At 65.9% G+C, this 226519-nt stretch carries 213 protein-coding genes, 1 tRNA gene, 1 pseudogene and 2 riboswitches (2 of these 217 only partly in view); of the genes and pseudogenes, 97 read left to right on the forward strand and 118 right to left on the reverse strand.

The genetic code is table 11. The features are described from left to right. Together J4O76_RS08165 and J4O76_RS08170 are read left to right on the forward strand one after the other, a co-directional pair. On the forward strand, positions 1-506 hold the 3' portion of the coding sequence (locus J4O76_RS08165; protein WP_056057730.1) for a DUF47 family protein. The gene continues 613 nt to the left of window position 1, outside the view; the window shows 506 of its 1119 coding nt (coding positions 614-1119); its start codon lies beyond the left edge, outside the window; its stop codon occupies positions 504-506. Between the two features lie 168 nt (positions 507-674). After that, positions 675-1673: an inorganic phosphate transporter gene (locus J4O76_RS08170; protein ID WP_056057726.1), complete on the forward strand. Its 999-nt coding sequence runs from the start codon at positions 675-677 to the stop codon at positions 1671-1673. A gap of 119 nt (positions 1674-1792) precedes the next feature. On the opposite strand, the gene J4O76_RS08175 is transcribed toward J4O76_RS08170, so the two are convergent. Continuing rightward, positions 1793-2239, reverse strand: coding sequence for a phasin family protein (locus J4O76_RS08175; RefSeq protein WP_426281255.1), 447 nt, complete (start codon positions 2237-2239; stop codon positions 1793-1795). A 131-nt stretch (positions 2240-2370) separates the two neighbouring features. Between J4O76_RS08175 and J4O76_RS08180 the strand changes: the two genes are divergently transcribed. The 7 genes from J4O76_RS08180 (at position 2371) to J4O76_RS08210 (ending at position 11456) form a co-directional block, all read left to right on the forward strand. Beyond that, the gene (locus J4O76_RS08180; RefSeq protein ID WP_426281256.1) at positions 2371-3672 is read left to right on the forward strand and encodes a UDP-glucose dehydrogenase family protein; all 1302 of its coding nucleotides are present in this window, start codon (positions 2371-2373) and stop codon (positions 3670-3672) included. Between the two features lie 64 nt (positions 3673-3736). Then, a complete protein-coding gene (locus tag J4O76_RS08185) occupies positions 3737-4351 on the forward strand; it encodes a TetR/AcrR family transcriptional regulator (protein ID WP_426281258.1) in 615 nt (204 codons plus the stop codon). A 315-nt stretch (positions 4352-4666) separates the two neighbouring features. Continuing rightward, positions 4667-5065 (forward strand): hypothetical protein, encoded by a 399-nt coding sequence (locus tag J4O76_RS08190; RefSeq protein WP_333929425.1) that lies wholly within the window; start codon positions 4667-4669, stop codon positions 5063-5065. Beyond that, positions 5062-6339, forward strand: coding sequence for an efflux RND transporter periplasmic adaptor subunit (locus tag J4O76_RS08195; protein ID WP_426281260.1), 1278 nt, complete (start codon positions 5062-5064; stop codon positions 6337-6339). The genes J4O76_RS08190 and J4O76_RS08195 overlap by 4 nt, the downstream gene beginning before the upstream one ends. A 147-nt stretch (positions 6340-6486) precedes the next feature. Continuing rightward, positions 6487-9666 carry an efflux RND transporter permease subunit gene (locus J4O76_RS08200; RefSeq protein ID WP_426281261.1) on the forward strand — a complete coding sequence of 1060 codons (3180 nt, stop codon included), beginning with the start codon at positions 6487-6489 and terminating at the stop codon, positions 9664-9666. 10 nt (positions 9667-9676) lie between these two features. Then, complete coding sequence (locus tag J4O76_RS08205) at positions 9677-11089, forward strand: efflux transporter outer membrane subunit (protein ID WP_107953855.1); 1413 nt, start codon at positions 9677-9679, stop codon at positions 11087-11089. Positions 11090-11180: 91 nt separating this feature from the next. Further along, on the forward strand, positions 11181-11456 hold the full coding sequence (locus J4O76_RS08210) for a hypothetical protein (RefSeq protein ID WP_253070794.1): 276 nt from the start codon (positions 11181-11183) through the stop codon (positions 11454-11456). A gap of 21 nt (positions 11457-11477) precedes the next feature. Here J4O76_RS08210 and J4O76_RS08215 read toward each other — a convergent pair whose 3' ends face one another. Further along, on the reverse strand, positions 11478-11735 hold the full coding sequence (locus tag J4O76_RS08215; protein ID WP_056489263.1) for a hypothetical protein: 258 nt from the start codon (positions 11733-11735) through the stop codon (positions 11478-11480). Between the two features lie 137 nt (positions 11736-11872). Between J4O76_RS08215 and J4O76_RS08220 the strand changes: the two genes are divergently transcribed. After that, on the forward strand, positions 11873-12025 hold the full coding sequence (locus J4O76_RS08220; RefSeq protein ID WP_156362382.1) for a hypothetical protein: 153 nt from the start codon (positions 11873-11875) through the stop codon (positions 12023-12025). Positions 12026-12073: 48 nt separating this feature from the next. Next, positions 12074-13120 (forward strand): lactonase family protein, encoded by a 1047-nt coding sequence (locus tag J4O76_RS08225; RefSeq protein ID WP_426281263.1) that lies wholly within the window; start codon positions 12074-12076, stop codon positions 13118-13120. Here the strand turns inward: J4O76_RS08225 and J4O76_RS08230 are convergent. The 7 genes from J4O76_RS08230 to J4O76_RS08260 all read right to left on the reverse strand — a co-directional run bounded on the left by J4O76_RS08230 (position 13117) and on the right by J4O76_RS08260 (position 22541). After that, positions 13117-13392, reverse strand: a complete 276-nt coding sequence (locus J4O76_RS08230) for a hypothetical protein (protein WP_426281265.1) — start codon at positions 13390-13392, stop codon at positions 13117-13119. The genes J4O76_RS08225 and J4O76_RS08230 overlap by 4 nt on opposite strands. Before the next feature lie 133 nt (positions 13393-13525). Next, positions 13526-15070 carry a DHA2 family efflux MFS transporter permease subunit gene (locus J4O76_RS08235; RefSeq protein WP_107953850.1) on the reverse strand — a complete coding sequence of 515 codons (1545 nt, stop codon included), beginning with the start codon at positions 15068-15070 and terminating at the stop codon, positions 13526-13528. A gap of 274 nt (positions 15071-15344) precedes the next feature. Continuing rightward, on the reverse strand, positions 15345-16508 hold the full coding sequence (locus tag J4O76_RS08240; protein ID WP_426281267.1) for an efflux RND transporter periplasmic adaptor subunit: 1164 nt from the start codon (positions 16506-16508) through the stop codon (positions 15345-15347). After that, positions 16505-17914 (reverse strand): efflux transporter outer membrane subunit, encoded by a 1410-nt coding sequence (locus J4O76_RS08245; protein ID WP_426281268.1) that lies wholly within the window; start codon positions 17912-17914, stop codon positions 16505-16507. The genes J4O76_RS08240 and J4O76_RS08245 overlap by 4 nt, the downstream gene beginning before the upstream one ends. Then, a complete protein-coding gene (locus J4O76_RS08250) occupies positions 17911-18381 on the reverse strand; it encodes a MarR family winged helix-turn-helix transcriptional regulator (protein WP_426281269.1) in 471 nt (156 codons plus the stop codon). Before J4O76_RS08250 ends, J4O76_RS08245 begins: the two co-directional genes overlap by 4 nt. 202 nt (positions 18382-18583) lie before the next feature. After that, positions 18584-22168 carry an autotransporter domain-containing protein gene (locus J4O76_RS08255; RefSeq protein ID WP_426281270.1) on the reverse strand — a complete coding sequence of 1195 codons (3585 nt, stop codon included), beginning with the start codon at positions 22166-22168 and terminating at the stop codon, positions 18584-18586. Positions 22169-22340: 172 nt separating this feature from the next. Continuing rightward, positions 22341-22541, reverse strand: a complete 201-nt coding sequence (locus J4O76_RS08260; RefSeq protein WP_426281271.1) for a hypothetical protein — start codon at positions 22539-22541, stop codon at positions 22341-22343. 131 nt (positions 22542-22672) lie between these two features. Between J4O76_RS08260 and J4O76_RS08265 the strand changes: the two genes are divergently transcribed. After that, on the forward strand, positions 22673-23023 hold the full coding sequence (locus tag J4O76_RS08265; protein ID WP_426281272.1) for a hypothetical protein: 351 nt from the start codon (positions 22673-22675) through the stop codon (positions 23021-23023). Positions 23024-23227: 204 nt separating this feature from the next. Then, positions 23228-25912 (forward strand): aconitate hydratase AcnA, encoded by a 2685-nt coding sequence (gene acnA, locus J4O76_RS08270; protein WP_060526615.1) that lies wholly within the window; start codon positions 23228-23230, stop codon positions 25910-25912. 576 nt (positions 25913-26488) lie between these two features. On the opposite strand, the gene mtnP is transcribed toward acnA, so the two are convergent. From mtnP to J4O76_RS08315, 9 genes are all read right to left on the reverse strand, one after another. After that, positions 26489-27358, reverse strand: coding sequence for an S-methyl-5'-thioadenosine phosphorylase (gene mtnP / locus J4O76_RS08275; RefSeq protein WP_426281273.1), 870 nt, complete (start codon positions 27356-27358; stop codon positions 26489-26491). Beyond that, a complete protein-coding gene (locus tag J4O76_RS08280; RefSeq protein WP_426281274.1) occupies positions 27355-28746 on the reverse strand; it encodes an amino acid permease in 1392 nt (463 codons plus the stop codon). Before J4O76_RS08280 ends, mtnP begins: the two co-directional genes overlap by 4 nt. 306 nt (positions 28747-29052) lie before the next feature. Continuing rightward, positions 29053-29406: a HesB/IscA family protein gene (locus tag J4O76_RS08285; protein ID WP_056057673.1), complete on the reverse strand. Its 354-nt coding sequence runs from the start codon at positions 29404-29406 to the stop codon at positions 29053-29055. Positions 29407-29517: 111 nt separating this feature from the next. Further along, entirely contained in the window at positions 29518-29979 is a 462-nt protein-coding gene (locus tag J4O76_RS08290) for an SUF system Fe-S cluster assembly protein (protein ID WP_056057670.1), read from the reverse strand. Beyond that, a complete protein-coding gene (locus J4O76_RS08295) occupies positions 29976-31190 on the reverse strand; it encodes a cysteine desulfurase (RefSeq protein ID WP_426281275.1) in 1215 nt (404 codons plus the stop codon). Before J4O76_RS08295 ends, J4O76_RS08290 begins: the two co-directional genes overlap by 4 nt. Next, the gene (locus tag J4O76_RS08300; protein ID WP_426281277.1) at positions 31187-32410 is read right to left on the reverse strand and encodes a SufB/SufD family protein; all 1224 of its coding nucleotides are present in this window, start codon (positions 32408-32410) and stop codon (positions 31187-31189) included. Before J4O76_RS08300 ends, J4O76_RS08295 begins: the two co-directional genes overlap by 4 nt. After that, the gene (gene sufC / locus J4O76_RS08305; protein WP_056489234.1) at positions 32407-33150 is read right to left on the reverse strand and encodes a Fe-S cluster assembly ATPase SufC; all 744 of its coding nucleotides are present in this window, start codon (positions 33148-33150) and stop codon (positions 32407-32409) included. Before sufC ends, J4O76_RS08300 begins: the two co-directional genes overlap by 4 nt. A 241-nt stretch (positions 33151-33391) precedes the next feature. Next, the gene (gene sufB / locus J4O76_RS08310; RefSeq protein WP_426281839.1) at positions 33392-34882 is read right to left on the reverse strand and encodes a Fe-S cluster assembly protein SufB; all 1491 of its coding nucleotides are present in this window, start codon (positions 34880-34882) and stop codon (positions 33392-33394) included. A gap of 130 nt (positions 34883-35012) precedes the next feature. Beyond that, positions 35013-35441: an SUF system Fe-S cluster assembly regulator gene (locus J4O76_RS08315; RefSeq protein ID WP_060523825.1), complete on the reverse strand. Its 429-nt coding sequence runs from the start codon at positions 35439-35441 to the stop codon at positions 35013-35015. 298 nt (positions 35442-35739) lie between these two features. Here J4O76_RS08315 and J4O76_RS08320 point away from each other — a divergent pair, with 298 nt between their 5' ends. The 3 genes from J4O76_RS08320 (at position 35740) to J4O76_RS08330 (ending at position 40708) form a co-directional block, all read left to right on the forward strand. Beyond that, a complete protein-coding gene (locus tag J4O76_RS08320) occupies positions 35740-36765 on the forward strand; it encodes a quinone-dependent dihydroorotate dehydrogenase (protein ID WP_426281278.1) in 1026 nt (341 codons plus the stop codon). 187 nt (positions 36766-36952) lie between these two features. Beyond that, on the forward strand, positions 36953-38689 hold the full coding sequence (ggt, locus tag J4O76_RS08325) for a gamma-glutamyltransferase (RefSeq protein WP_426281279.1): 1737 nt from the start codon (positions 36953-36955) through the stop codon (positions 38687-38689). Between the two features lie 231 nt (positions 38690-38920). Further along, entirely contained in the window at positions 38921-40708 is a 1788-nt protein-coding gene (locus J4O76_RS08330) for an AMP-dependent synthetase/ligase (RefSeq protein ID WP_426281280.1), read from the forward strand. Positions 40709-40872: 164 nt separating this feature from the next. On the opposite strand, the gene J4O76_RS08335 is transcribed toward J4O76_RS08330, so the two are convergent. Continuing rightward, positions 40873-43785, reverse strand: coding sequence for a M16 family metallopeptidase (locus J4O76_RS08335; protein ID WP_426281282.1), 2913 nt, complete (start codon positions 43783-43785; stop codon positions 40873-40875). A gap of 285 nt (positions 43786-44070) precedes the next feature. Here J4O76_RS08335 and J4O76_RS08340 point away from each other — a divergent pair, with 285 nt between their 5' ends. The 16 genes from J4O76_RS08340 (at position 44071) to J4O76_RS08415 (ending at position 56934) form a co-directional block, all read left to right on the forward strand. Beyond that, on the forward strand, positions 44071-44808 hold the full coding sequence (locus J4O76_RS08340; protein ID WP_426281840.1) for an aspartyl/asparaginyl beta-hydroxylase domain-containing protein: 738 nt from the start codon (positions 44071-44073) through the stop codon (positions 44806-44808). 122 nt (positions 44809-44930) lie between these two features. Continuing rightward, a complete protein-coding gene (locus J4O76_RS08345; protein WP_426281283.1) occupies positions 44931-45956 on the forward strand; it encodes a patatin-like phospholipase family protein in 1026 nt (341 codons plus the stop codon). A gap of 151 nt (positions 45957-46107) precedes the next feature. Continuing rightward, complete coding sequence (locus J4O76_RS08350; RefSeq protein ID WP_093398839.1) at positions 46108-46680, forward strand: NifU family protein; 573 nt, start codon at positions 46108-46110, stop codon at positions 46678-46680. Further along, complete coding sequence (locus J4O76_RS08355; RefSeq protein ID WP_426281284.1) at positions 46680-47273, forward strand: malonic semialdehyde reductase; 594 nt, start codon at positions 46680-46682, stop codon at positions 47271-47273. Before J4O76_RS08350 ends, J4O76_RS08355 begins: the two co-directional genes overlap by 1 nt. A gap of 121 nt (positions 47274-47394) precedes the next feature. Continuing rightward, a complete protein-coding gene (tsaB, locus tag J4O76_RS08360) occupies positions 47395-48012 on the forward strand; it encodes a tRNA (adenosine(37)-N6)-threonylcarbamoyltransferase complex dimerization subunit type 1 TsaB (RefSeq protein WP_426281285.1) in 618 nt (205 codons plus the stop codon). Then, the gene (locus J4O76_RS08365; protein WP_056489215.1) at positions 48012-48500 is read left to right on the forward strand and encodes a GNAT family N-acetyltransferase; all 489 of its coding nucleotides are present in this window, start codon (positions 48012-48014) and stop codon (positions 48498-48500) included. Before tsaB ends, J4O76_RS08365 begins: the two co-directional genes overlap by 1 nt. Before the next feature lie 74 nt (positions 48501-48574). Continuing rightward, positions 48575-48997, forward strand: a complete 423-nt coding sequence (locus J4O76_RS08370) for a Fur family transcriptional regulator (RefSeq protein WP_056047123.1) — start codon at positions 48575-48577, stop codon at positions 48995-48997. Positions 48998-49028: 31 nt separating this feature from the next. Then, entirely contained in the window at positions 49029-49715 is a 687-nt protein-coding gene (locus J4O76_RS08375; protein ID WP_426281286.1) for a lysophospholipid acyltransferase family protein, read from the forward strand. A 217-nt stretch (positions 49716-49932) separates the two neighbouring features. Further along, positions 49933-51249, forward strand: coding sequence for a tRNA (N6-isopentenyl adenosine(37)-C2)-methylthiotransferase MiaB (gene miaB / locus J4O76_RS08380; protein WP_426281287.1), 1317 nt, complete (start codon positions 49933-49935; stop codon positions 51247-51249). Positions 51250-51598: 349 nt separating this feature from the next. Further along, positions 51599-52603 (forward strand): PhoH family protein, encoded by a 1005-nt coding sequence (locus J4O76_RS08385; RefSeq protein ID WP_093398834.1) that lies wholly within the window; start codon positions 51599-51601, stop codon positions 52601-52603. A gap of 50 nt (positions 52604-52653) precedes the next feature. Beyond that, a complete protein-coding gene (locus tag J4O76_RS08390) occupies positions 52654-52908 on the forward strand; it encodes a type II toxin-antitoxin system VapB family antitoxin (protein ID WP_426281288.1) in 255 nt (84 codons plus the stop codon). Then, the gene (locus tag J4O76_RS08395; RefSeq protein ID WP_426281289.1) at positions 52905-53300 is read left to right on the forward strand and encodes a type II toxin-antitoxin system VapC family toxin; all 396 of its coding nucleotides are present in this window, start codon (positions 52905-52907) and stop codon (positions 53298-53300) included. The genes J4O76_RS08390 and J4O76_RS08395 overlap by 4 nt, the downstream gene beginning before the upstream one ends. A 9-nt stretch (positions 53301-53309) precedes the next feature. Then, positions 53310-53819 (forward strand): rRNA maturation RNase YbeY, encoded by a 510-nt coding sequence (gene ybeY, locus J4O76_RS08400; protein ID WP_426281291.1) that lies wholly within the window; start codon positions 53310-53312, stop codon positions 53817-53819. Positions 53820-53827: 8 nt separating this feature from the next. Further along, positions 53828-54724: a hemolysin family protein gene (locus J4O76_RS08405; RefSeq protein WP_107953806.1), complete on the forward strand. Its 897-nt coding sequence runs from the start codon at positions 53828-53830 to the stop codon at positions 54722-54724. Between the two features lie 73 nt (positions 54725-54797). Beyond that, positions 54798-55391, forward strand: coding sequence for an outer membrane protein (locus J4O76_RS08410; RefSeq protein WP_426281292.1), 594 nt, complete (start codon positions 54798-54800; stop codon positions 55389-55391). A 214-nt stretch (positions 55392-55605) separates the two neighbouring features. After that, entirely contained in the window at positions 55606-56934 is a 1329-nt protein-coding gene (locus tag J4O76_RS08415) for a PQQ-dependent sugar dehydrogenase (protein WP_426281293.1), read from the forward strand. A 206-nt stretch (positions 56935-57140) separates the two neighbouring features. Here the strand turns inward: J4O76_RS08415 and J4O76_RS08420 are convergent, their stop codons facing one another. Further along, on the reverse strand, positions 57141-57338 hold the full coding sequence (locus J4O76_RS08420) for a DUF2007 domain-containing protein (protein WP_056047072.1): 198 nt from the start codon (positions 57336-57338) through the stop codon (positions 57141-57143). Then, the gene (locus tag J4O76_RS08425) at positions 57335-57895 is read right to left on the reverse strand and encodes a pyridoxamine 5'-phosphate oxidase family protein (RefSeq protein WP_426281295.1); all 561 of its coding nucleotides are present in this window, start codon (positions 57893-57895) and stop codon (positions 57335-57337) included. The genes J4O76_RS08420 and J4O76_RS08425 overlap by 4 nt, the downstream gene beginning before the upstream one ends. Positions 57896-57944: 49 nt before the next feature. On the opposite strand from J4O76_RS08425, the gene J4O76_RS08430 reads away from it, so the two are divergent. After that, positions 57945-58190: a type II toxin-antitoxin system CcdA family antitoxin gene (locus J4O76_RS08430; protein WP_426281296.1), complete on the forward strand. Its 246-nt coding sequence runs from the start codon at positions 57945-57947 to the stop codon at positions 58188-58190. Then, a complete protein-coding gene (locus tag J4O76_RS08435; protein ID WP_426281297.1) occupies positions 58191-58481 on the forward strand; it encodes a CcdB family protein in 291 nt (96 codons plus the stop codon). Here the strand turns inward: J4O76_RS08435 and tldD are convergent. Both tldD and J4O76_RS08445 read right to left on the reverse strand, forming a co-directional pair. Beyond that, positions 58478-59905: a metalloprotease TldD gene (gene tldD, locus J4O76_RS08440; protein WP_426281298.1), complete on the reverse strand. Its 1428-nt coding sequence runs from the start codon at positions 59903-59905 to the stop codon at positions 58478-58480. The two genes, J4O76_RS08435 and tldD, sit on opposite strands and share 4 nt — an antisense overlap. An 18-nt stretch (positions 59906-59923) precedes the next feature. After that, complete coding sequence (locus tag J4O76_RS08445; protein WP_056047052.1) at positions 59924-60157, reverse strand: zinc-finger domain-containing protein; 234 nt, start codon at positions 60155-60157, stop codon at positions 59924-59926. A gap of 285 nt (positions 60158-60442) precedes the next feature. Here J4O76_RS08445 and J4O76_RS08450 point away from each other — a divergent pair, with 285 nt between their 5' ends. The 3 genes from J4O76_RS08450 (at position 60443) to J4O76_RS08460 (ending at position 64171) form a co-directional block, all read left to right on the forward strand. After that, positions 60443-61366, forward strand: coding sequence for an ABC transporter ATP-binding protein (locus J4O76_RS08450; protein ID WP_426281299.1), 924 nt, complete (start codon positions 60443-60445; stop codon positions 61364-61366). Then, a complete protein-coding gene (gene nadB / locus J4O76_RS08455; RefSeq protein ID WP_426281300.1) occupies positions 61363-62940 on the forward strand; it encodes an L-aspartate oxidase in 1578 nt (525 codons plus the stop codon). Before J4O76_RS08450 ends, nadB begins: the two co-directional genes overlap by 4 nt. A 118-nt stretch (positions 62941-63058) precedes the next feature. Further along, positions 63059-64171: a serine hydrolase gene (locus tag J4O76_RS08460; protein WP_426281301.1), complete on the forward strand. Its 1113-nt coding sequence runs from the start codon at positions 63059-63061 to the stop codon at positions 64169-64171. A gap of 181 nt (positions 64172-64352) precedes the next feature. Here J4O76_RS08460 and J4O76_RS08465 read toward each other — a convergent pair whose 3' ends face one another. The 5 genes from J4O76_RS08465 to hflK form a co-directional block, all read right to left on the reverse strand. After that, positions 64353-65582: a M20 metallopeptidase family protein gene (locus J4O76_RS08465; protein WP_426281302.1), complete on the reverse strand. Its 1230-nt coding sequence runs from the start codon at positions 65580-65582 to the stop codon at positions 64353-64355. Between the two features lie 81 nt (positions 65583-65663). Beyond that, complete coding sequence (locus J4O76_RS08470) at positions 65664-67307, reverse strand: helicase HerA-like domain-containing protein (RefSeq protein WP_426281303.1); 1644 nt, start codon at positions 67305-67307, stop codon at positions 65664-65666. A 111-nt stretch (positions 67308-67418) separates the two neighbouring features. Then, entirely contained in the window at positions 67419-68975 is a 1557-nt protein-coding gene (locus J4O76_RS08475) for a Do family serine endopeptidase (RefSeq protein WP_426281304.1), read from the reverse strand. 114 nt (positions 68976-69089) lie between these two features. Then, positions 69090-69956 (reverse strand): protease modulator HflC, encoded by an 867-nt coding sequence (gene hflC, locus J4O76_RS08480; RefSeq protein WP_235518904.1) that lies wholly within the window; start codon positions 69954-69956, stop codon positions 69090-69092. Then, positions 69953-71086 (reverse strand): protease modulator HflK, encoded by a 1134-nt coding sequence (gene hflK / locus J4O76_RS08485; RefSeq protein WP_056057565.1) that lies wholly within the window; start codon positions 71084-71086, stop codon positions 69953-69955. The genes hflC and hflK overlap by 4 nt, the downstream gene beginning before the upstream one ends. A gap of 70 nt (positions 71087-71156) precedes the next feature. On the opposite strand from hflK, the gene J4O76_RS08490 reads away from it, so the two are divergent. From J4O76_RS08490 to J4O76_RS08505, 4 genes are all read left to right on the forward strand, one after another. Then, positions 71157-72107, forward strand: a complete 951-nt coding sequence (locus tag J4O76_RS08490; RefSeq protein WP_426281305.1) for an Mrp/NBP35 family ATP-binding protein — start codon at positions 71157-71159, stop codon at positions 72105-72107. 99 nt (positions 72108-72206) lie between these two features. Further along, positions 72207-72638, forward strand: a complete 432-nt coding sequence (locus J4O76_RS08495) for a CoA-binding protein (protein WP_426281307.1) — start codon at positions 72207-72209, stop codon at positions 72636-72638. 55 nt (positions 72639-72693) lie between these two features. Further along, positions 72694-73029 carry a hypothetical protein gene (locus J4O76_RS08500; RefSeq protein ID WP_426281308.1) on the forward strand — a complete coding sequence of 112 codons (336 nt, stop codon included), beginning with the start codon at positions 72694-72696 and terminating at the stop codon, positions 73027-73029. 10 nt (positions 73030-73039) lie between these two features. Next, a complete protein-coding gene (locus J4O76_RS08505) occupies positions 73040-73468 on the forward strand; it encodes a hypothetical protein (protein WP_426281309.1) in 429 nt (142 codons plus the stop codon). 327 nt (positions 73469-73795) lie between these two features. Here the strand turns inward: J4O76_RS08505 and J4O76_RS08510 are convergent, their stop codons facing one another. Next, positions 73796-75085 (reverse strand): homoserine dehydrogenase, encoded by a 1290-nt coding sequence (locus J4O76_RS08510; RefSeq protein ID WP_426281310.1) that lies wholly within the window; start codon positions 75083-75085, stop codon positions 73796-73798. 91 nt (positions 75086-75176) lie between these two features. On the opposite strand from J4O76_RS08510, the gene J4O76_RS08515 reads away from it, so the two are divergent. Further along, positions 75177-77924: a [protein-PII] uridylyltransferase gene (locus J4O76_RS08515; RefSeq protein WP_426281312.1), complete on the forward strand. Its 2748-nt coding sequence runs from the start codon at positions 75177-75179 to the stop codon at positions 77922-77924. 164 nt (positions 77925-78088) lie between these two features. Here J4O76_RS08515 and J4O76_RS08520 read toward each other — a convergent pair whose 3' ends face one another. The 4 genes from J4O76_RS08520 to J4O76_RS08535 all read right to left on the reverse strand — a co-directional run bounded on the left by J4O76_RS08520 (position 78089) and on the right by J4O76_RS08535 (position 85068). Continuing rightward, a complete protein-coding gene (locus J4O76_RS08520; protein ID WP_426281314.1) occupies positions 78089-81001 on the reverse strand; it encodes a TonB-dependent receptor in 2913 nt (970 codons plus the stop codon). A gap of 553 nt (positions 81002-81554) precedes the next feature. Further along, positions 81555-82085, reverse strand: a complete 531-nt coding sequence (gene infC / locus J4O76_RS08525) for a translation initiation factor IF-3 (RefSeq protein WP_031396176.1) — start codon at positions 82083-82085, stop codon at positions 81555-81557. Between the two features lie 100 nt (positions 82086-82185). Then, positions 82186-84177, reverse strand: coding sequence for a threonine--tRNA ligase (gene thrS, locus J4O76_RS08530; protein ID WP_426281315.1), 1992 nt, complete (start codon positions 84175-84177; stop codon positions 82186-82188). Between the two features lie 75 nt (positions 84178-84252). Then, positions 84253-85068: an LD-carboxypeptidase gene (locus tag J4O76_RS08535; RefSeq protein ID WP_426281316.1), complete on the reverse strand. Its 816-nt coding sequence runs from the start codon at positions 85066-85068 to the stop codon at positions 84253-84255. A 52-nt stretch (positions 85069-85120) separates the two neighbouring features. Between J4O76_RS08535 and J4O76_RS08540 the strand changes: the two genes are divergently transcribed. The 7 genes from J4O76_RS08540 (at position 85121) to J4O76_RS08570 (ending at position 90077) form a co-directional block, all read left to right on the forward strand. Next, positions 85121-86515, forward strand: coding sequence for a UDP-N-acetylmuramate--L-alanine ligase (locus tag J4O76_RS08540; RefSeq protein ID WP_426281317.1), 1395 nt, complete (start codon positions 85121-85123; stop codon positions 86513-86515). A gap of 24 nt (positions 86516-86539) precedes the next feature. Further along, positions 86540-86794 (forward strand): DUF6356 family protein, encoded by a 255-nt coding sequence (locus J4O76_RS08545; protein WP_120299855.1) that lies wholly within the window; start codon positions 86540-86542, stop codon positions 86792-86794. A gap of 240 nt (positions 86795-87034) precedes the next feature. Then, on the forward strand, positions 87035-87403 hold the full coding sequence (locus tag J4O76_RS08550; RefSeq protein ID WP_426281319.1) for a hypothetical protein: 369 nt from the start codon (positions 87035-87037) through the stop codon (positions 87401-87403). Further along, complete coding sequence (locus J4O76_RS08555) at positions 87400-87603, forward strand: helix-turn-helix transcriptional regulator (protein ID WP_426281321.1); 204 nt, start codon at positions 87400-87402, stop codon at positions 87601-87603. Before J4O76_RS08550 ends, J4O76_RS08555 begins: the two co-directional genes overlap by 4 nt. A 1-nt stretch (position 87604) precedes the next feature. Next, entirely contained in the window at positions 87605-88534 is a 930-nt protein-coding gene (locus tag J4O76_RS08560) for an alpha/beta fold hydrolase (protein ID WP_426281323.1), read from the forward strand. A gap of 20 nt (positions 88535-88554) precedes the next feature. Further along, positions 88555-89322 carry an alpha/beta hydrolase family protein gene (locus tag J4O76_RS08565; protein WP_426281324.1) on the forward strand — a complete coding sequence of 256 codons (768 nt, stop codon included), beginning with the start codon at positions 88555-88557 and terminating at the stop codon, positions 89320-89322. Continuing rightward, the gene (locus J4O76_RS08570; protein ID WP_426281325.1) at positions 89319-90077 is read left to right on the forward strand and encodes a hypothetical protein; all 759 of its coding nucleotides are present in this window, start codon (positions 89319-89321) and stop codon (positions 90075-90077) included. The genes J4O76_RS08565 and J4O76_RS08570 overlap by 4 nt, the downstream gene beginning before the upstream one ends. Positions 90078-90122: 45 nt before the next feature. Here J4O76_RS08570 and J4O76_RS08575 read toward each other — a convergent pair whose 3' ends face one another. Further along, a complete protein-coding gene (locus J4O76_RS08575) occupies positions 90123-91232 on the reverse strand; it encodes a fatty acid desaturase family protein (RefSeq protein ID WP_426281841.1) in 1110 nt (369 codons plus the stop codon). A 177-nt stretch (positions 91233-91409) separates the two neighbouring features. Between J4O76_RS08575 and J4O76_RS08580 the strand changes: the two genes are divergently transcribed. Continuing rightward, positions 91410-92561, forward strand: a complete 1152-nt coding sequence (locus J4O76_RS08580; RefSeq protein WP_426281326.1) for an N-acetyltransferase — start codon at positions 91410-91412, stop codon at positions 92559-92561. Between the two features lie 123 nt (positions 92562-92684). On the opposite strand, the gene J4O76_RS08585 is transcribed toward J4O76_RS08580, so the two are convergent. From J4O76_RS08585 to J4O76_RS08615, 7 genes and pseudogenes are all read right to left on the reverse strand, one after another. Further along, complete coding sequence (locus J4O76_RS08585) at positions 92685-93011, reverse strand: hypothetical protein (protein WP_426281327.1); 327 nt, start codon at positions 93009-93011, stop codon at positions 92685-92687. Next, positions 93012-93800 (reverse strand): transporter, encoded by a 789-nt coding sequence (locus J4O76_RS08590; RefSeq protein ID WP_426281328.1) that lies wholly within the window; start codon positions 93798-93800, stop codon positions 93012-93014. Next, on the reverse strand, positions 93797-94567 hold the full coding sequence (xth, locus tag J4O76_RS08595) for an exodeoxyribonuclease III (RefSeq protein WP_056057510.1): 771 nt from the start codon (positions 94565-94567) through the stop codon (positions 93797-93799). Before xth ends, J4O76_RS08590 begins: the two co-directional genes overlap by 4 nt. 7 nt (positions 94568-94574) lie before the next feature. Then, positions 94575-94913 (reverse strand): iron-sulfur cluster insertion protein ErpA, encoded by a 339-nt coding sequence (gene erpA, locus J4O76_RS08600; RefSeq protein WP_056057508.1) that lies wholly within the window; start codon positions 94911-94913, stop codon positions 94575-94577. A 46-nt stretch (positions 94914-94959) separates the two neighbouring features. Then, positions 94960-95556: pseudogene (locus tag J4O76_RS08605) on the reverse strand (M23 family metallopeptidase); the annotation flags it as partial. 443 nt (positions 95557-95999) lie between these two features. Beyond that, positions 96000-96452, reverse strand: coding sequence for a peroxiredoxin (locus J4O76_RS08610; protein WP_426281329.1), 453 nt, complete (start codon positions 96450-96452; stop codon positions 96000-96002). After that, the gene (locus J4O76_RS08615) at positions 96445-99129 is read right to left on the reverse strand and encodes a bifunctional [glutamine synthetase] adenylyltransferase/[glutamine synthetase]-adenylyl-L-tyrosine phosphorylase (RefSeq protein WP_426281330.1); all 2685 of its coding nucleotides are present in this window, start codon (positions 99127-99129) and stop codon (positions 96445-96447) included. The genes J4O76_RS08610 and J4O76_RS08615 overlap by 8 nt, the downstream gene beginning before the upstream one ends. 76 nt (positions 99130-99205) lie before the next feature. On the opposite strand from J4O76_RS08615, the gene J4O76_RS08620 reads away from it, so the two are divergent. Then, positions 99206-99388 (forward strand): hypothetical protein, encoded by a 183-nt coding sequence (locus J4O76_RS08620; RefSeq protein WP_056057498.1) that lies wholly within the window; start codon positions 99206-99208, stop codon positions 99386-99388. Between the two features lie 25 nt (positions 99389-99413). Here J4O76_RS08620 and J4O76_RS08625 read toward each other — a convergent pair whose 3' ends face one another. The 3 genes from J4O76_RS08625 to J4O76_RS08635 all read right to left on the reverse strand — a co-directional run bounded on the left by J4O76_RS08625 (position 99414) and on the right by J4O76_RS08635 (position 101174). Beyond that, a complete protein-coding gene (locus J4O76_RS08625; RefSeq protein ID WP_056489136.1) occupies positions 99414-100061 on the reverse strand; it encodes a sigma-70 family RNA polymerase sigma factor in 648 nt (215 codons plus the stop codon). A 96-nt stretch (positions 100062-100157) separates the two neighbouring features. Beyond that, positions 100158-100295: a hypothetical protein gene (locus J4O76_RS08630; RefSeq protein WP_162236661.1), complete on the reverse strand. Its 138-nt coding sequence runs from the start codon at positions 100293-100295 to the stop codon at positions 100158-100160. Positions 100296-100370: 75 nt separating this feature from the next. Beyond that, positions 100371-101174, reverse strand: coding sequence for a response regulator (locus J4O76_RS08635; protein WP_353464037.1), 804 nt, complete (start codon positions 101172-101174; stop codon positions 100371-100373). 347 nt (positions 101175-101521) lie between these two features. On the opposite strand from J4O76_RS08635, the gene J4O76_RS08640 reads away from it, so the two are divergent. From J4O76_RS08640 to J4O76_RS08650, 3 genes are all read left to right on the forward strand, one after another. Then, positions 101522-101611, forward strand: coding sequence for a NepR family anti-sigma factor (locus J4O76_RS08640; protein WP_162236688.1), 90 nt, complete (start codon positions 101522-101524; stop codon positions 101609-101611). Between the two features lie 86 nt (positions 101612-101697). After that, entirely contained in the window at positions 101698-103239 is a 1542-nt protein-coding gene (locus J4O76_RS08645; protein WP_107953733.1) for a sensor histidine kinase, read from the forward strand. Between the two features lie 300 nt (positions 103240-103539). Continuing rightward, entirely contained in the window at positions 103540-103674 is a 135-nt protein-coding gene (locus J4O76_RS08650; protein WP_056055798.1) for an entericidin A/B family lipoprotein, read from the forward strand. 98 nt (positions 103675-103772) lie between these two features. On the opposite strand, the gene tatC is transcribed toward J4O76_RS08650, so the two are convergent. Genes tatC through J4O76_RS08675 form a run of 5 tightly spaced genes read right to left on the reverse strand, consistent with a single transcriptional unit; the run spans position 103773 to position 106764 of the window. Next, a complete protein-coding gene (gene tatC, locus J4O76_RS08655) occupies positions 103773-104555 on the reverse strand; it encodes a twin-arginine translocase subunit TatC (protein ID WP_107953731.1) in 783 nt (260 codons plus the stop codon). A 43-nt stretch (positions 104556-104598) separates the two neighbouring features. Then, on the reverse strand, positions 104599-105123 hold the full coding sequence (tatB, locus tag J4O76_RS08660) for a Sec-independent protein translocase protein TatB (protein WP_426281331.1): 525 nt from the start codon (positions 105121-105123) through the stop codon (positions 104599-104601). A 38-nt stretch (positions 105124-105161) separates the two neighbouring features. Next, positions 105162-105407 (reverse strand): Sec-independent protein translocase subunit TatA, encoded by a 246-nt coding sequence (locus tag J4O76_RS08665; protein ID WP_056055794.1) that lies wholly within the window; start codon positions 105405-105407, stop codon positions 105162-105164. A 35-nt stretch (positions 105408-105442) separates the two neighbouring features. Beyond that, entirely contained in the window at positions 105443-106045 is a 603-nt protein-coding gene (scpB, locus tag J4O76_RS08670; RefSeq protein WP_426281332.1) for an SMC-Scp complex subunit ScpB, read from the reverse strand. Further along, complete coding sequence (locus J4O76_RS08675; protein WP_426281333.1) at positions 106042-106764, reverse strand: segregation and condensation protein A; 723 nt, start codon at positions 106762-106764, stop codon at positions 106042-106044. Before J4O76_RS08675 ends, scpB begins: the two co-directional genes overlap by 4 nt. A 106-nt stretch (positions 106765-106870) precedes the next feature. Between J4O76_RS08675 and J4O76_RS08680 the strand changes: the two genes are divergently transcribed. Then, the gene (locus J4O76_RS08680; RefSeq protein ID WP_056055789.1) at positions 106871-107077 is read left to right on the forward strand and encodes a ParD-like family protein; all 207 of its coding nucleotides are present in this window, start codon (positions 106871-106873) and stop codon (positions 107075-107077) included. Between the two features lies 1 nt (position 107078). After that, positions 107079-107852, forward strand: coding sequence for a type I methionyl aminopeptidase (gene map, locus J4O76_RS08685; protein ID WP_426281334.1), 774 nt, complete (start codon positions 107079-107081; stop codon positions 107850-107852). A 313-nt stretch (positions 107853-108165) separates the two neighbouring features. Here the strand turns inward: map and J4O76_RS08690 are convergent, their stop codons facing one another. The 6 genes from J4O76_RS08690 to nadC form a co-directional block, all read right to left on the reverse strand. Beyond that, a complete protein-coding gene (locus tag J4O76_RS08690) occupies positions 108166-109167 on the reverse strand; it encodes a glycoside hydrolase family 3 N-terminal domain-containing protein (protein WP_426281335.1) in 1002 nt (333 codons plus the stop codon). A gap of 38 nt (positions 109168-109205) precedes the next feature. Beyond that, positions 109206-113357 carry a translocation/assembly module TamB domain-containing protein gene (locus J4O76_RS08695; protein ID WP_426281336.1) on the reverse strand — a complete coding sequence of 1384 codons (4152 nt, stop codon included), beginning with the start codon at positions 113355-113357 and terminating at the stop codon, positions 109206-109208. Further along, positions 113354-115348, reverse strand: a complete 1995-nt coding sequence (locus tag J4O76_RS08700; protein WP_426281337.1) for an autotransporter assembly complex protein TamA — start codon at positions 115346-115348, stop codon at positions 113354-113356. The genes J4O76_RS08695 and J4O76_RS08700 overlap by 4 nt, the downstream gene beginning before the upstream one ends. Positions 115349-115925: 577 nt before the next feature. Continuing rightward, on the reverse strand, positions 115926-116639 hold the full coding sequence (locus J4O76_RS08705) for a ribonuclease T2 family protein (RefSeq protein ID WP_426281338.1): 714 nt from the start codon (positions 116637-116639) through the stop codon (positions 115926-115928). Beyond that, positions 116636-117094 carry a hypothetical protein gene (locus J4O76_RS08710; protein ID WP_056057452.1) on the reverse strand — a complete coding sequence of 153 codons (459 nt, stop codon included), beginning with the start codon at positions 117092-117094 and terminating at the stop codon, positions 116636-116638. Before J4O76_RS08710 ends, J4O76_RS08705 begins: the two co-directional genes overlap by 4 nt. A 52-nt stretch (positions 117095-117146) precedes the next feature. Further along, the gene (nadC, locus tag J4O76_RS08715; protein WP_426281339.1) at positions 117147-117998 is read right to left on the reverse strand and encodes a carboxylating nicotinate-nucleotide diphosphorylase; all 852 of its coding nucleotides are present in this window, start codon (positions 117996-117998) and stop codon (positions 117147-117149) included. 166 nt (positions 117999-118164) lie between these two features. Between nadC and J4O76_RS08720 the strand changes: the two genes are divergently transcribed. Next, complete coding sequence (locus J4O76_RS08720; RefSeq protein ID WP_167397683.1) at positions 118165-118317, forward strand: hypothetical protein; 153 nt, start codon at positions 118165-118167, stop codon at positions 118315-118317. 85 nt (positions 118318-118402) lie between these two features. Here the strand turns inward: J4O76_RS08720 and nadA are convergent, their stop codons facing one another. The 6 genes from nadA to J4O76_RS08750 form a co-directional block, all read right to left on the reverse strand. After that, positions 118403-119386, reverse strand: a complete 984-nt coding sequence (nadA, locus tag J4O76_RS08725; protein ID WP_056057445.1) for a quinolinate synthase NadA — start codon at positions 119384-119386, stop codon at positions 118403-118405. A gap of 29 nt (positions 119387-119415) precedes the next feature. After that, positions 119416-120141: a DUF4230 domain-containing protein gene (locus J4O76_RS08730; RefSeq protein ID WP_253070842.1), complete on the reverse strand. Its 726-nt coding sequence runs from the start codon at positions 120139-120141 to the stop codon at positions 119416-119418. After that, positions 120123-120980 (reverse strand): MBL fold metallo-hydrolase, encoded by an 858-nt coding sequence (locus J4O76_RS08735; protein ID WP_426281341.1) that lies wholly within the window; start codon positions 120978-120980, stop codon positions 120123-120125. Before J4O76_RS08735 ends, J4O76_RS08730 begins: the two co-directional genes overlap by 19 nt. 249 nt (positions 120981-121229) lie before the next feature. Next, complete coding sequence (gene grxD / locus J4O76_RS08740) at positions 121230-121553, reverse strand: Grx4 family monothiol glutaredoxin (protein ID WP_056057434.1); 324 nt, start codon at positions 121551-121553, stop codon at positions 121230-121232. Between the two features lie 11 nt (positions 121554-121564). Further along, positions 121565-121795, reverse strand: coding sequence for a BolA/IbaG family iron-sulfur metabolism protein (locus J4O76_RS08745; protein ID WP_056489106.1), 231 nt, complete (start codon positions 121793-121795; stop codon positions 121565-121567). A 1-nt stretch (position 121796) separates the two neighbouring features. After that, positions 121797-122120: a DUF1476 domain-containing protein gene (locus tag J4O76_RS08750; RefSeq protein WP_056489104.1), complete on the reverse strand. Its 324-nt coding sequence runs from the start codon at positions 122118-122120 to the stop codon at positions 121797-121799. Between the two features lie 161 nt (positions 122121-122281). On the opposite strand from J4O76_RS08750, the gene J4O76_RS08755 reads away from it, so the two are divergent. Next, a complete protein-coding gene (locus tag J4O76_RS08755) occupies positions 122282-122425 on the forward strand; it encodes a hypothetical protein (protein WP_156362377.1) in 144 nt (47 codons plus the stop codon). A gap of 23 nt (positions 122426-122448) precedes the next feature. On the opposite strand, the gene J4O76_RS08760 is transcribed toward J4O76_RS08755, so the two are convergent. The 10 genes from J4O76_RS08760 to J4O76_RS08805 form a co-directional block, all read right to left on the reverse strand. Continuing rightward, complete coding sequence (locus tag J4O76_RS08760; RefSeq protein ID WP_426281343.1) at positions 122449-123447, reverse strand: NADPH:quinone oxidoreductase family protein; 999 nt, start codon at positions 123445-123447, stop codon at positions 122449-122451. After that, entirely contained in the window at positions 123410-124039 is a 630-nt protein-coding gene (gene leuD / locus J4O76_RS08765; protein ID WP_056489099.1) for a 3-isopropylmalate dehydratase small subunit, read from the reverse strand. Before leuD ends, J4O76_RS08760 begins: the two co-directional genes overlap by 38 nt. A 97-nt stretch (positions 124040-124136) precedes the next feature. After that, positions 124137-125573, reverse strand: coding sequence for a 3-isopropylmalate dehydratase large subunit (gene leuC / locus J4O76_RS08770; RefSeq protein ID WP_426281344.1), 1437 nt, complete (start codon positions 125571-125573; stop codon positions 124137-124139). Between the two features lie 153 nt (positions 125574-125726). Then, on the reverse strand, positions 125727-126641 hold the full coding sequence (locus J4O76_RS08775; RefSeq protein ID WP_426281345.1) for an alpha/beta hydrolase: 915 nt from the start codon (positions 126639-126641) through the stop codon (positions 125727-125729). Beyond that, positions 126608-127291, reverse strand: a complete 684-nt coding sequence (locus J4O76_RS08780) for a glutathione S-transferase family protein (RefSeq protein WP_426281346.1) — start codon at positions 127289-127291, stop codon at positions 126608-126610. The genes J4O76_RS08775 and J4O76_RS08780 overlap by 34 nt, the downstream gene beginning before the upstream one ends. Continuing rightward, positions 127291-127926: a 3-oxoacid CoA-transferase subunit B gene (locus tag J4O76_RS08785; RefSeq protein ID WP_426281347.1), complete on the reverse strand. Its 636-nt coding sequence runs from the start codon at positions 127924-127926 to the stop codon at positions 127291-127293. The genes J4O76_RS08780 and J4O76_RS08785 overlap by 1 nt, the downstream gene beginning before the upstream one ends. Continuing rightward, a complete protein-coding gene (locus J4O76_RS08790; RefSeq protein ID WP_056047204.1) occupies positions 127926-128234 on the reverse strand; it encodes a DUF5076 domain-containing protein in 309 nt (102 codons plus the stop codon). Before J4O76_RS08790 ends, J4O76_RS08785 begins: the two co-directional genes overlap by 1 nt. Further along, positions 128234-129112, reverse strand: coding sequence for a 5'-nucleotidase, lipoprotein e(P4) family (locus J4O76_RS08795; RefSeq protein WP_426281348.1), 879 nt, complete (start codon positions 129110-129112; stop codon positions 128234-128236). Before J4O76_RS08795 ends, J4O76_RS08790 begins: the two co-directional genes overlap by 1 nt. Positions 129113-129189: 77 nt before the next feature. Further along, on the reverse strand, positions 129190-129900 hold the full coding sequence (locus J4O76_RS08800) for a CoA transferase subunit A (protein WP_426281349.1): 711 nt from the start codon (positions 129898-129900) through the stop codon (positions 129190-129192). Between the two features lie 211 nt (positions 129901-130111). Continuing rightward, positions 130112-131011: an SMP-30/gluconolactonase/LRE family protein gene (locus J4O76_RS08805; RefSeq protein WP_426281350.1), complete on the reverse strand. Its 900-nt coding sequence runs from the start codon at positions 131009-131011 to the stop codon at positions 130112-130114. Between the two features lie 91 nt (positions 131012-131102). Between J4O76_RS08805 and J4O76_RS08810 the strand changes: the two genes are divergently transcribed. Continuing rightward, entirely contained in the window at positions 131103-132746 is a 1644-nt protein-coding gene (locus tag J4O76_RS08810) for a thiamine pyrophosphate-binding protein (protein WP_426281351.1), read from the forward strand. A gap of 293 nt (positions 132747-133039) precedes the next feature. Here J4O76_RS08810 and alaS read toward each other — a convergent pair whose 3' ends face one another. Both alaS and J4O76_RS08820 read right to left on the reverse strand, forming a co-directional pair. Next, a complete protein-coding gene (alaS, locus tag J4O76_RS08815) occupies positions 133040-135691 on the reverse strand; it encodes an alanine--tRNA ligase (protein WP_426281352.1) in 2652 nt (883 codons plus the stop codon). 316 nt (positions 135692-136007) lie between these two features. After that, on the reverse strand, positions 136008-137288 hold the full coding sequence (locus tag J4O76_RS08820) for a M24 family metallopeptidase (protein WP_426281354.1): 1281 nt from the start codon (positions 137286-137288) through the stop codon (positions 136008-136010). Positions 137289-137359: 71 nt separating this feature from the next. On the opposite strand from J4O76_RS08820, the gene J4O76_RS08825 reads away from it, so the two are divergent. Further along, complete coding sequence (locus J4O76_RS08825) at positions 137360-138697, forward strand: dicarboxylate/amino acid:cation symporter (protein ID WP_426281355.1); 1338 nt, start codon at positions 137360-137362, stop codon at positions 138695-138697. A 228-nt stretch (positions 138698-138925) separates the two neighbouring features. On the opposite strand, the gene J4O76_RS08830 is transcribed toward J4O76_RS08825, so the two are convergent. The 6 genes from J4O76_RS08830 to J4O76_RS08855 form a co-directional block, all read right to left on the reverse strand. Beyond that, complete coding sequence (locus J4O76_RS08830) at positions 138926-139549, reverse strand: glutathione S-transferase family protein (protein ID WP_426281356.1); 624 nt, start codon at positions 139547-139549, stop codon at positions 138926-138928. Between the two features lie 18 nt (positions 139550-139567). After that, positions 139568-140404 (reverse strand): class I SAM-dependent methyltransferase, encoded by an 837-nt coding sequence (locus J4O76_RS08835; protein ID WP_426281358.1) that lies wholly within the window; start codon positions 140402-140404, stop codon positions 139568-139570. 517 nt (positions 140405-140921) lie between these two features. Then, positions 140922-141995, reverse strand: coding sequence for a recombinase RecA (gene recA / locus J4O76_RS08840; RefSeq protein WP_056047175.1), 1074 nt, complete (start codon positions 141993-141995; stop codon positions 140922-140924). A gap of 599 nt (positions 141996-142594) precedes the next feature. Beyond that, positions 142595-143539: a 4-(cytidine 5'-diphospho)-2-C-methyl-D-erythritol kinase gene (locus J4O76_RS08845; protein WP_426281359.1), complete on the reverse strand. Its 945-nt coding sequence runs from the start codon at positions 143537-143539 to the stop codon at positions 142595-142597. Positions 143540-143866: 327 nt separating this feature from the next. Further along, positions 143867-145144, reverse strand: coding sequence for a tetratricopeptide repeat protein (locus J4O76_RS08850; protein ID WP_426281361.1), 1278 nt, complete (start codon positions 145142-145144; stop codon positions 143867-143869). 136 nt (positions 145145-145280) lie between these two features. Then, positions 145281-146942, reverse strand: a complete 1662-nt coding sequence (locus J4O76_RS08855) for an electron transfer flavoprotein-ubiquinone oxidoreductase (protein WP_426281842.1) — start codon at positions 146940-146942, stop codon at positions 145281-145283. 139 nt (positions 146943-147081) lie between these two features. Between J4O76_RS08855 and J4O76_RS08860 the strand changes: the two genes are divergently transcribed. The 4 genes from J4O76_RS08860 to J4O76_RS08875 all read left to right on the forward strand — a co-directional run bounded on the left by J4O76_RS08860 (position 147082) and on the right by J4O76_RS08875 (position 150822). Continuing rightward, on the forward strand, positions 147082-147864 hold the full coding sequence (locus J4O76_RS08860; RefSeq protein WP_426281363.1) for a uracil-DNA glycosylase: 783 nt from the start codon (positions 147082-147084) through the stop codon (positions 147862-147864). Then, entirely contained in the window at positions 147861-149732 is a 1872-nt protein-coding gene (locus J4O76_RS08865) for a lytic transglycosylase domain-containing protein (RefSeq protein WP_426281364.1), read from the forward strand. The genes J4O76_RS08860 and J4O76_RS08865 overlap by 4 nt, the downstream gene beginning before the upstream one ends. Positions 149733-149737: 5 nt before the next feature. Next, positions 149738-150265: a molybdenum cofactor biosynthesis protein B gene (gene moaB / locus J4O76_RS08870; protein WP_056057366.1), complete on the forward strand. Its 528-nt coding sequence runs from the start codon at positions 149738-149740 to the stop codon at positions 150263-150265. Between the two features lie 311 nt (positions 150266-150576). Next, on the forward strand, positions 150577-150822 hold the full coding sequence (locus J4O76_RS08875; RefSeq protein ID WP_426281366.1) for a hypothetical protein: 246 nt from the start codon (positions 150577-150579) through the stop codon (positions 150820-150822). Positions 150823-150882: 60 nt separating this feature from the next. Here the strand turns inward: J4O76_RS08875 and J4O76_RS08880 are convergent, their stop codons facing one another. Beyond that, positions 150883-151065, reverse strand: a complete 183-nt coding sequence (locus J4O76_RS08880) for a hypothetical protein (protein ID WP_056057360.1) — start codon at positions 151063-151065, stop codon at positions 150883-150885. Positions 151066-151234: 169 nt separating this feature from the next. On the opposite strand from J4O76_RS08880, the gene J4O76_RS08885 reads away from it, so the two are divergent. Both J4O76_RS08885 and J4O76_RS08890 read left to right on the forward strand, forming a co-directional pair. Beyond that, positions 151235-151927: an outer membrane protein gene (locus J4O76_RS08885; RefSeq protein WP_426281367.1), complete on the forward strand. Its 693-nt coding sequence runs from the start codon at positions 151235-151237 to the stop codon at positions 151925-151927. A 43-nt stretch (positions 151928-151970) separates the two neighbouring features. After that, positions 151971-153041 (forward strand): PA0069 family radical SAM protein, encoded by a 1071-nt coding sequence (locus J4O76_RS08890; RefSeq protein WP_426281368.1) that lies wholly within the window; start codon positions 151971-151973, stop codon positions 153039-153041. 275 nt (positions 153042-153316) lie between these two features. Here J4O76_RS08890 and J4O76_RS08895 read toward each other — a convergent pair whose 3' ends face one another. Beyond that, complete coding sequence (locus J4O76_RS08895) at positions 153317-153676, reverse strand: VOC family protein (protein ID WP_426281369.1); 360 nt, start codon at positions 153674-153676, stop codon at positions 153317-153319. 178 nt (positions 153677-153854) lie between these two features. Continuing rightward, entirely contained in the window at positions 153855-155390 is a 1536-nt protein-coding gene (locus tag J4O76_RS08900; protein WP_426281370.1) for an aminoacyl--tRNA ligase-related protein, read from the reverse strand. Between the two features lie 86 nt (positions 155391-155476). Between J4O76_RS08900 and J4O76_RS08905 the strand changes: the two genes are divergently transcribed. Continuing rightward, positions 155477-156370, forward strand: a complete 894-nt coding sequence (locus J4O76_RS08905) for a DMT family transporter (protein WP_426281371.1) — start codon at positions 155477-155479, stop codon at positions 156368-156370. 153 nt (positions 156371-156523) lie between these two features. Here J4O76_RS08905 and J4O76_RS08910 read toward each other — a convergent pair whose 3' ends face one another. From J4O76_RS08910 to glmU, 7 genes are all read right to left on the reverse strand, one after another. Beyond that, positions 156524-157048 (reverse strand): CcdC protein domain-containing protein, encoded by a 525-nt coding sequence (locus tag J4O76_RS08910; RefSeq protein WP_426281373.1) that lies wholly within the window; start codon positions 157046-157048, stop codon positions 156524-156526. A gap of 223 nt (positions 157049-157271) precedes the next feature. Then, positions 157272-158933, reverse strand: a complete 1662-nt coding sequence (gene gcvPB, locus J4O76_RS08915) for an aminomethyl-transferring glycine dehydrogenase subunit GcvPB (RefSeq protein WP_426281374.1) — start codon at positions 158931-158933, stop codon at positions 157272-157274. Beyond that, positions 158930-160288 carry an aminomethyl-transferring glycine dehydrogenase subunit GcvPA gene (gene gcvPA, locus J4O76_RS08920; RefSeq protein ID WP_426281375.1) on the reverse strand — a complete coding sequence of 453 codons (1359 nt, stop codon included), beginning with the start codon at positions 160286-160288 and terminating at the stop codon, positions 158930-158932. The genes gcvPB and gcvPA overlap by 4 nt, the downstream gene beginning before the upstream one ends. Positions 160289-160402: 114 nt before the next feature. Further along, positions 160403-160774: a glycine cleavage system protein GcvH gene (gene gcvH, locus J4O76_RS08925; protein WP_333928474.1), complete on the reverse strand. Its 372-nt coding sequence runs from the start codon at positions 160772-160774 to the stop codon at positions 160403-160405. 1 nt (position 160775) lies between these two features. Next, positions 160776-162008, reverse strand: coding sequence for a glycine cleavage system aminomethyltransferase GcvT (gene gcvT, locus J4O76_RS08930; RefSeq protein WP_426281376.1), 1233 nt, complete (start codon positions 162006-162008; stop codon positions 160776-160778). A 48-nt stretch (positions 162009-162056) separates the two neighbouring features. Further along, positions 162057-162164: riboswitch (glycine riboswitch) on the reverse strand. Position 162165: 1 nt separating this feature from the next. After that, positions 162166-162269: riboswitch (glycine riboswitch) on the reverse strand. A gap of 254 nt (positions 162270-162523) precedes the next feature. Continuing rightward, positions 162524-164347 (reverse strand): glutamine--fructose-6-phosphate transaminase (isomerizing), encoded by a 1824-nt coding sequence (glmS, locus tag J4O76_RS08935; RefSeq protein ID WP_426281377.1) that lies wholly within the window; start codon positions 164345-164347, stop codon positions 162524-162526. A 26-nt stretch (positions 164348-164373) separates the two neighbouring features. Next, positions 164374-165768 (reverse strand): bifunctional UDP-N-acetylglucosamine diphosphorylase/glucosamine-1-phosphate N-acetyltransferase GlmU, encoded by a 1395-nt coding sequence (glmU, locus tag J4O76_RS08940; RefSeq protein WP_426281378.1) that lies wholly within the window; start codon positions 165766-165768, stop codon positions 164374-164376. Positions 165769-165830: 62 nt separating this feature from the next. Between glmU and J4O76_RS08945 the strand changes: the two genes are divergently transcribed. After that, complete coding sequence (locus J4O76_RS08945; protein ID WP_426281380.1) at positions 165831-166514, forward strand: HAD-IA family hydrolase; 684 nt, start codon at positions 165831-165833, stop codon at positions 166512-166514. After that, positions 166511-166870, forward strand: a complete 360-nt coding sequence (locus tag J4O76_RS08950; RefSeq protein WP_426281382.1) for a hypothetical protein — start codon at positions 166511-166513, stop codon at positions 166868-166870. Before J4O76_RS08945 ends, J4O76_RS08950 begins: the two co-directional genes overlap by 4 nt. Here the strand turns inward: J4O76_RS08950 and J4O76_RS08955 are convergent. Genes J4O76_RS08955 through J4O76_RS08970 form a run of 4 tightly spaced genes read right to left on the reverse strand, consistent with a single transcriptional unit; the run spans position 166867 to position 169403 of the window. Further along, positions 166867-167856 carry a nucleotidyltransferase domain-containing protein gene (locus J4O76_RS08955; protein WP_426281383.1) on the reverse strand — a complete coding sequence of 330 codons (990 nt, stop codon included), beginning with the start codon at positions 167854-167856 and terminating at the stop codon, positions 166867-166869. The genes J4O76_RS08950 and J4O76_RS08955 overlap by 4 nt on opposite strands. Beyond that, a complete protein-coding gene (locus J4O76_RS08960) occupies positions 167841-168701 on the reverse strand; it encodes an HprK-related kinase A (RefSeq protein ID WP_426281385.1) in 861 nt (286 codons plus the stop codon). Before J4O76_RS08960 ends, J4O76_RS08955 begins: the two co-directional genes overlap by 16 nt. Then, on the reverse strand, positions 168698-168973 hold the full coding sequence (locus tag J4O76_RS08965; protein ID WP_426281387.1) for an HPr-rel-A system PqqD family peptide chaperone: 276 nt from the start codon (positions 168971-168973) through the stop codon (positions 168698-168700). Before J4O76_RS08965 ends, J4O76_RS08960 begins: the two co-directional genes overlap by 4 nt. Positions 168974-168977: 4 nt before the next feature. Beyond that, positions 168978-169403, reverse strand: a complete 426-nt coding sequence (locus tag J4O76_RS08970) for a hypothetical protein (protein WP_426281388.1) — start codon at positions 169401-169403, stop codon at positions 168978-168980. 213 nt (positions 169404-169616) lie between these two features. Between J4O76_RS08970 and J4O76_RS08975 the strand changes: the two genes are divergently transcribed. The 9 genes from J4O76_RS08975 to J4O76_RS09015 all read left to right on the forward strand — a co-directional run bounded on the left by J4O76_RS08975 (position 169617) and on the right by J4O76_RS09015 (position 178590). Beyond that, a complete protein-coding gene (locus tag J4O76_RS08975; RefSeq protein WP_426281389.1) occupies positions 169617-170843 on the forward strand; it encodes an ATP-binding protein in 1227 nt (408 codons plus the stop codon). Between the two features lie 46 nt (positions 170844-170889). After that, a complete protein-coding gene (locus J4O76_RS08980) occupies positions 170890-171948 on the forward strand; it encodes a substrate-binding domain-containing protein (RefSeq protein ID WP_426281391.1) in 1059 nt (352 codons plus the stop codon). Between the two features lie 307 nt (positions 171949-172255). Beyond that, on the forward strand, positions 172256-173632 hold the full coding sequence (gene pstC / locus J4O76_RS08985; RefSeq protein ID WP_426281393.1) for a phosphate ABC transporter permease subunit PstC: 1377 nt from the start codon (positions 172256-172258) through the stop codon (positions 173630-173632). Continuing rightward, positions 173625-174935, forward strand: a complete 1311-nt coding sequence (gene pstA / locus J4O76_RS08990) for a phosphate ABC transporter permease PstA (protein ID WP_426281394.1) — start codon at positions 173625-173627, stop codon at positions 174933-174935. Before pstC ends, pstA begins: the two co-directional genes overlap by 8 nt. Further along, positions 174935-175714 carry a phosphate ABC transporter ATP-binding protein PstB gene (gene pstB / locus J4O76_RS08995; protein WP_426281395.1) on the forward strand — a complete coding sequence of 260 codons (780 nt, stop codon included), beginning with the start codon at positions 174935-174937 and terminating at the stop codon, positions 175712-175714. Before pstA ends, pstB begins: the two co-directional genes overlap by 1 nt. 14 nt (positions 175715-175728) lie before the next feature. Beyond that, on the forward strand, positions 175729-176418 hold the full coding sequence (gene phoU, locus J4O76_RS09000) for a phosphate signaling complex protein PhoU (protein ID WP_056057297.1): 690 nt from the start codon (positions 175729-175731) through the stop codon (positions 176416-176418). Further along, positions 176418-177110, forward strand: coding sequence for a phosphate regulon transcriptional regulator PhoB (phoB, locus tag J4O76_RS09005; protein WP_055873047.1), 693 nt, complete (start codon positions 176418-176420; stop codon positions 177108-177110). The genes phoU and phoB overlap by 1 nt, the downstream gene beginning before the upstream one ends. 116 nt (positions 177111-177226) lie before the next feature. Further along, the gene (locus J4O76_RS09010; RefSeq protein WP_056489016.1) at positions 177227-177592 is read left to right on the forward strand and encodes a hypothetical protein; all 366 of its coding nucleotides are present in this window, start codon (positions 177227-177229) and stop codon (positions 177590-177592) included. A 98-nt stretch (positions 177593-177690) separates the two neighbouring features. Then, positions 177691-178590, forward strand: coding sequence for an SDR family NAD(P)-dependent oxidoreductase (locus J4O76_RS09015; protein ID WP_426281397.1), 900 nt, complete (start codon positions 177691-177693; stop codon positions 178588-178590). Positions 178591-178776: 186 nt separating this feature from the next. Here J4O76_RS09015 and J4O76_RS09020 read toward each other — a convergent pair whose 3' ends face one another. Beyond that, positions 178777-179409 (reverse strand): S24 family peptidase, encoded by a 633-nt coding sequence (locus J4O76_RS09020; RefSeq protein ID WP_426281398.1) that lies wholly within the window; start codon positions 179407-179409, stop codon positions 178777-178779. Between the two features lie 113 nt (positions 179410-179522). Between J4O76_RS09020 and J4O76_RS09025 the strand changes: the two genes are divergently transcribed. The 4 genes from J4O76_RS09025 to J4O76_RS09040 all read left to right on the forward strand — a co-directional run bounded on the left by J4O76_RS09025 (position 179523) and on the right by J4O76_RS09040 (position 182547). Next, complete coding sequence (locus J4O76_RS09025; protein WP_165895153.1) at positions 179523-179699, forward strand: hypothetical protein; 177 nt, start codon at positions 179523-179525, stop codon at positions 179697-179699. 2 nt (positions 179700-179701) lie between these two features. Then, positions 179702-180022: a hypothetical protein gene (locus tag J4O76_RS09030; RefSeq protein WP_426281399.1), complete on the forward strand. Its 321-nt coding sequence runs from the start codon at positions 179702-179704 to the stop codon at positions 180020-180022. Positions 180023-180089: 67 nt separating this feature from the next. After that, positions 180090-181274 (forward strand): acyl-CoA dehydrogenase, encoded by a 1185-nt coding sequence (locus tag J4O76_RS09035; protein ID WP_056055772.1) that lies wholly within the window; start codon positions 180090-180092, stop codon positions 181272-181274. 127 nt (positions 181275-181401) lie between these two features. Then, on the forward strand, positions 181402-182547 hold the full coding sequence (locus J4O76_RS09040; protein ID WP_426281400.1) for a CaiB/BaiF CoA transferase family protein: 1146 nt from the start codon (positions 181402-181404) through the stop codon (positions 182545-182547). A 32-nt stretch (positions 182548-182579) separates the two neighbouring features. On the opposite strand, the gene J4O76_RS09045 is transcribed toward J4O76_RS09040, so the two are convergent. Then, entirely contained in the window at positions 182580-183875 is a 1296-nt protein-coding gene (locus tag J4O76_RS09045; protein WP_426281401.1) for a sugar MFS transporter, read from the reverse strand. A gap of 105 nt (positions 183876-183980) precedes the next feature. Between J4O76_RS09045 and J4O76_RS09050 the strand changes: the two genes are divergently transcribed. From J4O76_RS09050 to J4O76_RS09070, 5 genes are all read left to right on the forward strand, one after another. Then, positions 183981-184526, forward strand: a complete 546-nt coding sequence (locus J4O76_RS09050) for a (2Fe-2S)-binding protein (protein ID WP_426281402.1) — start codon at positions 183981-183983, stop codon at positions 184524-184526. A 357-nt stretch (positions 184527-184883) separates the two neighbouring features. Further along, on the forward strand, positions 184884-185873 hold the full coding sequence (locus J4O76_RS09055) for an RcnB family protein (protein WP_426281404.1): 990 nt from the start codon (positions 184884-184886) through the stop codon (positions 185871-185873). 101 nt (positions 185874-185974) lie between these two features. Then, positions 185975-186658 (forward strand): prolyl hydroxylase family protein, encoded by a 684-nt coding sequence (locus J4O76_RS09060; RefSeq protein ID WP_426281405.1) that lies wholly within the window; start codon positions 185975-185977, stop codon positions 186656-186658. A 405-nt stretch (positions 186659-187063) separates the two neighbouring features. Further along, positions 187064-188827, forward strand: a complete 1764-nt coding sequence (gene recJ / locus J4O76_RS09065) for a single-stranded-DNA-specific exonuclease RecJ (protein ID WP_426281406.1) — start codon at positions 187064-187066, stop codon at positions 188825-188827. A gap of 61 nt (positions 188828-188888) precedes the next feature. After that, a tRNA-Glu gene (locus tag J4O76_RS09070) sits at positions 188889-188963 on the forward strand. Between the two features lie 543 nt (positions 188964-189506). Here the strand turns inward: J4O76_RS09070 and J4O76_RS09075 are convergent. Both J4O76_RS09075 and J4O76_RS09080 read right to left on the reverse strand, forming a co-directional pair. Next, on the reverse strand, positions 189507-189794 hold the full coding sequence (locus tag J4O76_RS09075) for a DUF2239 family protein (RefSeq protein WP_426281407.1): 288 nt from the start codon (positions 189792-189794) through the stop codon (positions 189507-189509). Then, a complete protein-coding gene (locus J4O76_RS09080) occupies positions 189791-190090 on the reverse strand; it encodes a DUF2239 family protein (protein WP_426281408.1) in 300 nt (99 codons plus the stop codon). Before J4O76_RS09080 ends, J4O76_RS09075 begins: the two co-directional genes overlap by 4 nt. A 282-nt stretch (positions 190091-190372) precedes the next feature. On the opposite strand from J4O76_RS09080, the gene asd reads away from it, so the two are divergent. Next, positions 190373-191224 carry an archaetidylserine decarboxylase gene (asd, locus tag J4O76_RS09085; protein WP_426281409.1) on the forward strand — a complete coding sequence of 284 codons (852 nt, stop codon included), beginning with the start codon at positions 190373-190375 and terminating at the stop codon, positions 191222-191224. A 187-nt stretch (positions 191225-191411) separates the two neighbouring features. Here asd and J4O76_RS09090 read toward each other — a convergent pair whose 3' ends face one another. Together J4O76_RS09090 and J4O76_RS09095 are read right to left on the reverse strand one after the other, a co-directional pair. After that, entirely contained in the window at positions 191412-191777 is a 366-nt protein-coding gene (locus J4O76_RS09090) for a cupin domain-containing protein (protein ID WP_426281410.1), read from the reverse strand. Between the two features lie 150 nt (positions 191778-191927). Continuing rightward, a complete protein-coding gene (locus tag J4O76_RS09095; protein WP_426281411.1) occupies positions 191928-192551 on the reverse strand; it encodes a TetR/AcrR family transcriptional regulator in 624 nt (207 codons plus the stop codon). Between the two features lie 114 nt (positions 192552-192665). On the opposite strand from J4O76_RS09095, the gene J4O76_RS09100 reads away from it, so the two are divergent. Further along, positions 192666-193628, forward strand: a complete 963-nt coding sequence (locus J4O76_RS09100; RefSeq protein WP_426281412.1) for an alpha/beta hydrolase family protein — start codon at positions 192666-192668, stop codon at positions 193626-193628. Between the two features lie 224 nt (positions 193629-193852). On the opposite strand, the gene J4O76_RS09105 is transcribed toward J4O76_RS09100, so the two are convergent. Together J4O76_RS09105 and J4O76_RS09110 are read right to left on the reverse strand one after the other, a co-directional pair. Continuing rightward, the gene (locus tag J4O76_RS09105; protein ID WP_426281413.1) at positions 193853-195211 is read right to left on the reverse strand and encodes a hypothetical protein; all 1359 of its coding nucleotides are present in this window, start codon (positions 195209-195211) and stop codon (positions 193853-193855) included. A gap of 92 nt (positions 195212-195303) precedes the next feature. Continuing rightward, positions 195304-195519 carry a hypothetical protein gene (locus J4O76_RS09110; protein WP_426281414.1) on the reverse strand — a complete coding sequence of 72 codons (216 nt, stop codon included), beginning with the start codon at positions 195517-195519 and terminating at the stop codon, positions 195304-195306. Between the two features lie 114 nt (positions 195520-195633). Between J4O76_RS09110 and J4O76_RS09115 the strand changes: the two genes are divergently transcribed. Further along, positions 195634-196122: a hypothetical protein gene (locus J4O76_RS09115; RefSeq protein ID WP_426281415.1), complete on the forward strand. Its 489-nt coding sequence runs from the start codon at positions 195634-195636 to the stop codon at positions 196120-196122. Position 196123: 1 nt separating this feature from the next. On the opposite strand, the gene J4O76_RS09120 is transcribed toward J4O76_RS09115, so the two are convergent. The 13 genes from J4O76_RS09120 to J4O76_RS09180 all read right to left on the reverse strand — a co-directional run bounded on the left by J4O76_RS09120 (position 196124) and on the right by J4O76_RS09180 (position 212814). Beyond that, entirely contained in the window at positions 196124-196963 is an 840-nt protein-coding gene (locus tag J4O76_RS09120; RefSeq protein ID WP_426281416.1) for a glucosaminidase domain-containing protein, read from the reverse strand. A 7-nt stretch (positions 196964-196970) separates the two neighbouring features. Continuing rightward, positions 196971-199001: a protein kinase domain-containing protein gene (locus J4O76_RS09125; RefSeq protein WP_426281418.1), complete on the reverse strand. Its 2031-nt coding sequence runs from the start codon at positions 198999-199001 to the stop codon at positions 196971-196973. Beyond that, positions 199002-201656 (reverse strand): type VI secretion system ATPase TssH, encoded by a 2655-nt coding sequence (gene tssH, locus J4O76_RS09130; protein ID WP_426281419.1) that lies wholly within the window; start codon positions 201654-201656, stop codon positions 199002-199004. It abuts the gene before it with no gap. Beyond that, positions 201653-202693: a type VI secretion system baseplate subunit TssG gene (gene tssG, locus J4O76_RS09135; protein WP_426281420.1), complete on the reverse strand. Its 1041-nt coding sequence runs from the start codon at positions 202691-202693 to the stop codon at positions 201653-201655. Before tssG ends, tssH begins: the two co-directional genes overlap by 4 nt. Then, positions 202657-204573 (reverse strand): type VI secretion system baseplate subunit TssF, encoded by a 1917-nt coding sequence (gene tssF / locus J4O76_RS09140; protein ID WP_426281421.1) that lies wholly within the window; start codon positions 204571-204573, stop codon positions 202657-202659. The genes tssG and tssF overlap by 37 nt, the downstream gene beginning before the upstream one ends. Then, positions 204573-205085, reverse strand: coding sequence for a type VI secretion system baseplate subunit TssE (locus tag J4O76_RS09145; protein WP_426281423.1), 513 nt, complete (start codon positions 205083-205085; stop codon positions 204573-204575). The genes tssF and J4O76_RS09145 overlap by 1 nt, the downstream gene beginning before the upstream one ends. After that, on the reverse strand, positions 205082-205789 hold the full coding sequence (locus J4O76_RS09150; protein ID WP_426281425.1) for a type VI secretion system accessory protein TagJ: 708 nt from the start codon (positions 205787-205789) through the stop codon (positions 205082-205084). Before J4O76_RS09150 ends, J4O76_RS09145 begins: the two co-directional genes overlap by 4 nt. A 22-nt stretch (positions 205790-205811) precedes the next feature. Beyond that, positions 205812-207254 carry a hypothetical protein gene (locus tag J4O76_RS09155; RefSeq protein WP_426281426.1) on the reverse strand — a complete coding sequence of 481 codons (1443 nt, stop codon included), beginning with the start codon at positions 207252-207254 and terminating at the stop codon, positions 205812-205814. A 77-nt stretch (positions 207255-207331) separates the two neighbouring features. After that, positions 207332-207817 (reverse strand): Hcp family type VI secretion system effector, encoded by a 486-nt coding sequence (locus tag J4O76_RS09160; protein ID WP_056488962.1) that lies wholly within the window; start codon positions 207815-207817, stop codon positions 207332-207334. A gap of 44 nt (positions 207818-207861) precedes the next feature. Then, a complete protein-coding gene (tssC, locus tag J4O76_RS09165; protein ID WP_056488959.1) occupies positions 207862-209352 on the reverse strand; it encodes a type VI secretion system contractile sheath large subunit in 1491 nt (496 codons plus the stop codon). A 28-nt stretch (positions 209353-209380) separates the two neighbouring features. After that, complete coding sequence (gene tssB, locus J4O76_RS09170) at positions 209381-209938, reverse strand: type VI secretion system contractile sheath small subunit (protein ID WP_200924187.1); 558 nt, start codon at positions 209936-209938, stop codon at positions 209381-209383. A gap of 94 nt (positions 209939-210032) precedes the next feature. After that, positions 210033-211814, reverse strand: coding sequence for an ATP-binding protein (locus tag J4O76_RS09175; protein WP_426281427.1), 1782 nt, complete (start codon positions 211812-211814; stop codon positions 210033-210035). Between the two features lie 136 nt (positions 211815-211950). After that, on the reverse strand, positions 211951-212814 hold the full coding sequence (locus tag J4O76_RS09180; protein WP_426281428.1) for a response regulator: 864 nt from the start codon (positions 212812-212814) through the stop codon (positions 211951-211953). Positions 212815-213013: 199 nt separating this feature from the next. On the opposite strand from J4O76_RS09180, the gene tssK reads away from it, so the two are divergent. Genes tssK through J4O76_RS09205 form a run of 5 tightly spaced genes read left to right on the forward strand, consistent with a single transcriptional unit; the run spans position 213014 to position 220384 of the window. Then, positions 213014-214360, forward strand: coding sequence for a type VI secretion system baseplate subunit TssK (tssK, locus tag J4O76_RS09185; RefSeq protein ID WP_426281429.1), 1347 nt, complete (start codon positions 213014-213016; stop codon positions 214358-214360). Beyond that, positions 214357-215742 (forward strand): type IVB secretion system protein IcmH/DotU, encoded by a 1386-nt coding sequence (gene icmH / locus J4O76_RS09190; protein WP_426281430.1) that lies wholly within the window; start codon positions 214357-214359, stop codon positions 215740-215742. The genes tssK and icmH overlap by 4 nt, the downstream gene beginning before the upstream one ends. 3 nt (positions 215743-215745) lie before the next feature. Then, the gene (gene tssM, locus J4O76_RS09195) at positions 215746-219141 is read left to right on the forward strand and encodes a type VI secretion system membrane subunit TssM (RefSeq protein WP_426281431.1); all 3396 of its coding nucleotides are present in this window, start codon (positions 215746-215748) and stop codon (positions 219139-219141) included. Continuing rightward, positions 219138-219620, forward strand: coding sequence for a type VI secretion system-associated protein TagF (tagF, locus tag J4O76_RS09200; protein WP_426281432.1), 483 nt, complete (start codon positions 219138-219140; stop codon positions 219618-219620). Before tssM ends, tagF begins: the two co-directional genes overlap by 4 nt. Then, positions 219617-220384 carry a PP2C family protein-serine/threonine phosphatase gene (locus J4O76_RS09205; protein WP_426281433.1) on the forward strand — a complete coding sequence of 256 codons (768 nt, stop codon included), beginning with the start codon at positions 219617-219619 and terminating at the stop codon, positions 220382-220384. The genes tagF and J4O76_RS09205 overlap by 4 nt, the downstream gene beginning before the upstream one ends. Before the next feature lie 67 nt (positions 220385-220451). Here J4O76_RS09205 and tagH read toward each other — a convergent pair whose 3' ends face one another. From tagH to J4O76_RS09220, 3 genes are read right to left on the reverse strand one after another with little or no spacing between them, the layout of a single operon-like run. Continuing rightward, positions 220452-221672, reverse strand: coding sequence for a type VI secretion system-associated FHA domain protein TagH (gene tagH, locus J4O76_RS09210; protein WP_426281434.1), 1221 nt, complete (start codon positions 221670-221672; stop codon positions 220452-220454). Then, the gene (locus J4O76_RS09215; protein ID WP_426281435.1) at positions 221669-222208 is read right to left on the reverse strand and encodes a DUF6931 family protein; all 540 of its coding nucleotides are present in this window, start codon (positions 222206-222208) and stop codon (positions 221669-221671) included. Before J4O76_RS09215 ends, tagH begins: the two co-directional genes overlap by 4 nt. Continuing rightward, positions 222205-224172, reverse strand: coding sequence for a type VI secretion system Vgr family protein (locus J4O76_RS09220; RefSeq protein ID WP_426281436.1), 1968 nt, complete (start codon positions 224170-224172; stop codon positions 222205-222207). Before J4O76_RS09220 ends, J4O76_RS09215 begins: the two co-directional genes overlap by 4 nt. A gap of 113 nt (positions 224173-224285) precedes the next feature. Here J4O76_RS09220 and J4O76_RS09225 point away from each other — a divergent pair, with 113 nt between their 5' ends. Together J4O76_RS09225 and J4O76_RS09230 are read left to right on the forward strand one after the other, a co-directional pair. After that, positions 224286-225275, forward strand: coding sequence for an ImpA family type VI secretion system protein (locus J4O76_RS09225; protein ID WP_426281437.1), 990 nt, complete (start codon positions 224286-224288; stop codon positions 225273-225275). 524 nt (positions 225276-225799) lie between these two features. Then, complete coding sequence (locus J4O76_RS09230) at positions 225800-225955, forward strand: hypothetical protein (protein WP_426281438.1); 156 nt, start codon at positions 225800-225802, stop codon at positions 225953-225955. A 401-nt stretch (positions 225956-226356) separates the two neighbouring features. On the opposite strand, the gene J4O76_RS09235 is transcribed toward J4O76_RS09230, so the two are convergent. Beyond that, positions 226357-226519: the 3' end of an SDR family oxidoreductase gene (locus J4O76_RS09235; protein WP_426281439.1), read on the reverse strand. The gene runs 704 nt beyond the window's last position; 163 of the gene's 867 nt are visible here — the last part of the coding sequence; its start codon lies beyond the right edge, outside the window; the stop codon is at positions 226357-226359.

Below are 226519 nucleotides of genomic sequence, written 5' to 3' on the forward strand. Positions count from 1 at the left end.
CCGAAATCGTCAAGCGCGAGCACGAGGCCGACGATATCACGCGGGAGGTGTTGCAGGACGTCCGCCGGGTGTTCGTGACACCGTTCGACCGCAGCGCGATCACGGATTTGATCGGCGTGATGGACGACGCGATCGACCAGATGAACGGTACCGCCAACGCGATCGCGCTCTACGAGGTGACCGAGTTCTCACCGCAGATGCGCGACATGGCCGGAATCATCGTCGAGGCCGCACGGATTACGGCAGAGGCGATTCCGCTGCTGCGGTCGCTCGGCACCAACGCAGGCCGGTTGCACGACCTGACCGCGCGACTGATCCAGATCGAGGGGCATGCCGACGACATCCACGATACGGGCCTCCGCGCGCTGTTCCAGGCCTCGAAGATCAGTGCGGACCCGATGACCTTCATTATCAACCGTGAGATCTACAGCAGCCTGGAAAAGATCGTCGACCGCTTCGAGGACGTCGCGAACGAGATCCAGGGGCTGGTCATCGACCATGCTTGATGTGTCGCTTGAGTCCGCGTCCTCTCGCACAGCCCCCCCCCGGCGAAGGCCGGGCCCCAATTGGGGGACGGCAATAACGAAGGGCGGCGTTCCGTTGCTGCAACCTTTCCAATTGGACCCCGGCCTTCGCCGGGGGGGTGAAGCGGTAGCGGATAGGGCGGCAACCGCATGATCCTCTCCCTCCCCCTCCTCATCGGCCTCATCGGCATCGCGCTGCTGTTCGACTTCCTGAACGGCCTCCACGACGCGGCGAACTCGATCGCCACCGTCGTCTCCACCCGCGTCCTGAAACCCCAATACGCCGTGCTCTGGGCAGCGTTCTTCAACTTCATCGCGTTCGCGGTGTTCGGCCTCCACGTCGCGCAGACCGTCGGCACCGGCATCGTCCAGGCGCACGTCATCGACGCGCAGGTGATCTTCGCCGCGCTGATGGGCGCGATCGCGTGGAACGTCATCACCTGGGTGCTCGGCATCCCGTCGAGCAGCAGCCATGCGCTGATCGGCGGGCTGCTGGGCGCCGGCATCGCCAAGATCGGCTTCGGCGCGATCGTCTGGAGCGGCGTGATCAAGACCGTCCTCGCGATCTTCGCCTCGCCCGCGATCGGCCTGATGCTCGCGCTCGTTCTCGTGCTGATCGTCGCCTGGACGAGCCTCAAGCTCACCCCGCTCGGCGTCGACAAACGCTTCCGCAAGCTCCAGCTGATCTCCGCCGCGCTCTATTCGCTCGGCCACGGCGGCAACGACGCGCAGAAGACCATGGGGATCATCGCAGTCCTGCTGTATTCGCAGGGCCTGCTCGGCGGCGAATTTCACGTCCCGCTCTGGGTCGTGCTGTCCTGCCAGGCGGCGATGGCGCTGGGTACGCTGTCGGGGGGATGGCGGATCGTCCACACGATGGGCTCGAAGATCACCCGCCTCACCCCCGCACAAGGGTTCTGCGCGGAGACCGGCGGCGCGATCACGCTGTTCGCGGCGACGTTCTGGGGCATCCCCGTATCGTCGACGCACACCATCACCGGCTCGATCGTCGGCGTCGGCGCCGCGCGGAGGTTATCCGCGGTCCGCTGGAACGTCGCCAGCAACATCGTCGTGGCCTGGACACTGACGCTGCCCGCCGCGGGGCTGATCGGTGCAGGCACGTACTGGCTCGTCGGACTGTTCGTATAAGCAGGAAATAGTTGAGGCTGGTCCGCCGCCGCTCCGTCATAGTGTCGGAGCGGCGGCGTTCTTGCTCGTCCGTACGCCGCTCCACCTCCGAGCGGAGAGCGACGTATCGGCCGGACGGCTTACTTGATCCCGCCGCCCTGCAACGGGGCAACCGCGTCCTTGCCGAACTTCATGATCAGCTCGCCGATCTCGCGTGCCTGGCTCATGCTGCGCTGGCTCTGCTCGCGTAGGTAATCGCCCTGGATCTTCATCACCTGGGTCAGGTCGCTGGCGCTCGCCGCCTCGCGCATCGCCGCGAAGGCCTCGCGTGCGTTCTGCTCGGCCTGGTCGATCATCGCCTTGCCGATCGTCGCGCCGCCCTCGGCGATCTTGCCGCCCGACTCCTTCATCGCCTCGCCAGCGCGCCGCGCCGGATCGACGACCTTCTCCGAGAACGCATCGCGCGCTTTCTCGGCATGGTCGCGCATCGTGTCCGTCACACCCTTCGCCGCATCCGCCGCGCGGTCGGTTGCCGCCTTGCTAGCGTTCGCACCGTCATCGACTGCCTGCTTGAAGTCGTCAGCCATCGTCTCTCTCCTGTGTTGCGCTGCCATTTGGTCGAAGTTTCAACCGGTATGCTCCGCTTTGGTTGCGCCCGCCAGCTTGCACCCGCGCGCATTAGTCTCGATAGGTCGCGCGGCTTTTACGGGGAACGTCCATGCGCATCACGATGATCGGTTCTGGCTATGTCGGCCTGGTGTCCGGCGCCTGCTTTTCGGATTTCGGCCATGACGTGATCTGCGTCGACAAGGACCAGTCGAAGATCAATGCGCTGCATGCCGGCCGCATGCCGATCTTCGAGCCCGGCCTCGATCAGCTCGTCGCGTCGAACGTCGCCGCGGGACGGCTGACCTTTACCACCGATCTCGCCAGCGCGGTCGCCGGCGCCGACGCGATCTTCATCGCGGTCGGCACGCCGTCGCGGCGCGGCGATGGCCATGCCGACCTTAGCTACGTGTTCGCCGCCACCGAAGAGATCGCCGCCGCGGTCACCGGCCCGACCGTGGTCGTGACCAAGTCGACCGTCCCCGTCGGCACCGGCGACCGAGTCGAGGCTATCCTGCGCGAGAAGCGTCCCGACATCGACGTCGCGGTCGTCTCCAACCCCGAGTTCCTCCGCGAGGGCGCTGCAATCGGCGACTTCAAGCGCCCCGACCGCATCGTCATCGGCACCGAGGACGAGCGCGCCAAACAGGTCATGCGCGACGTCTACCGCCCGCTCTATCTCAACGAATCGCCGATCCTGTTCGTCGGTCGCCGCACGTCCGAGCTGATCAAATACGCGGCGAACGCGTTCCTCGCGACCAAGATCACCTTCATCAACGAGATCGCGGACCTGTGCGAAGCGGTCGGTGCCGATGTGCAGGACGTGTCGCGCGGGATCGGGCTCGACAACCGGATCGGCAAGAAATTCCTCCACGCCGGGCCGGGATATGGCGGCTCGTGCTTCCCCAAGGACACGCTGGCGCTGCTCAAGACTGCCGAGGATTACGACACGCCGGTCCACATCGTCGAAGCCGTCGTGAAGGTGAACGACAGCCGCAAGCGCGCGATGGGGCGGAAAGTCCTGCACGCGCTGGGCGAAAATCCCCGCGGCAAGACGGTCGCGCTGCTCGGCCTGACGTTCAAGCCCAACACCGACGACATGCGCGACGCCCCAAGCCTCGCGATCGCGACCGCGCTAGCCGACGCCGGTGTGACGGTCCGCACGCACGATCCCGAAGGCATGACGCCGGCGAAGGCGATGATGCCCGACCTCGTCTACTGCGCGGACGCATACGACGCCGCCGAGGGTGCCGACGCGGTCGTGATCGTGACCGAATGGGATGCCTATCGCGCACTCGATCTCGCGCGGTTGAAGCGCGTGATGGCCGGGCCGGTGATGGTCGACCTGCGCAACGTCTATCAGCGCGCCGACGTCGAGCAGGCCGGGTTCGCCTACACCGCCGTCGGTCGGTGAACGTCCCCGGCAACATATTCCAGTCACTGGACCTTTTGCGCGCTCTCACTATATACCGAACGGTATGAATAGGCTTTGCACGCTCACCGCCCCCAAGGGCCGCCCCCGCGAGTTCAATCTCGACGAAGCGCTGGCGGGTGCGTTGCGCGTGTTCTGGCGCAACGGGTACGAGGGCGCATCGATGGCGGAACTGACCGCCGAGATGAAGATCACCAAGCCCAGCCTGTACGCCGCGTTCGGCAATAAGGAGGCGCTGTTCCACAAGGCGCTCGACCTCTACGAGCGTGAGAAGCTCGCCTATATGACGTCCGCGCTCGACGCGCCGACCGCGCGTGCCGTAGCGGAAAACCTTCTGCGCGGTGCGCTGCAGATGCAGATGAGCACCTGCGATCCCAAGGGGTGCCTGAGCGTCATCAGCAGTGTCGCCTGCAGCGCCGAAGCCGAGCCGATCAAGGCCGAGGTCGCCAAGCGCCGGGCCTCCTCCGAAGCCGCGCTGATGAAGCGTTTCGACGAAGCCAAGGCCGCGGGCGAGTTCCCCGAGGGCCTCGAGTCGCATGCGCTGATGCGTTACCTCTTCGCGATCATGCAGGGGCTGTCGATTCAGGCTGGTTCGGGCGCTAGCTGCAATGAGCTACAGCAGCTCGTCGAGACCAGCATGCTTATGTGGCCAACCAAATAGACACGGTTTCTGCCGCGCCGCGGGAAAAAATACCGGCCGGTACAAAAGTCTTGTTGACTAGATGAACGTCAGGTTTATATACCGACTGGTATCGAAGCTCCCTCCTACTTCGGATGGGGCAACCGGGGACACCAACCCATGACCACGGTTCAAACCTAAGACGGCTTCGGCCTGATTTTCGAACATTCCAAGCGGGCAAGCGCGGCACGGTGATGTGCCGGCAACGACCGCGCACGCCTCGCGACCAGCTGACGTCGGTGGACCGTCCACCGACGAAGGCGAGCGCTTGCCTAAGATCAAAAGGGGGACAATCCCATGGCTTATCTCGACCTCGACAACATGTTCGCTTCGCCCGTCACCAGCCGCACGCAGACGATCGCCGCCCCTGCCCCGACCGGCTTCTCCGCGCTGGAATGGAGCGTCATCGCGCTCGCCAAGCGCGACACGTTGCGCAGCCTGTCCGGCCCGAGCCGCATGTCGCGGGCAATGGGCAGCCTGTTCGGCCTGAGCACCGCGTCGCGGCTCGCCGACCCCCGGCTCGAAGCGTTGCGCCGAATGGCTGTGTACGCCTGGCGTCGCGGCTTCGCGTTGCCGATGGCCGAGATCCAGGGCTTCCTCGCCGCGGGTTTCGCCGAGGCACAGATCGAAACGCTCGTCGAGAGCGTGACCGGCATGCGCGTCGGCATCCAGCAGAAGCGGAGCATCGCAGCGTGAACCAACTTACCACGATCACGGCCGCGAACGACGCCGACGTCGTCGCGTCGCCGCCCGCGGACCGTCACCGACGGCCGGCCTGGCAGCGCGGCGCAATGGTGCTCGTGCCGATCGCACTGCTCGGCGCGGTCGGCGTGAAGCTGTTCGACCATCCCGACGCGGCGATGGCGGCACCCCCGCCCGCCTCCGTCACGGTCGCGTCGCCGCTCGTCCGGCAGGTCAGCGAGTGGGACGATTATGTCGGCCGCTTCGCACCGAGCCGCACCGTCGAGATCCGCCCACGCGTTGCCGGCGAAGTCACCGGCATCCATTTCCGCGACGGCGAGATCGTCAGCAAGGGCCAGTTACTCTTCACGATCGATTCCCGTCCGTTCGCCGCCGCTCTGGCCGAGGCACACGCCAACGTCGCGAGCGCACGCAGCGCCTTGTCGTTGGCCCGTACCGATCTGGGTCGCGCACAGCGGCTCGTCGCTGACGAAGCCGTCTCCGCAGGCGAAGTCGACGCACTCCGCGGTCGGCTCGAAGCAGCGCAGGCCGCACTCGCCGCGGCGCAGGCTCGCGAACGCGCCCGCGCGCTCGACGTAGGCTTCACGCAGGTTCGCGCACCGATCGGCGGTCGTATCTCCGATCGCCGCGTCGATGCGGGCAACCAGGTCGCGGGGGGCGAAGGCACCGGCGGCACGGTGCTGACGACGATCAACGCGCTGGACCCGATCTACTTCACGTTCGACGGCTCCGAGGCGCTGTATCTCAAGACGCAGCGCGCGCGTCAGCCCGGCGCGACGCCGGCCGCGGTCGAGATCCAGTTGCAGGACGAGACCGAGCATCGCTGGAAGGGCAAGCTCGACTTCACCGACAACGGGCTCGACCAGCGCTCGGGCACGATCCGCGGCCGTGCAGTCCTCGCCAACCCAGGCTATTTCCTGACGCCAGGGATGTTCGGCAACATGCGCCTCGCAAGTGCGGGAACGCGGCAGGCTCTGCTGGTACCCGACGAGGCGGTGCAGACCGATCAGGCGCGGAAGGTCCTGCTGACGATCGATGCGAAGAACGTCGTGAGCCAGAAGCCGGTCGAGCTCGGGCCGGTGGTCGATGGCCTGCGCATCGTGCGCTCGGGGATCGGGCCGAACGACCGGATCATCATCCAGGGGACTCAGATGGCGATGCCCGGCGCGACTGTCGCGCCGAAGGTCGGCCGGATCGTCGTGGCGTCGGGTACGACGGCGCCGGCGTCGGTCCAGCCGATCTCGGGTGAAGCCACGCTCGCCAAGTAACATCGTTACCCCGACCAAAATTCCGTCATCCTGACGAACGTCAGGACCCAGAGTTCGAGACGTCCCGCTGAGTAACCCTGGGTCCTGACTTTCGTCAGGATGACGGGGCGTGCGCGGACGGATCGCCCCTCTACCGAGGAAATTCCCATGCGCTTCTCGCGCTTCTTCATCACCCGGCCGATCTTCGCGGGCGTGATCGCGGTGATCATCACGATCGTCGGTGCGATCGCCTACATGACGCTGCCGGTGTCGCAATATCCCGACATCGTCCCCCCCACCGTCACCGTCAGCGCGACCTATCCCGGCGCCTCCGCCGAGACGGTCGCCGAAACCGTCGCCGCGCCGATCGAGCAGGAGATCAACGGCGTCGACAACATGCTGTACCAGTCGTCGCAATCGACCGGCGACGGCAAGGTCACGATCACCGTCACCTTCAAGATCGGCACCAACCTCGACGCCGCGCAGGTGCTCGTCCAGAACCGCGTCGCGGTCGCCGTCCCGCGCCTGCCCGAAGACGTCCAGCGTCTCGGCGTGGTGACGCGCAAGACGTCGCCCGACTTCCTGATGGTGGTGAACCTCGTCTCGCCCGACAACTCGCTCGATCGCGGCTATATCTCCAACTACGCGCTGACCCAGGTCCGCGATCGCCTCAGCCGCATCGACGGCGTCGGCGACGTGCAGCTGTTCGGCGCGCGCGATTATTCGATGCGCGTCTGGATCGATCCCGGCCGTGCCGCCGCGCTCGACCTCACCGCCGGCGAGATCGTCGCCGCGTTGCGCGCGCAGAACGTCCAGGTCGCCGCCGGTACGCTCGGCCAGCCGCCCTATGACAAGGGCAACAGCGCGTTCCAGCTCAACGTCGAGACTCAGGGGCGCCTCACCGATCCCAAGCAGTTCGCCGACGTCGTCATCCGCACCGACGCACAAGGCCGCCAGGTCCGCGTCTCGGACGTCGCGCGCGTCGAACTCGGCGCGCAGGATTACGGCGCGAATACCTATCTCAGCGGCAAGCCGACGGTCATCGCCGCGGTCTTTCAGCGTCCCGGCTCGAATGCACTCGGCGCGGCGCAGGCCGTCACCGCCGAGATGGAGTCGATGTCGAAGCGCTTCCCCAAGGGCCTCGAATACAAGGTCATCTACAACCCGACCGAGTTCATCGCGCAGTCGATCGACGCGGTGAAGCACACGCTCTTCGAGGCGATGGTCCTCGTCGTGCTCGTCATCCTCGTCTTCCTGCAGAAGTGGCGCGCGGCGATCATCCCGATCGTGGCGATCCCGGTCTCGCTGATCGGCACCTTCGCGGTGCTCGCCGCCGCCGGGTACAGCCTCAACAACCTCTCGCTGTTCGGCCTCGTCCTCGCGATCGGCATCGTCGTCGATGATGCGATCGTCGTGGTCGAGAATGTCGAGCGCAACCTCGAACACGGGCTCTCCCCGCTTGAGGCGGCGCGCACGTCGATGGACGAAGTCTCGGGCGCACTGGTCGCGATCGTGCTCGTGCTGTGCGCAGTGTTCATCCCGACCGTGTTCCTCACCGGGCTGTCCGGCGCGTTCTACCGTCAGTTCGCGGTGACGATCTCGACCGCCACGATCATCTCGCTGCTGATCTCGCTGACGCTGTCGCCGGCGCTCGCCGCGATGCTGCTCAAGCCGACTGCCCCCGCCGATTCAGGCAACCGCCTGACCCGTACGGTCCGTCGCGCTGGCGATGCCTTCAACCGCGGGTTCGAGCGGATGAGCGACAGCTATGCCCGCCTCACCGCGCGCCTGGTCACCGCGCCGCGCCGGATGATGATCGCCTATGCCGCGTTGATCGCGGTCACGGTCGGCGTGTTCACGATCACCCCGTCGGGCTTCGTCCCCGCACAGGACCAGGGCTACTTCCTGACCGTCATCCAGCTTCCGCCCGGCTCGTCGGTCGAGCGCACCGACGCGGTCATGCAGAAGGTCGCGAAACGCATCCTGCCGCTCGCCGGCGTCAAGGGCGCGGTCATGCTCGCGGGCTTCGACGGCCCGTCGCAGACGCTCGCCCCCAACTCGGCCGCCGCCTACATCCCGCTAAAAAGCTTCGAGGAACGCAAGAAGCTCGGCGTTACGCTCGCGAGCATCATGGCGGAATCGCAGAAGGCGACCGGCGACATCACCGAAGCACGCCTGCTGATCGTCCCGCCACCGCTGATCCAGGGCATCGGCTCGGCCGGCGGCTACCGCCTGATGGTACAGGACCAGGGCGGGCACGGTTACGCCGACCTCGGCAAGACGAGCTACGCGCTGATCGGCCAGGCGAACCAGACCAAGGGTCTCGCGCAGATCTACACCTTCTTCGACACGGCGACCCCGCGCATCTTCGCCGACGTCGACCGCGCCAAGGCCAACCTCTTGGGCGTTCCCCCCGAGCGCGTGTTCGAGGCGTTGCAGGTCTATCTCGGCTCGGCGTTCGTCAACGACTTCAACCTGCTGGGTCGCACCTACCGCGTCACCGCGCAGGCCGACGCACCGTTCCGCAACACCACCGCAGACATCGCCAACCTGAAGACGCGCTCCAACTCGGGCCAGATGGTCCCGGTCGGCTCGGTGTCGACCTTCAAGGACAAGACCGGCCCCTACCGCGTGGTCCGCTACAACCTCTTCCCCGCGGTCGAGGTCGATGGCGACACTGCCAAGGGCTATTCGTCCGGCCAGTCGCTGGTCGCGATGGAGAAGCTCGCCGATGCGTCGCTCCCGGCCGGCTACGCGCACGAATGGACCGGCATCGCCTACCAGCAAAAGGCCGCCGGCAGCACCGCCGCTCTCGTCTTCGGCATGGCTGTGGTATTCGTCTTCCTCGTGCTCGCCGCGCAATATGAGAGCCTGACGTTGCCGCTCGCGATCATCCTGATCGTGCCGATGTGTCTGCTCGCAGCGATGACCGGCGTGAACCTGCGGGGCATGGACAACAACGTCCTCACGCAGATCGGCCTGGTCGTGCTGATTGCGCTCGCCGCGAAGAACGCGATCCTGGTGGTCGAGTTCGCCAAGCAGGCCGAGGAACAGGATGGCCTCACCCCCGTCGAGGCCGCGGTCCGCGCGGCGAAGGACCGGTTGCGGCCGATCCTGATGACGAGCTTCGCCTTCATCCTCGGCGCGGTGCCGCTGGTGATCGCGACCGGTGCCGGCGCGGAACTCCGTCAGGCACTCGGGACCGCGGTGTTCTTCGGGATGATCGGCGTGACCGGGTTCGGCCTGCTCTTCACCCCCACCTTCTATGTCGTCGCACGGGCGCTGGCGCTGCGGTTCGAACGCCGCCGTCCCGCCGCACCCGCCGCGACCCTTCAGCCAGCCGAATAGGACCAGCATCATGAAGTCCGCCCTCCTAGCGAGCCTCTCGGCGCTGACGCTCGCCGCGTGCGCCGCCGGCCCCGACTATGTCGCACCCATCACCCCACCCAAGGCGGCGGCGTCGTTCGTCACCGCGAACGCGGCCACCGTCACGACGGCGCCCGACAACGACTGGTGGCGGATGTACCGCGACCCCGTCCTAGACGGCCTCGTCGCGGATGCATTGGCAGCGAATACCGACCTCCGCGTCGCCGTCGCGCGGCTCGACAGCGCCCGGGCGTCCCTGCGCGGCGCGAAGACCGACCGCGAGCCGCAGGTGAACGCGGGCGCGAGCGGTAATTACGCGCGCACCTCGCAGCTCCAGAACCTGCCCGGCCTCGACCGCGAGCGCGCCACCTACGACGTAGGTCTCGACGTCAGCTACGAAGTCGATCTCGCCGGCCGAGTCCGCCGCAACGTCGAAGCCGCGCGCGGTGACGTCGGCGCGGCGCAGGCGGATGCGGATGCCGTCCGCGTCTCGATCGTCGCCGCCACCACCCGCGCCTATGTCGACGCAGCCTCGTCCGCCGAACGTCTCGCGGTCGCGCGGCGGATCGTCGACCTGCTCGACAAGTCGAACACGCTGACCGGCAAGCGCGTCGACGCCGGTCGCGCAGCCCGCCTCGATCAGGTCCGGATCGCCGCCCTTCGTGATCAGCGCGCCGCCAACATCCCGCAGATCGAGGCCGAGCGCCAGGCCGCGCTTTTCCGCCTTGCCACGCTCACCGGCCGCACCCCGCAGGACCTGCCTGCAACCGCCGGCGCGCGCACCACCACGCCGCGCCTCGACCAGCCGATCCCGATCGGCGACGGCGCGACGTTGCTAGCCCGCCGCCCAGATGTTCACGCTGCCGAACGTCGGCTGGCGGCGGCGACGGCGCGGATCGGCGTCCAGACCTCGCAGCTCTATCCGCAAATCTCGCTCGGCGGGTCGATCGGCTCGACCGCACTTAGTGTCGGCGACATCTTCACCGGTGGCCCGATCCGCTGGCTGCTCGGCCCTCTGCTGAACTGGTCGCTAAACCAGTCCGCCGCCCGCGCGCGCATCGCGGGCGCCGAGGCGGACTCGCGCGGCGCACTTGCCAATTTCGATGGCAGCGTCCTCACCGCGTTGGAGGAAACCGAGACCGCGCTGTCGAACTACGCCCGCGAACTCGACCGCCGCACGCAGTTGCAGTCCGCACACGACAACGCCGCCACCGCCGCGCGCATCACCCGCGCCCGCCAGCGCGAAGGCCAGATCGACTTCCTCGACGTCCTCGATGCCGAGCGCACGCTTGCCGATACGGATACGGACCTCGCCGCCGCCGACTCGCGGATCGCAGGGGCGCAGGTCGATCTGTTCCGTGCGCTGGGTGGTGGCTGGCAGGCGCCGAGCCGCCCTGCCGCATGAGGTAGATCCATCGAGAACCGATGCGATAACCGACATAATACTGTAAGGAGCAACTAAAGTAGATCAAGTCTGACGACGAACGGACCGCAGTATGACCGACGACATCGCACAGACGGATACGAACGCCGCAGCGTGGCGTGATCGTGCCACGTATCATGAAGACCGGGCTGCGCAGGAACGGGTACTTGCCGTTTCCGCGCGCTCGGACGCGGCCTATACTGCGCATCGGGTCCTGAGCGAGCGACATCTTCAACTCGCGGCGACGGCCGAACTGGTCGCCGAAATGCCGGATGCCGAACCACCGCAAAGCTCGTCGCTGGAGCAGACCGGCGACCTGATCCGCCGGAGTTACGGTGATGCCGGATAGCAGCCCATCCGACTGGGAATGTCAGGCGATGTCGGCCTTGCCCAGGTTGATCTTGTCGTAGAGCGCGAGCAACGCGGTCACTTCCTCGACGACGGTCTCCTGCTCAGCCCGCCAACGCGCGGTGGCGTCGTGCGACGGGATGCCATCCTGCCCGTCATGCAGGGTAAACCCTTGGTCTATCAGCCAGATCGCGTCGCTCGCCCGCGAACGCTGTCGTCGCAGGTGATAGACCCATTGCTCGATTATCCCCGAAGGTACCAGTCTATCCAGATCGCCCATGACGCCGCGGTAGGGCAACGCCGACGCCAATACCAGCCTTCGGAAATTTTGCCGCAACACACTTCTTCCGGGGAGGATTTCGAGATTAACCGTGTTGCGAAATCCGGCCGCAATATCGTGCGGCCAAAAGCATGGTAATGGATTTTCTCCCACACCCTTCCGTGATCGAACGCCGGATGGACGACCAGTCCGTGCTCGCGATTCAGGCACCGAACGCGATCATCGCGCGGATGCACGAAGAACTGGCGTTGCTGTACCGCGAGCAATTGGTCGCGCTGATCGAGCGCTGATCTGAATTGGGATGCGATGCAGCACCGACCGCGGTTAGAAGCCGACGGATGACCCGTCCCGACCCCCACCCCGACACCGCAAAATTCCTCTGGATCGGCACCTATGCCGGCGGAGGCGGTATGGGCCTCTATCCGCTTGATCAAATTGGCACGCTTGCCGCGCCCTACGCGGACGCACGCAACGCATCGTTCGGCACCTATTCGTCGCGGTTCGATCTTCACTACCTGGTCGACGAGCAGGACGACGGCGCGCTTGGCGTACACCGTCGCACCGCCTCGGGCTGGGTCCGGCTAGCGCATGTCCCGGTCGGTGGCGCAGCATCGTGCCACGTCGCGCTGGATCGCACGCAATCGTGCGTCTCGGTCGCGAACTATGCGAGCGGGAGCGTCTCGCTGTTCCGGCTGGATCCACGGAGTGGTCTGCCGGTCGGCCAGCCAATTGTGCACGCCAATGACGGCAGCGGCCCCGATCCCGAACGCCAGCAATCGCCGCACGCGCACTGGGTCGGCTTCGGCCTCGACAACCGGTTCCTGTATGTCGCGGATCTCGGCACCGACGAAGTGCTCGCCTTCTCGTTCGACGCGGAACGGCAGACGCTCGGCACGCCGCACGTCGCGCTCAAGGCCGTGCCCGGATCAGGGCCCCGACACATGCTGTTCCATGAGCAGCACACGCAATCGGCGTATTTAGCCTGTGAACTCGATAGCACGCTCATCGCGCTGACCGTCGAGGGCCGCGATCTGAAGCCCCGCGCGTCACTATCCACCCTCCCCGCAGGCTGGCACGGCGCGAACATCGTCGCGCACATCGGTGCCAATGCCGCGGGCGACCGGCTGTACGTCTCCAACCGCGGCCATGACAGCATCGCGGTCTTCGCGCTGAACGAACGCGGCGATCCCACCCTCCTCCAGCATATCGCCAGCGGAGGCGCATCGCCGCGCGTCTTCATGGTGTTGGAAGAGGAAAACCGGATGCTCGTCGTCCACGAACGCGATCAGCGCGTGACGATGCTTGGTATCCTGCCGGACGGGACGCTCGCCCCGACCGACTTCGCGGTGCACGTCCCCGGCGCCGCGTTCGCCTTCGTCGCTTAGCTGACGCTGGCGATCAATAGCGTCAGTTCGGTACGGACCGGGTTTTCGTCGATACGGATCGGCTTCACCGCACGGCGCTTGACGGGATAGGACGCGCGCACCGCATCGCACAGATCCTTGACCGAGACGCGCACGCACGCCCCTTCGTCGCAGACCAGGCGCGGCGTGCTGATCGACTGGATGCAGGTCGTCGGCGTACCGGCCCAGACTGGCGCCGCGCTCGACAAAAGACATGCGGCTGCGATCCGCAAAACGGTGTTCTTGGTCATCATGGTAGCTGGCCCCCCACAGGCAGTTCGTATCTGGTAAAGCGACCGTTAGGGGCCAAGTGGTTGCGATAACGTTTCAATCGGCGGGCAATCGTACGACGGCCCGCCGGTGGTAAGAAAACAACAACCTGGGCGATCAATCCGCTGCGATCGGCCCTTGCGGAGGGCTAGCACGCCGCGTGAACCAGACGATGATGACCATCGCGAGGCACAGCCAGGCCGAGATACGGAACAGGTCGGTCGACGCGAGCAGATACGCCTGCGCCACCATCTGCCGCGTGATCGCGCCTGCCGCCTGCACGTCGGTCAGCCCCATCCGCGTCAGCGCACCCTGCGCCATCTGGTAGGGCGAACCGGTCCCGATCGCTTCCGACAACCGGCTCTGGTGGAGCGTCTCGCGGCGATCCCAGGCAGTCGTGATGATCGACGCGGCGAAGCTGCCCGAGGTGATGCGCGCGAAGTTCGAGATGCCCGTCGCCGACGGCAGCCGCTCCGCCGGGATACGGTCGAGCGAGATCGTCAGCATCGCAAGGAAGAACGTGCTCATCGCGATCCCCTGCACCATCAGCGGCAGCATCAGGTCGTAGAAGCTCGCGCCCGTCGTGTAACCCGAGCGCAGGTAATAGGAGTAGCCGAACGAGGCGAATGCCACCGTGGCGAGGATGCGCGCGTCGATCTTGCCGCTCAGCCGCGCGACGAACGGCGTTAGGATCACCGCCACCGCGCCCGATGGTGCGGCGACCAGCCCCGCCCAGGTCGCGGTATACCCAAGCTGCGTCTGCAACCAGAGCGGCAGCAGCAGCGTGTTGGCGAAGAACACCGCATAGCCGAGGCAGAACGCGATCGTCCCGATCGTGAAGTTGCGGCTCTTGAACAGCGACAGGTTCACCGCCGGGTTGGCGTCGGTCAGCTCCCAGATGATCCAGCCGACAAAGCCGATCGCGGCGACGACCGCGGCGATGACGATACGGTCGGCGGCGAACCAGTCGTCGTTCTTGCCGAGATCGAGCACGATCTGCAGCGCACCGACCCAGATCACCAGCAGGATCAGCCCGACCTGGTCGATCGGCAGCTTCCGCGTCGGCGTGTCGCGCTTGCCGAGCTTGTTCCAGCACACGAACGCGCAGAACATCCCGAACGGCACGTTGATCAGAAAAATCCAGCTCCAGTGATAATTGTCGGAGATGTAGCCGCCCAGGATCGGCCCCATGATCGGCGCGACCAAAGTCGTCATCGACCAGATGCCGAGCGCGGTAGAGCGCTTGTGGACGGGAAAAATCGCGATCAGCAGCGCCTGGCTGCCCGGAATCATCGGCCCGGACACCGCGCCCTGGAGGATGCGGAAGCCGATCAGCGACGGCAGGTCCCACGCGATCCCGCACAGGAACGACGCGATCGTGAACAGGAAGACGGAAACGCAGAACGTCCGCACCACGCCGAATCGGCCCATCAGCCACCCGGTCAGCGGCACCGCGACTCCGTTGGCGACGGCGAACGCGGTGACGATCCAGGTGGAGTTATCGCTCGAGACGCCGAGATTACCGGCGATGGTGGGGAGCGAGACGTTGGCGATCGTCGTGTCGAGCACCTGCATGAAGGTGCCAAGCGCGAGCGCGAATGCGGTGAGGGCGAGCGAACCGCCGACGAGAGGGGCGGGACCGGCGCCGGAGGGGGCTGCCATCAGAGAGCGTCCCGCTTAGAGCGAACTGCTACACCGCAACCACCCCGGCGAAGGCCGGGGTCCAGTTGGGAAACGAGGCTAACGGAAGGCAGCGCGCCGTTACGACCACCTCTCCAACTGGGCCCCGGCCTCCGCCGGGGTGGTGCAGTATGAAGCGCGGTGGGCAGCGACAAGCTTGTTTCCCCGCGAAGGCGGGGACCCACACTGGACTCCCGCCTTCGCGGGAGAACAAGGAGAGCAGGACCGCACCGGAGTAATGGCCACCGCAAAACCATCACCGGTTAGCCGCGATGATCTGGCGGATCTTCGCATCGACCGCGGCATCCCCCTGCCCGGTCGCCAGCCCCTTATACGCCGCCACCGCAGGCCGCCCGACCATCGTCCCCGACTTGTCCGCGGTATCGACGATCGCATTCACCGACAGCCCGACCCGCAGCGGATTGCGCCGCAGCTCACCCTTGTCGAGCGCGATCCGCACCGGCACGCGCTGGGTGATCTTGATCCAGTTCCCGCTCGCGTTCTGCGGCGGCAGCAGCGCGAACGCGTTGCCGCTACCCGCGCCCAACCCGACGACATGGCCATGATAGACCAGGTCATCGCCGTACATGTCGGCCGTCACCGTCGCCGCCTGCCCGATCCGCAGATCACGCAGCTGCGTCTCGCGGAAGTTCGCATCGACCCAGACCCGGTCGAGCGGCACCACCGCCATCAGCGGCATCCCCGCCGACACCTGTTGCCCGAGCTGCACCGTCCGCTGCGCGACAACGCCGTCGATCGGCGCGACGACGTGCATGTGACTCCGCGTGATCGCCGCGCGACGATAGGCCGCGATCGCCGCCAGCACCGCCGGGTTGTTCGATACCGTGGTGCCGACGACACCGTTCTTCGACTGCGCCTGCTGGCTGCGCGCGAGTTGCAGCGTCGCGCTCGCGACCTTCACCTGGTCCGCGGCATGGCTGAGTTCCTCGCCCGAGATCGCGCCTTCTGCGGCCGCACCACGACGACGCGCGAGATCGTTCCGCGCCCGCGCCAGTTCAGCCTCCGCCTGCACGACCGCAGCCCCGGTCTCGTTGACCTTCGAGAAGTCCGACCGCGTCGCGCGCACCGCCCGCGCAAGTTCCGCCTCCGCCGACGCCACACCGACATCCGCGGTCGCCGCGTCGAGGTCGATGAGCGGCTGGCCCGCCTTCACGACCTGCGTGTTGTCCGCGTGGATCGCGGTCACCTGCCCCGGATCGCGCGCGGTGATCGCCACCACGTCGCCCGCGACATAGGCATCGTCGGTCTCCTGCTCAGGCGCGGCGAGCAGGAAGTGGAATACCGCCCACACGATCGCGCCGATCACGACGACCACGCCTAGGATCGTCAACGCGCGCTTGCGTGCCCGCGGATTGCCGGTCGGAGCCGCGGCGGGCGCCGGCGTTTGCGTATCGGTCATCGCATCATCCCCTGAAAATCATAACCACCACCCAGCGCCAGCACGAGCTGCACGCGCTGTTGCGCAGCATCGGCGGCGAGGTCGGCATCGGCCTGTTCGGCGGCCAGCGTGCGGACGTCGTTGTCAACGAGATCGAGCCGGCTATCGAGGCCGCTCGACACGCGGATCGCGTTCAGCCGCCCGGTCTCGGCATAGCCGCGCACCACCTCGCGTTGTCGCTGCCGGTCGGCGTCGAGCGCCCCGATCCGCGCCACCGCGTCACCTGCTTCACGCACCGCACCGATCACCCGGTCGTTGTAATCCGCGGTCGCCAGGTCGAGCGCGGCGGTCGCGCCGGCGAGGTCCGCCTTCAACCGGCCATTGTCGAAGATCGGCAGATGGACCGCCGGCCCGACGCCGACCGTGCCCGCATCGAGCGAGAACAGATTGCCGAGCCCGACCGCCTGGAACCCCGCCAGCGCCGCCAGATTGACGTTCGGATAGAACGCTTTGCGCGCAACCTGACGCCCGGCGGCCGCAGCCTCGATCCGCGCTTGCGCCGCCGCGATATCGGCACGCCGCGCGAGCAGGTCGGCCGGTACGGTCTTGGGCAACGGCAACGCCGCGTCGAGCTGCAACGCCGTCGCACCGATCGTCGCCGGATAATCCGCACCACGCCCGGCCAGTGCTGCCAGCGCATTCTTCGCGAGCACCTGCGCCGCCTGCGCGCGCAGCAACGCTTGCCGCGCCTGCGCCAACAACGTCGTCGCAGCCTGCGCGTCGAGCTTGCTCGCCAGGTTGTTGCGGATCCGCACGTTCACGAGCCGAAGCGAATTCTGGCGCGTCGCGATCGTACGCTGCGCGATCCCCGCCTGCGCCTCGGCGCGTTCGAGATCGATATACGTCTGCACGACCGCCCCCGACAGCGCCATCCGCGCCGCCGCGACGTCGAGCGAAGCCGCACGCACCGACGCCCGCGCGCCCTCGATCGCGGCCTTCTGGCGCCCGAACAGATCGAGGTTCCAGCTGAGGTTCGCCGCGGTCGACCCGACGAACCGTGTCGACCCGGCATAGGGCGGCGGGATCGTGTAGCGCCCGCTCAGTCGCGCGAGTTGCTCCTGCGCATCGAGCGTCACGTCGGGGCCATTGTCGGCACGCCGCGTCGAAAGCACCGCCTGCGCTTGCGCGACCCGTGCCAGCGCCGCATCGAGCGAGGGGCTGCCTTCGACCGCATCGCGTACCAGCCGATCGAGCTGCGGATCGCCGAACGACCGCCACCAGTCGGCTGCGATCACCGGCGCGGCGTCCGGCGCCAGCCCCAGCGCGGTGGCCGATACCGGCTCCACGACGGTCTTCGACGCCGGGATCGCGCACCCCGCGAGCAGCCCCGCCACCGTGATCGGGGCCAGGGCAGTGCCAATCTTCATGCGCGGCGTCCTTCGGTCAGAGCGTCGTCCAGCGTCGTGCGGAGTTTTTGCATCAGTTCGATCAGCTTCTCGATTTCGGCCCGGTCCCAGCCCGTCAGCAGGCTATTCCAGTATTCTATGATCTTATCGCGACACCGGATCGCAACCGCCTCGCCGTCGGCCGTCAGTTCGAGATTGAGTACCCGCCGGTCGTCGCTCGCCCGCGACCGCGTGACCCACCCGTTCTGCTCCATCGCGTCGACCAGCCGCGTCGTCGCACCCTTGTCGTGCGAAAGATCCCGCGCGAGGTCGGCACACGTCGCCGCCCGGCCTGCGAGGATGGACATGAGCGCCGACCACTGCGTCCCGGACAGACCCTCCGCCGTAAACACCGGCTCGATCAGGCTCTGCCCGATCTGATGGATCCGCCGCGCGAGGTAGCCGAGCGAACAGTCCGGCCCGAATTCCGATTTGGTGTAGAACGCCATGTCGTTGCCATGGCAACCATTGCCCAGGCAGTCAATTGCACGTTTTGCATGTTGAGGTGAGGACGGCGGACTGGTGGATGGACGCGCCTCGAAAGCGCTCAGTCCCCCGATTTTTAAGCAGGGTCGGCCACGAATACGAAAAGGGCCACCCGCATGAGCGGATGACCCTTTCGCCATTCCAACGATCTGGAACTGCCCTCGATCAGAAGCGGAACTTGATCGAACCCTTGTATGACTGGTTCGACACGTCCTTGCGCTCGACGGTGGTGTCCCCGCCGACCGAGATGTCGACGCTGTCGCCGACCAGCGTCAGCCCAGCGCTGATCTCGCCCCAGTTCTTGTCCTGCCCGGCCAGCGCGAACAGTGCGTTCGGACCGATCCCGCCGACGAAGTTCGCGCCGAACACGCCCGGCGTCGACTGGAAGTCATGGACGTAGTTCGCGGCGGCATAAGGCCGGAACGAACCACTGCCGCCGAGCACCAGCCCGGCACGACCCTGCAGGCTGTCGAAGCTGTCGCGATCGACGAACAGGGCTGGTCCGCCGCCATTCTCGATCGACTTGCCGAAGCCGATATGGCTGGCGCGCATCGACACGCGCGGGCCGACCTTGAGCATCGACAGGTCGAACGCCTTGCCGAGCCCGACCTCGCTGACGACGGTCAACGCGTTGTCGGTGCCGCGCAGACGATAGCTGGTGCCGACGAAGCCGACATTGCGATCGGTCTTGGCGACGAACGCGCCCGCGCTGAACTGCGTATCGAGGACGATCCCCGATGCGGTCTCCAGCTTGCCGTACAGCGTGCCCTGGAACAGTTCGCCCTTCGCGCGCTGCGCGATCCCGCCGGTCGTTCCGTCGGTGTTGGTGTACGAGAACGAGAAGCCGATCACGCCACCCTCGCCTGCCTGCTTTTCAAGACCGGCAGCCGCGAAGTAACCGTCGAACTTGTCATGCCCGCCGAACGGATTGGTCCCCGGCATCGACCGGCTCTTGCCGTCGATATAGCCGCCCGCGATGAAGCCGCTCATGTCGTCGGGCAGACGACCCTGCTGCAACACGGTGCCGCTCGAATCGCTCATCGTGTCCTGCCCGCCCGGCAGGTCGCTCGCCATCAGCGAGGCCACCTGGACCGGCTTGCCGATCAGCGCAAGCGTACCGCCGAGCCCGCCACGCGTATCGATCTGCGCGATGTGATCACGATAGAAGCGCGACATCGTGTCGATCGACGCGACGCCGAGGCTCGACTTGAGCGTCTCGGCTCGCGGCGCAAGGCCCTCGAGCGTCGAGCGGATCGTCGCCGCGTTCTGCAGGTCTAGCGAACCATATACCCCACTCAGCGCCGCATAGTTGGAACGATTTTGGTCGAGCAGCCCGGCATAGGCCGACTGGACCGGCGTCGCATCGACGACGTTGCGATACTGACCCGCGAGGATCCGCACCTGCACCGCGTTGGTACTGTAGACATAGCTCGGCGTCAGGATCGCGCTGAGCGGGGTCGCCGCACCGAACGCGCCGGTGATGCCGCCCTGCGCGGTCAGGATCGTGTAGAGGTCGTTATACCGCACGGTATAGCCGGCGACTGGCGCGAACCCGACGCGACCGCTGAGGCTGACGATGCCGTTGGTCGCGGCCCCTGCTGCGTTGAACGTCGTCGCCGCGAAGGCGAGCTTGTCCGAGGTGCCGTTGGGCCCGAGATCGACTAGCAAATTGGTGCTCGAGGCGAGCACGCCGTTGCCGCCGATCGTCAGCGTGCCGATCGTCCCCGTCGTGCCGGGCGCGATCATCCCGGCGACGCTGGTGAAGAACGGCGTGTTGATCCGCCCGGACCCGGTCAGCATGCCCGCCAGCATGAAGTAATCGCCCGGCGTCGAGATCACGCCGTCGTTCTGGACGACGCCCGTCACCTGGTTGATCGTCATCAGGCTGGTAAGCGACCCGGCCGACGTTACCGCCAGCTTCGCCGTGCTGCCCGAAACGGTGAACTTGTCGACCGTGACCGCGGAGTTCAGCGTGGTCGTGCCCGCCGCCGACAGCGTGACGTCGTAATAGCGTGCGCTGCGCTGCGTCGTGCGATCGGGGTCGATGTTGTTGGGCACGAAATTGCTCGCACCCGGCAGGCCGTTGGCGAGCGTCGGCGACAGAACCGCCAACGCCACGGCATCGCCACCAGCGCCGGTGGTCCCCGCCTGCGCGATGCTCTGGGCGCTACCGCCAAGCGTCGCGATATCGACGCTGGTCTTCTGCGCGATCGCCTCGACGATCTTGCCTTCGCCGACCGTACCCGGTGCGCCCTTCGACGCAACGGCAACACCAGCCGCAGCCGATGTCGTCGCGGCATTGGTCGCAACCGGCTTGCCGTCGACATAGGTGACGTTGGTCTTGATGTCTAAACAGACGTCGATGCCGAAACCGGGCTCCTGATCGCAAATCTGTCCGAACTTGTTCGCGTCTCCTGCGATCCCGGCCCCGGTCGTGGTCGGCACGCCGTTCACAAGCTTGCCGTCGACGATGATCTGGTAATTCGGATCGAGCGCCGTCACCCAATGCGACGCATCGGTCCACAGCCCGTCGCCAGTCTTCGTCTGTGCATAGCGGTAAGGATTGTTCGCCGCGATATAGTCCGAGAACAGGTATAGCGGCTGGTAAAAGCTCGCCGTGCCATAGGCGCCGAAGGGCTGTTCGTTGAAAAAGCGATTGCCGCCCGACAGCACGCCGATCACGACCTGTTTGGCGAACGTCCGATCGAGGATCAGCGGACCGCCCGAATCACCACCCGCCGTCGTGCCTTCCTTGGCCAGCGGCGCGTCCTTGAACACGTTGAAATCATACGGGCTTGCAGCGGCGGTGCCACGGCGGGGATCGTCGAAATCGAGCTGGTACAGGTTCTGCGGCATGCCATCGATGGAGCCATAGAGGAACCCGTTCAGGTCATCGAACGAGCCGAGGATACCGATCGTGTTCTCGGCGATGCGGCGGCGGTAATCGATGCCGTTGGTGTCGCCGACGAGCGTGCCGCCCTGACCGCTCCGACCATAGCCGGTGATCGTGACGTGATAGCCGGTACCGGTGGTATCGCCGATAGACGCGGGCGCGGGCAGTGCCGATAGCAGCAGCGCCCAGGTCGGCACGTTGGCGGCCGGCGTATCCAGCGTCGCGATCGCGACGTCGCCCTGCAGGAAGTTCTGCGAGAGCCCGAGCTTCAGCGAGTCGGCGTTATAGACGACCTGGTTGACGTTATAGAGGAAGTTGGCGGTGTTGGTCTTGTACTGCTGCGTGTTGACCGCGCCGGTCGCGGTGGTCGGCAGGAACCAGTCGAGCAGGGCCGGACGGTTGTTCTGCTGGAAACCGAACGCGATCGGGATGCCACCGCCCTGCGCACCATAGCCCCAGGGGTTCTGCGCGCCGGTGCCGGCGGCGTTCTCGCTCACGCAGTGCGCGGCGAAGATCACCGTGCGCGGATTGATCAGCGTCCCCGTGCACAGGCCGACGCCGCCGCCGCCCGTCGAGATCGTCATCTGGCCTACGCCGTTAACGCCGTTGCCGGGATCCTGCGCGGTCGTCGGCGTGCCGGGCGCCGAGATCACGATGTTCGGTTCGGAGACGAGGTCGGCGGGGTTCAGCGCGCTTGAATAGGCGATCGATTCGGGCCGCGGCAGGCGATCCTGCGCGGCCGCGATAGACGGCAGCGCCGCCGCGGCGAGCAACGCCGTCGAGGTCAGCAAAGCCGCGCGTGCATGGCGCGATCCGGTGCGTGCGCCGCGCGTGCGCGAGGTAGCGATAGTCGTCACATTCATCCCCTTGTCCGCGCCGCCCGCTGTGGGGCGTACGCCAATGTGACGAGGGTATGCAGACCATTTTGGGAACGCAATCAATGACTATGCTTCGTTCACGCTATTGTAATATTCCGTCGTGAACGTTGTAAAATTGTCACCGCGAGGCCGTTGTGGGCCATTCGATGTTTCACTGCACCGCGAGCGTTACTGCTACCTCGGTTGGCGCAGGATCGGGTATTGTCAGGCGCTCGCCGGAGGAGTCCGCCAGTTCGTCGAGACAATGCGCGAGCAACGCTGCCATCAGGTATCTCTGCTGACCGTCGGCGATCGTTAACGCGTTTTCGATTGCGTCACGGAGAATCTGGGTGTCGTCGGTATTGTCGCCCATGCCCTGTGTTCGGGTATGATGCGACGCCGCGCAATGTGAGAGGTTATCCTCGCCGTTACCAACCTGAGTTAGTCTCTAGAATGACATGATTTTTGCTAGCGCGTCGCAACCGCGATCTGTCATGTTAGCGTATGGCAATCGACACCGACTCGGCCCGCACTGCGGAAAACCTCCTCACGGTACGCGACATGCGCGGGGACATTTTCCCCAGCGAGATCTTCGACGAACACGCGTGGAACATGTTGTTGCGTCTGTTCGTCGCGGAAGCCAGCGATGAAGCCATTACCGCACCCGACCTGATGGAGCTCACGAACACGCCGCCAGCGGTGGGCCAGCGCTGGCTCGCCCATCTCGTCGCGGATGCGCAGATCGAGCCCTATTCGGACGGCGGTACGATAACGCTCACCCGTTCCGCGGTCGATCGCATGAACCTGTTCCTGCGACGCGCGGCCGGCGTCCACGAAAGCGATGGTCCCGCCTGACGCGCCAGCGCATTCGTTCACTCGGCAACGCGAAGGCGGAATAACCGGCCCACGGCACTCCCGCGCCCTTCCCCGATGCGCTCCCCCTTGCTAAGGCCCTCCCGGTAACAGCATTTTTCGCTCGGTCCCCGACGCGCCCGCGTGGCCTATACGGCTGCTTTCCCCTCGGCGCCCGGCGGCCCGACGCCCACGGGAAGGACCCCTATGACTGCCATTGGCCAGGATACCCTCAAGACCCGCACCAGCCTCTCCACCGGCGGCAAGTCGTACGACTATTACAGCCTCGCCAAGGCGTCCGAGCAGCTCGGCGACATCAGCCGCCTGCCGTTCTCGATGAAGGTGCTGCTCGAGAACCTGCTCCGCTTCGAGGACGGCGTGACGGTCACGCGCGAAGATATCCAGGCGATCGTCGACTGGCAGAAGGAGCGTCGCAGCGACCGCGAGATCCAGTATCGCCCGGCGCGCGTGCTGATGCAGGACTTCACCGGCGTGCCCTGCGTGGTCGACCTCGCCGCGATGCGCGACGCGATGACCAAGCTCGGCGGCAATCCCGAGAAGATCAACCCGCAGGTCCCCGTCCACCTCGTCATCGATCACTCGGTGATGGTCGACGAGTTCGGCACGCCGCAGGCGTTCCACGACAACGTCGACCTGGAGTACGAGCGCAACATCGAGCGCTACGAGTTCCTCAAGTGGGGCAGCAAGGCGCTCGACAACTTCCAGGTCGTCCCCCCCGGCACCGGCATCTGCCACCAGGTGAATCTCGAATATATCGGCCAGGCCGTCTGGTCGTCGGCCAGCTCGGGTGACCACGGCGACGGCACGATGATCGCATATCCGGATACGCTGGTCGGTACCGACAGCCACACGACGATGATCAACGGCCTGGGCGTGCTCGGCTGGGGCGTCGGCGGGATCGAGGCCGAGGCCGCGATGCTTGGTCAGCCCGTCTCGATGCTGATCCCCGAAGTCGTCGGCTTCAAGCTGCTCGGCAAGCTGAACGAAGGCATCACCGCCACCGATCTCGTGCTCACCGTCACGCAGATGCTGCGCGCCAAGGGCGTGGTCGGCCGCTTCGTCGAGTTCTTCGGCCCCGGTCTGTCGTCGATGACGCTCGCCGATCGCGCGACGATCGCCAACATGGCGCCTGAGTATGGCGCGACCTGCGGCTTCTTCCCGATCGACGACAAGACGCTCGATTACATGCGTCTCACGGCACGGTCCGATGAGAACGTCGAGCTGGTCGAGGCTTATGCCAAGGCGAACGGCTTCTGGCGTGACGAGAACGCCGAGGATCCGGTGTTCACCGACACGCTCGAACTTGACATGGGCACCGTCGTCGCCTCGCTCGCCGGCCCCAAGCGACCGCAGGACCGCGTCAGCCTCAACAAGGTCGACGAGGTGTTCAACAGCGACCTCCACAAGCTGTACCACAAGGAGCAGCCCGCGCGCGTTGCGGTCGAAGGTCGCGAGCATGACATCGGCGACGGCGACGTCGTGATCGCCGCGATCACCAGCTGCACCAACACCTCGAACCCGTCGGTGCTGGTCGCCGCCGGTCTGGTGGCCCGTAAGGCGAACGCGCTCGGCCTCAAGTCGAAGCCTTGGGTGAAGACCTCGCTCGCCCCCGGTTCGCAGGTCGTCACCGACTATCTCGACAAGGCTGGCCTCACCGCGGACCTGAACGCGCTCGGCTTCAACCTCGTCGGTTATGGCTGCACGACCTGCATCGGCAACTCGGGCCCGCTGGCCCCTGCGATCTCGGCCGCGATCAACGAGAACGACCTCGTCGCCGCGTCGGTACTCTCGGGCAACCGCAACTTCGAGGGCCGCGTCTCGCCCGACGTCCGCGCCAACTTCCTCGCCTCGCCGCCGCTCGTCGTCGCCTATGCGATCAAGGGCACCGTCACGACCGACATGATCGAGACGCCGCTGGGTCAGGGGTCGGACGGCCAGGACGTGTATCTGCGCGACATCTGGCCGACCAACGAGGAAGTCCGCACGACGATGGACGCCAACATCGACGCCGGCATGTTCGGTGCGCGCTACGGCGACGTCTATGCGGGCGACGCCAAGTGGCGCGAGATCGACGTCACGGGCTCGGACACCTACGCATGGCGCGCAGGGTCGACCTATGTCGCCAACCCGCCGTACTTCGAGGGCCTCAGCATGACGCCGTCGCCGGTGCAGGACATCATCGACGCCAAGCCGCTTGCGATCCTCGGCGATTCGATCACCACCGATCACATCTCGCCGGCCGGCTCGATCAAGGCCGACAGCCCCGCTGGTCGTTTCCTACAGGAGCATCAGGTCAGCAAGGCGGACTTCAACAGCTATGGCGCACGCCGCGGCAACCATGACGTGATGATGCGCGGCACTTTCGCCAACATCCGCATCAAGAACGAGATGGTCCCCGGCATCGAAGGCGGCATGTCGAAGTACGACGGCGAAGTCATGGCGATTTACGACGCCGCGATGCGCTTCAAGCAGGATGGCACCCCGCTGGTGATCGTCGCCGGCAAGGAATACGGCACCGGCTCGTCGCGCGACTGGGCAGCGAAGGGCACCAACCTGCTCGGCGTCCGCGCCGTGATCACCGAGAGCTTCGAGCGCATCCATCGCTCGAACCTGGTCGGCATGGGCGTGCTGCCGTTGCAGTTCGCCGAAGGCACCGATCGCAAGACGCTCGGCCTCGACGGTTCGGAGACGTTCACGATCCTCGACGTGGCGAGCATCCGCCCTCGTCAGGACGTCACGGTCAAGATGACCCGCGCCGACGGCACCAGCGAGACGTTCCAGACCAAGTGCCGGATCGATACCGTCAACGAGCTGGAATACTTCCTCAACGGCGGCATCCTCCACTACGTCCTGCGCAAACTGGCCGCGTAAAGCCTAACCCGTCCCCCTCGGAGCTATCCGGGGGGATGCTTAAAGCCTCAACGCATCGATCCTCCCCCGCAAGGGGGAGGTGGCGCCGTAGGCGACGGAGGGGGAGGACACGGAACACAGGTTTCCCTTACCTCCCCCTCCGACAGGCAAGTGCCTGCCACCTCCCCCTGGCGGGGGAGGATCGATAGAGTTCCAAAATGTCAGGCTATTGCCGCGCGTCTCGCGCCGCGCCCCAGCGCGCTCCGAAACGAAAAAAGGCGGGGCGATCGCAAGGATCGCCCCGTAGTTCAGGGAGAAGACCGGGACAGGGGAGACCCGGTCAAATCGCCGTCCACAGGGGGAGAGGGAGCGGCGACGCACTCCCCTTCGCCTCGATATGTTGCAGGGATATGTCGAACGTGGCGAATGACGAACTTTTCACCTGACGGAATTCGAAGGTACACGCCCTATCGCAATCCTCCCCCGCCAGGGGGAGGTGGCAGGCGTTAGCCTGACGGAGGGGGAGGAAACGATAACGCCTGATGCATGTCCCCCCCTCCGTCACCTTCGGCGCCCCCCGGCGGGGGAGGATCGAGATCAAAATCCGAGCGCCCGCCCCGCCACGGCATCCAGCTTCGCCACCAGCACCGGATCGCGAGCCTCCCGCGCCGTAATGATCGCGCTATCCAGACAAATATCAATCGGCGATGCCGCCCGCTCCACCGGCAACACGCGCAGCAACGCCATCACCATCGCCCGAGCCTTCGCCGCATTCGCACCAAGCTGCGCCACCACTTGCGTCACATCGACGCCCGCCTCGTCCTCGCGCCAGCAATCGTAATCCGTGACCATCCCGACCAGCGCATACGGAAGCTCCGCCTCCCGCGCGAGCTTCGCCTCGGGCATCGCGGTCATCCCGATCACATCGCACCTCCATTGGCGGTAAAGCCGGCTTTCCGCCCGCGACGAAAATTGCGGGCCTTCCATCGCGAGATAGGTGCCCACGTCGTCGACCTGCGCGCCCGCCTCCCGCGCAGCGTCGGCGGCATAGCGCGACAAGCGCGGGCAGACCGGGTCCGCCATCGAAACATGCGCGACGAGGCCCGAGCCGAAGAAGCTCGACGGCCGCCCCTTGGTGCGATCGATGAACTGGTCGACCACGGTGAAACTCCCCGGCGGCCGCTGCTCGACCAACGACCCGACCGAGGACACCGCCAGCACGTCGGTCACGCCAAGCCGCTTCAACGCATCGATGTTCGCCCGCGCGTTCAGCTCCGACGGCGAGATCCGATGCCCCCGACCATGTCGCGGCAGGAACGCCACCCCGACATGCCCGACGCGCCCGGTATAGATCGCATCGGACGGCTCGCCCCAAGGCGTCTCGACCGTCTGCCAGCGCCCGTCCTCAATTCCGTCGACCGCATACAGCCCCGAGCCGCCGATGATCCCGATCGTCCAGCCCGTCATTCGGCGAGCGCTCTCGGCCGCGCATAGACGAAGTAGATCACCAGCCCGAGCAGGTTCCAAAGCCCGAAATACAGCTGCGTCTTCGAAGGCAGGCTGAAGAACAGATACAGGCACCCAAGGATACCGATCGTTCCAACCAGCGTCGCGGCAGGCGCTCGGAAGGTCCGCACTGCATCGGGCGCACGGCGACGCATCACCAGCATGCACGCACAGACCGCGACGAACGCGGCGAGCGTGCCCGCGTTGGCGAGCGCCGCGATCTCGGCGAGCGGCAACAGCCCTGCAATGACCGCAACGATCGCCGCGGTGATCCACGTGATGCGGACCGGGGCGCCGCGCCGCGACACCTTGGCGAGGCTTAGCGGGAGCAACCCGTCGCGCGCCATCGTGAAGAAGATCCGGCTCTGGCCGAACAGGAACGCGAGCAGCACCGTCGGCAAGGCGATCACGGCGGAGGCGCCGAGGAAGGTCGCGAACCCGGGTCGGCCAATCTCGCGCAGAATCAGCGCGAGCGGCTCAGCGCTGCCGGCGAACCGCGTGTAGGACAGCGCACCGACGGCCGCGACTGCGACCAGAATGTAGATCGCGATGCACGCGACCATCGACCCGACGATCCCGATCGCGAGATCGCGGCCCGGGTTCTTGGTCTCCTCCGCCGCGGTGGAGATCGCGTCGAAGCCGTAGAACGCAAAGAATATGATCGCCGCCGCCGCCATGACGCCGCGTTCGGCCCCGTCGGGCTGCACGGCCTTGGGGAAGCCGTAGGGCATGAACGGGTGGAGGTTGGCGCTGTCGAAGTAATGCAGCGCGATGAACACGAACACGGTCAGCGCGATCATCTTCACGCCGACCAGTACCGCGTTCAGCGTTGCGCTCTCACGCGTTCCAAAAGACAGAACGCCCGCCACGACCGCGATGATGAAGATCGCCGGCACGTTGAGGATGCCGCCGAGCTCGGGGCTGAGCGTCAGCGCCTCCGGAAACCCGAACGCCCCGCGCAGCAACGGCGCCGCATAGCCGGACCAGCCGACCGCGACGGTCGACACGACGAGCGAATATTCGAGGATCAGCGACCAGCCGATCACCCAGGCGATCAGCTCGCCGAGCACGACATAGCTGTAGGTATACGCGCTGCCCGACGCCGGGATCATCGTCGCCATCTCGGCATAGGCGAGCGCCGCGCAGGCACAGATCCCACCGGCAATGATGAAGGACAGGATGACCGCGGGACCAGCGAGCCCTGCGCCGACGCCGATCAGCGTGAGGATACCGGTGCCGACGATCCCGCCGACGCCCATCGCCACGAGGTGGGGCCACGACAGCGTCCGCGCTAGCTGATGCTCGGGCGGCTGCTCGGTGACGATTTTTCGGCGAAACAGACTGGCCACGGATATCCCCTCTTGTTCTGTGGGGAGTGGCACAGGACGTAACCGGGGGGCAAGGCCAGCGGCCAACCACTTACCTGAGCGACAAGATCCTCCCCGGCGGAGGCCGGGGTCCAGTTGGCAAGGTCATCGTGGCGATGCACAGCGCTATGTCAGCAGCGTCTCCCAACTGGGCCTCGGCCTTCGCCGGGGTGGTAGGAGAGGGGCCGAAATCGAACGGCAGTCCGCTCGTCCTTGTTCTCTCGCGAAGGCGGGAGCCCAGTCTGGGTCCCCGCCTTCGCGGGGAAACACGCTAACTTACGGCAACTCTCAGACCGTGAAGCTTTCCCCGCACCCGCACGCGCCCTTGGCATTCGGGTTCTGGAACACGAACCCGGCGGTGAAGTCGTCTTCAACCCAGTCCATCGTCGACCCAATCAGGTACAAAATCGACCCGCCATCGACGAACAAGGTCCCACCCGGCGTATCGATCCGCTCGTCGAAAGGCTTGGCCTCGGTGACGTAATCCACCGAATAGGCCAGGCCCGAACACCCACGCTTCGGCGTCGACAGCTTCACCCCGATCGCATCCTCCGGAGCCCGCGCCATCAAATCCGCGATGCGCGCATGCGCCGTCGCCGTGAGGTTCAGCGCCGCCGGCCGTGCTCGCAATGTCGTCGCCATCACCAATTCCTTCTGCTCCCTCCCGCCTGCGGGAGGGGTCGGGGGAGGGCTTGAACAGCAGCGTTCCGCTCTCCCCTCCCTTAACCCCTCCCGCAAGCGGGAGGGGAATTGTTACAGCATGCCCAGCTCGAGCTTCGCCTCATCCGACATCTTCTGCGGATCCCAAGGCGGATCCCAGACCAAATTCACTTCCGCAAACCCGACCCCCGGCACCGACCCGACGCGCATCTCGACTTCCGCGGGCATCGACTCCGCGACCGGGCAGTTCGGCGTCGTCAGCGTCATCGCCACCACCGCATGCCCGTCCTCGGTCACCTCGACGCCGTAGATCAGCCCCAGGTCATAGATGTTCACCGGGATTTCGGGATCGTAGATCTCCTTCAGCGCATCGATGATCGCATCGTACACTGCGCCACCGGGCTCGCCGGGCGAGTCCACCTGCGGCTTCTGCGCCAGGAAGCCCGCGAGATAATCGCGCTTCCGCTCCGCGTCGGAGTCCGTCTCCATCACGACGCGCGCCTTGGGCGGCGATGCGACGGCATCCACTTCCTCGATCTCGAACCGATCGCTCATTTGAAGATCCTCGTTACTCGCTCGATACCGCGCACCAGCGCCTCGACGTCCGCCGGCCCGTTATACACGCCGAAGCTCGCGCGTGCCGTCGCCTCGACGCCCAGCGCCTCCATCAACGGCTGCGCGCAATGATGACCGGCACGGATCGCGACGCGCTCCTCGTCCAATATGGTGCCGATGTCGTGCGGATGAACCCCCTCGATCGTGAAGCTTACGATCCCCGCCGAGTCCGCCGGGCCGTACAGGCGCACCGAATTGATCCCCGACAGCGCCTCGCGCGTCGCCGTCACCAGCGCGCTCTCATGCGCGTGGATCGCGTCGAGCCCGATGCTCTCGACATAGTCGATCGCCGCATGCAGCCCGAGCGCCCCGACTATATGTGGCGTCCCCGCCTCGAACCGTCCCGGCGGCGGCGCGTAGGTGGTCTTGGCGAACGACACCTTGTCGATCATCGATCCGCCGCCCTGGTACGGCGGCATCGCGTCGAGCAATTCCGGCTTGGCCCAGAGCACGCCGATCCCGGTCGGACCGTACAGCTTGTGCCCCGAGAACACGTAGAAATCACAGCCGATCGCCTTCACGTCGACCGTGATCCGCGGCACCGACTGGCACCCGTCGAGCAGGATCTTCGCACCAACCGAATGCGCGATCTCGGTGGCGCGCTTGGCGTCGAGCACCGAGCCGAGCACGTTCGAGACATGTCCGAGCGCGACCAGTTTGTGCGCCGGCGTGATCATCCGCTCCATGGCGTCGAGATCAATGCGGTGGTTGTGGGTCAACGGCAGCACATCGATCGCGACGCCGAGGCGTTCAGCCATCATCTGCCACGGCACGATGTTCGAGTGATGTTCGAGCATGGAGAGCAGGATGCGGTCGCCCGCCTTCAACTGCGTCCCAGCCCAGCACTGCGCAACCAGATTGATCGCCTCGGTAGCACCACGCACGAACACGATCTCATCAGGCGAACCCGCCCCGATGAACCGCGCGACGGCCTTCCGTGCGGCCTCGTAGGCTACGGTCATGTCAGCGGACCGCTGGTACACGCCGCGGTGCACGGTGGCGTAGGTCTCGCCATACGCACGCGTAATAGCGTCGACCACGACCTGCGGCTTTTGCGCGGTGGCGGCGGTATCGAGATACGCCCAGCCCTCGGGGATCGCCGGGAAATCCGACAGGCGATCCAGGGGACGAACGTCGGCGATCACACTCACAACGCCCGCTCCAGCCACGCATCGGCGTCCGCCACGAAAGCCTCGCGCACCGTCTCGTCCGCGATCTGGACGAACGCATCGCCGACAAACGCCCGCGTGAGCAGCGCCTGCGCCTTGGCATGCGGGATGCCGCGGCTCTGCATGTAGAACAGCGCGCGCTGGTCGAGTTCGCCGACCGTCGCGCCGTGCGCGCACTTCACGTCGTCCGCGAAGATCTCCAGCTCGGGCTTCAAATTCACCGTCGCGGTGCGCTGCAACAGCAACCCGCGCAACGACTGCACGCCGTCAGTCTTCTGCGCATCGCGCGCGACCTCAACCCGCGCCGCAAGGCTCGCGGTCGACTTGTCCGCAGCGACCGCACGCCAGATCTGCTTACTCTGCCCGTTCAGCGCGGCATGCCGCACCGACACCGCGCACTCCTGTCGCTGATCATTCCGCGTCAGCAGCGCGCCGCCATATTCGGCAAACGCATCGTCACCCGTCACCGTGATCGCACCATCTATCCGCGTCCCGGCATCGCCCGCGCCCAACACAGTGACGATCAGGCTCGCTTCGGCACCGACCTCGACCTCGTCGCGCAACGACACGAAGCCACCGGCCTGAAGCAACCGCACCGCGCGCGTCAGCTTGGCCCCCTTGCCAAGCATTATCCGCGTCGACCGGTTCGACCAGCCAGCCCCGACATAGGTTTCGACCACCGACGCGCTCGCGCCGGCGACGAGAACGATCTCCGCCGGCAGCTGATTGTCGCCGCCCGTCGCGATGTGGACGATCTGGATCAGTTCGGCCGTCGCATCCGCGTCGACGCGCAAGGACCAGCCCAGGCCCGTCGTCCGACGCCCAAGCGCGTGCGATCCGCCGTCGATCGGTACGATCGTGACGTGCCGCAGATCGCTGCGCCCCTCGTCGAGCACACCATCGACGAACACCGCCCGCGCACCCGGCAAGTCGAGAAACCACTCGTCAGCATCCACCGCAACGCCGCGCGGCAGCTCGGCCGCCGCCGCGATCGCCGCCGGATCACCCCAGCGCCAAGACTCCTCGCGCGTCGAAGGGAGTTCGATCCTGAAATCCTCCCCGGCACGGGGAGGGGGACCGCGACGCGTAGCGGCGGGGTGGAGGGGGGCTTCCCCAGACGCTACGCCAAGCGGAGAACCCCCTCCACCAGCTTCGCTGGTCCCCCTCCCCGTACCGGGGAGGATTTGCGACAGGCTACTCACGCGGCAATCCCCACATAGCCTTCGCTCTCGAGCTGCTTGGCAAGATCCTTCCCGCCCGAGCGGACGATCTTGCCGTCCGCCAGCACGTGCACGAAGTCCGGCTCCACGTAATCGAGCAGCCGCTGGTAGTGCGTGATCAGCAGCACCGCCTTGTCGGGCGCGCGCATGATGCGGTTGATGCCGTCGCCGACGACGCGCAGCGCATCGATGTCGAGCCCCGAATCGGTCTCGTCGAGGATCGCGAACTTCGGGTTGACGATTCCCATCTGGACCATCTCGTTGCGCTTCTTCTCGCCGCCCGAAAAGCCGACGTTCACCGGCCGCTTGAGCATGTCGTAGTCCATGCCAAGCAGATCCGCCTGCCCGCGCGCGAGCTTGAGGAACTCGCCGCCGGACAGCGGCTTCTCGTCCCGCGTCGCGCGCTGGGCGTTGAGGGCCTCACGGAGGAACTGGACGTTCGACACGCCGGGAATCTCGACCGGATACTGGAAGCCAAGGAACACGCCTGCCGCGGCGCGCTCGTGCGCCTCCAGCTCGAGCAGGTCGACACCGTCGAACGTCACCGAGCCCGCCGTGACCTCATAGCCGGGCCGCCCGCCGAGCACATAGCCCAGCGTCGACTTGCCCGCCCCGTTGGGCCCCATGATCGCGTGCACCTCGCCCGCGTTCACTTCGAGCGACAGGCCCTTGAGGATTTCCTTGCCGTCGATCTCGGCATGGAGGTTTTCAATTTTCAGCATCAAATAAAACTCACAACAAATGCAATCAACGACGTTACCGACATGACCAAAAGCACTGCAATGCCCAACCAACTCGTAACCAAGCGTATCTTGAATGCTCTAGGGTTTCTCTCGCGGGAAAACTGAACCCTAGGAAAGAAGCCTTCGATAGCTTCGCCGGTACGCATTTCTTCTAGGGTCGTCTGATATAGGTACAAAGCGCTTCCCCCTGTAAGAATACCAAAGAGGAAAAAGAACGCGTTCACCCCACCGACCCCTCAAGGCTGATCCCCAGCAGCTTCTGCGCTTCGACCGCAAACTCCATCGGCAGCTGCTGCAACACCTCCCGCGCGAAGCCATTCACGATCAGCGCGACCGCCGCCTCCTGGTCCAGCCCGCGCGACATCGCGTAGAACAGCTGGTCCTCGGAGATCTTCGACGTCGTCGCCTCATGCTCGATCTGCGCGGACGGGTTGCGGACCTCGATGTACGGCACGGTATGCGCGCCGCACTGGTCGCCGAGCAGCAGGCTGTCGCACTGCGTGAAGTTGCGCACGCCTTCCGCGGTCGGCGCGACGCGCACCAGCCCGCGATACGTGTTGTCCGAACGCCCGGCCGAAATCCCCTTCGACACGATCGTGGATCGCGTGTTCTTGCCGAGGTGGATCATCTTCGTGCCGGTATCGGCCTGCTGGCGATTGTTCGTCACCGCGACCGAATAGAACTCGCCGACCGAGCCATCGCCGAGCAGCACGCACGACGGGTATTTCCACGTGATCGCACTGCCGGTCTCGACCTGAGTCCAGCTGACCTTCGAGTTCTTCCCCTGGCACAACGCGCGCTTGGTGACGAAGTTGTAGATCCCGCCGACGCCGTTCTCGTCACCCGGATACCAGTTCTGCACGGTCGAATATTTGATCTCGGCATCGTCGAGCACGACCAGTTCGACCACGGCGGCATGCAACTGGTTCTCGTCGCGCATCGGCGCGGTGCAGCCTTCGAGATACGAGACGTACGACCCCTTGTCGGCGACGATCAGCGTGCGCTCGAACTGCCCGGTATTCTCGGCGTTGATGCGGAAATACGTCGACAGCTCCATCGGGCAGCGGACGCCCTCGGGGATGTAGACGAACGTGCCGTCGGAGAAGACCGCCGAGTTCAGCGTCGCGAAATAGTTATCGCGCTGCGGCACGACCTTGCCGAGCCACTTGCGGACGAGCTCGGGATATTCCTTGATCGCCTCGGAGATCGAACGGAAGATCACGCCGGCAGCCTCGAGCTCCTTGCGGAACGTGGTCGCGACCGAGACGCTGTCGAACACCGCATCGACCGCGACGCGACGCTTGGGCGTGCCGTCCTCGTTCAACGGATCCTCGACCACGCCCGCCAGCACCTTCTGCTCGCCGATCGGAATGCCGAGCTTTTCGTAGACGCGCAGTATCTCCGGATCGACCTCGTCGAGCGACCCGAGCTTCGGCTTCGCCTTGGGCTCCGCGTAATAATACGCGTCCTGGTAATCGATCGGCGGCACGTTGAGCTTCGACCAGTCGGGCGCCTCCATCGTCTGCCACAGTGCGAACGCCTTCAGCCGCCAGTCGAGCATCCACTGCGGCTCGCCCTTCTTGGCGGAAATGAAGCGCACGGTGTCTTCCGACAGGCCCTTGGGCGCGAATTCCTGTTCGATGTCCGAGGAGAAGCCCCACTCGTACGTCTTGTTCGCGGCGGCGTATGCCTCTGCGTTCCGGGTAGCCATCATCTGTCCTCGGCCGCAAAGCGGCTCTCTAAAATCTCCACGGCTCCGCGGCTCCGCGTGAACAAACCTGATTCACGCGGAGCGGCAGAGCCGCGGAGGAAAAGGTGAAGCGCTGCGCGCGATGTGTTTTTCATGCGGGCACCTGCGAAAGGGGGGCTTGCGAGAGGCTGGCAAGCGACACGCCGGCGAGCGCACCGCGGACCGCGCCGTTGACGGCGTTCCAGTGCGGCTTCACCTTGCACGTCTGCTCGACACAGCAATCCTGCGATGCGCCATCGACGCACGAGGTCAGCGCGATCGGTCCCTCGACCGCCTCGATGATGTCGGCGAGTGAGATCATCGCGGGTGGTCGCGACAGGCGAAAGCCACCGCCAGTGCCGCGCGTGCTCTCGATCAACCCGGCCGCGGACAGCCGGCTCACCAGCTTCTGCACGGTCGGCAGCGGCACGCCGGTTTCCTCCGCGAGCAGCGTCGCGTTCAGCCGCGCGATACCGCCACAATGACGCGCCGCGGCACTCATCATCACGACCGCATAGTCGGCAAGGCTGGAAAGACGCATGGTAGCTTCGAAGTCCAATCGGACCGATACGATCCGATTGGTCAAATGGGCTTTGTGCAGTGCATCGTCAACCCGCCGAGCCGTGCTAACGACTCGCAACTGGAGCCGCGTTTTCCGCATCGCACACGACCCGAAAGCTTGACTTCCCCCCTCCCTGGAAGGGAGGGGTCGGGGGTGGGTCGGCTGCTGACGTCAGAGAGCACCAGCCAACGGACCAACCCACCCCCAGCCGCTCCCTTCCAGGGAGGGGAGCAAGAATGACCCTTCCCGACAGGTGGAAGGAGCAAGGACGACGCGCATGGCCTTCTACCACCCGATCCTGTTCCGCCTCGACGCCGAGCGCGCGCATACGCTGACCATCGCCGCGCTCGCCGCGTGGGGGAAGACCGGCGCGCCGCTCGCGCCCAGCGTACCCCGGCTCGCGACGACAGTGGCGGGAATCGCCTTCCCCAATCCGGTCGGCTTGGCGGCAGGCGTCGACAAGGACGGCCGCGCGATCGACGGCTTCTTCGGGTTGGGCTTCGGCAGCGTCGAGATCGGCACGCTCACGCCGCTCGCCCAGCTCGGCAACCCCAAACCCCGCATCTTCCGCCTTCCGCAAGATCGTGCAGTCATCAACCGCCTCGGCTTCAACAACGGCGGCCTCGATGGCGCGCTTCCCCGTGCGCAGAGCGCAAGGCGGAATGGCATCCTCGGAATCAACGTCGGCGCGAACAAGGACGCCACCGACCGCACCGCCGACTACGTCCACGGCGTCACCCGAGCCGCGCCCCACGCCGGCTACATCACCATAAACATCAGCTCCCCCAACACTCCCGGCCTGCGCGACCTCCAGCACGGTGCCGCCCTGCGCGATCTCCTCGCCGCCTGCACCGCCGCCAAGGGCACCACGCCGATCTTCCTCAAGGTCGCCCCCGACCTCGACCCCGCCGACATCGACGACATCGCCCGAGCAGCCCTCGACAACCGCATCGACGCGCTGATCGTCAACAACACGACGATCTCCCGCCCCGGCCTGCGCTCAGCCAATGCCAAGGAAACCGGCGGCCTGTCCGGCGCGCCGCTCGCTCCCCTGGCCCGCCAACGCCTGTCGGACTTCCGCAAGGCAACCGGCGCTGCGATCCCGCTGATCTCGGTCGGCGGCGTCGACAGCGGCGCCGAAGCCTATGCCCGCCTCCGCGCCGGCGCGAGCCTCGTCCAGCTCTACACCGCGCTGGTGTACGAAGGACCCGGCCTCCCCGCCCGTATCCTCCGCGAACTCGAGGCGCTGCTGACCCGCGACGGATTTGCGGCGGTCGCCGACGCAGTAGGGGTCGACGCCTAACGATCCTCCCCCGCCAGGGGGAGGTGGCTGGCTCTTGCCAGACGGAGGGGGCGGAAAAGGGCAACCTCTGTTCCGTGTCCTCCCCCTCCGTCGCCTACGGCGCCACCTCCCCCTGGCGGGGGAGGATCGCGAGGTCGACTGGCGAGACGGGTTGCCTAGTATTCGAACCACGCTACGCTCGCGCTCGATGAAGACCTCCCTCCTAGCGCTCGCCCTCCTCGTCCCCGCAGCCACCGTACAGGCGCGCCAACCCGCCCCAACGAAAGACCAGGGCATGGTCAGCGCCGCAGACCCGCGCGCAGCCGCGGCCGGCGTCGAGATCCTCCGCGCCGGCGGCAGCGCCACCGACGCCGCGATCGCAACGATGCTAGCCCTTAACGTCGTCGAACCGCAAAGCTCGGGCATCGGCGGCGGCAGCTTCTGGATCTCCCACGCGGCCGGCGGCGCGCTCAGCACGATCGACGCGCGCGAAGAGGCCCCCGCCGCCGCCGACGCACGCTGGTTCTACGCGCCCGACGGCACGCCGCTCAGCCACAGCGACGCGGTCCCCGGCGGTCGCAGCGTCGGCATCCCTGGCGCGCTCCGCGGCATGGCGCTCGCGCACCGCGCGTCGGGCAAGCTCCCCTGGTCGCAACTGTTCGCCCCCGCGATCCGGCTCGCGACCAACGGCTTCAAGGCCTCCCCCCGCCTCGTCAACGGCATGACCGCCTATGGCGACCACATCACCCCAGAGACGCGCAAGCTGTTCTCCGCCCCCGACGGCTCGCCGGTCGCGATCGGCGCGGTCATCAAGAACCCCCAGCAAGCCGCCCTCCTCCAGCGCATCGCCACCCAGGGCCCCGACAGCTTCTACGTCGGCCCCGAAGCACAGAAGATTGTCACCGCGGTCAACACCGCCGCACGGAATCCGTCGAAGATGACGCTCGGCGATCTCGCCAGCTACGACGCCAAGTCGCGCCCGCCGGTCTGCGTCAAATACCGCGTTTATCGCGTCTGCGGGATGGGCCCGCCCTCGTCCGGCGGCATCACCGTGCTGATGATCCTGAAGCAGCTCGAACGCTTCGACATGGCCAAGCTCGGCAAGGACAGCGCGCAGGCCTGGCACCTGTTCGCCGAATCCTCGCGCCTCGCCTATGCCGACCGCGATCTGTACGTCGGCGATCCCGATTTCGTCCGCGTACCGGTACAGGGCATGCTCGACGCCAAGTATCTTGCAGCGCGATCGGCGCTGATCTCGCCGGCGAAGACGATGGCAAACGTCGCTCCCGGCACGCCCCCCGGCGCCCCCGCACGCACCCGCGCACCAGTCAGCGAAGTCCCCGGCACCACCGACATCGCCACCGTCGACGCCCGCGGCAACGTCGTCGAGGTGACCACCACCGTCGAGGGCTATTTCGGCTCCGGCATCACCGTCGACGGTACGGTCCTCAACAACCAGCTCACCGACTTCGACATCGTCCCCGTCAAGGACGGCGCGCTCGTCGCCAACCGCGTCGAGGGTGGCAAGCGCCCGCGCAGCTCGATGTCTCCGACGATCGTCTACGGCCCCGACGGGAAGGTGCGCCTCGCGGTCGGCGCAGCCGGCGGCTCGACGATCATCGCGCAGGTCGCGAAGGCGATCATCGGCGTGGTCGACTGGAAACTGTCGGCACAGGACTCGATCGCGCTCGGGCTGCTCTACGCCCCCGGCCACGTCGCTGCTGCCGAAAAGGGCACGGAGCGCGAGGCGATGGTCCCCGCGTTGCAGGCGCTAGGCGAGACCGTCCAGGTGGCTGCACTCGGCCTGAAGGCAAACGCGATCGAACGCGTCGGCGGCAAATGGGTCGGCGCTGCAGACCCCCGTAGCGAGGGTGTCGCGATCGCGGAGGACGGTACCGTCACCCAGATCCAACGCGTCGGCAAACTCCAGCGTGCGCCGGAGTAACGACAAACGCCACCTCCCCGGCGGAGGCCGGGGTCCAGTTGGAAAGGTCGCAGTAACGACGCGCAAACCTCAACTAGCACCGTTTCCCAACTGGACCTCGGCCTTCGCCGGGGGGGTGCTTTGCTCGTGGCGCGGATGGGGTTGAGCCCCCGCCGGTTATGACGCACTAACCGACCAACGCCCAGCATCGCGTCGTACAAGGCGCAACGGCACAGCGCCCAGGGAGAGACAATGGCCCGCCAGCTCGAACGCTTCCCGAACCTCGTCACGATGTTCTTCACGCGCGCCACGGAGAAAGGCGACGCGCCGTTCCTCTGGACCAAGACAAGCGGCACCTGGGTCGCCACCAGTTGGGCCGAAGCCGCCCGTCAAGTCGCCAGCCTAGCCACCGCGCTAACCGCGATCGGCCTGAAACGCGGCGACCGCATCATGCTCGTCGCCGAGAACCGCCCCGAATGGTGCCTCAGCGACCTCGCGATCATGGCAGCCGGCTGCATCACCGTGCCGACCTACGTCACCAACACCGAGCGCGATCACCTCCACATCATCGAAAACGCCGGCGCCTGCGCGATCATCGTCTCGACCGCGAAACTCGCGAAGACGCTGCTCCCCGCGGTCATCCGCTCGAACCAGGCGCAGACCGTGATCGGGTTCGAGGACATGAAGGTCCCCGCCGGGATCGACTTCCACAACTGGCACGCGCTGATCGCCGCGCACCAGACCGCCCCCGAAACCGCCGCCGCCCGCGCCGACTTCGAACGCGAAGACCTCGCCTGCATCATCTACACGAGCGGCACCGGCGGCGCGCCGCGCGGCGTGATGCAGCATCACGGCGCAATCCTGCACAATTGCGCCGGGTGTGCGTCGGTCATCTCGGAGGATTTCGGCTGGGACGACGAGGTCTTCCTCTCGTTCCTGCCCTTAAGCCACGCCTATGAACACACCGGCGGCCAGCACTTCCCGATCTCGCTCGGCGGACAGATCTACTACGCCGAGGGCCTGGAAAAGCTCGCCGCCAACATCGAGGAGACGCGCCCGACGATCATGTTCGTCGTCCCCCGCCTCTTCGAAGTCCTCCGCACGCGCATCTCGAAGACGATCGAGAAACAGGGTGGCGCCTCGGCGTACCTCCTGCGCCAGGCCCTCGACATCGGCAGCAAGCGCTACGCCGGTCGCCTGCGGCTGATCGATCGGCCGATGCAGGCCGCCGTCGCCACGTTGTTCAAGCCCAAGATCTCGAAGAAGTTCGGTGGCCGGCTGAAGGCGATGATCTCCGGCGGCGCCCCGCTCAATCCCGAGGTCGGCCTGTTCTTCGAAGCGCTCGGGCTCACCTTCCTGCAAGGCTATGGCCAGACCGAAGCCGCCCCGGTCATCTCGTGCAACCGCCCCAAGGCCGGTGTCCGCATGGACTCGGTCGGCCCCGCGCTGAAGGACACCGAGGTCCGGATCGCCGAGGACGGCGAGATCCTGGTCCGCGGCGAACTCGTCATGCACGGCTATTGGCGCAACGACGCCGAGACCGCGAAGGTGCTGAAGGACGGCTGGCTCCATACCGGCGACATCGGCGAGATCGACGACCGCGGCCGGATCCGCATCACCGACCGCAAGAAGGACCTCATCATCAACGACAAGGGCGAGAACGTCGCCCCGCAGAAGGTCGAGGGGATGCTCACGCTCCAGCCCGAGATCGCGCAGGCGATGATCGCGGGCGACAAGCGCCCGTACATGGTGGCGCTGATCGTGCCTGATCCCGAGTGGACGCAGGAATGGTGCGCGGGGAATGGCGACGCCTGCAGCTTCGCGCGGCTGGCGGAGAACAGCGAGTTCCGGACGGCGATCGGGCATGCGGTCGAACGGGTGAACAAGGACCTGACGGTCACGGAGCGGGTGCGGCGGTTCGTGCTCGCGGATGGTCCGTTTACGATCGAGAACGAGCAACTGACCCCCAGCCTGAAGATCCGCCGCCACGTCCTGAAACAGGCCTACGGCGAGAGGTTGGACGCGCTGTATAAGCCTTAAAGAAAACCCCTCTCCCCCACGGGGAGAGGGAGGGCCCCACGCGCCCTTGCGCGTGGGAGGGTGAGGGGCGTGAGGCTCGCAACGCCTTCGCCAAAGCCCCTCACCCTTCCGTCGCCAAGTAGCTCCTCCCTCCCTCTCCCCCGTGGGGGAGAGGGACTAGTCGATCACTTCTTCGCGGAAGCAGCAGCTGGCACCACGGCCATCGTCCAGTCCTTCTCCGGCCGCAGATACTTCGCCGCCGTCGCCTGCAACTCCACCGGCGTCGTCGCCACCAGATCGCTCGCGATCCGCTGCGTCGCCGCGATCCGCCGCGGATCGAACGTCGCCCCGCCCAGCTGCTGCAACCAGAACTGGTTCCCGGTCGAGGCACGCAGGATATACTGCCCCATCGGCTTCTTGATCCGGTCCAGCTCGTCCGCCGCGATCGGCGTCGACACCAGTTCCGATGCGATCTGGCGGGCGATCTGGAAGAAGAACGACACCTTGTCCGGTGCGACCTGCCCGATCGCGACCATCCGGCCGCCGGTGGTCATGCCCACCGGCCACTGACTCGACACGTTGGGGCTGTAGCTTGCGCCTGCCGCCTGCCGAAGTCGCTCGAACAGTCGATCGCTGAACACCTGCGCCAGCACGTCGAGACGCCGCGCCTCGACGATGTTGTCGATCCCGCCACCGGTCGGCCACGCGATCACCGCCGCCGCCTGGTTCTCAGGCCCGGTATGCGCACGCATCACCGGCGTCGCATTATGCGAGGGGAAGCCGACCGGCGCGCCCACCGTCGACACCGCCGTCCGCGGCTTCATCGCCCCGAACGACTTGGCGACCGCCGCGATCGCGTCCTCGGTCTTCACGTCGCCGAAGATCGAGACCTCGACCGGCCCGGTCTTCAGGATCGGCTCCCAGAACGCGCGGAAGTCCTTCGCATTCAGTGCCTCGACGGTCGGCTTCGACGGCGTCCCCCAACGCGGATCGCCTGCGCGCAGCAGACCCTCGAGGTCACGCGACAACACACCGTCCGGCGACGAATCATACCCCGCAAACCCTGCCAGCGCCGCAACACGGGCACGGGCGACCGGCGCCGGATCCCACGCCGGGAACGCGAGCTTGGCCGCCATCAGCCGCAGCTGATCCGAATAATCCGCCGGCGACGTGATCGCGCTCAGCGTAAAGGCATCGTCGTCGATCCCGAAATCGAGCCCGATCCGACGCCCCGCCGTCAGCTGGTCGAGATCGCCTTGGTCGAGCTTGCCGATACCCCCTGCGACCAGCGCGAGATCACCCGCCCAAGCCGGCGTAGGCCGGTTCGACGGGATCGCGGTATAGCCGCCACCGAACCGCACGCGCACATACACGCGCCCGGTCTCGCCCGCGTTCGGGAACAGCAGCACGCGCGTGCCGTTGGCGAAGTTCACCTGCTCCATGTCGAACGCGGCAATCTTCTCGCGGCTCGCGACGACGCCCGGCTTGCCGAGCGACGGCAGCTTCGAAAAGTCGACCGCAGCCTGCGCACGCCGCTTGCCGGCAAGCCCCGATACGTCAGCCTTCAAAGCGGTCGCCAATTTGTTCGCAGCCCCCGCATCAGGCCTCTGCGTATTCACGAGAGCCCGGGTCGCGGTTCCCTCGAAGATCGCCTTGCTCGACGCGAGCAGCGTGGCGGGCGTGAACATGCCCTTCGCCTTCGCGTCCTGCAGAATCTTGTACGAGGTTTCCGGCCCGGCGACCGTCTCGCGGATATCGAGCGCGCCGACCATGTCGTCCGCCTGCTTCGAGCCCGCCTCGACCTTCGCCGTCTCGACGCTGGTCCGCATGATCGTGTCGAAATCGGCATATTCGCGGTCGACTTCGGCCTGGCTCGGCGCGTTGGTCTGCGCGTCGGCGATTACCGCGCGCACGTCCTTCAACGCCGATTCCCAGTCGGTGCCGATCGGCACGATGTTGACGCTGGTCAGGTTCGCCGAGCGCGACACGTCGTCGATCGATACGCCCGCCTGCAGGAAACTCCCGCCCGCGCGTGCCCGCGTCTCGAGCCGCCGACTGATCAGCCGCGTCGCCAGCACGTCGACCAGCCGCTTCTGGTTCATGATCGCGGTGTCGTCCTTATACTCCCAAGGCCGCACCACGCCGAGCGTCACCACCGCCGGAATCGCCGGCTCGGCGATCGTCGCGGAGACCGGCGCCTTCGGATCGGGCTTGCCGAAATCGGGCGCTGGCACGACCGGGCCGATGCCCTTCCAGTCCGCGAAGTTCTTGACGATGAGGCGCCCGAACAACGCCGGATCCATGTCGCCCGAAATGATGACGACAGTGTTCTCCGGCCGATACCAGCGATCGTGGAACGCCTTGACCGTGGCGCCAGTGGCGGCCTCCAGCGTCTTGATATTGCCGATCGGCGAACGATCCGCGAGCGGCTGTCCGGCGAAGAACGTCGCGCGGATCGCATCGCCGAACCGCACCTGCGGCCCCGGCTGTTCGCGCTGTTCCGCCAGCACGACCGGACGCTCGGCGGTGACCGACGCGTCGGTGATGACCGGCTTTTCCATCATCCCCGACATGATCTTCAGGCTCTCGTCGAGGCCAGCCTCGGTCGCCGACGGAAGATCGAGCTTGAACGTGGTCGAGGTCGGCGTCGTCTGCGCGTTGGTATCCGAGCCGAAAGTCGCCCCGAACCGCTGCCAGACGCGCTTCGCCTCGCCGTCCGGCACGTATTCCGAGCCGCGGAACGACAGATGCTCGATGAAATGCGCGAAGCCACGTTCGCTGTCCGTCTCGTTCAGCGACCCCGCGTCGATCCGCACGCGCACCGACACCTGGCCCGGTGGCACGCCGTTCTTGCGCACCGCAAAGCGCATGCCGTTGGGCAACGTGCCGAACTTCCACTCGGGATCCCGCGTAAGATCGCTGCCCTTGTAGAGCCACGCGGTCGTATCGATTCCCGGCAGCTCGGGAAGCGTCGGCGCTTCCTTTGCAGGGGTAGATACGGCCTGCTGCGTCGCCATCTGGCCGCTCGCCGGAATGGCGATGCCGAGGATGACGGGGATGAGGACGGGAGCGCGGTAAAAGCGCGAAAAGGACACCATGGTTCACCTGTAGCGGCCGCGGGCGTCGCTCGCCAGTGCCCTGCCTCCGCACCGGGCGCGCGGTGCCATCATTTCGTCCAACACTGCCGGTATATCGTGTCCGAACAAGGGGATCGGCGCCGCCGCGCGCCTGGATGCAGGGTAGAGATGACGGTCGAAGCCGAACTGGGGCACGAACTGGGGCAGTGTTCATTGTGGCGGGATTCGGGCGAACCGGCAGCACGCCGCGGCGTTCGGGTGCCCGATCTCAACGTCATATCCGGCGCGCCCAAACCCGGCGCACCAATGGTCGCCGAAGCCAACCGCCCGTTGATCATCCGCGTCGGCAAGCACCTGCGCGGCGTGTTCGACCGCATGATCGCCTCGTCCTCCCTGGTCGCCAACGATCCGGTGCTCGACGTCCGCGACTTCGCCTGGACCGCAGGCCTGCGCGAGAACTGGGCCGCGATCCGCGACGAGGCGGTCCGCGTCGCGCTGCAAGGCGAAGCGTCGCCCAGCCTCGCGACGATCTCGCCCGATCACCGCTCGATCGCCGAGGTCGACAAATGGCGCTCGTTCTTCCTCTATGGCTACGGCTATCCGATCGAGGAAAGCCTAGCCCGCTGTCCGCACACGGCCGCCGCCGTCGCACGCATTCCCGGCCTCAACAGCGCGTTCTTCTCGATCCTTGCGCCCGGCACGCACATCCCCGAACATCGCGGCGTGACCAAGGGCCTCATCACCTGCCACCTCGGCCTGATCGTGCCGCGCGACGGCGATGTCCGCATGCGCGTCCACGACCGCACCGTCCGTTGGGCGGAAGGCGAGACGCTCGTGTTCGACGACACCTATCAGCACGAGGTCTGGAACGACACGACCGGCACCCGCGTCGTGTTGCTGATCCAGTTCGAACGCCCCCTGCGCAACCCCGGCAAGTGGATCGCCGACCTGTTCCTCGGCGTCGTCCGCCGCTCCGCCTTCGTCCAGGACGCGGTCCGCAACATCGGCAACTGGAACGCCGCGGTGAAGGCAATGGACGTCTGAGTGATCCCGCGTCGGAGTCCGCGTGAGGGCCCCCGTAAGAGGTTGCACCGATCCGGACCGATCTCCGGACGTCGTTGTGATCGCCTATTGATAAGCTCGGCCCAGCAGTGGGAGAAGGCGCCGTGGACAGTGATCGTACGAAACCGAGATTCATCCTGACGATCGATGGCGGCGGGACGCGCGGGCTGATCCCCGCGCTGATCCTCGCCGAGCTGGAGCGCCGGATCGGCCGGCCACTGCACGACTGTTTCGATCTGATCGCCGGTACGTCGACCGGTGGAATCATCGCCGCCGGCCTCACCGCACCCAGCGAGGCGGATCCGAAACGGGCCGCGTGCACGGCGAGCGACCTCGTTGATCTCTACCGCAACGAGAGCAAGCGGATATTCCCGCACATCTTCGGCGTACCCCTTCGCGTACCGGGCTGGCCCTATAGCGCGCGGCCGCTCGAGCGGATCCTGGCGGCGCGGATCGGCACGCGCGTGACGACGCGCGATGCGCTGACGAATATCGTCATTCCGGCGTATGACCTTCTGGCGCGCAAGGCAGTGTTCATGGCCGGCGGCCCCGACTATAACCGGAAGCTCGGCACCCCCGAGCGAGTTTTCCCGCTGCATATCGCCGCGCGCGCGACATCGGCGGCCCCGACGTTCTTCAAGCCGGCCGCGATCGACGATCCCACCAAATTGGAGCCGGATCTGCTGATGGTCGATGGCGGCGTGTTCGCTAATGATCCGACGATCGCCGCGATCATCGAGGGGCGCAAGCTCGGCTGGCATCTCGGCGACATCGAGATCCTGTCGCTGGGTACGGGCCGGTCCGATCGCCCCTATCCCTCCGCGCGGAACTGGTCGTTCCTGGGCTGGGTGAACCCGTTCCGGGGCGTGCCGATCTTCTCGATCCTGATGCAGGCCGGTTCCAGTACGATCTCCTATCAGGCCCGGCGGCTGGACATCGCCGCATATGACCGCGCCGATTTCGCGTTGCCCTCTGGTGATGGCGGACTGGACAATTCGAGTGCCGCGTATCTCGCCGCTCTCACCACGCTGGCCAAGGACTGGATCGTCGCCAACGATGCCGTGCTCACCCGCTGGGCCGACAAGCTACGGACCAAGCAGTCGGATCCGCCGCTGCCGCTCGCAGCGTAAGTCCCTGACGCAATTTGCACGTTTCGCGTTGCCGGACAGCCAAAGCGCAGTACCGGCGCGAATGAGGTAGCCGGAATGCCCTCACCCCCCGAAAGAAACCGTTTCCCGTTCCGCGCTTGATCCCCCGCCCCCTTCGGGCCACATGCCCCTCATGCTCATCGAAACGGAATCCACTCCCAACCCGTCGACGCTGAAGTTCCTCCCGGGACGCACCGTCATGGAAGCCGGCACGCGCGACTTCGCCACCCCCGAGGAAGCCGAGGTGAGTTCGCTTGCCGACGCGATCTTCGGTCTCGGCGACGTCACCGGCGTGTTCTTCGGCCGCGATTTCGTCTCGGTCACCGCCGCGCCCGGCACCGCCTGGTCGGACCTCAAGCCCGACGTGCTCGCGATCCTGCTCGATCACTTCTCCGCCGCGATGCCGCTGTTCAAGCCCGCGCGCGCCGGCTTCTCGGTACCATCCGATGAACCCGCATTGTCGGACGATCCCGCCGATGCTGACATCGTCGCGCAGATCCGCGAGCTGATCGACACGCGCGTCCGCCCCGCGGTGGCGAACGACGGCGGCGACATCGTCTATCGCGGCTTCGACAAGGGCAAGGTGTTCCTTCAGCTCCAGGGCGCCTGCGCCGGCTGCCCGTCGTCGAGCGCCACACTCAAGAACGGCATCGAGCAGCTGCTGAAATACTACGTCCCCGAAGTCACCGAAGTGAGAGCCGTCTGATGCGTCAGAAACTCGACGACACCGTCCTCGACGCCGTCTTCCGCGATGCCCGCAGCTATAACGGCTACACAGACCAGCCGGTCGCCGAGTCCGAACTGCACGCGATCTGGGACCTGATGAAGTGGGGCCCGACCTCCGCCAACCAGCTCCCCGCGCGCCTGATCTGGGTCACCAGCGACGAGGCCAAGCAGAAGCTCGCCGATGCGTGCAGCGCGCAGAACCAGCCGAAGATCCTCAACGCCCCCGTGTCGGTGATCATCGGCATGGACACCAATTTCCACGAACATCTCCCCGAGCTGTTCCCGCACGCTGATGCGAAGTCGTGGTTCGACGGCAACGCAGAACTGCGCGAGGCGTCCGCGTTCCGCAACTCGACGTTGCAGGGGGCGTATTTCATCATCGCCGCGCGGATGCTCGGGCTCGATACCGGGCCGATGTCGGGCTTCGACGCGGGCGAGGTCGATGCGGCGTTTTTCCACGACACGCCCGCGGTGCGGACCAACTTCATCTCGACGCTCGGCCACGGCGACCCCGCGACGATCTACGCCCGCTCGCCCCGTCCCGACTTCGCGAAGTTCAACAGCATCGCTTGAGGCGGAACCTGCTCCCTCTCCCCTGCGGGGAGAGGGTTGGGGTGAGGGGCAGTTGGGAAGGGCAGCGCTCGCGGCGCCCCTCACCCTTCCCTCTCCCCCCGAGGGGAGAGGGTAAGAAGTAATGCGCACGCTAGTAATCGAAACATCCACCACCGCCTGCTCGGTCGCCCTCATCGAGTCCGGCGCCGTCATCGCCCACACGCACGAAGTCGTCGGCCGAGGCCACGCCGAGCGCCTCATCCCAATGATCGCCGAGCTGCCGGAAGGCGGCCGAGCCGACCGCATAATAGTCGATTGCGGCCCCGGCAGCTTCACCGGCGTCCGCGTCGGGATCGCCGCCGCGCGCGGTCTCGCGCTCGGCTGGAGCGCGGAAATCGCCGGCTTCTCCTCGCTTTCGCTCATCGCCGCCGCCGGTTTCGCCGCGCGACCAACCCACGATATTGCAGTGATCATGGAAGGCGGGCATGGCGAGGTCTTCATGCAAGCGTTCTCCGCCGATCTGTCGCCGCGATCCGACATGGTATCGCTGAAGCCCGACGCCGCGCTCGCCGCGTTGGCGGGACGGCGCGCGGTCGGCAACGGCGTCCGCTGGCTCGCCGCACTCGACGACAGTTTGGACCTCACCGAAGCGCTGCCCGACGCGGCCTCCGCAACCCTGCTGCCCGCGACACTGACCGCGCTCGCACCAAGCCCGATCTACGGCCGCGCGCCCGACGCCAAGCCGTCGGTCTCGAAATAATGGCCACGCGCCAGGCCGCCACGCGCACCGTCACGCTCCGCACCGGCGACGCGCGCGATCTCGCGATCGTCGACGCGCTGATGACCGAGGCGTTCGATCCGCGTTACGGCGAGGCCTGGACGCGCAGCCAGTGCCTCGGCGTGCTCGCACTGACCGGCGTCCACCTCACGATCGCGTTCGTCGATGACTTCCCCGCTGGTTTCACGATGACCCGGTCGGTCGCCGACGAGGCCGAACTCCTGCTGATCGCGGTCGCGCCCGACTATCGCCGTCGTGGCGTCGGCACGGCGCTGATCCGCGCCGCCATCGCCGATTGCTCTGTCGGTAGCATCGCAAAGCTCCACCTCGAGGTCCGCGCCGGCAACGACGCGGTGAAGATGTACGACGCGCACGGCTTCACCAAGGTCGGCGAGCGCCGCGCATACTACCGCGGCAAGACCGGCGTCGCGTATGACGCACATACATATTCGAAAGATATCAACAGCTAAGGCTTATTGCGAGTCACTATCCCTTTTCGCAACAGCGCGGAGGCCCTACATGGCACTCAACGAGGGAACGACACATGCCGCGCAAAATCGATCTGGAAGCACTCTGCAACGAGAAGGGCCTGCGCATTACCGAGCAGCGCCGCGTCATCGCGCGCGTGCTGTCCGAGGCTGACGACCATCCCGACGTCGAGAAGGTCTATGAGCGCGCGTCGCAGATCGACCCCGGCATCTCGATCGCGACGGTGTACCGCACGGTTCGCCTGTTCGAGGAAGCCGGTATCCTCGACCGCCATGATTTCGGCGACGGCCGCGCTCGCTACGAGCCTGCGCCCGAGGCCCATCACGATCACCTGATCGACGTCGAGAGCGGCAAGGTGATCGAATTCGTCGATCCCGAACTCGAGCAGTTGCAGAAGGCGATTGCGGAGAAGCTCGGCTTCCGGCTGGTCGATCACCGCATGGAACTCTACGGCGTCGCGCTCACCCGCAAGGACTGACGCGATCGGCCGAATCCGCTTTGGCGCGCGGTTGGCGGCGCTGCTGGTCGCGCTGGTCCTGGCGCTGCCGTTGCATGGGATGTGGCGGCTATTCGGGCGAAAGTCGCCATGGCCGCCTCGCTTTCTCGGGTTGGTCGCGCGGATCGTCGGGGCGCAGTTCAGGGTGGTCGGCACGCCACTCCCCCGCGACGTCGTCTTCGTTTCGAACCATCTGAGCTGGATCGACATCCTCCTCCTGTCCGGCGCGACGGGCAGCGCGTTCGTGGCGAAATCGGAACTCCGCAGCGCCCCGCTGGTCGGCTGGCTCTGCACGCTCAACCACACGATCTTCGTAAGCCGCGCCGACCGCATGGCAGTAACCGCCCAGATCGCCCAAATCCGCGACGCGTTGGCGGCCGACTGGCCCGTAACCCTTTTCCCCGAGGGAACGACGGGAGACGGCACCACCCTCCTCCCCTTCAAGGCCGCACTGCTGGCGGCCCTGGACCCGCCCCCACCCGGCGTCCGCGTGCAACCCGTCCGCATAGACTATGGCTTGGCCACGGACGAACTCGCCTGGGTCGGCGACGAGCCCGGCCAACACCACGCCGCCCACGTCCTCAAACGCCGGGGCACATTCGTCGCGACGCTGCACTTCGCCGAACCCTTCAACCCCGCAGACTATGGCGACCGAAAAGCCATAGCCGCCGAAGCCCGCCGCCGCATGGAAGCGCTGTAAGCCACGAACAAAGAATGTCCCCCCGCGAAGGCGGGGGCCCAGTCTGGACTCCCGCCTTCGCGGGAGAACAAGGGAGGGAAGCTCCACTCATCCCCAACAGGAACACCACCCCGCAAACTGAAACTCCACCCCGGCGAAGAGGTGCCCGGGAACCGTGGGAGGCAGCCCTAACAACGCCCCCTCCCCCCACGCGCACAAATTTGGTAGGGCCTCTCGCATGTCTCCCCCCAAAACCTTCCACATAAAATCCTTCGGCTGCCAGATGAACGTCTACGACGGCGAGCGCATGGCCGAGCTGATGGCCGCCCAGGGCCTTACGCAAGCCGACGCGGTCGACGCCGACGTCGTCGTCCTCAACACCTGCCACATCCGCGAACGCGCCACCGAAAAGGTCTATTCCGACATCGGCCGCCTCCGGAAGGATCAGCGCCGCAAGTCCGGCAAGACCCCCATGATCGCCGTGGCCGGCTGCGTCGCGCAGGCCGAGGGCGAGGAGATCTTCACCCGCGCCAAGGTCGACATCGTCGTCGGCCCGCAAGCCTATCACAACCTCCCCGAGCTCGTTGCGAAAGCCGCCGCCGGCACGCCCTCGCTCGACACCGACATGCCGCTGCTGTCGAAGTTCGGCGCGCTCCCCTCGCGTCGGAAGGTTGCCCCCTCGGCATTCCTCACCGTGCAGGAAGGCTGCGACAAATTCTGCACCTATTGCGTCGTCCCCTACACACGGGGGGCGGAAATCAGCCGCCCGTTCGCCGCGATCGTCGACGAAGCAAAGGCGCTGGTCGACGCCGGTGCACGCGAGATCACGCTGCTAGGCCAGAACGTCAACGCGTGGTCCGAGAACGAGCGTGGCCTGCACGACCTGATCCGCGACCTCGACCGCATCCCCGGTCTCGCGCGCATCCGCTACACCACCAGCCACCCCAACGACATGACCCAAGGCCTAATCGACGCGCACCGCGACATCGAGAGCCTGATGCCGTTCCTCCATTTGCCCGTGCAGGCCGGCAGCGACCGCGTGCTGAAGGCGATGAACCGCAGCCATACCCGCGACTCCTACCTCCGGCTGCTCGACCGTGTCCGCGAAGTCCGCCCTGACATCGCACTCTCAGGCGACTTCATCGTCGGCTTCCCCGGCGAGACCGATGCCGAGTTCGAGGACACGCTGAGCCTGGTCGACGCGGTCGGCTACGCGCAGGCGTACAGCTTCAAATACAGCCCCCGCCCCGGCACCCCTGCGGCGTCGATCGTCGAACAGGTCCCGGAATCGGTCATGGACGAACGCCTCCAGCGCCTCCAGGCCGCGCTCAACCGCGACCAGCACGCCTTCAACGCCGCCACCGTAGGCCGCACCTGCTCCGTCCTGCTGGAGCGCGCGGGGAAACTCCCCGCCCAGCTGATTGGCAAGTCTCCCTGGCTGCAATCAGTCCACGTGATCGGCAACCACGCGATCGGCGATCTAGTCGAGGTGACGCTCGCGGCGGCTGGCCCGAACTCCCTCACCGGGATCGAACGGATCGCAGAAGCAGCCTGAGCCTCCTTACGATCCTCCCCCGCCAGGGGGAGGTGGCAGGCACTTGCCTGACGGAGGGGGAGGACACGGAACAGCGGTTATCCCTTCCTCCCCCTCCGTCACCTACGGCGATCCTGAGGCATCAAAGCAATACGCGCGGCTCTCGAAACCACCCCCCGCGATTTTGCTGTCCTACATCCGGATCGCCTGTCACACTCGCTCTCGATGCAGCTTCGCCCACGCGACTCGAACCATCTCTCGGCCTGCGCTCCGGCGCGGCTTGAACGCGTCACCCGCGATACTCATCTTCCTCTCAAAGGTTACGGTTCGACGCTTCCAGGCGTAACCTTTGACACCCTGAAAGGACCGTATGAGCCGTAAACCCGTTCCCGCCCAGTCCGGTGACCGCGCCCGAGTCGAGCTGCTGTTCGACAAGCCCCAATTGCTCGTCCGGCTCTTCGGCCAGTACGACCAGAACCTGGTAGCGCTCGAAAATCGCCTCGGCGTCTACATCACCGCACGAGGGAACAAGATCGGCCTGGAGGGCACCGCCGAACAGGTCGCGAAAGCCCGCGACGTCCTCCACGATCTCTACGCCCGTATCCAGCGCGGCGAAGACGTCGATGCAGGCTTGGTCGACGCGTCGATCGCAATGGCGGACGAACCCGTGCTCGAAGGCATCATCCGCGCCGATGCCGGCGGTGGCGCCGCGCCCCCGATCATGATCCGCACGCGGAAGAAGACGATCGTCCCGCGCACGCCGGCGCAGGCGCACTACATGCGCGAGCTGGCGAACAACGACATGATCTTCGCGCTCGGGCCGGCAGGTACGGGCAAGACCTATGTCGCGGTCGCGCAGGCGGTGCAGCAGCTCATCAACGGCAGCGTCCAGCGGCTGATCCTGTCACGTCCCGCGGTCGAGGCGGGCGAACGCCTCGGATTCCTCCCCGGCGACATGAAGGAGAAGGTCGATCCGTACCTCCGCCCGCTCTACGACGCGCTCTACGACTGCCTCCCTGCCGAACAGGTCGAACGCCGCATCGCGAGCGGAGAAATCGAGGTCGCCCCGATCGCCTTCATGCGCGGCCGCACATTAGCCGACGCGTTCGTCATCCTCGACGAAGCGCAAAACACCACGCCCGCCCAGATGAAGATGTTCCTCACCCGCTTCGGCCAGAACAGCCGCATGGTGATCTGCGGCGATCCGAAGCAGGTTGACATCCCCGGCGGCGTCGCAGCGTCCGGCTTGGCGGATGCGGTCCGCCGGCTCGAAGGCGTCGAGAGCATCTCGATGTGCCGCTTCACCGTCGGCGACGTCGTCCGCCACCCGATCGTCGGCCGCGTCGTCGAGGCGTACGAAGGAACCGATGGTTGATGCTCGGGATATCCTGGAGTACATCTTCAGGATATCCCCGGAGTCGAACGATGGCATCGCTCTATATCGAGAACGCCGATACCGCCGATCTCGCGCGGGAGGTTGCTGGCCTGCTCGGCACCAGCAAGACAGCAGCCGTCCACGACGCTCTCCTGCACCGCAAGCGTATGCTCGAGACGGAAAAGCGCACGAGTATCCATGACCGGTTCGCAGCTTGGCGCGCGGCTCATCCGCTGGGCGAACCGACGGGGTTGGAAGCGGACAAGGCATTCTACGATTCCCTCAACGACGAGGATGACGATTGATCGCGTTCATGGACGCCTCCGCAATGGTCGCGATCATGACGGGCGAGCCTGAAGCCTTCTCCCTCGAGAAGCGGTACGGTCAGGCTGAAGCGGTATTGTGTTCGGCCATGTCGATATGGGAAACGGTCTGCGCCGTAGCACGCAAGCGCAACGTTGGCGTTGCCGTCGCGCATGCTGAAGTCGAGACGTTCATAGCCGACTTTGCACTCCGCCTCATCGCGATCGGCGAGAGCGAGACCCGGGAGGCCATCATGGCGCATGAACGCTATTGCAAAGGAAACCACCCCGCGAAGCTCAACATGGGCGATTGCTTCGCTTATGCCTGTGCAAAGACCAATGGCGCGGAACTTCTCTACAAGGGTAATGATTTCGCCCTCACCGATCTCGCCTGAAGGACCTGCATGCTCGAAATCGCGCTCTCTTCCGACGCCCCCTGGCCTGAGCAGGATTGGGACGCCCTCGCTCTCCGTGCGGCAACGGCAGCTATCCAGCGGACCCCGCACGGCGAACTGCTGACCAGCGCCGCGACGGTCGAGATCTCGATCCGCCTCGCATCGGACGACGAGGTCCACACCCTCAACAAGCAATACCGCCAGAAGGACAAGCCGACCAACGTCCTGTCCTTCCCGATGGTCCAGCCCGATCTGCTCGCCACGGTCAGCCAGAATTCGGATGACGGCGAGGTGCTGCTCGGCGACATCATCCTCGCGCACGGTGTCTGCGTCGCGGAAGCGGCCGAGCGCGGTATCTCGGTCGAGGATCATGCGATGCATCTGATGGTGCACGGGACGCTGCATCTGCTAGGCTATGACCATATCGACGACGACGAGGCCGAGGGCATGGAGCAGATCGAACGCGACGCGCTCGCCGCTTTGGGCCTCCACGACCCCTATCTAATAACAGAGGACTGACGACCACGATGGCCGATGGCCCCAATGCCGGTAACGGCGATAGTAGCGACAGTATCTGGCGCGGGCTCAAGGGCCTGATCTTCGGTGCTCAAGACGAATCCCTTCGCGACCAGCTCGAGGACGCGATCGACCGGCACGAGGGCGATCCTGCCCCCGATGCGAAGGGCGATCTCACCCCGCTCGAGCGCCAGATGGTCCGCAACCTGCTCCACTTCAGCGAGCGCGACGCCGGCGACGTCGGCGTGCCGCGCGCGGACATCATCGCGGTCGAGGAAGACACGCCGTTCGCCGATCTCGTCAAGCTGTTCGCCGAAGCGGGTCACAGCCGCCTGCCGGTGTACCGCGACAACCTCGATACGATCATCGGCATGGTCCACATCAAGGACGTCTTCAACATACTCGCGACCGGCGCCGAGCATCCGACGTCGATCGCTGGGCTGATCCGCGAACCTCTCTACGCGCCGATGTCGCGCGGTGCGCTCGATCTGCTTGCCGACATGCGCCAAAAGCACGTCCATTTGACGATCGTGCTCGATGAATATTCGGGCACCGAGGGTCTGGTGACGTTCGAAGACCTGATCGAGGAGATCGTCGGCGAGGTCGAGGACGAGCATGACGAGGCGCCCCAGGTACTCATGACGCCGATCGAAGGCGGCGCCTGGGATGCCGACGCCCGCGCCGAGCTGGAAGACGCCGCAGAACTGATCGACCCCCGTCTGGCGGAGGTCGATGGCGATATCGATACGCTTGGCGGTCTTGCCGCGCTGCTCGCAGGACACGTCCCACAGATCGGCGAATGCGTCGATCACCCGAGTGGCTGGAAGCTGGAAATCATCGACGCCGACGAACGCCGCATCAATCGCCTGCGCCTCCATCCGCCGAAGGTCGAATTGATCGAAGACTGATCAATCTCCTCGATCTGCAAAACCCCGTTCATTTCGATCCGGCAATGATCGTCACTCCATAGGGAGATTGGCGATGCGGTATGCAATGGGTCTGGCGATGATGACGATCGCGAATGGGGTTGCGGCACAGACTGTTGACCGTCCGTTCACCGGTCCGTCGATCGGGGTCGAAGCGGGGCTGCTCGAGCATCATTTTGCGCTCGAGTTCGAAGAATATGAGAACGATACGCTCGTCTCCCGGTACGACCGCTATTATCGTGCCAATGGCTTGGGAGGTGGCGTATTCGCCGGCTACGATATCGCTGCCTCACGTAACTGGCGACTGGGCGTCGAGATCGCGGGGACCGCTGGAGGCCGCGACAACAGGGCGACGTTCGAAGGCCTCGTCTACGACCAGAAGCCGAAGTTCGGCGTCCGGGGCACCGTGCGCGCCGGCTACGTTCTGACACCGCGCCTGATGGCATATGGCTCGGTCGGCTATGGCGCTAACAAATACCACATTCGCGACCAGATTGGGGTCGGCGATGAGTTCGCGTGGGGAAGCAGCTTCGTCGTAGGCGGTGGTGCGGAGTATCGGATCGATCGCCGCTACGGGCTGCGTATGGACGTCAAGCACGTCGACAACCAGACCTGGCAGGCGTTCGTGGGCGTGCCGATCCGGTTCTGACCTCCACAAGCTGACGTGGTCTGCAATAGTCGTAGCTGAGCAATGTCGACGTGATCTATTGCCGGTGCGTGCGTTGGCGGAGATGCATACGCCCATGATGCGAACGAGACGTCGCGGGTGCATTCGTGAAGGTCTGGAATAACGTGATCAACGCCGGCCGTTTCCCGTGCGGGGGAGGATTGCCCCGGCCCCCTCGTCCCCCTAATCTCCTCCCATGCGCAAACACATTCTCATCGTCCTCGGGCTGATCCTGCTCGTGATCGCCGCGGGCGTCACGTATCTCGCCTGGCCCGATACGGCGGAACTGTCGGTCGACCAGGTCGCCGGCAAGCTGCCCAAGATCACCGATCCCCGCATCCAGACGATCCCGACCGTCAAGGTCGCGAAGGTCGTCGGCTGGCAGAACGGCGCGATGCCGACGCCTGCCGCCGGACTGAAGGTTCAGCCGTTCGCCACGGGGCTCGATCACCCGCGCTGGATGTACCGCCTTCCCAATGGCGACGTGCTGGTCGCCGAGACGAACTCGCCACCGCGCGAGGGCGGCGGGATCACCGGCTGGGTGATGAAGATCCTGATGGGCCGCGCCGGCGCCGGCGTGCCGTCGGCCAACCGCATCACGCTGCTTCGCGACGCCAACGGCGACGGCGTGGCAGAGACGAAGTCGGTGTTCATGACCGGACTCAACTCGCCGTTCGGCATGACGCTGCTCGACGGCCAACTCTACATCGGCAACACCGACGCGCTCGTCCGCGTGCCGTACACCGATGGCGCGACGAAGATCACCGCCAAGCCGGAGCTTGTCATCAAGCTCAATCCCGGCGGCAATCACTGGGCGCGCAACGTGATCACCGCGGCGGACGGCAAGACGTTGTATGTCGGTGTGGGCTCGTCCTCGAACATCGCCGAGAACGGCATGGACGCCGAGAAATACCGCGCCAACATCCTGCAGGTCTGGCCAAAGGACAAGAACTGGCGGATCTACGCCGCCGGCCTGCGCAACCCCAACGGCATGGCGATCAATCCCAAGTCGGGCGGGCTGTGGACCGTCGTCAACGAGCGCGACATGCTCGGCTCCGACCTCGCGCCCGATTACCTGACTCAGGTCGAGTTCGGCGATCACTTCGGTTGGCCCTGGTATTATTGGGGCGGCTATCCCGACACTCGCGTCGAGCCGAAGAACCCCGCGCTCCAGCAATATGCGAAGCGCCCCGACTATGCGCTCGGACCGCACGTCGCCGCGCTCGGCCTGACCTTCTCAACCGACGCGAAGCTCGGCGCAAAGTTCGCCAACGGTGCGTTCGTCGGCGAGCACGGCTCGTGGAACCGCAAGCCGGTGTCGGGCTACAAGGTCGTCTTCGTGCCCTTCAGCGATACCGGCTTCCCGGCCGCGAACGCGAAGCCGGTCGATGTGCTAGGCGGGTTCCTAAACAAAGACGGCGACGCGCAGGGCCGCCCGGTCGGCGTCATCACCGACAGGACCGGTGGCCTGCTGGTGGCGGATGATGTCGGCAACGCGATCTGGCGGGTCAGTGCCGGGGGATGATCTTGGCGGAGGGCGTCGAAGGCCCCGCTCTCTATACCAAAGGTGTACGATCCCAACTTGTCGTCATCCCCGCGGAGGCGGGGACCCATATGCTCAAGGGCTATCGATTGACTCGCGAGCATTGCCAGTATGGGTTCCCGCCTGCGCGGAAATGACAACACGGAGGGTTAGGTAGGCAGTCTTCTATCAGCGCCTAACGCACCCGCTCACCCCGCCAAAATCCCCCGAGCCTCGTCGAGATCATCCTCGTCGACCATCACCCGGACTGGGATCAGCAACCAGCTCCCCTCCATGATCGACATCCCGCCATCGAATGCGATCGCAAGGATGCCTTCGCTCTCCAGCCGCCCGACGATGATGTGCGCCTCATTGCGTCCATACCGCCCCAGTTCGACCAGGCTCATGCGCCGACGCGGTCCGGCAGGACGGTGCCGAGCCGAACCGGCAACCCGTCGATGCTCGCGGTCGGCCCCGCCAGTTCCTCGATCCGCTGGGCGTCGGTCTGCTTCGCGTGATATTTCGACAAGGTCTGGCGTTCACGGTTCAGCGTCATGAACGGCACGCCCCATCCGCAACTCGTCTGCACCTCGTCGACCGCGATCACGAAGATCTGCCGCGTGCCCGGCAACGGCGTAAACTGCGCGTAGAGGTCAGCCCATTCCGCGTCCTGCGGCAACACCGCGCGGCCCTTGCCGTAGATGCGGAAGATCAGCGCGGGCTGGTCGAACGCGCAGAACATGATCGTGATGCGCCCGTCTGCGCCCAGATGCGCGTTCGTCTCGTTCCCAGAACCGCCGACGTCGAGATACGCGACCGTGTTCGCATCGAGCACGCGAAAGCTGTCCATGCCCTTCGGACTGAGATTGATCCGCACGTTCGCGGCAGCGGTAGCAACGAAGAATACCGGTTGCCGCATCACGAACGCGCGATGATCGTCGGTTAGCGCGGGGAAGAAGTCCATCGGTCGGCTCCGAATTGACGCGCTCTATGGACGCGCATACTCTGTGCGCATGAGACATGATCCTATCGCCACGGGCAAGCGCAAATCGGTTAATATGTCGCTCGATACCGGCATCGTAACGGCGGCACGGGAAGCAGGGCTCAACCTCTCCCAGATCAGCGAACACGCTATCAGGCACGCAACGAAAGTCGAACAGGAGCGGCGCTGGAAGGAAGAAAATCGCGAGGCGATCCAGGGCTGGAACCACTGGTACGAAAAGAACGGCGATCCGCTCGCCCATTTGCGGTCGCTCTGAATGGCACAGTTCGACGTCTACCGCGTTCGCGGCAACGTGCTGGTGATCGATTGCCAGTCTGATCTTCTGGCTGATTTGCCGACCCGCTTCGTGGTGCCTCTTCGCCCGATCGACACCGTCGCACTCAAGCGGCTGACCCCGACCTTCGTTATCGACGGCACGGCGCTGACCATGATCACGCCGCTAGCGCGCGCGATCGATGTCCGCGATATCGAAGATACCGTCACTACACTCGACGCAGCACAGTTCGAGATCAAGGCTGCGCTCGATATGTTGATCTCCGGGTTTTAAGCCGCCGTCCCCCCGACCGTAAGCCCATCGACCAGCAACGTCGGCTGCCCGACACCAGCTGGCACCGACTGTCCGCCCTTGCCGCAGATTCCGATGCCCTCGTCGAGCGCGAAGTCGTTGCCGATGCCGCGGACTTTGGTCAGCGAACTCGGGCCGTCGCCGATCAGCGTCGCGCCCTTGATCGGCGCGCCCAGCTTGCCGTCCTCGATCAGATACGCCTCGGTGCAGCTGAACACGAATTTTCCGGACACGATGTCGACCTGCCCGCCGCCAAACGCCTTGGCGAAGATACCCTTCTTCACGCGCGACAAAAGCTCCGCGGGATCGTCGTTGCCGGCCTTCATGAACGTGTTGGTCATCCGCGGCGTCGGCGCATGCGCGTAGCTCTCGCGACGGCCGTTCCCGGTCGCCTCGACGCCCATCAGGCGCGCGTTGAGGCGGTCCTGCATATAGCCCTTGAGGATGCCGTCCTCGATCAGCACGGTCTCCCGCGTCGGCGTTCCTTCGTCATCGATCGTCAGCGACCCGCGGCGGTCCTGAAGCGAACCGTCGTCGACCACGGTCACGCCCTCGGCCGCAACGCGCTCGCCGATGCGACCCGAGAAGGCCGACGTACCCTTGCGGTTGAAATCGCCTTCGAGGCCGTGGCCGATCGCCTCGTGCAGCAGGATGCCGGGCCAGCCATTGCCGAGCAACACCGTCATCTCGCCCGCAGGAGCGGCGATCGAATCGAGGTTCACCAGCGCCTGCGACAACGCCTCGTCGATCGCGCGGTTGTACGTCGCGGGCTCGAACAGGTCGTTGTAGAGATAGCGGCCTCCAATCCCGTAGCTGCCCGTCTCGCGGCGGCCATTCTGCTCGGCGACGATCGAGACGTTGAGGCGGACCAATGGCCGCACGTCGGTCGCAACAAAGCCGTCCGCGCGAACGATCTCGACCACCGACCATGTTCCCGAAAGGCTAACCGATACCTGCGCGACGCGAGGATCACGTGCACGCGCCTCAGCGTCGATTGTCTGGCACAGATTCACCTTGTCGGCGAACGGCACCAAATCGAGCGGATCGGCGGCGGTATAGCGGCGCTGGTTGGTGCCCTGCGGCGGACCGGCCTTCGCGGCAACGCCAGGTTCGATCAGCGCCATCGTCTCGGCGGCGCGCCGGATCGCGGCGGGGGTCATCTCGTTCGAATGAGCGAACGCGGTCATCTCACCCGACACCGCGCGCAGGCCGAAGCCCGAGCTCGTATCGTAGGACGCAGTTTTCAGCCGGCCGTCGTCGAACCCGAACGCCTCGGCCTTGCGGTACTGGAGATACAGCTCGCCGTCATCGGCCTCGCCGAGCGCCTTGGCGGTCAGCGCCTGCGCCTGTTCGGGGTCCAGGGTATCGCGGTAGAGGAACGAACGGGGGTCTGCTGCTATCGTCATCCGATAGATATAAGAGGCTTAGCGCCCTGCGCCATCCCCGTGATCGCGCAAAGTCGATTGGTCCGCGCCATCGGCGGCACCGCCGACCAGGATGAAGCGGCGGTCGCAATAGCCGCAATCGACGTAGCCGGTCTCGTCGATCTGCAACCAGACGCGTGGGTGGCCGAGTGCCGCACCGCCGGGAATGTCAGTGGCGCCGTCGCAGGCGACGCGGTTGTGGGTGACACGGGTGGTTTCGAGCGGCGGATGCATGAGAGCGCGATAGCAAGCGCGCGCGGGCCGGGCAATTGGTTCTTCCGTCTCCCCACGCAAGTGTGATTAATAGAAGGAATGGTTCGCGCAGAGGCGCAGAGGCGCGGAGATGGTTCGCTCGGAACGAGCGCCTGATACCTAACCCTGATACCTGACATCGTGCATTGGAATCGGAGACGCTTCGCGACGAGCGCAACATCTCCGCGCCTCGGCGCCTCTGCGCGAACCAATCTTCTTTGATCGTCGGGGGATGACCCGCCTTGCGGCCCCCGCTATGCCGCAGCCATGACCGAAGCTGCGATCGCAATCTCGAACCTTTGCAAAACCTACGCTGGTGGCAAGCGTGCCTTGGACGACGTGACGTTCGACGTCCCCCGCGGCCAGATTTTCGGGCTGCTCGGCCCCAACGGCGCAGGCAAGTCCACGCTGATCAACATCCTCGCCGGCCTCGTCAACAAGACCGACGGCAGCGCCGCGATCTGGGGGTTCGACATCGACGAGCACCCGCGCAACGCCAAGGCGTCGATCGGCATCGTCAACCAGGAGATCCTGTTCGACCCCTTCTTCTCGCCGTTCGAGACGCTGGAGATCCAGGCCGGGCTCTACGGCGTCCCCAAGGCGAAGCGCCGCACAATGGAACTGCTCCGCGCGGTGCATCTGGAGGACAAGGCGCACGCCTATGCCCGCACGCTGTCGGGCGGGATGAAGCGCCGCCTGATGGTGGCGAAAGCGATGGTCCACTCGCCGCCCGTCCTCGTCCTCGACGAGCCGACCGCGGGCGTCGACATCGAACTGCGCCAGCAACTCTGGACCTATGTCCGCAGCCTCAACCAGGCCGGCGTCACGGTCGTCCTCACCACGCATTATCTCGAAGAAGCCGAAGAACTCTGCGACCGGATCGCGATCATCAACAATGGTCGCCTGATCGCGAACGAGCCGACGCGCGAACTGGTCGGCAAGGCGCAGGAGAAGATCGTCGCCGTCACCGTCGATCGCGACGTGACCGACATCCCGGCCAACGCGTGCTTCCAGAAGATCGCGCTCAAAGGCACGCGTACGCTCGAAATCACCTACAAAAAGGATCGCGTGAACGCCGGCGAAGTCCTCGCCGCGATCCAATCCGGTGGCTTCGGCATCGTCGACGTCTCGACCAAGGAGCCCGACCTCGAGGACGTTTTCCTCAGCTTGACCCGCGCCGCCAACGCATGACGAGCGACATCCTGATCGTCGGCTCGGGCGCCGCAGGTCTCACCGCGGCGCTCAACCTCGCCGACCGCTTCAAGGTCACGGTGTTAGCGAAGGGCGCGCTCAACGAAGGCTCGACCGCCTGGGCGCAAGGCGGGATCGCCGCGGTGCTCGAACCCGGCGACACGTTCGAGAACCATGTCGAGGACACGATGGTCGCCGGCGCCGGCCTCAACGACCGAGCGATCGTCGAGATGGTCGTCGAAGGCGCCCCCGCTGCGATCGAACGCCTCACCCATCTTGGCGTGCCGTTCGAGACCGAAGGCAACGCGCTCCACCTGACTCGCGAAGGTGGCCACAGCCATCGCCGCATCGTCCACGTCGCCGACGCGACCGGCTGGGCGGTGCAGGAGGCGTTGCAGAAGGCCGCCGAAGCACACCCGAACATTACGCTCGTGCCCGACCAGATCGCGATCGACCTCGCGACCGGCCGTCACGAAGAACGCTATTCTGGCTCGGGCAACGTGTGGGGCGTCTACGCGGTCGATCGCAAGACCGAGCGCGTCGCCCTCTACACCGCCCGCGCGACGATCCTCGCGACCGGCGGCGCGGGCCGCACCTACCTGTTCTCGACCGCCCCACGCGGCGCGACCGGCGACGGCATCGCGATGGCATGGCGTGCCGGCGCGCGCGTCTCCAACATGGAGATGATGCAGTTCCACCCGACCTGCCTCTACAATCTGGAGGTCAAGAACTTCCTGATCACCGAGGCGGTCCGCGGCGAAGGCGGGCGGCTGATCAACCCGTCGACCGGCAAGCGTTTCATGACCTATTACGATCCCGCGCGGATGGAACTCGCCCCCCGCGATATCGTCGCACGCGCGATCGACGCCGAGATCAAGCGCTACGGGCTCGACTACGTCCATCTCGACATCAGCCACATGCCCGCCGAGTTCATCCGCCATCACTTCCCGAACATCCACGAGAAGCTGCTCGGTCTCGGCATTGACATGACGACGCAGCCGATCCCGGTCGTCCCCGCGCAACATTATACGTGCGGCGGCATCGTCATCGACGAACACGGCAAGACCGATCTTCCGGGCCTGTATGCGGCAGGCGAGTGCACCGAGTCCGGCCTGCACGGCGCCAACCGGCTAGCGTCAAATTCGCTGCTCGAATGCTTCGTATTCGGCGAGGCGGCGGCGGACAGCATCGCAGCCGCCTGGGACTCGCTGCCCCCGCCCCCGCCAATCCGCCCCTGGGACGAAAGCCGCGTCACCGACTCCGACGAAGAGGTCGTGATCAAGCAGACCTGGACCGAAATCCGCCGCTTCATGTGGAATTACGTCGGCATCGTCCGCACCACCAAGCGGCTCGAGCGTGCCAAGCATCGCATCGAACTGCTCAACGACGAGGTCGCGGAATATTACCAGCATTTCCGCGTCACGCCTGATCTGATCGAGCTGCGCAACCTGCTCCAGACCGCCGAGTTGATCGTCCGATCCGCGCTGCATCGGCACGAGAGCCGCGGGCTGCATTTCACGCTCGACTACCCCGAGACGCTGCCCGAGGCGGTCGATACGGTTCTCGTTCCCTAGCGTGACGGCGGCTCGGCGCATGGTCGGCGCGCTTCGTCGCAGCGAAGTGCTGCCGCAGTTTCGCGTGGCCGATCAACGGATAAGGATCGATGCTTCAGTGCAGGGCGTTCAATCCATCATGACATCGGCGAGTGCGTTCAAGCGTCTTCTGGCAACCGGCCTGTTCGGCACGGCGCTCGCCGGATGTGGATCGGCGTCGCGGCCCACCCCGCCCGCCGTTTCCCCGGTGCATCAGTCCGAGGGGTTCGTGTCGATCCCGGTGCCGCCGCCCCTGCCCCGTACGCCGCGCCCCGCGCCCGCCGGTCTCGTCAACGCGATCTCCGAACTGCAGAGCGGGTTCCAGGGCAAGGCGGGTATCGCGATACGCGCGGTCGACGATGGCTGGACGGTCGAGGCCGGCGGGCGGCAGTTGCTGCCGCAGCAGTCGGTCAGCAAACTCTGGGTCGCGATGACCGTGATGGACCTGCGCGACCAAGGCAAGATCCGCCTCGACGAGCCGATCGTCGTACGGCCCCAAGACCTGACGCTGTTCCACCAGCCGATCGCGATGCTGGTAAAGGGCGACGGCTATCGGACGACGGTCGGCGAGCTGCTGACGCGCGCGCTGACGCACAGCGATAATACGGCGAACGACCGGTTGCTCACACGTGTCGGCGGGCCGTCTGCGGTGCGGTCGATGATCGCGCGCAAGCAGTTGGGTGCAATCCGGTTCGGGCCGGGCGAGCGGCTATTGCAGAGCGGCACGGCGGGGCTGGTCTGGCAGCCGTCCTACGCGGTCAATGGTGGCTTCATGACGGCGCGCAACCGGCTGTCGCCCGCGGTGCGCGAGGCTGCGCTGAACGCGTATGTGCGCAATCCGCCCGATGGCGCCGCGCCGATCGCGATCGCCGATGCGATTGCGCGACTGGCGAAGGGTGATCTCTTGTCGGAGACCTCGACGAAGATCCTGCTCGACACGATGGGTCGCTCGGTAACCGGCCGCGCGCGCCTGCGCGCCGCGCTCCCCGGCGGCTGGGAGATCGCGCACAAGACCGGCACCGGCCAGGACCTCGGCCGCCGCAACGCAGGCTTCAACGACGTCGGCCTCCTCACCGCCCCCGATGGCCGTCGTTATGGAATCGCAGTGATGATCGGCGACACTATCCGGCCGATGCCCGAACGCCAGAAATTGATCCAGGCGGCCGCGGCGGCGGTGGCGAACTATGCCGGGACCACACGGCCGAGAGGCTGATGTTTTCGTGCTGCAGTGCAGCATAGAGTGACCGAGACCGGGTGCCAGTACGCTACTCGGACGCAGGCCCTGACACCGTCTTGGTGTGACTATATCGTAACCTTTGGGACTGCGCGGGACAGCCAACCGCGAGCGGCTCGCCCTAAACCGCTACGTCCAGCCGTTCCACACAGACCGCCGGTCAGTCGAACCCGTTCGTCAGGAACCGCTCCGCCACCGCGCAGTGCATCGCGATCCCATGCGCCATCACGCGTTCGTCGATCGTCATCTTCGTGTTGTGCAGCGGCGGGTTGGTACGCGGATCGCTGCCCTCGGGCGCGGCACCTATGAACGCCATCGCCCCGGGCAGCTTCTGGAGCACGTACGAGAAGTCCTCCGCGCCCATCATCGGCGGCATCACCTGATACGCACCCTCGCCGCCGATCGCCGTCGCGCACGCCTTCATCAGTTCGGACGCGCGTTCGTCGTTGACGGTGACCGGATAGCCTTCCTCGATCGTCGGCGTACCGACCGCGCCATGCGCCGCGGCGATGCCCTCGACCATACGGATGAACGCCGCGCGGACCTGTTCGCGCGTGCGCTCCGACAGCGTCCGCATCGTGCCGAGCATCTCGACGGTCGACGGGATGACGTTGTGCGCGCTGCCGGCGTTGAGTTTGGTGATCGACAGCACCGCGGGGTCGGTGACCGCGACCTGACGCGCGACATAGGTCTGCAGGGCCGTGACGATCTCGCAGGCGATCGGCAGCGGATCGAGGCAATCGTGCGGCATAGCCGCATGGCCCCCGCGTCCGGTGATCGTCGCACGCAGCGTATCGGTCGACGCCATCAGCGTGCCCGCGCGGCTGACGACATGACCCATCGGCATGTTCGGCGAGATGTGGAGCGCGAAGCCCGCCTCGGGGAGCGGCGAGTCGAGCAAGCCGTCGGCGATCATGTGGCGCGCGCCGTGATGCCCCTCCTCACCGGGCTGGAACATGAACACGACCGTACCGGGCAGTTCGTCGCGGCGCGCGCACAGCGCCTTCGCCGCGCCGACCAGCATCGCGGTATGCGAATCGTGCCCGCAGGCATGCATCGCGCCGTCGATCTTGGAGGCGAACGGCAGGCCGGTTTCCTCCTGCATCGGCAGCGCATCCATGTCGCCGCGGAGCAGGACGGTGCGGCCGTTGCCGCCGGCATTGCCTGCACGCCCGCCACGGAGGATCGCGACGAAGCCGGTGGTCGAAGTGCCTTCGCGGATTTCGAGCGGGAGGCCAGCGAGCGCCGCCTTCACCTTGTCCGAGGTGCGGGGGCAATGGAGGCCCACTTCTGGGTCGGCGTGGATCGCGCGCCGGAGCGTGATCGCGTCGTCGAGGCTGTCCTCGCCGACGGCGGTCCAGTCGGTGACAGATTCGAAATCGAAAGACATCTGCTATCTCCATGTCCCCGCGAAGGCGGGGACCCAGTCTGGGCACCCGCCTTCGCGGGTGAACACGCTATTGGCGGTAGTCTACCCCCGGAAGAGCCCGCCTAAAACCCCGCGCAGCACCGTGCCGACCAAGCCACCGCTCGACGACGATCGCCGCGACTTCGTTCCAAACACCTGCTTGCCGATCTCGTTGGCCACCTGCCGACCGATCGACGAGCTCACGGCCCTCGTCGCCGAAGACGCCATCTTGGTCCAGGGCGAATTTGCCGCCTCGGCATCAGCTTCACGCTGCTGCCGATCAGCCTCGCGCTGGTCCGCAACGCGAGCGCGCTCCGCCTCTTTCGCCGCCTTGGCATCGAGCTTCGCCTGCGCCGCCGCAGCCTTCTCCGCCACGGTCGTCGCCTTGGCCTCGGCCGCCGCAGCGCTCGCCTCCTGCGTCTTCGCCGCCAGCAATTCCTCGGCAGACTCCCGATCGACCAGCGTGTCATACTTCGCCCCAACCGCATCGGTCTCGATCATCACCTTCCGCTCGGCCGGCGTGATCGGGCCGACGCGTGACGCTGGCGGCTTGATCAGCGTGCGTTCGACCGGCGTCGGCGCGCCATCCGCCTGGAGTAGCGACACCAGCGCCTCGCCGACCCTCAGTTCGGTGATGATCGTCGCGACGTCGACGCCGGGGTTCGCCCGGAACGTCTCCGCCGCCGAGCGCACCGCGGCCTGATCCCGCGGGGTGAATGCACGCAACGCATGCTGGACGCGGTTGCCGAGCTGTCCTGCGACGGTGTCGGGAATGTCGATCGGGTTCTGCGTGATGAAATACACGCCAACGCCCTTCGAACGGATCAGGCGGACGACCTGTTCGATCTTCTCCAGCAGCGCCTTGGGGGCCTCGTCGAACAGCAGATGCGCCTCGTCGAACAAGAAGCAGAGCACCGGCTTGTCGGGATCGCCGATCTCGGGGAGATGCTCGAACAGCTCGCTCATCAGCCACAGCAGGAACGTCGCATACAGTTTCGGCGAGGCCATCAGCTTGTCCGCGGCGAGGATGTTGACGATCCCCCGCCCCTTGTCGTCGACGCCGATGAAATCGTTCATCTCGAGCGCAGGCTCACCGAAGAAATTCTCCGCACCCTGCGTGCGCAACTGGAGCAGCGAGCGCTGGATCGCGCCGATCGATTGCTTCGAGACGTTGCCGTACGTCACCGTCAGTTCGTCCGCACGGCCAGCGCATTCGCTCAGCATCGCCTGCAGATCGTCGAGGTCGATCAGCAGCAACCCCTCCTTGTCAGCGACGTGGAAGGCGATCGTCAGCACGCCCTCCTGCACCTCGTTTAGGTCCATCAGCCGCGCCAGCAGCAGCGGGCCCATCTCGCTGATCGTGGTCCGGATCGGATGGCCCTGCTCGCCGAACAGGTCCCAGAACTGCACCGGGTTGTCGGCATAGGCCCAGCTATCGTCGCCGATCGCCTTGGCACGCTCGGCAAAACTCGCATGCGTCTTCGCCGTGGGCGAGCCCGCCATCGCAAGGCCTGACAGGTCGCCCTTCACGTCGGCGACGAAGCACGGCACGCCGTTCGCCGAAAAGCCCTCGATGATCCCCTGCAACGTCACCGTCTTGCCGGTGCCGGTCGCGCCCGCGATCAGGCCGTGGCGGTTCGCGCGCTTCAGTTCCAGCGTCTGCGGCTTGCCGTCCACGCTCGCGCCGATGAAGATGCCGTCGGTCATGGGTCTCGTCCTCTGTATCCGACACCGACCCTAACCCCGCGCGCCGCAAAGAAAAAGGACCGCCGCTCAGGCGAGCGACGGTCCTCTTGGATCAGTCGTGTCGGCCGTGGATTACTTGATCTTGACCGGCAGGAACGTTGCCGGGCTGCGGCCGCGCTTGACCTGCAACAGGACCTGCGGGCGACCGGCTGCCTTGGCGACGTTGACCGCGTTCTGGACGTCGACCGCGGTGCGAACGGGCGTGCCGTTGACCGAGATGATGACGTCGCCGCGCTTGAGCTTGCCATACGCATCGCTGGTCTGCGCGACCACGGCGATGACGACGCCCTGCGTGCTCGCCTCGACGCCGACCGCCTGTGCGATCGCCGGGGTCAGCGGCTGGACGCCGATGCCAAGCGCCGCGCCCGCCGTGGGTGCGGCGGGGGTAGCCGAATCGTCGCCGTCATCGCCGTCGTCGCTGCCGAAGCCCTGCGCATCGCCGCCGACCACAGCCGCCAGCTTGTCCGCGCTTGGACGCGGCACCACGACCACGTTTGCCGAAGTCGGCTTGCCGTTGCGAAGGATGTCGAGACGTGCAGTCTGACCAGGCTTCACGTTCGAGACCAGGTAGGACAGCGACTGGTCGACCGTCACCGGCTGACCGTTGACCTTGGTCACGACATCGCCTGCGCGTACGCCGGCCTTGGCCGCCGGGCCGCCTGCCGTCACGTCGTTGATCAGCTCGCCCTGGTTCTTGGGTATCCCCAGCGCCGCGGCGGTATCCTCGTTGATCGTGCCGCCCGGCTGCAGCTGGACGCCGATATAGCCGCGCTCGATCGTGCCGCCCTTCATGAAGGTCGCGATGATCGGCTTAGCGACGGCCGCGGGGATTGCGAAGCCGATGCCGATATTGCCGCCCGACTGGCTGAAAATCTGCGAATTCACGCCGATCACGTTGCCGTTGAGATCGAACATCGGGCCACCCGAGTTGCCCTGGTTGATCGACGCATCGGTCTGGATAAAGCGGTCGTACGCGCCGCCCTGTCCCGTGACGCGGTTGATCGCCGAGACGATGCCCGCCGTGACGGTACCGCCGAGCCCGAACGGCTCGCCGATCGCGACGACCCAGTCGCCGACGCGCGCGCCGTTCGAATCGCCGAACTTCACGAACGGCAGGTTCGCCGCATCGATCTTCAACAGCGCGAGATCCGATTCCTGATCCTTGCCGATGACCTTGGCGACATATTCCTTCTTGTCGCTCAGCGTCACGGTGATCGAATCGACCGTCGCGCCCTGCGCGCCCGGCGAGATCACGTGGTTATTCGTGACGACATAGCCGTCCGGCGAGATCAGGAAGCCCGAGCCGAGCGAGGCGCCTTCACGCTTCACCGGCGCGCCACCCTGGCCGCCGCCGCCCATGCCGCCGAACAGGTCGCCGAACGGCGTGCCCGCGAACGGATTGGCCTGCTGCTTCTGGACGATCGTCTGCTTGGTCGAGATGTTGACGACCGCAGGCTGGAGCCGAGCGACCATGTCGGCGAAACTCATCGGCGCGCCGGGCTTCGGCGAGACCGCCTGGATCGCACCGGGTTCGTTCTGCGCGACCTGCGCACCGCTCGGCTGGAGCGCGAGCGTCGCGGTCGCGCCACCGAGGAGAAGAGCACTGGTAATGGCGTAGGCGTAACGCACTAGATGTTGTCCTCTCGTTTCATCAATCGAAACAGGTACCCCGTAGGGACGCCGTCCTGAATGATGCTTGAATATGGTCTTGAATATGGCTCGGCGTTCAAAGGTTCCGCAGGCTCAACGCCCGCGGCCCTCGAATTCCCTCAGGTAACTGTTGTTCGGCGACAGAATGATCGAAGTCGATCCTTCCGGTGCCGGGCCACCGTCGGCACCAAACGTGTGCCGATACGACTGCATCGCACGGTAGAAGTCGTAGAAATCCGCGTCCTTGCCAAAGCTCTCGGCATAGATCTTCGCGGAATCCGCATCCGCCTGCGCACGAACGATCTGCGCCTGCTTCTGACCCTCGGCACGGATCGTGATCGCCTCCTGCTGACGCGCGCTCGACATACGCTTGAGCGCGCTTTCGAGTGGCAGGCCGACGGGAAGATTCGCCTGCTTAATACGGACATCGACGATCTCGACACCGTATTGGCTGGCGACGCGCTGGAGACCCTTCTGGATGTTGTCCATCAACTCGGACCGCTCCGGGCTCAGCAATTCGACGAAGCGCCGCTTGCCGAGTTCGTTACGCAGCGCAGACCCGAGGATCGGACGAAGCTGATCCGGAATCCGGTCCTCGCTGCCGACCGCATTGCGCATCTTGCGCGGATCGACGATCCGGTAGCGCGCATAGGCGTCGACCTCAAGCCGGAGCTGGTCGGTCGACAGCACCAGCGTGTTGTCGAGTTCCAGATCCTGCACCCGCTTGTCGATCCAGACGATGCGGTCGACGAACGGGATACGCGCGATCAGGCCGGCGCCGGTCTGGCCGAACGGCGTGTTCGGCTGCCACGCGTTGACGGTGCGGATCGGCTGGCCGAAGCGCAGAATCACCGCCTGCTTGGTCTCGGGCACGATCGCGAACGTCGATGCGGCGAGGATCACGAGTAATAGCGCGATGATCCCGGCGACGATCGGGTTGCGGAAACTCACGGCGTTCACTGGGCAGCTCCAGGCTGGGGGGCAGCAGCCGCCGCAGCAGGCGCTGGTGTCGACTGGACAGCCTCGGGGTTCGGCAGACGCTTGGCGTTCGACAGCGGCAGATACGGCACCACCCCGCCCGGCGTCTCGACGATCGTCTTGTCGCTCTTGGCGAGGACCGCCTCCATCGTCTCATAATACATGCGGCGACGCGTCACTTCCGGCGCAAGCTTATACTGCTCGTAGACCTTGTCGAACGACGCGGCTTCGCCCTGCGCGCGCGCCACGACCTGCTGCGCATAGGAGCGCGACTGGTTGAGGTTGGCAATCGCCTCCTGCTGCGCGGCTGTGACGGCGTTGAAGTCCTCGACGATCCGTGCGGGCGCCGCGGCCTGCTTGATCGCGACGCCCTGGATACGGACGCCCGACTTATAGTCGTTGAGGATCTGCTGCGTGAGTTCAGCGACGCGCTGCTCGATGACGGTACGGCCAGTGCCGATCGCCTGATCGAGCGTCGTCGTGGCGACCACCGCGCGCATCGCGCTCTCGGCAGCGGCACGGACGGTGTCGTTCGGCTCGGCAAGCTGGAACACGTAATCGCGGGGGTCCGAGATATCCCAGCGGACCGAATACGCCAGATCGATGATGTTCTGGTCACCCGTCAGCGTCAGGTTCTCGCCGTCACCGACGGGGAAGTTGTCGGTGCGGATCTTCTGCACGTCGACCACCGTCACGTCGGCGATCGGCGCGGGCATCGTCAGGCGAACGCCCGGATCGAGCGTGCCCGCGTATTTACCGAAATAGGTGACGACACCGCGCTGCTGCGGGCCGATCTGATGGACCGAGGTAAACAGGATCCAGACCACCGCGATGATCGCGACGCCGATCGCCCAGAGCGCGCGGGCGTTGGCGCCTGACGGCAGGCCACCGAAGCCGCCAGTGCCGCCGCCGCCACCACCCGAGCCGCGCGCTTTACGCAGGAACTCGTCGAGCGCGGTCGGCTTGGCGGCAGGCTTGCGGCCACCTGGAGGTTGCGCCCAGGGATTGCGCGGGCCGCTGTTACCGTCGTCGCCCGAGCCGCCCCAGGGGCCTTTCGGTGTTTCGGTGGCGAGGATATCGGGGCGCCGGAACCAGCGCGAGAAGATCGTCATACCAACCTTTATAGGTGTGCGCTGGCGGAAAAACAGTGCCAAGCGCCCTTAGCGGCCCTATCTGGCCACGATGATCGATATCGAAGCGGTAAAGGCGGCGGTTGCCGCAGTGGCGGGCAAGCGGGCGACCGTCCGGCTCGAGGGAACCCGGGCTGGCATCATCATCGATGCGACCGGGCTCGACCCGCAGGCGCGCGACGCGCTGGAGGCGACCGTGCGGATGGCCGCGACCCAACCCGGTGTGTCTGAGGTGCGGATCGCGGTGACCGCGGAACGCTCGACCCGCCGGCTGATCGCAGTCGCCAGCGGCAAGGGTGGCGTCGGCAAATCCACGCTCGCTGCCAATCTCGCCATCGCGATGTCGCGTGCGGGGCGCCGCGTCGGGCTGGTCGACGCCGATATCTACGGCCCGTCGCAGCCACGCCTGATGAACGTCGAGGGCACGCGACCGACCGCGAAGGACAAGGTGCTCGACCCCGTCCCCACCCCGTACGGCGTACCGCTATTGTCGATGGGCCAGCTCGTCGAGCCGGGCAAGGCGATCGCGTGGCGCGGGCCGATGGCGGCGGGCGCGCTCGGCCAGCTGGTCGAGGCAGATTGGGGCGTGACCGATACGCTTGTGCTCGATCTCCCCCCCGGCACCGGCGACGTCCAGCTGACGATGGTCCAGAAATACCGCCCCGCAGGCGCGGTGATCGTCTCTACCCCACAGGATCTCGCGCTGATCGACGCACGCCGCGCGATCGACCTGTTCGAGAAGGCCGGCATCCCGATCATCGGCCTGGTCGAGAACATGGCCGGCTATGTCTGCCCACATTGCGGCGAGGCGTCGGACCCGTTCGGCAATGGCGGCGCAGAGGCGGCGGCGCGCGAGCTCGGCATCCCGTTCCTCGGCCGCGTCCCGCTGACGATCTCGATCCGCACCGCATCCGATGCCGGCACGCCGCCGGCCTCGAACCCGGACGATATGATTTTCATGCCGATCGCGGCTCAGGTCGTCGCATGGCTCGGAAAACTGTGAAACTCGGCGGCCTGATCTACGTTATCTGATTACCGGTCGTACCCGACGCGTAGAGTCGCGGTACGAGCGGACCAGGTTTCTTCTTTGCAGGAGGCATCGATGCCGTTGACCGCCGATGCCGACATCAAGTCTTTGCTCGAAAACGCCCGCACGATCGCGATGATCGGCGCCTCGGACCGCCCAGATCGCCCGTCGTACGGCGTGATGGCCAAACTGCAGGGGCATGGCTACCGCGTGATCCCGGTCAATCCGCAGATCACCGGCGAGCATGTCCATGGGGAGTTCGTTTTCCGAGACCTGTCGCAACTCGGCGACCCGATCGACATCGTCGACATCTTCCGCAACTCGGCGGCTGCTGGCGAAGCGGTCGATCAGGCGATTGCAGCAGGTGCGAAGGCCGTCTGGATGCAACTCGGCGTGGTCAACGAAGAGGCCGCGGCGCGCGCCGAAGCCGCCGGCCTCCAAGTTGTGATGGACCGCTGCCCGGCGATCGACATCCCCCGGCTCGGGGTCGCGAAGATCGGGCAATGACGCTTGCCCTCCCCGGCGATCGCGGCCAGTCTGCGTGTCTGTCCGGGAGGTGCCGATGCTCGCGATGCTGCTGTCGATACTGATCGACGACCCGCTGATGGCAACTGCCAAGGCCCGCATGGCTGCCGAGCAACCCTGCATCCAGAGCGCCGACGAGACGGACATCACCGTCTGCGGGATGCGCACCGCAGACCGATTTCGGGTGCCCTTCGTAGTACATGACGCCGGCGACCCCAAGCATGAGAGCGTCCGCAACGAACGTACTCGCCTGCTCAACCGTACGTCGCCACTCGCCGATCTCAGCCCGTTCCAGGTTGGCGGCGGGATGGCGGGCGTTACGATGACGGTAGGCGGCGAAGGCGGCACGTCGTTCCGCAAGCCCGCACCGTAAGGACCTGATCATGTTCGCCATAATCCTGTCCTCGCTGCTCCAGGCGTCCGCCACTACCGCTGCGCCTGCGGCACCGCCGGTGCCGGGGCGCTTTTCGATCCTCGTCGACCCGTGCGCTACGCAGACGAAGGACGGGAACGAAGTTGTCGTCTGCGGCAAATCCGCGACGACCACCCCACGCCTGCCAATGCGCGACGATCGCGGCCCGCCCGATCATGCGGTCGCCTCCAACCCCAACCTCACCGCCGTCCGCGCCTTGGAGTTGTCGGATACACCGTGCGCCGCGCGGCAGGGAGGATGCCAGGTCGGCTTCGGCCCACTGATCGCCCCAATCGCGAAGGCCGCGGTCGGACTGATCAAAAGCGCCCTAGCAAAGAAACCCGACAAACGCGGTCGCGTACCGATTGATCTCGACGGCCCCGTCGGCACGGTGAATTAGGCGGCAGGCAGAAGCCGTACCATTCAAGCGCGTATCGACGTGCTGGATGGAGTCGATGAAGTAAGTCGTCTCAACACGCTTCGCCGTAATCGCCCGGCCGATGTTTCCCCGCGAAGGCGGGGCCCCAGTCTGGACTCCCGCCTTCGCGGGAGAACAGGGAGGTGGTTGCCTCGCTGTCCTCCACCCCGGCGAAGGCCGGGGCCCAGTTGGGAGACGGCGCTAACGAGGCGTGCGCGTCCTTACTGCGACCTTTCCAACTGGGCCCCGGCCTCCGCCGGGGTGGTAGCCTTTAGACGGGTGTGGCAGTCATTACCGGTCGCACTCGCCTCAATCCAGAATGTGCATCCACATCGGCTGCCCCACGAGGCTCTGCGACCCCCGCAGTTTCTCCAACGCCTGCGCAATCGACCGCTCAGGGCTCTCATGCGTCACGATCGCCACCAGCACGCTGCCGTCCGCGATCGCTCCACGCTGGATCAGGCTCTCGATCGACACACCCGCATCGCGCATCGCCGCTGCGATCTCCGCCAGCACGCCGACCCGGTCCGCGACGGTGAACCGCAGATACGCGCGGCCCCGCCGCTGGCCACTGTCGGCCTTGGGCGCTGCCGTAAGCGACACCACCGGCATCGCGAACGGCGGGCCGAACTCGCCGCGCGCGATATCGATCAGGTCGGCCACTACCGCGCTCGCGGTCGGACCATCGCCCGCACCCGCACCCTGGAACAACAGGCGACCGACGAAATTGCCTTCCGCCACGACCGCGTTGAGCGAGCCGGTGACGTGCGCCAACGGGTGATCGATCGGCACCAGATGCGGATGGACGCGCTGGAACAGCCCGTCGGCCCCCGCCTCCGCCAGCCCGAGCAGTCGCACGCGATACCCCAAAGCCGCCGCCTCGGCGATGTCCGCACCCAGCAGATGCCGGATACCGCTGATCGCGACATCGTCGAACGCCGGCTGCGTCCCGAATGCGACCGCCGCCAGGATCGATAGCTTGTGCGCCGCATCGACGCCGTCGATGTCGAAACTCGGATCGGATTCCGCGAACCCCAACGCCTGCGCTTCTGCCAGCACCTCGGCGAAATCGCGCCATTCGGATTCCATCTTCGACAGGATGAAATTGCAGGTACCGTTGAGGATTCCGTAAACGCGGGCGATCTCGTTCGCCGCAGCACCTTCCCGCAGCCCCTTGATGACCGGAATGCCGCCCGCGACCGCCGCCTCGAATTTCAGCGCGACGCCTGCCCCTTCGGCTGCCTGCGCGAGTTCCAGCCCGTGATGCGCGATCATCGCCTTGTTCGCGGTGACGAAACTCCGCCCCGCCCCCAGCGTGCTTCGCGCGAGCGTCAGCGCCGGTCCGTCGGATCCCCCGATCAGCTCGACCACGACATCCGCCCCCGGCTGTTTCGCCAGCGCGGTCGTATCGTCGACCCACGCGAACCGCGACAGATCGACGCCGCGATCCTTGCCCCGATCACGTGCCGAAACCGCGACGATCTCGATCTCGCGCCCGGCCCGCCGCGCAATCAACTCGCGGTTCGCATCCAGCAATCGGATAACCCCGCCGCCAACGGTCCCCAGGCCCGCAAGGGCCACGCGCAATGGTTCGCTCATTTTCGTCCTCCACTCGCGCGTCCGGTTACGTTTCGCGGACGTTTTGCGCAATCCTGATGACGCACGCCTCCGGCGCCCCTATCTGAGCGTCATGTCCGGCCGCTTCGATCACCTCCCCAACCGTCGCACGATCATCGATCGCCGCGCCGTCGCCGAAACCATCGCCGCGTTGGAGGGCGTCGACCCGACAGCGCTCCGCCGCGACGCGACCATGCTGTTGAAGGCGGCGCTGGAGAAAGGTCGGGTCGAGGTCGAACGTCGCCTCGTCGAACACCCATCGCGCGGGTTGGAAGCATCGAGTGCACAGGCGTACCTGATCGACGCGCTGCTCCGCATCCTGTTCGATTTCACGACACAGCGGCTCTACCCCCTGCCCAATCCCACCTCGGGCGAACGCCTCACGCTCATCGCGGTCGGCGGTTACGGCCGCGCGGAAATGGCGCCGCATTCGGATGTCGACATCGGCTTCCTGACCCCCGGCAAGCAGACGCCCTGGGCCGAGCGCGTGATCGAGTCGATGCTGTACGCGCTTTGGGATCTCGGGCTGAAGCTCGGCCAGTCCAGCCGCTCGCTCGACGAGATGGTCCGCCAGGCCAAGAGCGACGTCACCGTCCGCACCGCGCTGCTCGAGGCGCGCTACGTCTGCGGCGACACCGAACTGTACGAGCAGGCGTCGCACCGCTTCAAGACCGAGGTCCAAGCCGACACCGCGCGCACCTTCATCGCCGACAAGCTCGCCGAACGCGACGCACGCCACCGCAAGATGGGCGACACGCGCTACGTCGTCGAACCCAACGTCAAGGAGGGCAAGGGCGGCCTGCGCGATCTCCACGCGTTGTTCTGGATCGGCAAATACATCTACGACGTCCAGCGCGCCGCCGAACTGGTCGAGGTCGGGCTGTTCACCAAGGCCGAATACCGGCTGTTCCACCGCGCCGACAATTTCTTCCAGGCGGTGCGCTGCCACCTCCACAGCATCACCGGCCGCGCCGAAGATAGGCTGACGTTCGACCTGCAACGCGAGATCGCCGACCGGATGCGGTTCTCCGACCGACCCGGCAAGTCGAAGGTCGAGCGCTTCATGCAGTTCTATTTCCTGCAGGCAAAGACCGTCGGCACGCTCAGCGGCGTCTTCCTCGCGCATCTCGACGAGAAGTTCGCCGCGCGGGGCCGGCGCTTCGGATTGCCGACGATCCGCCGTAGTCCGCGGAAACTCAACGGCTTCGTACTCGATCGCGGGCGGCTGGCACTGCCAAGTGACGACTTCTTCCGGGCCGACCCCGAACGCCTGATCGAGATCTTCCAGCTCGCCGACAAGCACGGCGTAGAGATCCACCCGCTCGCGATGCGCGCCGCGGCGCGGGATGCGAAGCTGGTCGACGACGTCCGCAACAGCCCGACGGCGAACGCGCTGTTCCTAGACGTTCTGACCTCGCCTCGCGATCCCGAACTCGTGCTGCGCTGGATGAACGAGGCGGGCGTATTCGGCCGGTTCGTGCCCGATTTCGCGCGCGTCGTCGCGCAGATGCAGTTCGACATGTACCACCACTACACCGTCGACGAGCACACCATCCGCGCGATCGGCCTGCTCGCGCGGATCGAGAACGGCACGCTGAAGGAGGACCATCCGCTCGCCAGTGCGATCTTCGAACAGATCGTGTCGCGACGCGCGCTGTACGTTGCGGTGCTGCTTCACGACATCGCCAAGGGCCGCGGCGGCGATCATTCGATCCTCGGCGCGGAGGTAGCGCAGCGTCTGTGCCCACGCTTCGGCCTGACGCCTGCCGAGACCGAAACCGTCGCCTGGCTCGTGCGCTGGCACCTGCTGATGTCGGCCACCGCGTTCAAGCGCGACCTCAGCGACTTCAAAACGATCCTCGATTTCTGCGACGTGGTGCAGAGCCCGGAGCGCCTCCGCCTGCTGCTCACGCTGACGATCGTCGATATCCGCGCCGTCGGGCCGGGCGTGTGGAACGGCTGGAAACGCCAGTTGCTCGGCGATCTCTACGAATCGGCTGAGGAAGTCCTACGGTTGGGTCACAAGCAAAAGGGTCGTGCCGAGCGGATCGCGGCCAAGCAGCAGCATCTGCGGGACGCGCTAGGCTGGAGCGAGGAGTCGTTCGGGACGCTCGTTCACCGGCTCCCCGAAGCCTATTGGATTGCCGAACCCGAAGACGTGCTGGCGCACAACGCCCGCTTCCTGGCGACCACGGGCGACGCGCAGCTCGCGATCGACGCACATGTCTATCCCGGGCGCGGGGCGACCTTGGTGACGATCTATGCCGCCGATCATCCCGGGTTGTTCTACCGCATCGCGGGCGCGATCCACGTCGCCGGCGGCAACATCATCGACGCGCGCATTCATACCACGCGCGACGGGATGGCCGTGGACAACTTCCTTGTGCAGGATCCGTTCGGGCGGCCGTTCGACGAGTCCGGGCAGCTTTCGCGCCTGAAGACCGCAATCGAGGACGCGCTCGCTAACCGCGGCAAGCTTGCCGACCGCCTCGTCGCGAAACCGCTGCCGCGCACTCGCGCAGAGGCCTTCGACATCGTGCCGAATGCGCTGGTCGACAACAAGGCGTCGAACCGGTTCACGGTGGTCGAGGTCAACGCGCGCGATCGGCCGGCGCTGCTGAATCAACTCGCCAACGCGCTGTTCCAGTCGAAGGTGACGATCCACTCCGCGCACGTCGCGACCTATGGCGAGCGGGCCGTGGATACCTTCTACGTCACCGACCTGACCGGCGATCGGATCACCCAGCCCGCGCGGTTAAGGACGCTGGAGCGGCGCCTGCTGGCGGCGGCGGCAGGCGAAGAGATCGATCTGGCCGCTTAGCGCGCTTCCGGTTCTCCCGCGAGGACAGGAGCCCAGGGTAACAGAGCGTAGCGCCTGTAATCCTGGGCCCCTGCGTTCGCAGGAGAACCGGGGTTTTCAGGTAGCACGAGCAAAAAAGCCGACCCGCAGCGAACTGCGGGCCGGCTTTTCATTCAGTCACCCGATCAGAAGCGCGAGCGCAGCGTCAGGCCGTAGGTGCGTGGCTCGGCGAGGAATGCCGAGTAGAGCGCGTTGCCGGTGCCACCATAGGCTGCGACGTTGGCCGAAGACCCGGCACCCTGGAACGGCGTGTTGAACGCGACCTGGATGTAGTTCTTGTTGAACACATTCTGTGCCCAGAACTCAAGCGCCCAAGCCTGGTCCTTGCCGCGCAGGCCAACGCGGGCATTCACGACGGCGAAGCCGTCCTGCTTCTTCTCCGGCGCTAGATCGGAACCGGTATTATAGTCCGACGACAGGCGGCTATCGACATAGATCAGCCCCGACATGCCGTTCGAGCCGAGATCCGGCGTCCAGGCGAACGACGTCGTGACGACGTTCTTGGGGGCGTTCGACAACTGGCTGCCCGGCAGCAGGAAGAGTGCGCGGTCAAGCGGCTCGCCGGTCGTCGAGCTGCCGATCAGGTTCTTGCGGAAATGGGTATCAGCATAGGTATAGCCGGCCGTGAACGTGACCTGCTTGATCGGCGACATCGTCGCTTCCAGCTCGACGCCCTGCGAGATCACGCCCGGCTTCTTCGAACGGTTGGTCGGGCACCCTCCCGTCTGCGCACCGGTGACCGGATTGAACCCGTTGTCGCTATCGAGGCCGCCCAGGCTGTCCTTGCACGCTTCGATGTTCTGCACGACGAAGATCGAGCCGTTGAAGGTGTTGAGCTGGAAGTCGGTGAACTCCTCGCGGAACGCGGCGACGTTGAACGTGAAGCCGCGCGTGTTGAACTTCGCCCCGAGCTCGTAATTGTTCACCTTCTCGGCGTTGAAGCGCAGGCCCGGTGCGTCGGCATTGGTCCGCGGCGTCAGCACGCCGTTTACCCCGCCGAGATCCGAACGGTCGAGGTTGTAGCCGCCCGCCTTGTAACCCTTGGCGAACGACGCGTAGGTCAGCAGCTTGGTGAACGGCTTCCACGACAGGACCGCCGTGCCGGTGAACTCGCCGTCGCCGAAGCTGTCGTTGAGGCTGAGCGCGTTCAACGCCGGGCTGGAGTTGCCGGTGCAGGTCAACGTCACGATGCCCTGCGCGAACGCCGTGGCGCCGCTCTGCGACTGCGTGAGGGGAGCGAGAGCCGCCTGCTGGATCGGGCAGACCGTGTTGTTGTTGTTGAACTTCGCGTTGAACTTCTTCGTTTCGTGCGTGTAGCGAAGACCGCCGGTCAGCGACAACGTGTCGGTCAGATGCAGGATGTTGTGTGTGAAGAACGCGTAGTTCTCGCTCTTCTGGCGGTAGATCGAGCCGGAGTCGCCAACGTTGTTGACCCCGCCACCGAGACCGACCCCACCGGTCAGGCGGTCGAGCGCCGACGTGATCAGGCCGCCAGCTGGGCCAAAGGCGCCGGCGATCGTCGCGCGTCCGGCCGCGCTCATGCAACCTGGGTTGTTCTGGTTCTGCAGCACGGCATTCGGGCTGACCGTTGCGACGAGGCGGCAGGCAGCAAACTGCCCGTATTGCGCGCCGAAGACGACGTTATCGACCAGCTTAAGCTTCTCGTTCGAGTAGAAGCCGCCGACCAGCCAGTCGAGCTTGTCGTTGAACAGCGAACCTTGGAGGCGCGCTTCCTGCGTGAAGGTCTTGAACTGGCGGTAGGCATTGCCGTCCGCCGCGCGGTGCGTGAGATCGATGTTGGTATAATCGACATCGCCCGCGTTGCCCGACTTGTACTGGCGATACGCAGTGATCGACGTCAACGTCGCGCCACCGAGATCCCAGTCGGCCTGCAGCGAGCCGCCGTAATCCTTGGTCGTATTCCGGAAGGTCTGGCCGGGCGTGATCGCGACGTCTCGGCTGAACGGATCAGGCGTGTTGCCGGCCAGCGGGAACACCGCACCCTGGCGACGCAGGATGTCGACGATGCGGTTCGTCGTGTTGTTCGCGACCGCGCCATCGGTGTTAACCGTGGCGAAGAACGGCGCGACGCCGGCTGCGGTCGGGGTGGGATCGATCGTCTCGACCTGGTTGTAATATACCGCGCCGCAGCAGCTTTCCTTGCGGTGCGAATAGTCGCCGATCAGGCGGAAGCTCAGGGTATCGGTCGGCTTGAACAGCAACTGGCCGCGGACGAAATACCGATCGCGGTCGTTGACGCGGCTCTCGCTGCCGTTGGCTGCGGCGACGTTCTTGTAGAAGCCGTTGCGATTCACGTAGACGCCGTCGACCCGGAAGGCGAGCGTGTCGGCGATCAACGGGCCGGTGATGCCGCCCGCAATCCGCTTCTGGTCGTAATTGCCGTAAGTCGCCTCGGCGTTGCCATGCCAGTCGAACTCCGGCGACCGTGTGATGATGTTAATCAGGCCCGCGGAGGCGTTGCGACCGAACAATGTGCCCTGCGGTCCGCGAAGAACTTCAACCCGGTCGATCTCGCCCAGTTCGTTAAGACCGACGCCGGTGCGGCTGCGATAGACACCGTCGATGAAGACCGCGACCGAGCTTTCGAGGCCGGGATTGTCGCCGACCGTACCGATTCCGCGAATACGCGCGGACGCGTTCGATTCGTTACCGGTCGACGAGATCAGCAACGACGGCGCAAGCTGGTTGAGCGAGCGAATGTCGCTGCCGCCCGAATTCTGCAGCGCTTCCTGACCGACCGCCGAAACCGCGATTGGCACGTTCGACAGACGCTCGGAACGGCGCGTCGCAGTGATGACGATGTCGCTGGCGTTACCCTGAATCCCGGCGTTGGCGCTCGCCGCCCGCGTGGTGTCGGCGTCCGTTGCAGCGTTGGTCTGGCCGGCAACCGATGCGTTGGCGGTACCCTGCGAGGGCGATGCCTGCGCTTCGACGGTGGACGTCGCCTGTTGCGCGAATGCCGGCGTGACGATGGCCGCAGTCGCGACGGCGGACAACAGATATGCGGTCATACGCATCGGCATTCTCTCCCTGACGTGTTCGAATGTTTTCGAACTTATGGTTTGGCCGTTAGGTAGAGATATTCCACCGTTCACGTCTAGTGATTTCCGCATACGGAAGTCTATTTTTGAACATTGTGTCTCCAAACCGCCACATAGTGACAGGCACCAAACCCTAGTTTCAAATCGCAACTGTTTCAGGAAGGGAGAGCCCAAAGATGGCTCTAGTGATTTCGATGTCGGTCGCGTCTCGCCGGCAACGCGGGCGAGATCATTTCCACGGCGATGGCCGGCCGGGGTGGGAGAAGTCGCCGCGATGACCCCATCCGCCGCCATTCTGCATTCGCAAATTTGGAGAGCAGGCCCTGTCGAGATGGCCTGCTCCAAGCCTCTAGCCACTCCGCCGATACCCATGTCGTTGCCGTCACCAAGCTGCTGGATCGTAAGAGACGGCGGACTTGAATGCGTGAGGGCGCGTCACAAACATGCCATACAAAAAAGAGGCCGGCCGATCCCTCGGGACCGACCAGCCTTCAATCTCACAAAATAGCAGCCTGAGGCTGCTCAGCCGTTACTTCGGTGCGAGCACCATCAGCATCTGGCGGCCTTCCATGCGGGGATACGCCTCGATCTTGGCGATCTCCGCAACGTCGTCCTGAACGCGCTTCAACAGGTTCATGCCGAGCTGGCCATGGCTGAGTTCACGGCCGCGGAAGCGCAGCGTGATCTTGACCTTGTCGCCTTCGCCAATGAAGTCGTTCACCTTCTTCATCTTCGTGTCGTAGTCATGGTCGTCGATGTTCGGACGCATCTTGATCTCCTTGATCTCCTGCGTCTTCTGCGACTTGCGTGCGAGGTTCGCCTTCTTCTGCGCCTCGTACTTGAACTTGCCGACATCGAGGAACTTGGCGACGGGCGGATCGGCGTTAGGCGACACTTCGACCAGGTCGAGGCCATGCTCGGCCGCCTGCTCGATCGCTTCGCGCGTGTACATCACGCCCAGATTCTCGCCCTCGTGATCGATCACGCGGACCTTCTGGCTCTGGATGAATTCGTTGAATCGCGGGCCGTTCATTGCGGGCGTCTGCATCGGCCGGCGCATCGTGGGAGGACGTATGGGGTTTGCTCCTGAAGTTTCTGACAAAGTATTTGGGCCGGCTTATAGCGCAGAAACGCATGCACGGAAAGCCAGCCCCGTTGGATCACATATCGGGTGCGCGTGCCTCGTCCGCAAGACGCGCGATCGCTTCGTCGAGCGTCAGGATGGTCTGCGCCTGGCTGCCGAGCGTACGCAGCGCGACCTTGCCCTCCTCGGCCTCGCGCTTGCCGACGACCAGCAGGTTCGGCACCTTCGCCAGCGAATGCTCGCGCACCTTGTAGTTGATCTTCTCGTTGCGCAGGTCCGTTTCGACGCGAATGCCCGCCGCCTTCAGCTTAGCCGCAACCTCAAGTGCATAGTCGTCGGCATCCGACACGATCGTTGCCACGACCGCCTGCACCGGCGCGAGCCAGAGCGGGAAGCGGCCGGCATGATGCTCGATCAGGATGCCGATGAAACGCTCGAACGTACCGAGGATCGCGCGGTGGAGCATCACCGGGCGATGCCGCTCGCCGTCCGCGCCGACATAAGATGCGTCGAGTCGTTCGGGCAGCACGCGGTCCGACTGGATCGTGCCGACCTGCCACGTCCGGCCGATCGCGTCGGTCAAATGGAATTCGAGCTTCGGGGCATAGAAGGCGCCCTCACCCGGCAGTTCCTCGAAGTTCGCCTTGATCGTATCGCTCAGGCCGGACTGCATCACCGCCTCGCGCAATTCCGCCTCGGCCTTGTCCCACATCGCGTCGTCGCCGAACCGCTTCTCGGGGCGCAGCGCGAGCTTCACCGCATAGTCTTCGAAGCCCAGGTCCTTGTAGACGCTGTTGAGCAGCTCGCAGAACTTGCGTACTTCTTCGACCAGCTGATCCTCGCGGACGAAGATGTGCGCGTCGTCTTGCGTGAACTGGCGGACGCGCATGATGCCGTGAAGTGCGCCGTGCGGCTCGTTGCGGTGGCAGCAGCCGAACTCGGCCATCCGGATCGGCAGGTCGCGATACGACTTGATCCCCTGCTTGAAGATCAGCACGTGCGCGGGGCAGTTCATCGGCTTGAGTGCCATCAGCTCTCCCTTGCCGGACAGGACTGCGCCCTCATCCTCGCCGTTCGGGATCTCGTCGGGGACGACGAACATGTTCTCGCGGTACTTGCCCCAGTGGCCCGACTGCTCCCACTGCTTGGCGTCCATCAGCTGCGGGGTCTTGACCTCGGCATAGTCGGCAGCGTCGAGGCGACGGCGCATATACGCCTCCAGCTGGCGCCAGAGCACGAAGCCGTTGGGGTGCCAGAACACCGACCCCTGCGCCTCGGACTGGAGGTGGAACAGGTCCATCTCCGCGCCGATCTTGCGGTGATCGCGCTTGGCGGCTTCCTCGAGGCGGAAGAGATGCTGGTCGAGCTGCTTCTTGTTGAGCCAGCCGGTGCCGTAGATGCGTGACAGCATCGCGTTCTTCTGGTCGCCGCGCCAATACGCGCCCGACACGCGCGTCAGCTTGAACGCGGCCGGGTCGAGCTTCCCGGTCGACGCCATGTGCGGGCCGCGGCACATGTCGAGCCACTCGCCCTGGCGGTAGATCGTCAGTTCCTCGCCCTCGGGGAGTTCGGCGGCCCATTCGGCCTTGAAGCTCTCACCCTGCTGCGTCCAGCGGTCGATCAGTTGCTGGCGCGACCAGACCTCGCGCAGGAACGGCTCGTTCCGGGCGATGATCGCGCGCATCTCGGCTTCGATCGCCGGGAGGTCCTCCTCGGTGAACGGGCGGTCCTTCGGCGCGAAGTCGTAATAGAAGCCATCGTCGGTGGCTGGGCCGAAAGTGATCTGAGTGCCGGGGAACAGGTGCTGCACCGCTTCGGCCATGACGTGCGCGAGATCGTGGCGGACGAGTTCGAGCGCTTCGGCCTCGTCGCGCGCGGTCACCAGCGCGAGTGCGGTGTCGCCCTCGAACGGCCGGTTGAGATCGCGCACCTGCCCGTCGATCCGCGCGGCGAGCGCGGCCTTCGCGAGGCCCGGCCCGATCGCGGCGGCGACATCCGCGGGGGTAGTCCCGGGCGCAACCTCGCGGACGGAACCGTCGGGCAGCGTGATTCGGAACATGGCGGACATGGAGGACTTTCTGGTGTTGGAAGAGGCGCGGCTTATGCAGTCGCGCACCCTATATAGGCAAGCCGGCGTCGAACGTCACGCTACCCCAAAAGGGACGACGTGGTTTGCCTGCGTGTGGCCGACCTCCGCGCGACCGAGATACGGCACGCCCATGTCGCGGCTCCACCGCACCATCATGTAATCGAGCGTCTCGCCCCAGGGCGGATCGTTCTCCTGCACCGCCGTCACGGCGCCGAGGCGCAGGCCGGCGATACCCTTCAACTGCGTGGCGTTGGCGACTTTGAAGAGCATGCGGTCGATCGCGTACATTGGTTCGGACACCTCCTCGACGATCAGGACGTGGTCGGTAAGGTCGGGCAGCCACGGCGTGCCGATCAGCGAGGTGAGGATGCTGAGGTTGAACGCCGCCGACGGGTGCGCGTTCAGTCCCGGCTCCAGCCCCGCCCGATCACCTCGCACCATCCAGCCGAGCGATCGCGCGACCGTCGCTTCACCGTCGTGGCGGTTGATGTCACTGACCATTGGCCCGTGGACAGGCCGGCCGATCCGCCGGGCGTAGAGTGCGCCGAGCAGGAAGCCTACGTCCGAATAGCCGAGATAGGTCTTGTGACGAGCGGCGCGGCCGAGTTCGGGCATGACCATCGCCAGGATGCGGTTCGAGCCATAGCCGCCGCGCAGGAACCAGATCGCATCGAACGCCGGATCGTTGGCGTATCCGAGAAACGCCGCCGCCCGCCGAAAGTCGGAGCCGGCGAAGTGACCATCGGTCTCTAGGCATTGCGGGTGGAAGACGAGTTCGACCTCCGGGAACGCAGTGGCCGCGTAGGCGGTGATCTTGGCGATCGCCGCGGGATTGGTCCGGCTCGACGCGGCGAGGACACCGATGCGCATTGTTCGTGTTCCCGACCTTGCCCCGTTACCAAACCGCCCATATCGCGGGCCGATGGATATCAGCAAACCCTGTTTCTTCGTCGGCATCGGCGGCAGCGGCATGATGCCGCTCGCGATGATCCTCGCGGGCCGCGGCGCGACCGTCGCGGGTTCGGATCGCAACCTCGACCAAGGCCGCGTGCCGGCGAAGTTCGACGACCTCGCCGCCAAGGGCGTCGCACTGTTCCCGCAGGACGGCAGCGGGATCGTCTCGGCCGACCAGCTCGTCATCGCCTCGGCGGCGATCGAGGCGACCGTGCCGGACATGATCGCGGCGGATGCGCTCGGCTGCACCCGCTCGACCCGCGCTGCAATGCTGGCGTCGCTGTTCAACGACAGCCGCTTGCCGATCGGGGTGGCGGGGACGAGCGGCAAGTCGACCGTCACCGGCATGATCGGCTGGATCCTGCACGCCGCAGGGCGCGATCCGACGGTGATGAACGGGGCGGTGATGAAGAACTTCGCCACGCCTGACGCCCCGTTCGCGAGTGCGCTGGTCGGCGAAGGCGAGGCGTTCGTCAGCGAGGTCGACGAGAGCGACGGGTCGATCGCCGGGTATGCGCCGAAGATCGCGGTGCTGAACAACGTCAGTCTCGACCACAAGTCGCTGGAGGAACTGCGCCTGCTGTTCGGGGACTTCATCGCGAAGGCCGAGACGGCCGTGGTGAACGCGAACGATCCCGATGCGTCGGCGCTCGCGTCGCGGCTGCCGCGCGGTCAGGTGACGACGTTTGCGATTGATGCGTCGGCCGATCTGCGTGCCGAGAATCTGAAGCCGGAGCCGTTTGCTACCCGCTTCGACGTTGTCTCGCGCGGCGTGCGGACGCCGGTGAAGCTCGCCGTGCCTGGGCGGCATAACGTGTCGAATGCGCTCGCGGCGATCGGGGCGGCGATGGCGGCGGACGTGCCGTTGAGCGATGCGGTGAAGGCGATTGCTGGGTTCACCGGTTTGCGTCGTCGCTTCGACCTCGTGGGAGAGGCCGGAGGGGTCGCGGTGATCGATGACTTCGGGCACAACCCGGACAAGATCGCGGCGACGCTCGACACGCTCCACGCGTTCCCTGGGCGACTGCTGCTGTTCTTCCAGCCGCATGGCTATGGGCCGTTGAAGGTCATGGGGCCCGAGTTGGTCGCTACGTTCGTCGAGCGGATGGCGGAGGACGACGTGCTCGTCCTGCCGGACCCGGCCTATTACGGCGGGACGGTCGCGCGGGAGGTGACCAGCGCGGACATCGTCGGGCAGATCGTCGAGGGTGGTCGCGATGCTCGGCACATCGCCGACCGCGCCGACGCGGCCGCAGCACTGGTCGCCGAGGCACGGCCGGGCGACCGGATCGTGGTGATGGGCGCGCGCGACGACACGCTGAGCGTGCTGGCGGCGGGGATGGTCGGCGCGCTCGCCACCTGATACGGAGCAAGCAGGAGACCGCCCATGTTCCGCCGCCTGTTCCTCGACCACCCCGCCACCGTCGGGGAGAGCTATGTCGAACATTTCGGTGTCGCCGGACGCTTCGGCATGACGATGATAAAGGGCGGCCTCGGTGCGCTTGTGCATGCGTTCGTACCGGCGCTGTGCAAGACTCGCGGGAGCGAGACGGTCGCCGAGCTGCACCGCCAGATGGTGCTGAAGCGCGGCGCGGTCGCAGCCGATCAGACGCAGATGAAGACGGTCGAATTCATCATCTGACGATCTTTATGAAGCCCGCCGGCTTCCAAAGGTTAGGATAAAGTCACGCCCAGGACGCGTTCGCGGCCGGGTTGAGGGCGCGTGCCCTGCGCCATCTCGGCGCTCCCCTACCGACGATTAGGCAAGCTTGTGTAAAGCGACATTGACTCGCTCGTTATGAAATGACAAGTTTCCTTTGCTGATTCGAAAGGACACTTGACCATGCATAAGAGTCCCGCTCTCCGCCGTTACAATTACACCGTGTTGGGCCTCAGCCTCGCCTACATGGGCGCGCTGTTTGGCATCGTTGCTCTGTTCAGGACCCGTCCGCCCCACGGGGCCCTCGCGTATGCCGCCGCCATTCTGCCGGCGCTGCCACTGGTCGGAATTTTTCTGGCCTGGGGTCGCTATCTCACTGACGAGCCGGACGAATATATCCGAATGCTCACGATCAGAAAGACGCTGATCGCGACTGGCTTCATGCTTTCGGCGACGACGATCTGGGGATTTCTAGAAAGCTTCGGCTTGGCTGTGCACATCCCCGCCTATGCAGCCGGTATCCTATGGTTTGCCGGACTAATGCTGGGCGGTTGTGTCAATATCTTCGCGGTGCGGACCGGCCGCTCATGAAGAACCGCCTCAAGGTGCTGCGCGCCGAGCGGGACTGGAGCCAGGGCGACCTCGCCGACCGTCTCGAAGTCTCGCGGCAGAGCGTAAACGCGATCGAGACGGGGCGCTACGATCCGTCGCTGCCGCTCGCGTTCAAGATCGCCGAACTGTTCGACCTCGCGATCGAGGATATCTTCACCAGCCCGTCGAAGGAGCCGTGACATGATTTCGCACTTCAAAGCTCGCCTTGCAGCGACCGCCGTGACGCTGATGATCGTCTTGAGTCCCGCCGCGGGCCACGCACAGGCTGCGACGGCCGCCACGCCGAAGGTCGATGCGGCCGAGACTCAAATGCCGCATATCTCGGTGCAGACGATCGGCAAGGGCACGCCGGTGATCCTCGTTCCAGGGCTGTCGTCGCCGCGCGCGGTATGGGCGGGCGTCGTTCCTACCCTAGCAAAGTCGCACCGGGTGTATGTCGTGCAGGCCAACGGCTTCGGCGGCGACGATCCGCGCGCGAACCTGTCGCCTGGCATCCTCGATGGGATCGTCGCCGACCTGCACACGCTGATCGCCCAGTCGAAGCTCGGCAAGCCGGCCATCGTCGGGCATTCGATGGGTGGGCTGGTCGCGCTGATGCTGGCCAAGGCGCATCCCGAGGACGTCGGCAAGCTGATGATCGTCGATTCGCTGCCGTATATCGGCGAGATATTCGCGCCTGGTGCGACGGTTGCGGCGCTCGAACCACAGGCCAAGGCGATGCGCGCCGGCATGGCGGCGGCGTACGGCAAGCCGGCGAACCCGGCGGCGAACGTGGCGCTAGCCGCGCGCATGGCACTGAAGCCCGCGTCGCGCGCGGCGGTTGCCGATTGGGCGGCCAACGCGGATGTGCGCGTCTCGGCGCAGGCGATGTACGAGGACCTGACGACCGACCTGCGTCCCGACATGGCGTCGATCGCAGCGCCGATTACGCTCGTCTATCCGTGGAACGCGGCGGGGCCGACCAAGCCCGTCGCCGATGCGCTCTATCGGAAGGCTTACGCGACGGCACCGCACGTGACCTTCGTCGATATCGGCGACGCGGCGCATTTCGTGATGCTGGATCAGCCTGCCGCGTTCCAGGCTGCACTCGACGCCTTTCTCCGCGACTGAGGGGCGGCTAAGGTGTCGGCATGACCGATACCGCCACCCCGCCTGCACCGACGCCGCCCGCCAAGGAGCGCCCTCGCCTCGCCTATCATCACACGCCTGCGGCCGAGGGCGTGACGGGACCGACGATCGTGTTCCTGTCAGGCTATGCATCCGACATGATGGGGACCAAGGCCGTGACGCTTGAGGCGTGGGCGAAGTCCGAGGGGCGCGCGTTCCTGCGGTTCGATTATGGTGGCTGCGGGCAGAGCGAAGGCGCGTTCGAGGATCAGACGCTGGTCGACTGGCGCGACGACGTGCTGGCGATGATCGATGCGCTGGTGGAGGATTCGGCGATCCTCGTCGGATCGTCGATGGGCGGCTGGCTGATGCTGCTGGCGGCCAAGATGCGGCCCGACCTGGTCAAGGGGCTGGTCGGGATCGCGCCGGCACCCGACTTCACCGACTGGGGCTTCACCACCGACGAAAAGATGGCGTTGCTGAGCAATGGCCGGATCGAGCGCAAGAACCCGTATGGCCCTGAGCCGACGGTCTATACGCGGCCGTTCTGGTCGTCGGGCGAGGCTAATCGGCTAATGTTCGGCGAGATCGCGTTCGATGGTCCGGTCCGGCTGGTCCAGGGGCAGCGCGATCCGGACGTGCCGTGGCATCGTACCGCGCGCCTTGCCGAGCTGTTGCGTTCAGCCGACGTGCAGACGTGGCTGGTCAAGGACGGCGACCACCGCCTGTCGCGCGATAGCGACATTTCCCTTATCATCCGGGCGGTCGAGGATGTGATCGCCGCCTTATGATCCTGATAATGTTGCTTGCCGCTGCGCAGGCCGCCGCCCCCAATGCCACCACCGGTCCCGTCGATGCGCAGGGCGATCGGTTCGCCCGGTGCGTCGCCCTGACACAGAGCGATCCCGCCGCTGCACGCGCCGAGGCGGGCCGCTGGCGGATCAGCGGGGGACGGTATTTCGCGCGGCAATGCGCCGGGCTCGCCTTCGCCGCCGAAAAGAATTGGCCGTCGGCAGCAGCCGAATTCGAGGAAGCGGCGCGGGAGGCTCAGATCGCGAAGGACACGCGCGCAGCCAATTATTGGGCACAGGCGGGCAATGCTTGGCTCGCCTCGGGGCAGCCCGCCAAGGCGCGTGTCGCGCTCGATTCGGCGCTTACCGCCGGGTCGCTGACCGGACTGCCGCTGGGTGAAGCGCAACTCGATCATGCGCGCGCGCTGGTCGCGGCGGGCGAGCTTGATGCGGCGCGGAGCGATCTCGATCTGGCGCTGACCACCGCCGGCGCCGACCCGCTCGCGTGGCTGTTGTCGGCGACGCTAGCCCGTCGGATGAGCAACATTCCGCGCGCCAAAGCAGATATCGCACAGGCGTTGAAGCGCTCGGCCGACGATGCGTCGGTTCAGTTGGAAGCGGGGAACATTGCGGCGTCGGCTGGCGACGAAGCGGCTGCGCGGGAGGCATGGGGAACGGCTGCGAAATTGTCGCCGACGAGCGATGTCGGACGCAACGCGGTCATGGCGCTCAAGCAGTTCGACGCTGCGAAATAATCTCGACGGTTGGGCCGGTCGTTCGCGACCGGCCCGGCATTCTGATCAGCGGCGGACCATCGTGCTGCGTGCGATCTTACTCACCAGATCGGGCAGACCGGGATAGCTCGCCTTGTGATACGGCGAGAGCGCGTCGAGTTCGGCGGTAATCCGCCGGTGAGCCTCGCCGAGTGCGTGGTAGGGTAGACCCGGCAACAGGTGATGCAGCGCGTGGTAGCGCAGACCCACAGGTGCCCAGAGCGCGGGCAGCAACGCCGGCGGCGGGACGTTGACCGTGTCGAGATACTGCGCGGTCACCGTCATCGGCTCGCCGTCATTCTCCCAAAGATGCGCGACCAGCGTGCGGACCTGGTTAAGCACCGCGAACGCCGATGCGACCGCGAAGATCGTCACGAACGCGCGCAGGGGCAAAACGCCGGTCACAGTGATCGCGATCAGCGTGATCGCCCACAGGCTCGCGGCGATCTCGAGCCGATCCCAATATACCTTCGCCTCGCCTTCGGGCGCGCGACGGCGGAACTGCGGGTTGATCGCAAGCGCCGAATAGCGCTCGACGATCATCGTCCGCAGCTTGGGCGACAGCAGCGAGATCGGCGACAGGATTGCGAACCGGATCAGCAGCGCGATCGGTGCGAGCGCCGACACGACGATGAACAGGGGCAGCGTCCACGGCTTCATGAGCGCGAGCGGCAAATATTCGGGATCCTCGACCGTGCCGTAGCGAGTCTTGGCGTGATGGAGGTTGTGGACGCCCTCGTACATGAAGGACGGGGTCAACAGCGGAATGCCGACCAGAACGTTCCAGCCGAGCCGGAAGTTCGGGACGGACGCATGCTTCATGTGGCTGACTTCGTGGATGAAGCTCAAACCACGGTAGAGCCCTAGCATCGCCACGATGCCGGCAACGATCACCACTGGCGTCGACGTCGAGGTGGCCGCCACTGCCAGTGCACCGTAGCCGACCACCATCGATGCGATCAGGTCGGCCCAGTAAATCGCCGGGCGCGGCTTCACCAGATCGCGCGTCAGGTCTGCGGCTGCACGCAGCATCGCCTTGTCGTCGGCAACGCGCTCCACCCCTCCGACAGGGGGCGAACCCGCGGGAGTGGAAGCTGGAGCGGCCGTGCCGCGAGCGAGGCTGAGCGATGTGTCCATGGGCATATCCATTGCCCGAAGATAGTGGCGGTACCGTGGCATTTACAGGCCGCACGGATGCCGCCGTGGCGGAGGAAACCCGATCACTCTGACAGGGTCTTGCGATGACGCACGTGTCACTCGCCTTTATTCGCTTCGCTGGGTAGACACGCGCAACTGCGTATTTGGGAACACGACATGGCCAAGCTCATCATTCGACCGGTCGAGACCAAGAAGGACCGCAAGATCTTCATCGATCTGCCGTTCCGTCTCTATGCCGACGATCCCAATTGGGTGCCGCCCTTGAAGTCGGAAGCGCTGGGACTTATCACGCCCGAGAAGAACGGCTGGTTCAGCCATGCCAAGGCGCAGTTGTTCCTTGCAGAAGAGGACGGTCGCGTGGTCGGGCGGATCTCGGCGCATATCGATACACTCGCGCTGACGATGCCGCCCGAGCAGGGGTTCGGGCCTGGTGTCGGCCAATGGGGGCTGATGGAAGCGGAGCGGCAGGACGTGTTCCAGGCGCTGCTGGAGCGCGCCGAAACGTGGCTGCGCGAGCAGGGCATGACGCGGGCGCTCGGGCCGATCAGCATGTCGATCTGGGAGGAGCCGGGCCTGCTGATCGACGGATACGACCATCCGCCGACGATCATGATGGGCCACGCCAAGCGCGAATATCGCGGCTGGATCGAATGGGCGCAGTACCGCCCGATCAAGCAGCTGATGACCTATGAGGTCGACGTTACCAAGCAGTTCCCGCCGATCGTCCAGCGCATCATCAAATCGGGCGAGAAGAACCCGCGGATCAGCGTGCGCAACGTCGACAAGGCCAAGTTCGAGGAGGAGGCGGCGATCATCCTGTCGATCCTCAACGACGCTTGGCGCGACAATTGGGGTTTCGTGCCGCTGACCCCGCCGGAGATCAAGGACGTCGGCGTGAAGCTGAAGCCGATCGTGTTCAACGACCTGATCCGGATCGCCGAGCTGGACGGCAGGCCGGTCGCGTTCATGATCACGCTGCCGGACCTCAACGAGGCCATCAAGCCGCTGAACGGCAGCCTGTTGCCGTTCGGTTGGGCGAAGCTGTTGTGGTGGCTGCGCAAACCCAAGGTGCGGACGGTGCGCGTGCCGCTGATGGGGGTGGTGAAGGAGTTGCAGGCGTCGCGCATGGCGAGCCAGCTGGCCTTCATGATGATCGAATATATCCGCCGTGCCTCGGTCGAGAATTACGGGGCGCAGCGGGCTGAAATCGGCTGGATTCTCGACGACAACCAAGGGATGCGGTCGATCGCCGAGACGATCGAGAGCCGGGTGAACAAGGTGTACCAGGTGTACGAGCGGGCGCTTTAGGGCAGGGCGGCGACATTCTTTCACCGAAAAACAGGGTGTTTCCCCGCGAAGGCGGGGATCCAGACTGGGCTCCCGCCTTCGCGGGAGAACAAGGAGGCTGGACCCGACGGTTGTTGCTGCCCCCTACTCCCGTTTCCCATTGCCGAACGGAAGCTTGAGGGTGACTGCAGCCCCCTGCCCGCTTGCGCCGGGTAGCTGCGTTCGGATCGCGTGGACATTCCCCTTGCCGCCACCCGGCAGCCGGAACGACAGCGGGTCACCCCGCGGCGGCTGGACCGGTTCGGGAAGCGTCGCCAGCCTTTGGTCGGGCGAACGTGCGCAGACGACGATTTCGCCATCGGGATCGATCTGGACCGGACACGGCATCGTCGGCTTAATAGTCCGCTTGCGCAATTCAGGTGGAAGCGGCGGCCCGGCTACCGCTTGGAGCAGGAGCAGGCCGGCCAGCATCTAGAAGCGCCGGGATATGCCGGCGTAGACCCGCGCATCCGGGGTGTTCCCGTTCAACCCCGCTGCGCCGAATAGGTCGAACTGGAGATTGTCGTTCGCCATCCATGCGAGCGACAGGGCCGCGACGGCTTGCGTCTCATGCTCCTGCGGATCGTCGTCGCGGAGCGCCTGCATTTCGCCGGTCAGCGTGAAGGCCTTGTCGAGTTTCACCGCAAGGCCAGCCGTCGAACTGTACGCGAGATGCCGGCCGTTGCCGTCCTGATCGACCGCCGCGTCGATCTCCGGCGTCAGGTCGAGCGAGACCGTGTCGGAGATTTCGTAGGTCACGGGAACGAGGAACCCTGCACCCCAATCACCCGCGCCGATCGACGAGCGGCCGACCGGCAGCGTCACGAACGGCAGCACCGATACCGACAAGCCGGCGCCGTCGGGATTGTGGAGGTTCGCCTTCATCCCAAGCGACACGTCACCGACCCCGTTGACCGAATCCACGCCGGTCGAATCACGCATCCGGTCGTGCCCGAACGGCGTCCAGCCGATCCGCGCCTCGATCGAGTCGCTGACGCCGACGCGAACCAGCGTGTCGCCGAACAGGATATTATCCTCGCGCGAGCCGGGCTGGTCGTCGCGCGTCCAGTCCGCGATCGACGTCTCGACCGAGATCTTGCCCGGCGCGATCGTGCAGGCCGGCGTGTCGATGCCAGGACGATCGGGGCAATATTCGCGGTCCTGCGCCATCGCCGCGCCGGACAGGCTCGCCAAGGCGATAACGAGAAGCAGGCGCCTCATCGCAGGCGGACCCAGGTCGGCGCGTGATCGCTGGCCTTTTCGCGCCCGCGATAGGCCTTGTCGACGCCGGCATCGATCATCCGGTCGGCGGCCTGCGGGCTCAGCAGCAGGTGATCGATCCGGAACCCGGCGTCGCGCTGCCAAGCACCCGCTTGGTAGTCCCAGAACGTCCAGACGCCGCCCTTGGGGAATTGCGTGCGGAGCGCGTCGGTCCAGCCCTGTGCGACGAGCGCGCGGTAATGCTCGCGGCTTTCGGGCTGCATGAGCGCGTCGTCCTGCATCGCGCGAACCGAGAAGGTATCGTCGTCGTTGGCGATAACGTTGTAGTCGCCGGCGAGGATGGCCGGCTTTTCCTCCGCGAGCAGGACGCGCGCGCGAGCCGCGAGGCGGTCCATCCAGCGGAGTTTATAGTCGAACTTCGGGCCGGGTTGCGGGTTGCCGTTGGGCAGATAGAGCGCGGCGACGATCAGGCCGTCGATCTCCGCCTCGATATAACGGCTGTGCTCGTCCTCTGGTTCGCCTTCGAGACCGCGCTGGCGGACGACGGGCGTGCCGCTCTTCGCGAGGATCGCGACGCCGTTCCAGGCCTTCTGGCCATGCCAGACCGCGCCGTAGCCGGCGGCCTCGATGTCGGCGATCGGGAAGGTGTCGTCGCTCGACTTGAGTTCCTGGAGACAGACGATGTCGGGCTGATCTTCGGTGAGATACTCGATCAGCCGCGGCAACCGCGCCTTGATGCCGTTGACGTTGTACGTGACGATTTTCATGGCAGTCTCAAACCGAGAAGCTGGAGCCGCAGCCGCAACCCGATGCGGCGTTGGGGTTCTCGACCTTGAATGCGGCACCGGCGAGCGACTCGACGTAGTCAACCGCGCAACCACGCACGAGATCGATGCTGACGCTGTCGACGACGAGCTTCACGCCATCATGCTCGGCGATCACGTCGTCGGACTCGACCGAATCGGCGAACCCGAACTTGTACTGAAACCCGGAACAGCCGCCGCCGTCGACCGAGAGACGCAGGATCGCCGGCTTCCCCTGCTTGACGGCGATCGCCGCGACGCGCGCCGCAGCGGAGGGGGTTAGGATGATGTCTTGAACCAGCGTTGCCATGCTGTGGAGATAGGAGGTTGCGGAACCTGCGGCAACCTTGGGTTGATCAGTCCTGCGCGGCGGGGCCACCGGTGGAGACCGGGATCGCGTTTACCGAGCGATCCTGTGCGGCGAGGAGGTAATCCGCGGTCGTCAGGAACGGCACCGGGTTGACCGCGTGGCCGTCGATGCGGACTTCATAGTGAAGGTGCGAGCCGGTCGAGCGGCCGGTGGAGCCCATCAGTGCGATCAGCTGGCCGCGAACGACGCGGGCGTTGTCGCCGACGAGGATCTTCGACAGATGGCCGTAGCGCGTCGCGATGCCCTTGCCGTGGCTGATCTCGACCATGTTGCCGTAGCCGCCCTGGCGACCGGCGTGCGCGATGATGCCGTCGGCGGTGGCGTAGATCGGCGTGCCGACCGGGCCGGGAATGTCGACGCCGGCATGCATCGCCGCGGTGCCGCGAAACGGATCGGAGCGAATGCCGAAATTGCTGGTGAACGAAAGTGAGTGGACCGGCTGAACCGACGGGATCGCGATCACACCCTGCTGCGTCGCGTCGAGCTTCTTCCAGGTCTGGAACAGCGTGCGGAACTGCGCATCGGCGCGGAGATCGGCGGTGGCTTCCTCAGTATTCGCGGCGATCATCGGACCACCGGTTGCAGCGACGTGGTGCGCTATTTTGGAAGCGACGACCTGAGCCTGGGCGGTCGTGCCGACCGTGGTCATCCCCATCATGGTTGCGGCGATCGCCAACCGGCGGAACGTGAACGACTTGGACACCATCGACACGGCCTTGAGGCGCGTCACGATGGCTGCTGCGGTAAATTCGACCATTGGTCCCCGACACAAAAATGCAGGGCCGTTCGCTTCAAGGCGGACGGCTCCGAAACTCTGTCCTGACTCGCAGCCCCTCCGCGCACCAGACACTCTGGGTTAGGCCGGATACCGCCGTTCCGGGCAATAGCCCCGCACGGTCGGCGCGGCGGAGCGGCAGGTTGATGCGGCGAGTTGATGCGAATTGGGACGATTGCGAGGGAACAGGAAGCCAACGACGACATCGGACGTGAAATGTCGGCGAATCTCCAAACGTTACTGCGGGCTGTTCAGAGCGCCTTGGCGGCGGCCAGAACCGCCTCGGCATGCCCCGCCACACGGACCTTGTGCCAAGCCTTGGCCAGCGTGCCGTCGGCGCCGAACAGGAACGTCGCGCGCTCGATGCCCATGTACTTGCGGCCGTACATCGCCTTCTCGACCCACACGCCGAAAGCCTCGCAGGCAACACCTTCGACATCGCTGGCAAGCTGGACCGCAAGTCCATGTTTTGCGGTGAATTTTGCGTGCGATGCGGCACTGTCTTTCGATACGCCGACGACGGTTACGCCCGCCGTTTCGAACGCGTCGGAAAGTGCAGAAAAGTCCTTCGCTTCAGTGGTACAACCGGCTGTGTCGTTCTTCGGATAGAAGTACACCACCAGCGGCGTGCCGAGGCTTGCCAGCGAAACCACCGCGTCATCGATCGTCACCGACACGTCAGGGATCTTCGATCCTTCATCCATCCTGCTCTCCCGTCACCTGTGCCCAGAACTGGCGGACCTCCTGCCGCCTCGTTTCGAGCGTGGCAACCACCGCCGGCCAGTCCGCCACCCCGATCGCGCGGGCGATGAGATCCTCCGTGGCATGCCCTGGCGGCGCGGCATCGGGTGCGACGAGCCGCAACGTCACGAGCAAACGCGTGAGGACGTCGTGCGCCGGTCGAAGTGACGGCGGGACCAGCCCTTCCCGGATCAACGCATCGATCGCGCAGCCTAGATTGGGATCGAAGCCGGCCTTGTTTACAAGCTGAACCACGTGGGTGGCGAATTCGAGATCGACGAGGCCACCGGGGAGCAGCTTGGCGTCGAGCGCGCCCTGGGGCGGCTTGTGCGCGGCCATGTCGTTGCGCATCGTCCGCGCGTCGGCGATCACGTCGCGCGCCGGTCGATCGCCTTCGAGCACGCCGCGGACGATCGCCGCCACAGCATCCCGAGCGTTGGCCGATCCGAACACCGGGCGGGCGCGAGTGAGCGCCATGTGCTCCCAGGTCCAGGCATCCTCGCGCTGGTAGCGGGCGAAGCTGTCGAGCGTGACGACCAGCGGCCCCTGCCCGCCCGATGGCCGCAACCGGGTGTCGATCTGGTACAGCGGGCCCGCGGCGGTCGCGACCGACAGCGCGCCGGTCAGCCTCTGTGCGAGACGATTGTAATAGAGCGTTGCGCCAAGCGGCTTCGGGCCGTCGGACTCGGCTGCGAAATCGCCCGTAAACAGATAGATGAGATCGAGATCGGACGCGTGGGTGAGCATCGCGCCGCCCATCCGACCTAGCGCCAGCACGACGAGTTCGCTCTCCGGCACGCGGCCATGGACCTTGGCGAATTCGTCGATCGTCGCGGTTGCAAGGACGCCGATTGCCGCCTCCGCGACGCGTGCATAGCCTGCCGCGACGTCGAGCGGATCGGACGCACCGGCGACAATCTGTGCCCCGAGCGCGAATCGCAGCTCGCCGACGACGCGCCGGACATGGTCGAGCCGGGACTGATAGTCGCCGCCCGCCTCGCCCGCGCGCATGATCGCTTCGAGCGCCGCGACATCGCCGACCCGCTCGAACGCCGTCGCATCGATCAGCCCGTCGAGCAGATCGGGGCGGCGGCCGAGATCGTCCGCGAGCGTGGGCGCATGGCTCAGGATGGCGGCAAGCAACGTTGCCAAGCCCGGACGCGCCTCCAACAAGCGGAAGATGTTGATCGCGCTAGGCAAGCGTTCGAGCAGCGCATCGAGCCGGAGCAGCGCCGCCTGCGGAACGGGCGCAGTCGCCAGCGCGGGGACGAGCGTGGGCAATACCGCCTCCAGTGCTTCACGCGCGGCCGGACTGCGCAGCGCAGGATAGGCGCCCCCTCGCCATGCCTCGATCCGCCGACGTGCCGACTCGGGCTCATCGAAGCCCGCTTCGGCTAGGTCGGCTTCCAGCGTTACAGCGTCATGCGAGAATGCGGGGCGGACGGTGTCGTCGAGCGCGTCGTAGATCCGGCCGGTCGCCGTGACACGCGGTTCGAGCAGAGCCAACAGGGCGCCCGAATCGTCCAGCCCGTGCAGTTTCGCCACGCGGTCGAGCGCGTCGCCGGTCGGCAAGGCGTGCGTCTGGCGATCGTCGATCATCTGGACGCGGTGCTCGATCGTTCGGAGCAGCGTGTAGCCGTCGATCAACGCAGTCGATTCATCCGTGCCGATCCAGCCTGCTTCGGCCAGCCGGGATAGAGCATCGCGGGTGGCGGGCGCACGCAGGGCGGGATCGCGACCGCCGTGGATCAGCTGGCGGATCTGCGCGAAGAACTCGGCCTCACGGATGCCGCCGCGCCCACGCTTGAGATCATAGCCGGGGCCGAATGCCTGGCCTTGCGAATGATGATCGCGGATCCGGGCGGAAATACCGCGGATTTCGCCGATCGCGCCGAAATCGAGCGCGCGACGCCAGACGAACGGACGGATCGCGTCGAGAAATCGCTGGCCTAGCGCGATGTCCCCTGCCGCCGCACGTGCGCGAATGAAGGCAGCACGCTCCCATGGCAGCGCCTGCGCCTCGTAATAGCCGATCGCTGCATCGACCGGCAGCGCGATCGGCGTGATCTCGGGCGAGGGTCGCAGGCGGAGGTCCACGCGCAGGACGTAACCGTCGCCATCGCGCGCCTGGAGCAGTTCGACGACGCGCTTGCCAATCCGGACCGCCGCCTCTTCCGGTTCCTCGCGCGGACGTCGGGGCAGCGTCGCCGGGTCGAACAACAGGATCGGATCGATGTCCGACGAGTAGTTGAGTTCGCTGCTGCCCTGCTTGCCCAGTGCGATCGCGACGAAGCCGCGTGGTTCGGCGCCGGGGGTCCGCTCCTCGATCGCGGTGCGGATTGCGGTGTCGAGCGCATAGTCGGCAAAGCGGGTCAGCGCGCCGGTCACTGCGGTAAGGTCGAGAACGCCTGCCAGATCGCCGATCGCGACGTTAAGCGCCATTGCGCGCCGTTCGATCCGTAGGCGACGCGCGACCGGCATGTCGGCTTCGGCACTCGACAAGGAGAGGTCCAGCTTTCCGGCTGCCAGCGATCGCGCCAAGTCCGGCTCACGGTTGAGGACCATCGCCAGGAATGGGGACCAAAGTCTTGCGCGGTCCAGCGCGGCGTTTATCGCCAGTTCAGGTGAGACTAAAGCCATGCGACATCGCTATAATCCGCTGCCGACGCGTGTCACGACAAAGCAACGAAAACGCTATTGGCCCGTTGTAGCGAACATGACTTACGCATTCCTCACGATCAGGCGCGAAGAGAACGGCCAACAGGTCGTGCGCCGCCCCCGCGCGACCGACGTGATCGGTCACGCGCTGCGTGGCGCGTTCGACGACACGCACTCGGTACCCGATGATATGATGATGATGTTGCGCCGTCTGGACGCCATGCCGCATCGCCTCAATTGAGCAATGCGGCATTCGTTAGTTGGGTTTAGCGACCGCGGCTTAGTTCTTCGACATCGCCCATGATCGAATCAAGTGCGGTCTTGCTCGTGTCCGTCTCATGATCGCGTCGCGATGGTAGCGAACCATCGGTGAGGATCGTTTCGAGGGCAACGCGACCACGCGCAACGCGGCTTTTGATAGTCCCGACGGCTACGCTGCAAATTTCCGCGGCTTCTTCATACGCGAAGCCACCCGCGCCCACAAGGATCAACGCCTCGCGCTGCGGCTGAGGCAAATGCATCAACGCGCGCTGCATGTCACCTAGCTCGACGTGACGGTCCTGGCTAGCAGGAGCGGCCAGGATGCGGTCGGCGACCAGATCATCCCACTCGCCCTTGAAGCGCGCCCGGCGCATCTGTGACAGATACAGATTGCGAAGAATGATGAACGTCCACGCGCGCATGTTCGTCCCAGCCTGGAACCGAAGACGGGCGGCCCATGCCTTGAGCAGCGTTTCCTGTACGAGATCGTCGGCGAGATCGCGGCTACCCGACAACGAGCGACCGAATGCGCGCAAATGCGGGATCACCTGGGCAAGCTGAACCTTGAACTCGGCATCCGACAAGGAAACATGCTCAACCGGCTCGACAACGTTCTCGATTTCGTCATCCACGGGCGAAGCAGGCTGGGTCATGGTAATCCGATCAATCCCGATAAAACACTGCCGTACACGGACGACAGACATAGGCACAGGCCGCGGGAAATACCAGCGACCCGTTCATAATGCAGCTCAGCGCAGGATTATAAAGCCAAAGATAACAATGACCAAGACCAGGGAGATCGCCAGGATGTACCGGGTCATGTGCGGCGTGGCGCCAGCCCGTGCATCCTCGGTATCGATATGAATTGGTTCGTTCGGATCAGCCATAATCACCAAACTCACGAAAAACGTTTTGGGTCCGTAACCGTCTTGCGGTCACGAACCCGATACGCGCCGCCGCCTTCAGGCGGTCGGGACGGTCGCCTGGTCGAAGAACAGTGCCTGGCTGATCGCGGCCTTCACGGTCGACCGCTGGAACGGCTTGGTGATCAGGAACGTCGGCTCGGGACGCTCACCGGTCAGCAAACGCTCGGGGAACGCGGTGATGAAGATCACCGGGACCTCGAATTCGGCCAGGATGTCCTTGACCGCGTCGATGCCCGAGCTGTCGTCGGCGAGCTGGATGTCCGCAAGAACGAGACCGGGACGCGTTTCCATCGCCAGCGCGACGGCTTCGTCACGCGTGACCGCAACGCCAGTGACGTCGTGGCCGAGATCGCGGACGATCGTCTCGATATCCATGGCGATGATCGGCTCGTCCTCGATGATGAGAACCTTGGCGCGAGTCTGGTTTTCGATCTCGGACAACGCATCCGCAACCAGATCGTCGACCTCGCTGGTGTCGACCTCGATCAGATACGCAGCGTCCTCAGGCGTGAAACCTTCCATCGCGGTCAGCAGCAGTGCCTGACGCGACAGCGGAGTCATCCGGGCGAGACGGGCACGAGCAACGGCTTCGTGACCCTCCGCATCGCCGACGCTCTCGTCACCAACCTCGTCGAAGTTCGCCGAGTTCCAGATCGCCTGGAACATCCGGTACAGACCAAGACGGGGATCGACGTCGCGGGGAAATTCTTCGGGTGCGGCGACGATCGCCTCGAGCGTGGCGCGCACGTATTTGTCGCCGTGCATCTGGCTGCCGGTCAGGGCCCGGCCATAGCGCCGCAAAAATGGAAGGTGCGGTGCAAGTTGCTGTCCAAGAGACATGGGTAACGAATACTCCCTGATCCTACGCGGCCCCTCATGTGTCGGGTGGCTCGCGTCATTGCAATGGTGTCGGTCGAAAATGCCCCGTGTCCACGCCATCGCCGCCAGGTATCGGCCGCGATCGAGCGGAGATGCGTATTTTTCGCTCGGGTGTGGAACCATCCAGACGCTATTTGGTTTCACGAACATCTTTCGCGAGTATGTAGTCCGGTGCCCATGGGCGCAGTTTTGCTCGTCATCACATATTGGTTTGCGTCGTGCAGGGGGAAATTTTGAGTTTGGGCCACGACACGGAGAAGACAGTGCCTGCAACGAAGCCCGCCAAGGTCCCTGATAAGGACCAACAAATGGGTTCGGCGCTGCGTTCGGTGTATCAGAAGACCGTGGACGAGACGATCCCGGACGACCTTCTCGAACTCCTCGGCAAGCTGGACTGACGGTGGGCCGCGAGCCCATAGCGACCGCTTCAGATACGACCTCCCCGGAGCCAGCGCCGCTAGATAAACGCCGCTTGTTGTCTGCGATGGGCAGTTTGCCTACCGGCGCCAAACTTTTCCTGATTATCAGCGCGGCTCTTCTGCCGCTGGCCCTGATCGCCGTGTTTGCCACGTTGCAGACGACGCGACTGGCCGACGCGGAGGCGCGTGCTCGGTTGCGCGTGACGGCGGACGAAAGCGCGCGCGCCATCGCGATCGAACTCGTCGGCGACATGACCGCGCTTCGGGTTGCGGTGAACGCGCTGGGGACCGATCCTGCCGATGCCCCGAGTTGCGCGCGCGCTCAGGGCGTGTTCGCCCAGCAGTCGTCGGCTGGTACGCGCTTCATCATCACCGACCGCGCCGGCCATGTCCTGTGCGGCGTTCCGCTGCCCAACCCGGTGACCGTGCGGCAGGACAACATGCCCGTCGCCGCAGCGATCGTTCCCGACAACGGACTCATCCTCGCGATTTCCGGCCCTAGCGGCGACACATCCGCCCGCGCCTTCTTCCCACGCGCGTTCCTGGAGAAGATCGGACGTCCCTCGACTCGAGCGTCGGCATTCAGCAGCGCGATCGTACTCGACGAGGACGCGCTTCACCTCGAGACGATCGCCGACGAGCGCCCGCTCGATCGCATGGAGACGATGCGGACCGAACTCGGTGTCGCCGGGCTCGCCCTGCGGACGAGCATTCGCAGTGCGCCTGTGACGTCGTCGCTGATCGTGGCGATGCTGTTGCCGCTGCTGATGTGGATCGCCGCGGCGAGCATAGCGTGGTTCGTGGTCGACCGGCTTCTGATCCGCCCGCTCCGTCGCCTGCGCGGGGCGGTGGCCGCCTTCACACCCGGCGAGGAACTCGACTTCGGCACCGTCCACACGTTGCCCGCACAGGAAATTCGCGAACTGGGAGAAACTTTCCAGTCGATCAGCCGGACGGTTGCGCTGCACGAGGCCGGCCTTGCCGAAGGACTCGTGCGCCAGACCAAGCTTACGCGCGAGGTGCACCACCGGGTGAAGAACAACCTTCAGGTCATCTCCAGCCTGATCAACTTTCACGCCCGCAGCGCCCCCAGCCCCGACGCCACCGCCGCCTATTCGTCGATCCAGCGCCGCGTCGATGCGCTGGCCGTGGTTCACCGCAATCACTTCGCCGAGCTCGAGGAAAACCGGGGCCTGAACCTGCGGACGATGATCGGCGAGCTTTCCGCCAATATCCGCGCGACCGCGTCGGATCGCTCGCACGGCCTGGGCATCACGCTCGATATCGATCCGTATCTGGTCAACCAGGACGTCGCGGTCGCGCTGGCATTCCTGGTGACGGAGACGATCGAACTGGCGATGAGCTGCGATCCGGCGGCTCAGATCAGGATCGTGGTGAAGCCGGCCGACAAGCTTGCCGACAAACCCGACCGGGCTGTTGTCCGCGTTGTTTCGCGTGCGCTGGTCGAGAGCGATGCGTTCCGAGAGGCCCTGTCGCGCTATGGTCGCGTGATGGAAGGCCTGTCCCGCCAGTTGCGGTCGCCTCTCCACCACGATCCACTGGTTGGCGCGTACGAGATTGCCTTCGCTATTACAGGGCGCGACTAAGTCCGCCTCCAATCGTCTGATCGAAATCAAACGACGCATTTAATTGAATAGATTCGAAGAAAAGCGGGAACCGACCATCGCCCTTGCCGTTCTACACTTCGGATAGCGACTTTATGCCCCCCCGCTCTCGCTATCCAGAACACAGGCCCGGTAGCACACCCTCCCCCCCTGGTGATGCTGCCGGGCCTTTATTCCGAAAATTGCCTTTTCATGCCGGGCGTTGGTTCCAGCGGCGGAACGAATGGCGCCCCCGAACATTCCCCCTCCCGTGGCATTCAAGCCCTTCTAGGAGGAAGTATCATGCGTAAGTTGGTTGGACTGGCGATTGTAGCCAGCGCTTTGATGGTGTCGGCATGCAACACGGTCGAGGGCGCAGGCAAGGACGTGGCTTCGGCGGGCAAGACCGTCGCGAAGACCGCGGACAACGCCAAGTAAGCCTTTGCGCTTATGATAATGAAACGGGGCCCGGTGCACATGCACCGGGCCCCGTTTTCGTATTAGCACTGCTATTTGTCTAAGCGCCGTGGCTCGGGTCAGCTCTCGACGATGTCGGTGGACTCACCTTCGACCGCCTTGGCCTTCGCCCGGCTACGCTCGGTGAACCAGATACCGATCAGCGCCAGTTCGTACAGGATCACCAGCGGGATCGCGAGCAGCAGCTGCGAGCCGATATCCGGCGGCGTCAGCACCGCCGCAATCGCGAACGCCGCGACGATCGCATAGCGCCGCGCGCCGATCAGTTGCTTGCGCGTGACGATCCCTGCCCGCTCCAACAGCATCAGCAGGACCGGCAACAGGAACGAGATGCCGAAGCCGAACAGGAACTGCATCGTGAACGAGAGGTAGTTGCCGATCGCCGGCAGCGCTTCGCGATGGATCCCGCCGACCATCCCGTCGAAGCCGAGCAGGAAGTGCAGCGCCATCGGGATCGCGACGTAATAGGCCATCGCGGCACCCGTCAGGAACAGCACGGGCGTCGCGAGGATAAACGGCAGCAGCGCGCCGCGTTCCTTCTTGTACAGGCCGGGCGCGACGAACTGCCACACCTGGTTCGCGATCACGGGGAACGACAGCATCATCGCGGCGAAGAACGCGACCTTGATCTGGACGAAAAACGCTTCGAAAATCTCGGTATAGATAACCTTGTTCTGGCCTGCTGCGAGCAGCGGGTGAACCAGAAAGCCGAAGATGTTCTCGGCGAAATACATCGCCACTGCGAACGTCACGACCAGCGCGGCGATGCAGTAAAGCAGCCGGCGCCGCAGCTCGATCAGATGGTCGAGCAAAGGCGCCCGGCTTTCGTCGATCTCGCTCATGTCTGGCTTTCGGCGTTATGAAGGGTAGTCGCGGGCGCTGCGTTCACGATGACGCCACGTCGGACTTGCCGGTCTTGTCGTCGGGATGGGGCGCGGTCGCGGCCGGCGTATCCAGCGGTCCGTCGAACAGGTCCGGACCGCGATCCGCCAATGGCTTATGCTCTTGCTCGGACGGTACCGGCGAAGAGTGCCCGGACGCGGCAGTCACTACCGGCTTCTCGACCATTACCGGCTCGTCGGTATGATCGACGGACCGATAGTCACGGCGATGCTCCTCCGTCTCCGGCGAGTGCACCACCTGCGTGGTATCGGCCGTCGAGTCCGTGCCCGTCTGCGGATGCTCGCGCATGATGCGTTCGTTTTCCGACGCCCAGCGCTTTTCCATCTCTTCGAGTTCTGCCTCGCGAACCATCGAATCGAAGCCCGAGCGGAACTGCCGCGCGACGCCGCGCGCCTTGCCGACCCAATAGCCGACCACACGCATCGCCTTGGGCAGATCCTTGGGACCGATCACGACAAGCGCGACGAAGGCCACGAGCAGAAACTCGGAGGGCGCGATATCGAACATTCAGCCGCGCCTATCTAGGGTCGTCAACTCTGCCGGCTTCAGGCAGGACGGTCGTCGCGGACGCGATTGCCGTCGCGATCGAACGCGGGATCGGCAGTCTTCTGCGCTTCGATCCGGGCCGATGGCTTGGCCGGCGTCTCGTCGTCGTTCTCGGACATGCCCTTCTTGAAGTTCTTCACGCCCTTGGCGACGTCGCCCATCAGGTTCGAGAATCGGCCACCGCCGAGAAGGAGGATCGCGACGACCGCGAGAACAAGCAAGTGAATCGGGCTAAAACCGCCCATGGCAATTCTCCTGGAAACTGAACCCTATCTAAGCCTCATCCCGCCGCTTTGCCAGCCACCTCGCCATCTTCCCGATCGTCTTCGCCATCTTCGAGACGATCGAACGCCAGATCGACCGGATCGAGCAGCCCGGCGGCGCGCAAATCGTCGATTCCGGGCAGGTCGCGGCGGCTCTGCAGCCCGAAATGGACGAGGAACGCAGGGGACGTCGCGAACATCAGCGGGCGGCCCGGCACTTCGCGCCGCCCAGCCGGCTTCACCCAGCCCGCTTCCATCAGGACGTCGAGCGTCCCCTTCGAGATCTGCACCCCGCGAATCGCCTCGATTTCCGCGCGGGTCACGGGCTCGTGGTAGGCGATGATCGCCAGCGTCTCGATCCCTGCGCGGCTGAGCTTGCGCGGTTCCTCGCGGTCGCGGCGGAGCATGTGCGCCATGTCCGGTGCGGTCTGGAACTGCCAGCGCTCGCCGCGTCGGACGATGGCGATACCACGGCCGGCATAGTCGGCCGTCAGCTGATCGAGCGCCGCGCGGACGTCACCGCTGCCGACATGCGCGCGAACCGCGTCGAGCGTCAGCGGAGTCTCGGCCGCGAACAGCACCGCCTCGACGGCGCGCGTGAGGTCATCGGGCGGGGTCACGCGCGGGCTCTCAGATACAGCGGCGCGAAGGGTGACGCCTGGCGCAGTTCGATCCTGCCCTGCCGTGCGAGTTCGAGCGCTGCGACGAAGCTCGATGCCAGCGCCGACCGCCGGAGACCGTCGCCGGCTTCGGGGAGGAAGCTTTCGATCACGCTCCAGTCGATCCGTTCGCCGACTAGCATCGACACGCGCTCAAGCGCCGCCTCCAGTGTCATCACCTCGCGGTCGGCAACCACATGCATGACCGGACGAGTCCGCGCGGAAATGCGACCGTACGCGGCGATCAGGTCGAAGATCTCGGCCTGCCATGCGGCCTTACGCACCGTCCGCAGACCCTCGGGCGCGCCGCGCAGGAACACGTCGCGCCCGGTCCGGTCGCGCGCCATCAACCGCGCGCCGGCCTCGCGCATAGCGCTCAGGCGTTCAAGCCTTAGTTGCAGTCGCAGCGCGAGTTCCTCCGGGTCGGGCTCGGCGAGGGGGTCGCGTGGGAGGAGCAACGCCGATTTCAGATAGGCGAGCCATGCTGCCATCACGAGATAGTCGGCGGCGAGTTCCAGCTTCAGCGCGCGCGCGGAGTCGACGTACGCCAGATACTGCTCGACCAGCGCGAGGATCGAGATCTTTCGCAGATCGACTTTCTGCCCGCGTGCGAGCGAGAGCAGCAGATCGAGCGGGCCCTCCCATCCGTCGAGATCCAGGGTCAGTTGCGCATCGTTCATCGCCGGACGCTACAGCGCACGCTGCCGGGCATCCACCCTCCACGTTTGACGACCGACCATACGGACCGTAAACGTTTCATATGGTCAGGGTGAACGTGAGGCTTGAGTGGGTATCGTGAAGATCGACGACGCGCTGCACGAGGATGCACGGCGGGCAAGCCAGGTACTGTGCCGGTCGATCAATGCGCAGGCGGAGTTCTGGATGAAGATCGGCATGCTCGCCGAGGCCAACCCGACTCTGTCGTTCAACGATATCGTCACCGCGCAACTCGCCGCTGCGTCGGTCCGCGTTGCCGACAAAACGGCAGCCTGAGATGGTGAAGACGCCGGCAGAACTGGCGCTGATGCGCGTATCGGGTGCGTTGCTGGCGTCGGTGTTCGAGATGCTTGACGAGCAGGAGTTGGCGGGGCTGTCGACGTTGCAGGTCAACGACATGGTCGATCGCTACATCACCGACGACCTCGCCGCCCGGCCCGCGAGCAAGGGGCAATATGGCTTCGAATATGTCCTGAACAGCTCGATCAATCACGTCGTCTGTCACGGCGTGCCGAACCTACGCGACGTCATCCGTGACGGCGACATCGTCAATCTGGACATCACGCTGGAGAAGAACGGCTTCATCGCCGATTCGAGCAAGACGTATATGGTGGGCACCGTTCCGCCCGCCGCGAAGCGCCTCGTGCGGGTCGCACAGGAGGCGATGTGGCAGGGCATTCGGCAGGTCCGGGCGGGCGCGCATCTTGGCGATATCGGCTTCGCGATCGAGCGGCACGCGAAGAAGCACGGCTATGCGGTGGTGCGCGACTATTGCGGGCACGGCATCGGCCGCGAGATGCACGAGGAGCCGCAGGTGCTCAATTTCGGGCGCGCCGGGACCGGCATGACGCTGCGCGAGGGAATGGTGTTCACGATCGAGCCGATGATCAACCAGGGGACGCGCAAGGTGTCGACCGAGGATGACGGTTGGACCGTAGTGACCGACGACGGCAAGCTTTCGGCGCAGTTCGAACATACGGTGGCGGTGACGCGCGACGGGGTCGAGGTGCTGACTTTGCGGGGGGACGAGCGGGCTCGGGGGTTGGGGTGATCGCGGGGTTCGCAACCGTTCAACCCATTCCGTTCGTGCTGAGCAGACTCATTAGAGCTGTACCGAAGGTGCGTGTCGAAGCCCGGGATCCACGCGCCAACCTGTCCTTCGATACGCCGCTTCGACAAGCTCAGCAGCTACTCAGCACGAACGGGATGTCCCTTCACCAACACCACCCCGGCGCAGGCCGGGGCCCAATTGGAGGACGGTGGTAACGGAGGATCGCGCCCCGTTACCGCGACCTCTCCAATTGGACCCCGGCCTTCGCCGGGGAGGTGCGAGAAAAGACGCGCGCTACTCGTACCAAATCAGGTCATGCGCGCGCCAACAGCGCATCGCGCGTTGCGGTCAGTTCCGCGAAATCACCCTTGGCCGCGCCGACCGACTTCATTGCCCGATCGAGCCTCGCGCGCGACGCTTCCGAGATTTCGCCAAGCCGCCCGGCGATCTCGACCATCTCGTCCATGCGCGCCCAGCAATCGAGCACCAGATCGCACCCGGCGGCGATCGCGCCCGCCGCCTTGTCGCCGGCGGTGCCCGACAGCGCCTTCATGTCGATGTCGTCGGTCATCAGCAGGCCGTCGAAGCCTATCCGTCGACGGATGATCTCGTCGATCACGATCGGCGAGAGCGTCGCGGGGCGGTCGGCATCCCAGGCGTCGAAGACTATGTGCGAGGTCATGCCCATCGGCGCCTGGTTGAGCGTGCGGAACGGTTCGAGGTCGATCTCGAGGTCGGCGTCGGTCGCAGTGACGGTCGGGAGGTGATGGTGCGTGTCGACCTTCGCGCGGCCGTGGCCGGGCATGTGCTTGACGACACCGACCACGCCGCCTTCGGCCAGCCCTTCGAGCGTTGCGCGCCCGAGGGCTGCGACGCGCATGGGGTCGGAGCCGAACGTCCGCGAGGCGACGGCTTCGGTGGTGTCCGACTGCGACACGTCGAGCAGCGGCAGGCAGTCGACGGTGATCCCGACCTCGCTGAGCATCACGCCGAGCGCCTGCGCGTTGGCACGTGCCGCGTGGATCGCGGTCATTGGCGCGCGTTCATAGGCTGCATCGAACACCGGGCCTGCCGGGAATTCGGGCCATTCGGGCGGCCCCATCCGAGCCACACGCCCGCCCTCCTGATCGATCAGGATCGCCAGATCCTGGCGTCCAGCCAGCGCGCGGAGCGAGTCCGTCAGCGCGCGCACCTGCGCCCGGTCGACGATGTTGCGCTTGAACAGGATGTAGCCGGCCGGCTCGCATTCGGCGAAGAATGCGCGCTCGGCGGGGGTGATTACGGGGCCGGACAGGCCGAAGATGACGGGCTTCATGCGTTCTTCCTAGCGAAACCGGCGTGCGCGATCATCCGTCAATAATCCTTCGACACGCGGACGTTGGCGCTCTGGCGGCCGAGCGTGGAGATGCTCGACAGCAATGACAGCCAGCGGGTAACCTGGAACTCGACCTGCGTGGCGGAATAGCCCTGCCCGTCGGTGACGATCTCCGCATACAGCCGCCGCGTGACGTATTTGCCCGCCGCGATCGAGGTGCCCTGCCCGGTCTGCGGATCGGCGGGGAGGATGCGGAGGCGATCGAGTCCGGCGGCGCGGCGCACCGCGTTGATCGGGTTGAGACCGCTGCCGCCGCCCTGCAATGCCGCGACCGCCGCGGCCAACTGGAGAGCCTCGGGCGCGGACAGGTTGGTGATCGAGGTGCCGAACAACAGCCGCGAGAGGAGCTCGTCCTCGGGCAGCGCTGGCGTGCTGGTAAAGCCGATCTCGGGCTTCAACGCGTAGCCGGTGACGCGGATCGATGCGCTCAGGCCCGTCGAGTCCGCATTCGCCTCGATATCCAAAGCGGGGTTCGCCGGGACCTGACCGTCGAAGCGTATGATGCCCCGCGCCAACTCGAACTGCCGCCCCGCGAACTCGTAGTCGCCGCGGATCAGCGTGGCGCGGCCGGTGATCGCAGGGTTCTCGGGCTGGCCGGCGATCTGGAGGTTGGCCGACCATTCACTGGTGAGGCCGAGGCCGCTGACCATCACCTGGTTCGGCGCGCGGGCCTTGATCGCCAGCGTCCAGGGCTTGGTCGGGGTAGCGACTTCCTCGCCGCCGTCGGGCAGGTTGATTTCGCGGATGTTGAGCTGGGGCACCGCGCTGGCCGCGGTGGCCTGGCCGAGGCGATAGCGGCTCTTGTCGAGCACGACGTCGCCGGCGATCGTGCCGCCCGAGCCGTTCGACTTGAACGTCAGCAGCCCCGTCACGGTCGCGCCGATGTCGTCGCGGTTGATCATCACCGCCTTGTCGGCCTGTAGCGCGAGGTCGAGGCCGATCCCGGCGGCGGCGGCGAATTCGAACTGACCGGTGCCGGTGACGCGGCCGCCCTTGCCCGCGTCCGCGCCGAACCGGTCTATCACGAGCCGCGAGCCACCGAAGCGCCCGGTCGCCTGGACGTTGGTGAGGACGGTGCCGGTGGTCGCGCTCTCGATCCGCGCGCCGTTGGCCTGGACGACGCCGCGCAGGGTCGGGTTGGCAAGCGTGCCGACGACGTCCGCGCCGATCGCGACCGGGCCGGACAGGTCGAACAGCTCGACCCCGGTGAGGCGCCAGAGCGTGTCGGCCGGGCCGCTGTACCGCAGTTGTCCGAACAGGCGGGCGTTGCTGATTCGGGAGGCCAAGTCCCCCTGCCCCAGCGGCGCGAGTTGGACCTGGGCGCGGCCGATGGTCTTGCCGGCCGATGCGATGACGGCGCGCAGGCCGAGTTTGTCGGGGGAGAGCACCGCCGCGATGCCGACGTCGATCGGGCGCGACGAGAGGACGAGGCCGGCGCGGCTGAGCCCGCGGATCGTCACGTTCGCCTTGCCGGTCGGGGCTGCACCATTTGCGGTCGCGATCGTGAAGCTGCCCGACGCGCTGCCGCTGAGACCGAGGCCAGGATAAGCGATGTCGAGGATCGCGAGCGGCATGCGCGTCAGGCTGGCGTCGATCGCGGTGCTGGCGGCAGTGAAGCGGCCGCCGACCTGGGCCTCGCCGCCCGAGAAGCTGAGCTTGGTCGGCGCGAGGTGCCAGCCATCGTCTTCCTGGGTCAAAACCGCCGGCGTGAGCAGTTTCAGCGGGCGGCCGTCGAGCGTGCCTTGCGCGGAGATCGCGTAGCTCGTGGCGGTCACCTGCGTGACGCTCTGGATATCGAACGCCCGGCCGCGGGAGCCGGCGATCGATGCCTTGATCGTGCCGACGCCGCCGCGCAGCGACGCGGACCCGTTGAACCGCGCGAGGCTGAACGTGCCGCGGCGCAGGCCGAGGCCGGTCGCGGTCGCCTCGATCGAGGTGCCGGCGGGATCGAGCAACGTGACGAAATCGAGCTTGCCCTGGCGCAGCGCGATGCCGTCGAGCGTCGCGGCCTTTGCGGCGAGATGCCCTTCGACGCGCTGGATCTGGCCGACCGGGCGGAACAGGAGTTCGCCCGAAATGCCGCCGCCGGCAACCGCGAGCGCGCCGTTGAAGCCGCCATCGACGACCGCGATGTTCCCGCTCGCCTTGGTGCCGGCTACGTTCAGCGCGGCGATGGTGATCGTCGCACCGGCGCCCGGCGGCAACAGGATCGCGCCGTTGGTGGTGAACGGCCCGAGCCGCGATCCGCCCGCTGCGGTGAACGCGAAACCCTGCGGCGTCGGATCGAGATGCGCGCGGACGTTCGACAGCCCGAGCGTCGCGTTCGGGCTGGCGAAGACGAGATCGAGCGTCGGCTTCTCGATCTGGCCGTCGAGTTTCAGCGTCACCGGGCCGTAAGTCTGCTGGCGTCCGCCGCCCTCGAAATGGAAGGTCCCGTCGCGCCGCCGATAGCCGTTGCCGGTCAGCCGGATTTGCGGCGCGGTCAGCACGAGGTTGGTGAAGTGCATCACCCCGTCGGTGGTGCGTTCGAGGTTGGTGGTGATCCGCGGCAGTCCGCCCGCGAGGCTGCGGAAGAACGCGTTGTCGAGCCGCACAATCTGCGCGCTGCCCTGACCGATCACGCGCGTGCCGTGGCGGTTCGGGCCGGGGACGACACGTAAGGTCGATTTCACGTCAACGATGCCGAGACCGGGTATCAGATAGCGGCCGAGCCCGCCGTTGATGCCGACCTCGAACTGGCCGTTGCGCAGGTCGACCGCGAGATTGATGCTGCCGGTGAGTTTGTCCGAGCGGAGCTTGAGCGCGTCGCCGGTGAGCAGCGTCGGCGTCACGCGGAGCAGTCCGTCGACCGACAGGTTGCGCAGGATCCCGCCCGCGACGGTGCCAACGCCAGTCACACGCGCGGCGGTGAAGCGGATTGGGACGGTTACGGGTGCCGCGGACAGGCGGCCCTTGCCGGCGGCGTGCGCGTTCTCGAACCCGGTCTGGTCGAACGCGAAGCGGCTGGCATCGAGGCGGTAGTCGAACGCGGCGGTCGCGAACGGGCCGTCGAGGATCGCGCGAAGCTCGACCATGTTGCCGGTCATGTTGTTGAACAGCGCGGGGGGTCGGAGCAGTCGTGCCTTGATCCGCACGTCGCGGTAGGCGTTGGCGGCGAGATCGATGATGCCGGTCGTGTCGACGGCCAGCGCGGGCGTGCGCAGCGAGAGCTGGCCGTCGAGGCGGCGGTTGGCGAACCCGGCGCTGCCGTTGACGAGGATGCGCGGTGCGGTCAGCCGTTGCAGCCGGCCCTTCAGCAGCGACGACGGCGCGAGCGTGCCCGACAGCGTGTAGCGGCCGGCGACCTGCGCGAGCGCGAGATCGACGACTCGCGTCGTGCCGACGATGCCGTTCGCGCGGCCGTTCCACTTCGCCCAGCTGCCGTCGCCGGTGACCGCGACCGCGACCGCGACCGGGCCCTTCGCCTTGACCATCCGCGCGAGCACGCCGCCCGCAGCCCCCTTTGCGGCGACGTCGAGGTCGAAGCGGTCGCGGGCGGGCTCGGCGTCGATCCGGAGCTTCAGGTCGTCGCTGCCGGCAACGCGGGCCTTGAGGTCGACGAGTGCGCGGCCGGAGCGGATGTCCGCGCGGCCTTCGAGCGTCCCAATCCGCTCGGTCCCGAGCACGCGCTTGGCCAGCGTGAGGCGGCCGACCGAAAGCTTGCCGATATGGATGTCGAAGTCGGGCAGGATCGGGCCGCGCGTCTTCGACGGGCGCGTGCGCGGGGTATGCGTCAGGATCGCGCGATCGACGATCAGCCGGCGGATACTCAGGCGGTTCGAGAACCAATCGAACGGCGACCAGTCGAGCGTGACGTCGGGCGCCTGGAAGACCAACCCTTCGAGATCGTACACGCGGAGATCGGTCAGGCGGGTGTCGCCGTACAGCGAGCCGTCGATCCGACCGACCGTGAAGCGCAGTCCGTTCGCGGTCTTGATCGCCGCGATGCGGTCCGCGACGAAACGGTGGCCGACATCGGTGTCGACGATCAGCAACGCCGCTCCGACGATCGCGAGAAGCCCCAGGACCGCGCCGACGATCCAGCGCCACCAGGCTATCCGACGCTTCGGTGCGGGAAGGTCCTCGGTCAAAACGCCTGCCCCAGCGAGACGTAGACGGCGATGCGGCTGTCGCCGGGCTGCGGGTTGATCGGTGTGCCGACGTCGAGCCGAATCGGGCCGAAGTTCGAATAATAGCGAACGCCGATCCCCGTGCCGTATTGCAGCCCGGTGAACTTCGGCAGCGGCGAAGTGTAGATATTGCCCGCGTCGAGGAACGGCACGATGCCGAAGCTGCCCAGAACGCGGACGCGCGCCTCGATCGAGAATTCGGTGAGGCTGCGGCCGCCGATCGGGTCGTTGTTGGGATCGCGCGGGCCGATCGACTGGTAGCCATAGCCGCGCACCGACGCGCCGCCGCCGGCGTAGAAGCGGCGTGACGGCGCGACCTGATCGCGTGGGGCGCCGACGATGGTGCCGAGCCTGGTGCGCGCGGCGAGGACAACGCGGTCACCGAATGGTTGGTACACGCTGCCGTCAAACTGGGTGCGGGCATAACCGAATACCGAGCCTTGCAGCGACACTTCGGGGCTGATCCGGCCGCCGAGGCGGAAGCCCTTGGTCGGGTTGAGCAGATCGTCCGAGCCGTCGTAATTGAGGCTGGTCGGCAGCGCACCGATGAAGAAGGTGCGGCGCCGTGGAGCGCCGGTCGAGAGGATCACATCCTGCTCGTCCGACGCGAGCAGTTCGGCACCGACGGACCATGTCCAGGTCTTCTGGAAGAAGATGTTGGTCTGGCGCTCCAGCGTACCCGCGAGCGAATAGGTCTTCGCGTCGTAGGCGTCGCGGTTGGTATGCGCGGCGGACGCCTGAAGCGTCAGCACACGGTCGCGCGCCTTGAAGTTGTTGCGGCGGAAGACGACCGAGCCGAGCTGTTCCTGCGTTCCCAGAACCCCGCGCAGCGTCAGCGCGCCTTCGGGCGGGAACAGGTTGCGGTGCGTCCAGCTGAGTTCCGCCCGCGCGCCTTCGCCGGTGCCGTAGCCGAGTTCGCCCGCGACGGTGTGCGGCGGCGCGCGATCAAGCTTTACGGCAATGTCGACGGTATCGGGTGTCGCGCCTTGCACCGGTTTAAGATCGACCGCGGAGACGAGGCTAGTCTGGATCAGCGCGCGGCGGAGGTCGTCGAGCTTGGCGGCATCGTACAGGTCGCCGGGCGAGAAGCGCGCGATCTCTGCGACATGGTCCGCGCCGAACACCCGATTGCCGGGTAGCGCGACGACCTGTCCGAACTTGCGCGCACCGCCGGGTTGGACAGACAGGTCGAGCGTCGCGGTGCGGGTGGCGTGGTCGACGACGATGGCCGGATCGCCGACCTTGGCGAACGGAAAGCCCTCGCGCCCGATCTGCGTCGTCAGCTTGGCCTGCCCCGCAACGATCGCATCGGAATTGACCGGGTCTTCGGGCTTGATCCCGAACGCAGTCGTCAGCCCCGGTGCCTTGTCGCCTGCCGCGGCGATGCCATCGATCGTCACGCCCTTGAACTTGTAGAGCGTGCCGGGGGTGGCCGAGAGCACGACCATCGGCTTGGCACCCGGCTCGACGCGCGTGACGACGTTGGCGTCATAATAGCCTTCCGCGCGGAGCAGGCTGTTGAGCAGGTCGGCATCTTCGCGGGCGCGGCGATCGAGTTGCGCGGCGTTGGCGGCCTGGTGGTCGTTCGCGTCGAGCGTCGATAGCTGCGCGAACCGCTGTCGCAGCAGCGCGTCGTTGACCCCGTCTATGCCGTCGATCCGCCAGGCGTAGCGGCTCTCCGCATTGGCATCGACCGCGGCGACGGTGGCGGCCGGGTCCATTGGCGACGTCGCGAGATCGGGCCAGGCGACGCCGATGTCGGGGAGCGGGGCGAGCGGCGAATTGGGGTCGAGCGACATCGGTGTGTCGGCGGTCGAGCTTGCTTGCGTTTGCGCCGGCACGGGCGCGGTTTGTGCTCCTGCGGCACGTATGCCCGCGCAAGGTAGGGCACCCGCTGTCGTCAGAACGAAAAAGGCGGCGGCCGGCCCGGCTCGCCCGACGCGGAACACCATGTCCGGCTCCTAGCCGGGCTTGTCGTTGCGGAACAGTATCTAACGCCGTATTTCCGCCACGTTTCGTCCGGGCGGCGGATCAGATGTGGCGTGTGGCTGGCGTCCCATGGCTGCGCGTGGCAGGACATGGCGATGGCCGAACCGACTTCCCGCGACACCCTGCCCCCCCACAAGGACCCGAGCGCTGCGGGCGGGTTCCTTGTCGCGCTGGGGATGCTGGGTGGTGCGGGGGTGGGGTTTGCAATCGGGCAGGCGACGCCGGGGTTTCTGGTTGGGACGGGCGTTGGCGTGTTGGCGGCGGTGTTGGTTTGGTTGAGGGACCGGCGGTAGAGGGCGTTCGCCCGCCCATCTCCCGTTCGTCCCGAGTAGCCGTCGAGTAGCTCCAACGGAGCGTATCGAGACGGCGGATCGAAGGACAGGTTGGCGCGTGAGACCCATGCTTCGATACGCGCCCTCGATACGCTCCTGACGGAGCTACTCGGTCGCTACTCAGCACGAACGGGATGTGGGGTGGGCTCCCGTACCATGCTGATTTACCCGTGCCATGCTTATTTAGCGGCCACCTACCTCGTCTAGACTACCGACTCCCACGCCAGATCTGAAGCGGTGCGCTCGGGTTCAGCCCGCCCTGATGCACCGGACAACGACGATACCGAAAGCGGCGATCCAGGCAGATCCAGACCTCGTCGAGCCAGCCCTGCTTCGTCGCGGTAACCCGCATCATGTCAGCCTTCAGGCCGGGGTTCACGCCCGTCATCTCAGCCGCGAACCGGCCTGCAGTCAGTGGCGCACGCGACAACGCGTCCATGTCCGGATAGCGAAGCTTACCGTACAACCCGGCGGACTGGTTGAAATACTTCGCCGGACGATAGCCGGGCATACAGGTGCCGTGCTTGGCCCATTCGTGCTGGAGCAACTGCGCGGACGGCGTCGTGCAGAGATGCGCACGGATCACCGGAGGCGGTACGAACTCGGCGTCATGACAATATTGCGGCCAGTCCTTGCCGACCCCGTCCGGCCAGAGCCCATGCAGCGTGAAGCCGAACCGATTCCCCGCCCCGCACTGGAAGGTCGAGCCCGTCCGATCGCCATTCTCACGGCAATATTGCGGCGCCCAGGTGATCGCGAGCGTATAGCTGCCGATCGGGATATCGCGCTTCGGCTGGCTCTCCGACGGCAGGTCCGGGCGGACGCGCTCGACCGACGTGGGAGTCGAGCATTGATAAGCCTGCGCCTGCACGACGCTCGGCAGTGCGATCGCGACGGCGGCGAGGGTCAGCCTGGAGATCATGCGACGTTTCCTCTGTCGGTATCCGTGTCGAAATCGGCGTCGTCGTCCTGACCGAACCAGGCTTTGCTGCCGGGCCGGAAGAGGTGGACGGCGGCGGCGACGTAGAGTGCTTCTGCGATGAGCGAGAGGATCGATGCGGTGCCGACAATCGCACTTCCGGTCGCGAGCGTCGCAAGCGCCTGGACGGCGGCCCAGGTCGACAAGGCCGCGAGGATCACGACCACCCATTTCGCGACGACGCTCGGCGCACGCGCGGTGAAGTACCAGAGCAGCACCGTCACCGCGATCCCGATCGCCTGGAACGTCGGCAAAATCCACGTCGCCTTGGCGAGTACCGGATAGGCGGTGACGATCGCCTCGCGCTGCGTCCAGGTCATCGCCGCGACGATCGTATCCAGTATGAACGCCGCCCAATAGAGGCGCTCGTAGCGAACGATGGCAACCGGCCTGATCATGGTCCTACTCCCTGACCTGGCCAGCCGAAGGCCCGCGCCGGATCTGGCGGAGCTATTCGACGGTCGCGAAGTCCAGCCCTATATCTGCTGCGGGCGCCGACTGCGTCAAGCGGCCGACCGACACATAGGTCACGCCGGATTCAGCAATCGCGCGGATGGTGTCGAGATTGACACCGCCCGATGCCTCGGTGGGGACACGACCGGCGACGAGCGTCACCGCCTCGCGCAAGATCGCGGGCGGCATGTTGTCGAGCAGCAGGTGCGTTGCGCCCGCTTCCAGCGCCGGTTCGATCTGGTCGATGCGGTCGACCTCGACGATGATCTGCGCGATCCCCGCCGCCTTGGCGCGCCGGACCGCCTCGGCAACGCCGCCGGCAACCGCGACGTGATTATCCTTGATCATCGCCGCATCCCACAGACCCATGCGGTGGTTCTGTGCGCCGCCCATCCGCGTCGCGTATTTCTCCAGTACGCGGAGGCCCGGGATCGTCTTGCGCGTGTCTAGCAGGATCGCGCCCGTGCCCGCGATCGCGTCGACATACGCGCGCGTCATCGTCGCGATTCCCGACAGATGCTGGACGGTGTTGAGCGCGGATCGCTCTGCCGTCAGCATCGCGCGCCCTGCCCCTTCGAGCCGCATGAGTTCGGTGCCGGCCGTCACCTGCTGCCCGTCGCGGACGAGGCGTTCGATCCGCACGCCCGGGTCCAGCGCGCGGAAGAACGCGTCGGCGAGATCGAGCCCGGCGACGACGATCGGATCGCGGCTGTCCATCACCCCGGTGAACCGTGCGTCGGCGGGAATCACTGCGGCCGAGGTTATGTCGCCGATCGTGCCGAGATCCTCTGCCAGCGTTGCCGCGACGAAGGCGTCGATATCGAACGACTCGGGCAATGCTGTCTTCACCTGTCGTCTCCGGATTGTTCGTCGAAAATATGCTCGGCGCGCGGTGCCAAAAAAGAGACGGTCGGAACAGTGACTTCACGGTTCATTCGACTCATCGAATTATTTTTCCGGTATAGGAACCATTCGAGACGTCGAGGGTTTGCCGATCACTACCGAGGATATTCTTATGCCCACCACCACGATGGCCGATACCGCACGCCTGCATGCCCTGCTGGACGAAGCTCTTACGCTGGCCGACACGCTACAGCTGCCGCTGGCTGCCATTCATATCGACCAGGCACTCGCCCAGTTGAGCGGTGCCGACGTCCCGGCGCTCTGAGCGCCCCCTGATCTTAACGCTTCGTGATCTGACCGCGTCGGGCTGGCATCATCCAGCCCGATCGACGACCAACCGAAACGGGCCTTCACTTCGGCCCGAGATCACCCTTCCCCACGGTATTCGATGCCATCGACAGCATGCGGTCGAGGCTTTTCTTTGCCTGTAGACGAAGGCCCTCCTCGATCTCGATCCGCGGCGAGAGATCGCGTAGCGCGACGTACAGCTTTTCGAGCGTGTTGAGCGCCATGTACGGACAGATATTGCAGTTGCAGTTGCCGTCCGCACCCGGCGCACCGATGAAGCGCTTGTTCGGGAGCGCCTTTTCCATCTGGTGGATGATGTGCGGCTCGGTAGCGACGATCAGCGTGTCGCCGGGCATCGCGAGCGCATAATCGAGGATGCCGCGCGTCGAGCCGACATAATCCGCGTGATCGAGGATGATCGGCGGGCATTCGGGATGCGCCACGACGGGCGCGCCGGGATGCTGCGCCTTAAGCTTCATCAGCTCGGTCTCGCTGAACGCCTCGTGGACGATGCACACGCCCGGCCACAGCAGCATGTCGCGGCCGGTCTTCCGCGCGAGGTAACCGCCCAGGTTGCGGTCGGGGCCGAAGATGATCTTCTGCTCGGGTGGGATCTGCGCGAGGATAGTGTCCGCCGACGAACTCGTGACGATGATGTCGGAGAGCGCTTTCACCTCGGTCGAGCAGTTGATGTAGGTCAGCGCGATGTGATCGGGGTGCTTCGCGCGGAAGGCGGCGAACTGCTCGGGCGGGCAGCTGTCCTCGAGGCTGCACCCGGCGTCCATGTCGGGAAGCACGACGATCTTGTCGGGCGACAGGATCTTGGCGGTCTCGGCCATGAACCGTACGCCGCAGAAGGCGATGACGTCGGCGTCAGTCGCAGCCGCCTTGCGCGACAGGTCGAGACTGTCGCCGACGAAATCGGCCAAATCCTGCAATTCGGGCTTCTGATAATAATGCGCGAGGATGACGGCGTTCTTTTCCTTGCGGAGCCGCTCGATCTCGGCGCGTATGTCGATGCCGGCGAAGTTCTGCTTCAATTCCATGGTCGTATCCCGAGTTTAGCGCCCGTCTTCTAGCGACGATTCCCTAGCACGTCCTGCAGCGAGCGCGAGGTGTCCCAGCGTTCGGTATTCGCGGTCGGCTCGTCGGCGAAGCGGACCGCGACGGTCGCGTCGATTCCGGCAGCCCGCAGCGGCATCGCGAAACTCCGTTCGACCGCACGGCGGGTGGCGTCGCGCGCGAGCTTGATCATCGCGGGCTCGCGCGCCTGGCGGATCAGTTCGATCTGGCCCGCACGGCGGTTGGCGGCGTCGAGGCGCTTTTCGGCATCGGTGAAGGTCGTCAGCACGCCGCCCGAGCCATATTCGCGCACCGCGTTCAGATCGACCTGCGGGCCATCGGCTTCGACGGCGGGCAAGCGCACGGACAGCGTCTTCGAAGTGCCGTCCCACGCGACATCCGACTGGGTCAGCTTGGCCATGTCGACTTCGTACCGGACCATCCCGGGCATGATCAGCGTCTTTTCGGTCGTGAAGCCGAGCTGCGATTGCTTCGAGGTGACGACCGCGACGTAGCGCGCGGCGAACGCGGAGAGCCGGTTCTGCTCGCGCAGTCCTTCGAGGCTCGCGCTGGCGATCGTCGTCGGATCGGGCGTGAGCCGGTCGCTGACGTAGCGCTGCACCCCCCAGAGCACGAGCAGCCCCGCGAGGACGAGAATCAAGACGATTCCGACGGCCTTTGCCAGGAACGGGGCCACCCCGCTCTTGCGTACGGGTTCGGTCACGCTGTCGTTCGCCATGTCTCGCCTTCCTCAATAACCAGTCCGCGGGTTTGCAGGTCGTACAGATGCGCCAGCACCGATCGTTCGGCGGCGGGCACGAGTTGCGCGCCGAGACCAACATACATGCGCTCGACCATCGCCGGGATCGCCAACGCGCCTTCGCGAAGCAGGCGAAGGATCTGCCCCTCGCGTTGCTTGCGGTGGCCGAGCATGCCGCGGACGAGCCGTTGCGGTTTGTCGATCGCCTCGCCGTGGCCGGGATAATAGACGCGGTCGTCGCGCCCCATCAGCTTTTCGAGGCTGGCCATGTACGCCGTCATATTGCCGTCGGGCGGCGAGACGATCGTCGTGGACCAGCCCATGACGTGATCGCCGGAGAACAGCGCCTTCGTCTCGGGTAGCGCGTAGGCGAGATGGTTCGAGGTGTGGCCAGGCGTCGCGATCGCCTCCAGCGTCCAGCCTTCGCCAGTAACGGTATCGCCCTCGGAGAGAACGCGATCGGGTGCGTAGGCGACATCGAACGACGCGTCTGCGCGCGCACCCGCGTCGGCGAGGTCGAACGGCGCAGCGCCGACGATCGAGGCGCCAATGAGCGACTGGAGCGGACGCGTGGCGGGGCTATGGTCGCGGTGGTGATGCGTGACGACGATCGCCTCGACCGGCCGCCCGTCGATCACGCGCAGCAGCGCGTCGATATGCGCGGGATCATCTGGACCGGGATCGATCACGGCAAGATCAGTCGTGCCAACGATATGCGTCTGCGTACCCGTATAGGTGTAGGGGGAAGCGTTGGGCGCGAGCACGCGAACGACGAGCGGCTCGAGCTGGATCGGGATACCGGTCGGATGCTCAGCCATGGATGCGAAATGGCGGCTCGACGCGGCGATGGCAAGACCTCGTTAGTCGCGGAGAGCTGTCGGAAACTCTTACAGGCCGACGTCGGGCCAAACCTGAGTTAACTATCGAACGTCGCCAAAACTGCGAACGGCGGGTTGTGGCACAGGCCATGCAACTGCTGCTCCGTCACCGAACGCGAACGCGTTCACAGGGTGGATCGACCGCTTTCCCTTCCGGTCTCGCGTCGATCCACCCACCCGGTGCCTTGATCAGTTGGCCTTCTGCGTCTCGAACAACTGCGCCAGCTCGCCGCTCTCATACATTTCCATCATGATGTCCGAGCCGCCGACGAATTCGCCATCGACGTAAAGCTGCGGGATGGTCGGCCAGTCGGAATAGCTCTTGATACCCTGCCGGATGCCCTGATCCTGCAACACGTCGACGCTCTCGAACTCGACCTCGAGATGGTTGAGGATCGCGATCGCGCGGCTGGAAAAGCCGCACTGCGGGAACAGCGGGCTGCCCTTCATGAACAGGACTACCGGGCTGGCTTTTACCAGGGCGTCGATGCGGGCGTTGGAATCGTCGGTCATGTCTTCGGTCCTCAGGAGATTGCGGTCGTAAGCTGTAGTGCGTGCAGGACGCCGCCCATCCGACCGCCGAGCGCGGCATAGACGGCCTGGTGCTGCTTCACCCGGCTCATCCCGGCAAAGCTGGCGGCGGTGACCTTGGCGGCATAATGATCGCCGTCGCCCGCGAGATCGGTGATCTCGACCTGGGCATCGGGGATCGCGTCCTTGATCATTGCTTCGATATCGTTGGCAGCCATCGGCATATCAATGCGACTCCAGCAATTGGCGACGCGCCTCGATCATCTGCTGCGCCAGCGCGCGGCGGACGGTGGCCTCGTCATGGTCGAGACCGGCCGCGGTCAGGTCGCCGACCAGTTTTCGCACGACATCGTCGTCGCCGCCGCCTTCCATGTCGGCATGCACGAGCGCAGTCGCATAGGCGTCCGTCTCTTCAGGGGTCAGCTGCATTTCCTGCGCCGCCCATCCCCCGAGCAGGCGATTTCGGCGCGCGGTGATCCGGAAGGCCATCTCTTCCTCGCGCGCGAAATTCGCCTCGCTGGCGCGTTCGCGGTCGTCGAAAGTGGTCATGTCGCGGGTCCCCGTTCAGTCTCGTCGTGGGCCCCGAGATAGGTCGGACGGAGCCCCCGCGCAACAATCGACGAAAACGTACAAAAACTACTGGAACTATGGTCTGGTTGTAACGATATATAAGTCGATCACGTGACACAGTGCACGGATAGGAGAGTGATATGACGACGCTATCCCAGCCGACATCCGTTTCCGTGGCCAAGACGCGCGCTACACCGCCGGTCGTGCACGGGCTTGCCTACGGAATTTTCGCGTCGATAGCGATGTGGGGGGCGATCGCCACCGTTGCGTATAACGTGTTTTGAACCCCCTGTAGAGGCGGCTGTACTCAGCCGACCTCTACGACGAGTTTCCCGATAGCACCACGAGCGGCCATCTTCGCGATGGCCTTGCCGCCGTCCTCGAATGCAAATGTCTCGGTTACGCGCGGCGCGATCCTTCCCGCTTCCCACAGATCGAACAGCGTTTCGATGTGCGCCTGGTTCGCCTTTGGATCACGCGCCGCGAACGCCCCCCAGAATACGCCGCACACGTCGCAGCTTTTGAGCAGCGTCAGGTTGAGCGGGAGTTTCGGGATGCCGGCGGGGAAACCGACGACGAGATACTTGCCCTCCCAGGCGATCGATCGCAGCGCAGGCTCGGCATAGTCGCCGCCGACCGGATCGTAGATCACGTGCGCGCCGTCGCGCCCGACCGCGGCCTTGAACTGCTCGGCGAGCGCCTTCGACTGGTCTTTGTCGAACGGGGCGCGGGCGTAGATCAGCGTTTCGTCGGCACCCGCGGACTTGGCGGCGGCGGCCTTCTCCTCTGACGAGACCGCGGCGACGACCTTTGCGCCGAACGCCTTGCCGAGTTCGATCGCGGCGAGCCCTACCCCGCCGGCTGCGCCGAGCACGAGCAGCGTCTGCCCAGCCTCGATGTGGCCGCGGTCGAGCAGTGCGTGGATCGTCGTGCCGTAGGTGAGGATCAGCGAGGCACCCTCGGCGAAGCTGCGGCCTTCGGGGAGGCGGTAGAGCTTGGCGGGGTCGGCGATCACCTTTTCGCACAGGCCGCCGTGGCCGAGCATCGCGATGACGCGGTCGCCGATTTCCCAACCGGTGACGCCCTCGCCGATCGAGTCGATCGTGCCGGCGATCTCGCCGCCCGGTGCGAACGGGCGTTGCGGCTTGAACTGGTATTTGTCCTCGATGATCAGGACATCGGGGAAATTGATCGCGCAGGCCTTGACCGCGACGACGACCTGGCCGGGGCCGGCTACCAGATCGGGCAGCTCGACCATTTCCAGAGTTTCAGGTCCGCCGACTGCCTTCGACACCAATGCTCGCATACCCGCTCTCCACCGTCGTCCAGGGGCGATTCGATGCGACCGCCTCCTCGAATTTCGAAATCTGGGTATCCCTTGCCAGCGTCAGGCCGACTTCGTCCAGCCCTTCCATGAGACACTGGCGACGGAATGCGTCGAGTTCGAAGGTGAAGCGGTCCTGGAACGGGGTGGTGACGGTCATCGTCTCGAGGTCGACGGTCACGGTCTGATCCTTGGCGACTTCGAGCAGGCGATCGATCGCCTCCTGCGGCAGAACGACGGGGACGATACCGTTCTTAAACGCGTTGCCAGAGAAGATGTCGGAGAAGCTCGGCGCGATGACCGCGGTGATGCCCATGTCGGCGAGCGCCCACGCGGCATGCTCGCGACTGGAGCCACAGCCGAAATTATCGCCGGCAATGAGGATCGGCGACCCGGCGTAGCGCGGGTCGTCGAAGATGTTGCCGGGTTGCGCGCGGACCGTCTCGAACGCACCGCGACCGAGGCCGGTGCGCGTGATCGTCTTCAGCCAGTGCGCCGGGATGATGACGTCGGTGTCGATGTTCTTCGCGCCCCAGGGATAAGCGCGGCCCGAGACGGTCGTGACGGGAGTCATCGCTGTTCCGTGCGCTCCGGAACCACACGCGCCGATGCGACATAGGCCGCGACGCCGCTGAGCATTGCGCCAGCCGCCAGCAATACGAAAACTTTCTTCACGCTCTTTCCCCCATCAACTCTCTGACGTCGCTCAGCTTACCGGTGACCGCCGCTGCCGCCGCCATCGCAGGTGATACCAGATGCGTGCGCGCTCCGGGACCCTGTCTGCCGACGAAATTACGGTTCGACGTGGAAGCGCAACGCTCCCCCGCAGGGACTTTGTCCGGGTTCATCGCGAGACACATCGAACACCCCGGTTCGCGCCATTCGAAACCGGCGTCGATGAAGATCCGGTCGAGCCCTTCGGCTTCGGCTTGGCGCTTGACGAGGCCCGAGCCGGGGACGACGAGCGCGCGCACGCCGGTCGCGACATGGCGACCGTCCGCGATCGCCGCAGCGGCGCGGAGATCCTCAATGCGGCTGTTGGTGCAGCTGCCGATGAAGACGTGCTTTATCGGCACGTCGCGCATCGCGGTGCCCGCCGTCAGCCCCATGTAATCGAGCGACTTCTGTGCGGCGGCCTGCTTGGCGGGATCGGCGAAGCTCGACGGTTCGGGGACGACTCCGGTGATCGGCACGACGTCCTCGGGGCTGGTACCCCAGGTGAGACCGGGGGCGATATCGGCTGCGTCCAGCACGACGGACTTGTCGTAAGTCGCGCCGGGGTCGGTCGCGAGGCTGCGCCACCACGTCACGGCCTTGTCCCAGTTCTCGCCAGTCGGGGCCATCGGCCGGCCTTTCAGATAGGCGAAGGTCGTGTCGTCGGGTGCGATCAGGCCGGCACGCGCGCCCGCCTCGATCGACATGTTGGCGATGGTCAGGCGACCCTCGATCGACATGTTGCGGATGACGCTGCCGGTGAACTCGATGACGTGGCCGGTGCCGCCCGCCGCGCCGATCTTACCGATGATCGCGAGGATGACGTCCTTGGGGCTGACGCCGAAACCGAGTTCGCCGTCGACGCGGACTTCCATCGTCTTGGCCTGCGACAACAGCAATGTCTGCGTGGCGAGGACGTGCTCGACTTCGCTGGTGCCGATCCCGAACGCCAAAGCGCCGAGCGCACCGTGCGCCGAGGTGTGGCTGTCGCCGCAGACGAGCGTCGTGCCGGGGAGCGTGAAGCCCTGCTCGGGGCCGACGACGTGGACGATGCCCTGCTCGATGGCGGTCGCGTCGATATAGTCGATGCCGAACTCGCTAGTGTTGCGACGGAGCGCGTCGAGCTGTTGCGCGCTTTCGGGATCGGCGATCGGCAGGACGCGACCGGCGGCGTCCTTGCGCGCGGTGGTCGGGAGGTTGTGATCGGGGACGGCGAGCGTCAGGTCGGGGCGGCGGACCTTGCGGCCTGCCACGCGGAGGCCTTCGAACGCCTGCGGACTGGTGACTTCGTGGACGAGGTGGCGGTCGATATAGATCAGGCAGGTGCCGTCGTCGCGGCGTTCGACGACGTGCGCCGCCCAGATCTTTTCGTACAGCGTTTGCGGAGTGGCCATGATGGAGCACGCGTTAACCGAAAAGGGGTGCGGCGCCAAGGTTGTATGTAATTTTCGATCGTTCAGACGGGCGTCAGGCTACAAGGAAGCTTGTTCTCCCGTGAAGGCGGGAGCCCAGTCTGGGTCCCCGCCTTCGCGGGGAAACAAGGTGGATTACCGCGCGGGCATCGCCTTGTTCAGAAACGCGACGCTATCGACCAACACGGGCGCCTTACGGCGGAACGGTTTCGACAATGCCATCGCGACATTCTCGTGACTCAGACCCGGATAATCGATGTACGTCACCGGTGCCCCCAGCGCCTTAAGCCGCGCGGTGAGGTTGATCGCGTTGTGCGGCTTGACCTGCGTGTCGTCGCCGGCGGTGATCAGCAGCATCGGCGGGGCGTCCGCGCGCGCGAAGTGGATCGGCTGGGTCATCACCGGGTCGGCGGCGCCCTGCATCGCGTCGATCGCGCGCTTGGCGGTGAAGGGGTAGAAGTCGTACGGCCCGCACAGGCCAACCGCGGCCTTGATGATGTGCGGGTCGACGCCTTCGGCCTTCAGCCAGCGCTCGTCGAGCGTCAGCATCGCCACGGTGTAGGCGCCCGCGGAATGGCCGGCGACGGCGATCCGGTTCGGGTCGCCGCCAGCCTCTGCGATGTGGTCGCGGGTCCATTTCACCGCTTCGGCGCCGTCCTGGAGGAAGGCGGGGAAGCGCACGTCGGGGACTTTGCGGTAGTCGGGCATGACGACGACGTAGCCCGCCTTCGCATAGGCGCGCGCCGCGAACGCGTAGGCGCCGCGCGAGCCGTGGACCCAGCCGCCGCCATACCAGAAGATCAGCACCGGCAGGCCGGTCTTGGCGCCGCCGGATGGGCGCCAGACGTCGAGCTTCTGGCCGTGCGTGCCGAACGGGACGCCTTCGCGGATGCGGGCGGTGCCGCGACCGCCGCCCATCACGCCGTCGAGGACGCTGAGCGTGCCGGGGCCTGCGGTGAACGCGGTGCCTGCGATCAGGATGACGATCAGTGCTATGACGATCACGGCGCGGCGCATCAGCGGCGGAAGTCCGCAGTGATCGATCCGCATGCGACGAGGTCGGCCTCGTGGCTTTCCTCGCGCCACGTCTCGGCGAGCGCGGTCGCTTCCCATTCGCGCATCGCCGGGTGCGCGATGATCCGCTCGACCCAAGCGAGCCCAGCCGCACCGACGTCGATCCCGTAGGTCCGCACTCGGAACGCGACCGGCGCATAGAAGGCATCGACTGCCGCGAATTCGGCACCAGCGAGCCAGGGGCCGCCGAACCGGTCAAGTCCCTTGCTCCAGAGTTCAGCGATCCGCGCGACATCGCGGTCGAGCGCGTCGCTACCAGGGGCGGCGCTCACGCGGACGCCGACGTTCATCGTCCGCTCGTTGCGCAGCGCGGAGAACCCGCCATGCATCTCGGCCGTGGCGCAGATCGCCCACGCGCGTGCCTCGGCATCGACCGGCCAGACGCCGTCGTGACGGTCGGCGAGGTAGAGGACGATGCCGAGCGAATCCCACACCGTCCGCTCGCCGTCGATCAGCACCGGCACTTGGCCCGTCGGCGAGAAAGTGCGGAACGCCTCGTAATTCACGGGCGCCAGGAACGGCTCGATCCGGTCCTCGAAGTCGATGCCGAGCGCCTTCATCAAGGCCCAGGGGCGCAACGACCAGCTCGAATAATTGCGGTTCGCGGTGACGAGGGTGTAGCGCATCAGGCGGTGTAGCGCGCGGTGGTCTTCGCGGCGATCTCGTCCGCGGTGACGCCCGGCGCCATCTCGACCAGCTTGAACGGGCTGTCGTGATCCGCGCGCTGGAACACCGCCAGATCGGTGACGATCATGTCGACGACGTTCTTGCCGGTCAACGGCAGCGTGCACGACGGGATGAACTTCGGCGTGCCGTCCTTGGCGGTGTGGTCCATCACGACGATGATCTGCTTGACGCCCGCGACGAGGTCCATCGCGCCGCCCATGCCCTTGATCATCTTGCCCGGGATCATCCAGTTGGCGATGTCGCCGCCTTCGCTGACCTCCATCGCGCCGAGTACCGTCAGATCGATATGCCCGCCGCGGATCATCGCGAAGCTGTCCGACGAGCTGAAATACACCGACGAAGGGAGTTCGCTGATCGTCTGCTTGCCGGCGTTGATCAGGTCGGCGTCCTCCTCGCCCGCGTACGGGAACGGGCCGATCCCGAGCATGCCGTTCTCGGACTGGAGCGTGACGGTCATGCCGTCGGGGATATTGTTCGCGACCAGCGTCGGAATGCCGATGCCTAGGTTGACGTAATAGCCGTCCTTCAGTTCCTGCGCCGCGCGCGCGGCCATCTGGTTACGGTCCCAGGGCATCAGTGCATTCCTTCCTGGATGGTGGTGATGGTCGTGAATTGTTCACGGAGCTCGGTGCCGACGCCGTCGACGATCGCCTGCAACGCGGCGTCCTCGTCGAGACCCCAGGTGCCCGCATAGGCGCGCGCGGCGTGGCGGATCGTGTCGGCGAGGAGGTAGCCGAACACGGTCGGATCCTCGAGGATGCCCGCGTCGATCAGCACGTTGCTGCCGGCGCCGTTTGTGATCCAGATGCGCGCGACCTCGACCGATTCGCTGGTGAGTTGCGCGCCCTTGTCGAGCGCGATCGCGTTTGGGTGGTCGGCCATTAGCGTACGCCTCCTGTCGGGGCCCAGCGGACTGCTGGGGGGAATACCTCGTCGCGGTTGCCCTTCAGCGCGGTGCCGTAGACGGGGTTGGGGAGGACGAACCACCCTGCCCCCCATCTGGCCGCGATCGCGGGCGACTGGACCGCGGCGCGGCGCACGGCGGGGGTCTGGCCGGCGTTGAACAGGTCGCTGAAGTCGCCGAGCTGGTCGCCGCCCATCGCGACGACGCAGTATTTCGCGGCGATCATCTCGCGGCGGCCGTCCTTCTTCGAGCCCATCGCGTCGTCGCCGGCGAGGAACAGCGTCTCGCCGTGGCGCGCGGGGCCTAGGCCGGCGGCTTCGATCGTGGCCTCAGTTTGCGCGGCGTTGGCTGCGGAACGGTTGGTGTTGAAGATCACCGTGACGCCCATTGCGCGGAGTTGGCCGAGTGCGGCGAGGGCGCCGGGGACGGGCGCGACCTGCTTGACGCCGGTGCGCTCCCAGTCCTGCCAGCGGGGATCGGACCATGCTTGGCCGGAGGACGCGTCGTATTCGAAGCCGAGATTGAGGAGGATGGTTTCGTCGACGTCGAACACTGCAGCCTTAGGTTTGGTGCCGCAGTTGGTGAACGTCGGGGCAACGAGAGTGGCGCCTGGCGCAAGGACGACGGAAGTTGGCGCGCGTTGCGTACGGACGTAGCCTACGAGCGCGTTCCAGGCTTGAATGCTCACCGCGGCGGCTTCGCCCGAGGCGTAGAGATACTGCATCCCGGCTGGGACGCCATCGACGGTGATGGGCGCGGAAACAGTCGGCGTCGCTGCGATCGACGTCGGCGCGGACACGCTGACGCAGCCTTGGAGCGCCAGTGCCCCTGCGAACGCAGGGGTCCAGGATACCACCCGCAACGCTCGTGACCCTGGGCTCCTGCGTTCGCAGGAGAACGGGGAGCGTTTGCGATCAACCATCAGGCCTGACTTCACGCGGATACCCGCTCGCGGACGGTGCGGAATTCGATCTGCTTGTCGTAGGGCGCACCGACGATCATCCGTTTCACGTAGATGCCCGGCAGGTGGATCGTGTCGGGATCGAGGCTCCCGACGGGGACGATCTCCTCGACCTCGGCGACGCAGATCTTCCCCGCGGTCGCCATCGGCTGGTTGAAGTTGCGCGCGGTCTTGCGGAAGATGAGGTTGCCGCTTTCGTCCGCTTTCCAGCCCTTGATGATCGCGAGATCGGCGCGGATGCCGCGTTCGAGGATGTATTCCTGGCCGTCGAAGACTTTCGTTTCCTTGCCCTCGGCGACCTGCGTGCCGACGCCGGTCTTGGTGTAGAAGCCGGGGATGCCCGCCCCCCCTGCCCGGCAGCGTTCGGCGAGCGTGCCCTGCGGACAGAACTCGACCTCGAGTTCGCCGCTAAGATATTGCCGCTCGAATTCCTTGTTCTCGCCGACATAGGACGAGATCATCTTCTTCACCTGGCGCGAGCGGAGCAGTTTGCCGAGGCCCTGCCCGTCGATCCCGGCATTGTTGCTGGCGATCGTCAGGTCCTTCACCCCAGACGCCTCGATCGCGTCGATCAGCCGCTCGGGGATGCCGCACAGCCCGAACCCGCCCGCGCAGATCGTCATTCCGTCGAACAGCACGCCTTCGAGTGCCTTTGCCGCATCGGTGTAGCGCTTGTTCGCCATGCATCCTCCTCAGGTCTTTCGCCTCGCATAAGCCGGTGGTTGGCGCTCGGCAACGTAGCGCGGATCGACTTTTCACGATCCTCCCCCGCTAGGGGGAGGTGGCTGGCTCTTGCCAGACGGAGGGGGAGGAAAGGGAAACCTCTGCTCCGTGTCCTCCCCCTCCGTCACCTTCGGCGCCACCTCCCCCTGGCGAGGGAGGATCGAGTCGTTCTCAGTACGCCAGCTTCAACCCCGGCCGCTTCCAGCGCGTCTTCACCAGCCGGCCGCTGCCCGAGCAGGTGATGTAGGCATCCATCATGTCCACGCCGCCCCAGCAGATGTTGGTAGTGAACACATCGTCGGTCGCGACGAACTCGACCAGTTCCCCGGCGGGCGAGATCACGCTGATACCGCATTCGCCGATCGTTGCGACGCAGATGTTGCCGCATGCCTCGACGCCGAGCGAATCGAAGAACTTGTAGCCGGCCGGACGGTAGAGCGGCGTGCCCGAGGCGCTGGCGACCTTGCCGGGCGCGACGATGTCGAACGCCATCAGCCGGCAGGTGAACGTCTCCGCCGCGTAGAGCCGCGTGCCGTCCGGCGAGAGGCCGATGCCGTTGGGATTTTCGGTCGGGAAGATCACTTCTTCGAGCTGGGTCCCGTCGGCTTTCGCGTAGAAGATGCCGGTGATGTCGCGGGCGCGGTCGCGCGATTTGCCGTGGTCGGTGAACCAGAAGCCGCCGTGCGAATCGAAGACGATGTCGTTGGGTCCTCGCAGCACGCAGCCGAAATCGCCGTCCTTGTAGAGTATCTCGACCGCGCCGGTGGCGATGTCGATCCGTTCGATCCGGCCGCCGGAATAGTCGTCCGGCTGGCCGTGCGGGGTAAGGAAGCCGTTCGTCTCGCGCCATGCGAACCCTCCATTGTTGCAGCAATAGAGCTTGCCGTCCGGGCCGATCGCGAGGCCGTTGGGACCGCCGCCGGGTTCGGCGACCGTCGTTTTCGTTCCGTCAGGGGCGATGCGCGTGATGCGGCCGGGCTCGATCTCGACGAGGATGATGCTGCCGTCGGGCATCGCCACCGGGCCCTCGGGGAAACGCAGGCCGTCGGCGACGGTGGTGAAGTCGGTCATGATCCTCTCCGGACGAGTCGGGTTGGTCCCGGCTTCGATGTCAGCGTAACCGTTTCTCGACTTCACGCACAACGGACGGCAGGATACGGGGATGATCACACCACGCACCGGCGGCCGTATCCTGGTCGATCAACTCGTCGCACAGGGCTGCGACCGGATTTTCACCGTGCCGGGGGAGAGTTTCCTCGCGGTGCTCGACGCGTTGCACGATACGCCGGCGATCGACCTTGTCGTGTGTCGGCAGGAGGGCGGCGTCGGGTTCATGGCGTGCGCGGACGGGACGCTGACGCATCGGCCGGGGGTCGCGTTCGTGACCCGCGGGCCGGGCGCGACCAACGCGTCGATCGGCGTGCACGTCGCAATGCAGGATTCGCAGCCGATGATACTTTTCGTGGGCGATATCGATCGCGGCACGCGCGACCGCGAGGCGTTCCAGGAGATCGATTTCCAGGCGATGTTTTCGCCGATCGCGAAGTGGGCGGCGCGGATCGACGATGCGCGGCGGATCCCGGAATATGTCGCGCGCGCCTATGCGACGGCGATGTCGGGGCGACCGGGGCCGGTCGTGCTAGCGTTGCCCGAGGATATGTTGTTGGACGTAGTCGATGCGGTCGATCGGCCGCGGGTCGAGCGGGTGGCGCAGGGGTGTGACGCCGATACGATGGACTTGCTGGCCGATCTGCTGACCACCGCCGAGCGGCCGGTGGCGATCGTTGGCGGGGCGGGTTGGGATGTGGCGGCGTCCGGGGCGTTCTCGACCTGGGCAGATCGCAACGGCATTCCGGTCGCCGCGGCGTTTCGGCGGCAGGATGCCATTCCGAACGACTGTCCGGTGTGGGCGGGGAACCTGGGATATGGGCCTAGTCCGAAGCTGGTCGAGCGGGTGAAGGCGGCGGATCTGCTGCTGGTGGTCGGGCCGCGGCTTGGGGAGGCGACGACCGATGGCTATGCGCTGATCACCCCCGATCATCTGGGGCAGCGGCTGATCCACGTCCATCCCGATCCCGACGAGTTGCACCGGGCGTACCGCGCGGATGTGGCGGTATGTGCGGGGATGACGGAGTTTGCTGAGGCTTTGCTGGCGGTTGATCTGCCGGCGCGGTCTGCCGGATCGGAGGCGCATGCGGAGTGGCTTGCGTGGTCTACGCCGGTGCCGCGCGATCTGGTGATGGACCTTGGGCCGTGCGTGGCGGCGATGCGCGAGCGGCTGCCGGCGGACGCAATCATCTGCAACGGCGCGGGGAATTACTCAGGCTGGTGGCATCGGTACTGGGCGTATGCCGGGCCGGGGACGCAGCTTGCGCCGACCGCTGGAGCTATGGGGTACGGCGTGCCGGCGGCGGTTGCGGCGTCGTTGCGGCATCCGGAGCGGACGGTCGTAGCGCTCGCGGGCGACGGGTGTTTCCTGATGAACGGACAGGAACTCGCGACCGCGGTTGCGCATGGTGCGGACATGCTGGTGATCGTCGTGGATAATGGCGGGTACGGGACGATCCGGATGCACCAGGAGCGGGAGTATCCGGGGCGGGTGTCTGGAACCGGGTTGCGAAATCCGGACTTTGCCGCGCTGGGGCGGGCTTATGGGTGCTGGGCGGAGACGGTTTCTCGGACGGAGGATTTTGCGGGGGCGCTGGAGCGAGCGATGGCGCGCGGCGGGGTGCGGATGTTGCACTTGGTGACGGATATCGAGGCGATTACCGCTGGGACTACGCTGGCGAAGGTGCGTGGGGGCTGAGCCTCGTTTATTCGCGCAAACCACTTACCCAGTATTAGCACCACCCCGGCGAAGGCCGGGGCCCAATTGGGGGACGGTGGTAACTAAATGCGGCCTTCCGTTACTTCGGACGTGCCAATTGGGCCCCGGCCTTCGCCGGGGTGGAGGTGGTGGTAGCGGGTGACTTCATCAGCGCAGCCTGTTCCCCCGAGAAGGCCGGGGTCTAGGAGCCACGTACGCTGACGGTACTTAGCTGGGCCCCCGCGTCCGCGGGGGAACATTGCTTGGGGTTTAGCGTGCGGCGATGACGAGTTTCAGGCGCCCGCCGCCTCCAGCTTTGCTCGCACCGCCACGACTGCTTCCGCAGCCTTGTCTCCGTCAGGACCACCGCCCTGCGCCATGTCGGGACGGCCGCCGCCGCCCTGCCCGCCCAGCGTCGCCACCGCGATCTTGAGCAGGTCGACGGCATTGTGGCTCGCCACTAGGTCCGCCGTCACGCCGACCGCGACCGAAGCGCGGCCGTCGTTGATCGCTACCAGCATCGCGACGCCCGAACCCAGACGCTGCTTGGCTTCGTCGACCGCGCCGCGCAGGCCTTTGGCCTCGAACTCGTTGAGCACCTGGCCGATGAACGCAACGCCGCCGACTTGCTCCGGTCCTGCCGCTTCGCCCGATCCACCACCGCCCAGCGCCAGCGCCTTCTTCGCGTCGGCGAGTTCGCGTTCGAGGCGGCGGCGGTCTTCGAGCAGCGATGCGACGCGCGCCGGGACCTCGTCGGGGGTCGACTTCAGGACTGCTGCGGCTTCGCGCAGGCGATCGTCGCGGCCGGTCAAATACACGCGCGCCGCTTCGCCGGTGAGCGCCTCGACACGGCGGATGCCGCTCGAGACCGCGCCCTCGCCGACCACCTTGAACAGGCCGATATCGCCGAGCGCGGTGACGTGCGTGCCGCCGCACAGCTCGATCGAATAGGTGCCGTCCTCAGTCGACCCCATCGACACGACGCGGACCTCATCGCCGTATTTCTCGCCGAACAGCGCCATCGCGCCCATCGCGATCGCGTCGTCGGGGGTCATCAGCAGCGTCGTCACCGCACCGTTGCCGCGGACCTGCGCGTTCACGTCGGCCTCGACCTGCGCGATGTCGGCGGGGGTCATCGCGACCGGCTGCGAGAAGTCGAACCGCAGGCGGTCGGGGGCGACGAGGCTGCCCTTCTGCGCAACGTGCGTGCCGAGGCGTTCGCGTAAGGCCTCGTGCAAGAGATGCGTTGCGGAGTGGTTCGCGCGGATCTGTGCGCGGCGGGCGACGTCGATCTGGAGCTTGACCGGGTCGCCGACCTTGATCTCGCCGGCGTCGACGATCGCGTGATGGACGAACACCCGGCCGAGCTGCTTCGAGGTCTCGGTGACGTTCGCGCGCAGGCCGCTGTCGTTGGAGATGTGGCCCGCGTCACCGACCTGGCCGCCGCTCTCGCCGTAGAACGGCGTCTGGTTGACGACGATCGAGACCGTATCGCCGGTTGTGGCGTGGTCGACGCGCGTGCCGTCCTTGACCAGTGCGACGACCTCGCCCTCGCCGGTATCGGACGCGTAGCCGAGAAATTCGGTGCCGCCGGTCTGCTCGACGATGTCGAACCAGATGTCGTCCGAAGCCTTCGCGCCCGAGCCCTTCCAGGCGGCGCGGGCGGCGCGCTTCTGCTCGGCCATCGCGGTGTCGAAGCCGGCACGGTCGACCGCGATGTTGCGTTCGCGCAATGCGTCCTCGGTCAGGTCGTACGGGAAGCCGTAGGTGTCGTAGAGCTTGAACGCGACGTCGCCGGCCAGCGTACCGTCGGTCATCCCGGTGGTCGCTTCGTCGAGCAGCTTCAGCCCCTTGTCGAGCGTCTGGCGGAAGCGCGTCTCCTCCTGCTGCAACGTCGCCTCGATCAGCGGGCGTGCACGCGACAGTTCGGGGTACGCGGCGCCCATCTCGGTGACGAGTGCGGGGACCAGCCGATGCATCAGCGGCTGCTTGGCGCCCAGAATGTGCGCGTGGCGCATCGCGCGGCGCATGATCCGGCGCAGGACATAGCCGCGGCCCTCGCTCGCGGGCAGTACGCCGTCCGCGATCAGGAAGCCGGCGGTGCGCAGGTGATCGGCGATCACGCGGTGGCTCGCGGTGTTGGCGCCGTCGGTCGCGGTGTGCGTCAGCGCGCCCGACGCCGCGATCAGCGCCTTGAACGTGTCCGTATCGTAATTGTCGGTGACGCCCTGCATGACCGCGGCGATGCGCTCGAGCCCCATGCCGGTGTCGATCGAGGGCTTGGGCAGGTTGCCGACGATCTCGGCGTTCTCCTGCTCGTATTGCATGAACACGAGGTTCCAGATCTCGACGAAGCGATCGCCGTCCTCGTCGGGGCTGCCGGGGGGGCCACCGAAGATGTGGTCGCCATGGTCGTAGAAGATTTCCGAGCAGGGCCCGCACGGCCCGTTGTCGCCCATCGACCAGAAATTGTCCTTGGTCGGGATGCGGATGATGCGGTGATCGGGGAGCCCGGCAACCTTCTTCCAGAGATCGAACGCCTCGTCGTCGGTGTGGTAGACGGTGGCGGTCAGCTTGTCGGGCGACAGGCCCCATTCGCGCGTGAGCAACGTCCAGGCGTGGACGATCGCCTGTTCCTTGAAATAGTCGCCGAACGAGAAATTGCCGAGCATTTCGAAGAAGGTGTGGTGGCGCGCGGTGTAGCCGACATTGTCGAGATCGTTGTGCTTGCCGCCGGCGCGGACGCATTTCTGGGACGAGGTCGCGGTGGTGTAGGGGCGCGATTCGAGGCCGGTGAAGACGTTCTTGAACGGCACCATCCCGGCGTTGACGAACATCAGCGTCGGGTCGTTCTGCGGCACGAGCGGCGCGCTGGGCACGATCTGGTGCGCCTGCGATCCGAAATAGTCGAGGAAGCCGCGGCGGATGTCGTTCGTCGATGTCATGCGCGGGGACTTAGGCGAGCGGGGCGGTTCGCTCAAGTGGAGGTGTGGGGCTTGCCTTGCACGCATCGCATTGAAACGAAGATAGCGTGTTTCCCCGCGAAGGCGGGGATCCAGACTGAGCTCCCGCCTTCGCGGGAGAACAAGGTAGGTAAGAGCGGCCGTTCGCCCCGATGTTCCACCCCGGCGAAGGCCGGGGCCCAATTGGAGAGGTGGAAATAATGGAGAGCAGCGCTTCGTTATCGCCGTCCCCCAATTGGGCCCCGGCCTTCGCCGGGGTGGTGGAGTGCGCGGCGAGGGCGACTGCCTCGTTGGAGTATTACCCTAGTGGCGCATCCAGCGACTTAGGCGGCTCGCTGAACCATTTCGGGCCCGCATCGGTCATGTGGAAGCAGTCCTCGATGCGGACCCCGTATCTGCCGGGAATATAGATCCCCGGCTCGTCGGAGAAGCACATCCCCGCCGCCAGCCTGGTCGTCTCGCCGCGGACGAGGTTGACGGGTTCGTGGCCGTCCATGCCGATGCCGTGGCCGGTGCGATGCGACAGGCCGGGGACCTTGTACCCCGGGCCGTAGCCGAGCGTCTCGTAATGCCGCCGGACCGCGTCGTCGATGCTGCCGGCGGGTGCACCGATCTTGGCCGCGGCGAACGCGATCTGTTGGCCTCGGGCGACCTGGTCCCACGTCTTGCGCTGGTCGGCAGTTGCCGCGCCGTGCACCCAGGTGCGCGAGATGTCGGACTGATAGCCCTGGACGGTGCAGCCGCAGTCCATCAGCACGACCTGGCCGTCGGCGACGCGGTGGATTTCGCGGCTGCCGTGCGGGTAGGCGGATGCCTCGCCAATCAGCGCCAGCGCGAACTCGGGCGCGCCGCCGAGTTTCTTGGTCGCGGCGTTCATGAGCGCGCCGATTTCCGGGCCGGTCATGCCCTTCTCGACGCGCGGCTTCGTCCAGCGATACGCGGCCAGCGTGACCTCGGTCGCCGCCTGCATCAGCGCGATCTCGGCGGGGGTCTTGACCATCCGGCAGGTGCGGACGACCGGGTCGGCGGACACGATCTTCGCCTCGGGCAGCACGCGCGCGAGTCCGGCATAGGCAAAGTACCGCACCTCCGCCTCCAGGCCGATCGGCAGCGCGGCGAGCTTGCGGTCGCGCAGGAACCCGGCGACCACGGCGAGCGGGTTCTCGTCCTCCTGCCAGACGCGCATCTCGGCGGGCACGGCGAGCGTCTCGCGCACCGAGGGCTCTTCGAAGAACGGCGTGACGATGCACGGTTCACCCTCGACCGGAAGGATCGCCAGCGTCAGCCGCTCGCTCGTATGCCAGCGGACGCCGGTGAAGTAGATCATCGACGATCCAGGCTCGATCAAGACCGCGCCGATGCCCGCCGCCTTCATCAGCGATTGCGCGCGGACCAGCCGCGCGGCGCGTTCGGTGGCGTCGATCGGCCTGGTGCCGCCGGTGATGTCGGACAGCGCCGACAGGTCCGGCTCGGCAGCGCGGAGGATCGCGGTGGTCGACAGCAACGGGGCCGCGATTGCGAGGCTCAGCAGGTCGCGGCGCGAGGGGCTGAAGGCGGGCTTGGGGCGTACGGTCGACATCGCCGGACGATAGGGTCCTTGACCCGGGCGCCGCAATCCCCTTCCCTGTCCGCACTTCTCGGGAGCGATTAATGGCCAAGCGGCTAACCTATTACATCTTGTTCGGCCTCGTCGCGGGGATGGTCGTCGGCTGGATCCTGAACGCGTCGATCGACAACGGCACGGCCGAGTCCGCCGAACGGCTGAAGGACATCGCCGGCTATTTCTCGATCGTGACAACGCTGTTCCTGCGGCTGATCAAGATGATCATCGCGCCGCTGGTGTTCTCGACGCTGGTCGTGGGCATCGCGCACATGGGCGATACCGGTGCGCTCGGGCGGGTCGGATTGCGCAGCCTCGGCTGGTTCATCTGCGCGAGCCTGTTGTCGCTCACGCTGGGCCTGATCCTCGTCAACGTGTTGCAGCCGGGCGTTGGCCTCGCGCTCGCGATCCCGCCGGCGACCGCGTCGAGTGGCGTCGACCGCGCGGCGTTCGATCTCGCCAAGTTCATCACGCACATCGTCCCCGATTCGATGATCGCGGCGATGGCGGGCAACGAGATCCTCCAGATCGTCGTGTTCTCGGTGTTCGTCGGCGTCGCGATCACCGCGGTCGGCGAGAAGGCCGCGCCGCTGGTCAAGGCGATCGAAGCGCTGGTCGCGGTGATGCTCCAGATCACCAACTATGTGATGCGGTTCGCACCGTTCGCGGTGTTTGCGGCGGTGACCGCGACGCTTGCCGAGCGGGGGCCGACCATCCTCGGCCAGCTCGGTTATTTCATGCTGAGCTTCTATATCGGGCTGGCGCTGCTGTGGGCGGTGCTGATCGGGATTGCGTTCCTGCTGATCGGTCCGCGGACGCGGTTGCTGGTGCGGTATATTCGCGATCCGCTGATTCTGGCGTTCTCCGCGGCATCGTCCGAGGCGGCATATCCGCGGACGCTGGAGGCGCTCGACCGGTTCGGCGTGCCCCCGCGGATCGCGAGCTTCGTGCTGCCGCTCGGCTATTCGTTCAATCTCGATGGGTCGATGATGTACATGACGTTCGCGTCGCTGTTCATCGCGCAGGCGTACGGCATCCACATGCCGATCGGGCAGCAGATCGCGATGCTGCTGGTGCTGATGGTGACGTCGAAGGGGATCGCGGGGGTGCCTCGCGCGTCGCTGGTGGTGATCGCGGGGACACTGTCGATGTTCAAGATCCCGGAGGCTGGGATCTTGCTGATCCTGGCGGTGGATCATTTCCTCGACATGGGGCGCTCGGCGACGAACGTGATCGGGAATGCGGTGGCCGCGACCGTGGTGGCGAAGTGGGAGGGTGGGCTCGATGAGCGCGAGCCTGCCGATCGGGATTTTCCGCATGCGCCGACGGGGCATGGGCCGAGGGTGGACGTGGATAGTTACGAGAAGATCGGGCCGGGGCAGGTTTGAGGTTGGACGGCGCTGTTGAACCGATGAGCCTTGAAAGATGCCCTTTTATGCTGGCGGTCCACTGAAGAAGTACCTCCCCGGCGAAGGCCGGGGTCCAGTTGGGAGACGCCGATGGTGACCGCCGCCCCTCGTTAGTCCAACCTTTCCAACTTGGCCCCGGCCTTCGCTGGGGTGGTGTTTAGGGGGGGTTGCGTTCTCATCCTCAATGCAGTTTCCGATCTGCAGCCCTCAAGCGTAGGCGTAGGGGCCGCCCTTTTTCAGGCCGGCCTGATACGCTGGGCGCGCGTGAACCTTTGCCAGCCATGCGATCGTCGCGGGGCGGGACTCGTTGAGGCCGCCGCGGCTGCGGGCGGCTTCGAGGGGGAAGCTCATCATGATGTCCGCGGCGGTCATCTCGGCGCCGGCGAACCAGGGGCGCTTCGACAGTTCGGCTTCGACATAGTCGAGATGGACGTCGATCATCGGCTGGATCTTCTTGGTCGCCGCCTTGCCCAGGATCGGGATGCGCGCGAGCACGAGCTTCAGCAGCAGCGGCGGCATCATCGAACCTTCGGCATAGTGGAGCCAGAACCGGTACCGCAGCGCGTCGGCGCGGTTGGCCGGGGCGCCGAGCTTACCGTCCGCCTTGTCGACGAGATATTCGACGATCGCGCCGGTTTCGGCGACCACCTGGCCGTCATCCTCGATCACCGGCGACTTGCCGAGCGGGTGGACCTGCTTGAGCTCGGGCGGGGCGAGCATCGTCTGCTTGTTCCGCTCGTAGCGCTTGATCTCGTAGGGGAGTCCGAGTTCCTCGAGCATCCACAGGATCCGCTGCGATCGCGAGTTTTCGAGGTGGTGGACGATGATCATGCGGGCTCCCCTGTTGGTCTAATCAGCCGATTTGCGCGCGGTCCAGATCCAGGCGGCGGCGGGGAATTCCACCGTGTCGCCGCTTCGGTACCGGTCGCAGACCTGGGTGAGACGCGCGATGTGGCGCTCGCGTTCCTCGGGGGCGGCGTCGCGGATGGCGGAGGCTGCTGGACCGATGCGGCGGAAATAGTCGATCGCGTCGGCTACGGGGTCGGTGCCCTCCCCTGCCCGGTAGGCGAATTCGACACGCTCGGGTGACGCGACGTGCCAGCCGGATTGCTTGAGGATGCTCGCGACGTAGGTCGGGTCGGCGAAGGCGAAGGGACCGGGTGCGGTGGTTGCTGGAGCGTCTGCATTGCCACCGGTCGCGGTGATGATTTCGGTGGCCCAGCGGTTGGCGGCGCGGTCGGCAAAGCAGGAGAAGACGAGCGTTGCGTCTGGGGCGGCGGCTTCGGCCAAAGTGGTGAGGGCGGCGACGGGGTCTGCGAAGAACATGACGCCGTGGCGGGAGACGTAGAGGTCGATGGGGGCGTGGTTCGGGGCGGCGGCGATGATGTCCGCGCACTCGAAGTTGGCGTTGGTTTGGGTTTTGGCGCGGTGTCTGGCGATCTCGATCAGGCTGGGTGAGAGATCTATGCCAGTCATCTGCGCGGTCGGGAGCGCTTGCGCGGTGGCTAATGAGGTCGCGCCGGCGCCGCAGCCTATGTCGATGACCTTGCGTGTTTGGGGGGTGGCGGCGGAAAGGATCGCTGCGTTCAAATGCGGGGTCAGGTTGGTGAAGCTGCGGTCGGTTCGGCGCCATTCCTCTGCCCAGACGTCGCCTATTCTGCCGGTCCAGTCGTAGGCGGTGGTCATTCGGTGATCCGTTTCATACTCGGGCGGGGGGACGATTGGACGGTCTAGAGGGCCTCACATAATCGGTACATTGGGTCCGAAGTGCACAAAGTGCAGACGCTGGCGCGGTATTTGTGACGCGGTGTTTTGCGGTCCGATGTAGGCGAGCATACTGACATCATTAGCGTTGTTTCCCGCGAACACGGGAATCCAGACTGGGCTGCCGCCTTCGCGTGAGAACAGGGAAGCATAAGAACAAGGGGAAGCAGGCTCGACGTCGAATGTGAGTTGCCGACTCGAACGAGCTTGGCCTGGCGCGGGCCTCTATTGCTGCATCATGCCAACTGGGCCCCGGCCTTCGCCGGGGTGGTGTTAGGGATAGGTTGGCACGGTTTCAGTTCGCTACGCGTCTGAACCGTCCGCCGTGCACATGCTTGGCCACCATGAGCCAAGCACTGGACACTACGTCCCGCGTGCCCTCACCCTCCCATTGCGGAGGCAACGGGTCCCTCTCCCCTGAGGGAGAGGGAAAGTAGGGTTACGCGTCGTCGCCTTCTTCGGGGCCGGCCATCATTTCCTCGGCGACCTTGTCGGTGCGCGCGCGGATCTGCTTTTCGAGGCGGTCGGCGGTTTCGGGGTTGTCCTTGAGGAAGGTCTTCGAGTTCTCGCGACCCTGACCGAGGCGCACGCTGTCGTAGCTGAACCACGCGCCCGACTTCTCGACGAGGCCCGCCTTCACGCCGAGATCGAGAATCTCGCCGAGCTTGGAGACGCCCTGTCCGTACATGATGTCGAACTCGACCTGCTTGAACGGCGGCGCGACCTTGTTCTTGACGACCTTCACGCGGGTCTGGTTGCCCGTGACCTCTTCGCCTGCCTTGATCGCGCCGATGCGGCGGATGTCGAGGCGGACCGAGGCGTAGAACTTCAGCGCGTTGCCGCCGGTCGTCGTCTCCGGGTTGCCGTACATGACACCGATCTTCATGCGAAGCTGGTTGATGAAGATCACCATGCAGCGCGAGCGGCTGATCGAGCCGGTCAGTTTCCGCAGCGACTGCGACATCAGGCGGGCCTGGAGGCCGACATGGCTGTCGCCCATCTCGCCTTCGATTTCAGCACGCGGCACTAGCGCTGCGACCGAATCAACGACGAGCACGTCGATCGCGTTCGAACGGACCAGCGTGTCGACGATCTCGAGTGCCTGCTCGCCGGTGTCGGGCTGCGACACAATCAGCTCGTCGATGTTGACGCCGAGCTTCTTGGCATAGACCGGGTCGAGCGCGTGCTCGGCATCGACGAACGCCGCGGTGCCGCCGCCCTTCTGCGCTTCGGCGATCACGTGGAGCGCGAGCGTGGTCTTGCCCGAGCTTTCCGGACCGTAGATCTCGATCACGCGGCCGCGCGGCAGGCCGCCGACGCCGAGCGCGATGTCGAGCCCGAGCGAGCCGGTCGAGATGACCTCGACCTGCATGGTTTCCTTGGAGCCCAGGCGCATTGCCGAGCCCTTGCCGAAGGCGCGGTCGATCTGCGCGAGCGCGGCGTCGAGCGCCTTCTGCCGGTCGTTGGTTGCGGTTGCCATGCCGGTGTCGATCACTTTCAGATTAGCGGCCATCGAATATGCTCCCATCGCTAAAGCAAGCGCGCGTGCCATTCAACGCGTCAAACACCATGTATTCTCTTTGTTCTTTTGGAACAAGTGGGGAACGATAGGTAATCCGGAAAAAGGTGTACGTTTGGTAACGCCCGCGGGTGGTTGCCAAGCCTAGTCATGCGGGGCTTGGTGAGCATGCGCCGTTCCGCGCTCGTCGACCATTGAGTACGCGGAGCGCTGGCCTCTGAACACGGCGGCGGCTGTCCCTTGCGCGTAAGTAAGACATGTCTCCCCGCGAAGGCGGGGATCCAGACTGGGCTCCCGCCTTCGCGGGAGAACAAGGCGAGGGCGTGGTGCCGTACGACTGCGGACTTACACATGTTCGAAGGAATAAGTGCCGAACACGTCGGGGTTGCGAAATACGCCGGGCGGAGTTTGGTCGAGAACGGTCCTGGTTGTTCGAGCGCGGGCTTGGCGGCGATCGACTCGTTGATGGTGTCGAGAACTGGTTGTGACCAGCGGTTTCGTTTGCCGCCCTGGATCCTGACTTTCGTCAGGATGACGGGTCGTGCCAATTGACGTGGTCGACCGTCAGATGCCTGCATTTTGGCGACGATCAATCAGGCGAGCTTTGTCGCGAGGATCCACCAGTCTTTGGCTTGGGCGGCGGTGGCGGCGGTGTCTCTGGCTTCGGGGGTTTCGAACAGGGCGAAGCAGGTGGCGCCGGAGCCGGACATTCTCGACAGGAGGGTGCCTTGGGCTGCGTCGAGGAGCGTGCGGACTTCGGCGATCACGGGAGCGAGGGTCAGCGCGGGGGGTTCTAGGTCGTTGCGGCCGGCTTTTGCACGGTCGAGAAGATTGCCTTCGGGGATCGGGCCTCGGTCGTGGCCGTCCCAGGTCTTGAAGACGGCGGCGGTGGAGACCGCGACACCTGGGTTTACGAGCAGGAGGGGGGTGCCGGACAGGCCTTCGAGGGTGGTGAGGGTGTCGCCTTTGCCGGTGCCTAGCGTGGTGCGGTTGGCGAGGCAGGCGGGGACGTCTGCGCCGAGCTTTGCGGCGATTTCGTGGAGGCGGGGGTCGGTTCGGGCTATGCCGTGGAGGCGGGCCAGCGCGCGGAGCGTGGCGGCGGCGTCGGCTGAGCCTCCGCCTATGCCTGAGGCGATGGGGAGGTGCTTTTCAAGGGTTATGGCGTGGTGGGCGTTTGGGGCGAAGGCGGTGGTGAAGGCGTCCGCTGCGGCGGTTACGAGGTTGCCTTGCCAGGGGGCGGCGCCTGTAGTGGCGCTGGACGAGTGCGGTGCTTCGTCATTGTCCGACTCCAATTGGGCCCCGGCCTTCGCCGGGGTGGTGTTGGGGATCGGGGTGGTGTTTTGGGCGGGGAGGAGTGCTGCGGCGAAGGGGCCGGTTATGGTGAGGCTGTTGGTTTGGGCGGGTGCTACCGTGATCAGGTCGCCGTCGGTGGCGAAGGCGAAGAGCGTTTCGAGGTCGTGGTAGCCGTCGGGGCGGCGGCAGCGGACGTGGAGGGCCAGGTTGATCTTGGCGGGGGCGGGTTCGATGATGGCGGGCATTGGGGGTCTCGGGGTTTGGCGGCGAAGGGGTCTAGCGCAGCTTAGCGTAATACGCGTGATGTCTGCGGGTTTAAGCGCGTCATCCTGACGAAAGTCAGGATCCAGGGTAACGATTGGTGCCGTGCTTGGCTCTGGATCCTGACTTTCGTCAGGGTGACGGGAGGGGATGCCGCACACCTCGCTAGTTGCTGGCGTTGTCACGATCACTTCCGCGGGTGCTCGGAATTAGTGGTGATCTCGCGAAACGGCCCCTTCGGCGTAAGCTCACCTTGCCCTCACCCTTCCCACGCCTGCGAGGCCCTTCCCTCTCCCAGCGGGAGAGCGGTTCTAGCGGCGGGCTTTTGGCGGGAGGCCGTTGGCGATCTTGGCGGTTATGCGCGGCGTGTCTGCGGGTTCGGCAGTCAGCAAGGCGGCGCGCCAGGCGTAGCGCGCTTCGTAGTTTCGGCCGGTGCTCCAATAGGCGTCGCCAAGGTGGTCGGCGATTTCGGCGTTGGTGGGTTCGGCCTGCGCAGCGGTTTCGAGCAGCGGGAGAGCGCGCGTGGTGTTGCCGGAGAGGTGATAGGCCCAGCCCAGCGAGTCGGTGATCGAGGCGTTGGTCGGGTCGATCCGGCTGGCGCGTTCCAGCAGCTTGATCGAGGCGGGGATGTCGTCGCCGTGCTCGACTTGCGCGAAGCCTAGATAGTTGAGCGCGAGCGGTTGCGCGGGGCCGCGGGCGACGGCTTTTTCGAGCGCATCGCGCGCTTCGGGCCAGCGGCCGGCCTGGTCGAGCGCGCCGCCATATTGCAGCCAGTTGCCCCAGCTGCCACCCTTCGCTCCGTCGGTAGCGATGATGCGCTGGTACCAGGTCGCGGCTTCGGCGGGGTTGCCGGTGGTCAGCAACAGGTCGGCGTAGCGTTGCCAGTCGGCGGGCTCAGACCCCTTCTGGTCGACGCGGTTCTTGGCGGCGGCAAGCGCTTCGCCGTTGCGGTCGGCGGTGGCGAGGATGTCGATGCGTTCGGCGGCGGCGGCCGGGGAGGAAGGGCTCTTTGCATCGATGGCGTCGAGGACGACCAGCGCGCGGTCGACCAGCTTGTTGCGGGCGAGCGCATCGGCGAGGAGGACGCGCGCCGCGTCGTAACTCGGGTCGGCGCGGAGTGCTGCCTGGGTCAGTGCGATCGAGAGTGGCGAGGGTTCGCCTGCGCTGAGGTCGCTGGCGAGGCGGGCGAGCAGGCGCGAGACGCCGATCGACAGCGTTTGCCTGCGCGGTGCCGCGGCGATCAGCGCACGCGTTTCGGTGGCGAAGCGGTTGGCGACGGGGTCCTTCGCAGCGGTCGCTAGCGAGGGTTCGGGGTCGCGGCCCTCGGCATGTGCGACCCACGCATAGAGCGAGGGTGCCAGGACCACGAGGGGACCGCTCGACAACGTGGAGATCGCAGCGCTCGCGGCCTTCGCATCGCCCCGTCGTGCAGAGTCGGAGAGCGGGATCAGCGCGGCGTCGGCGGGGGCTACGCCGGCCTTGTTCAGCACCGCGACGGCGCGGGTCGCGAGCGGCACGTCGCCGGCCTCCAGCGCCTCGCGATAGGCGCGGATCGCGACGACGGGATCGTCGGGCGATGCCGCCAGCACCCTAGCGTAGCTGGCGGCGGCCAGGCCCGTCTCGCCGGCAGCATCGGCGGCGCGGGCCTTCAGATAGGCGGAAAGGTCGGCCGGCGCCGCCGTGGCGGGCGCCGCCGCGGCGAGACCGAGTGCGATAAACAGACGCTTACATGTTGGGATAATTGGGGCCTCCGCCGCCCTCGGGTACGACCCAGTTGATGTTCTGGGTGGGGTCTTTGATGTCGCAGGTCTTGCAGTGGACGCAGTTCTGCGCGTTGATGACGAACTTCGGATCGGCCGTGTCCTCGCCGACGACTTCGTAAACGCCGGCCGGGCAATAGCGTTGCGCGGGCTCGTCGTACATCGGCAGGTTGTATTCGATCGGCACGCTCGCGTCCTTGAGCGTCAGGTGGACCGGCTGGTCCTCCTCGTGGTTGGTGTTCGAGACGAACACCGACGAGAGGCGATCGAAGGTGAGGACGCCATCGGCCTTCGGATAGACGATCGGCTTGACCAGATCCTTGCGCCACAGGCTTTCGTTGTCGGGGTGGTGGTGCATCGTGAAGGGCATCTTGATCCCCAGATGCTCGGCCCACATCGTGATGCCGGCGAGCCCCGAACCGACCAGGTCGCCGAACTTCTTGACCAGCGGCGCGACGTTGCGGACGACCGACAGCTCCTTCTTGACCCACGACTTCTCGAACGCCTCGGGATAGGCGGCGAGCTCGTCATGGCCACGCTGCGAGACGATCGCCTCGACCGCGGCCTCGGCGGCCATCATGCCGGACTTCATCGCGGTATGCGTGCCCTTGATCCGCGGCACGTTGAGGAAGCCGGCGCTGTCGCCGATGAGCGCGGCGCCGGGCATCACGAGCTTGGGGATCGACTGGAGCCCGCCATCGCTGATCGCACGCGCGCCGTAGCTGACCCGCTTGGCGCCCTTCAGCAGCGCGGCGATCTCGGGATGCGTCTTCCAGCGCTGCATCTCGCTGAACGGCGAGAGATACGGGTTGGTATAGTTCAGCCACGTGACGAAGCCGATCGAGACCTGGCCGTTCGCCTGGTGATAGATCCAGCCGCCGCCGTTCGAGCCGTCGGTCTCGGACAGCGGCCAGCCCTGCGTATGGATGACGCGGCCGGGGACGTGGAGTTCGGGATCGATGTCCCACAGCTCCTTGATGCCGAGGCCGTAGACCTGCGGATCGCTGTCCTTGTCGAGCGCGAAATTGCGGATCAGTTCCTTGGTGAGGTGCCCGCGGCAGCCTTCCGAGAAGAAGGTGTATTTGGCGTGGAGTTCGAGGCCGGGCGTGTAGTCGCCCTTGTGCGTGCCATCGCGCGCGACGCCCATGTCGCCGGTCGCGACGCCCTTGACCGAGCCGTCGTCGTTGAACAGGATTTCCGCCGCGGCGAACCCCGGGAAGATCTCGACGCCTAGCTCCTCCGCCTTGCCCGCGAGCCAGCGGCAGAGGTTGCCGAGCGAGCCGGTATAGGTGCCCTTGTTGTGCATGAACGAGGGCGTGACGAAGTGCGGCATCTCGCTCTTCTTCGTCTTGGTCAGGATCCAGTGATGGTTCTCGGTCACCGGCACCTCGGCGAGCGGGCAGCCGTCCTCGCGCCAGTTCGGCAGCAGTTCGTCGAGAGACTTGGGATCGATGACCGCGCCCGACAGGATGTGCGCGCCTACTTCGGAGCCCTTTTCGAGCACGCAGACGCTGATCTCGGCGTCCTTCTCGGCCGCCAGCTGTTTCAGGCGGATCGCCGCCGAGAGACCGGCCGGGCCAGCGCCGACGATCACCACGTCGTACGGCATCGATTCACGTGTCGTCATCATCGTCTCCCGGGGGATGTCCCCTCTTGCCTCAGCATTGCGCCCCACCCTTCGTTCGGGCTCGGGCGGGCACCGTCTTGTCCATTATGGCGATTGCCTGAGTTGACCGCCACGTCAACCGTGCAGCATAGGTTACTCCGTGGGGGCGGACCAAACCATCGACTGGCGAAATACAGCGGCGAGCGCGCTCGACTGGTGGCACGAGGCTGGCGTCGACACGCTGGTCGACGACGTCCCGCGCGACTGGTTTGCGGCACCTGAGCCGCTTGTCGTACCGGCCGTTGCACCCGCTGCGCCGGTCGTGGCACCGTCCGCCATGCCGCTTTTGCTGGCCGATTTCCTGGCCTGGCGGAGCAGTGCGGAGGTTCCCGAGGCGGACTGGAGCGGGGTTTCGCTCGCTGCCGTAGGTCCGGCTGACGCTACGGTCATGGTGCTTGTCGATTGCCCCGACCGCGACGACGGCGATGCGGGCGCGTTGTTGAGTGGCGCATCGGGACGGCTGCTCGACAAGATGCTCGCGGCGATCGGACTGACGCGCGACGAAGTGCATCTCGCGGCGGTCTGCGCGAAGCGGCCGACGGCGGGGCGGATCCAGAGCGAGGTCGAGGCCCGGCTGTCGGAAATCGCCAAGCATCACATCGGGTTGGTTGCGTCCAAGCGGCTGCTGCTGCTCGGCAATGCGGCGAGCCGTGCGATCCTCGGGATGGAATTACAGGCCGCGCGTGGGCGTTTACACGGATTTAACCATAAGACCGGACAAACGGGGTCCGGTTCGGCGTCTGACGAAGCTTCCGACGAGACGGGCGTGGTCGCGAGCTTTCATCCGCGGTTTCTGATCGAGAAGCCCGCGGCCAAGGCCGAGGCCTGGAAGGATTTGCAGATGCTGATGCGCGGACTGACGTCGCAAGAGGGTGTGAGATGATTCGGACTCTGGCTATCATTCTGGGGCTGAGCGCCCTCCCCCTTCCGGCTCTGGCGGCAACCGTTGCCGATGAGCCGGGCGGTAATGCGCGGCTCGGCACGACGCAGTTGATCGGCGCACCGACGATCGAACAGATTCCCGACCAGCTCGATGCCAGCCAGCGCGAGGCCTACAAGACGGTGTTCGCGGCGATCCGCGACGGCAAGTGGACCGACGCGCAGATCGGGCTCGACACGATGAAGCCCGGCCCGCTGCACGCGATCGCGCGCGCAGAGATGTATACGGCGAAGGGCTCGCCGCGCGTCGAGATGGAGCCGCTGGTCGCGCTGCTTAACGAAGCGCCCGAACTGCCCGAAGCCGCGCAGATCTCGCGCCTCGCGACGACCCGCGGCGCGGTCGACCTCCCTCCCCTGCCCGCAGCTCAGCGGCTGATCTGGCAGGACGGCGCGCCGCGTCGCGTCCGCGCCAAGAGCCTGCAGGGCGACATGATCGCCGCCGATCTGGCGCTGAAGATGCAGCCCTACGTGAAGGCGGACATGGGCCGCGAGGCACAGTCGCTGCTCGAGAGTACGCCGGGGCTCACTCCCGAGGCGCTGACCGAGTGGCAGCAGAAGATCGCGTGGATCTATTTCCTCCAAGGCGACGACGTGAACGCGCGCGTGATGGCGGCGAAGGCACAGGACGGCGTCGGCGACTGGGCGGTGCAGGGTCGCTGGGTCGGCGCGCTGTCGGCGTGGCGGCAGAATGATTGCGCGAATGCCGAGACCGGGTTCGAGGGCGTCGCGGCACGCGCTGGCGACGTCGATCTGCGTGCGGCGGCACTGTACTGGGCGTCGCGCGCGGACATGGTCTGCTCGCGCCCCGACAAGATCGAGGGCCGGCTGAAGGCCGCGGCACAGTTCGGCGAGAGCTTCTACGGCCAGCTCGCGCGCCAGCAATTGGCGATGAAGGACAAGGGCACGTCGGTCGGCGGGCTCGTGGCCAGCGACTGGAAGGTCGTCGGCAAGCGTCCGAACGTCCGCGTCGCGGCGGCACTGGTCGAGGTTGGCGAGACCGACCTGGCCGATACCGTCATCCGCCAGCAGGCGAAGATCGGCGATCCGCGCGAGTTCGCCAACCTGGTCCGGGTGGCGGAAGCGCTGAGCCTGCCCGCGACGACCGTCTGGCTCGCGCACAACTGCCCGCAGGGGGTCACGTCGACCGCCGAGGCGCGATATCCGACGCCGAACTGGACGCCCGACAGCGGCTGGCACATCGACAAGGCGCTGGTCTACGCGCACACGCTCGAGGAATCGCGGTTCCGCAACACGATCAAGAGCCCGGCCGGCGCGTATGGCCTGATGCAGATCATGCCCGCCGCCGCGACCGACTTCGCGCGTGAGCGTGGCACCTTGATCGACGTGAAGGCGCTGACCAAGCCGAGCACCAACATGGATGTCGGTCAGCGCCATCTCGAGCGGCTGCGCGACATGGCGGGCGTCACCGGCGGGCTGCTGCCGAAGGTTATCGCAGCGTATAATGCAGGCCCGCGCCCGGTCGGCGACTGGAACGCGATCGTCCACGATAACGGCGATCCGCTGATGTATATCGAGAGCATTCCGTATTGGGAGACGCGCGGCTACGTCACCACCGTGCTGCGCAATTACTGGATGTACGAGGCGCAGGGCGGCAAGAAGGCGTCGACCAGCCGCAATGCACTGGCGCAAGGCATGTGGCCCCGCTTCCCCGGCCTGCCGGGTGCGACCGCGGTGCGGCTGGCGGCCAAGCCGTACACGCAATATCGTGCCAGCACGGCGCCCTTGAATGCCACCGTCGCGGTGAATGCCAGCGTCGGTCCGCAATCCACCACTGTCACGCGCGCGGACTGAGTTTCATGCCGATCGATGAAAGCCGGACGTTCCTGCCGGTCCGGATCGCCGTGCTGACCGTGTCGGACACGCGTGGCCTTGCCGAGGATCGCTCGGGCGATACGTTGGTCGCGCGTCTGACCGAAGCGGGCCACGTTCTCGCCGACCGCCGGATCGAGAAGGACGACGTCGAGACGATCGTGTCCCGCCTGCACGCGTGGATCGGCGATCCGGAGGTAGACTGCATCATCACCACCGGCGGCACCGGCGTGACCGGGCGCGACGTGACGCCCGAAGCTGTGGAGCAGGTCGCCGAGAAGATGATTCCGGGGTTCGGCGAGCTCTTCCGGATGCTCAGCTACCAGACGATTGGCACCTCGACCGTCCAGTCGCGCGCGTGCGCCTGCGTGTCGCACGGCACCTACATATTCGCGCTGCCCGGCTCGACCGGCGCGGTGAAGGACGGCTGGGACGGCATCCTGCGCGACCAGCTCGACAGCCGCCACCGCCCCTGCAACTTCGTCGAGCTAATGCCGCGGCTGCTGGAGCGCTGAGCCTCTTGCTCGAGGGGTGCTGGTAGCTCCCCTGCCGTCCCGTCCCCGGCTAGCTGCTGCCCCCCTGCCTGGCGTGCGAAAGAGCGGCGGGCGCCGAATACCGCCCTTCCCAATTTGCTGCAATTTTTGCCAAGTTGTGGCGCATCCCACCAGTCAGAACGGACCGGAACTGCGTCAGGAACTGGCGAAAATATCTTGCTGACTGAACACCTTCACCGCTGTGTGCTGCTGTGTTACCTAACTGGCACGGTCGATGCAGTAGTCGAGATACCGCCCAGCCGGGCGCGTCTCAACTACTGAAGGACGCTACCATGACCTCGATGATCCTGAAGAGCCTGGCCCTCGCCACCGTACTCGTCGCCAGCGCGCCCGCCTTTGCAGCACCTGCCCGCCCTCAGCAGACGGTCCTCAAATACGATGCGAAGACCCACCAATATTGCCTGACCGAACCCGCTGTGACCGGAAGCCTAATCGGACGAAAAACCTGCCAGACCGCCGCGCAATGGTCAGAAGCCGGATTGAACATGCCGAAGTCGATCGAGCTTGCACAGAAGTGACCGGCGCGACGCGGCTCGCCGGGTGGCGGGCCGCGTTGCGGCGTATGCACGACCAGACGGTCAGCCCTTGGCGGCGTGGATCAGGTCGACGAGCTGTTTGTTGATCGAAGCCCCGTGCAGATGGAGATGCACCGCGTCATACCCCTCGCGCCGCAACCGTTGGCGCAAGTCGTTGACCGAGTTGCACGCACCCGATCTTGCTAACTCGAAGGCGCGTTCCACCGTGGTGATCTGTTCCGTCATCTCTCTGCCCTAGGCGCTCTGCCGCACCTCTGCGAGCGATCTTTCGCACCGGTGCAAACAGATCGAAAACGAATGTTTCACTACCGAATTAACCGTCTGGAAGGCACGTCGAATCCATGAACCCGGCGTGGGATCGGCCAGGGGGCCGGTCCAAAGGGGACATCGTCGAATGTACAAGTTCATGCTTATCGCGGCACTCGCCGCAACGCCGGCGGCGCCTGCGTTCGCACAGTCCGACACCGGGCGGGATTTCGGTCGCGATGCCGGACCGGGCTACGGCGCAACCGACGGCGTCAGCGGCTTTCGTGCCGAGCCGCGCATCGGGTACGACCGCGTGATCACCGAATTGAACGTCGAGACCGCGGACGATTCGGCTAGCGTGCGCGAGGGGAAGAGCGGCGTCACCTATGGTGGCGAACTCGGCTACGACATGGTCGTGAACACCGACATGATGCTGGGCGTCTATGGCGGCATCGAGGGATCGAGCGTCGAGCAGTGCTTCCCCGGCAACGGGCCGGAAACGTGCCTTACCCCCGGCCGCAACCTGACGGCAGGCGTACGCGGCGGCTTCCTGCTGAACCCCAACACGGTGTTGTACATCAAGGGCGGCTATTCGAACGGCCAGATCCGCATCGGCTATTCGGACCGTGACTTTCCCCAGGACAATTTCCGCGTGTCGGACAATCTGAGCGGTTTCCATGCCGGCGCAGGCGTGCAGACCGCATTCGGGCGCAATTTCTACGGCAAGCTCGAATATGTCTACACCGACTATAACGGCTACGAGATCACCGACGGCACCGACAAGGCCAGCCTGGATTTCAGCCGGCATCAGGTAGTTGCGGGGCTCGGCGTTCGCTTCTGATTTCGTTCTTGCTATGTTCCCGGGCGGCGCTTAGTTTCAAGTCATGAAACAGGCCCGTCCGGTTCGTGGTGCGACGCTAAATAGCGAGAGCCGGCGGTTCAATCTGCCGCAGACCGAAGCAGATGGCGACTGGCTGGACATGCGCGAGGGAATCGACGGGATCGCGCCGAAACTTCGGACGACGGTGACAGTCGAGACCCCGCGCACGATCATAAGCCGCAACGCGTCGCCCGACGTGCCGTTCGACCGCTCGATCAATCCATATCGCGGATGCGAGCACGGCTGCATCTACTGCTTCGCGCGGCCGAGCCATGCGTTTCATGATTTGTCGCCGGGGCTCGATTTCGAGAGCAAGCTGTTTGCTAAATCGTCTGCGGCTGGCTTGCTGCGAGCCGAATTGTCGAAGCCCGGCTATGCCGTCGCACCGATGGCGTTGGGGACGAACACCGATCCGTACCAGCCGATCGAGACCGACTGGCGGATCACGCGCGGTATTATCGAGGTGCTCAGCGAGACGGATCATCCGTTGACGATCACCACCAAGTCGGACCGCGTGGTGCGCGATATCGACTTGCTCGCGCCGATGGCGGCGAAGGGGCTGGCGGCGGTGGCAATGTCGATCACGTCGCTCGATCCGAAGGTGGCGTTGACCGTCGAACCGCGTGCACCGCATCCGGAGCGGCGGCTGGCGGCAGTTCGCAAACTCGCCGATGCGGGGGTGCCGGTCTACGTTTCGATCGCGCCGGTCATCCCGGCAATCACCGATCACGAGATCGAGCATCTGATTGCACGGGCGGCCGAGGCTGGGGCGACGCGGGCGTTCTTCATTCCGGTGCGATTGCCGCATGAGGTGGCACCGCTGTTCCGGGCTTGGCTCGACGAGCATTTTCCGGATCGCGCGGGGAAGGTGATGGCGACGATCGCATCGCTGCGCGGCGGCAAGGATAACGATCCGAACTTCTTCACGCGAATGCAAGGGCAAGGGCCTTGGGCGGACTTGCTCGGGACACGGTTCCGGATTGCGTGCGCAAAGCACGGGTTGAACCGGGAGCGGGTAGCGTTGCGGAGTGATCTGTTCCGGGCGCCGAGGGGGCCGCAGGGGGAGTTGTTTTGAGCGAAGGCTTGGCGGATGCGCGGTAGATGGCTCGGCGGGCGATCCCCGCGCTATCCCCCACGCGGGTCAGACGTGCCGTTCTGCTCCCCTCCCCTGGAAGGGAGGGGTTGGGGGTGGGTCAGCTTCCGCGCGTCCGAACCGTCATGGCTCAATTGGGCCAACCCACCCCCGGCCCCTCCCTTTCAGGGAGGGGGGAAGTCTTGGCGCTCGCCCGGTCGAGTTCTAGTACGCCACGAACCCGGCAGCTCGTCAGACCAACTTAGCGCTTATCGTCCTCATGCAGCGCCCTCGGGTTGCCAGAGTTCGATCGGGTTGCCTTCCGGATCGTGGATGCGGGCGAAACGGCCGAAGCCGGGCATGTCCCACTCGGGATTGGCGATCACCGCAATCCCGGCCGCGCGGAGCGTTGCGATCAGGCCGTCGAGGTCGTTGACGCGAAGATTGAGCATCCACGGGCGATCCGCGGGGAAATAATCGGCGTCGACCGCGAACGGCGTGAAGACGCTGGGTCCGGCCTGCGTCTCCCACGATCCATAGGGCACTGAGCCGACACCGAGATGCTCGACATACCAGGCACGTATCGCCTCCGGGTCCTTTGCCCGGAAGAAGAAGCCGCCGATCCCGGTCACGCCCATAGCCGCCCCCTTAGTGTCGCCCCGCCAAAGCCAAGGCGATGATAGCAGACGGAGCATGGCGACACAGCCGACAGACCGGTCCGTTTCGGTTGCTCTATGGCATCGGGTGTCAAGGCTACTTCCGGCACAGCGCCGGTAAGCAGCCTTGGACGTGACGCCGGTCCCAGCTTGTCAGCGACTAGTAGGCGCGGCCGATCAGGATGCGTTCCACCGCGGGATCGCCAGTGAAGATGCAGGCGCCATCGTCGCACCCGGTTTGCCCCATCGGTGCGTTGCGGATCGTGAGCTTGAGCGCCTTGAGACGCTCGACGACCTTGTCGAGTGCCGCCCCCGTCGGCTTCGACCAGCGCACGTCGACCCAGCCGGGGTTCTTCACGCCGTCCGCAAAATGCGCCTCGACTGCGGCGAAGTCGTTGGCGGGGACGATATTGCCCTTCACGCGGTTCATCGACTCGACGTGGAGCGTCGCCTGCACTTCGGCCAGCATGCCCGAGACCTCGCCGACGAACGCGTCGCGCGGTGTGGCGACGCTGTCGAGCTTGCCGTCCTCACGGTAAAGCCGGTCGCGGCGGATCACGGTGACGTTGCCGCCCGCCATGTCGCGCCCGCCGACCTCGATCACGATCGGGGCGCCCTTCTTGACCCAGCCCCAGCGCTTGGTTGCGGCCTTGGCGGGCTTGAGGTCGAGCAACGCACGGACCGGCTCGCCGAGCGCGGACTGCTTGGCCAGTTCGGCCTGGAGCGACTTGCAATACTCGACGATCGCCGCGTCCTCGGGGACGTCGCGCATCATCGGGACGATCACGACCTGCCACGGCGCGATCATCGGCGGCACGCGCAGGCCGTCGTCGTCGCCGTGGACCATGATCACCGCGCCGATCATCCGCGTCGACACGCCCCAGCTGGTGGTGTTGCACAGCTCGAACTCGCCGCCCGCATTCTGGAAGCGGATGTTCTGCGCCGACGCGAAATTGGTGCCGAGGAAATGTGAGGTGCCGGCTTGCAGCGCCTTGCCGTCCTGCATCATCGCCTCGATCGAATAGGTCGCGACCGCGCCGGGGAAGCGCTCGTTCTCGGGCTTCTCGCCGGCGATGACGTGGACGCCGAGGCATTCCTCCGCGAAGTCGCGATAGACTTCGAGCATCTTGAGCGTCTCGTCACGCGCTTCGTCGGCGGTCGCGTGCGCGGTGTGGCCTTCCTGCCAGAGGAACTCGCTGGTGCGCAGGAACATGCGGGTGCGCATTTCCCAGCGGACGACGTTGGCCCATTGGTTGATCAGCACGGGCAGGTCGCGCCACGACTGGATCCAGCGCGCGAACGCGGCGCCGATGACCATTTCGGAGGTCGGGCGGACGACAAGCGGCTCCTCGAGCTTGGCGTCGGGATCGGGGATCAGGCGACCATAGCCATCGGCCTTGAGGCGGTGGTGCGTGACCACGGCCATTTCCTTGGCGAACCCGTCGACGTGCTCGGCCTCCTTCTCGAAGTAGGAGAGCGGGATGAAGAGCGGGAAATAGCAGTTCTCGTGACCGGTCGCCTTGATCCGGTCGTCGAGCAGGCGCTGGATGCGCTCCCAGATGCCATAGCCCCAGGGGCGGATGACCATGCAGCCGCGGACGCCGGATTCCTCGGCGAGATCGGCCTCGGAGATGACGGCCTGGTACCAGGCGGAAAAATCCGCCTCGCGGGTGACGGGGAGTGCGCGCTTTATCATGGGGTGCGGATAGCGGGTGTGGCTGTGTTCGTCACGTGTGAGTTGCGGGGGTGGCGACGCGGCGGTGGTTTGCGTAGGGGTCGCGCATGCCCACCGACCGCATCCTTCCCGCCATCGGCATGCGGTTGCTGTCGGTCGTGATCTTCGCGCTGATGAATACCGCGATCAAGCTGGCCGAGCGGCACGGCGCCAGTGTGTCGGAAATCCTGTTCTTCCGGCAGTTCGGCGCGTGTCTGCTGGTGTCGGCGGTGATCGTCGTGGGGCCGGGCCTGCCTTCGATCGCGACCAAGCGGATGCCGGCGCATGTCGTGCGGGCGATCGTCGGACTGTCGGCGATGGCATTTACCTTCAACGGGATCGTCGCGTTGCCGCTCGCGGAGGCGACGACGATCGGGTTCACGGTGCCGGTGTTCGCGACGATCCTGGGGGCGCTGGTGTTGCGCGAGCCGACCGGGTGGCATCGCTGGGCGGCAGTGGCCACTGGCTTTGCGGGGGTGTTGATCGTCGCGCAGCCGGGCGGGGATCACTTTCCGTTGTGGGGCGCCGGGTGTGCGCTGGCGGGGGCGTTCGGGACGGCGAGCGTGTCGATCCTGTTGCGGCAGATCGGCAAGACCGAGAGCGCGCTGACGACGGTGTTCTGGTTCTCGGCGCTTTCGTTGCTCCCGCTGTCGCTGTTCTACGGGCGAGCGGCGCAGTCGCATGATCTGGTCGCGTGGGTGTGTCTGGCGAGCGTCGGGACCTTCGGCGGGCTGGCGCAGATCGCGATGACGACGTCGTTGCGGCTCGGGCCGGTGTCGGTGGTGGTGCCGATGGATTATTCGAGTTTGCTCTGGGCGACGTTGCTGGGGTGGCTGGTGTTCGACACGCTGCCGGCGAAGGCGACCTGGGTCGGGGCGCCGGTCATCGTGGCGAGCGGGTTGTATATCGTGTGGCGGGAGCATGTGCGACGGCGGGAAGAGACGGAGCAGGCGGTTGCTTGATGGCGAACCCCTCGATCCTCCCCCGCCAGGGGGAGGTGTCGCCGAAGGTGACGGAGGGGGAGGATACGGAACCAACGTGGCTCCTTACCTCCCCCTCCGTCTGGCAAGAGCCAGCCACCTCCCCCTAGCGGGGGAGGATCAGCACGTAGCGCGCTATCTAACCCGCGCTGTCTCCAGCATCCGCTTCGCGCGCAGGTACATCTCGATGCGCTGCGTAGTGAACAGGCCGAGCGCCAGCGCGACCAGCATGTCGGTGATCGCGAAGGCATCTAGATGGAGCGCGTGGCCGTCGCCGATCACCGCGCGCGCGCCGGTTCGGACTGCGACGATCGCTACGATGAACAGCACCGCTGCCGGGGACGACGTCATGTTGAGCGCGTGGCTGTCGGGATCGATCGTGATCCGCATGAGCTTGCCGCGCTGCCAGCCGAGCACTGCGCCCATGACCAGGGCCAGCGCGCAGAACAGCCAGGCGAGGCCGTGCGGGGGGTACATCACGAACATGTAGAGCGCGACGGCGGCGTAGAGCGCGGGGAAAACCCAGAGGCGTTCGAGCCTGAGCGGCTTCACCACGCTCATGCGGCGCCAGCGAACCGCGAAGACGATGCCGATAATGACCGCGGTGATCGCGTAGCTGATCCAGCCTTGTGCTTCGTGCGCCTGCATTGCGTCCCCCACGCGATCACCTTCAGTTGGTGTAGCATGGCAGCAATACAGCCGAGGTAAAAGAGGCGGCATTTTTGAACTGCCACCCCGGCGGAGGCCGGGGCTCAATTGGATAGGTGGCAATAACGACACGCCGCCATCCCTTAGCAGCGTCTCCCAATTGGACCCCGGCCTTCGCCGGGGTGGTATTATTCTTCGGGTGGAAGCGTCACATCCCGAATATCACCTGCTTCCCTTACTCCGCCGCCTGCGCCAGCGGAGCCGGGTCCTTCCAGACCAGCACCGGCTTGCGTGCCGCGAGCGTCTCGTCGAGGCGGGCGCGGGGGGCGAAGTGGGGGGCGGTCTTTAGGCTGGGGTCGCCGGCTTTCGCGCGTTCGGCGACCGAGCGGAGTGCGGCGATGAACTGGTCGAGCGCCGCCTTCGATTCGGTCTCGGTCGGCTCGACCAGCATCGCGCCGTGGACGACGAGCGGGAAATACATCGTCATCGGGTGGAAACCCTCGTCGATCAGGCCCTTCGCGATGTCGATCGTCGAGAAGCCCGCGGCGAGGCCCGAGTCCGAGAACAGCGCCTCGTGCATGCACGGCCCCGACGGACCGAACGGTGCGTCGAGCGTGTCGTCGAGGCTGCGCAGGATGTAGTTCGCGTTGAGCACTGCATCCTCCGACACCTGGCGCAGGCCGTCCGCGCCGTGGCTGAGGATGTAGGTCAGCGCGCGCGTGAACATACCCATCTGGCCATGGAACGCGACCATGCGGCCGAAGCTACCGGCGTGATGTTCGCCTGCGGTTTCTTCCTCGACGAGGACGAACTGGCCGTCCTGATTCTCGACGAACGGGAGCGGTGCGTAGGGGGTCAAAGCTTCCGAGAACACGACCGGACCCGAGCCTGGGCCGCCGCCGCCGTGCGGGGTCGAGAAGGTCTTGTGCAGGTTGATGTGCATCGCGTCGATGCCGAGATCGCCTGGCCGGACGCGGCCGACGATCGCGTTGAAGTTCGCGCCGTCGCAATAGACGAAGCCGCCCGCCGCGTGCACCGCATCGGAGATCTCGCGCATGTCGCGCTCGAACAGGCCGCAGGTGTTGGGGTTGGTGATCATCACGCCGGCGACGTCGGGGCCGAGCCGGGCCTTTAGCGCGGCGGTGTCGACGCGGCCTTCGGCGGTGGCGGGGATGTCCTCGACGCTATAGCCGGCGAAGGCTGCGGTGGCGGGGTTGGTGCCGTGTGCGCTCTCGGGGACGAGGATGATCTTCCGCGCGCCTTCGCCCTTGGCTTCGAGTGCGGCGCGGATCGCGAGGATGCCGCAGAGCTCGCCGTGTGCGCCCGCCTTGGGGCTCATCGCGACCGAGGTCATGCCGGTGAGCGTGACGAGCCAGTGCGCGAGCTGGTGGATGACTTCGAGCGCGCCCTGCACGGTGTCGACCGGCTGGAGCGGGTGGACGTCGGAGAACCCGGGCAGCCGCGCCATCTTCTCGTTGAGGCGCGGATTGTGCTTCATGGTGCACGAGCCGAGCGGGAAGAAGCCGAGGTCGATGCCGTAGTTCTGGCGTGAGAGGCGCGTGTAGTGGCGAACGGTTTCCGGTTCGGAAAGACCGGGGAGGCCGATCGGTGCGGTGCGCGACAGGCCGGCCAAGCGGCTTAGCCCTCTCCCCTCCGGGGAGAGGGTTGGGTGAGGGGCTGTTCCGGGTGCAGCATTGCTTGGCTGCCCCTCACCCCGACCCTCTCCCCGGAGGGGAGAGGGAGCAGCGAAATCTACGCCGGTGGTGTGCGCGTCGCCGATCTCGAAGATCAGCGCTTCTTCCAGCATCAGGGCCTTGTTGCCGGTTACCGATGCGGGGACGTTACTCGTATTCTGCTCCGGCGAGGTCGGGCGCCAGCCGCTCTGGTTGATGCTCATGCCAGTATCTCCTGGAGTGCGGACGCAAGCGTTTCGACGTCCTCCGCGGTGGTCGTTTCCGTCACGGCGACGACGAGGCCGTTCGCAAGGGCGTCCTGCCCGGGGTAAAGACGGCCGAGCGACACGCCGGCGAGGATACCGCGATCGGCTAGCGTGCGGACCACGGGGCGGGCTTCGACGGGCAACTTCAGCGTGAACTCGTTGAAGAAGCTGTCGTTGACGAGTTCGACGCCGGGGATCTGCGACAGGCGCTCGGCGGCGGATACTGCGCCTGCGTGGTTCACTTCGGCCAATTGGCGCAGACCGGCTTCGCCGAGCAGCGTCATGTGGATCGAGAACGCCAGCGCGCAGAGGCCGGAGTTGGTGCAGATGTTCGACGTCGCCTTTTCGCGGCGGATGTGCTGCTCGCGGGTCGACAGCGTGAGGACGAAACCGCGGCGGCCGTCCGCGTCGACGGTCTCGCCGCAAAGGCGACCGGGCATCTGGCGGACGTATTTGTCCTTGCAACCAAACAGGCCGACGTAAGGCCCGCCGAACTGGAGGCCGACGCCAAGCGACTGGCCTTCGCCGACGACGATGTCCGCGTCCATCTCGCCAGGCGAAGTGATCGCGCCCAAGGCGACCGGCTCGGTGACGACCGCGATCAGCAGCGCCTTCTTCGCGTGGCACGCATCCGCGAGCGGGCGCAGGTCGGCGATGCGGCCGAGGATGTCGGGGTACTGGACGACGACGCACGACGTATCGTCGTCGATCTTCGCGATCAGCTGGTCGAGGTCCATGTCGGCGACCAATTCGGGCGCGGTCGTGTCGAGCACGTCGCCGGTGAACTTGGCCATCGTGTTCGCGACCGAGACGTAATGCGGGTGGAGACCCGACGACAGGATCGCCCTGCCCCGCTTGGTGATGCGCCTAGCCATCACGATCGCTTCCCAGCACGCGGTCGAGCCGTCGTACATCGAGGCGTTGGCGACGTCGGTGCCAAGCAGCCGCGCGACCTGAGTCTGGAACTCGAACAGCATCTGCAGCGTGCCCTGCGCGATTTCGGGCTGGTACGGCGTGTACGCGGTGAGGAACTCGCCGCGCTGGATCAGGTGGTCGACCGACGCCGGGACGTGGTGCTTGTAAGCGCCGCAGCCGAGGAAGAACGGCGCTTCGCCCGCGGTGAGGTTCTTTTTCGCGAGCGCCGACATGTGGCGTTCGACCGCCATTTCGGAGGCGTGCATCGGCAGGTCGCGGACCGGGCCGTCGAGGCGGGCGGCTTCGGGGACGTCGACGAAGAGGTCGTCGATGGTCGAGGCACCGATGACGGCGAGCATTTCCGCACGGTCGGGCTGGGTCAGGGGAAGGTAGCGCATTCTAGTCTCCTCCCCTCCCGTTCACGGGAGGGGTCGGGGGAGGGAATGAGACGGGGAACGACTGTAACAGCCCCTCCCCCGACCCCTCCCGCAAGCGGGAGGGGAGCAGTTAGATCAGAGCCCTTCGACGAAGGCTGCGTAAGCGGCTTCGTCCATCAGGCTGTCGAGCTCGCTCGGGTCGCTGAGCGTCAGCTTGAAGAACCAGCCTGCGGCTTCGGCGTCCGAGTTCACCAGGCTGGAATCGTCGGTAAGCGCCGCATTGCCTTCGGTGACGGTGCCCGAGACCGGGGAGTACACGTCGGACGCGGCCTTGACTGACTCGACGACCGCGGCTTCGTCGCCCTTGGTCAGCGTCTTGCCGGCTTCGGGGACGTCGACGAACACCACGTCGCCGAGCTGGCTCTGCGCGTATTCGGAAATACCGACGGTGCCGACGTCACCATCGACGTCGACCCATTCATGATCCTGCGTGAAGTAACGGCTCATATCACTTGGCTCCTGCGCGGACGTAGCGGTGGGGAATGAAGGGCATCGCGGTGACGGTGGCGGTGTGGACCTTGCCGCGTTGCGCGATCTCGATACGGGTGCCGGGCGTCGACAGCGCGAGCGGCACATAGGCCATCGCGATTGGCTTCCCGAGGGTGGGTGCGAAACCGCCGCTGGTGAGGCGGCCGATCGTCGCGCCGGTGTCGTCGATCACTTCGGCGCCCTCGCGCGCGGGCTGGCGGCCCTCGACGATCAGGCCGACGCGCTTGGTGGCGGGGCCATGCTCGCGCTGGGTAAGGATACGCTCGGCACCGGGGAAGTCGGCGGCTTCCCGGCGACGCTTCGAGAGCGCGAAACCGAGGTCGGCCATCACCGGCGTGATCTCGGGATCGAGGTCGTGACCGTAGAGCGGCAGGCCGGCTTCGAGACGCAACGAGTCGCGTGCACCGAGACCGATCGGCTTGATCTCGGGGAGCGCGAGCAGCGCGTCCGCGAACGCGACGGCATGTTCGGCGGGGAGCGAAATCTCGACGCCGTCCTCACCGGTATAGCCCGAGCGGCTGATCCAAAGCGGTACGTCGTTCCAATAGAACGCACCGGCGGTCATGAACACGAGGCCGTCGATACCGGGGACGATCCGCGCGACCGCCTCGACCGCTTTCGGACCCTGCACGGCGAGCAGCGCCTGGTCTTCGAGGATGTTGATGGTGACGTCGTCGGGCAGATACTCGATCAGATAGCTGATATCGTCATACTTGGTCGCGCCGTTGACGACGACGTAAAAGCTGCCGCTCGCGGTCGGCGACGGATGCAGTGGATCGTACGCTTCTGGCTCGACGTCCTGCGCGGAGAAGGGCGAAGGCTGATCGTCGGGCAGGCGCGTGGCCATCAAATCGTCGAGGATGCCGCCGTCCTGCGCGAGCAGCAGCGAATAGCGCATCTTGCCTTCGCCGAGCCCGGCGATGTCGCCCGGCAGGACGGTTTCGAGCGCGTGCGCGACGCCTTCGCCGGAGAAGACGAGCTGACCCATGTGGCTGACGTCGAACAGCCCGGCCGAGTCACGCGTCCAGGCGTGCTCGGCCATGATGCCTTCATACTGGATCGGCATTTCGTAGCCGGCGAACTCGACCATCCGCGCGCCCTGCGCGCGGTGCCACGCGTCGAGCGGCAACGGCAGAATCTCGGGCTCGACGTAGTCGTCCGCCTGATCGATGATGCTGGCGTAATCGCTCATAAACGGTCTCCGTCGAAGGGGCGCGCGGCACCCTGTGGTGCAACGATCCAAACCCCCTCTGTCACGGGACCTGAGAGCTTTCGCGCGGGACTTGTCCAGCGCTTACCCCTTCGGTGGCCCTCGGCGCGAACGCCAGGACGCTTTCCAGAGTGTCGATCAGCCCCGCGCGGTCTCTGGTGCCTGAGAGATTCCGGGGTGGTTGCTCCTTCGGCGGTTCCATCAGCCCTGAAAGGACCGGAAACGCTCTCCCGCGCGGTGCCATGCCGGTTGCCCGACATCGACGCCGCGGGTTGTGACGCGACGCACAATCTTAGTCAATCTAGGGTTTGGCGCGGCGGCAAGAAATCGGTGGATACCCCGCCATTAGCACCACCCCGGCGAAGGCCGGGGCCCAGTTGGCAAGGTCGCCGTAACAGCGGACCATCCGTCGTTACTACCGTCCCCCAACTGGGCCCCGGCCTTCGCCGGGGTGGCGGACTTATCTCGAGGTGTACGACCCGACGGAAAGCTGACCGTTATTCGACCGTCACGCTCTTCGCCAGATTCCGCGGCTGGTCGACATCCGTGCCCTTGAGCACGGCCACATGATACGCCAGCAACTGCACCGGTACCGCGTACACCAAAGGCGCGATCAGCGGGTGGACCTTGGGCATGGTGATCGTCGCCATGCAGCCTTCGCCGGCCGCCTGGATGCCGTCGTAATCCGAGATCAGCACGACCTTGCCGCCGCGCGCCATGACTTCTTGCATGTTGCTGACGGTCTTGTCGAACAGCGGACCCGACGGTGCGATGACGATGACGGGGACATGCTCGTCGATCAGTGCGATCGGGCCGTGCTTCATCTCGCCGGCGGCATAGCCCTCGGCATGGATGTAGCTGATTTCCTTCAGCTTCAGCGCGCCCTCGAGCGCCAGCGGATAATCCGTCCCGCGGCCCAGATACAGCACGTCGCGCGCGCCGGCGATGTTGTGCGCCATCGCCTCGATCGCCTCGTCATACGCGAGTGCACCGTTGAGCGCGGCGGGTGCCTCGGCGAGGTGGCGGACGATCTCGCGCTCCTGCTCCTTCGACAGCAAACCCTTCGCGCGCGCCAGGTTCGCGGCGAGTGCGGCGAGCACGGCGAGCTGGCAGGTGAACGCCTTGGTCGAGGCCACGCCGATCTCGGGGCCCGCGTGCGTCGGCAGCAACAGGTCCGCCTCGCGTGCCATCGAGCTGGTCGGCACGTTGACGACGACCGCGATCTTCTGGCCCTCGGCCTTTGCATGACGCAACGCCGCGAGCGTGTCGGCGGTCTCGCCCGACTGCGAGATGAACAGCGCGAGGCCACCGTCCTCCATCACCGGCGCGCGGTAGCGGAATTCGGAGGCGACATCGAGGTCGACCGGCACGCGCGCGAACTGTTCGAACCAGTATTTGGCGACCATGCCCGCGTAGAAGCTCGTGCCGCACGCGACGATCGTGACGCGCTTGATCGTGGACAGATCGAACTCGGGGATCGGCAGCGTGATCTCGCCTTCCATCCGCTTCAGATACGAGCGCAGCGTCTGAGCGACGACGATCGGCTGCTCGTAGATCTCCTTGAGCATATAATGCTTGTGGTTGCCCTTCGAGATCACGTCGCCGGTGATGCCCGAGATCGTGATCGCGCGTTCGACAGGCGTGTTGTCGCGGTCATAGACCTGCGCGCCATCGCGGGTCAGGACGACCCAATCGCCTTCGTCGAGGTACGCGATACGCTGCGTCAGCGGCGCAAGCGCCAGTGCGTCGGAGCCGAGATACATCTCGCCTTCGCCGTGGCCCACGACCAGCGGCGAACCGAGCCGCGCACCGATCAGTAGGTCAGGATGCTGGCGGAACAGGATCGCGAGCGCGAACGCACCGTGCAGGCGGGGCAGCACGTCGCGGACGGCGGCGATCGGGTCCATGCCCGCCTCGATCTTCTCGCTGACGAGATGCGCGACGACTTCGGTATCGGTCTCGCTGGTGAACGTCCGGCCGCGCGCGATCAGTTCGTCGCGCAGCGGCTTGAAGTTTTCGATAATGCCGTTGTGGACCACTGCGACCTCGCCGGTCGCGTGCGGGTGCGCGTTGTTGGTGGTCGGGCCGCCATGCGTCGCCCAACGCGTATGCGCAATACCGGTCTTGCCAGGCAGCGGATGCGCGGCGAGTTCGTTCGCCAGATTAACCAGCTTGCCCGACGCACGACGCCGCTCGATCGCGCCGTCATTGTCGGTCGCGATGCCAGCCGAATCATAGCCGCGATACTCGAGCCGCTTCAGCCCATCCAGGAGACGACCGGCAACATCCTCGCCGCTCAGGATTCCAACGATACCACACATTTACATCATACTCCGTGGAACGGGTCTTACTTGCCGCTTGCCTGCGCGGCCTTACGCGCGATCATGCCGTCGCGAAAGCGCTTGGCCCAGCCGGCCCTTGCGGTTTGCAGCGGGCGGACCAGCGCAAGGGCATCGGCCTCGACGTCCTCTGTCAGAACCGATCCCGCCGCGACGATCGCACCTGCACCGATCGTGACAGGTGCGACCAGTGCCGAGTTCGAGCCGATGAATGCGCCCGCGCCGATCACGGTGCGGTATTTGAAATAGCCGTCATAGTTGCAGGTGATCGTCCCCGCGCCGATGTTGGCGCCCGCGCCGATATCCGCGTCGCCGATATAGGTGAGGTGGCTGACCTTCGCGCCTTCGCCGATCACGGCCTTCTTTACCTCGACGAAGTTGCCGACCTTGGCATCCGCACGCAGGTCCGCGCCGGGGCGGAGGCGGGCGAACGGCCCTACGTTCGCGCCCTTGCCGACCGAGGCGCCCTCGATGTGGCTGAACGCGTGGATCGTCGCGCCGTCAGCGATGCACGCGCCGGGGCCGAATACGACGTTGGGTTCAATCACGACATCGCGGCCGAGCTGCGTGTCGTGCGAGAACCAGACGGTGTCGGGGGCGATCAATGTCGCGCCGTCCGCCATCGCCTGCGCGCGCCGCGTCGACTGCCACGCGGCTTCGACACCCGCAAGTTCACCGCGGCTGTTGACGCCGGCTACCTCGTCCGCGCCGGTTTCGATGACGGCGGACGAGCGACCGGCGGCTGCGGCAAGCTCGACGATATCGGTGAGATAATATTCGCCTGCCGCGTTGTCGTTGCCGAGCCGGTCGAGCAGCGAGAACAGGTCGGTCGAGTGCACCGCCATCAGTCCGGAATTGCACAGCGTCACCGCGCGTTCCGCCTCCGACGCGTCCTTATACTCGACGATCCGATCCATCCTACCCGCGGCGTCGGCGATGACGCGACCATAGGCGCCTGGTTCCGCCGGGCGAAAGCCGAGCACGACGACGGCAGGCGTGTCGTCGCCGTGCAACCGGTCGACCATCCGCTCCATCGTGGCGGCGGTGACGAGCGGGACGTCGCCGTACAGGATCAGGACGTCGCCTTCGAACCCCGCCAGCGCGTCGCGAGCCTGCGCAACTGCGTGGCCGGTACCGAGTTGCTCTGCCTGGAGCGAAGTGGAAATACCGAGCGGCGCGACCGCTGCCTCGACCTGTTCACGCCCTGCCCCCGTCACGACGACGGTCTTCGCCGGCTGCAACGCCGCCGCGCTTGCGACGAGATGCAGTAGCATCGGCCGGCTGGCGATCGGGTGAAGCACCTTGTGAAGATCAGATTTCATCCGCGTACCCTTGCCGGCAGCGAGGATCACGACTGCGATGGGGTGGGCTGGAATCGGTTGGTCGATGGAATGCGTCGTCATGGAAGGATCGCTGCCACGAAAGCCTTGCCAATTCCATAGTCTCGCTGGCAGGCCCGCATCCAATGACGCATTTTTTATTCGATATCGTCGGGTTCGACCTGGACGGCACGTTGCTCGACACGAGCGGCGACCTAGCCGCCGCCGTCAACCACGCGCTCGCTACGGTCGGTCGCCCGCCCCTCACCGTCGAGGAGGTCAAGCCGATGATCGGCGGCGGCGCGCGGCATATGCTCAAGCAGGGCCTGACCGCGACCGGCGGGTATGACGAACCGATGCTCGATGCGCTGCACGCCGAACTGCTCGCCTATTACGAGGCGAATATCTGTGTGCTGACAAAGCCTTATCCGGGGGCGATCGATGCGCTGGACGCCTTGGCTGCGAAGGGCGTGACGCTGGGGATCGTCACCAACAAGGTCGAACGGTTCGCGCGGACCGTGCTGGGCGAACTTGGGCTGGCCGATCGATTTGCCTGCATCCTGGGCGGCGATACGATGGCGGAGTCGAAGCCCTCTCCGATGCCGATCCACGAGATGGTGAAGCTTTGTCGTGAAAGCGGGGGCGGCGGAGACCGCGCTGCGTTCGTCGGCGATTCGATCTTCGACATCCAGGCCGGGCAGGCGGCGGGCTTACCGACGATCGCGTGCAGCTTCGGTTTTCTGATGCAGCCCGTAGCAGAGCTTGGCGCCGACGCGGTGATCGACGGTTTCGACGAACTCGTCCCGACGCTCGAAAGGCTCGGCGCATGAACCGGACGACGCTCACGCGCGTCGCGCTGGTCGTCGCGGTGGTGTTCGCGGTGACGATGGCTTTGCTGCCGAAGCCGCCGCACATGCCGATCGACCAGTTCGGCGACAAGTTCGGGCATATGCTTGCATTTGCGACGATGGCGCTGCTGGCGGCGCTGTCGTTTCCGACCGCGCGGCTGTTCCGGATCGGCGAGAGGCTATCGTTTCTCGGCGCGATGATCGAGGTCCTGCAGGCCATCCCATCGCTGCACCGCGATTGCGACATCTACGACTGGATCGCCGATACGCTGGCGATCACGGTCGTGTTGCTGATCGTCTGGGCCGTCCGACGCAGGCGTGGCGCGCGTCTCAACTAAGCCTTGCGCCACTTCGTCCACAAATGGCGGGCAAGCATCGCTGGCGGCATGCGTAACCAATGCGAGCGGACGTAGAAGGCGAGCCGGGCGACCGGTCGGGTCGGCCTGCCCCAGCCGTCTCGCGCGGTGATGCGGCGAATGTAGAGACGATCGGCCCCGCGCGCGGTTCCTTTGGCGAAAAGCGCATCGACGAGGCGCAAGGACCGGGCCACTTCGCGGGATAGGCCGTGACGTTCTGCCTCCTCGTCGAGGCCGTCGGTGCCGAACTCCTCGATCAGACAGCGGATGTCCCACAGGTTGCGGAGACCACCGGCGAGGTCTCCATCGGCGAACAGATGCGCCGCCGCGTGTATAAGCATTCCGTTGGGGGAGAGGGTCCGCAGGCCGTTCTCCAGTGTGAAACACCCGGCGATTAACGCCGCCGCATCAGGCGTGATCCGCGCGGTCAGTGGCAGGATGGTGTGGTGGACATCGATCATCCGGTCGCGGTCGCGGTGGATCAGCGGCGGGAGCTCGTGCATCCAGCGGCGATAATAGACATCGTCATACGGGTCGGGCTTCACCCATTCCCAGCTAGCCGCGAGCAGCGCCGCCTCGACCGCATCGAGCGATGCACGCGGCACAAGAATGTCCAGATCGCCGATCGATCGCCCCTGCCCTGCCGATAAGCCTGCCGCGACGAATGCGGTGCCCTTTAGTAGGATGACAGGGCATTCGATCGCAGCCAGCGCTCGCCGTGCCATCTCGGCCTCCCATAGCGCGGCACGGCGGCCGTGTTCGGCGGCGGCGCGCGCGTCGGCCAGGATAAGCTTCACGCCATCCGGCATCGCCAAGCCGTCGAGACGCATCGCCAGCGTACCGATTAGCTGCTCCGCTCGCGCCATCGTCAGCAGTGCGGTCCAGCCGTCCGCATCGAGCCCGACGACGCTGCCCGGATCGGCGAGCGCGCGGGCTAGGATGCGGGCGTCGCTTACCGCGCGGACCATAGCGCCTCGACCTGCTCGATCGCGCTTGCCCCGTCCGGATAATCGATCGCGACCGAAGGGACGTCGGCGATCAGGCCCGTCAGCGCCCGAAAGCCGGCCTCGCCCAGCGCGACGTAATTGGTCGAGGCCTGCGTCATCCGCACGAACGCCTCGGCCGGCGGCACCGGTCGCGTCTCCGCCCCGAAACCATAGCGCGGAAACACCAGCAGCGCGGGGGTCGCAGGCACGTCCATCGCCGCGATCGCGCGCGTGTCGGGGACCATGTGGCGGATGTTGCCTTTCGGCGTCGCTGGCATCAGCGGCCCCATCCGCGCATCAGGCCACGCCGACTCGGCCGCAGCAATCGCTACGTTCTTGAGACTGATCAAGCGCGGGAACGCATGGATCAGCCCGGTCGCGGGATCGAGCAACGCGAACTCGTCCCCCATGAACCGCCAGCCCTTCGCCGCGAGCAAGGTTGCGAGCGTCGATTTCCCTGCGCCCGAGATGCCGGTCATCAACAGGGCACGACCATCGCGCTCGACTGCGGACGCGTGGAGCAGAAGATAACGACGGGCACCTAGGGCCATCTGGAGGTTCATCGCCATCTCGGCAGCCAGCAGTCCCTGGCGCAACGGCAGCGGTGCGGCTTCGGGAAGCATGTAATCGCCACCGATCTCGACAGATGGGCGTATGATCCTGCGCCACGGACGCCTCGCGAACAGGCGCACGGTGAAGTCCGGCACGCCGTCGTGCGGCTTAGGGTAATCGCGGTACAGGCTTTGGAGTTCGGTGATCGGCGCGCGCCAGTCGGAGCCGATGCGGAAACCGATCGGCCCGATGCGGACGAAAAAAACGTGCCTCATGCCCGCTCGATCAGTCCGGCTTCGACGAGTTCTTCGAGCCGTGCCGCCAAAGCCTCGCGCGTACCGTCATCGAGATCATAGTCTCGTCCAAGCCGCTCCAGGAGGACGTCCAGCGACGATGCTCCCTCACATAATACCGCCAGAATCTGCGGTGCGGGTTCGGTCAGCAGGTGCGTGATCCCCGACGCGCGATGATATACCGCGGTGAATTCATCGAGCGGCGCGATCAGCAGGCCTCCGTCGGGCGGTCCCCGAAAGATCGTCCCCGACACGGCTTCAGCCGCGCGGCATCTGCAACGATGCGAAGCAGGTGAAGCCGCCCTGGCCGCGCTGCAACCGACGGATATATTTGACGTACGCGCGGCTGCGGTCGGAGTCTGTGCCGGGCAGCGTGCTGCCGCTGGCCATCGCGCGCTTCACCTCTTCGCCCTTGAACGCGCGCGTCGAGGGTGGGAATGCGCCCTTGGTACGTGCCGGTACGACGCCGCCGTTCGCATCAATATAGCTGCCGGCGCGGCCCGGATCGGGCACCGGAATCTCGCAATTCAGCACCGAGCCCGCGGTCTGCGCGAGCGCCGGGCGAATCGACACTACCATGCCTGCGGTCACCGCTCCGAGCGCCAGCACGCGGCGACGCGTTGGAACGCCGGTGTCGGTCTCCGCGGTTGCGACCGGGTCTTGGTTGAGTTCGATGTCGTCCATGATGCCCCTGCTAGACCACAGCCCTTTCATAATCTTGAAGCGCTGACAACATCGCCGTATCGACGCTTGGGAGAGCGTGCCGGAGTAGGACGACTTCGCACGCCGTTCGATTCCGCGGTCGGCAAGTCGGCGGCGCCAACAGACGATACCGGTTTGCACCGTGCCGCTGTATGGCGCTGCGCATGGACGTCGATTCCGTCCCAGGAGACCGCAATGCTTTCCGGATTTGGCCTGCGTACGTTTTGGGCGATCGTCGTGGTCGTTATCGCTGCCGTGGCGGTGTTCGCGCTTACGCATGACGTGCAAAGCGCGATCGTCGCGCTTGTCGGGGGAATCGCAGCCGCGCTGGTGGCGGCCGGCACCGGGGACGAGACGCCTGCCATGGATGACGCGACGAGCGTGTCGCCGTCGGTGCTCGACGACGTTCTCGATGCGATCGTCGCGCCGGTGATGCTGGTCGAGGACGGCCGCGTAGTGGTCGCCAATCGTGCCGCGCGGACGTTGCTCGGCGCGCATATCCTTGGCGAGGACGCGCGCGTTGCGATCCGCCATCCTGCGGCGGCAGAGCGCCTCGGGACGCCGGGGCCGATCGACGGCGAGCGACCTATCGAGCTGGTCGGGCTCGGCACGCGGGATCAGCGCTGGGAAATGCTGCTCAGCGAGACGTCGGAAGGCCAGCGAATCGTCCACCTTGTCGACCAGACCGGCAACTATGCCGCCGAGCGGATGCGGATCGATTTCGTCGCCAATGCGAGTCATGAATTGCGCACGCCGTTGGCTTCGATTCTCGGGTTTATCGAGACCTTGCGCGACGAGGCGGGCGAGGATGCCGAGGTGCGCGCGCGGTTCCTGAAGGTGATGGACGACGAGGCGCGGCGGATGCAGCGGCTGGTCGAGGACCTGATCTCGTTGTCGCGCATCGAGGCGGAAAAGTTTCGCCTACCCGACCAGGCGGTCGATTTCGCGCAACTGGTCGAGGACACGCGCGAGGAACTCGCCGACGCCGCGGGTGATCGCGGGCATGATCTGGTCGCGACGATCGATCCGAACCTCTCCTCGGTGTCGGGGGATCGGGTGCAGCTGTCGCAGATGCTCCACAACCTAATAGGCAATGCGATGAAATACGGGCGTGCGGGGACGCCGGTGACGATCGAACTGAAGCGCGACGATGCCGGTATGATCCGCTTGTCGATCCGCGACGAGGGCGACGGGATCGCGGCGGTGCACATTCCGCGGCTGACCGAGCGCTTCTATCGCGCGGATGCGGGACGCAGCCGGTCGCTAGGCGGGACGGGTCTCGGGCTGGCGATCGTCAAGCATATCGTCGAGCGGCACCGCGGTCGGCTCGATATCGCGAGTCAGGTCGGCGTCGGTACGGTGGTTTCGGTCATCCTGCCCCCGAGCGGCGGCGCGACCAAAGGCGCTGTCATAAAAGGGTAACCCAACTGTCACACAGGATCGTCTTAAGTACCGCTAAGGCCGGTGCATGACGGGAATTCTGGTGCAGCGGTTCGTTCTTCTAGGGGTGGTTGGGGCTCTGGCCGCGTGCGTCGATCAGGCGAACGGCGGTGGTGCAGGGTCGCGCGACCAGATCACGGCGGTTGGGTCGTCGACGGTCTATCCGTTCACGACGATGATCGCCGAGCAGCTCGTCGCGAACGATCCCGATGCGAAGGCGCCGGTGATCGAATCGACCGGGACCGGCGCGGGGATGAAGCTGTTCTGCGCAGGCGTCGGTGCGGCGCATCCCGATATCGAGGATGCCTCGCGGCGGATGAAGGCGAGCGAGTACGCGACGTGCGCCAAGAACGGCGTGCGCGACGTGATCGAGATCCAGGTCGGGATCGACGGCATCGCCTTTGCCGAGGCGAAGAACGGCCCGAAGATGCAGCTTACGCCGACCGATCTCTACAAGGCGCTCGCCGCCAATCCGGGCGGCAAGGTGAATACCGCTCGAGTGTGGCGCGACGTGAATCCTGCGCTGCCCGCGGTGCCGATCCAGGTTTACGGGCCACCGGCGACGAGTGGCACGCGCGATGCGCTGGCCGAGCTGATCCTGACCAAGGGGTGCGAGGCGAGCGATCCTTCGGCCAAGGCGCTCGCGAAGTCGGATGCCGAAGCGCACAAGGCGCTGTGCACGCGGGTGCGCGAGGATGGGGTTTATGTCGATGCCGGTGAGAACGACAATCTGATCGTCCAGAAATTGCAGTCGAACCCGAATGCGATCGGCGTGTTCGGGTACAGCTATCTCGAAGAGAATAAGGACGACGTGAACGGGGTATCGATCTCGGGCGTGGCGCCGACCTATGCGACGATCGCGGACAATGCGTATCCGGGGTCTCGGCCGCTGTATATCTACGTGAAGAAGGCGCATCTGACCGCGATCCCGGGGTTGCGGAACTTGTTGAAGCTGTATGCGGCGAACTGGGGGGCTACGGGGCCGTTGGTGAAGCGGGGGTTGATTGCTTCGCCGGCGTCGATTCAGGCTCGGTCGGCGGCGATAATCGCGAATGAGACGGTGCTGGATCCGGCGGTGTTGTCGTGATGCCACTTCCGTTCAACTGCACGCCCTTGCTAGTTCCCCCGCGAACGCGGGGGCCCGTGAGCCGAGCGCACGATCGGAACTTAGCTGGGCCCCCGCGTCCGCGGGGGAACGGCGGCTTGGCGTCGGCAACATCACGTAACGGGGACACCACCCCGGCAGAGGCCGGGGCCCAGTTAAGCTGCGTTGCATTGGTGGGCGCTGCGCTCCGTTACCTCGACCTTTCCAACTGGGCCCCGGCCTTCGCCAGGGTGGTGGCTCGTGGGATAGCGCGTGCGCGCGCGACCAAACGCCACGGGCGAGAACTATAATGTCCCCCATCGCCCTCCTCTTCCTAGTCCTCGGCCTAGGCCTGATCGGCTGGCTCACCGCCCGAGTCCGCGCCACCCGGTTCCGCGCCGGCAGCACCGTGCGGTTCAGCTCGCTGCCGTCGCATCACGGCTGGTACGTCGCGCTATGGACCGCGATCCCGCCGCTCGTCTTCCTAGTGATCTGGTCGATGACCGCGCCCGCGCTCGTCACCGATGCTGTGCTCGCCACGCCCGCCGCGATCCAGCTCCCGCCCCCCGGCTTCGACCGCGCGTCGATCCTGTCCGAAGCGCGCAGCCTCGCGGACGGTCGCAGCTTCGGCGCGTTCCACGGGCTCGCCCGCACGCTCGCCCCGTCCTACGCCGCGGCGCAATCGCGCTACGACTGGATCGCCACCGCCGCCGCGTTGCTGCTCGCCTTTGCCGGCGGCGCGTTCGCCTTCACCCGCGTGAAGCCCGGGTTCGGCGCGCGGACTCAGGTGGAGCGGGTCGTGATGCTGATGCTGCTTGGCGCATCGCTGATCGCGATCCTGACCACGGTCGGCATCGTCGCCTCGCTGCTGTACGAGTCCGCGCGGTTCTTCTCGGTCGTGCCGATCACCGATTTCCTGTTCGGCACACACTGGAGCCCGCAGGTTATCGACGGCCGCGATCCGGGCGCGTCGCTCGGCGCGGTGCCGCTGTTCTGGGGGACGTTCTTCATCGGCGCGGTGATCGCGATGACCGTCGCCATTCCGTTTGGTTTGATGAGCGCGATCTACCTCACGCAATATGCAGCACCGAACACGCGCAAGTGGATGAAGCCGATCCTCGAGGTGCTCGCGGGCGTGCCGACCGTCGTCTACGGCTATTTCGCCGCGCTGACGGTCGCGCCTGCGGTGCGTGACCTCGCCGTGTCGGTCGGGATCAGCTGGGCGTCGTCGGAGAGCGCGCTCGCTGCGGGCCTCGTGATGGGCATCATGATCATCCCGTTCGTGTCGTCGATGGCGGACGACTCGATCGCGGCGGTTCCCTCTTCGATGCGCGACGGCAGCCTCGCGATGGGCGCGACCTCGTCCGAGACGATCCGCCGCGTGCTGCTTCCCGCCGCCCTCCCCGGCGTGGTCGGCGGCGTGCTGCTCGCGGTATCGCGCGCGATCGGCGAGACGATGATCGTCGTGATGGCCGCGAGCGGGGTCGCGACGCTGACGCTCAACCCGTTCGCCAGCACCACCACCGTCACCAAGCAGATCGTCGACCTGCTGACCGGCGAGGCCGAGTTCGACAGCCCCAAGACGCTCGCCGCGTTCGCGCTGGGCCTGACGCTGTTCGTGGTCACGCTCCTTCTCAACATCGTCGCGCTGCGCGTCGTCAAACGGTACCGCGAAGCCTATGAGTGACACGCTCGTGCCCCAAATTCCGGTGACCCCCTCCGTCATTGGCGCGGAGCCGGTGCGCCGCGTCCCGACCGACTGGACGACGCAGGCGATGCAGTCGCGCATCCGCCGACGCTATGCGTCCGAGCGCCGCTTCCGCTTCGCCGGGCTCGCCGCGGTGTGGTTGTCTGCCGCGTTCCTCGCCTATCTGCTGGTCACGATGGTGATGCAGGGCGCGAGCGGGTTCGTCGAGACGCGCGTGTCGCTCCCGGTCGATCTTGCTGCCGCCAAGCTGCCGATCGAGCCCGCCCGCCTCGTCGGTCGCGGCGCCGATCTCGCGCTTGCGGGTGCAGGGTTGGAAGGCACGGTCGACCTCGCCGCGACCAAGGCGTTCGGCAAGGACGGCACCGACCTTCTCTCCGACGGCGCCTGGGCGGTGGTCCGCGATGCGATCAAGGCCGACCCGTCGCTGCTTCAGCGCAAGACCGTGTTCGAGGTCCCCGTCTCCAGCCCGATCGACGTCGCCGCCAAAGGCAACGGCACGCGCGACGCCGAAGCGATCGTCGCGCGGCTGAAGGCGAGCGGGGCGTTGACCCGTGGCTTCAACGCGGGCTTCCTCACCTCGGCGGACTCGACCGATGCGACCCGAGTCGGGATTTGGGGGGCGTTCAAGGGGTCGCTGTTGACGATGATCGTCACGTTGCTGCTGGCGTTCCCGATCGGCGTGCTGTCGGCGCTGTACCTCGAGGAATATGCGCCGAAGAACCGCTGGACCGACCTGATCGAGGTCTCGATCAACAACCTCGCGGCGGTGCCGTCGATCATCTTTGGCCTGCTGGGGTTGGCCGTTTTCCTTGGCACGTTCGGGATGCCGCGTTCGGCGCCTATAGTGGGCGGCCTGACGCTCGCGCTGATGACGATGCCCGTGATCGTCATCGCCGGGCGCAACGCGATCAAGGCCGTGCCGCCGTCGATCCGCGACGCCGCGCTCGGCATCGGCGCATCGCCGGTCCAGGTCGTCTTCCACCACGTCCTGCCGCTCGCGTTGCCCGGTATCCTCACCGGCACGATCATCGGCATGGCGCGCGCGCTGGGCGAGACCGCGCCGGTGCTGATGATCGGCATGCGCGCGTTCATTGCCGCGCCTCCGTCCGGGCTAAGCGATCCCGCGACCGTGCTGCCCGTCCAGATCTTCCTGTGGTCCGATCAGGTCAGCCGCGGCTTCGTCGAGAAGACCTCCGCCGCGATCATCGTCCTGCTCGTGTTCCTGCTCGCGATGAACGGCGTCGCGATCTACCTCCGCAACCGATTCGAGACCCGCTGGTGATGCCAAAACATTCTAAGCCTCCGATCCTCAAGATGACGGCGCGCAACGTCTCCGTCGCCTATGGCAGCAAGCTGGCGATCAACGACGTCTCGATCGACGTCGACCAGGACGAGGTCGTCGCGTTCATCGGCCCGTCGGGCTGCGGCAAGTCGACCTTCCTGCGCACCCTCAACCGCATGAACGACACCGTCGCCAGCGCGCGCGTGACCGGCGAGATCAAGCTCGACGGCCAGGACATCTATTCGCCCGACATGGACGTGGTGCAGCTCCGCGCGCGCGTCGGCATGGTGTTCCAGAAACCCAACCCGTTCCCGAAATCGATCTACGAGAACGTCGCCTATGGCCCGCGCATCCACGGACTGGCCGGTGCGAAAGCGGACCTCGACCGGATCGTCGAGAAGTCGCTGCGGCGCGCCGGCCTGTGGGACGAGGTCAAGGATCGGCTGAGCGACAGCGGTACGGCGCTATCGGGCGGCCAGCAGCAGCGGCTGTGCATCGCGCGCGCGATCGCGGTCGATCCGGAGGTCATCCTGATGGACGAGCCGTGTTCGGCACTCGATCCGATCGCGACCGCCAAGATCGAGGAGCTGATCCACGAACTGCGCGGCCGCTACGCCATGGTGATCGTCACGCACAACATGCAGCAGGCGGCGCGCGTCAGCCAGAAGACCGCGTTCTTCCACCTCGGCACGCTGGTCGAATACGGCAACACCTCGGACATTTTCACCAATCCCCGCGAAGAGCGGACCAAGGATTACATCACCGGCCGTTACGGCTGAGTCGGGAAACGACCATGAACACGCATACGGTCAAGGCCTTCGACAACGACATCGGCGAGCTCCGCGGGTTGATCTCGCAGATGGGCGGGCTCGCCGAGGACGCGATCGACAAGGCGATGCAGGCGCTGCAACGCAACGACCTCGCGCTCGCGGAACAGGTGCGCGTCGCCGACAAGCAGATCGACGTCATCGAGGCGGAGGTCGAGCGGCTGGCGGTGCGGATCATCGCGCTGCGCGCACCGATGGCGGTCGATCTTCGCGAGGTGGTCGCCGCGCTGAAGATCGCCGGCGTCGTCGAACGGATCGGCGATTATGCCAAGAACATCGCCAAGCGCGTGCCGATGATCGAGAGCGAGCACCGGATCGAGCCGATCTCGATCCTGCCGGCGATGGGCCGAATGGCGAGCGAGATGGTCCACGACGTCCTCGACGCGTTTGCCGCACGCGACCCCGAGGAAGCCGTCCGCGTCGTCGAATGCGACAATGCGCTCGACGATTTCTACGACAGCATATTTCGCACGCTCGTCACCTACATGGTCGAGAACCCCCGGACGATCGGCCAGGTCGCGCATCTGCTGTTCGTCGCCAAGAACCTCGAGCGGATCGGCGACCACGCCACCAACGTCGCCGAGATGGTCTATTTCGCCGCGACCGGCACGCAGATGGTTGATCGCGAACGCGGCATAAAGAAGGAGCAGGCATAATGGCACGCGCAAAAATGCTGCTGGTCGAGGACGATGCTGCGCTGGCCGAATTGCTGGTCTGGCATTTCAAGCGCGAGGATTTCGAGATCGCGCATACCCCCGATGGCGAGGAAGCGCTGCTGCTCGCCAAGGAGAAGGTGCCCGACATCGTCCTGCTCGACTGGATGGTCGAGGGGCTGTCGGGAATCGAGGTGTGCCGCCGCCTGCGCCGCGCACCCGAGACGCAGAACGTGCCGATCATCATGCTCACCGCACGCGGTGAGGAAGAGGATCGCGTGCGGGGCCTCGAAACCGGCGCGGACGACTACGTGACCAAGCCATTCTCGCCGCGCGAACTCGTCGCGCGCGTGGGTGCCGTGCTGCGCCGGGTCCGCCCTGCCCTCGCCGGCGAAGCGCTCAGCTACGCCGACATCGAGATGGATACCGTCGGCCACAAGGTGCGTCGCTCGGGCGAAGTCGTGTCGCTCGGACCGACCGAGTTCCGGCTGCTCAAGCATTTCCTCGAGCATCCGGGCTGGGTGTTCTCGCGCGAGCGGCTGCTCGATGCGGTGTGGGGCCACGACTCGGATATCGAGAGCCGGACGGTCGACGTGCACATCCGGCGGCTGCGCAAGGCGATCAACGTCGGCGAGCGGCCGGACATTATCCGCACCGTCCGTTCGGCGGGTTATTCGCTCGATACGGGCGGATAACGACTCTGTCCCGCGATGGGGCGAATGGAATCGGATGCGAAACGAAGGACCCAAGCGCGACTTAGTGCGTTCAGACGTCGCGCTACCAAAATGGTGCACCCATTTAGGAGATTCACATGAAGTCCATCCTTCTCGCCGCTGCCGCTCTTCTCGCGTCGCCCGTGATCGCCCAGACGACGCCGCCGGCAGACCCCGCCGCGCAGACTGCGCCGGCCGATCCCGCGATGCAGACGGCACCGGCCGATCAGGCTGCCCCTGCCGACCCCGCAGCGCCTGCTGCACCGGCGGATCAGGCGATGGCCGCTCCTGCCGATCCGGCAGCGGCACCCGCCGCACCAATGGCAGGCGCACCGATGGCGCCTGGCGCGGGTCGCGTGACGTTCGGCCAGCCGACGGTAACGCCGCCGACGCCAGCACCGGCGACGTATCCGGTGTGCTCGAAGACGGTCAAGGACGGCTGCCGCAACCGCGGCGGCAAGTAACTGACGTCTGCGTAGGTGGCGGATCTATCCGCCGCTTGCACGGCTAGCTTTACGTTCTAGGAAAGGCGCTCCAACGATAAGAGAGGAGCGCCTTTTCCATGTCTATTCGCTTTGACGGCCGGGTTGCCATCGTGACCGGTGCGGGTGGCGGCTTGGGGCGCGAATATGCGCTCGAGCTCGCTCGCCGCGGCGCGAAAGTCGTCGTCAATGATCTCGGTGCGTCCCGCGACGGCACCGGACATTCCGACGCCGCGCTGAAGGTCGTCGAGGAAATCGAATCGGCCGGCGGCGAGGCGATGTCGAACGGCGGCAGCGTCATCGACTACGACCAGATGGTCGAAATGGTCGCCCGCGCCTCCGAGAAATGGGGCGGCGTCCACATCCTCATCAACAACGCCGGCGTGCTGCGCGACAAGAGCTTCGCCAAGATGGAGCCCGCCGACTTCAAGTTCGTCGTCGACGTCCACCTCAACGGCTCGGCCAACGCCACGAAGGCAGTGTGGGACACGATGCGTGCCCAGAATTACGGCCGCATCCTGATGACCGCGTCGTCGACCGGTCTCTTCGGCAATTTCGGCCAGGCGAACTACGGCGCCGCCAAGCTGGGTCTCGCCGGCTTGACCAAGACGCTCGCGATCGAGGGCGCCAAGAACAACATCAAGGTCAACACGATCGCGCCGACCGCGGGCACGCGGATGACGCAGGACATCTTCCCCGAGGAAGCGTTCAAGGCCTTCTCACCCGACAAGGTCGCGCCCGCCGCGGTGTTCCTCGTGTCGGAGGACGCGCCTACCAACATGATCGTCGGGGCCGGCGCCGGTGTTTTCCAGGCGGCGTACGTGACGCTGACGCAGGGTAAGTTGCTGACCGGCGACGACCTGTCGGTGGAGGGTGTCGCGGCACATTGGGACTCGATCATTGACCGGACTGGTGAGATCGTCCCGCAGTCGGGCTCGGAACAGTCGATGACCATCCTGAGCAAGCTGCAGGGGCGCTGACGGTCGCACTTAGTCCAGGTCGCAGAACGCCATCGTAAACGATCCTCCCCCGCCAGGTGGAGGTGGCAGGCGTCAGCCTGACGGAGGGGGCGGCATGAGATACGGTCCGTGCCGTGCCCTCCCCCTCCGTCACCTTCGGTGCCACCTCCCCCTAGCGGGGGAGGATCAGAGCATCGACCGTCACCCTTATCGTGGCTCGCGCATTTGCCAGACTACGCGGCCGATGACGGCGATCGCTCCGTCCGGCACAGCCGCCGCCGCCGGATTATCACTCGTCGCCACTAGCGCACCGCGTACCGAGGCCACGCGCTTCACCATCACCGCGTCGTCGATCCGGATGACATACACGCCGCCCTTCGCGCGCGGCGTACGGTCGGCGGTGTCGACCACGATGTGATCGCCATCGAACAATCCCGGCTCCATCGAATTGCCGCGCACGCGGATGATCGCCGCCCGCCCGTCCCTTAACCCGAGTTTCCGCGCGAGGCCGGGGTCCAGCGTGTCGGTGCCGAGCACGATCTCGCCATCGACCAGCGCGCCCGGCCCCGCCGACGCCGCGACGCCGAGCTTGCGGATGCGAAACCCTGCCGGCCCGTCGGCGGGTGCGCCCAGCGTTACCTCGCTCACCCCCAGATATTCCGACAGCAATCGACGGTCGCGTTCGCCGAGCACCCGCGGCGATCCACGCCGGACATATTGCTGAAGGTACGCCGCGTTGCGCCCCAGCATCGCCGACAGCGCCGCCAGACTGTCGCCACGCGCAGCGGCCAGCGTTGCCAGCGCGGTTCTTGGATCGGGATCGGACACGGTTCTAGCCACGCCCGAACCGTAGCGTAGGAATTTTCCTAGACAAGTAGGATTTGCCGGAACAGATCAAGAACGCAAACAAGGCTCGGCCAGGGACTCGGGGCCCAGAACAGGAAGGAGCGACCATGTCCGTTCTCATCAAGATCGACCGATATCTGCGGCAGACCGGCATGCCGACATCGAAGTTCGGCCGGTTGGCGGTCGGCGATCCGCGGCTGGTCCACGATCTCCGACTCGGCCGCCAGCCGCGTGCGCCGATGGTGGCGCGGATCGAGACCTTCATAGAACGGCACGGATCGTGAGGATGGACGCGATCCGTGGCCCCGATGCGGGCACGCTGCTTATCCGTGCGCTTCGCGGCCATGCGGCGGCGACAGGCCTGACGATGCACGTCGAGTCGATCGCGTGCACGCCTTGGGCGAGCGCTACGTTCGTCGGCACGCTGCATCGGTTGACAGTCGCGGCGGTGCCCGTACCCGGTCTTCGAGACTGGATCGACGCGTTGTTCGAAGCGGAGTTCGCGATGCGCGGGCATATCGTCGCCGATCTGGTGGTCGACCGCATCGAGTCGATCGGCGACCGCGAGCATGTGACGATCACGGTGCTGACGCTGATCGACGCGTAAACGTCTCGACAGGGGTGGACTTTCGCTGGCCGAACCACGAAGTCGGCGGTCAACGAAGGAGATTCATATGGCCGGGATGGGCAAGTTCGACTGGGCGGATCCGTTCCTGCTCGACGATCAGCTGAGCGAGGACGAGCGAATGATCCGCGACAGCGCGAAGGCCTATGCCGACGACAAGCTCGCGCCGCGGATCATCGACGCGTTCCAGCACGAGCATACCGATCCCGCGATTTTCCGCGAAATGGGTGCGCTCGGGTTGCTGGGGCCGACCATCCCCGAGGAATATGGCGGCGTCGGCGCGTCCTATGTCGCGTACGGGCTGGTCGCGCGCGAGGTGGAGCGGATCGACTCGGGGTATCGCTCGATGATGTCGGTGCAGTCGAGCCTGGTTATGTACCCGATCAATGCGTTCGGGTCCGAAGAGCAGAAGCGCAAATACCTGCCCAAGCTCGCGACCGGCGAGTGGATCGGCTGCTTCGGGCTGACCGAGCCCGATGCGGGGTCGGATCCTGGCGGAATGACGACGCGCGCAAAGAAGACGGCCAACGGCTATGTGATCTCGGGTGCGAAGACGTGGATCTCGAATTCGCCGATCGCCGACGTGTTCGTGATCTGGGCGAAGTCCGACGAGCATGGCGGCGGCATCCGCGGCTTCATCCTGGAGCGCGGGATGAAGGGGCTGGAGACGCCCAAGATCGAGGGCAAGCTCTCGTTGCGCGCGTCGATCACGGGCATGGTGATGATGGACGAGGTCGAGGTCGGCGACGACGCGCTGCTGCCCGACGTGCAGGGGTTGAAGGGGCCGTTCGGCTGCCTCAACCGTGCGCGCTACGGGATTTCCTGGGGTGCACTGGGCGCGGCGGAGTTCTGTTTCCATGCGGCGCGGCAGTACGGGCTGGACCGAAACCAGTTCGGGACGCCGCTGGCGGGGCGTCAGCTTTTCCAGAAGAAGCTGGCGGACATGGAGACCGAGATCGCGCTCGGGTTGCAGGCGTCGTTGCGCGTCGGGCGGCTGATGGACGAGGGCCGGTTCGCGCCCGAGATGGTCTCGATCGTCAAGCGCAACAACGTCGGCAAGGCGCTCGATATTGCGCGGATGAGCCGGGACATGCATGGCGGGAACGGGATTTCGGGGGAGTATCAGGTGATGCGCCACCTGATGAACCTGGAAACGGTCAACACGTATGAGGGTGCGCATGATGTTCATGCTTTGATCTTGGGCCGGGCGATCACGGGTATTGCTGCGTTTTGAGTTCAACCCCTACGTCCTACCACCCCGGCGAAGGCCGGGGCCCAATTGGGGAACGCGCATTGGCTGATGCAGTGCGCTGTTACTTCGACCTTTCCAATTGGGCCCCGGCCTTCGTCGGGGTGGTGTTATGACGGAGGAACGCAAACCCTCCCCCCTTGCCGGTCTCAAGGTCGTCGAACTCGCGCGGATTCTCGCAGGCCCGTGGGCGGGGCAAGTCCTCGCCGATCTCGGGGCCGACGTCGTCAAGGTCGAGAGCCCGGCCGGCGACGACACGCGCACTTGGGGTCCGCCGTTTATCGACAACCCCGACGGCACGCGTGATGCCGCCTATTTCCACGCCGCCAATCGCGGCAAGCGATCGGTCGTGGCTGACTTTACCACGCCTGAAGGACAGGCTGTCGTGCGCGAGTTGATCGCCGATGCCGATGTCGTGATCGAGAATTTCAAGGTCGGCGGGCTTGCGAAATACGGGCTCGACTACGCCGCGCTCTCTGCGATCAACCCGCGCCTTGTCTATTGCTCAATCACCGGGTTCGGGCAGGACGGCCCCTACGCGCCGCGCGCGGGCTACGACTTCATCGTGCAGGGCATGAGCGGGATCATGGACCTGACCGGCGAGCCGGACAGCGCGCCGCAGAAGATCGGCGTCGCGTTCGCCGACATCATGACCGGGCTGTATTCCGTGATCGCGATCCAGGCGGCGCTGGCGATGCGCGAGCGGACCGGCCGGGGTCAGCAGATCGACATGGCGTTGCTCGATACGATGACCGGGGTGCTGGCGAACCAGGCGATGAACTGGTTTGCGAGCGGCGTGTCGCCGACGCGGGTCGGGAATGCGCATATGAATGTGTGTCCGTATGCGGTGTTTCCGTGCGCGGATGGGTGGTTCATCCTGGCGGTCGGGAATGACGGGCAGTTCCGGCGGTTCTGCGACGCGATGGGCTTGCCCGAGATGCGCGACGATCCGCGGTTCGCGACCAATGCCGGAAGGTTGGCGTTCAAGGACATCTTATTCGCTGGGATCGAGGCGGCGACGTCTCTGGTGCCTAAGCTCGAGTTGCTGGCGCGGTTGGAGGCGGTCGGGGTGCCGGCCGGGCCGATCAATACGGTGGCGCAGGCTTTCGACGATCCGCAGGTTGTCGCGCGGGGGATGGCGATCGACGTCGCGCGGCCGGATGGGTCGACGGTTCCCGGACTGCGTACGCCGATCCGGTTTTCGGATGCGGATCTGGCAACCGGACGGGCGGCGCCGATGCTTGGGTCTACCGACTAAGCATGTGTCCCCGCGAAGGCGGGGGAACACGCTTAGTAGGCCGCTTCGACCACCGGCTTCCGGGCATACAACCCGTACGCGAGGATCAGCGCGTAGCAGATCGCCGGGAGCAGCAACGCGAAGTGCAGGCTGCCCGACTTGTCCGCCAGCATGCCCGTCAGATACGGGACGATCGCGCCGCCGACGATCGCCGTAGCGATCACGCCCGAGCCTTCCGCCGCGCGCTTGCCGAGACCTTCGGAGGCCAGCGAGAAGATCGTCGGGAACATCACTGCGTTCATCAGGCCGATCGCCAGCAGCGCCCAGCCCGACACTGCACCCTCGGTGTTCGCCGAGATCAGGATCAGCGCCAGCGTGCCCGTCGCCACACCTGCCAGGACCTTGCCCGGCGACACCTTGTTCAGCACGTACGCACCGATGAACCGGCCGACCAGTGCGCCGCCCCAATAGAACGGCACGTGCTTGCCCGCCGCGACGTCGCTCAGGCTCATCACGCTCGGCTGCATCAGATAGTTGACGATCAGCGAGCCGATCGCGACTTCGGCGCCGACGTACAGGAAGATGCACGCCGTCCCCATCGCGAAGCGCGGGCGCTTGAGCAGCGTGAACGCGTGGAAGATGCTGCCGGTCTGGTCCTGCTCCTCGTTGAGCCGGTTGCGGCGGGTCCACACGACCGCGGCGACGATCAGCAGCGCGATCGCGAGGCCGATATAGGTGTGCACAACGGTCCGCGAAGACTCGGTCCGGTAGGCGTCGAGCGCGGCGCCGGTGAGCGTCGAGGAGTCGACCGTCGCCAGCCCGCCGAGGATCAGCGCGGAGCCGACATACGGGAAGATCGTGGTGCCGAGCGAGTTGAACGCCTGCGCGAAGGTCAGCCGGCTCGATGCGGATTTGGGATGGCCGAGCGCCGAGATCAGCGGGTTGGCGACGACCTGCACGACGGTGATCCCTGCGCCGAGCACGAACAGAGCGAACAGGAACATGCCGAAGCTCGCCTGCCCTGCGGCGGGGATGAACAACAGGCAACCCGCGGTCATCGTCACGAGGCCGATCGACGCGGTCCGCATGTAGCCCGCTTTCCGCACGATCGCTGCGGCGGGGATCGAGAACAGTGCATAGGCGAGGAAGAACGCCGACTGGACCAGCATCGCGGTCGCATGGTCGAGCGTGAAGAGCTCCTTCATCTTGGGGATGATGATGTCGTTCAGCGAGGTGATGCCGCCGAAGATGAAGAACAGCGCGAACACGAACACGCGCAGGTCGGGCGCGTCGTAGCCGTGGCTGGCATCGCCTCCGGCTGCTGGTGTGGATTTGGTATCGACGTGCATCGTGGTGCGCCCCCTCGCGGTATTATCTGCGCGACATAAGCCGGGGCGACGGCGCGTGGCAATGCCGCGTGGTGCGATCCGTCCCGGCGAGCTAGGACGGCGGGCATGAGCCGCTTCACCGTCAACAACGAACCGATCGAATACAAGCTCGACAACGATACGCCGCTGTTGTGGGCGTTGCGCGATGCGTCGAACCTGACTGGGACCAAATATGGCTGCGGCACGGGGCAGTGCGGCGCGTGCACGGTCGATATCGATGGGCGCGCGGTGCGGAGCTGTCGGGTGCCGATCGGCTCGATCGAAGGCGCGTACGTCACGACGATCGAGGGGCTGTCGCGCGAGCGTAACCATCCGGTGCAGCTGGCGTTTATCGCGGAGTCGGTGCCGCAGTGCGGGTTCTGCATCCCGGGGATGATCATGGCCGCCGCGGCTTTGCTGAAGCGCAATGCCGACCCGAGCGAAGCGCTGATCCGCGAGCAGATCACGAACCTGTGCCGATGCGGGGTGTATCCGCGGGTGGTCGAGGCGGTGCAGCGCGCGGGGCGGGCAATGCGCGGGGAAGAGGTTATTCCTGCGGGTCCGCGGCCGGGGATCGACCCGGCGGACTCCGCGCGGCTGGTGCCGGCGCTGGTGCCACCGCCGGCGCGGTAGGGTACGCTTCAGTCCCAGCCAAAGCTTGTTCTCCCGCGAAGGCGGGAGTCCAGTCTGGGCTCCCGCCTTCGCGGGAGAACAAGGTTCGCGATGAACACGTCGGCGGTTTCCACCACCCCGGCGAAGGCCGGGGCCCAATTGGAACGTCCAAGGTGATAGAGCGCGCGCTTCATTACCTACCTTCCCCACTTGGGGCCCGGCCTCCGCCGGGGTGGATACTTCCGGGTGAGTAACAACCGGCCCAACTAAACCTGTCTAATCGCTGACGAACCCATTCAGCCTCGCCACACACCGCAACGTCTAGACCCTACACATCATAGGAGCCGGCTCGTGCGCCGGCAGTCGAGGACGACGGCGATGACGGGCAAGTTTCTCAAACTCTTGATGGCGGCTTCCGCGTTGGTGCCGGCAACCATGATGGCATCGACCGCGACCGCGCAACAGGTCGATCAGGACCGCGGTGATCGTGGCCAGCGGCCAGACCGGGGCCAGCGTCAGGATCGTGGCGATCGGGGCCCACGTCCGGACGGACAACCCTTCCAGCAGCAGCGCCCCGACCGCCCCGCCGCGCCCGACCAAGGCCAGCGCCCGCAACGCGCCGATCTCGGCACGCAGCCGCAAGTCCGCGGCGACCGACCGGATGGTCAAGGCCGTCCCGATTGGAACGGGCAGCGCGGCGGACAGGGTGGAGACCGTCAGGCTTGGAACGGCCAGCGCGGCCCCGGCCAAGGCTGGAACGGCCAGAACCGTCCCGACCCGCAGGCCGGTCAGACCCGCCCCGACTGGAACCGCGACCAGGGACGCCCCGGTTTCGATCGCGGCAGCCAGCAAGCGGATCGCGGCCAGTTCGATCGCAATGGTGGACGCGGCGATTGGCGCAACGACGGGCGCAATGACAACCGGGGCGACAACCGCGGCGACTGGCGCAACGGCGGCCGCGATGGCTACCAGAACCGCCAGCCCAACCGCGCCTACGGCAACGTCCAGGGCTATGGTCGCGGCGGCTACAACCAGGGGCATTACAACCAAGGCGGCGCATGGAACCGTGGCTGGCGTAACGACAACCGCTATGCCTGGAGCAATTACCGCGCATCCAACCGCGGCGCGTACCGCCTCCCACGCTACTACGCGCCGAGCGGCTGGGGTTCGGGCTATCGTCGCTTCGGCGTCGGCTTCTCGCTGAACAGCATCCTCTACAACCAAAATTACTGGATCCAGGACCCGTACACCTACCGACTGCCCGAGGCGTACGGCCCGTATCGCTGGGTGCGCTATTACAACGACGCGTTGCTGGTCGACCTCGACAGCGGCCGCGTGGTCGACACGGTGTACGACATCTTCTGGTAAGCTCCAGCTTACCGTCACGCAGTAACAGGGGAGAGCCCCGCGGTGGTCCAGATCACCGCGGGGCTCTTGCGTTTTGAAAACGTTTCGCCAAATCCTGCGACGTGGGTATCTTTTCAAAAGCCAAGAAGGTCGATCCGGCCGCGGCAGTCCGCCAAGCCTTCGGATCGCAGGTCGCCGCGCGCCTCGACGCCAATCCCGCGGTGCAGCGCATCGCGATGGACACGGTGCAGTTCTATTATCAGGACAAGTTCCTCGATCCCGCGACCTGCAAGCGGCTGATCGCGGTGATCGATTCCAAGCGGCGGCCGTCGACCCTGCTGTCCGATCGCCCGAACAGCAATTTCCGGACCAGCGAGAGCTGCGACATGGATCGCTGGTCGCCTGAGGTGCAGCCGACCGACGAGGCGATCGCGACGTTGCTCGGGATCGACCTGCTCCACGGCGAGACGATGCAGGGCCAGCGCTACGCCCCCGGCCAGCAATTCCGCGCGCACCATGATTATTTCCACGAGTCCGAGAGCTATTGGGCGAAGATGCAGGAGCAGGGCGGCCAGCGCACCTGGACCGCGATGGTGTTCCTGAACGACGTCCCCGAGGGCGGCGCGACCTGGTTCCCGCAGGCCGGCGTGAAGATCGCGCCGAAGCGCGGCATGTTGCTTGCATGGAACAACATGAACCCGGATGGGACGCCGAACGGGCTGACTTTGCACGAGGGCATGCCGGTGGTGGAGGGCGTGAAGTATATCGTGACGAAGTGGTTTCGCGAGCGACCGTGGATGAAGTGAGGGTTGCGTAGACCGTTGCGTCTCGTGCGCGGTCGCGTCCCCCCTTCCGTTCGTCCTGAGTAGCCGTCGAGTAGCTGCCTCAGCAGCGTATCGAGACGGCGTATCGAAGGACAGGTTGCCGCGCGGAACCCATGCTTCGATACGCGCCCTCGATACGCTTCTACGAAGCTACTCGGTCGCTACTCAGCACAAACGGGGGTGTCGGGACTTCGCCATCGTTAAGCCTCCGCCCTACCAACGACACCCCCCCCTTCACTACGTCATCCTGACGAAAGTCAGGATCCAGAGCCATGAGCGCCCGCCTGCCGTAATTCTGGATCCTGACTTTCGTCAGGATGACGGTACGAGCAGCCACCCCCTGCAAGGTCCGCTCGACAATCCCCCCAGAGCCACTACGTCCTAGGCATGACAGTTCTCGGCGTAACCTCCTCGATCCTCGGTCAACCCTGGCGCTGGCGCGCGCTCGCCGCAGACGGCCGTGACGGTTTCGGGATCAACGGTTCGGGCGACGACCTCGTCACCCAACTCCTCCTCGCCCGAGGCTGCCCCCGCGACGCGCTCGACGCGCACCGCACGCCGTCGATCCGCGCGTTCATGCCCGACCCGTCGATCTTCCGCGACATGGACCGCGCCGCCGATCGCCTCGCCGACGCGGTGCAAGCCGGCGAACAGGTCGCGATCTTCGGCGATTACGACGTCGACGGCGCCACCTCCGCCGCGCTGATGGTGCTCGTGCTGCGCGATCTCGGCATCGAAGCCCGCCCGTACATCCCCGACCGCCTGCTGGAAGGCTATGGCCCGTCGGGCGAAGCGCTCGTCCGCCTCGCCGGCGAAGGCGCCACGCTGATCGTCACGGTAGACTGCGGCGCCCAAGCGTTCGACGCGCTCGACACCGCCCGCGACGCGAAGGTCGACGTGATTGTCATCGACCACCACAAATGCTCGACCGCGCTCCCGCACGCGCTCGCACTGGTAAACCCCAACCGCCTCGACGAGACTGAAGGCGCCGCGCATGGCCATCTAGCCGCGGTCGGCATGTGCTTCCTCGCCGCCGCCGCGCTTGTCCGCACGCTCCGCACGCGCGGCTTCTTCAAGGACCGCGCCGAGCCCAAGTTGATCGACCTGCTAGACATCGTCGCACTCGGCACCGTCGCCGACGTCGCCCAACTCCGCGGCCTCAACCGCGCGTTCGTGTCGCAAGGCCTCAAGGTCATGGGCGCGCGCAAGAACATCGGCGTCGCCGCGCTGATCGAAGCGTCGCGTCTGACTCGCAACCCGACCTGCACCGACCTCGGCTTCGCGCTGGGCCCGCGCATCAACGCCGGCGGCCGGGTCGGTCGCGCTGACCTCGGCGTCCGCCTGCTCACCACCCGAGACCCCGACGAAGCCCGCCAGATCGCCACCGAACTCGACCGCCTCAACGAAGAACGTCGCGCGATCGAAACCGCGGTGCAGGAGGCCGCCGACCTCCTGTCCAGCCGCGACCGTGCAGTCGCCGTGGTCGCTGGGCGCGGCTGGCACCCCGGCGTGATCGGCATCGTCGCCGGTCGCCTCAAGGAGAAGCTAGGCCGCCCCGCGATCGTCATCGCGATCGACGAGAACGGTATCGGCAAAGGCTCCGGCCGCTCAATTCCCGGCGTCGATCTCGGCGCAGCGGTGATGGCCGCCCGCGAACACGGCCTGCTCGTGGCGGGCGGAGGTCACGCAATGGCCGCCGGCCTGACGATCGCCGAAGCCGCAATCCCCGCCTTCACCGACTTCCTCGAAGACCGCCTCGCCGCCGCGGTAGAACGCTCCAACGACGACCGAGCCCTGCTGCTCGATGCCGTCCTCGCGGCAGGCGGCGTTAACCCCGGCCTCGTCGAATCGATGGAAGCCGGCGGCCCCTACGGCATGGGCTGGCCAGCCCCTCGCGTCGCGATGGGCCCGGTCCGCGTCATCAAGGCGGACGTAGTCGGCAACGGCCACGTCCGCACGATCGTCGCGGGCGACGATGGCCGCAGCATCAAGGCGATGGCCTTCCGCTCGGCCGAAAGCGCGCTGGGCCAAGCCCTGCTAGGTGCCGCCCCCCACCGCAAGCTCTGGCTGGCGGGGCGCGCGAAGATCGACGACTGGTCCTCGCGCCCGTCGGCCGAGCTTCATGTCGAGGACGCGGCATGGGCGGACTAAATTCTTGCACCGAAACGCTTGACGCCCCGCCCCCTTCCCCTTAGTCGGCCTCCACCACGCAGGCCCCTTCGTCTAGCGGTTAGGACGCGGCCCTTTCACGGCTGAAGCACGGGTTCGATTCCCGTAGGGGTCACCATTCGCCACATTCGTGGCTGAGACGTGCGGCTAAGCCATTCCTTGCCCTTCGCTGGTACAGCAACCTGGTACAGCGAGCACCCAAAAATGGCCCTCATGGCGACATCCTGGAAGCACCCGACTACCGATTTTTATTATTTGCGTTGGCAGATACCGGCAAAGATGCGCCCAGCCTTCGGCGGTAAGGCGCTATGAAAGGTTCCGCTCAACACGAAGTGGGCCGCCGCAGCCCATATTCTGTTCCCGCAAGCCAACGCGGCTTTGAAGCAGGAGTTCGAGGAGATCCGGGTTCGGATCAAGACAACTGGCGAACCGCTTCCTTCACAGCGTGATCGGGCCGGCGACATGATCGCTGTGTACTTTAGGCGCCCCAAGCGCGATGCAGATGGATTGGATGGCACGGAACGCCTTCTCCTGGCTCGCCTGGAGATCGACCGCGGACTTTGGAACATGACGCCCACCGGGTGCTCTCCGGTTGCGGCGTCGACGACGTTCTCTCGATCGGTGGTTTGCAGCGGGCCGGTGCGTGCGCAGGCGACAATCCTCACGATCCTTCGGTTTTCCGATTGGGTTGGGCTAGCGTAAGGGCATAGTCCCGAACGTCTGGCGGCCACGTTGCCATTCGGCCCGCAAACGCTTTATCCTCACCAGCAAACGAGGCACGGATTGCTTCCTTGTAGCCGGGAAAATCGCCGGCCAGCCCAGACAGGAAGAGATACGTGCGCTCATGTGCGGCTTTGCGATCGGCCTGGCCGTCATCTGCACGACGCGCTTCGTCAACAAGGCGGCGCAACGCCTGCGAGGCTCCCCCCCGGGCTGCGTTGCAAGTCATTCCCGATGACGCGGCAGCAGCGTCACTTCGCGCGCAACCAGGCCAAGTTTTGGTCGGCGTCTCGATCGGATCGAGCTACCTGCCAGTTCGCGCCTCGCTGTCGCCAGCGCCTCGAGTTCGCCATGGTCTGTAGATCGCGTAACGATCTCCGCCGTAGTGCCTCGAAGGTCGAGGTCAATCACCGCGCCTGACGTATCATTGAAGGTAACGACAGGGCTCTGCGTGTCGGCTTCCGTCGATTGCTCATTCCGGAAATCGTCTATTTTTGCCTGAGAAACGGGAAAGATCGCGCTCAATGAATGGCCGCTATCAGGCCCCGGATCGGCACTCTGGACGTCCGGGCGTTGGCGAAACTACCCGGCAATGCGGGGCTTCGTAAGGGATTTACGAGCAGGCATTTACGCCCCCCTCCCCGCTGCCCGACTTCAGCCATTCGATCAGATTGAGAGGTGTCGGTTTCGGCGCCAAGCCGGCCTACTTCCGGCGATCAGGATACCTCGTCGCTTGAACGCGAATTGCGTAGGTCGGCCTGACCGTTCATAGCCCTACGAGGATGGTATCGACGCTCTGGAGTTCTGATGTCTGATCGCCTGCCGGTCCTACTCCAATACATATTGCCCAAGCAGAGCCTCACCACGCTGGCAGGTCACATCGCCAGGGCGCATGGGGGTGCGATGACAACGCGGCTCATCCGCTGGTTCGTTGGCAAATATTCCGTCGATATGAATGAAGCCGCGGATGCGGACATTCGGAGCTACAAGAGCTTCAACGAATTCTTCACCCGTCCCCTCAAAGCGGGGTCACGCCCTATCGCGGCTGCCGACTTTGTCTGCCCAGTCGACGGCGCAATTAGCCAGTTCGGCTCAATTGATGACCATCACATGCTACAAGCAAAGGGGCATCGGTTCACCACGACGCAGCTTGTTGGCGGCGACGCCGCACTGGCCAGTCAGTTTCGTCACGGCAGCTTCGCAAACCTGTACCTGTCCCCCAAAGACTATCACCGCCTGCACATGCCTTGCGATGGCAAGCTCACGCGCATGATCTACGTGCCCGGTAAGCTTTTTTCAGTAAACCCTGTCACAGCACGCGGCGTGCCGAACCTGTTTGCGCGCAACGAGCGAGTAGTTTGCGTCTTTGAATCGGTAGAGCACGGCTTATTCGTCATGGTGCTGGTGGGAGCCACCATCGTTGGAAGCATGGCGACTGTGTGGCACGGCGTGGTCAATCCTACGCGCATCAACAGGACGTCGGAGTGGGCATATACCGACCAGGACATCGTGCTGAAAAAAGGCGAGGAAATGGGCCGCTTTCTCCTTGGTTCAACGATCGTGATGTTGTGGAAGCGGGGCGCCATTGCGTTCAACGAAGACTGGATGCCGGAACGGAAGGTGCGCTTGGGCGAACTGATGGGACAGCGCGCGACCTGAGCTTCCTGCGCCGTTGGCCGGGATGGAAAGGCCCATTTCCCGACACGCAGGCGCGCTCTCCTACTTCCCGGATTCGGACGCTCGTTCATCTTGGCGAATTTACCGCTCTGACGTTCGGCTACCGGCTTACGAACGCCGTCATTTGGAAGCAGCGTACGTTCTCCTTAAGCGACGCGGATCGAGAAGGTCAGCTTAGCTGCTCTTCCAGGCTGCGGGTACGCAGGGTCATCTCATCGCCGGTGTGCTTGGTTTCGGCCGGCTCGATCAATAAGACCCAACACTCATCCAGTGCCACGGGATTATGCCGAATGCGGCTCGGCACTGTCAAAAAATCCCCTTTCTCGAGCTCAACCGCACAGTCTTCGAACTCGATCCGCAGGGAGCCTTTGACAATATAGAACAGCTCGTCTTGCCCGTCATGGGCGTGCCAGACCAACTCGCCTTTCAGCTTTGCAGCCTTTAGCAACTGGTTGTTGACCCGGCCGATCACCTTCGGCGACCAATAGTCGGTTACTCTATCGAACGCGGCCGCGAGTGCTGTAGGGGACAACATACCTATCTCCAGGTGGATATCGGATTGGATGCAATATACTTGAAGCGATAGACATTGGCGATCGTGCCGTCGCTTTTGCTCGTCAGTTTGGTGAGCGAGGAGGAAAAAGAGTAGCCGATGGGGTGGACGCATGTGGGCTGCCTGATCCGCTCACGAATGTGACTGCCGATGGCGTAATCCATCGATGAGCAGGTTCAGGATGCGCCCGGCATGCGCAGAGCCATCCTCGCCTGTCGCCACTCCAAGATTCCCAATCGCTCGCAGCAAGTCGTAAGGCTCGACATCGTCCCGCACTTCCTTCGTCGCTGCTGCCGCATCGAGTAGGGAAGCAAGCGCAGGCTCGAAGTGCGCTCGAAAATAGGCTGGCAGCTCGTCGAACGCCGGGTCGCCAGAGTGGAGAGCTACTGCGAGGCCCTTCTTCGTGCCAAGGAATTGCGCGTACCGTTTCAGCCAACGCTCCAGTGCCTCTCCAGGCGTGTAGCGTGTCGCCAGTGTTGCCGCTTCCGCAGCGCAGGCATCGACTTCGCGCCGAAATACCGCAGCAATAAGGTCCGATCGCTTTGGAAAGCGACGGTAGAGCGTGCCCATACCGACACCGGCCCGATCTGCGATCTGCCTCACCGTCGCATCGACGCCCGCCTCAGCAAAAAGAGCTTTGGCCGCCTCCAGCACAGCGTCTTCACTGCGCTGTGCATCAGCGCGAACGCGCCGCTTTGGTGCTCCTTCCGCGCTAGTCGCGGCCTTCTCACGTTCCGTCAAAGTACCATCCATCATAAACGGCTTGTCATACGGAGCATTGCTCCGCATATGCATATACGGAGCAATGCTCCAGCTAGCGCGGAATAGCCAACCGGCGTTGGCTTGCAAACAGATGAAGCGAGATATGACGTGAACAATCTTATCGACAAAGCTCGGCGGCTTCCCGTGAATGCGGCAGTCACCACCATCTCGATCAGCCCGGTAACTCTGTCGATCCCGGATCACGAGAGAGAGCTCGAACTCCGTATTACCGCGCCGATGAGCGGTCGCGACCTCCCGATCATCCTGCTTTCGCACGGACACGGTCCCTCGCTCTACATATCGTCGAAGGACGGTTACGCACCGCTTGCGAACTTCCTGGCGGAGCACGGCTTCGTCGTCATCCAGCCCACGCACGCAAATTCGAGGGCGGGAGGCCTGGCACCTGACGCACCAGGCGGCCCCCTGTTCTGGCAGGAGCGCGTTCAGGAATTGACCTGCATCCTCGATCAGATGAAAACCATCGATGCATCGGTTCCAGCCCTTACCGGCCGAATTGATCACGATCGGATCGCGGCTGTCGGCCACTCACTTGGCAGCCACACCGTAAGCGTGCTGCTAGGTGCCCGCCTCAGCGACCAAAACGAGGCAGCTCGCGACGTCGACATGCGTGACCCACGAGTAAAGGTGGGCGTGTTGCTCGCTGGGCTAGGTCGCGGCGAAGACCTCGACGGACCGATGGGCTCGCGCTACCCCGCGCTCAGACTCGATTTTTCCACCCTCACCACCAAGACCCTGGTCGTATCAGGGGACGCCGATGTTAGTCCGCACCTGACGACCCGCGGTGCTGACTGGCATGCAGATGCCTTTTCCGATGCCCCGGGGGCCGACAGCTTGCTGACCTTGGCGGGAGCCAAGCATGGCCTTGGCGGCATCGCCGGCTACGACGCGAAGGAGACGGACGACGAAGATCCCGACCGCCTCGGCGTCTCGCAACGCATGGTTTGGGCATATCTGTGGTCGGCCCTAAACCCAGGCAATGCCACTTGGCAGGACGCAATTTCAGCTCTCGAGAACGAAGCGACGGAGTTCGGTAAAGTAGATAGCAAATGAGTTCTGCCCTGGCGTTTTTTGACAACGGGCGACGGGGCAAAATCTGAAAAGAACCTATCGAACTTGCCGAACAGTCGCGGCTGGTGGTCGAGAGGATCGCGGCGTAGCGTCTGGCCGGCGTCAGGCGTTCGCGACCGATCGCGCCATCCAACGCGGACGCGATGGATGCAACACCCGCGGCGGTTGATGATCGAGCCAAAGCGTCTGGCTCTCGAATATCGATTTCAGGCCGAATGCCGGCGCGCGGGCGCGGCGCGCGGGGGCGCTCCCGGCAACGCCGCGAATTCCAGCCGCACCTCGCGTTCCCTGGCCGCGGTGCCGGGATCGTCCGGAAGCGCGCCTTTCATGATCCCGAACGCATCCTTAAGCGTCCCGATCGCATCGTTGAACATTCCGAACGCCGCAGCGGTAACCGCCGATCCTTCGCCATCCACCGCGAAGGTCGCTGCCGCGGACCCGCCACCGGCCCCGTTGAAGATCGCGGGGTAGTTTATCGCGGCAAAACCTGCGTTGGTCGTTACCTCCGCCGCCTGTACTGCCATCTCGACAAGCCCGGCGCGGCCGTCACGTGCGCGCAGATCACGCAGCTTCGTCGCATACGTCTCGGCCGTCTTCGTGCGCTCCGCGCACATCGCGATGCCGACGGGGATCGTGTAACGCCCCCGAAAGCCGACAAGACGTCCGCGCGCCGTGCCGCGTCCCTCGAGTAGCGCCGCGATGCTTCGGGCCACGCGCTCGTTGTCCTGCACTTGCTGTTGATCGAGCAGTTCCACCAGCCGCATCGTCATCCGATCGAGGAACGCGTAAAGATGGGCGACCTTGCCGCGATACACGGCAATGTTGCCCTCGATCGATGCGATCGACGGCGTCAAATCGCGACCGCTGACGAGCGTCGCGGCCTTGCCCAAGCCACTGCTTCTAAGAACGCCGCCCCCGATCTGGGTGGCTCGCCCAGCGCCCATCCCCCGATCATAGGCCCGATCGAGCGACTTCACGTCGTTGTCGATGCGGACGCCCCATTCGTCGACGGTCTTCCAGCATTGTACGAGCTTTTCCATCCCGTCGATGATGCCGCGCACCAGCCCGATGATCGCCGCCGCGCCGCTCACCCCCATGGTAAAGCCGGAGAGGCCGAACGCCGCGGCGCTGAGTGAAAGCGTGACGGTGACGATGGCGCCGTCTATCGCGGTGTGCTTGCGGACGGCATGCCACTCGCCAAGAGTGCTGTAGTGCTGGGCGATCTGTGCTTCGATCGCTTTTCCGACACCCGGGCTGTTATCCGCCAAGATCTTGCTGACGCTTGCCCGCAGGATATCGTCCACAGGCCAGGACGAATTTATCTTCGGCGCGATCTTGTCTCGAATCATGGCCTGCATTGTCTTCGACACGTGGGCCACCACGTGCTGGTAGAGTTGCCCGTGCTTATTGAGGTCGGCGGCGACGCGGTTCGGCACCTCGGCGATGACAACCAGTGGGATTGCGTCGAAGCGATCGTCGAACTCGTGCTTACCCGCGCCACGCAGGGCGCCGCCGAGCGTGTGAGTGTACAATTTGATCTTCTCGCGCGGCGGGCCAGCTGGCACGATCCCATCTCCTCTCCTGGACGGTGGCGACGGGATCGTCGCGCCTGGGGTTACGAGGACGGCAATAGCTTTCGGTGCACTTCAGCCGGATTTCAGATGAGCCGCTCTACGCTACGAATGACATATTCGGCGGACGCGTCGGTCGGAGGCGGCGGGGGGCCGGGCACCGCAAGCAGCTCCTCGTCGCTCGACAGTCGCCGTATGTCGGTATTGACGATCAGCACCGTCTCGTTCTCGTCGCAACTCGCGCCGTCTGCGGGTACGGCGGCATGAGCGTCGATCGGTGCTGCCGACGTCGATCGCGCCATTATCACTTTCTAATCCTAGTGCTCCAATGACAACGCTACTAAATCGGGTCGAGGGCACTTATTTTTCATTTCCAAAGGATTATAGCTTTGCGCTGAGAGCGGGATAGTATTCCAATGAAACTCGTTATGCGATCTGTGGTACTAGCCTTTGGTTTGGCGGCAGGTTTCAACGCTGGCACCGCCAACGCCGAACATACATGGGGTCGCTACGTAAACGATCGGTATCGATTCCAAATCTGCTACCCGGCGGCGCTGAAGGCGCAGGCAGAAGCGCCAAACGGCGACGGCCGTGTATTTCGTGCCGCGGACGGTGGAACGCTCACCGTTTTCGGCCGCAACGACGTGCTGAACGCCGGGATCGACGCTACCGCAAAGGAGGTCGCAGCTGATCTTGCCGGTCGAGGAGGTCGAACGACCTATGCTGCGGGACGTGGCAATTGGCGCGTCGTGTCGGGTGCCGATAGAGCCGGAACGATATTCTACGGCAAGGTGCTGCAACGCGGCGACCAGTTGGCAATCTTCCAGTTGCGATACCCAAAGACGGCCAACCGGTATCAGTCGATCGCTGCCCGGATGGGCGCATGTTTTTCGATGCTGAAATAGGCTATCGCGAGACTGCTGCCGGCGCGTTGTAGCGGTACAAGTCCCGGCTGCGCATGATCGTCTTGAGCAATGTTCCGTAGTGGGTGTCAGTAGCGTAGCGCCCGGTCAGTGCGTCGGCATAGGCGTCGGGATCATCGCTATGGCGACGCGCTTCGCCATAGGCTCGGTGCGTGGCGAGCAGCCGGCCATGCGCTTCGAACGCCTCGGCCAGGGTTGCGAACCTTCGGAACGGTGCGCGGATGTGGAAGGATCGGCCGCTGCGAGTCTCTTCGCGCGTGCGCACCGTGACCGACGGCTGCCCCGCCGCCGCCTTGATCCCGAACGGGTTGTTCGACCCGGGCGGCATATGCCGGCCCTCGCCGCTTTCGAGTATCCACTGGGCAATGCTGATCGAGGCGGGAACGTGCCAGCGCTGTTCCGACTGCCGGGCCGCATCGATCACCTCGATGGGGGGCTCGCGGCCAGCACGCCGGGCCGGTACGGCGTGCGATACCGGTCGCGGCGTGGGTGGTAGGACAGCACGCGGTAATACCGGCGACGGCGTCGAGGTCGCGCGGGGTGCGGCGCGCGGCACGGAGCGCATGGCGTTGAGCAACCGCAAGGTGGGGCCATTCGGATCGATGCGTCCGTCGGAGCGCGGTCGACCGACGAGGCGGTACTGCGCCTCGGCGATCGCACGAAGCGTTTGGGTCCCGCACATCCCGTCCACGCGCAAAGGCCGCGACGACCAGGCGGATCGCCGAATGTTTAGCAATTGCTGGATCGCGCGCACATCCGTCGACCGATTGACGCCGCCCCGGCCGACCGCGCCGCCGATCGTGACATGAGGATAGCCCGCCATGTCCCGTCTACCGCGACGATGCCGCCGGGCGGCCGTCGGCCCGAGAGTCGAGACGCGCCCACTGCCCGTTTACCTTGGTTTCGACGTGACCGTCATACCGCCGCAGCAACGTAAAGCCGTATTGCGCATAGCCCGAGAACCCACGCTTGAGCGCGGCAGAAATGCAGGCGTCGCGGCTGCGTACCCCGACATCCTGCCAGCGCCCCTCTCTGTAGCGGCGACAAAACGCGGATGCCTTGGTCGGCGGGGAAACCGAAGATGTTTCCGTTCCGACGGAGGTCGCCCCCTGCACCGGGTAACCGTCGGCGATCGGCGTCGAGGACGTGCCGGGTAATCCCCGACCGATTCGTGTCTGGGCAGTCGCCGGAAGGACGATCCAGGACACGATCACGGGCCAGTTCTTCCGAACGGCAAGGCTGCGGTAGCGTTCGATGCTGGCTCCCGCCGACGCCGCCGGCAATACCGGCAACGAGGACGCGCCATCGAGAACCGCCAGGACCGCGTTCCCCGGTTCGTTCGCGCAAAGCCGTACGCGGTATCGTCCCGCACCATCCTGTAGAACCGTCCCACGCCGATCCGCGGATCGTGCCCATTGCTCCGCGCTGCCCGAAACGAGTGTCCGCGGCTTGCCCGACGGCGAGACAAACACCAGCGTTGCCGTACGCGTGTCGACCATGCCGTCGATCGTCGCGGTGATCGTCGTGCCGCCGTTCCTCCGGCACAGAGCGGTTCCCCGGCGCCGGACGGCGCTGGTAGCCGCAACGATCGACAAGGGTGGAAGCGCACTGCCGATCGGCGGGGATTGCGCAGCCGGTGAGGAGGACTGCGGCGGCGTTGCAGAGGGCGTTGCGGGCGGCATCGATCGAACCGACGCAATTGCAGGCCGTGATGTGGGAATGGCAGGCGCCGGCTTGGGACGAGACGGCTGCGAGTCCGTGCCGGGCCACGCCAGCCATACCAGCACCGACGCGACGATGACCGTGACGAGCGCAACGACCAGTTTCTTGTCGACCGATCGAGCCGGCCTGGACTTAGGGCGGCCTGCGCGTTTCGGCGTGGCGGGCGGCGCGACCGTCGGGCCGGCTGACGGCTTGGCCGACGGCGCGGCCGGCCGGCCGGCAGGTGGAGCGGCGGGCGACGCGGCAGGCGTCGCGGCCCGGACGATCGGTGCGCTATCGAGCGCTCCGACTACCGCATCCATCGACGCGGGACGCTCGGCCGGGTCCGGCTGCAGCATGGCGCGGAACAGCGGATGCAGACTATCGGGCAGCGCGGACAGATCCGGCACGCTGGATCGGCGCTCCATCGCCTCGGACATGGTCCGTCCCATGTCGATCGGTTCGGACCGCGCGAAGGCGAGCAGGACGAGCGCGGTGCTGTAGATGTCCGTCCACGGGCCGATGCGGTTGCCGTACAGGCCGAACTGTTCGGGGGCGACATACCCAAGTTTGCCGGCGAACCCCTCGATCACGACCGTCCGATCATCGGGCTCGACATATTTCGCGATGCCGAAATCGATGATCTTGGCCTCGTCGATCCGCCCCCCGGGAAGCAGGATGTTGTCGGGCGACATGTCGCGGTGGACGGCGCCGAGCTCGTGCGTGACTCGCAGTCCGCCCGCCAACCGCCGGATCAATCGCGCGACTTCGTCAGGCCCAGGAACCTCGCCATGCAAGCGCGCGGACAATGCGTCGCCGTCGATGAAGTCGGTGACGAGATAATGCACGCCGAGCGTCGCATCGCGCGCGAACACACGGTATTGAGCGACTGCCGGGTGCGCGACGCGGATCAGCAGTCGCGCCTCGCTGCGGAACAGCGACAGGATCTTCGGGTCTTCGGAGAGCCGCGGCAACATGACCTTGATCGCCACCAGCTCCTCGGTCTCGACATTGCTGCCGAGATAGACGTCGCCCATGCCGCCACGCGTCAGGAACCGGTCGATCCGGTAGATGCCGTTCAGGATGGTGCCCGCGCTCAACCCGAACGCTGCCGCGATCGCCGGCGAACTCTCGTGCGGATCGCGAATGCCGGTGTCCATCTATTCGGCCGCTTCCGCTCGAACGATCTGCGGTCCGGTCATCTCGATTGCGCGGAAGGCGAGTTCGTCGTCGTCGACCCACAGCGCGATCTCGGCAGGAAGGTCGCCGAGCGCCTGCGCACGGAGCACCATCGTCGACAGTTCCGGCAAGACGTCACCGGTCAGGATCGCATCGATCATGCGCCCCCCCGATGCCGATTCGCGACAGCGCGACACGATCAGGTCGACGACCGCCTCGTCCCAGCGCAGCCGGATCACGTGATTGTCGGCCATCCGCCGGGCAATCCGCCCAAGCTGGAGGCGGACGATCGCGGTCAGCGTGGCAGCATCGAGCGGCCGATAGGCGAGCACCTTGAGCCGACCGAGCAGGGCTGGCGGAAAGGTCTGCAACAGGTCGTCGCGGATCGCGTCGGCCAGCCTCGGCCCGTCCGGCGCGGTGAGATCGTCCGCACACAACGCCGCGATCGTGTCGGTGCCGATGTTCGAGGTGAGGAGGATCAACGTGTTGCGGAAGTCGATGAACCGCCCTTCCGCATCCTCCATATAGCCCTTGTCGAACACCTGGAAGAACATCTCGTGGACGTCCGGGTGCGCCTTCTCGATCTCGTCGAGCAGGACGACCGCATAGGGCCGCCGCCGGACCGCCTCGGTCAGCACGCCGCCCTGGCCGAAGCCGACATAACCGGCCGGCGCGCCCTTCAAGGTCGAGACGGTATGTGCTTCCTGGAACTCGCTCATGTTGATCGCGATCAGGCTGTCGTCGCCGGAATAGAGAAGTTCGGCGAGCGCGTGAGCGGTCTCGGTCTTGCCGACGCCGGATGGTCCGCAGAGCAGGAACACACCGACCGGCTTGACCGGATCATCGAGCCGGGCGCGGCTGATCCGGATGCGGCGTGCGATCGCGTCGAGTGCCGCGTCTTGGCCGACGACGCGCTCCTTCAGGCGGTCCTCGATAACAAGGGCCGCGGCGATGTCGTCCTTGACCATGCGGCCGACGGGGACGCCGGTCCAGTCGGCGACGACCGCTGCGATGGTGTCGGCATCGACCTCACCGAAGACCATCGGCTGATCGCTGCGCAACCCGCGCGATGCGGCGATGGCGTGGTCCAGCGCTGTGCCGGTGGCTTCGTTGTCCCCGAGTGCGTCCCTCGCCGCGTGGATTGCCGCGACGGCATCGCGCTCGGCGCGCCATTGCGTCTCGGTCTCGACGAGCGTGGCGCGGGCGAGTTCGAGCGTCTCGGCGAGCGGTGCCGCCGCCGCGCCGTCGGCGTAGCGCTGGCGCTGTTCGCGTTCGGCCGCCTCCAGCGCCGCCTCGACACGGGCGATCCGGCTGCGGGCGTCCTCGACCCGCGCAGGCGTCGCGTGCTGCGACACGCCGACGCGTGCCGCGGCGGTGTCGAGCAGACTCACGGCCTTGTCGGGAAGCTGGCGCGCGGGGATGTAGCGCTGTGACAGCCGCACCGCCGCGTCCAGCGCCTCGTCGAGAATGGTCACGCCGTGATGCCGCTCCATCGGTTCGCGTACCGAGCGGAGCATCGCCACCGCCGTCTCGTCGTCAGGTTCGCCGACCGCGACCGGCTGGAACCGGCGGCTGAGCGCGGGGTCCTTCTCGACATATTGGCGGTATTCGGCCCAGGTCGTCGCCGCGATCGTCCGCAGGCGACCGCGGGCGAGCGCTGGCTTGAGCAGGTTCGCCGCGTCGCCGGTGCCTGCCTGCCCTCCAGCGCCGATCAGCGTATGCGCCTCATCGACGAACAGGATCACCGGCCTGGCGGCGGTCTCGACCTCGTCGATGACCTGCCGCAACCGCTTTTCGAACTCGCCCTTGACCCCCGCCCCCGCCTGCAGGAGCCCGAGGTCGAGCGCATGGAGCGACACGTCGGCGAGCGCGGGTGGCACGTCTCCATCGGCGATACGGCGCGCGAGACCCTCGACGATCGCAGTCTTGCCGACGCCCGCTTCGCCCGTGAGGATCGGGTTGTTCTGGCGACGACGCAGCAGGATGTCGATCATCTGCCGGATTTCCGGGTCGCGCCCGACGATCCGATCAATCTCGCCGGCGCGGGCGCGTGCGGTCAGATCGACCGCATAGCGCGCGAGTGCCTCGCCGCCCGCGGTCGGCGCCGCAGCGGTGCCGCCAGTCATCGGACTATCCGCAGCGGCTGCCGACATCGTCCGCTCCGTGCTTCCCTGGACCAGCGTCTCGAACCGGTCGACGACCGTATCGGCGGAGAGGCGCCGGAAGGTCTCCGAGATCGCGAACAGATGCTCGCGCAGCCGCGGGGTCTTCAGGATCGCGACGAGGAGATGCCCGGTACGCACCTCGCCCGCGCCGAACAGCAGCGACGCGTAGAGCCAGCCACGCTCGACCGTATCCTCGATCTGGGGTGCGAAATCGCTGACCGCCGTGGCACCTGACGGCAATCGATCGAGCGCCGTCACGATATCCGCGGACAGACGCGCCTCGTCGAGCCCGCATGTCTGCACCAGCGCCGCGACGTCGGTATCGCGATCCTTCACCAGCATATGCAGCCAATGGACGAGTTCGACGTACGGGTTGCCGCGCAGGCGACAGAACCCCGTTGCGCTCTCGATCGCACGGGTCGCGGCGGGGCCGAGCTTCCCGAACAGCACCTGCCGTCTGATATCCGTCATGCCGGTTCCTTCCGTTGGGATTGCGTCATCGTCCGCGCGCCGGCGCCGAGCCGGATATCGGCGCGCGAGCCGGTCTCCAATCGCGATCCGAGCCACCCGGTCCATCCGAGCCGGGAGCCGCTACCGAGCCGAGCGGGCCGCATCGCGGCAGGCAACGTCTCGATTTCCACATCCCAATCGAGATGCGTCGGCACGAAGGCCGCGATCGCCTCCTCCAGCAACCGGTGGCGACCGCCGCCCGGCAACAGCGCGATCACCTCGCGGTGACTCCCGGCGGTGACCGTCACGCGAAACGCGTCGGCGACCGTGCGGACACGTCCGCCTGCCAGCGCCTCGCGACCGAGCACCATCATGCTACCGCCAAGCGTGGAGCGATCCTCCGGCTCGAGGTCGCGCCAGCGCGGCATGAATTCGGTGAGACGAACCGGCATCCGCATCAGATCGGACAGTGCGTCTGCGATACCCGCCGGGCTGCGCGGCGTGATGAACACCGGTGCATATCGGAGCCGCGCGCGCGCCGGGAAGGCGGAATCGTCGGTTGCGCCGTCCTGCGCGCCCGACAGCGCCGCGATCCGGTCAGCGGCGTAATCGTCATCGGGGCGATCGCCGCTCGCGGTGGGCGACGTGCTCGCCCAGGCGCGATAGAACAGCTGGAGCATCCGTCCGGCGATGACGTCGAGAAAGCCGTTGAACGGGCGCTGCTTCGAGTAGCGCCGTTCATACGACGCGAACTCGCTGATGTGCAGCGGTAACGGCGCCATGGGCCCCGTCAGGCCAAGCCAGTGCCCCTCGACGCGCGCGCGCTCGTCGTCCACCGCGATGCCTTCGATGGTCGCGGCAGGAAAGGCCAGCGACGGCGTCTGGGCAATCTCGACGACGTCTTGCTGCGGCAGCCGCGCGGTACCGATCCGCGGCAGCGCGCGCGCCCGCGCCTCCGCACCGCGCAGCAGCTCGAACGGGGCGAGTGCCTGCACGCGCTGGGCGCCAAGACGCAGGTACGTCAGATGGTCGGTCGACGACCGAGCCTTGCTGGCCATTGCGTCACGCCCTCCCTTCCCGTGGTTTCGAGTGCGGTTTCGGTGAAGCTGTTGATCGAGGCGAACTCGGCAAGGAACCGATCGATCACCGCCGCGAACAGCACCATCCGGCCATTGTCGAACCCGGCCTCGTCGAGACCCAGATGCAGGCGCTGGCCTCGCACGAACGCGCTGGGTCCCGCACCCGGAGCGCGCCGCGATACCGGTTCGGCACGTACCGTTTTGACCGCCTCGACCTGGCGCCGGGCGACGGCATCCTCGGGCCGCGCATACAGCGCCAGATGATGGCGCAGTGCGCCCGCGTCGCATTCGTCCGTGCCGCGGCCGGCAAAGCCGAACTGGTTGGGTGTCAGATGCGCGATCACCCGCCACGCCCCGTCGTTCAGCCCGAGCGGCGCACGCGGCGGCGTCGGCGGCCGCAGCATGGTGATGCCGCTGACCGCCACGCCGTCGATCGAGAAGGCGGTGCCGCGACCGCGGCCCATCCGTTCGGGCAGATCGCGGTTGGTGACCAGTGCGCGGATCGACAGTTCGTGGATGTCCTCCGTCCTGCTCGCGCGGGCGGGTGCAGATACGCTGATCCACGTTTCCGTGCCGACGTAATCGGACCGTCCATTCGCCCGGCGCTCGCGTGCGGGGAGACGTCGCGGCGTCAGGCGCGTGGCGTAGAACAAGGCGTCGCTCCAATCGTACGACAACCCGGCAAAGTCGTGCATCGGCACCACCGGCAGAGTACCACCGTCACGTCGGTGCGCGCGGACGTCGAGCAACCGGTTGACCTCGAAATCGAGCGGGCGCGTGCGATCGGCGATCGTCAGCCGCTCATGATCGAATGCAGTGACCGCGACCCGGTCGAGCTGCTTCTCGAACAGGTTGACCGCTGGGGTCGCGTACAGCCGCAGGTTGGCAGCGGTCACCGATCCGACGAGCGCGGTGGCGCGGCGGCGGAACAGGATGACCACGTCGCATTCGGTCGCCTCGCCGCACGCGGCGAAGCGACGAGCCAGTCCGTCGAGCGCAATGAACAGGAACCGTTCGGGACAGGCGAAATATTCGGACAGGAGACGGTATCCGCGATGCGTCCGTCCGTCGCTGGGGATCAGCGCGCACTCTTCCTCGAAGCCATGGGCACGCGGCAATGGCAGATCCGCCGAAGGAGCCCCAACGCTGTCGGTAGGGCACAATACGACCGACACCGCATCCGCCACCAGTTGCCGGTACAGCTCGCCCGGGATCGCCTGTGACCCATCGAGGTAGAGCGGGAGCGGACCGGGCGCGAGCTCCGACAATTTCGCGCCGCCCGTCGCGGTCAGGCGGATCCGAAGCCCGGCCTCGGCACCCTCCACGGCGCCCCTGCCCCCTGCGTCCCTGCCCCCAGCGTCCTTGCCCCCAGCGTTTTTGCCGAGGAACGGTGCCAGCGATGCGCGCGACGGGAGATACTCCGCCTGGGTCAGTTGCAACGGCCAGAGCGTCACGTCGTGCCCGGTCCGGAACGTGACGGTCGCGCCGTCCCGTTCGCCAGCGAGCGCATTGAGGTGACTGAGCCGCGGGATGTCGATGCCATCGGCCAGCGCGCCGTCATTCTCGCGCGGTTCGAACGCCACCACGCACATCGACGGCGTCGGCGCGAGGTAATTGGGCTGGAGCGCATGCAGCAGATGTTGGGTGAAATCAGGAAACTGATCGCGCAGCTTGAGTTGCACGCGCGCACCGAGAAACGCGACGCCCTCCAGCAGCCGCTCGACATGGGGGTCGACTTCGGCGGGAGACTGCAGGCCCAGCCGGCCCGCGACCGTCTGATGCTCTTCTCCGAACTCGCGCGCGGCCTCGCGCAGGTAGACGAGTTCGTCGTTATAGGCCTGGAGAAGACGCGGATCCATCAGCCGACCCTCAACGATACGCTGCCGGTGTCGATCTCGACCTCGGTCCGCAGTTCGACCGGCACCATGTCCGCAAGGTCCCCGCGGATCACGAAGCCGACGCTGTTGGGACGATCCGGATCGACGTCGACCTCGACGTCCAGGCTGCCATAATCGATCCGCGGCTCGAACCGGCCGATCGCCTCGCGCATGTCGCGCGCGCGCTGCTGCAGTTCCTGGCGGTAGAGCATCTTGCCGGTCAGATCGCCGAGGCCGTAGTTGAGCGTCGACAGCGCGACTTCGGGATATGCGGAAAGGTCGGCGACGGCGGCCAGATTGGTGGTGTTCAGCAACCAGTTCAGCTCGCGCAGCAGTGTCGCCCGCAACGCCTTGTCACCGAACCGATCAAGCCGCGGCACGGCATAATGCCGGAGCGCGCGGTCGAGATTCTCGACGTCGGAATCGTCGCGTAGCCCGTCGAGCGCGAGATCGCCCACCAGCTTGTCGAACAGCGTCGGTTGCGGACCACTCATGCGGTGTTCTCGAAGCTAAGGTGGCGAAACTCGAGGATCGGCACGTCATGCCCGGTTGAGGTCGTCCAGATCCGCTGGCCGACCCCGTGGATGCCGCCGCCATGTTCGCGCCATTCGGTGCGTCGAGCCAGCCGCAGCATGGTATCCGCTTCGGCGGCGGTGCCGGGGTAGGTCACGGGCAGGAGCGCGGCGAGCCCGCTGCCGTCGCGCAACCGGATCTGCGCGGGCAACCAGACCAGGTCGCGCAGGTCGACGGGGCCCTCGGTGTCGATCGAGAGGATGGTCGCGAACGGGATCAGCCTCCTCGTACCACCGACGACCGCCTCGAGATTCGGGCCGAACCGCGTGTCGCCGTCGAACAGGAAATCGAACCGCTGGCCGTCAACCTCGCCCGGCGTATCCGGCGCGTCGGTGAAATCGGCTTCCGCGATCTCGCCGTCGCGCGCCTTCATCGCCTCGATCGCCTGCGCATAAGCGCGTGCGAGCACCTGTAGATCGGGAGATTGACCGCCCAGCACGCAGAGCTGCGCCTGTGCGCGGTCCCAGTCCGCGCCGACGCAGAGGACCTGGAACAGGACCATGCGGGTATCGCGATCGCCGGGTGCGGCGCGCAGACGCGACGCCAACGCGGCCACCGCGCCGGACAGGTCGCCGGCGCGGACAACAGCCTCGATCTCGGGGCCAGCCAGGGTCGAACGCGTCATGCGAGGCCTTTCAGCGGCGCGATCATGCCGCAACCGCACCCTTCACCGCGCTGTAGGCGTCCAGCGCGCCCAGGCCGAATTCCTTCGACGTCGCGAGATACTCGACCTTGCAATCCTCCGAGATCGAAGACTTCGCTTCCTCAGGATAGTTGTGCCGCAGCGCGTTGATCACACCGCCGGCCGAGGCGCGCCATTCGTTGAGGGTGGTGGCAACACCGATGATGCCCGTCACGTTCGGGACCTCGCTGTCCGTGACGATACCGACCTTGCTGGCGAACCCCATCAGCGATCCACTCGTCAATGCTTCGGTCTGGCCCGCGAACCACATGCCGACTCCGAAGACGAGTGCGCCGCCCTGCTCGGCCGCATCCAACCGGTTCATCGTGGTTTCGCGCTGAAACTGCTGGACCTGCGTCCGCATCTTCTGTGCGATCACGCGCCCGACATCGTAATAGGTCTTCAGCCAGAGGATCGACACCTGGCCGCGAAATCCGTCTCGCTTGCGCGAGACGCCGGCCGTACCGCGCTCGTCGCCGATGATCCGCACGGCGAGCGCCTCGTTGGTCGCAAGCTTTGCCCTGTCGTTGGGGTCGGTCGACATCGCGAGCTCCTCGTCGACGTCCAGAAGGTCCATGAGGATCGCGGTGAGTGCGTTCGCCTCCTTGACGAGGTGCGACAGTTTGACCTCATATTCGGCGATCGCACTCTGAAAGCCCGATACCGATGGCCCCAGCGATCGTCCGTTGGCGAAGGGAAGCTGGTTCAGCTTCAGGTTGGTGGCCATGATGTTTGCAACGGCCTTCCCGCCGAGCGCAGCTTTCTTCGCCACGCCGCGGTTCGACTGAGCGCCGTGCAACTGGCTGCCATACGCCTCGCCCATCTTGCGCACGTGGCGCATGACGTTCGCCTCGGACGTCTGGACGTCTCGCCACGCGCCGGCGAGCGCGCCGATCGTGGTCGCGACCGCCGACCATGCGCCGAATATGGCGGGAATGGACGTCACGCCGAACGATGCGGCGGCACTGGCCAGTCCCGCGCCGGACGATACCAGCCCCATCACGCACTTGGCGCAAGTGAGCGCGTTTTCGACCTTCGCCTTGCGCCAGCGTCGCAGGCCGGCCTTCTGGCCCTGTCCCGCCTGCTGTACCCACAACGGCACATCGCTGGCCGCCTTTTTGAGGATCGGGCTGTTGGCGCTCAGCGTACCGGTCCGCTTGAATTCGGCGGCGAATTCGGGCGCGATCCTGGTCGACATCTGACGCCCTACCGCGAGCAGGATTTCGGTGTGAAGAAGAGGCGACCGCACGACCAGCTTGTACGATGCACGGTCGAGCTCTGCCGTGTAGACGACATCCTCCGCCTGCAAGCCGGGCGGTGCCGTGCCGCCGCCGGCCCGGAGCAGCGTCGCCGTCGTGCCGCGAAACACGACCAGCGGATAGGTCGTATTCGATGAGAAGATCGACATTCCTCGGCTCCGCTGATCAAAACGTCGTGGTCGCCGCAGGGCCCAAGCCCCGGCGGCGAACGTATCCATGGCGGGGATCAGGCGGCCTGATTCTTGCGGATGTCCCATTTGAAGGGAATGTCACCAGCCGAACCGCCGGTGGCGGACTGCGGCTTGTACTTGACGTTCACCTTCTCGAAGTTGAGCGTGACCGTCTCGGTGGTCAGCTCGTCGCCGAGGCTGCCGCCATGCTGGACACCGGATACGAACACCTGGTCCATCTCGATCTCCAGATATTCAAGCGGCGCGTCGCCACCGACCTTGCGGCAGAACAGCGTCGCCTTGGTGAAATGCTTGCCCTTGGCGCAGTTCTCGAGGATCGTGCTGGTCGCCTTGTCGACGTATTTGGTGATCGTCAGATCGTGGAAGCTCGCCTTGCCGGTGCCGGAGCCGCCGCCCAGATGGCCGGAGCCCTGGTTGGCGACACCCCAGTTCCAGGCGAGGATGTCGACCTGGTTCTCGTGACCATTCGCAATCGATTCGCCTTTGCACGCATCGAGATCGAGGAACATTTCGACGGCCATGATGATCTCCTAGACAGTAAAAAACGGAAACAGGACGTTGTGGATCAGTTCGACTTGGGGAGGCGCGAGACCATGCTCAGCGTCACGTCCATGCCTTCCAGCTGGTAGTGCGGCACCATCTGGAAGATGCCGCGGTAATAGCCCGGGTTCTCCGGGTCCGGCAGCACCTGGACGTTAGCCTGCTTGAGCGGCTTCCTGGCCTTGGTGTTCTCGTTCGAATGCTCGGGCTGCAGATCGACATACTGCATGATCCAGCTCTGCAGGTCGCGTTCGAGCTGCGGTGCCTCGCGGGTGCCGCCAATCCAGTCGCGGACCATGCATTTCAGGTAATGGCCGAAGCGGCAGCTGGCGAAGATGTACGGAAGCCGCGCTGACAGGTTTGCATTGGCGGTGGCGTCCGGATCTTCGTAGGCCTTGGGCTCGTGCACCGTCTGCGCGCCGATGAAGGTCGCGTGGTCGGTGTTCTTGCGGTGGATCAGCGCCATCAGCCCCGCCTTGGACAGCTCGGCCTCACGACGGTCCGAGATCGCGATCTCGGTCGGGCATTTGACATCGACGCCGCCCTCGTCGGTCGGGAACAGCGATACCGGCAGATCCTCGACCGTGCCGCCGGATTCCACGCCGCGGATGCGGGTGCACCAGCCATAGGTCTTGAACGCCTCGGTGATCCTTACACCCAACGCATAGGACGCGTTGAGCCAGAGGTAATTATCGTGGTTGCCATCGACCTCTTCCTCGAACGAGAAATCGGCGACCGGTTCGGTCAAGGCACCGTACAACGGGCGACCGAGGAACCGTGGCAGGGTCAGCGCGAGATAGCGGCTGTCATGCGAGGCGCGGAACGATCGCCACGCCATGTAATCCGTCGCATCGAACTGCTTGGCGATGTCGCGTGGATTGGCGAGTTGTCGCCAGCTGTCCATGCCGATCAACTGCGGGGCCGCCGCGGCGATGAACGGGGCGTGCGCCGCGGCGCCGATCTTGCTCAGGCCCTTCATCACTTCCAGGTCCGGGCCGTAGTGATCGAACTGGTAGTCGCAGATCACCGCACCGTAGGGCTGGCCGCCAAGCTGTCCGAACTCCTGCTCGTACAGCTTCTTGAACAACGGGCTCTGATCCCAGGCAGCGTCGCGATATTGCCGCAACTGCCGCCGCGTCTCTTCCTTCGAGATGTTGAGCACGCGGATCTTGAGATCGCGCCCGGTCGACGTGTTCCCGACCAGATACCAGAGGCCGCGCCACGCCGATTCGAGCGCCTGAAAATCGGGATGGTGCAGGATCAGGTTGATCTGCGCGGTAAGTTTCCGATCGATTGCCGCCTTCAGCGCGTCGACCGTGAGGTAGACGTCCTCGCCGATCACCGCGGTATCCGCCAGCGCCTGTTGCGCCATCGTCTTGACCGCCTGCTCGATCCGCGCCTGCTTGGCGTCCGAGCCGGATTTGAATTCGCGTTGCAGCAACGCGGTAAAATCGTCGACCACGGCGTCCTGCACGGTCGGCTGCAACGCGTGGTCCTGCACCATCTGTTCGGCCATCACCTGTCTCCAGTTTGCGAGTTCGCGGTCACTTCTCGGTGCCGTCGGGGTCGATGGCGGACACGGCGTCGGATGCTGCGGCCGCATCCTCTCGTGCACGCTCTTCAGCAAGCGCCTGCATCAGCGCAGGATCCTTCAGCACACGGTCGAGCAGGTCCTGCGCACCCGCCTTGCCGTCCATGTACAGCATGAGGTCGTTGAGTTGCTCGCGTGCTTCCAACAGCTTGGCGAGCGCTGGAACGGTGCGCGCGATCCTGCCGGGCGAAAAATCCTCGAGCGTCCTGAACGTGATGTCGACGCCAAGCCGGCCTTCACCGGTCAGGCTGTTCTCCACCGCAAACGCGGCACGGGGGGCGATCGAGTCCATCCGCTCCTCGAAATTGTCCATGTCGAACTCGAGGAAGTCGCGCTGTTCGAAGGGCTTCTTCTCAACGTCGCTCTTGCCCGACAGATCCGACATTACGCCCATCACGAAAGGCAGTTCGATCTTCTGTCGGGACCCGTAGGTCTCCACCTCATATTCGATGTGGACGCGTGGTTTCCGGTTTTCGCGGATGAAGCGCTGTCCGCTCTTGTCCATCAGCATGTTTGGCCTCGCCGGTTGCTGCGGGCACCATGCCGGTGCCGCCTGCGCAAGAGATGCGGCTGCCGGGCTTCACCCGGATTTCAGATCGGGCGTTCTATGCTACGATTGTCACATTCGACGACACCCGCGGGTGGGTCGAAGGACCTTCGGGGGTGTTTGGAACCAGGCTCAGGGCAAGCGCATGGGCAAGGTTGGCGGGCTGGAATGGGTAACGGACAACCGCTCCCCCCTGTACCACCTGCCCAAGAAACTCGGGTTGCGGCACCGCGACGAGCAAGGGTGCCGTAATGCCCGCGATCCGCAGACGCGCGGCAAGTTCATCCGCCAACCGCGGATCGAAGCTTGCTACGACCGCAACGTCGATGTCCCCCTCGATAGCGTCGAGCGTCTCGGGACTGGTGATGCCGATCGGCTCATAGCCCAGCGCGGCGAACAATTCCTCGTCGTTGGACAGCCGTTGCCCGTCTGTGTTCACGATCAGCACCGTTTCGCCCGTACCCCTGTTGACGTCGCCCGCCAGCGGAGCGTCGCCGTCCGCAGCCAGCGGGATCCAGACCGTGAAACGGCTGCCGACGCCGACGATACTGTCGATGTCGATCGCGCCGCCAGCTGCCTCGATGATCTCGCGGGCCGTCGACAGACCCAGGCCTGTTCCGCCCTGCCGCGTGGTATAGAAGGCATCGAAGATGTGCGGGATCGCTTGGGCCGGGATCCCGCGCCCTTCGTCGGACACCGCGATGGTCGCGTAGCGTCCTCGGCGCAGCACGTTGTGGCTCAACTTTATCGGATCGTCGAGCAAACGAAACGTCGACACACAGGCGATCGCGCCGCCGCCCGCCATGGCGTTGTCGGCGTTGCTGCACAGGTTGAGCAGTACCTGTTGCAACTGCCCGAAGTCGCCCTCGACGTGCATTGGCTCATCGGCAGTTTGCCAGTCCAGCGTCACGCCGCTCGGCAAAGCCGCCGTGACGAGTTTGTGCGTTTCGGCAAGCAGTGCGGCCAGTGAAACCGTCTCCGCCGGCCCTTCGACCCGGCGGCCGAAATGAAGCACGTCCGACACAAGGCCGCTCGCGCGTTTTACCGCCTGCCCGATCTCAACGAGGTTGGCGGATACCACGCCGTTCGCTGGCACGTGCAACGCGGCGGTCGCGCGAAACCCGTCGATCGCGGTCAGAATATTGTTGAGGTTATGCGAGAGCCCGCTGGCCAGTGCGCCGATCGCCTCCATTCGACGACCGAGCGCCATTTTCTGGTCGATGACCAGCCGTTCGGTCTCCAGCCGGTGACGCTGCTCGAGTTGCAACGCGGTCTGCAGCGCGGAGGCGAGCCCGTGGATCGTCTCGGGATAGACGACCCATCGATTGCGCGCGGTCAAGCACAGCAGCACAAGGTCCTGATGCTCTCGCGAGCGCATCATCAATGTCGTCGCCCAAGTGCCGCGCTGTCGGGTCATGACCTGGTTCCAGGAGGCTACCGACCGCGCGCCCGGTTCGACCAGGATCGTATTTTCGTCCCAAGGAAAGCGATCAACGATCCTGGCGGTTCGCGCCTCCGCGTCCTGCTGAGTGAGAGCCTGGTGAGACCCGTCTGCGGACCAGCCGTAGAATGCGTCGACATCGGCATCCCCACCGACCAGAAGCCATACCTGATCCACACCGATGATCGAGCCAAGGTCGGCAAGCGCATCCTCGATCCGCAGACCGAGCTCCGATGACGGCCCGTCCAGCAACAGCGTGAATACGGCCGAGTGCATCGCTTCCAGACGCAAACGACGGTCATGTGCCCGCCGGTGGAGGCACCAGACCACGGCCATCGCAACAGCCAAGCCCAGCAAGATGATTGCCGGACCTGCCTCGCTCGGCAAATGTGTTGCCATCAAGTCGGTCTACTTGGTTCTACCGGCGGCAATCGCGCCTGGACCCTATGTGACGCCATGGGCGGCGGCGGCGCAGCACATCGTGCCCGCTCGTCCACGTGTCGGCGTGCTCGAGCATGCACGGATTTCACGGCGCTCAGTGGATCGTTACATCGGCGTCGAGAAGATAGCCGAGGCCGCGCTCGGTCCTGATCAGTCTGGGCGAACGCGGATCGATCTCCAGCTTGCGACGCAGACGCAGAATCTGGACGTCGATGCTACGATCGAACACGTCCTCGTGCAGACGGGTCGCCTGCAACAAATGCTCGCGGCTGAGCGGCCGGCGAGGCGCAGTGACAAAAGCGCTGAGCAGCGCAAATTCATTCTTGGTAAGCGTGACCGTCTCGCCCGTCGGGCTGATCAGCCGCCGCGTCCGCTGTTCGAAACGCCAGCCTGCGAACGCGTAATCGAGCTCGGCATGCCGCGCAGGCGCACTGCGATCCATCGTTCGGCGGCGGAGGTTCGAACGAATCCGGGCAAGCAGCTCGCGCATGTCGAATGGCTTCAGCAGATAATCGTCGGCACCCAGCTCCAGGCCCACGACCCGGTCGATCTCATCGCGCAAATGCCCTGTCATCAGAATAACCGGCACGACACTCTTGCCGCGAATCTCACGCAGGAGATCCAGGCCATCCTCTTCGCCAAGATGAATATCCATGACGATCAGGTCGGGTTCGCGCACCGCGAGGGTATGGAACAGCCCCTGGCGACCGGGAACGGCAGACGCACGGAGGTTATGCTCGTTCAAATAATTGACCACTGAGCGTCGCATTGAATCTTCGTCATCGACGACCAAAACACGCGCGGAATGAAACGAATTATTCGTAGAAATCGCTTCGATAAACGACATGCGGTACCGCTCCGACAGCTCGACGCTCTTTTTAAGCGAGCGCCTTGTTATTACCGTAAGAAAAATGTCACAAACATCAGCATAGACTTGATACTGAATTGCTAAGCACATTCTTACAATACCTACGTAGTCGAACTTTAAACCTTACTGGCAGATGAACGTCCAGACGGGCGGGACGGCGTCATGTTTCAACCGTAACCCGCCGTGCAGTCCTCGACACGGCGTTGAAACCGGAACGCCGCAAGACGGTGGCCATGTCCATCGTTTCGCCCCTCGACGTTCCGCCCGACGACGCCCGCAGGTCGCAGTCATGGTAAGCCGCAGCCGGGTCGCATGGCGTGAGGGCCTGTTCCTGCGCCAGCAGCATTTTCAGCAGCAGGATCGGCATCTGGACGCGGCGATCGCCGCGCAGGGACGCAATGCCGGACCGTACCGCTGGGGCGTGACCGAGCTGGTGATCGACCGCGAGCTCGCCGGACTGGGCAAGTTCGCGATCGAACGTCTGCGCGGCGTGATGCCCGATGGAACGTATTTCGCGATTCCCGACGATCTGCCGCCGCCAGCCCCGATGGACATGCCGGCCGATGCGCGCGACGCGATCGTCTTCCTCACCTTGCCCGCGAACCAGCCCGGTGCGGTCGCGTTTCGCAACGACGCGCATCCCGCCGCGCACACGACTCGGTTCGTGGTGGTGGAGGACGAGGTGATCGACACGTTCTCCGAAGATCGCAGCGCCGAGGCGGTCGAACTCGCTCGACCCAACCTCAGCTTCGGCGTTAGCCGCGACCAGACCTATGGACGCGTGATCCTGGGGCTGGCGCGGGTACGCGAGATCGTCAACGGTGCGGTGCAGTTCGACGCGCGCTATGTCCCGCCGGTGCTCGACATACGCGCAAGCGACCGCGTGTCGGCGATGCTGCGCGATATTCTCGGCCGCGCCGCGCAACGTATCGACGAACTGGCACTGCGCGCGGTGGAGGCGACCGAGGGCGGAGCCGAGACCTTCGTCAACTTCCTCCTGCTGCAGACGCTCAACCGCTGGCACGCGCAACTGGCGCATCTTACCGCGCTGCCGATGGTGCACCCGGAACGGCTGTACGAAATGTTGCTGGGCATGGCGGGCGAGATCACCACGCTGACGCATGTCGACCGGCGTCCGCCAACGTTCCCGAGTTACGATCACGAGCGGCTCGCGGACAGTTTCGAGCCGGTGGTGGAGTCGATCCAGGCCGCCTTGTCCGCAATCTTCGACCGTGCCGCCTTCCAGCTGCCACTCGAACAGGCGGGCCCCGGTGCGTACACGTCGCGCATCACGGACCCCGCGCCCTACGTATCGGGCTTCCTCTACATCGCGGTGAGCGCACGGATGCCGCTGGAAGACGTTCGCACGCGTTTCCCTGCGACCGCCAAGATCGGTCCGGTCGGCAAGATGCAGCAGATCGTCGAGTCCGCGCTGGCCGGCGTCCCCCTGCGTCACGTGCCGACCGCGCCCCCGCAGATCCGCACGCTGCCGGGCTACGCCTATTTCGAGCTCGACCGACAATCGCCTGACTTCGCGGCGCTCGCGACCTCGCCCGCGCTCGGCCTGCATCTGTCGGGCGACTGGCCCGAGCTGCAGATCGAATTGTGGTGCGTCAAGCGGGGGCCGAGGCGGTGAGCCGGCGCGGCGACGAGAGCGAGCAGACGATCTTTCGGCCGAGCCCGCTGCAGGAGTTGCGCGCGCGGCAACAGGGCGCGACGCTGTTCGTCTCGTCGGATCGGAATGATGCGCCGCCGGGTGTTACGCACGACTCCCTGCCGCCCCTGCCCCCTTCGTCCCTGCCCCCGTCGATCGACGAGGACTTCCCCGATCCCGGGGTCGCGCGGACGGCGCGCAATCCGGTGCGCGAGGCGGCGACCCCGCTGCTCGCGCTGATCTCCGCCGTGCGGTCCGGGCGGATAGACCTGCCGCTGCCCGAGCTTCATCGCCGCGCCAGTGCCGCCGCCGCGCGGTTCGACCAGGCGTTGCTGCACATCGGCCTCGACGTCGAGGAACAGCGGCGCGCGCGTTATGCGGTCTATGCCACCGTCGACGATGTCGCGCAGACGCTGCCGGGGCGCGGCGCGGAAGGCGTCGAATGGGCGCGGCGCAGCATGGTGGTCCGCGGTTTCGGCGAGAATATCGGCGGCGACCGGTTCTGGATGCTGCTGGCGGACATGCTCGCGCATCCGGCTGGTCATGCCGACCTGATCGAGCTTTATCACGCCTGCCTAGCCGCGGGGTTCCACGGCCGCCACCGGGTCGGCAACACCGGCAGCGCCGACCTCAACCGGACGATGGCCGACGCCTATGCCGCTTTGCCGCATGTCCGCGCCGTGTCGGAGACCGAACTCGTGCCGGCGTGGCGCGGCCGCCCCACGCCGCGCCGTACCGCCGGGGCATGGGCGCCGCTGTTGCTGGCCGCCAGCGTACTTGCCGGGGGGCTGCTTGTGCTGCTGCTCGTGCTGCGGCTTATCCTGGGGCAGACCGGCCAGCCCGCGCTGGCGGCGATGGCGGCGATCAATCCCCAGACCCCGCTCCGCCTGTCGCGCCGCGCCGATGCCGCCGCCCAGCCGACGAGTGCCCAGCAATCGCGGATCGCGGGGCTGCTCGCACCGGAAATCGCCCAGCATCTCGTCACGCTCGACGAGGATGCGAACAGCGTCCGCGTACGAACCACGATCGGTCAGCTCTTCCGTTCGGGCTCCGACGTGCTCGAACCCGGGCGGCAGGCACTGTTCGAGCGGATCGCGCGCGCCGTCGCGCAGGAGCGTGGCGCGATCCGGATCGAGGGGCATGCCGACAGCGATCCGGTGACCAGCCTGGCCTTCCCGGACAATCAGGCGCTGTCGGACGCACGCGCACAGGCGGCTGCGACGGTGTTCCGCGGGTTGCTCCCGGATCCTAAGCGGGTGTCATCGCAAGGCTTCGGGGCGACCCGCCCCATCGCCACCAACGCCACCGCAGCGGGGAAAGCACTCAACCGCCGCGTCGAAATCGTCGTGCCGCGCACGGAGTAGACGATGAGCGGAATCGAAAAACTGCAGCGCAACTGGTACGTGATGATCGTGCCCGCGGGCGTCATCATCGCACTGCTGGGCTCGGTCGGCCTGCCGATGCTGTTTCCCGCACTCAACAGCTCGCGCTTCCGGTTCGGGCTGATCATCGCGGTGGTCGTCGTGTTCGGCGCGGTCGCGGGATGGCGCGCATGGCGGGGACGCCGCAACGCCGGCGCGATCGCCGAGGGCATCGCCACACCCGACCGGGGCGAGGCAGACGCGGCGGCGGTTTCAACGCGGCTGCGCGAGGCCTTGGCCGAGTTGCGCAAGGCGTCCGGGCGCCGCAAGAACTATCTCTACGCCAAGCCGTGGTACGTCATCATCGGCCCGCCCGGCGCCGGCAAGACCAGCGCCTTCCTCAATTCCGGGCTGCGCTTTCCGTACGCCGACGGTGCGCTGAAGGGGGAAGGCGGCACCCGCAATCTCGATTTCTGGTTCACCGACGATGCCGTGCTGGTCGATACCGCCGGCCGCTACACGACGCAGGACTCCGACCCGCGCGGCGATGCCAAGGGGTGGGAGCGATTCTTGACGCTGCTGCGCCGGACACGCCCGCTCGAACCCGTCAACGGCATCATCGTCACGATCGGTGTCGACATGCTGGTATCGGAGGATCGCGAGCGGATCGACGCGCACGCCGCGGCGATCCGCCGTCGCCTCCAGGAACTTCGGTCCACGCTCCGGATCGCCGCACCGGTCTATCTTTTGCTGACAAAGACCGACCTGCTCGAAGGCTTTGGAGACTTTTTCGCCGATCTCGCCGCCGATGGCCGTCGCGCGGTGCTGGGTGGCACGCTGGCGATCGACGAGCCCGTCACCGCCGCGACCATGACCGCGGCGTTCGATCGGATGGTCGAGGCGATCGACGCACGAACCGCCAAGCGCCTGCAGGATGAGCCCGATCGCCAGCGCCGTAGCCGGATCATCGGTTTTTCCGCGCAATTGCTGTCGCTGCGCGAACGGTTTGCCCGGCTGGTGGGCGGCATGCTGCCCGAGGACGACGCGCCGGGCCATCGCCTCCGCGGCTTTTATTTCGCCAGCAGCAAGCAGGAGGGATCGCCGATCGACCGGCTGCTGGCATCGCTCGCCACCTCGTATGATGGCATTGCCAGTCCGGCGGCCACCACGCGAACGCGAGCGTTCTTCCTGAACCGCCTGTTCGCCGAGGTCATGTTTCCGGAGGCGGGGCTGGTCGAAGCGGAGCCCGTCGTGCAGCGACGCCGGCACCTCGCCAATATCGGCGGTATCGCCGCGTTCGCCGCGGTTGCGATCGTCATGCTGTTCCTGTGGGATGGCTCGTTCCAGGCCAACAAGGGCTTGCAGGCGGCCGACCTGTCGGGCGCGCGAGCGGCAGCGGCGGCAATCACTGCCAGCGGCGCCGACCTGGCGGAGGTGCGTGCCGACGATCCCGACCTGGAACAGATGCTGCCCGTGCTCGATCGGCTGCGGGCACTACCGGGCGGCTATGCCGCGCAACTGTCGGGACGGCCGTCGTGGCGAATGCGGCTCGGCCTCTACCAGTCCGGCCATGCGCAGGCGGCACGCGCGACGTATCTGGAGGCGCTGCAACGGATCATGCTGCCCCGCCTGTTGCTCGAACTCGAACAGGCGCTTCGGACCGACGCGCAGACGCCCATCCGACTGTACGATCCGCTCAAGACCTATCTGATGCTGGGCGGCTACGGCCCGCTCGACGCGCGTGCCGTGGGCGCCTGGGTCCGGAACGACTGGGCGACGACCGCCTTGCCGGGCGCGGACCGGGAGGATGTCCGACGCCGCCTGGCGGAACATCTCGATGCGCTGCTTGCCGACGACGATCTAGGGCGGGTGTGGGCAAACCGTCGGGCACCGCTCGATGGCCGGTTGCTCGCCCAGTCGAGAGCGGCGGTGATCGGGCTGCCGCTCGCCGACCGCGCTTATGCGATGTTGCGCCAGCGTGCCGCCGCCTCCGGGCATTCCGACTGGCTGGCAAGCGCGGTGATGGCCGAAAGCGATGGCCGCGCATTCCGCAACGGCGACACGGTCATGGCGCTGTCGGTCCCGTGGTTCTTCACCCGTGACGGCTATAAGCGGGCGTTCGGTCCGGGACTCGCGGACATCGGCGCGGAACTCGACCGCGACCTGTGGGTATTGGGGTCCGACGGGGCCAAGGTGTCGGTTCGCGATCAGTTGACCGCGATCAACGATACCGTCGCGCGCAGTTACGCACAGGACAATATCGCCGCGTGGGATCACGTGCTGGCAACGCCACAGCCGGCCAATTATTTTGGCGATCGCCAGGCGCTCGGCAGCTTCACGCGGACGCCATCGCCGCTGCGGACGCTGTTGGATCAGACCGTTAAGAACACCACGCTCGGGACGTCGCAAGCATCGAGTGCGCGGTTCGATGCGGGAACCGCGATCCAGGCACATTTCCGGCCAGCAGCGGCCTTCACGCGCGGCGAGGCCGGAGCACCGCCGCCGGTCGACGCGCTCGTCCAGGCGGTCCGGCAGGCTGCGTCAGCCGCGTCGGCAGGCGCCATGCCAGGCGCGAACGTCGGCGGTGATGCGCTGCGTGGCCAGTTCGCCTCGGCGCTGGGCGATCTCTCCACCGCCGGCGTGTCCGCCCCACCACAATTGCAATCCTTCGTCGGTGGTATCGGCCGCAACGGTCGCGGTGCCGCCGCCAGGACAACGGAGACCATGCTGAACGACCAGTACAGCGCGACGATCCTCGCCAGTTGTCGCACGACCACGAATCGCCGCTTCCCGTTCGACGCCGCCGCCACTACCGAGGTGTCGCCGGCCGAACTGCAACGCGTCTACGGCAACAACGGCGAAATCGACGGGTTCGTCCGCGGCAACCTCCAGCCGCTGCTCGTACAGGCACCGGAGCGGTGGCGCTGGCGGACGAACGACACGGTCGCCAGCCGGTTCTCGCCGTCGAGTGCCGACTCGTTCCGCAAGGCCGCGGCGATCCGCGACCTTACGGCCGGCGGGCTGGTCCTGCAGGTCTCGCTCCAGACCGCGGGCGCCGATGTCACGACCGTCGACCTCGCGGTCGGCAACACCCGTTATGCGCTGGCGGCGCGCGATCCGGCCTCGTACCCGATCGTCTGGACCCCGACGACACTGCCGCAGGCGTCGCTCGCGCTGATGAACGGCACACAGACGCTGTCGCGGATCGACCGGCAGGGCAGCTTCGCGCTGTTCCGGTTGATCGCCGCCGCCGAACGCATGCAGAATGCCGGCGCGCAGGCGATCGTCGTCTGGTTCGGCGACGCACCCCACCGCACCGCTTTGCGCGTGACCTACGCATCGGCCGCCAACCCGTTCGCGCGCAACGGCCCCTTCTCCTTCCGCTGCCCGGAGCGGTTATGAGCGAAACCCGCCCCTTCCTGTTCGGCAAACTGCCCGCGTTCGGCGATTTCCTGTGCCGTGGCCTGACCCTGGAAGCGCAGCGTATCTGGGACCGGCGCTGCATCGACACGCTAGCCACAACACGCGCGCGCGGCGGCGAGGCGTTCGACCGCATCCTCGAGACGACGCCGCCCCGTGGCTTCGTCCTGGAGCCGGGACGCGGCGAAGCCTATTGGCAAGTGGGGTGCGCGGCCTTTTCGTGCGACCGGGTCGGCCGGCCGTTCCTGTTCGTACTGGGCGTGGTCGGCGGTCGCGGACTGCGCGACGACGGCGAATGGATGGCGCCGAGCCTCGAACGCTGCCTGTACGACGCGTTCCTCCAGCAGCGTGATGCTGCCGCGATCCTCGACGACGCCGTCAACGCGCTGGCCAATATCCCTCCCAAGGCCGAGATCGCCTCCCCGCCGATGCGGGAATGGCAGGCGGACTGGACATTATGACGATGCGATCGCCGGCGGCCCTCCGTCTCGAGCAGGCATATCGGACTCATCCGGGCACGGTGCGTGCGGTCAACGAGGATGCAGGGGTGGTCCGTCTGCAAGCCGGGCTATGGGCCATCGCCGACGGGATGGGAGGGCATGAGCGCGGCCAATGGGCCTCGCGCACGATCGCCGACGCCCTGGAGCACATTGCGCTTCCGCTCGCCATAGAGGGCGCGGCCGATGCCGTGACGGAGGCCCTGAACGCTGCCAACGCCACGATCTGGGCCGCGACCCGCAAGAGCGGCGCACCGATCGGATCGACCGTGGCGGTATTGCTGATCCGCGACGACCGCTATGTAGTGTTGTGGGCCGGCGACAGTCGCGTCTATCGCCACCGGGCGGGTACGCTGACCCAGCTCACCACCGATCACACCGAGGTCGAACGAATGATCGCGCGGGGGCTGCTCGATCGGCGGGATGCTGCGGACCATCCCTTTCGCAACGTGCTCGCGCGGTCGGTCGGCACGTTCGAGGCCCTGCTGCTCGACCGGATCGAGGGATCGCTCGCGGGGGGCGACGTGTTCCTGCTATGCAGCGACGGGTTGAGCGGGATGGTCGATGATCGTGAAATTCGCCGTGCGCTCGTATCGGCATCTCCCGACCGGGTCGCGCAACTGCTGCTCGATCGCGCCCTCGAACGTGGCGCGCAGGACAATGTGACGGTGACGATCATCGGCTGCGAACAGGCGACCCAGATCGGCGCGCTGCTGCTCGAAATCTGATGGCGTGGGAACGGCGCTGTGACGATCGTTCCCCCTTTTGCGTTGGCGACCTGCGCCGATCTGCTGCCTATCGACGTGGGCGAGCAGCCGCCGCGGCATCCAGGCAGCGCGCGTATTCGGTGCGGAAGGCCCTGCTGAACAGGTCCATGAACGCTTCGTCGGCATCGCGCACCACGCCCTCGAATTCGTCTTCATAGGCATGCCACAACGCCGCGGCGCGCGCTTGCGGCAGCAGCTTCGCCAACCAGCCGCCACCCCGCCGCCGCGCGCGGATCGCGGCGGGCGAGAACCGCTTGATCGTCTGCTCGATCGCCGCACGCATCGCCGCCGCCGTCGCCATCTCGTGCAGCTGGATATCGCGGAACGCATCGTCGATCGCCAGCTCCGCCGGCATGAAACCCGGCTGCGGCGGCTGCAACAGCGTGTCCAGCATCCGCTCGGGCGACCGAATGAACTTGATCGGATTGTTGCCGTCGAGCTCGATCGTCGTCGACACGACGCCGAGATCCGCCTTGGCTCGCGCCCGTGCCTCGACCAGCGCGGCCAGGCCACCCAGCATCCGCAGCATCAGATCGGTGCGGGGCGGAACAGTGACGTCCGGCTCGGGATCGCGCGGTTCCGTGCTGTCGTTTCGCGGTTCGGTGCCGCGTGTCGGGACATCCTCCAACGCGCCCCAGCCACGCGCGACCTCGGGCGGCGGCGGAAGGACCGCATCGACCGGTTTCGTGCCGCGCTCCGCCAATTCTCCCCAGAGCTGCGCGGCGGACGGCGACAACTGTTCCGACGGTTCGCTCGCCCAGGCCGAGACCGAGAGCGGCGCCGGCGTGTCCCATCCACCCCCGTCGAACGGCAGCGGTACCGCCTCCTCGTTCGTGTTGGCGGTCGGTGAAGCCGACCGGGATGACGGTGCCGGCGCGACCTCGTTCCATTCGCTCCATCCTGGGCCGACGACCGCGGCGGGTGGCGATGCCGCGCCGGCACATTCCGCCAGCACCTCGTAAGCGCCGATCACGATCCGGTCGCCGTTCGCAATCCGGTGCGGCGCCGACAGCCGCTCGGTCGCACCGTTGACGAACGTCCCGTTGGTGCTGCGGTCGGTCAGTACATAGGTCCCGTCGCGGTAGCTGATCTCGCAGTGGCGCGACGACAGATGGTTCTTGCGGTCCGGCAAACTCCAGTCGGCATGGACCGACCGCCCGACGATGGCGCCGTGCCGTACCAGCCTCAGCATCGTCGGCGCACCATTCTCGAGCGTGTCCATGCCCTGTATCGACAAAACCAGCGTCATGCTGCGCACTCCATCGTTTCTGCCATCCGCGCACCGGCGTCGAGGACCGCGTCCAGCCCGGCATCGCCGTGCGGTGCCGCCGCCAGGATCACCGCCGCCGCGGCAAAGCGACCGGTCGCATCGCGCGGCGCGAGGAACGGCGCGGAACCCTCGGGGGCGACGGATCCGCCCGCCATGAACGCCGCCCAGGCGCATAGTCGCTCGGGTGTCGGCGTGCGCATGGTCCGCGCGATCGCTTCGGCGTCGCGACGGCGCACTTCCGACGGGTCGCGCAACCAGGCCGTGACGGTCGCCATCGCATCCGCGTCGGGCTGGCGCACGAGATCGTACACGCCCCGTGCCGCCCACAGCACCGCCTCGTAGCGCGGCATCGCCACCGCGAGGAAAGAGGCCGCGTCCGCCCCCCTGCGTCGTGCCCGCAGTCGCGCGAAGCAGTCATCGGGCGCCAGCCGGTCGTCGGCACCCGCCGGCCACTCCAGCAGCGATCGCACCTGCCCCGCCTCGGTCCATACCGATCCATGCCAGGGCTCATTCATGCGATGACCACCGCGCCGCCGAGCACGTTCACAGCCGCCTTGCCGTGGATCGTGCTGACGGTGCCTTCCCAGGTGAGCGCGGACAGGGCGTTGCCGGTGATGGTCGTGCCGTTCAACGTGATCCCGGCGGGCGTCAGGCTGATCATATTGGGGCCAACCGCGAGCGTGATGCTGGTCGAGGTCATCGTGATCCGCGACGTCCCCTGTGCAACGGTTATGGTCGCGGGGGTCATCAACACGCGGCTCGTGCCGACGCGCAGCATGATGCGCTGGCGTGCCTGCACGGTCGACGCGCCGCGGGTGATCGTCAGGCTGTGGTTGCCGGTCTCGACCGTCGTGCTGTCGTTGCGCCGGACGGCGGTCTCGCGGTCGCGGCCGACCCGGTTCGCCTGGTCGCGGTTCACGGTTTCCGCGTCGTCGTACAGCACGTCGGTGCGGCGATTGCGCTGCGCACGCAGATAGACTTCCTCGGCCCCGCCCTTGTCTTCGAAGCTGAGTTCGTTGAACGCCGGCGCGCGCGGCCTGGTCTCGGCCCCCCCATAGCTGCCCATCTTGCCGATCGTATTCGACCGGTACAGCGACCGCGTCCGATTGGCGGGCAGCGCGTAAGCATGTTGGTGACGTGAATTATAGACGCGGCCGGTCACGATCGGGCGATCGGGGTTGCCGTTGAGGAAATCGACGATCACCTCCTCGTCAAGCCGCGGCAGCGTCACGTGGCCAAAGCTCGCGCCCGCCGACGGATGCGAAACGCGCAGCCAGCATGACCGCGCCTTGATGTCGGCCTCGTCGGATTTCTTCCAGAGGAAGCGGACCCTTACCCGGCCCATGCGGTCGACGCGGCTGTCGTCGGCGCCGCCCTCGATGACGATCGCGGTCTCCGGCCCCGCGAACGGCGCCGGCGTCACGATCGGTGCGCGCCACTTCGTCTGGCTGGTGATCGCCTCGATCGAGACCTCGCGCCGTGCCATGTCGCCGTCGCTGCGCCACGGTTCCGCGTCCATGGCATAGTCTAGCGTGGTGACGATGAACTCGCGGCCACGATCAAAGGCGTCGGTGGAGTCAAGCTTGAACAGCCCCCCGCAGGCGATGCCGATCGTGTCGCCCGATCCCGTATAGACCCGTTGGTCGGCGCGCGCCGCCTCCAGCCGCACCTGCGCCCAATGCTTGGCCAGCGTCGGATCGACGAAGTCCCCAGTATAGTCGTGAATTTCCTGCGTATCGGCCGGGCCGCGCGTACCGCCGTCCGCGCGTCCATCGCGGACCAGGGTCTTCTCATAGTCGAAGCTCTGGATCAGCACGCGCCGTTCGCCGCCGCTCCGTACATGCTCGTGCCACTCCCACAGCGAGTCCTCGGTACCATGACCGCCGACGAGGTCGGGACGAAGCTTCACGGTCGCGGCGCGGGGCGAGGGCTTGTGAGCGGCCCGACTGTCGCACAGCACCATCGTGTGCTCGCCCTTCTCGTGGCGAAAGTAGAAATAGATCCCCTCTCGCTCCATCAGGCGCATGACGAACGACAGGTCGCTCTCGCGGTACTGCGCGCAGTAAGGCCAGGGCCGATAGGTCTCGGTCAGCCCGCCATAGTCGATATGTCGACTATGGGGCGCGAGCACATCGCGCAGCATCTGCACTACGGTCTTCTGCTCGAAGATCCGATACGCACGATTGCTGTCGAGCAGGTGCAGCCAAGGCCGCAGCACCAATGCGTAATGATGCCCCTCGTCGGTCTGTCGCAGGTGATGCGCCTCGATCACCAATCCATGGAAATACCGGACCGGCGCGTCCACCTCGTAAACCGTGATGCAGGCGGGCTTGCCCAGCGCAGGCAGGATGTCGACCCGGTCCTCCAGCACGACTTCCGCTTCGATCTGGAAAGGCTGGCTTAGCCGCTCGGCCGAATGGAAGCCAATCAACCGGGCCCTGGATCCCAGTGCCACATCGATCTCTGCCTGCCGCTTCATGCGACCGCTCTTGCGTTACGTTCGACATCATTGCGGCGATTGCTGCACGCCGATTGACGGGTTAGCCCGCATCGCCGCCATCGTGGCGTCACGACCGACACGGAGCGGCCTGCATGACGATCGATCTCGAACGCTTCCTCGCCCCGATATCTGGCGACGATCCCGCCGGACCGGACCTCGCCTACGACCCCGACCGTTTCCGCATCGAACAGGCGTTCGACACGACGTCCGGAGGCGATGGATCGACGGATGCTCCGGCTATTTCGGTCGACTGGCGCGAGATTGTCGCGCTGATCGTCGATCAGGCGGATCGCACCAAGGATATCTGGCTTGCCATCTATCTCGCCCGCGCCGGCGCGAGGTCGGGACGCCTGGACGTGACCGTTGCTGGCGTACAGGCGCTCGCCGGGCTTACCGACCGCTTCTGGGATACGGTCCACCCCCGGCTCGAGGATTACGGCTTTCCCGGCCGCCGCGGTGCCTGCGACACGCTCGCCAACTTCACGGCGTTCGTCAGTCCGCTCCAAGGTATCGCGCTGATCGAGCATGAACGTTTCGGACGCTTCGACGGCGCTGATCTGATCCGTTTTGCGCGTGGCGGTGCCAACGAGGACGGTTATGGTGCGTTTCGTGCCGCGCTCGACGATCCGGCGATCGGCCCGGAGAACTTGGTTGCAGCCATAGCGCATCTCGACGTGCTCACCGAGGCGCTCAGGGAGGTGGACGCAACGCTGGTTGCCTTCGCCGAGGGCGATACCGGCAGCAATTTCGCGCCTGTCTACGTTGCGATCCGCGCGATCCGGGCTGCGGCGAACGCGCTGCTGCCGGCGGAACTGCGCGACCATGCCGACACGGAAACGATTGTCGCGGTACCCGGCGGCAGCGCCCTCCCCGATGTCCTGAACGGTCGTGCCGACGTCGCCAAGGCGCTCGACCTGGTGATCGATTTCTATCGCCGGCAGGAACCCTCGAGCCCCATTCCTCTCCTGCTGGAACGCGCGAAGACGTGGATCCCGCTCGATTTCATCGAGATACTCGACGATATCGCCCCCCGTTCGATCGACGAGGTCAAGAACATCCTGTCCGCGCGTGCGCAACGTTGAAGGGCCAGGATCGCGCATGTTCGCCATCGTACTTTCCCGCGTTACCTTGACCTGCCAGACTGCTTAGGTCCGCGGGTTTGGCGGAGAAACATCATTTGAGTTTCAGACGAAACATCGGCCGCGCAGTTGCGAGTATGGGATCGACGTAGAAGGTATCGACACGAAGCCGCGCAGAGGCGAAACCCGTTTACCCGAACGAGGCGTCCATTAGCCAACTGCGGTGCGAACCAATTCACTGACAGGGCCAGCTTCAGCCCCAGCGCAAGCCCCAGCAACCGCGTGACGCGGGCATCGATCGGCTCGACCAACCCGCTCCGTGCCCGGACCGGCAGCCCATCTCCGTCGGTGCGATCGACGACAATCTCGCTCACCCGGGCCCTGCCCACTGGTCCGTTATCGAGCGCTACCGGCGAAGTGGCAGCCGCATCCTATGTTCGCGATCGTGATTGACACCGATGTGCTGGGCTCGTCCTGGCGATCGCTGACGACCTGGCGGCGTGCAAGATCGGGACGAGGTGTTCTCGATGGTGCGCGTCCAGAAAGACCTGATGAAAGGCAGCGTGGCACATCCTCAGTATATCAGGCCGTGGGCTACAGCGCTGACCCACAAGCTTGTGGGTATCGATCACGTCGACGCCGCGGCCACACCTGTATCGCTGCTGATCGCTTGGAAGTCCTGATCGAGGCAGGACACGACGCACCCGATCTATTCCAGGCGTTTCACCAGGAGCCGTGCCGCTCGAAGGCAAGACGGGGGTAGTGACGGCACCTGCGATAGGGTCGGCGACCGCCTCGTCCAGCTTGTCAGATGGCAGGGGACGCAGGTGGTCGCCGTCGCATCGACCAAGGACGGGGAGCTGATGCACCAGCTGCTACCGCTTCGTCGACTCTACCAAGGATGCGGCCAAGGATGCTATCGACGATGCGGAGCTTGTCGTTGACGCGGTCGGTGCCGCGAACATGGAGCGTTTGTCGCCTACCTTGAAACCGGGCGGTGGCCTTTTCATGGTCCAACCGCGCAACGGTCACAGTGCGTTTGCACAAAAAGGCGCATCGCCAGGTTCGAGGCATGCACTCGCTGCTAGCCAGCGGCGAGTGCCTCGGCAGTCTCGCGATAGGTGTGCAGTGGACGGCCCAGCAGTGTCGTGAGACGCTCGACGTCGTCTTCCTTCGGGATCATGCCGTCGCTGACGTAGCGCTCGGCCATCAGGCGCATTTCGTAGGCGCTCCACTTGGGCATGAAG

This window comes from Sphingomonas sp. NFX23 (assembly GCF_049887795.1).
GTDB lineage: Bacteria > Pseudomonadota > Alphaproteobacteria > Sphingomonadales > Sphingomonadaceae > Sphingomonas.

What these genes read in the sequence shown, in the direction of transcription:
- J4O76_RS08960 (WP_426281385.1), bottom strand. Translation starts at nt 168,701, where the DNA reads ATGAGGCACGTTTTTTTCGTCCGCATCGGGCCGATCGGTTTCCGCATC.
- J4O76_RS09090 (WP_426281410.1), bottom strand. Translation starts at nt 191,777, where the DNA reads ATGTTGTCCCCTACAGCACTCGCGGCCGCGTTCGATAGAGTAACCGAC.
- tssM (WP_426281431.1), top strand. Translation starts at nt 215,746, where the DNA reads ATGAGCGGAATCGAAAAACTGCAGCGCAACTGGTACGTGATGATCGTG.
- J4O76_RS09010 (WP_056489016.1), top strand. Translation starts at nt 177,227, where the DNA reads ATGAAGTCCATCCTTCTCGCCGCTGCCGCTCTTCTCGCGTCGCCCGTG.
- J4O76_RS08650 (WP_056055798.1), top strand. Translation starts at nt 103,540, where the DNA reads ATGCGTAAGTTGGTTGGACTGGCGATTGTAGCCAGCGCTTTGATGGTG.
- J4O76_RS08845 (WP_426281359.1), bottom strand. Translation starts at nt 143,539, where the DNA reads ATGCCCGCCATCATCGAACCCGCCCCCGCCAAGATCAACCTGGCCCTC.
- ybeY (WP_426281291.1), top strand. Translation starts at nt 53,310, where the DNA reads ATGCTCGAAATCGCGCTCTCTTCCGACGCCCCCTGGCCTGAGCAGGAT.
- J4O76_RS08355 (WP_426281284.1), top strand. Translation starts at nt 46,680, where the DNA reads ATGCGTCAGAAACTCGACGACACCGTCCTCGACGCCGTCTTCCGCGAT.
- J4O76_RS09220 (WP_426281436.1), bottom strand. Translation starts at nt 224,172, where the DNA reads ATGAAGCGGCAGGCAGAGATCGATGTGGCACTGGGATCCAGGGCCCGG.
- J4O76_RS09075 (WP_426281407.1), bottom strand. Translation starts at nt 189,794, where the DNA reads ATGACTTGCAACGCAGCCCGGGGGGGAGCCTCGCAGGCGTTGCGCCGC.
- tldD (WP_426281298.1), bottom strand. Translation starts at nt 59,905, where the DNA reads ATGACGATAGCAGCAGACCCCCGTTCGTTCCTCTACCGCGATACCCTG.
- J4O76_RS08890 (WP_426281368.1), top strand. Translation starts at nt 151,971, where the DNA reads ATGAAACAGGCCCGTCCGGTTCGTGGTGCGACGCTAAATAGCGAGAGC.
- J4O76_RS09160 (WP_056488962.1), bottom strand. Translation starts at nt 207,817, where the DNA reads ATGGCCGTCGAAATGTTCCTCGATCTCGATGCGTGCAAAGGCGAATCG.
- J4O76_RS08690 (WP_426281335.1), bottom strand. Translation starts at nt 109,167, where the DNA reads ATGAAGCCCGTCATCTTCGGCCTGTCCGGCCCCGTAATCACCCCCGCC.
- J4O76_RS09055 (WP_426281404.1), top strand. Translation starts at nt 184,884, where the DNA reads ATGACGGGCAAGTTTCTCAAACTCTTGATGGCGGCTTCCGCGTTGGTG.
- tagH (WP_426281434.1), bottom strand. Translation starts at nt 221,672, where the DNA reads ATGACGCTGGTTTTGTCGATACAGGGCATGGACACGCTCGAGAATGGT.
- J4O76_RS08535 (WP_426281316.1), bottom strand. Translation starts at nt 85,068, where the DNA reads ATGCGCATCGGTGTCCTCGCCGCGTCGAGCCGGACCAATCCCGCGGCG.
- glmS (WP_426281377.1), bottom strand. Translation starts at nt 164,347, where the DNA reads ATGTGTGGTATCGTTGGAATCCTGAGCGGCGAGGATGTTGCCGGTCGT.
- J4O76_RS08350 (WP_093398839.1), top strand. Translation starts at nt 46,108, where the DNA reads ATGCTCATCGAAACGGAATCCACTCCCAACCCGTCGACGCTGAAGTTC.
- J4O76_RS08570 (WP_426281325.1), top strand. Translation starts at nt 89,319, where the DNA reads ATGATCCTGATAATGTTGCTTGCCGCTGCGCAGGCCGCCGCCCCCAAT.
- J4O76_RS08800 (WP_426281349.1), bottom strand. Translation starts at nt 129,900, where the DNA reads ATGGCGAACAAGCGCTACACCGATGCGGCAAAGGCACTCGAAGGCGTG.
- J4O76_RS08445 (WP_056047052.1), bottom strand. Translation starts at nt 60,157, where the DNA reads ATGCATCCGCCGCTCGAAACCACCCGTGTCACCCACAACCGCGTCGCC.
- J4O76_RS08170 (WP_056057726.1), top strand. Translation starts at nt 675, where the DNA reads ATGATCCTCTCCCTCCCCCTCCTCATCGGCCTCATCGGCATCGCGCTG.
- J4O76_RS08290 (WP_056057670.1), bottom strand. Translation starts at nt 29,979, where the DNA reads ATGAGCGATCGGTTCGAGATCGAGGAAGTGGATGCCGTCGCATCGCCG.
- J4O76_RS08420 (WP_056047072.1), bottom strand. Translation starts at nt 57,338, where the DNA reads ATGAGCCTGGTCGAACTGGGGCGGTATGGACGCAATGAGGCGCACATC.
- J4O76_RS09030 (WP_426281399.1), top strand. Translation starts at nt 179,702, where the DNA reads ATGGACGCGATCCGTGGCCCCGATGCGGGCACGCTGCTTATCCGTGCG.
- grxD (WP_056057434.1), bottom strand. Translation starts at nt 121,553, where the DNA reads ATGACCGACGATTCCAACGCCCGCATCGACGCCCTGGTAAAAGCCAGC.
- J4O76_RS08235 (WP_107953850.1), bottom strand. Translation starts at nt 15,070, where the DNA reads ATGGCAGCCCCCTCCGGCGCCGGTCCCGCCCCTCTCGTCGGCGGTTCG.
- acnA (WP_060526615.1), top strand. Translation starts at nt 23,228, where the DNA reads ATGACTGCCATTGGCCAGGATACCCTCAAGACCCGCACCAGCCTCTCC.
- J4O76_RS08265 (WP_426281272.1), top strand. Translation starts at nt 22,673, where the DNA reads ATGGCAATCGACACCGACTCGGCCCGCACTGCGGAAAACCTCCTCACG.
- J4O76_RS09225 (WP_426281437.1), top strand. Translation starts at nt 224,286, where the DNA reads ATGACGATCGATCTCGAACGCTTCCTCGCCCCGATATCTGGCGACGAT.
- J4O76_RS09230 (WP_426281438.1), top strand. Translation starts at nt 225,800, where the DNA reads ATGGTGCGCGTCCAGAAAGACCTGATGAAAGGCAGCGTGGCACATCCT.
- J4O76_RS08390 (WP_426281288.1), top strand. Translation starts at nt 52,654, where the DNA reads ATGGCATCGCTCTATATCGAGAACGCCGATACCGCCGATCTCGCGCGG.
- gcvH (WP_333928474.1), bottom strand. Translation starts at nt 160,774, where the DNA reads ATGAGCCGTTACTTCACGCAGGATCATGAATGGGTCGACGTCGATGGT.
- tssC (WP_056488959.1), bottom strand. Translation starts at nt 209,352, where the DNA reads ATGGCCGAACAGATGGTGCAGGACCACGCGTTGCAGCCGACCGTGCAG.
- J4O76_RS08630 (WP_162236661.1), bottom strand. Translation starts at nt 100,295, where the DNA reads ATGGCTGATCCGAACGAACCAATTCATATCGATACCGAGGATGCACGG.
- J4O76_RS08710 (WP_056057452.1), bottom strand. Translation starts at nt 117,094, where the DNA reads ATGATCAGGCCGGTTGCCATCGTTCGCTACGAGCGCCTCTATTGGGCG.
- J4O76_RS09150 (WP_426281425.1), bottom strand. Translation starts at nt 205,789, where the DNA reads ATGACGCGTTCGACCCTGGCTGGCCCCGAGATCGAGGCTGTTGTCCGC.
- J4O76_RS08610 (WP_426281329.1), bottom strand. Translation starts at nt 96,452, where the DNA reads ATGGATGAAGGATCGAAGATCCCTGACGTGTCGGTGACGATCGATGAC.
- J4O76_RS08730 (WP_253070842.1), bottom strand. Translation starts at nt 120,141, where the DNA reads ATGGCGAACGACAGCGTGACCGAACCCGTACGCAAGAGCGGGGTGGCC.
- gcvPA (WP_426281375.1), bottom strand. Translation starts at nt 160,288, where the DNA reads ATGCGCTACCTTCCCCTGACCCAGCCCGACCGTGCGGAAATGCTCGCC.
- alaS (WP_426281352.1), bottom strand. Translation starts at nt 135,691, where the DNA reads ATGACATCGACGAACGACATCCGCCGCGGCTTCCTCGACTATTTCGGA.
- J4O76_RS08775 (WP_426281345.1), bottom strand. Translation starts at nt 126,641, where the DNA reads ATGCGGATCGATCACTGCGGACTTCCGCCGCTGATGCGCCGCGCCGTG.
- J4O76_RS08755 (WP_156362377.1), top strand. Translation starts at nt 122,282, where the DNA reads ATGACGACGCTATCCCAGCCGACATCCGTTTCCGTGGCCAAGACGCGC.
- pstC (WP_426281393.1), top strand. Translation starts at nt 172,256, where the DNA reads ATGTCCCCCATCGCCCTCCTCTTCCTAGTCCTCGGCCTAGGCCTGATC.
- J4O76_RS08625 (WP_056489136.1), bottom strand. Translation starts at nt 100,061, where the DNA reads ATGACCCAGCCTGCTTCGCCCGTGGATGACGAAATCGAGAACGTTGTC.
- J4O76_RS08200 (WP_426281261.1), top strand. Translation starts at nt 6,487, where the DNA reads ATGCGCTTCTCGCGCTTCTTCATCACCCGGCCGATCTTCGCGGGCGTG.
- J4O76_RS09015 (WP_426281397.1), top strand. Translation starts at nt 177,691, where the DNA reads ATGTCTATTCGCTTTGACGGCCGGGTTGCCATCGTGACCGGTGCGGGT.
- J4O76_RS08880 (WP_056057360.1), bottom strand. Translation starts at nt 151,065, where the DNA reads ATGACGGAACAGATCACCACGGTGGAACGCGCCTTCGAGTTAGCAAGA.
- recJ (WP_426281406.1), top strand. Translation starts at nt 187,064, where the DNA reads ATGACAGTTCTCGGCGTAACCTCCTCGATCCTCGGTCAACCCTGGCGC.
- miaB (WP_426281287.1), top strand. Translation starts at nt 49,933, where the DNA reads ATGTCTCCCCCCAAAACCTTCCACATAAAATCCTTCGGCTGCCAGATG.
- J4O76_RS08820 (WP_426281354.1), bottom strand. Translation starts at nt 137,288, where the DNA reads ATGTCGACCGTACGCCCCAAGCCCGCCTTCAGCCCCTCGCGCCGCGAC.
- J4O76_RS08705 (WP_426281338.1), bottom strand. Translation starts at nt 116,639, where the DNA reads ATGATCTCCAGGCTGACCCTCGCCGCCGTCGCGATCGCACTGCCGAGC.
- J4O76_RS09050 (WP_426281402.1), top strand. Translation starts at nt 183,981, where the DNA reads ATGAGCCGCTTCACCGTCAACAACGAACCGATCGAATACAAGCTCGAC.
- J4O76_RS08675 (WP_426281333.1), bottom strand. Translation starts at nt 106,764, where the DNA reads ATGAACGATGCGCAACTGACCCTGGATCTCGACGGATGGGAGGGCCCG.
- J4O76_RS08245 (WP_426281268.1), bottom strand. Translation starts at nt 17,914, where the DNA reads ATGAAGATTGGCACTGCCCTGGCCCCGATCACGGTGGCGGGGCTGCTC.
- J4O76_RS09145 (WP_426281423.1), bottom strand. Translation starts at nt 205,085, where the DNA reads ATGAGTGGTCCGCAACCGACGCTGTTCGACAAGCTGGTGGGCGATCTC.
- J4O76_RS08620 (WP_056057498.1), top strand. Translation starts at nt 99,206, where the DNA reads ATGACTTACGCATTCCTCACGATCAGGCGCGAAGAGAACGGCCAACAG.
- J4O76_RS08320 (WP_426281278.1), top strand. Translation starts at nt 35,740, where the DNA reads ATGGCCTTCTACCACCCGATCCTGTTCCGCCTCGACGCCGAGCGCGCG.
- J4O76_RS08980 (WP_426281391.1), top strand. Translation starts at nt 170,890, where the DNA reads ATGACGGGAATTCTGGTGCAGCGGTTCGTTCTTCTAGGGGTGGTTGGG.
- J4O76_RS09040 (WP_426281400.1), top strand. Translation starts at nt 181,402, where the DNA reads ATGACGGAGGAACGCAAACCCTCCCCCCTTGCCGGTCTCAAGGTCGTC.
- J4O76_RS08635 (WP_353464037.1), bottom strand. Translation starts at nt 101,174, where the DNA reads ATGTCTCTTGGACAGCAACTTGCACCGCACCTTCCATTTTTGCGGCGC.
- J4O76_RS08240 (WP_426281267.1), bottom strand. Translation starts at nt 16,508, where the DNA reads ATGACCGATACGCAAACGCCGGCGCCCGCCGCGGCTCCGACCGGCAAT.
- J4O76_RS08785 (WP_426281347.1), bottom strand. Translation starts at nt 127,926, where the DNA reads ATGCCCTGGGACCGTAACCAGATGGCCGCGCGCGCGGCGCAGGAACTG.
- J4O76_RS08250 (WP_426281269.1), bottom strand. Translation starts at nt 18,381, where the DNA reads ATGGCGTTCTACACCAAATCGGAATTCGGGCCGGACTGTTCGCTCGGC.
- J4O76_RS08905 (WP_426281371.1), top strand. Translation starts at nt 155,477, where the DNA reads ATGCCCACCGACCGCATCCTTCCCGCCATCGGCATGCGGTTGCTGTCG.
- J4O76_RS08415 (WP_426281293.1), top strand. Translation starts at nt 55,606, where the DNA reads ATGCGCAAACACATTCTCATCGTCCTCGGGCTGATCCTGCTCGTGATC.
- tssG (WP_426281420.1), bottom strand. Translation starts at nt 202,693, where the DNA reads ATGGCCAGCAAGGCTCGGTCGTCGACCGACCATCTGACGTACCTGCGT.
- J4O76_RS08370 (WP_056047123.1), top strand. Translation starts at nt 48,575, where the DNA reads ATGCCGCGCAAAATCGATCTGGAAGCACTCTGCAACGAGAAGGGCCTG.
- J4O76_RS08285 (WP_056057673.1), bottom strand. Translation starts at nt 29,406, where the DNA reads ATGGCGACGACATTGCGAGCACGGCCGGCGGCGCTGAACCTCACGGCG.
- J4O76_RS08585 (WP_426281327.1), bottom strand. Translation starts at nt 93,011, where the DNA reads ATGCTGGCCGGCCTGCTCCTGCTCCAAGCGGTAGCCGGGCCGCCGCTT.
- J4O76_RS08780 (WP_426281346.1), bottom strand. Translation starts at nt 127,291, where the DNA reads ATGCGCTACACCCTCGTCACCGCGAACCGCAATTATTCGAGCTGGTCG.
- J4O76_RS08750 (WP_056489104.1), bottom strand. Translation starts at nt 122,120, where the DNA reads ATGACCACTTTCGACGACCGCGAACGCGCCAGCGAGGCGAATTTCGCG.
- J4O76_RS08365 (WP_056489215.1), top strand. Translation starts at nt 48,012, where the DNA reads ATGGCCACGCGCCAGGCCGCCACGCGCACCGTCACGCTCCGCACCGGC.
- glmU (WP_426281378.1), bottom strand. Translation starts at nt 165,768, where the DNA reads ATGACGACGCATTCCATCGACCAACCGATTCCAGCCCACCCCATCGCA.
- J4O76_RS08510 (WP_426281310.1), bottom strand. Translation starts at nt 75,085, where the DNA reads ATGAGCGAACCATTGCGCGTGGCCCTTGCGGGCCTGGGGACCGTTGGC.
- J4O76_RS08975 (WP_426281389.1), top strand. Translation starts at nt 169,617, where the DNA reads ATGCTTTCCGGATTTGGCCTGCGTACGTTTTGGGCGATCGTCGTGGTC.
- J4O76_RS08225 (WP_426281263.1), top strand. Translation starts at nt 12,074, where the DNA reads ATGACCCGTCCCGACCCCCACCCCGACACCGCAAAATTCCTCTGGATC.
- J4O76_RS08665 (WP_056055794.1), bottom strand. Translation starts at nt 105,407, where the DNA reads ATGGGCGGTTTTAGCCCGATTCACTTGCTTGTTCTCGCGGTCGTCGCG.
- gcvPB (WP_426281374.1), bottom strand. Translation starts at nt 158,933, where the DNA reads ATGAGCATCAACCAGAGCGGCTGGCGCCCGACCTCGCCGGAGCAGAAT.
- J4O76_RS08215 (WP_056489263.1), bottom strand. Translation starts at nt 11,735, where the DNA reads ATGGGCGATCTGGATAGACTGGTACCTTCGGGGATAATCGAGCAATGG.
- J4O76_RS08810 (WP_426281351.1), top strand. Translation starts at nt 131,103, where the DNA reads ATGATCACACCACGCACCGGCGGCCGTATCCTGGTCGATCAACTCGTC.
- gcvT (WP_426281376.1), bottom strand. Translation starts at nt 162,008, where the DNA reads ATGAGCGATTACGCCAGCATCATCGATCAGGCGGACGACTACGTCGAG.
- J4O76_RS08825 (WP_426281355.1), top strand. Translation starts at nt 137,360, where the DNA reads ATGGCCAAGCGGCTAACCTATTACATCTTGTTCGGCCTCGTCGCGGGG.
- J4O76_RS08735 (WP_426281341.1), bottom strand. Translation starts at nt 120,980, where the DNA reads ATGGCTGAGCATCCGACCGGTATCCCGATCCAGCTCGAGCCGCTCGTC.
- J4O76_RS08760 (WP_426281343.1), bottom strand. Translation starts at nt 123,447, where the DNA reads ATGCGAGCATTGGTGTCGAAGGCAGTCGGCGGACCTGAAACTCTGGAA.
- mtnP (WP_426281273.1), bottom strand. Translation starts at nt 27,358, where the DNA reads ATGACGGGCTGGACGATCGGGATCATCGGCGGCTCGGGGCTGTATGCG.
- recA (WP_056047175.1), bottom strand. Translation starts at nt 141,995, where the DNA reads ATGGCCGCTAATCTGAAAGTGATCGACACCGGCATGGCAACCGCAACC.
- J4O76_RS09180 (WP_426281428.1), bottom strand. Translation starts at nt 212,814, where the DNA reads ATGTGCTTAGCAATTCAGTATCAAGTCTATGCTGATGTTTGTGACATT.
- tssH (WP_426281419.1), bottom strand. Translation starts at nt 201,656, where the DNA reads ATGACGGATATCAGACGGCAGGTGCTGTTCGGGAAGCTCGGCCCCGCC.
- J4O76_RS09095 (WP_426281411.1), bottom strand. Translation starts at nt 192,551, where the DNA reads ATGATGGATGGTACTTTGACGGAACGTGAGAAGGCCGCGACTAGCGCG.
- J4O76_RS09120 (WP_426281416.1), bottom strand. Translation starts at nt 196,963, where the DNA reads ATGGCGGGCTATCCTCATGTCACGATCGGCGGCGCGGTCGGCCGGGGC.
- J4O76_RS08830 (WP_426281356.1), bottom strand. Translation starts at nt 139,549, where the DNA reads ATGATCATCGTCCACCACCTCGAAAACTCGCGATCGCAGCGGATCCTG.
- J4O76_RS09215 (WP_426281435.1), bottom strand. Translation starts at nt 222,208, where the DNA reads ATGAATGAGCCCTGGCATGGATCGGTATGGACCGAGGCGGGGCAGGTG.
- J4O76_RS08560 (WP_426281323.1), top strand. Translation starts at nt 87,605, where the DNA reads ATGATTTCGCACTTCAAAGCTCGCCTTGCAGCGACCGCCGTGACGCTG.
- J4O76_RS08615 (WP_426281330.1), bottom strand. Translation starts at nt 99,129, where the DNA reads ATGGCTTTAGTCTCACCTGAACTGGCGATAAACGCCGCGCTGGACCGC.
- J4O76_RS08955 (WP_426281383.1), bottom strand. Translation starts at nt 167,856, where the DNA reads ATGGTCCGCGCGGTAAGCGACGCCCGCATCCTAGCCCGCGCGCTCGCC.
- map (WP_426281334.1), top strand. Translation starts at nt 107,079, where the DNA reads ATGGTGAAGACGCCGGCAGAACTGGCGCTGATGCGCGTATCGGGTGCG.
- tssF (WP_426281421.1), bottom strand. Translation starts at nt 204,573, where the DNA reads ATGGATCCGCGTCTTCTCCAGGCCTATAACGACGAACTCGTCTACCTG.
- J4O76_RS08855 (WP_426281842.1), bottom strand. Translation starts at nt 146,942, where the DNA reads ATGACGACACGTGAATCGATGCCGTACGACGTGGTGATCGTCGGCGCT.
- leuD (WP_056489099.1), bottom strand. Translation starts at nt 124,039, where the DNA reads ATGACTCCCGTCACGACCGTCTCGGGCCGCGCTTATCCCTGGGGCGCG.
- ggt (WP_426281279.1), top strand. Translation starts at nt 36,953, where the DNA reads ATGAAGACCTCCCTCCTAGCGCTCGCCCTCCTCGTCCCCGCAGCCACC.
- J4O76_RS08900 (WP_426281370.1), bottom strand. Translation starts at nt 155,390, where the DNA reads ATGATAAAGCGCGCACTCCCCGTCACCCGCGAGGCGGATTTTTCCGCC.
- J4O76_RS08640 (WP_162236688.1), top strand. Translation starts at nt 101,522, where the DNA reads ATGGGTTCGGCGCTGCGTTCGGTGTATCAGAAGACCGTGGACGAGACG.
- J4O76_RS08945 (WP_426281380.1), top strand. Translation starts at nt 165,831, where the DNA reads ATGACGCATTTTTTATTCGATATCGTCGGGTTCGACCTGGACGGCACG.
- J4O76_RS09025 (WP_165895153.1), top strand. Translation starts at nt 179,523, where the DNA reads ATGTCCGTTCTCATCAAGATCGACCGATATCTGCGGCAGACCGGCATG.
- J4O76_RS08495 (WP_426281307.1), top strand. Translation starts at nt 72,207, where the DNA reads ATGCCGTTGACCGCCGATGCCGACATCAAGTCTTTGCTCGAAAACGCC.
- J4O76_RS08580 (WP_426281326.1), top strand. Translation starts at nt 91,410, where the DNA reads ATGGCCAAGCTCATCATTCGACCGGTCGAGACCAAGAAGGACCGCAAG.
- J4O76_RS09155 (WP_426281426.1), bottom strand. Translation starts at nt 207,254, where the DNA reads ATGTCGATCTTCTCATCGAATACGACCTATCCGCTGGTCGTGTTTCGC.
- tatC (WP_107953731.1), bottom strand. Translation starts at nt 104,555, where the DNA reads ATGAGCGAGATCGACGAAAGCCGGGCGCCTTTGCTCGACCATCTGATC.
- xth (WP_056057510.1), bottom strand. Translation starts at nt 94,567, where the DNA reads ATGAAAATCGTCACGTACAACGTCAACGGCATCAAGGCGCGGTTGCCG.
- J4O76_RS08835 (WP_426281358.1), bottom strand. Translation starts at nt 140,404, where the DNA reads ATGACCACCGCCTACGACTGGACCGGCAGAATAGGCGACGTCTGGGCA.
- erpA (WP_056057508.1), bottom strand. Translation starts at nt 94,913, where the DNA reads ATGGCAACGCTGGTTCAAGACATCATCCTAACCCCCTCCGCTGCGGCG.
- leuC (WP_426281344.1), bottom strand. Translation starts at nt 125,573, where the DNA reads ATGGCCACTCCGCAAACGCTGTACGAAAAGATCTGGGCGGCGCACGTC.
- tssB (WP_200924187.1), bottom strand. Translation starts at nt 209,938, where the DNA reads ATGCTGATGGACAAGAGCGGACAGCGCTTCATCCGCGAAAACCGGAAA.
- J4O76_RS08460 (WP_426281301.1), top strand. Translation starts at nt 63,059, where the DNA reads ATGACATCGGCGAGTGCGTTCAAGCGTCTTCTGGCAACCGGCCTGTTC.
- J4O76_RS08885 (WP_426281367.1), top strand. Translation starts at nt 151,235, where the DNA reads ATGTACAAGTTCATGCTTATCGCGGCACTCGCCGCAACGCCGGCGGCG.
- J4O76_RS08700 (WP_426281337.1), bottom strand. Translation starts at nt 115,348, where the DNA reads ATGGTGTTCCGCGTCGGGCGAGCCGGGCCGGCCGCCGCCTTTTTCGTT.
- pstA (WP_426281394.1), top strand. Translation starts at nt 173,625, where the DNA reads ATGAGTGACACGCTCGTGCCCCAAATTCCGGTGACCCCCTCCGTCATT.
- J4O76_RS08335 (WP_426281282.1), bottom strand. Translation starts at nt 43,785, where the DNA reads ATGGTGTCCTTTTCGCGCTTTTACCGCGCTCCCGTCCTCATCCCCGTC.
- J4O76_RS08330 (WP_426281280.1), top strand. Translation starts at nt 38,921, where the DNA reads ATGGCCCGCCAGCTCGAACGCTTCCCGAACCTCGTCACGATGTTCTTC.
- J4O76_RS09045 (WP_426281401.1), bottom strand. Translation starts at nt 183,875, where the DNA reads ATGCACGTCGATACCAAATCCACACCAGCAGCCGGAGGCGATGCCAGC.
- J4O76_RS08260 (WP_426281271.1), bottom strand. Translation starts at nt 22,541, where the DNA reads ATGGGCGACAATACCGACGACACCCAGATTCTCCGTGACGCAATCGAA.
- J4O76_RS08180 (WP_426281256.1), top strand. Translation starts at nt 2,371, where the DNA reads ATGCGCATCACGATGATCGGTTCTGGCTATGTCGGCCTGGTGTCCGGC.
- phoB (WP_055873047.1), top strand. Translation starts at nt 176,418, where the DNA reads ATGGCACGCGCAAAAATGCTGCTGGTCGAGGACGATGCTGCGCTGGCC.
- thrS (WP_426281315.1), bottom strand. Translation starts at nt 84,177, where the DNA reads ATGTCCGCCATGTTCCGAATCACGCTGCCCGACGGTTCCGTCCGCGAG.
- J4O76_RS08745 (WP_056489106.1), bottom strand. Translation starts at nt 121,795, where the DNA reads ATGCCGATGGCTGCCAACGATATCGAAGCAATGATCAAGGACGCGATC.
- J4O76_RS08435 (WP_426281297.1), top strand. Translation starts at nt 58,191, where the DNA reads ATGGCACAGTTCGACGTCTACCGCGTTCGCGGCAACGTGCTGGTGATC.
- J4O76_RS08470 (WP_426281303.1), bottom strand. Translation starts at nt 67,307, where the DNA reads ATGACCGACGGCATCTTCATCGGCGCGAGCGTGGACGGCAAGCCGCAG.
- moaB (WP_056057366.1), top strand. Translation starts at nt 149,738, where the DNA reads ATGCCGATCGATGAAAGCCGGACGTTCCTGCCGGTCCGGATCGCCGTG.
- J4O76_RS08895 (WP_426281369.1), bottom strand. Translation starts at nt 153,676, where the DNA reads ATGGGCGTGACCGGGATCGGCGGCTTCTTCTTCCGGGCAAAGGACCCG.
- J4O76_RS08565 (WP_426281324.1), top strand. Translation starts at nt 88,555, where the DNA reads ATGACCGATACCGCCACCCCGCCTGCACCGACGCCGCCCGCCAAGGAG.
- J4O76_RS09035 (WP_056055772.1), top strand. Translation starts at nt 180,090, where the DNA reads ATGGCCGGGATGGGCAAGTTCGACTGGGCGGATCCGTTCCTGCTCGAC.
- J4O76_RS08720 (WP_167397683.1), top strand. Translation starts at nt 118,165, where the DNA reads ATGCCCACCACCACGATGGCCGATACCGCACGCCTGCATGCCCTGCTG.
- asd (WP_426281409.1), top strand. Translation starts at nt 190,373, where the DNA reads ATGTCTGATCGCCTGCCGGTCCTACTCCAATACATATTGCCCAAGCAG.
- J4O76_RS08405 (WP_107953806.1), top strand. Translation starts at nt 53,828, where the DNA reads ATGGCCGATGGCCCCAATGCCGGTAACGGCGATAGTAGCGACAGTATC.
- J4O76_RS09115 (WP_426281415.1), top strand. Translation starts at nt 195,634, where the DNA reads ATGAAACTCGTTATGCGATCTGTGGTACTAGCCTTTGGTTTGGCGGCA.
- J4O76_RS08430 (WP_426281296.1), top strand. Translation starts at nt 57,945, where the DNA reads ATGAGACATGATCCTATCGCCACGGGCAAGCGCAAATCGGTTAATATG.
- nadB (WP_426281300.1), top strand. Translation starts at nt 61,363, where the DNA reads ATGACGAGCGACATCCTGATCGTCGGCTCGGGCGCCGCAGGTCTCACC.
- J4O76_RS08340 (WP_426281840.1), top strand. Translation starts at nt 44,071, where the DNA reads ATGGTCGCCGAAGCCAACCGCCCGTTGATCATCCGCGTCGGCAAGCAC.
- J4O76_RS08185 (WP_426281258.1), top strand. Translation starts at nt 3,737, where the DNA reads ATGAATAGGCTTTGCACGCTCACCGCCCCCAAGGGCCGCCCCCGCGAG.
- phoU (WP_056057297.1), top strand. Translation starts at nt 175,729, where the DNA reads ATGAACACGCATACGGTCAAGGCCTTCGACAACGACATCGGCGAGCTC.
- J4O76_RS08545 (WP_120299855.1), top strand. Translation starts at nt 86,540, where the DNA reads ATGTTCCGCCGCCTGTTCCTCGACCACCCCGCCACCGTCGGGGAGAGC.
- J4O76_RS08950 (WP_426281382.1), top strand. Translation starts at nt 166,511, where the DNA reads ATGAACCGGACGACGCTCACGCGCGTCGCGCTGGTCGTCGCGGTGGTG.
- J4O76_RS08385 (WP_093398834.1), top strand. Translation starts at nt 51,599, where the DNA reads ATGAGCCGTAAACCCGTTCCCGCCCAGTCCGGTGACCGCGCCCGAGTC.
- J4O76_RS08210 (WP_253070794.1), top strand. Translation starts at nt 11,181, where the DNA reads ATGACCGACGACATCGCACAGACGGATACGAACGCCGCAGCGTGGCGT.
- J4O76_RS08425 (WP_426281295.1), bottom strand. Translation starts at nt 57,895, where the DNA reads ATGGACTTCTTCCCCGCGCTAACCGACGATCATCGCGCGTTCGTGATG.
- J4O76_RS08500 (WP_426281308.1), top strand. Translation starts at nt 72,694, where the DNA reads ATGCTCGCGATGCTGCTGTCGATACTGATCGACGACCCGCTGATGGCA.
- J4O76_RS08645 (WP_107953733.1), top strand. Translation starts at nt 101,698, where the DNA reads ATGGGCAGTTTGCCTACCGGCGCCAAACTTTTCCTGATTATCAGCGCG.
- sufC (WP_056489234.1), bottom strand. Translation starts at nt 33,150, where the DNA reads ATGCTGAAAATTGAAAACCTCCATGCCGAGATCGACGGCAAGGAAATC.
- J4O76_RS08575 (WP_426281841.1), bottom strand. Translation starts at nt 91,232, where the DNA reads ATGGACACATCGCTCAGCCTCGCTCGCGGCACGGCCGCTCCAGCTTCC.
- J4O76_RS08230 (WP_426281265.1), bottom strand. Translation starts at nt 13,392, where the DNA reads ATGATGACCAAGAACACCGTTTTGCGGATCGCAGCCGCATGTCTTTTG.
- J4O76_RS08490 (WP_426281305.1), top strand. Translation starts at nt 71,157, where the DNA reads ATGATCGATATCGAAGCGGTAAAGGCGGCGGTTGCCGCAGTGGCGGGC.
- J4O76_RS08515 (WP_426281312.1), top strand. Translation starts at nt 75,177, where the DNA reads ATGTCCGGCCGCTTCGATCACCTCCCCAACCGTCGCACGATCATCGAT.
- J4O76_RS08520 (WP_426281314.1), bottom strand. Translation starts at nt 81,001, where the DNA reads ATGCGTATGACCGCATATCTGTTGTCCGCCGTCGCGACTGCGGCCATC.
- tatB (WP_426281331.1), bottom strand. Translation starts at nt 105,123, where the DNA reads ATGTTCGATATCGCGCCCTCCGAGTTTCTGCTCGTGGCCTTCGTCGCG.
- J4O76_RS08790 (WP_056047204.1), bottom strand. Translation starts at nt 128,234, where the DNA reads ATGGCCGACCACCCAAACGCGATCGCGCTCGACAAGGGCGCGCAACTC.
- J4O76_RS08190 (WP_333929425.1), top strand. Translation starts at nt 4,667, where the DNA reads ATGGCTTATCTCGACCTCGACAACATGTTCGCTTCGCCCGTCACCAGC.
- hflK (WP_056057565.1), bottom strand. Translation starts at nt 71,086, where the DNA reads ATGACGATCTTCTCGCGCTGGTTCCGGCGCCCCGATATCCTCGCCACC.
- J4O76_RS08865 (WP_426281364.1), top strand. Translation starts at nt 147,861, where the DNA reads ATGATTCGGACTCTGGCTATCATTCTGGGGCTGAGCGCCCTCCCCCTT.
- J4O76_RS08805 (WP_426281350.1), bottom strand. Translation starts at nt 131,011, where the DNA reads ATGACCGACTTCACCACCGTCGCCGACGGCCTGCGTTTCCCCGAGGGC.
- J4O76_RS08590 (WP_426281328.1), bottom strand. Translation starts at nt 93,800, where the DNA reads ATGAGGCGCCTGCTTCTCGTTATCGCCTTGGCGAGCCTGTCCGGCGCG.
- J4O76_RS08875 (WP_426281366.1), top strand. Translation starts at nt 150,577, where the DNA reads ATGACCTCGATGATCCTGAAGAGCCTGGCCCTCGCCACCGTACTCGTC.
- J4O76_RS09110 (WP_426281414.1), bottom strand. Translation starts at nt 195,519, where the DNA reads ATGGCGCGATCGACGTCGGCAGCACCGATCGACGCTCATGCCGCCGTA.
- J4O76_RS08220 (WP_156362382.1), top strand. Translation starts at nt 11,873, where the DNA reads ATGGATTTTCTCCCACACCCTTCCGTGATCGAACGCCGGATGGACGAC.
- nadA (WP_056057445.1), bottom strand. Translation starts at nt 119,386, where the DNA reads ATGGAATTGAAGCAGAACTTCGCCGGCATCGACATACGCGCCGAGATC.
- J4O76_RS08450 (WP_426281299.1), top strand. Translation starts at nt 60,443, where the DNA reads ATGACCGAAGCTGCGATCGCAATCTCGAACCTTTGCAAAACCTACGCT.
- J4O76_RS09175 (WP_426281427.1), bottom strand. Translation starts at nt 211,814, where the DNA reads ATGGCAACACATTTGCCGAGCGAGGCAGGTCCGGCAATCATCTTGCTG.
- J4O76_RS08555 (WP_426281321.1), top strand. Translation starts at nt 87,400, where the DNA reads ATGAAGAACCGCCTCAAGGTGCTGCGCGCCGAGCGGGACTGGAGCCAG.
- pstB (WP_426281395.1), top strand. Translation starts at nt 174,935, where the DNA reads ATGCCAAAACATTCTAAGCCTCCGATCCTCAAGATGACGGCGCGCAAC.
- tssK (WP_426281429.1), top strand. Translation starts at nt 213,014, where the DNA reads ATGGTAAGCCGCAGCCGGGTCGCATGGCGTGAGGGCCTGTTCCTGCGC.
- J4O76_RS08465 (WP_426281302.1), bottom strand. Translation starts at nt 65,582, where the DNA reads ATGTCTTTCGATTTCGAATCTGTCACCGACTGGACCGCCGTCGGCGAG.
- sufB (WP_426281839.1), bottom strand. Translation starts at nt 34,882, where the DNA reads ATGGCTACCCGGAACGCAGAGGCATACGCCGCCGCGAACAAGACGTAC.
- J4O76_RS08205 (WP_107953855.1), top strand. Translation starts at nt 9,677, where the DNA reads ATGAAGTCCGCCCTCCTAGCGAGCCTCTCGGCGCTGACGCTCGCCGCG.
- tagF (WP_426281432.1), top strand. Translation starts at nt 219,138, where the DNA reads ATGAGCGAAACCCGCCCCTTCCTGTTCGGCAAACTGCCCGCGTTCGGC.
- infC (WP_031396176.1), bottom strand. Translation starts at nt 82,085, where the DNA reads ATGCGCCGGCCGATGCAGACGCCCGCAATGAACGGCCCGCGATTCAAC.
- J4O76_RS08175 (WP_426281255.1), bottom strand. Translation starts at nt 2,239, where the DNA reads ATGGCTGACGACTTCAAGCAGGCAGTCGATGACGGTGCGAACGCTAGC.
- J4O76_RS08410 (WP_426281292.1), top strand. Translation starts at nt 54,798, where the DNA reads ATGCGGTATGCAATGGGTCTGGCGATGATGACGATCGCGAATGGGGTT.
- tsaB (WP_426281285.1), top strand. Translation starts at nt 47,395, where the DNA reads ATGCGCACGCTAGTAATCGAAACATCCACCACCGCCTGCTCGGTCGCC.
- J4O76_RS09125 (WP_426281418.1), bottom strand. Translation starts at nt 199,001, where the DNA reads ATGGACACCGGCATTCGCGATCCGCACGAGAGTTCGCCGGCGATCGCG.
- J4O76_RS09205 (WP_426281433.1), top strand. Translation starts at nt 219,617, where the DNA reads ATGACGATGCGATCGCCGGCGGCCCTCCGTCTCGAGCAGGCATATCGG.
- J4O76_RS08505 (WP_426281309.1), top strand. Translation starts at nt 73,040, where the DNA reads ATGTTCGCCATAATCCTGTCCTCGCTGCTCCAGGCGTCCGCCACTACC.
- J4O76_RS08315 (WP_060523825.1), bottom strand. Translation starts at nt 35,441, where the DNA reads ATGCGTCTTTCCAGCCTTGCCGACTATGCGGTCGTGATGATGAGTGCC.
- J4O76_RS08540 (WP_426281317.1), top strand. Translation starts at nt 85,121, where the DNA reads ATGGATATCAGCAAACCCTGTTTCTTCGTCGGCATCGGCGGCAGCGGC.
- J4O76_RS08970 (WP_426281388.1), bottom strand. Translation starts at nt 169,403, where the DNA reads ATGGACGACATCGAACTCAACCAAGACCCGGTCGCAACCGCGGAGACC.